Annotated in this window: 144 protein-coding genes and 1 tRNA gene; 76 read left to right on the top strand and 69 right to left on the bottom strand. The window is 63.2% G+C overall.

Annotated elements, in window-relative coordinates; translation table 11 throughout:
• Window positions 1-180: 180 nt before the first annotated feature.
• From QM685_RS24900 to QM685_RS24880, 5 genes are all read left to right on the top strand, one after another.
• The gene (locus QM685_RS24900) at window positions 181-957 is read left to right on the top strand and encodes an ABC transporter substrate-binding protein (protein ID WP_415120384.1); all 777 of its coding nucleotides are present in this window, start codon (window positions 181-183) and stop codon (window positions 955-957) included.
• A gap of 332 nt (window positions 958-1,289) precedes the next feature.
• Window positions 1,290-1,979, top strand: coding sequence for an ABC transporter permease (locus QM685_RS24895; protein ID WP_415120382.1), 690 nt, complete (start codon window positions 1,290-1,292; stop codon window positions 1,977-1,979).
• On the top strand, window positions 1,976-2,689 hold the full coding sequence (locus QM685_RS24890) for an ABC transporter permease (protein ID WP_415120380.1): 714 nt from the start codon (window positions 1,976-1,978) through the stop codon (window positions 2,687-2,689). Before QM685_RS24895 ends, QM685_RS24890 begins: the two co-directional genes overlap by 4 nt.
• A 45-nt stretch (window positions 2,690-2,734) precedes the next feature.
• Window positions 2,735-3,514 (top strand): ABC transporter ATP-binding protein, encoded by a 780-nt coding sequence (locus QM685_RS24885; RefSeq protein ID WP_415120378.1) that lies wholly within the window; start codon window positions 2,735-2,737, stop codon window positions 3,512-3,514.
• 615 nt (window positions 3,515-4,129) lie between these two features.
• Complete coding sequence (locus QM685_RS24880; RefSeq protein WP_415120376.1) at window positions 4,130-5,287, top strand: porin; 1,158 nt, start codon at window positions 4,130-4,132, stop codon at window positions 5,285-5,287.
• A gap of 204 nt (window positions 5,288-5,491) precedes the next feature.
• Here QM685_RS24880 and glnK read toward each other — a convergent pair whose 3' ends face one another.
• Both glnK and QM685_RS24870 read right to left on the bottom strand, forming a co-directional pair.
• Complete coding sequence (gene glnK, locus QM685_RS24875) at window positions 5,492-5,830, bottom strand: P-II family nitrogen regulator (RefSeq protein ID WP_006048444.1); 339 nt, start codon at window positions 5,828-5,830, stop codon at window positions 5,492-5,494.
• Window positions 5,831-6,006: 176 nt separating this feature from the next.
• Window positions 6,007-7,719 carry an NAD+ synthase gene (locus tag QM685_RS24870; RefSeq protein WP_415120372.1) on the bottom strand — a complete coding sequence of 571 codons (1,713 nt, stop codon included), beginning with the start codon at window positions 7,717-7,719 and terminating at the stop codon, window positions 6,007-6,009.
• 149 nt (window positions 7,720-7,868) lie between these two features.
• On the opposite strand from QM685_RS24870, the gene QM685_RS24865 reads away from it, so the two are divergent.
• Window positions 7,869-9,038, top strand: coding sequence for a GNAT family N-acetyltransferase (locus QM685_RS24865; RefSeq protein ID WP_415120370.1), 1,170 nt, complete (start codon window positions 7,869-7,871; stop codon window positions 9,036-9,038).
• A gap of 10 nt (window positions 9,039-9,048) precedes the next feature.
• Window positions 9,049-9,363, top strand: a complete 315-nt coding sequence (locus QM685_RS24860) for a GIY-YIG nuclease family protein (RefSeq protein WP_415120368.1) — start codon at window positions 9,049-9,051, stop codon at window positions 9,361-9,363.
• Window positions 9,364-9,673: 310 nt separating this feature from the next.
• Here QM685_RS24860 and QM685_RS24855 read toward each other — a convergent pair whose 3' ends face one another.
• Both QM685_RS24855 and ppa read right to left on the bottom strand, forming a co-directional pair.
• On the bottom strand, window positions 9,674-11,770 hold the full coding sequence (locus QM685_RS24855) for an FUSC family protein (RefSeq protein ID WP_415120366.1): 2,097 nt from the start codon (window positions 11,768-11,770) through the stop codon (window positions 9,674-9,676).
• Between the two features lie 322 nt (window positions 11,771-12,092).
• Window positions 12,093-12,620 carry an inorganic diphosphatase gene (gene ppa, locus QM685_RS24850; RefSeq protein ID WP_415120364.1) on the bottom strand — a complete coding sequence of 176 codons (528 nt, stop codon included), beginning with the start codon at window positions 12,618-12,620 and terminating at the stop codon, window positions 12,093-12,095.
• Between the two features lie 321 nt (window positions 12,621-12,941).
• Here ppa and QM685_RS24845 point away from each other — a divergent pair, with 321 nt between their 5' ends.
• The 4 genes from QM685_RS24845 to QM685_RS24830 all read left to right on the top strand — a co-directional run bounded on the left by QM685_RS24845 (window position 12,942) and on the right by QM685_RS24830 (window position 18,864).
• A complete protein-coding gene (locus tag QM685_RS24845; protein WP_415120362.1) occupies window positions 12,942-14,381 on the top strand; it encodes an aldehyde dehydrogenase family protein in 1,440 nt (479 codons plus the stop codon).
• Window positions 14,382-14,438: 57 nt separating this feature from the next.
• Window positions 14,439-15,197: an SDR family oxidoreductase gene (locus tag QM685_RS24840; RefSeq protein WP_415120360.1), complete on the top strand. Its 759-nt coding sequence runs from the start codon at window positions 14,439-14,441 to the stop codon at window positions 15,195-15,197.
• 196 nt (window positions 15,198-15,393) lie between these two features.
• Window positions 15,394-16,713, top strand: a complete 1,320-nt coding sequence (locus QM685_RS24835) for an MFS transporter (RefSeq protein WP_415120358.1) — start codon at window positions 15,394-15,396, stop codon at window positions 16,711-16,713.
• Between the two features lie 162 nt (window positions 16,714-16,875).
• Entirely contained in the window at window positions 16,876-18,864 is a 1,989-nt protein-coding gene (locus QM685_RS24830) for a hypothetical protein (RefSeq protein ID WP_415120356.1), read from the top strand.
• Between the two features lie 176 nt (window positions 18,865-19,040).
• Here the strand turns inward: QM685_RS24830 and QM685_RS24825 are convergent, their stop codons facing one another.
• The gene (locus tag QM685_RS24825) at window positions 19,041-19,619 is read right to left on the bottom strand and encodes a hypothetical protein (protein WP_415120354.1); all 579 of its coding nucleotides are present in this window, start codon (window positions 19,617-19,619) and stop codon (window positions 19,041-19,043) included.
• Between the two features lie 999 nt (window positions 19,620-20,618).
• Between QM685_RS24825 and QM685_RS24820 the strand changes: the two genes are divergently transcribed.
• From QM685_RS24820 to QM685_RS24805, 4 genes are all read left to right on the top strand, one after another.
• Window positions 20,619-21,197, top strand: a complete 579-nt coding sequence (locus QM685_RS24820; RefSeq protein ID WP_415120352.1) for a lysozyme — start codon at window positions 20,619-20,621, stop codon at window positions 21,195-21,197.
• Entirely contained in the window at window positions 21,184-21,594 is a 411-nt protein-coding gene (locus QM685_RS24815) for a hypothetical protein (RefSeq protein ID WP_415120350.1), read from the top strand. Before QM685_RS24820 ends, QM685_RS24815 begins: the two co-directional genes overlap by 14 nt.
• 402 nt (window positions 21,595-21,996) lie before the next feature.
• A complete protein-coding gene (locus QM685_RS24810) occupies window positions 21,997-22,614 on the top strand; it encodes a hypothetical protein (protein WP_415120348.1) in 618 nt (205 codons plus the stop codon).
• A 3-nt stretch (window positions 22,615-22,617) separates the two neighbouring features.
• Complete coding sequence (locus tag QM685_RS24805) at window positions 22,618-23,157, top strand: hypothetical protein (RefSeq protein ID WP_415120346.1); 540 nt, start codon at window positions 22,618-22,620, stop codon at window positions 23,155-23,157.
• Window positions 23,158-23,231: 74 nt separating this feature from the next.
• On the opposite strand, the gene QM685_RS24800 is transcribed toward QM685_RS24805, so the two are convergent.
• Window positions 23,232-24,047, bottom strand: a complete 816-nt coding sequence (locus QM685_RS24800; protein ID WP_415120344.1) for a helix-turn-helix transcriptional regulator — start codon at window positions 24,045-24,047, stop codon at window positions 23,232-23,234.
• A gap of 102 nt (window positions 24,048-24,149) precedes the next feature.
• Here QM685_RS24800 and QM685_RS24795 point away from each other — a divergent pair, with 102 nt between their 5' ends.
• Complete coding sequence (locus QM685_RS24795; protein WP_415120343.1) at window positions 24,150-25,037, top strand: SDR family oxidoreductase; 888 nt, start codon at window positions 24,150-24,152, stop codon at window positions 25,035-25,037.
• A 41-nt stretch (window positions 25,038-25,078) separates the two neighbouring features.
• Here the strand turns inward: QM685_RS24795 and QM685_RS24790 are convergent, their stop codons facing one another.
• The gene (locus tag QM685_RS24790; protein ID WP_415120341.1) at window positions 25,079-25,975 is read right to left on the bottom strand and encodes a LysR family transcriptional regulator; all 897 of its coding nucleotides are present in this window, start codon (window positions 25,973-25,975) and stop codon (window positions 25,079-25,081) included.
• A 131-nt stretch (window positions 25,976-26,106) separates the two neighbouring features.
• Between QM685_RS24790 and QM685_RS24785 the strand changes: the two genes are divergently transcribed.
• The 3 genes from QM685_RS24785 to QM685_RS24775 all read left to right on the top strand — a co-directional run bounded on the left by QM685_RS24785 (window position 26,107) and on the right by QM685_RS24775 (window position 29,760).
• Window positions 26,107-27,057: a hydroxymethylglutaryl-CoA lyase gene (locus QM685_RS24785; protein ID WP_415120339.1), complete on the top strand. Its 951-nt coding sequence runs from the start codon at window positions 26,107-26,109 to the stop codon at window positions 27,055-27,057.
• Between the two features lie 11 nt (window positions 27,058-27,068).
• Window positions 27,069-28,220 (top strand): CaiB/BaiF CoA transferase family protein, encoded by a 1,152-nt coding sequence (locus QM685_RS24780; protein WP_415120398.1) that lies wholly within the window; start codon window positions 27,069-27,071, stop codon window positions 28,218-28,220.
• A gap of 100 nt (window positions 28,221-28,320) precedes the next feature.
• Complete coding sequence (locus QM685_RS24775) at window positions 28,321-29,760, top strand: MFS transporter (protein ID WP_415120337.1); 1,440 nt, start codon at window positions 28,321-28,323, stop codon at window positions 29,758-29,760.
• A gap of 115 nt (window positions 29,761-29,875) precedes the next feature.
• Here QM685_RS24775 and lhpH read toward each other — a convergent pair whose 3' ends face one another.
• Both lhpH and QM685_RS24765 read right to left on the bottom strand, forming a co-directional pair.
• Window positions 29,876-30,883, bottom strand: a complete 1,008-nt coding sequence (gene lhpH, locus QM685_RS24770; RefSeq protein ID WP_415120335.1) for a trans-3-hydroxy-L-proline dehydratase — start codon at window positions 30,881-30,883, stop codon at window positions 29,876-29,878.
• Between the two features lie 33 nt (window positions 30,884-30,916).
• On the bottom strand, window positions 30,917-32,038 hold the full coding sequence (locus QM685_RS24765) for a branched-chain amino acid ABC transporter substrate-binding protein (RefSeq protein WP_415120333.1): 1,122 nt from the start codon (window positions 32,036-32,038) through the stop codon (window positions 30,917-30,919).
• A gap of 346 nt (window positions 32,039-32,384) precedes the next feature.
• Between QM685_RS24765 and QM685_RS24760 the strand changes: the two genes are divergently transcribed.
• From QM685_RS24760 to QM685_RS24740, 5 genes are all read left to right on the top strand, one after another.
• Window positions 32,385-33,128, top strand: coding sequence for a FadR/GntR family transcriptional regulator (locus QM685_RS24760; protein WP_415120396.1), 744 nt, complete (start codon window positions 32,385-32,387; stop codon window positions 33,126-33,128).
• 98 nt (window positions 33,129-33,226) lie between these two features.
• Entirely contained in the window at window positions 33,227-34,060 is an 834-nt protein-coding gene (locus tag QM685_RS24755) for a class II glutamine amidotransferase (RefSeq protein ID WP_415120331.1), read from the top strand.
• Window positions 34,061-34,250: 190 nt separating this feature from the next.
• The gene (locus QM685_RS24750) at window positions 34,251-34,808 is read left to right on the top strand and encodes a carboxymuconolactone decarboxylase family protein (RefSeq protein WP_415120329.1); all 558 of its coding nucleotides are present in this window, start codon (window positions 34,251-34,253) and stop codon (window positions 34,806-34,808) included.
• A 37-nt stretch (window positions 34,809-34,845) separates the two neighbouring features.
• On the top strand, window positions 34,846-35,691 hold the full coding sequence (locus QM685_RS24745; RefSeq protein ID WP_415120327.1) for a helix-turn-helix domain-containing protein: 846 nt from the start codon (window positions 34,846-34,848) through the stop codon (window positions 35,689-35,691).
• A 162-nt stretch (window positions 35,692-35,853) separates the two neighbouring features.
• Complete coding sequence (locus QM685_RS24740) at window positions 35,854-36,387, top strand: GNAT family N-acetyltransferase (RefSeq protein WP_415120325.1); 534 nt, start codon at window positions 35,854-35,856, stop codon at window positions 36,385-36,387.
• Between the two features lie 174 nt (window positions 36,388-36,561).
• Here QM685_RS24740 and QM685_RS24735 read toward each other — a convergent pair whose 3' ends face one another.
• Complete coding sequence (locus QM685_RS24735) at window positions 36,562-37,485, bottom strand: LysR substrate-binding domain-containing protein (RefSeq protein WP_415120323.1); 924 nt, start codon at window positions 37,483-37,485, stop codon at window positions 36,562-36,564.
• Window positions 37,486-37,615: 130 nt separating this feature from the next.
• Here QM685_RS24735 and QM685_RS24730 point away from each other — a divergent pair, with 130 nt between their 5' ends.
• From QM685_RS24730 to QM685_RS24685, 10 genes are all read left to right on the top strand, one after another.
• Window positions 37,616-39,223 (top strand): ABC transporter substrate-binding protein, encoded by a 1,608-nt coding sequence (locus QM685_RS24730; RefSeq protein ID WP_415120321.1) that lies wholly within the window; start codon window positions 37,616-37,618, stop codon window positions 39,221-39,223.
• Window positions 39,224-39,285: 62 nt separating this feature from the next.
• Window positions 39,286-40,263, top strand: coding sequence for an ABC transporter permease (locus QM685_RS24725; RefSeq protein WP_415120319.1), 978 nt, complete (start codon window positions 39,286-39,288; stop codon window positions 40,261-40,263).
• Window positions 40,260-41,441, top strand: coding sequence for an enolase C-terminal domain-like protein (locus tag QM685_RS24720; protein WP_415120317.1), 1,182 nt, complete (start codon window positions 40,260-40,262; stop codon window positions 41,439-41,441). Before QM685_RS24725 ends, QM685_RS24720 begins: the two co-directional genes overlap by 4 nt.
• A complete protein-coding gene (locus QM685_RS24715; RefSeq protein WP_415120315.1) occupies window positions 41,438-42,370 on the top strand; it encodes an ABC transporter permease in 933 nt (310 codons plus the stop codon). The genes QM685_RS24720 and QM685_RS24715 overlap by 4 nt, the downstream gene beginning before the upstream one ends.
• Window position 42,371: 1 nt before the next feature.
• Window positions 42,372-43,376, top strand: a complete 1,005-nt coding sequence (locus QM685_RS24710; protein ID WP_415120313.1) for an ABC transporter ATP-binding protein — start codon at window positions 42,372-42,374, stop codon at window positions 43,374-43,376.
• A complete protein-coding gene (locus tag QM685_RS24705; RefSeq protein ID WP_415120311.1) occupies window positions 43,364-44,458 on the top strand; it encodes an ABC transporter ATP-binding protein in 1,095 nt (364 codons plus the stop codon). The genes QM685_RS24710 and QM685_RS24705 overlap by 13 nt, the downstream gene beginning before the upstream one ends.
• A complete protein-coding gene (locus QM685_RS24700) occupies window positions 44,445-45,575 on the top strand; it encodes an NAD(P)/FAD-dependent oxidoreductase (protein ID WP_415120309.1) in 1,131 nt (376 codons plus the stop codon). The genes QM685_RS24705 and QM685_RS24700 overlap by 14 nt, the downstream gene beginning before the upstream one ends.
• Window positions 45,553-45,864 carry a (2Fe-2S)-binding protein gene (locus QM685_RS24695; RefSeq protein ID WP_415120394.1) on the top strand — a complete coding sequence of 104 codons (312 nt, stop codon included), beginning with the start codon at window positions 45,553-45,555 and terminating at the stop codon, window positions 45,862-45,864. Before QM685_RS24700 ends, QM685_RS24695 begins: the two co-directional genes overlap by 23 nt.
• On the top strand, window positions 45,854-47,266 hold the full coding sequence (locus tag QM685_RS24690) for an NAD(P)/FAD-dependent oxidoreductase (protein WP_415120307.1): 1,413 nt from the start codon (window positions 45,854-45,856) through the stop codon (window positions 47,264-47,266). Before QM685_RS24695 ends, QM685_RS24690 begins: the two co-directional genes overlap by 11 nt.
• Window positions 47,263-47,622: a RidA family protein gene (locus QM685_RS24685; RefSeq protein WP_415120305.1), complete on the top strand. Its 360-nt coding sequence runs from the start codon at window positions 47,263-47,265 to the stop codon at window positions 47,620-47,622. Before QM685_RS24690 ends, QM685_RS24685 begins: the two co-directional genes overlap by 4 nt.
• 280 nt (window positions 47,623-47,902) lie before the next feature.
• Here QM685_RS24685 and QM685_RS24680 read toward each other — a convergent pair whose 3' ends face one another.
• Together QM685_RS24680 and QM685_RS24675 are read right to left on the bottom strand one after the other, a co-directional pair.
• Window positions 47,903-48,664, bottom strand: a complete 762-nt coding sequence (locus QM685_RS24680; RefSeq protein WP_415120303.1) for an SDR family oxidoreductase — start codon at window positions 48,662-48,664, stop codon at window positions 47,903-47,905.
• Between the two features lie 128 nt (window positions 48,665-48,792).
• Entirely contained in the window at window positions 48,793-50,007 is a 1,215-nt protein-coding gene (locus QM685_RS24675; protein WP_415120301.1) for an MFS transporter, read from the bottom strand.
• Between the two features lie 136 nt (window positions 50,008-50,143).
• Between QM685_RS24675 and QM685_RS24670 the strand changes: the two genes are divergently transcribed.
• A complete protein-coding gene (locus QM685_RS24670) occupies window positions 50,144-51,142 on the top strand; it encodes a LysR substrate-binding domain-containing protein (RefSeq protein WP_415120299.1) in 999 nt (332 codons plus the stop codon).
• A gap of 40 nt (window positions 51,143-51,182) precedes the next feature.
• Here the strand turns inward: QM685_RS24670 and QM685_RS24665 are convergent, their stop codons facing one another.
• Window positions 51,183-53,186 (bottom strand): sigma-54-dependent Fis family transcriptional regulator, encoded by a 2,004-nt coding sequence (locus tag QM685_RS24665; protein ID WP_415120297.1) that lies wholly within the window; start codon window positions 53,184-53,186, stop codon window positions 51,183-51,185.
• A 355-nt stretch (window positions 53,187-53,541) separates the two neighbouring features.
• Here QM685_RS24665 and QM685_RS24660 point away from each other — a divergent pair, with 355 nt between their 5' ends.
• Window positions 53,542-55,068 carry an aldehyde dehydrogenase family protein gene (locus tag QM685_RS24660; protein ID WP_415120295.1) on the top strand — a complete coding sequence of 509 codons (1,527 nt, stop codon included), beginning with the start codon at window positions 53,542-53,544 and terminating at the stop codon, window positions 55,066-55,068.
• Window positions 55,069-55,201: 133 nt separating this feature from the next.
• On the opposite strand, the gene QM685_RS24655 is transcribed toward QM685_RS24660, so the two are convergent.
• On the bottom strand, window positions 55,202-56,044 hold the full coding sequence (locus tag QM685_RS24655) for an EamA family transporter (RefSeq protein WP_415120293.1): 843 nt from the start codon (window positions 56,042-56,044) through the stop codon (window positions 55,202-55,204).
• Window positions 56,045-56,163: 119 nt separating this feature from the next.
• Here QM685_RS24655 and gcvA point away from each other — a divergent pair, with 119 nt between their 5' ends.
• Window positions 56,164-57,054 carry a transcriptional regulator GcvA gene (gene gcvA / locus QM685_RS24650; RefSeq protein WP_415120291.1) on the top strand — a complete coding sequence of 297 codons (891 nt, stop codon included), beginning with the start codon at window positions 56,164-56,166 and terminating at the stop codon, window positions 57,052-57,054.
• Window positions 57,055-57,100: 46 nt separating this feature from the next.
• On the opposite strand, the gene QM685_RS24645 is transcribed toward gcvA, so the two are convergent.
• From QM685_RS24645 to QM685_RS24630, 4 genes are all read right to left on the bottom strand, one after another.
• Window positions 57,101-57,784, bottom strand: coding sequence for an aspartate/glutamate racemase family protein (locus QM685_RS24645; RefSeq protein WP_415120289.1), 684 nt, complete (start codon window positions 57,782-57,784; stop codon window positions 57,101-57,103).
• Between the two features lie 15 nt (window positions 57,785-57,799).
• Window positions 57,800-59,227 (bottom strand): MFS transporter, encoded by a 1,428-nt coding sequence (locus QM685_RS24640; protein WP_415120287.1) that lies wholly within the window; start codon window positions 59,225-59,227, stop codon window positions 57,800-57,802.
• A 356-nt stretch (window positions 59,228-59,583) separates the two neighbouring features.
• Entirely contained in the window at window positions 59,584-60,426 is an 843-nt protein-coding gene (locus tag QM685_RS24635; RefSeq protein WP_415120285.1) for a MurR/RpiR family transcriptional regulator, read from the bottom strand.
• Between the two features lie 80 nt (window positions 60,427-60,506).
• On the bottom strand, window positions 60,507-61,130 hold the full coding sequence (locus QM685_RS24630; RefSeq protein ID WP_415120283.1) for a TetR/AcrR family transcriptional regulator: 624 nt from the start codon (window positions 61,128-61,130) through the stop codon (window positions 60,507-60,509).
• 133 nt (window positions 61,131-61,263) lie between these two features.
• On the opposite strand from QM685_RS24630, the gene QM685_RS24625 reads away from it, so the two are divergent.
• Window positions 61,264-61,758: a DinB family protein gene (locus QM685_RS24625; protein WP_415120281.1), complete on the top strand. Its 495-nt coding sequence runs from the start codon at window positions 61,264-61,266 to the stop codon at window positions 61,756-61,758.
• Window positions 61,759-61,863: 105 nt separating this feature from the next.
• Here QM685_RS24625 and QM685_RS24620 read toward each other — a convergent pair whose 3' ends face one another.
• Entirely contained in the window at window positions 61,864-62,529 is a 666-nt protein-coding gene (locus QM685_RS24620) for a GntR family transcriptional regulator (protein WP_415120279.1), read from the bottom strand.
• A gap of 258 nt (window positions 62,530-62,787) precedes the next feature.
• Here QM685_RS24620 and QM685_RS24615 point away from each other — a divergent pair, with 258 nt between their 5' ends.
• Window positions 62,788-65,058 (top strand): alpha/beta hydrolase domain-containing protein, encoded by a 2,271-nt coding sequence (locus tag QM685_RS24615; protein ID WP_415120277.1) that lies wholly within the window; start codon window positions 62,788-62,790, stop codon window positions 65,056-65,058.
• 44 nt (window positions 65,059-65,102) lie between these two features.
• Entirely contained in the window at window positions 65,103-65,909 is an 807-nt protein-coding gene (locus QM685_RS24610; RefSeq protein WP_415120275.1) for a hypothetical protein, read from the top strand.
• A 19-nt stretch (window positions 65,910-65,928) separates the two neighbouring features.
• Here QM685_RS24610 and QM685_RS24605 read toward each other — a convergent pair whose 3' ends face one another.
• Window positions 65,929-66,450, bottom strand: a complete 522-nt coding sequence (locus tag QM685_RS24605) for an Lrp/AsnC family transcriptional regulator (protein ID WP_415120273.1) — start codon at window positions 66,448-66,450, stop codon at window positions 65,929-65,931.
• A gap of 39 nt (window positions 66,451-66,489) precedes the next feature.
• Here QM685_RS24605 and QM685_RS24600 point away from each other — a divergent pair, with 39 nt between their 5' ends.
• Window positions 66,490-67,368, top strand: a complete 879-nt coding sequence (locus QM685_RS24600) for an EamA family transporter (protein WP_415120271.1) — start codon at window positions 66,490-66,492, stop codon at window positions 67,366-67,368.
• A gap of 33 nt (window positions 67,369-67,401) precedes the next feature.
• On the opposite strand, the gene QM685_RS24595 is transcribed toward QM685_RS24600, so the two are convergent.
• Window positions 67,402-68,094, bottom strand: coding sequence for an NnrU family protein (locus QM685_RS24595; RefSeq protein ID WP_415120269.1), 693 nt, complete (start codon window positions 68,092-68,094; stop codon window positions 67,402-67,404).
• 318 nt (window positions 68,095-68,412) lie between these two features.
• Here QM685_RS24595 and QM685_RS24590 point away from each other — a divergent pair, with 318 nt between their 5' ends.
• The 6 genes from QM685_RS24590 (at window position 68,413) to QM685_RS24565 (ending at window position 74,038) form a co-directional block, all read left to right on the top strand.
• Window positions 68,413-69,738 carry an MFS transporter gene (locus QM685_RS24590; RefSeq protein ID WP_415120267.1) on the top strand — a complete coding sequence of 442 codons (1,326 nt, stop codon included), beginning with the start codon at window positions 68,413-68,415 and terminating at the stop codon, window positions 69,736-69,738.
• A gap of 23 nt (window positions 69,739-69,761) precedes the next feature.
• The gene (locus QM685_RS24585) at window positions 69,762-70,397 is read left to right on the top strand and encodes a hypothetical protein (protein ID WP_415120265.1); all 636 of its coding nucleotides are present in this window, start codon (window positions 69,762-69,764) and stop codon (window positions 70,395-70,397) included.
• A 20-nt stretch (window positions 70,398-70,417) separates the two neighbouring features.
• Window positions 70,418-71,542, top strand: a complete 1,125-nt coding sequence (locus QM685_RS24580; protein WP_415120263.1) for a CMD domain-containing protein — start codon at window positions 70,418-70,420, stop codon at window positions 71,540-71,542.
• On the top strand, window positions 71,535-73,013 hold the full coding sequence (locus tag QM685_RS24575) for an NAD(P)-binding domain-containing protein (protein ID WP_415120261.1): 1,479 nt from the start codon (window positions 71,535-71,537) through the stop codon (window positions 73,011-73,013). The genes QM685_RS24580 and QM685_RS24575 overlap by 8 nt, the downstream gene beginning before the upstream one ends.
• Window positions 73,014-73,149: 136 nt before the next feature.
• Complete coding sequence (gene gcvH / locus QM685_RS24570; protein WP_415120259.1) at window positions 73,150-73,527, top strand: glycine cleavage system protein GcvH; 378 nt, start codon at window positions 73,150-73,152, stop codon at window positions 73,525-73,527.
• 76 nt (window positions 73,528-73,603) lie between these two features.
• Window positions 73,604-74,038: a hypothetical protein gene (locus tag QM685_RS24565; RefSeq protein WP_415120392.1), complete on the top strand. Its 435-nt coding sequence runs from the start codon at window positions 73,604-73,606 to the stop codon at window positions 74,036-74,038.
• Between the two features lie 115 nt (window positions 74,039-74,153).
• Here the strand turns inward: QM685_RS24565 and QM685_RS24560 are convergent, their stop codons facing one another.
• Genes QM685_RS24560 through QM685_RS24530 form a run of 7 tightly spaced genes read right to left on the bottom strand, consistent with a single transcriptional unit; the run spans window position 74,154 to window position 80,900 of the window.
• Window positions 74,154-74,936, bottom strand: a complete 783-nt coding sequence (locus QM685_RS24560; protein WP_415120257.1) for an ABC transporter permease — start codon at window positions 74,934-74,936, stop codon at window positions 74,154-74,156.
• Between the two features lie 11 nt (window positions 74,937-74,947).
• A complete protein-coding gene (locus QM685_RS24555) occupies window positions 74,948-75,820 on the bottom strand; it encodes an ABC transporter permease (RefSeq protein WP_415120255.1) in 873 nt (290 codons plus the stop codon).
• Window positions 75,813-76,880 carry an ABC transporter ATP-binding protein gene (locus QM685_RS24550; RefSeq protein WP_415120253.1) on the bottom strand — a complete coding sequence of 356 codons (1,068 nt, stop codon included), beginning with the start codon at window positions 76,878-76,880 and terminating at the stop codon, window positions 75,813-75,815. The genes QM685_RS24555 and QM685_RS24550 overlap by 8 nt, the downstream gene beginning before the upstream one ends.
• Window positions 76,862-77,941, bottom strand: coding sequence for an ABC transporter substrate-binding protein (locus tag QM685_RS24545; protein WP_415120251.1), 1,080 nt, complete (start codon window positions 77,939-77,941; stop codon window positions 76,862-76,864). Before QM685_RS24545 ends, QM685_RS24550 begins: the two co-directional genes overlap by 19 nt.
• Window positions 77,941-79,194, bottom strand: coding sequence for an NAD(P)/FAD-dependent oxidoreductase (locus QM685_RS24540; RefSeq protein WP_415120249.1), 1,254 nt, complete (start codon window positions 79,192-79,194; stop codon window positions 77,941-77,943). The genes QM685_RS24545 and QM685_RS24540 overlap by 1 nt, the downstream gene beginning before the upstream one ends.
• A gap of 12 nt (window positions 79,195-79,206) precedes the next feature.
• Window positions 79,207-79,608: a RidA family protein gene (locus tag QM685_RS24535; protein WP_415120247.1), complete on the bottom strand. Its 402-nt coding sequence runs from the start codon at window positions 79,606-79,608 to the stop codon at window positions 79,207-79,209.
• Window positions 79,605-80,900: an NAD(P)/FAD-dependent oxidoreductase gene (locus tag QM685_RS24530; protein ID WP_415120245.1), complete on the bottom strand. Its 1,296-nt coding sequence runs from the start codon at window positions 80,898-80,900 to the stop codon at window positions 79,605-79,607. Before QM685_RS24530 ends, QM685_RS24535 begins: the two co-directional genes overlap by 4 nt.
• A 160-nt stretch (window positions 80,901-81,060) precedes the next feature.
• Here QM685_RS24530 and QM685_RS24525 point away from each other — a divergent pair, with 160 nt between their 5' ends.
• Window positions 81,061-82,050, top strand: a complete 990-nt coding sequence (locus tag QM685_RS24525) for a LysR family transcriptional regulator (protein ID WP_415120243.1) — start codon at window positions 81,061-81,063, stop codon at window positions 82,048-82,050.
• Window positions 82,051-82,610: 560 nt separating this feature from the next.
• On the opposite strand, the gene QM685_RS24520 is transcribed toward QM685_RS24525, so the two are convergent.
• Window positions 82,611-83,360: a class I SAM-dependent methyltransferase gene (locus QM685_RS24520; protein WP_415120241.1), complete on the bottom strand. Its 750-nt coding sequence runs from the start codon at window positions 83,358-83,360 to the stop codon at window positions 82,611-82,613.
• A gap of 748 nt (window positions 83,361-84,108) precedes the next feature.
• Window positions 84,109-86,040 carry a hypothetical protein gene (locus QM685_RS24515; RefSeq protein ID WP_415120239.1) on the bottom strand — a complete coding sequence of 644 codons (1,932 nt, stop codon included), beginning with the start codon at window positions 86,038-86,040 and terminating at the stop codon, window positions 84,109-84,111.
• A 155-nt stretch (window positions 86,041-86,195) separates the two neighbouring features.
• Here QM685_RS24515 and QM685_RS24510 point away from each other — a divergent pair, with 155 nt between their 5' ends.
• The 3 genes from QM685_RS24510 (at window position 86,196) to QM685_RS24500 (ending at window position 88,351) form a co-directional block, all read left to right on the top strand.
• A complete protein-coding gene (locus tag QM685_RS24510) occupies window positions 86,196-86,582 on the top strand; it encodes an AAA family ATPase (protein ID WP_415120237.1) in 387 nt (128 codons plus the stop codon).
• A gap of 323 nt (window positions 86,583-86,905) precedes the next feature.
• Window positions 86,906-87,427 carry a GNAT family N-acetyltransferase gene (locus QM685_RS24505; protein ID WP_415120235.1) on the top strand — a complete coding sequence of 174 codons (522 nt, stop codon included), beginning with the start codon at window positions 86,906-86,908 and terminating at the stop codon, window positions 87,425-87,427.
• 120 nt (window positions 87,428-87,547) lie between these two features.
• Window positions 87,548-88,351 carry a lipid II flippase Amj family protein gene (locus tag QM685_RS24500; RefSeq protein ID WP_415120233.1) on the top strand — a complete coding sequence of 268 codons (804 nt, stop codon included), beginning with the start codon at window positions 87,548-87,550 and terminating at the stop codon, window positions 88,349-88,351.
• 163 nt (window positions 88,352-88,514) lie between these two features.
• Here the strand turns inward: QM685_RS24500 and QM685_RS24495 are convergent, their stop codons facing one another.
• Together QM685_RS24495 and QM685_RS24490 are read right to left on the bottom strand one after the other, a co-directional pair.
• Window positions 88,515-89,174, bottom strand: a complete 660-nt coding sequence (locus tag QM685_RS24495) for a hypothetical protein (protein WP_415120231.1) — start codon at window positions 89,172-89,174, stop codon at window positions 88,515-88,517.
• 90 nt (window positions 89,175-89,264) lie between these two features.
• Window positions 89,265-90,056 (bottom strand): abortive infection family protein, encoded by a 792-nt coding sequence (locus tag QM685_RS24490; protein WP_415120229.1) that lies wholly within the window; start codon window positions 90,054-90,056, stop codon window positions 89,265-89,267.
• 688 nt (window positions 90,057-90,744) lie between these two features.
• On the opposite strand from QM685_RS24490, the gene QM685_RS24485 reads away from it, so the two are divergent.
• From QM685_RS24485 to QM685_RS24460, 6 genes are all read left to right on the top strand, one after another.
• On the top strand, window positions 90,745-91,209 hold the full coding sequence (locus QM685_RS24485) for a hypothetical protein (RefSeq protein WP_415120390.1): 465 nt from the start codon (window positions 90,745-90,747) through the stop codon (window positions 91,207-91,209).
• A gap of 344 nt (window positions 91,210-91,553) precedes the next feature.
• On the top strand, window positions 91,554-94,322 hold the full coding sequence (locus QM685_RS24480) for a type VI secretion system Vgr family protein (protein WP_415120227.1): 2,769 nt from the start codon (window positions 91,554-91,556) through the stop codon (window positions 94,320-94,322).
• Window positions 94,319-95,551, top strand: coding sequence for a hypothetical protein (locus QM685_RS24475; RefSeq protein ID WP_415120225.1), 1,233 nt, complete (start codon window positions 94,319-94,321; stop codon window positions 95,549-95,551). The genes QM685_RS24480 and QM685_RS24475 overlap by 4 nt, the downstream gene beginning before the upstream one ends.
• Window positions 95,538-96,398, top strand: coding sequence for a hypothetical protein (locus tag QM685_RS24470; protein ID WP_415120223.1), 861 nt, complete (start codon window positions 95,538-95,540; stop codon window positions 96,396-96,398). Before QM685_RS24475 ends, QM685_RS24470 begins: the two co-directional genes overlap by 14 nt.
• Before the next feature lie 133 nt (window positions 96,399-96,531).
• Window positions 96,532-97,143, top strand: coding sequence for a hypothetical protein (locus tag QM685_RS24465; protein WP_415120221.1), 612 nt, complete (start codon window positions 96,532-96,534; stop codon window positions 97,141-97,143).
• Between the two features lie 221 nt (window positions 97,144-97,364).
• Window positions 97,365-97,976, top strand: coding sequence for a hypothetical protein (locus tag QM685_RS24460; RefSeq protein WP_415120220.1), 612 nt, complete (start codon window positions 97,365-97,367; stop codon window positions 97,974-97,976).
• Between the two features lie 56 nt (window positions 97,977-98,032).
• On the opposite strand, the gene QM685_RS24455 is transcribed toward QM685_RS24460, so the two are convergent.
• The 5 genes from QM685_RS24455 to hemC all read right to left on the bottom strand — a co-directional run bounded on the left by QM685_RS24455 (window position 98,033) and on the right by hemC (window position 105,874).
• A complete protein-coding gene (locus QM685_RS24455) occupies window positions 98,033-99,805 on the bottom strand; it encodes a SulP family inorganic anion transporter (protein WP_415120218.1) in 1,773 nt (590 codons plus the stop codon).
• A gap of 162 nt (window positions 99,806-99,967) precedes the next feature.
• On the bottom strand, window positions 99,968-101,356 hold the full coding sequence (locus tag QM685_RS24450; RefSeq protein WP_415120216.1) for a DNA-binding protein: 1,389 nt from the start codon (window positions 101,354-101,356) through the stop codon (window positions 99,968-99,970).
• 308 nt (window positions 101,357-101,664) lie between these two features.
• A complete protein-coding gene (locus QM685_RS24445; RefSeq protein WP_415120214.1) occupies window positions 101,665-102,855 on the bottom strand; it encodes a heme biosynthesis HemY N-terminal domain-containing protein in 1,191 nt (396 codons plus the stop codon).
• A 2-nt stretch (window positions 102,856-102,857) separates the two neighbouring features.
• Window positions 102,858-104,858 (bottom strand): fused uroporphyrinogen-III synthase HemD/membrane protein HemX, encoded by a 2,001-nt coding sequence (gene hemDX, locus QM685_RS24440; protein WP_415120388.1) that lies wholly within the window; start codon window positions 104,856-104,858, stop codon window positions 102,858-102,860.
• Window positions 104,858-105,874: a hydroxymethylbilane synthase gene (hemC, locus tag QM685_RS24435; protein ID WP_415120212.1), complete on the bottom strand. Its 1,017-nt coding sequence runs from the start codon at window positions 105,872-105,874 to the stop codon at window positions 104,858-104,860. The genes hemDX and hemC overlap by 1 nt, the downstream gene beginning before the upstream one ends.
• A gap of 466 nt (window positions 105,875-106,340) precedes the next feature.
• Between hemC and ppc the strand changes: the two genes are divergently transcribed.
• Window positions 106,341-109,493, top strand: coding sequence for a phosphoenolpyruvate carboxylase (gene ppc, locus QM685_RS24430; RefSeq protein WP_415120210.1), 3,153 nt, complete (start codon window positions 106,341-106,343; stop codon window positions 109,491-109,493).
• A gap of 81 nt (window positions 109,494-109,574) precedes the next feature.
• Here ppc and QM685_RS24425 read toward each other — a convergent pair whose 3' ends face one another.
• Entirely contained in the window at window positions 109,575-110,327 is a 753-nt protein-coding gene (locus QM685_RS24425) for a class I SAM-dependent methyltransferase (protein ID WP_415120208.1), read from the bottom strand.
• 148 nt (window positions 110,328-110,475) lie between these two features.
• Between QM685_RS24425 and QM685_RS24420 the strand changes: the two genes are divergently transcribed.
• The 5 genes from QM685_RS24420 (at window position 110,476) to QM685_RS24400 (ending at window position 115,611) form a co-directional block, all read left to right on the top strand.
• The gene (locus tag QM685_RS24420) at window positions 110,476-111,288 is read left to right on the top strand and encodes a helix-turn-helix transcriptional regulator (RefSeq protein WP_415120206.1); all 813 of its coding nucleotides are present in this window, start codon (window positions 110,476-110,478) and stop codon (window positions 111,286-111,288) included.
• 144 nt (window positions 111,289-111,432) lie between these two features.
• The gene (gene argH, locus QM685_RS24415) at window positions 111,433-112,839 is read left to right on the top strand and encodes an argininosuccinate lyase (protein WP_415120204.1); all 1,407 of its coding nucleotides are present in this window, start codon (window positions 111,433-111,435) and stop codon (window positions 112,837-112,839) included.
• A gap of 377 nt (window positions 112,840-113,216) precedes the next feature.
• Window positions 113,217-113,732, top strand: a complete 516-nt coding sequence (locus QM685_RS24410; protein ID WP_415120202.1) for an energy transducer TonB — start codon at window positions 113,217-113,219, stop codon at window positions 113,730-113,732.
• A 257-nt stretch (window positions 113,733-113,989) separates the two neighbouring features.
• Window positions 113,990-115,297, top strand: coding sequence for an MFS transporter (locus QM685_RS24405; RefSeq protein WP_415120200.1), 1,308 nt, complete (start codon window positions 113,990-113,992; stop codon window positions 115,295-115,297).
• 134 nt (window positions 115,298-115,431) lie between these two features.
• Window positions 115,432-115,611 carry a hypothetical protein gene (locus QM685_RS24400; protein ID WP_415120198.1) on the top strand — a complete coding sequence of 60 codons (180 nt, stop codon included), beginning with the start codon at window positions 115,432-115,434 and terminating at the stop codon, window positions 115,609-115,611.
• Between the two features lie 33 nt (window positions 115,612-115,644).
• On the opposite strand, the gene QM685_RS24395 is transcribed toward QM685_RS24400, so the two are convergent.
• Window positions 115,645-115,779, bottom strand: a complete 135-nt coding sequence (locus QM685_RS24395; protein ID WP_415120196.1) for a hypothetical protein — start codon at window positions 115,777-115,779, stop codon at window positions 115,645-115,647.
• Window positions 115,780-116,311: 532 nt separating this feature from the next.
• Window positions 116,312-117,313 (bottom strand): lipopolysaccharide heptosyltransferase I, encoded by a 1,002-nt coding sequence (gene waaC, locus QM685_RS24390; RefSeq protein WP_415120194.1) that lies wholly within the window; start codon window positions 117,311-117,313, stop codon window positions 116,312-116,314.
• A 272-nt stretch (window positions 117,314-117,585) separates the two neighbouring features.
• Between waaC and QM685_RS24385 the strand changes: the two genes are divergently transcribed.
• A complete protein-coding gene (locus QM685_RS24385; protein ID WP_415120386.1) occupies window positions 117,586-119,031 on the top strand; it encodes a chloride channel protein in 1,446 nt (481 codons plus the stop codon).
• Between the two features lie 185 nt (window positions 119,032-119,216).
• Here QM685_RS24385 and QM685_RS24380 read toward each other — a convergent pair whose 3' ends face one another.
• From QM685_RS24380 to QM685_RS24330, 11 genes are all read right to left on the bottom strand, one after another.
• Complete coding sequence (locus QM685_RS24380) at window positions 119,217-119,528, bottom strand: YXWGXW repeat-containing protein (protein ID WP_415120192.1); 312 nt, start codon at window positions 119,526-119,528, stop codon at window positions 119,217-119,219.
• 347 nt (window positions 119,529-119,875) lie between these two features.
• Window positions 119,876-120,130 (bottom strand): cell division topological specificity factor MinE, encoded by a 255-nt coding sequence (minE, locus tag QM685_RS24375; protein ID WP_415120190.1) that lies wholly within the window; start codon window positions 120,128-120,130, stop codon window positions 119,876-119,878.
• A gap of 14 nt (window positions 120,131-120,144) precedes the next feature.
• On the bottom strand, window positions 120,145-120,960 hold the full coding sequence (gene minD / locus QM685_RS24370) for a septum site-determining protein MinD (protein WP_415120188.1): 816 nt from the start codon (window positions 120,958-120,960) through the stop codon (window positions 120,145-120,147).
• A 106-nt stretch (window positions 120,961-121,066) separates the two neighbouring features.
• Entirely contained in the window at window positions 121,067-121,948 is an 882-nt protein-coding gene (gene minC, locus QM685_RS24365; protein ID WP_415120186.1) for a septum site-determining protein MinC, read from the bottom strand.
• Window positions 121,949-122,154: 206 nt separating this feature from the next.
• A complete protein-coding gene (locus QM685_RS24360) occupies window positions 122,155-122,688 on the bottom strand; it encodes a GNAT family N-acetyltransferase (RefSeq protein ID WP_415120184.1) in 534 nt (177 codons plus the stop codon).
• Window positions 122,689-122,913: 225 nt separating this feature from the next.
• On the bottom strand, window positions 122,914-123,699 hold the full coding sequence (gene map / locus QM685_RS24355) for a type I methionyl aminopeptidase (RefSeq protein ID WP_415120182.1): 786 nt from the start codon (window positions 123,697-123,699) through the stop codon (window positions 122,914-122,916).
• Window positions 123,700-123,934: 235 nt separating this feature from the next.
• Window positions 123,935-124,912 carry an AraC family transcriptional regulator gene (locus QM685_RS24350; RefSeq protein ID WP_415120180.1) on the bottom strand — a complete coding sequence of 326 codons (978 nt, stop codon included), beginning with the start codon at window positions 124,910-124,912 and terminating at the stop codon, window positions 123,935-123,937.
• Between the two features lie 25 nt (window positions 124,913-124,937).
• Entirely contained in the window at window positions 124,938-126,011 is a 1,074-nt protein-coding gene (locus tag QM685_RS24345) for a porin (RefSeq protein ID WP_415120178.1), read from the bottom strand.
• Window positions 126,012-126,135: 124 nt separating this feature from the next.
• Window positions 126,136-126,480, bottom strand: coding sequence for a c-type cytochrome (locus tag QM685_RS24340; protein ID WP_415120176.1), 345 nt, complete (start codon window positions 126,478-126,480; stop codon window positions 126,136-126,138).
• Window positions 126,481-126,548: 68 nt separating this feature from the next.
• Window positions 126,549-128,777 carry a molybdopterin cofactor-binding domain-containing protein gene (locus tag QM685_RS24335; RefSeq protein ID WP_415120174.1) on the bottom strand — a complete coding sequence of 743 codons (2,229 nt, stop codon included), beginning with the start codon at window positions 128,775-128,777 and terminating at the stop codon, window positions 126,549-126,551.
• On the bottom strand, window positions 128,758-129,201 hold the full coding sequence (locus tag QM685_RS24330) for a (2Fe-2S)-binding protein (protein ID WP_415120172.1): 444 nt from the start codon (window positions 129,199-129,201) through the stop codon (window positions 128,758-128,760). Before QM685_RS24330 ends, QM685_RS24335 begins: the two co-directional genes overlap by 20 nt.
• Window positions 129,202-129,528: 327 nt before the next feature.
• On the opposite strand from QM685_RS24330, the gene QM685_RS24325 reads away from it, so the two are divergent.
• On the top strand, window positions 129,529-131,070 hold the full coding sequence (locus QM685_RS24325; RefSeq protein WP_415120170.1) for a methyl-accepting chemotaxis protein: 1,542 nt from the start codon (window positions 129,529-129,531) through the stop codon (window positions 131,068-131,070).
• Window positions 131,071-131,191: 121 nt separating this feature from the next.
• Here the strand turns inward: QM685_RS24325 and QM685_RS24320 are convergent.
• The 3 genes from QM685_RS24320 to QM685_RS24310 form a co-directional block, all read right to left on the bottom strand.
• Window positions 131,192-131,281: transfer RNA gene (locus QM685_RS24320), tRNA-Ser, on the bottom strand.
• Window positions 131,282-131,431: 150 nt separating this feature from the next.
• A complete protein-coding gene (gene serS, locus QM685_RS24315; protein ID WP_415120168.1) occupies window positions 131,432-132,727 on the bottom strand; it encodes a serine--tRNA ligase in 1,296 nt (431 codons plus the stop codon).
• A 64-nt stretch (window positions 132,728-132,791) separates the two neighbouring features.
• Complete coding sequence (locus QM685_RS24310; RefSeq protein WP_415120166.1) at window positions 132,792-134,105, bottom strand: replication-associated recombination protein A; 1,314 nt, start codon at window positions 134,103-134,105, stop codon at window positions 132,792-132,794.
• A gap of 279 nt (window positions 134,106-134,384) precedes the next feature.
• Between QM685_RS24310 and cytX the strand changes: the two genes are divergently transcribed.
• Window positions 134,385-135,701 carry a putative hydroxymethylpyrimidine transporter CytX gene (gene cytX / locus QM685_RS24305; RefSeq protein WP_415120164.1) on the top strand — a complete coding sequence of 439 codons (1,317 nt, stop codon included), beginning with the start codon at window positions 134,385-134,387 and terminating at the stop codon, window positions 135,699-135,701.
• Between the two features lie 106 nt (window positions 135,702-135,807).
• On the opposite strand, the gene speB is transcribed toward cytX, so the two are convergent.
• The 5 genes from speB to QM685_RS24280 form a co-directional block, all read right to left on the bottom strand.
• Window positions 135,808-136,797 (bottom strand): agmatinase, encoded by a 990-nt coding sequence (speB, locus tag QM685_RS24300; protein WP_415120162.1) that lies wholly within the window; start codon window positions 136,795-136,797, stop codon window positions 135,808-135,810.
• Between the two features lie 188 nt (window positions 136,798-136,985).
• Complete coding sequence (locus QM685_RS24295) at window positions 136,986-137,243, bottom strand: hypothetical protein (RefSeq protein ID WP_415120160.1); 258 nt, start codon at window positions 137,241-137,243, stop codon at window positions 136,986-136,988.
• A 70-nt stretch (window positions 137,244-137,313) separates the two neighbouring features.
• On the bottom strand, window positions 137,314-137,544 hold the full coding sequence (locus tag QM685_RS24290; RefSeq protein ID WP_415120158.1) for a DUF3622 domain-containing protein: 231 nt from the start codon (window positions 137,542-137,544) through the stop codon (window positions 137,314-137,316).
• Between the two features lie 335 nt (window positions 137,545-137,879).
• Entirely contained in the window at window positions 137,880-138,611 is a 732-nt protein-coding gene (gene lolA / locus QM685_RS24285) for an outer membrane lipoprotein chaperone LolA (RefSeq protein WP_415120156.1), read from the bottom strand.
• Window positions 138,612-138,743: 132 nt separating this feature from the next.
• Window positions 138,744-141,053 (bottom strand): DNA translocase FtsK, encoded by a 2,310-nt coding sequence (locus tag QM685_RS24280; protein WP_415120154.1) that lies wholly within the window; start codon window positions 141,051-141,053, stop codon window positions 138,744-138,746.
• 384 nt (window positions 141,054-141,437) lie between these two features.
• On the opposite strand from QM685_RS24280, the gene trxB reads away from it, so the two are divergent.
• From trxB to QM685_RS24260, 4 genes are all read left to right on the top strand, one after another.
• Window positions 141,438-142,439, top strand: coding sequence for a thioredoxin-disulfide reductase (trxB, locus tag QM685_RS24275; protein WP_415120152.1), 1,002 nt, complete (start codon window positions 141,438-141,440; stop codon window positions 142,437-142,439).
• A gap of 314 nt (window positions 142,440-142,753) precedes the next feature.
• Window positions 142,754-143,521 carry a Smr/MutS family protein gene (locus QM685_RS24270; RefSeq protein WP_415120150.1) on the top strand — a complete coding sequence of 256 codons (768 nt, stop codon included), beginning with the start codon at window positions 142,754-142,756 and terminating at the stop codon, window positions 143,519-143,521.
• Between the two features lie 139 nt (window positions 143,522-143,660).
• Window positions 143,661-144,320, top strand: a complete 660-nt coding sequence (locus tag QM685_RS24265) for a glutathione S-transferase family protein (RefSeq protein ID WP_415120149.1) — start codon at window positions 143,661-143,663, stop codon at window positions 144,318-144,320.
• A gap of 105 nt (window positions 144,321-144,425) precedes the next feature.
• Window positions 144,426-145,346 (top strand): LysR family transcriptional regulator, encoded by a 921-nt coding sequence (locus QM685_RS24260; protein ID WP_415120148.1) that lies wholly within the window; start codon window positions 144,426-144,428, stop codon window positions 145,344-145,346.
• A 93-nt stretch (window positions 145,347-145,439) separates the two neighbouring features.
• On the opposite strand, the gene QM685_RS24255 is transcribed toward QM685_RS24260, so the two are convergent.
• The 4 genes from QM685_RS24255 to QM685_RS24240 form a co-directional block, all read right to left on the bottom strand.
• Window positions 145,440-146,555 (bottom strand): ABC transporter ATP-binding protein, encoded by a 1,116-nt coding sequence (locus tag QM685_RS24255; protein WP_415120147.1) that lies wholly within the window; start codon window positions 146,553-146,555, stop codon window positions 145,440-145,442.
• A 91-nt stretch (window positions 146,556-146,646) separates the two neighbouring features.
• Entirely contained in the window at window positions 146,647-147,504 is an 858-nt protein-coding gene (locus QM685_RS24250) for a carbohydrate ABC transporter permease (RefSeq protein ID WP_415120146.1), read from the bottom strand.
• The gene (locus QM685_RS24245) at window positions 147,494-148,432 is read right to left on the bottom strand and encodes a carbohydrate ABC transporter permease (protein ID WP_415120144.1); all 939 of its coding nucleotides are present in this window, start codon (window positions 148,430-148,432) and stop codon (window positions 147,494-147,496) included. The genes QM685_RS24250 and QM685_RS24245 overlap by 11 nt, the downstream gene beginning before the upstream one ends.
• 214 nt (window positions 148,433-148,646) lie before the next feature.
• Window positions 148,647-149,894, bottom strand: coding sequence for an ABC transporter substrate-binding protein (locus QM685_RS24240; protein ID WP_415120142.1), 1,248 nt, complete (start codon window positions 149,892-149,894; stop codon window positions 148,647-148,649).
• Between the two features lie 560 nt (window positions 149,895-150,454).
• Between QM685_RS24240 and zwf the strand changes: the two genes are divergently transcribed.
• The 4 genes from zwf to QM685_RS24220 all read left to right on the top strand — a co-directional run bounded on the left by zwf (window position 150,455) and on the right by QM685_RS24220 (window position 155,703).
• Complete coding sequence (gene zwf, locus QM685_RS24235; RefSeq protein WP_415120140.1) at window positions 150,455-151,918, top strand: glucose-6-phosphate dehydrogenase; 1,464 nt, start codon at window positions 150,455-150,457, stop codon at window positions 151,916-151,918.
• 83 nt (window positions 151,919-152,001) lie between these two features.
• Complete coding sequence (gene pgl, locus QM685_RS24230; protein ID WP_415120138.1) at window positions 152,002-152,718, top strand: 6-phosphogluconolactonase; 717 nt, start codon at window positions 152,002-152,004, stop codon at window positions 152,716-152,718.
• Window positions 152,696-154,612 carry a bifunctional transcriptional regulator/glucokinase gene (locus QM685_RS24225; protein ID WP_415120136.1) on the top strand — a complete coding sequence of 639 codons (1,917 nt, stop codon included), beginning with the start codon at window positions 152,696-152,698 and terminating at the stop codon, window positions 154,610-154,612. The genes pgl and QM685_RS24225 overlap by 23 nt, the downstream gene beginning before the upstream one ends.
• Window positions 154,613-154,776: 164 nt before the next feature.
• Entirely contained in the window at window positions 154,777-155,703 is a 927-nt protein-coding gene (locus QM685_RS24220; protein WP_415120134.1) for a bestrophin family protein, read from the top strand.
• Window positions 155,704-155,733: 30 nt separating this feature from the next.
• Here QM685_RS24220 and QM685_RS24215 read toward each other — a convergent pair whose 3' ends face one another.
• The 5 genes from QM685_RS24215 to apbC all read right to left on the bottom strand — a co-directional run bounded on the left by QM685_RS24215 (window position 155,734) and on the right by apbC (window position 161,391).
• The gene (locus QM685_RS24215; protein ID WP_415120132.1) at window positions 155,734-156,471 is read right to left on the bottom strand and encodes a lysozyme inhibitor LprI family protein; all 738 of its coding nucleotides are present in this window, start codon (window positions 156,469-156,471) and stop codon (window positions 155,734-155,736) included.
• A gap of 2 nt (window positions 156,472-156,473) precedes the next feature.
• Window positions 156,474-158,759: an Orn/Lys/Arg decarboxylase N-terminal domain-containing protein gene (locus tag QM685_RS24210; protein ID WP_415120130.1), complete on the bottom strand. Its 2,286-nt coding sequence runs from the start codon at window positions 158,757-158,759 to the stop codon at window positions 156,474-156,476.
• A gap of 90 nt (window positions 158,760-158,849) precedes the next feature.
• The gene (gene dcd, locus QM685_RS24205) at window positions 158,850-159,419 is read right to left on the bottom strand and encodes a dCTP deaminase (RefSeq protein ID WP_415120128.1); all 570 of its coding nucleotides are present in this window, start codon (window positions 159,417-159,419) and stop codon (window positions 158,850-158,852) included.
• Window positions 159,420-159,613: 194 nt separating this feature from the next.
• Window positions 159,614-160,150 carry a superoxide dismutase family protein gene (locus QM685_RS24200; protein WP_415120126.1) on the bottom strand — a complete coding sequence of 179 codons (537 nt, stop codon included), beginning with the start codon at window positions 160,148-160,150 and terminating at the stop codon, window positions 159,614-159,616.
• 152 nt (window positions 160,151-160,302) lie between these two features.
• Window positions 160,303-161,391, bottom strand: coding sequence for an iron-sulfur cluster carrier protein ApbC (gene apbC / locus QM685_RS24195; protein WP_415120124.1), 1,089 nt, complete (start codon window positions 161,389-161,391; stop codon window positions 160,303-160,305).
• 349 nt (window positions 161,392-161,740) lie between these two features.
• Between apbC and QM685_RS24190 the strand changes: the two genes are divergently transcribed.
• Both QM685_RS24190 and metG read left to right on the top strand, forming a co-directional pair.
• A complete protein-coding gene (locus tag QM685_RS24190; protein WP_085484261.1) occupies window positions 161,741-162,394 on the top strand; it encodes an OmpA family protein in 654 nt (217 codons plus the stop codon).
• 437 nt (window positions 162,395-162,831) lie between these two features.
• On the top strand, window positions 162,832-164,976 hold the full coding sequence (gene metG, locus QM685_RS24185) for a methionine--tRNA ligase (protein WP_415120122.1): 2,145 nt from the start codon (window positions 162,832-162,834) through the stop codon (window positions 164,974-164,976).
• Window positions 164,977-165,096: 120 nt separating this feature from the next.
• Here metG and QM685_RS24180 read toward each other — a convergent pair.
• Window positions 165,097-167,745 (bottom strand): translocation/assembly module TamB domain-containing protein (locus QM685_RS24180; RefSeq protein ID WP_415120120.1); only part of this gene is annotated, 2,649 nt, incomplete at its 5' end.

Below are 167,745 nucleotides of genomic sequence, written 5' to 3'. Positions count from 1 at the left end.
GACGCGGCGCGCGACCGAAGCGGCTCCGCGGCGCGCGCCGCACCGCGCAAGCCGTCGTCCGCGGCCTCGCGACATCCCGGCGGCGCGGCAATTTTGACCGCCTAGAATAGCGACCGTTGGCCCTCGGCCGGCGCTCTTCGAGTCGAATCATCACGACGATCAGTTTGATCCAGGAGAAACATGAAGAAGTTCGCACTGTGCGTGGCTCTGGCAGTCATGGCCACCGGCGCGATGGCGAAAGAATGGAAAACCGTGCGTATCGGGGTCGACGCCAGTTATCCGCCGTTCGAATCGAAGGCGCCCAGCGGCGAGATCGTCGGCTTCGACGCCGATCTGACCCGCGCGCTGTGCGCGAAGATGAACGTGAAGTGCGTGTGGGTCGAATCGGATCTCGACGGCATCATTCCGGCGTTGAAGGGCAAGAAGTTCGACGCGATCATCTCCTCGCTGACCGTCACCGACAAGCGTCGCGAACAGATCGACTTCTCCGGCAAGCTGTTCGACGCGCCGGCCCGCATGATCGCGAAAGCCGGCTCGCCGCTCCTGCCTACCGTCGAATCGCTGAAGGGCAAGCGTGTCGGCGTCGAACAGGGTTCGACCCAGGAACAGTACGCGAAAGTCTGGTGGGAGCCGAAGGGCGTGACCATCGTGTCCTATCAGAATCAGGATCAGGTGTACGCGGACCTCGCTTCGGGCCGTCTCGACGCCGCGCTGCAGGACGAGGTACAAGCCGACGCCGGCTTCCTGAAGACGCCGCGCGGCAAGGGCTTCGGCTGGGCCGGTCCGGAAGTGAAGGATCCGAAGACGATCGGCGAAGGCACCGCGATCGGTCTGCGCAAGAGCGACGCCGACCTGAAGGCGAAGTTCAACCAGGCGCTCGCCGAGGTGCATCAGGACGGCACGTTCAGGAAGCTCGAAAAGCAGTACTTCGACTTCGACATCTATCCTGGACGTTGAGCGAAGCGCGGCAGGCAATACAGGCAACACAGGCAGCATCCGCGAAACTCGGGACTCGCCCGCATGGGCTTGACCGGCGCTTCGTACTAGAGTCGGCGGATGCCGGCGGCAGTGGCAGGTGCGGTTGCAGCATCGGGCAGTAGATTCAAAACAATTCGAGACGAAAGTCCCAAAAGCGCGCTGCAGGAGCGGCAACGTTCCGGCGGCGATGATTTGCACAGCGGCATGCTGTGCGCCGCGGGCCACGGCGAGCCGGATGCTCGCCACCCACGCGGTGCAACGCGGGCCGCGTCTTTCGCGGGGCGCCACGAGCGCATCGTCGAGGACTTCCTATGTTCCTTCAAGGCTACGGCCCGCTGCTTCTCAACGGCACCTGGCAAACCGTCAAACTGGCGGTGTTGTCACTGGTGCTCGCTTTCGTGCTGGGCCTGATCGGCGCGGCGGCGAAACTGTCGAAAAACCGCTTTTCCTACGGCCTCGGCACCGTGTACACGACACTCGTGCGCGGCGTGCCCGATCTCGTGCTGATGCTGCTGCTCTTCTACAGCATCCAGATCTGGCTGAACAACCTGACCGACGCGTTCGGCTGGGACCAGATCGACATCGATCCGTTCGTGGCCGGCGTCGCGGTGCTCGGGTTCATCTACGGCGCGTACTTCACCGAGACTTTCCGTGGCGCGTTTCTCGCGGTGCCGCGCGGCCAGCTCGAAGCGGGCGCGGCCTACGGCATGACGGGCTGGCAGGTGTTCTCACGCGTGATGTTCCCGCAGATGATGCGCTTCGCGCTGCCCGGCATCGGCAACAACTGGCAGGTGATGGTCAAGGCGACCGCGCTCGTGTCGATCATCGGTCTCGCGGATGTCGTCAAGGCATCGCAGGACGCCGGCAAGGGCACGCTGCGGTTCTTCTTCTTCACGCTGCTGGCCGGGGCGATCTATCTCGTCATCACCACCGTGTCCAACCTCGTGCTGATGTACCTCGAAAAGCGTTATTCGACCGGCGTGCGAAAGGCGGATCTATGATTGCGATCATTCAGGAATACTGGCGCAACTATCTTTTCACCGACGGCTACCGGTTCACCGGCGTCGCGATCACGCTGTGGCTGCTGGTCGTGTCGATCGGCCTCGGTTTCTGTCTGTCGGTGCCGCTCGCGGTTGCGCGCGTGTCGAAGAAGAAGTGGCTTGCGCGCCTGGTGTGGCTGTATACGTACATCTTCCGCGGCACGCCGCTCTACGTGCAGTTGCTGCTCTGCTACACCGGTCTCTACAGCCTCGAGATCATCCGCAACAACGAGCTGACCAACGCGTTCTTCCGCGACGGCATGCACTGCACGCTGCTCGCATTCACGCTGAACACCTGCGCATACACGACCGAGATCTTCGCGGGCGCGATCAAGGCGACGCCGTACGGCGAGATCGAAGCGGCGCGCGCGTACGGCATGTCGTCGTTCACGCTGTACCGGCGCGTGATTCTGCCGTCGGCGCTGCGCCGCGCGCTGCCCTACTACAGCAACGAAGTGATCCTGATGCTGCACGCAACCACGGTTGCGTTCACGGCCACGGTGCCGGACATCCTGAAGATCGCCCGCGACGTGAACTCCGCGACGTATCAGTCGTTCAACGCATTCGGCATCGCCGCGCTGCTGTATCTGTGTATCTCTTTCGCGCTCGTGTGGCTGTTCCGCCGTGCCGAGCGTCGCTGGCTCGCGTACCTGCGGCCGCAAGGCAAGTAACTCCGGGCAGCGCGCCACGAGGTGTGCACGGCTCAAAGGATCCTGATGAACTCCAAGAAGCAGAAGCTCTTCGTCGACGAGCTTCATAAAAAGTACGGCGACAACGAAGTCCTCAAGGGCGTGTCGCTGAAGGCCGATGCCGGCAACGTGATCAGCGTGATCGGTTCGTCCGGTTCGGGCAAGAGCACGATGCTCCGCTGCATCAACTTTCTCGAACAGCCGAACGCGGGGCGTATTTTCGTCGACGGCGAGGAAGTGCGCACGCAGACCGCGAAGGACGGCGCGCTGCGCGTGTCGGACCCGAAGCAGTTGCAGCGCGTGCGCACCAAACTCGCGATGGTGTTCCAGCACTTCAACCTGTGGTCGCACATGAACGTGCTCGAGAACATCATCGAGGCGCCGGTCCACGTGCTCGGTCTGAAGCGCAAGGAAGCCGAGGACCGCGCGCGCGAATATCTGGAGAAAGTGGGCCTCGCGCCGCGGCTGGAAAAGCAGTATCCGTCGCACCTGTCGGGCGGCCAGCAGCAGCGTGTCGCGATTGCGCGCGCGCTGGCCATGCATCCCGACGTGATGCTGTTCGACGAACCGACCTCGGCGCTCGACCCCGAACTCGTCGGCGAAGTGCTGAAGGTGATGCAGAAGCTCGCCGAGGAAGGCCGCACGATGATCGTCGTCACGCATGAAATGGGATTCGCGCGCAACGTATCGAATCACGTGATGTTCCTGCATCAGGGCCGCGTCGAAGAAGAAGGCCATCCCGACGAAGTATTCAGGAACACGAAAAGCGAACGCCTGAAGCAGTTCCTGTCGGGCAGTCTCAAATAATAGGACAGCGAATCACACGAAGCGCGGCGCGCCATGCTGAGCGCATCAAAAATGTAGTCGATGTAGTTTGACAAAGGCGCCTCCGGGCGCTTTTTTACTTCCCGCGCCTCCTTTCCGCGTCCGTTCGGACCGCGAAAAACCCCTTCCAGAGGGTCTTTCAGCGCGCATTTTCGCCCTACTCTGAGACTTTTGAAGCGTCAATAGTGGCAATCCTTAATACGACCTGTCCCAAGCCGTGATTCCCTTACCAGATAAGGGTTTTCGCGTGTTTTCGAGGTGTTGTAACGAGCCGGGGCGCACATTCGTATTGCAATTTGGCGACATCCCCTGTGGCAGGTACTAATTTCTTCTCCCAGTTAAGGGTATTTTTGATAAATTAGTAACCAAAGTAGCAAAACAAAGTTGATTAAAAGTAGTTTCACTTCAAAGCACAGAGGAGAGACCGGTCGGCGAGGGATCGGCATGACGCGCAGATGGTTCGACACTGCACGCCACGGCAGGAGACCCTATCCACCCGCCACTCTCCCCTGGTACCGCTTTCTGTTCGGTGCAATTCGCGTCCGAACACCACTCGCAGTACTGGGTTTCATTTTTTGACAGGGTATGGAGGAGAAGATGAAGAAAGCATTGCTCGCCGCTGCGCTGATGTCGGCCGGCGTTGTTGCACACGCTCAAAGCAGCGTTACGCTGTATGGCCGCCTCGATGCGGGCCTCGAGTACATGTCGGGCGTGCCGACCGGCGTTGGCGCCAACGGCCAGGCCACCGATAAAGGCAACCGCTTCAAGGCCGAGAGCGGCGACTGGGGCACCAGCCTGTGGGGCTTGAAGGGTGTCGAGGACATCGGCGGCGGCAACAAGGTCCTGTTCCAGCTGGAAGGCTCGTTCAACACGATGACGGGCTCGGGTCCTGGCGGCGGCGGTCTCTTCAATCGCTGGGCAACCGTCGGTCTGTCGAACGACCAGTACGGTACGTTCACGATGGGCCGCATGCTCTTCATCTCGAACGGCGTGTGGGACTTCGACCCGTTCGGTCAGTCCAACTGGTCGTCGGCATCGCTCGTGCGTGGCCGCAACTGGCCGCAGTCGAGCAACAACTTCGCGTACCAGTCGCCGAAGATCGCGGGCTTTGACTTTTACGGCCAGTACGCGCTGTCGAACGCGACGAGCTGGAACGGTAACGGCACGACGCCGCAAGGCCGCGAGGCCGGCGCGCAGGTCACCTACACGAACTCGCTGTTCCAGATCCGCGGTATGTACGACGAAATCCGCAACCCGACGAACGGTGCACTGTGGGGTGGCGCGGTCGCCAACAACGGCATCAATACGGATAACACGGGTAACGGCGTATTCGCGGCATCGCGTGAATACTCGGCGATGTTCAACCTCTTCCTCGGCCAGTTCAAGATTCAGGGCGCTTACCAGGCAGTGCGTTCGGCCGGTGCAACGGGTGTTCTGCCGGGCCAGCCGACTACCCTCAATCACGAATGGGGCGGTGTGACGTGGCAGGCAACGCCGGCTGCGGCGCTGATCGCGGCGGTCTATCACGTGAACGGCAACAACGGCGCGGGTAATGCGACGATCTACACGGTCGGCGGTTCGTACAACCTGTCCAAGCGCACGCTGCTGGATCTGCAGGCTGCAACGGTGCGCAACAGCCGCACGGCCAACTTCGGTCTGAATGCGAACAACGCCGGCTACGCCGCGGCCACGGACAATCCGCTCCAGGGCCGCGCGCAATCGGGCGTGTACGCAGGTATTCAGCACTCGTTCTAAGCGAGTGTGGCCCCGAGGGGATTTCCTTCGGGGCGTAGAGTTGCAGGCTTCTTCAAGAGAAGAGAATCTTTTTCACGCTGCTGCGAGAGGCGCGTATCGGTGCAATGCCCGCAAGGGTATTGCACCGTTTTTTATTGGGCGCGCGATTTCGTTATGTGCCAGTTATGTGCCGCGCGCACCGTACCGGTGCGTGGCCGAACGGGATTACACCGCCGCTTCGTTCTCTTCGCCGGTGCGAATACGGATCACGCGTTCGACATCCGCGACGAAGATCTTGCCGTCGCCGATCTTGCCGGTGCGCGCCGCGCCGATGATCGCGTCGATCACCTGATCGCACTGGTTGTCCGCGACCACGACTTCGATCTTCACCTTCGGCAGAAAATCGACCACGTACTCTGCACCACGATAGAGCTCGGTATGCCCTTTCTGGCGCCCAAAGCCCTTGACCTCGGTAACGGTCAGCCCGGTGAGGCCGACTTCCGCGAGCGCCTCGCGCACTTCGTCGAGTTTGAACGGTTTGATGACTGCGGTGATGCGCTTCATGGCGAACCTCGTCTCGTGACTGGATAAGTGAAAGGGAAATGGATGATTTTTATTCTACGCCGCGCCGGATGCATTGCGGCATCCGGGCCGGCGTGCGCCGGAAACGAATCGAGCCGTGCCGCGCTAAAGCACGCGCGGCGAAATAACCGCCACTGTTTCGCCGCCGGATCGCCTGCTCACTCCACCGGCTCGGTATAGCGCGACGTAATCGGATAACGCCAGTCGCGGCCAAACGCGCGATGCGTGACGCGAATGCCGATCGGCGCCTGACGGCGCTTGTACTCGTTGATCTTGATCAGACGCGTGACGCGCTTCACGTCCTCGGCCGCATAGCCCGCGGCGATGATCTCCGCGAGCGAGCGGTCCTCCTCCATGTACATGCGCATGATCGCGTCGAGCACTTCGTATTCGGGCAGGCTGTCCTGGTCGGTCTGGTTCTCGCGCAGTTCCGCCGACGGCGCGCGCGTGAGAATCCGCTCGGGGATCACGTCGCGCGTCGCGAACGTGGTGGCCGCGTTGCGATAGCGACACAGCCGGTACACGAGCGTCTTCGCGATGTCCTTGATCACCGCGAAGCCGCCGGCCATGTCGCCGTACAGCGTGCAATAGCCGACCGCCATCTCGCTCTTGTTGCCGGTGGTCAGCACGATCGAGCCGAACTTGTTGGAGAGCGCCATCAGCAGCGTGCCGCGAATACGCGCCTGGATGTTCTCCTCGGTCGCGTCTTCGGCGCGGCCCGCGAACTCCTGGGCGAGTGAGCCGCGGAATGCATCGAACATCGGCGCGATCGCGATCTCGTCATAGCGCACGCCGACGCGGCGCGCCATCTCGGCGGCGTCGGTGGTGGAGATGTCGGCCGTGTAGCGCGACGGCATCATCACGGCGCGCACCTTATCGGCGCCGAGCGCATCGCATGCGACGGCCAGCACGAGCGCCGAATCGACACCGCCCGACAAACCGATCAGCGCGCCCGGAAAACCGTTCTTGCCGATGTAGTCGCGCACGCCCATCACGAGCGCCGCGTACACCTGCGCTTCGATCGACTGCTCGGGCGCGATCGCGGCCGGCAGCGGCTTGCCGTTGTCGAATTCGACGATAGCGGTGGCTTCCTCGAACTGCGCGAGCTTCGCGACCAGTTCGCCCTGTGCGTCGAGCACGAACGAGCCGCCGTCGAACACGAGCTCGTCCTGGCCGCCGACCATGTTCACGTAGATCATCGGCATGCCGGTCTCGCGAATCCGCGCGCGCAGGATGTCGAAGCGCACGGCCTCCTTGTTCAGGTGATACGGCGAGCCGTTCGGAATCAGCAGCACCTGCGCGCCCGCCGCCTTCGCCATCTGCGCGGCCGACGCATGCCATGCGTCCTCGCAGATCACGACGCCGTACTTCACACCGTCGAGTTCGAACACGAACGGCCGCGGGTCGGACGCGAAATAGCGCTTCTCGTCGAACACCTCGGTATTGGGCAGATCCTGCTTGCGATAAGTGCCGGCCACCACGCCGTCGACGATCAGCGACGCCGCGTTGAACGTATCGACCGGCGGCACGCCGCGCTCGATCGGCGCGTTTGCATTACCATGGCCGTGCGCCGGGTGGTGCGCAAGGTTGTCCGACCCGTCGCGCAGCGGATGACCGACGATCACATGCAACCCGGTGAACGGCTTCAACTGCGCGGCGAGATCGGCGAGTGCCGCGGCGCTTGCGGTATAGAACGCGGGACGCAGCAGCAGGTCTTCGGGCGGATAGCCCGACAGCGCGAGTTCAGGCGCGACCAGCAGCTTCGCACCATCGTTGTGCGCGGCGCGCGCGGCGGCGACGATCTTCGCGACGTTGCCGGCGAAGTCGCCGACGGTGACATTGATTTGAGCAAGAGCGATTCGGGTCTTCATGGCAGGATCGACAGGCAAGCCTCGACGGCTCGCGGGTACCGCGGCTGGATGGCGCGACGGAATTGAACAAACCGGATAAACGAACTTAACGAACGACGTGGCCGCCTGATCTTCAAAGCCGCGCCGCTCATTGCAAACAGTCACACAGATTGAACCAGCAACGCATCGATTATCGCACGGGCATTCTGGCATCGCCCTCCGAGGTGGACGCCGCCGAGTGGAACGCCCTTCTCGCGCAACAGCCGCAGCCGACGCCGTTTCTGCGGCACGAGTTCCTGAACGCGCTGTCCGCCACGCAATGCGCGGTGCCCGACACCGGCTGGGCGACGCAGTTCGTCACGCTGACCGACGCGCGTACCGGCAAGCTCGCCGCCGCCGCGCCGGTGTATCTGAAGGGCCATTCGTACGGCGAGTACGTGTTCGATTGGGCCTGGGCCGACGCATACAAGCGCAACGGCCTGCCCTACTACCCGAAGCTGTTGTGCGCGGTGCCGTTCACACCGGTGCAGGGCAACCGGCTGCTCTCGGTGGATGAACACGCGCTGCGGCATCTCGCGGCCACGCTGATGGCGTTCGCCGAACAGGCCGAAGTATCGTCGCTGCACGTGCTGTTTCCGACGCCAAGCGAAGCGGCCGCGCTCACCGATATCGGCATGATGCAGCGCGAAGGCGTGCAGTTTCACTGGCTCAACGACGGCTATCGCAGCTTCGACGATTTTCTCTCCACGCTCGAACAGAAGAAGCGCAAGAACATCCGCGCCGAGCGCCGCAAGGTGCACGACGCGGGCATCACCATGCGGCGCATTCGCGGCGAAGACATTCAGGACGCGCACTGGCGTTTCTTCAGCAAGTGCTATCGGCAAACCTATCGCGAGCATTTTTCGAGTCCGTACCTGAACCTGGATTTCTTCCGCATGATCGGCGCGTCGATGCCGGAGAACCTGCTGCTCGTGATCGCCGAATACGAGGGCAAGCCGATCGCGAGTTCGCTCGTCGTCTACCAGCGCGACGCACAAACCGGCGGCACGCTGTACGGCCGTTACTGGGGCGCGCTCGAACACGTGCCGTGCCTGCACTTCGAAACCGCGTACTATCAGCCGCTCGAATTCTGCATCGAGGAAAAGCTCGGCGCGTTCGAAGGCGGCGCGCAGGGCGAGCACAAGATGGCGCGCGGTTTTCTGCCGACCGTCACGCGCTCCACGCACTGGCTCGCGCATCCGGCGTTCGCCGATGCGGTCGGCCATTTCCTCGACAACGAAAAGAACAGCATCCACGCATACGTGGACGAGCTGTGCGAACACAATCCGTTCAAAGGCTAGAAGCGCGGTTATGGCGTGGTTTCTTTATCTGCTCGAATGCTCGGACGGCAGCGTCTATACCGGCATCGCAACCGATGTCGCCGCGCGTTTCGACAAACACGTGAGCGGCACGGGCGCGCGGTATACGCGCTCGCGGAAGCCGGTGCGGGTGCTGGCGTCGTTCGAGCTCGCGGACCGGTCGAGTGCGTCGCGGGCGGAGTATTGGGTCAAGCGGCTCACGCCGCCCGACAAGCGTGCGCTGGCGGCGGGGTTGTTTACGCTGGAGTCGGTGGTGCCGGCGGCGGTTGTCGATGCCGGGGCGGAAGACGGCGGCAATTCCGGCTGACTAGGGCCTGTTCACGCTAATAACGGGCTTGCGCTGGCCGCCAGAAGGGCCGAGCGCAAGGATTGCGACGAAGCGAATACCCGACGTATTCGCGAGGAGCATGACGCGGCGATCGGCCCTTCTGGCGGCCAGCCCGTGATCCATTATTTTTTTTAGTCAGGGGAACATGCCTTTGCGCACACATTGCTGCGTCGCTCGTCGCTTGTTTGGCGAGGCCAAACGGCGCTCCTCCCTCCTTGCACTGTGGGCGCAAAGGCATGTTCGCAAGCCCGTTATTAGCGTGAACAGGCCCTAGCGTAGGCCGGCGCCCCTACGCCCTCGCCTCGCGCATCTTCTCAGTCAGCAGCCGATGCACGCGCGCCAGCTCGCCGACTACATCCGCTTCCAGCGACGTCAAGCGCTCGCGCGCCGGCAACTCCAACCGCACCGGCCGCAAGGTCCGGTTCAACGCGGCCTCGATCGCCTCGCTCATCGCCGCGACCCATTCGCCGAGTTCCGTATGCATGTCGCGCCGGTTCGCGCTCAGCCGCAACTGCGTCGCGGTTCCCGCCATCCTGCGCAACAGGCTCAGCACCGTCAGCGTCACCGTATCGGTCATCGAGTCCTCGAGTTTTTCGAGGCGCACGCGGCCGAGCGCTTCCTCCGCGTTGTTGCTGCACAAACCCGCGGCGCGGCGCAAACGTTCGATTTCCTTCTCGCCATGCCGCGACGCTTCGAGCGACGCGCGTAGATACGCGAGATTCGCGCGCACTGCATCGCCGAGATAAACGCGCAGGTCGAGCTTTTCGCGTGTCGGCCATAGAAGGAACGTCGCGAGCAACGCGAGCACGCAGCCGAGCACGTTGTTGCCGAGCCGCGTGAGCGCGAACGCGAACTCGTTGGCGCCCGGCGTCGCGAAGTCGGCGACCAGCACGAAGGCCGGCGTCAGGAACAGCACGAACAGGCTGTAGCTGACGGGCCGCAGCGCCATCGTCGCCACCACCAGCGGAAACACCACGAACGAAATGCCGAGCGGCGAATGAATCGCGTAGCCGATCGCCGCCGCCAGCACGCCGCCGACGATACTGCCCGCCGCGCGCTCGACGCTGCGCGGCCACGTCGCGGCAATCGACGGCTGCAGGATCAGCAGCGTCGCCATCGTCGCCCAGTAGCCGAACGGCAAACCGAGTGCGCGGATCACGAGAAAGCCCGCCGTGGTCGTCACGCCGACGCGCGCCGCATGGCGCAAGCCGACCGATTGCCACGACAGGTTCGCCTTCAGCGTCGGCCACGCGCGCGCCGCGTAGCGCGCGATGCATGCGCTCCACGGCTCGGCGTGCACCTCGCGTGGCGCGAAATCGACCAGCTCGAAACCGGATTGCAGCTTCACCGGTTCGAGCAACGCGCTTTCGAGCCGATGCGCGAAACGCCGCAAACGTTCCTGCAAATCCGCGAGACGTTCCCAGCGCGCATCGCCGGCCGCGATGCCGATATCGCGCAGCACTTCGCCGACCGCGTTCAGCAGGCGCGCCGCGCGTAGCGTGCGATGCAGGTCCTCGGGGACTTTCTCGCTCGCGCCGGATACCGCGATCAGATACGCAAACAACGCTTCGCCGTCGGCCAGCAGGCCGAGCAGCGTGTCGTAAGTGGCCGCGCCGCCCGCGCGCGAGGCAGGCACGTTCGCAAGCGCATCGCGTGAACGTTCGAGCGCCGCGCGCGCATCGGCGCGAAACCGCGCCGCATGCGTGGCCCACTCGCGCGGCGCCGCGCGCTGCTCGACGAGGCGCGCGCTATCGAACGCGACGTCGGCGAGACGCAGATACACTGCGCGCAACGACGCGCGGCTCGCGCCGAACGGATGAATGCGCCACACCGTCAGACTCAGCGCGACCGCGAACAGGCAGCCGAGCAGATAGACGCCGAGAAACGCGAGACCGGCGCGCGCGTCGTGCATCGGCCGGTCGACCATCACGACGCAGGCGGTTGCCGCGAGGATCGTCACCTGCGAGGTGGCCGCGCCCCAGATGCGGCCGAACGCGCCGAGCGTCGTGAACGCGAGCACCGCCAGCGCGCCGAACGCGGTGCCCTGCGCAGACGCGAACGCGGTGATGCCGCCGCATAGCGTGGACAGCAGCGCGAAGCCCATCATCGACATGAAGCGCGCGCGGTTCGAGCCGGCCGCATCGGCGAGACAGGTCCAGAACGCGCCGATCGCAGCCCACGCGAACACCGGATCGTGCAGCAGATTGCCGAGCGCGAGCATCGCCGTCGACGCGCAGGCCGCTCGCAAGCCTTCGGACAGATTCGCCTCGCTCGCCGCGAACGACACCATCCATACCGGCCGCTTGCGGTAGATCGCGGTGACGACCGAATGCAGCCGGGTCGAGCGGCGCGGCGAAGGCGAGTGGGACTTGCTGCGGTTCAACATCCGGACGGCGGGCTCATGAGTTCGTGGAAATGAGTTAGTGGAAACGCGCGGGGACGCTACCTCGGGTCGCGCGCGTGATGTAGTGCGGCGAATGATAAGGGTTTCCACCTAAATATAAAAATGCCTTCGGTTCATCCGGCCGATGCATTCAGGTTATGCGGGCGAGGCCGGGATCGCGAACGCGGGGCACGGAGCGCACGGTGTGACGCCTTCATGCACGGTAGTCGAACATCGCGGAAATCCCATGAAAAAACCGCGCGGCCCTTGCGGGCTCGCGCGGTTTTTTTTGCGCTTGCGGCTAGCGGGATGACCCGCGGCGCGCTTATTTCTTGTAGTTCGCGACGCCTTCGCTGATTTCCTTGTGCGCGGCGTCGATGCCTGCCCAGCCGTCGACCTTCACCCACTTGCCCTTCTCGAGCGCCTTGTACTGCTCGAAGAAGTGCTTGATCTGGTCCTTCAGGTAAGCCGGGACGTCGTCGATCGACTTCAGGTCCGCCGTCATCGGGCAGAGCTTGTCGTGCGGCACGGCGATCAGCTTCGCGTCGACGCCTGATTCGTCGGTCATCTGCAGCATGCCGAGCGCGCGGGCGCGCACCAGCGAGCCGGCCAGCAGCGGGAACGGCGTGATCACCAGCACGTCGACCGGGTCGCCGTCGCCCGACAGCGTCTGCGGAATGAAGCCGTAGTTGGCCGGATAGCGCATGCCGGTGCTGATGAAACGGTCGACGACGAGCAGACCCAGGTCCTTGTCGGCTTCGTACTTCACCGGATCGCTTTGCGCCGGGATTTCGATGATGACGTTGAAATCTTGCGGAAGATCTTTGCCTGCGGGAACGTGATTGAAGCTCATGAGCGCTCTCTGAACTGGATGGAAATCGGAATACGGCGTACGGCGCGCGGGGCCGGGAGCGGGATGCACGCCGCGGGCGAACCGCCACCGCGAGCCCTCTCGCCCCAACCGGCGGGGCCGCGCACCGGACGGTGCGGAATGCGCCATTATAGCCAATCACCCGATGGCCCCCAGCCTGGATCGGCGCGATAATCGTCCGACGACTCTCGATTGTGCTTTTGCTTGTCAACACGGTGAACCGCGGCGGCGAATTACGGCGAGCCGCGGTTTCTGAACAGCGCGCAGCAACCCTGCCGCTGCGCGACAACCGAAGGAGCATGCATGGAAGAAGCCCGGCATTTCATCGGCGGCGAGTGGTGCGCCGCCTCCGGCGGCGAGACGATCGCCGTGCTGGATCCGTCGGACGGCCAGCCGTTCACGCAACTCGCGCGCGGCACCGCGGCCGATATCGACGCCGCCGTGCACGCGGCGCGCCGCGCGTTCGAGGGCGCGTGGGGCGCGGCGAGCGCCGCCGAGCGCGGCCGCGTGCTGTACCGGCTGTCGCTGCTCGTGGCCGCGCGCCAGGAAGAGCTCGCGCAGCTCGAAGCGCGCGACACCGGCAAGCCGCTCAAGCAGGCGCGCGCCGACGCCGCCGCCCTCACCCGCTATTTCGAGTTCTACGCCGGCGCGGCCGACAAGCTGCACGGCGAAACCCTGCCCTACCAGTCCGGCTATATGGTGCTGACGATCCGCGAGCCGCACGGCGTGACCGGCCACATCGTGCCGTGGAATTACCCGATGCAGATTTTCGGGCGCAGCGTCGGCGCGGCGCTCGCGACCGGCAATGCGTGCGTCGTCAAGCCGGCCGAGGACGCGTGCCTGTCGGTGCTGCGCGTCGCCGAACTGGCCGCCGAGGCCGGCCTGCCGGCCGGCGCGCTGAACATCGTGACCGGCTACGGACACGAAGCGGGCGCCGCGCTCGCGCGTCATCCGGGCATCGATCACGTGTCGTTTACGGGCTCGCCCGAAACCGGCAAGCTCGTCACGCAGATGGCCGCCGAAAACCACGTGCCGGTCACCCTCGAACTCGGCGGCAAATCGCCGCAAATCGTCTTCGCCGACGCCGATCTCGAAGCGGCGCTGCCGTTCCTGATTTCCGCGATCGTGCAGAACGCCGGGCAAACCTGCTCGGCCGGCAGCCGCGTGCTGATCGACCGGGCCATCTACGAACCGCTGCTCGACCGGCTTGCGAACGCGTTCCAGGCGCTGCGCGTCGGCCCTTCGCAGGCCGACCTCGACTGCGGACCGCTGATCAGCGCGAAACAGCAGCAGCGCGTGTGGGATTTCCTCTCCGACGCGCAGCACGACGGCATCACGATGGCCGCGCACGGCGAGGTGATTCCCGAAGCGCCCGAAAGCGGCTTCTACCAGGCCCCCACTCTGCTGCGCGACGTGCCCGCGAGCCACCGGCTCGCGCGCGACGAAGTGTTCGGCCCGGTGCTCGCCGCGATGTCGTTCCGCGACGAAGACGAAGCGCTCGCGCTCGCGAACGGCACGCAGTTCGGGCTCGTCGCGGGCATCTGGACACGCGACGGCGCGCGCCAGATGCGGCTCGCGCGACGCGTGCGCGCGGGGCAGGTGTTCATCAACAACTATGGCGCGGGCGGTGGCGTCGAGTTGCCGTTCGGCGGCGTCAAGCATTCGGGCCACGGACGCGAAAAAGGCTTCGAGGCGCTGTACGGCTTTACCGTGCTGAAAACGATCGCGATTCGGCATGGCTAGTTATCGGATTGCACGCAGCAACGCATCGCTCTAACCATCACCAACAACGGAGACATCATGCGGTTGACAGGTAAAACGGCCATCGTCACGGGCGGCGGTTCGGGTTTCGGCGAAGGCATCGCGAAGACCTTTGCGCGCGAAGGCGCGAACGTCGTGGTCAACGACCTCAACGGGCCGGCCGCCGAACGCGTCGCGAGCGAGATCGCGCTGGCGGGCGGCAAGGCGATCGCGGTGGCCGGCAACGTCGCGCAACGCGACGACTGGCGCACCTTGCGCGAGGCCGCGCTCGAAGACTTCGGCAGTGTGCAGATCGTCGTCAACAACGCGGGCACCACGCATCGCAACAAGCCGGTGCTCGAAGTGACCGAGACCGAGTTCGACCGCGTCTATGCGGTGAACGTGAAGAGCATCTACTGGAGCGTGCAGGAGTTCGTGCCGTATTTCCGCGAGCAAGGCGGCGGCAACTTCATCAATATCGCGTCGACGGCGGGCGTGCGGCCGCGCCCGGGCCTCGTCTGGTACAACGGCAGCAAGGGCGCGGTGATCATCGCGAGCAAGGCGCTCGCGGTCGAGCTCGGGCCGGAGCGGATTCGCGTGAACTGCGTGAATCCGGTGATCGGCGAGACCGCGCTGCTCTCCGAATTCATGGGCGTCGAGGATACGCCGCAGAACCGGCAGAAGTTTCTGGCGGGCATTCCGCTCGGGCGCTTTTCGACGCCGCAGGATATCGCGAACGCCGCGCTGTATCTGGCTTCGGATGAAGCGGAGTTCATCACCGGCGTGTGCCTCGAGGTGGATGGCGGGCGCTGTGTGTAGGGGTTGTAGTGGTGAATTGCGTGCTGATTGAGCGCGCAAGCGTTGCGATTGCGGAGAGTCCGCAGGGCTCCTGCCGTAGTCAGTTTGCAGTCAGTGTTCTGGGCCAATATCGATTGATTCGCCGTGCGGATGGCAGCGCACGAGCCGAATCGATCGACGGCGGCACTTCAATTCCACAAGAAACGAGGAGACACGTATGGCTAGTCCCGCAGATCCGCTCCACCATCCCGGCGCAGGCGCGCCGCCTTCCACCTTCGAAGAGGCGACCTACCGCAAGGTCACGTGGCGGCTCGCGCCGCTGCTGATGGTCTGCTACATCGTCGCGTATCTGGACCGCGTGAACGTCGGCTTCGCGAAGCTGCAGATGAGCACCGACCTCGGCCTGAGCGATGCGGTGTACGGCTTCGGCGCGGGGATTTTCTTCATCGGCTATTTCATCTTCGAGATTCCGAGCAACGTGATCCTGCACAAGGTCGGCGCGCGCGTGTGGATCGCGCGGATCATGGTGTCGTGGGGCGTGATCTCGATGCTGACGATGTTCGTCACCACGCCGACGATGTTCTACGTGATGCGCTTCCTGCTCGGTCTCGCCGAGGCGGGGTTCTTTCCTGGGATCATCCTGTATCTCACTTACTGGTATCCGGCGCATCGGCGCGGGCGCATGACCACGTGGTTCATGACGGCGATTGCGCTGTCCGGTGTGATCGGCGGGCCGGTGTCGGGGTATATCCTCAAGAGCTTTAACGGCGTGAACGGCTGGCATGGGTGGCAGTGGCTGTTCCTGCTCGAGGGGGTGCCGTCGATGATCGTCGGGATTCTGGTGTTCGTGATGCTCGATGATCGAATCTCGAAGGCGAAGTGGCTGACGAAGGAAGAGCAGCAGTTGCTCGAGAGCCAGGTGTCGGCGGAGGAAGCGACGAAGCACGATATGCCGATTCGCGAGGTGCTGACGAGTGGGCGCGTGTTGATGCTGAGTCTGACGTACTTCTCGTTTGTGATGGGGCTTTATGGGGTGAGCTTCTGGCTGCCTACCATCATCAAATCTACTGGAGTGACTGATGCGTTTGTGATTGGGGTTTTGTCGGCGATTCCGTTTGCGGCGGCGGTGGTGGCGATGGTGCTGGTTGCGCGGAGCGCGGATCGGATGCGGGAGAGGCGGTGGCATATTGCGTTGCCGGCGTTTGCTGGGGCTGTGGGGCTGGTGTTGTCGGTTGTGTGGACGCATAACACGTTGCTTGCCATGGCCGGGTTGACGCTTGCGACTATGGGGATTTTGACTACTCTGCCGTTGTTCTGGAGTTTGCCGACCGCGATTCTGGCGGGGACTGGGGCTGCTGCCGGGATTGCGATGATTAATTCGATTGGGAATCTGGCGGGTTTTTTGAGTCCCTATGCGGTGGGGTGGTTGAAGCAGGCTACCGCGGCTAATGATTCGGGGATGTATATGCTCGCGGCGTTCATGATTCTTGGTGGACTGCTCGCTGTTAGTGTGCCGGCGAGGATGGTTAATAAGTGAAGTGGGTTTCGTGAAGCATGGGTCCTGGCGGTGATTTGCCGCGGGGTTTTACACTAATGCCAACTGGATTTGCATTGGACGCTGTGCCGAGTGCCGCGTCGAACGTAACGACGTTGACGCGCTGAGACGCAGTAATTGTCAAACAACCTTTTTGGAGATTTGATGGGCGAGTTTGCAGAATCAGTGCGCCGCGGCGAGATAAAAGGGCCGAGCCGTTCTGGTTTCCGACGTGACGAATGGATTAAACGAAAGGGCACGGCAACACTCGACGACACCGACACGCGTATTCTCGAAGCAGGTATCTTCCTTGACGACCTGCTCTCATCAGTTCGAAAGCGCATTCGTCTAGCCGACATTGATCTGCAGCCCAGTGTTCTGGTCAGGCTGATTATTGGACTCTCTACGTACAATCTTTTTCTCATCCATGAAAACGCCCATATAATTTGGGATGACATACGGATCAGCCGTCAACTCAAATCAACTTCCCTATTGCAAAACACCGTCGAAGTAGCTGACGGTCAAACTTTCACACCGGATGAAGTCATTACTGGATGCGGGGACGGAATGAAACACATGTTCCGGCAGCTAATCGACACGAGATATAAGCAAGGACTTCGAGACGAAAGCAACATAATAAATGAAGATCTCATTGCAATTAATGAAGAAATCAGCAATGCCGTCCTTTACCAATCGGCCGTTGAGATATGGAATGACTGCCTCGGAAACGAATATGGTTTGGAGTTTCACGGAGACAGCGTCGAAGTACGTCCATCGCGCCCAAACCTTGAAATTGACCGCGTAGTGTCGATGTACCGGCGCGAAAACATAGCTCTGCGCACTTCCCTTGATTTTGCCGAGATCTGGAATTTTAGGTGGTCCAGAAAAGAAAAAGAGGTGCACTGCGAAATTCCGCTTGTGGTCAAGATTCATGGCGACCAAAGAATCGAGCGCATAGATCTCGGAACCAACGAAAAGACCCTGAATGCAGCAGCCCTTGGAATAGTCTCAATGCTATGGTTGCGGCATGGCTACTATCAGTCATTTTTGGACGAACCACTGCCTCAACTGATGCAGTTCACCCTTAACCAGATGATCATGTGTTGGCGCTTTCTTCAATCACTGGCGATAGCTATACTCACTTCGGTAAAAGCAGGAGCAACTGCAAACCCGACAGATCTTCTACGTTTTTCGCCCAAGATTTCCGAAAGGCTACTGTGCAGGACATTGGCCAAGACACTTTCGATGGATTCTGAGCGTGCCCGACAACTCATCAACACATTCGTTTTCAGCGGGGACAACTCCCAGGATCTTTGGCTTCAACCCTTGATGCGTGTCGGTGAAGATTTTTGCCTCATCGTTCCTTGCATTCATTCGGCGAAGCTAGAGAGGATTGTCGAAGGATGGATGCGACAAGGAGGTCTTGAACTTAAACGGCGTGGCCCAGAGTTCGAAAAATACTGTCGCAGTGAACTGACAATTCATGCGGCGAAGTCACCAATCTCATCCGCAATCAAGGTTATCGGTCACGAGGTCAAGTTCACTGGCGCCAACGGCAAAGAGGAAAGGATTGACATCGTTGCGATCGTCGGTGGCACCATCTTACTTATCGAGGCAAAATGTATCCTCTGGCCTGACGACTCGCTTCGGCTTACGAGTTATCGAGATACGATTAGAGAAGCGACCATACAGATCACGAGGCAGAAGGACGCAGTCCTGTCAGACTATGCGGGATTTTCACGCAGGCTCCTGGAATTTGGGCACGAGATATCCAATGAAGCGAATGTTGTCTGTTGCGTGGTGACCAATTCTGCCGTCTATGCGGGCTCCGCAATCAATGGCGTCCCGGTCGTTGATTTGCCGATGCTGGCTAGATACTTTGACAATAGGTATATCAAGATAGAGACAAGAGCCAAAGGGGAAAGCATTTCGCAACATACAATACGGTTTTATGATGACGAAAAGCAGGCTGGACTGAACCTCCGAAGCTACCTATCTGCGCCCCCTCAGCTGATCGATATGAAGGAATACGTCAAAGCACGGGATGTATCTTTTCCGATGGACAGCCAGCCATCCGGGCGACTTGTCTATCGCACGTACAGTGTCGATATCGATATCGAAGCAATGACACAAAAGTACGAACTCACCCGCTAATTGACTACGGTCTGGACAGGCACGATAACCAAATCCGCGAGATCGACCGCGAACCTCTTCATCGTGTTCAGAATATGTGGCGCCATTCCATGCTGCTCATTGCGAGCCACGTGTTCCAGGATCGCGGAATCTAAGCCCGTCAACACATTGCAGCCATTCACTCTCCGACATGTAGGCTATGGTCTCTCGTCGCTCCTTTTCGAGAAATTCAGATTGCTCATCCAGACTGAGCGCCACCCAATATTGGTCCCATATGTGGGATACCAATATTCAGCGTTGCCCTGTAACGAGCCTACGACCGGGCCAAGCTCACAGGATGCAATCCACGGACAAGGCGGGTTAAAGCCAGCGCTAGCAAGTCGTCGAACCAACTCAACATCGTCAGTTAGGAGCCGCATATTGATTCCAGCGAACTTCTGGTCGTGCCTGACTAGCGTATGCGAGTCGCCTCGCCTGTAGTGTTGCCAGTCCGTTTCGTCGCGACCATCACGAATATTCATGATGTAGCTCGGCAACTGAGTCACTTCGATAGTCTGACGCACGAGAAAGGCGTTGACACCAATCTCGCGCAGATTGCGAACTTCGATATATGCGGGCAGATCAGTCGACATCGTAGGTATCCCGCCCGCTACAAACGTCTCCTTGAGTTTGTTGGTGTCGAACCCAAACCCTTGTTCGCTTGCTTCTATCTGCCTATTTCCAGACTGCGCAGCAAAACGTTGCTCTTGCCGTTTGCGGTCAATGTCATCGATCATTCTCCGCAACGAGAACACGTTCCCTGTTATTTTTTTCACCCGTGGCCCCTCATCGCTTGTGTGTTTATTTGAATACTACCGATCGCCGCATAGAGAGAACATCGATCCGATGGACCAACTTCCGATCACCCGTGCTGCCCTCCCTCACGAGCGATGGCTTCGTTTGTACTATCTTGCACAATAAATTGCGTCGGCCGCCGCTGCATACTGACATGACATGGGCTCGCACTCACATCGGTAGGAATTTTCCAGTCTTCTCCGATTCGGCAGGATGACCCCGATTATCTAAACGAAACGTCCATCACCAGTGCGAACCCAGCGCAACAACCGCTTATCGCACCGCACCGCACCAGGAAATCAGGCAATCAGGCAATCAGGCAAAAAGACAGGCAGACCACTCAGGGCCGGTCATCCGTCGCATCAATGCTTCAACGGCGAGACAACCCTATCTCAAACCCCACGCTTCGTCCGTCGCGAGTTGTATATGCGGCAGACGAAAAGACCACTCACCGTCCCTCTCGCTCCATTCCCGCAAAGTACTGACAGTCAGCCGCTCACAAACCAAACACAGCGGCCTCTGGATGCAATCGCGACCCTAGGGCATCTGTCAACGTTTGTAAATTTTCACTTATCCCAATTTAATCTCGTTGACCTGTCGGAATTTAAATGGTTAGTTATCGGTTTTGCGAACCGATTCAGTAAGAGAGACTTACACACTCCGGCGCTAATCCGTGAGTACTCGGTTCTCTTTCCGAGTCGGGGGCCTAACACAATGACCAACATTCGAGGAGATGTCCGTTTGTCTGTCGATACACGCGAAGCCTGTCTCTACCAGTTGCATTCCTCACTGCACCTGTACGCGATGGTGCAAAGCTCGCCTGGTGCTCTGTTCGCCCCGCGCGGCACATACTATCGCGGTGACATGCAGATGCTTTACCACCGCACAAACTACGGACGCATGATCCGCACATTTTATCCTGGTCATAAGGAGGTGGCGTAATGCCTGATGCACTCGTGACAGCAATCACAAACACTGATCCAAATTCTTGCGTGACGGCTTACTGCCAACGATTAGCGAAACCCTGGCATGTTTCCGATGATGGTCTGTCCTTTATTGCCGTTTGGGAGTCGGGTCTGTTAAATGGCGTTAATTTTCAGCGACACCATGTCACGCAGGGATTCATTCTCAAAGCATACAGGGATAACGTCGGCATTCCGACGGTCGGGTGCGGACATCGAATCGTGCCGACCGACGATATCGAGGTCGGCCAGACAATTTCACTGGATCGTGCGCGCGAGTTCAAAAAACGAGATGTCGAGATAGCGGAAAGACGGCTAAATAGTGACGTGTTCGTCCCGCTATTCCAATTTGAATACGATGCTCTAGTTAGCATCGTATATAACTGTGGCGCAGGGCAAGGCGCGGATAACATAGTCATGAAAGTTAATTCAGGACACTACGACGCCATGTTTGATTTCATTTGCACCTATCGCGTAGGCAACAATCCCGGCCTCCCACCAAGACGTTATTCTGAAGCACGCCTCTTCGCGTCCGGAGTATACGATGCCTCTCATTAGCAAAACGATTTTTGGCTGCGTCGCATTCGCGGGGCTTTGGAATGTAGCTTTGGCGAAATCCGATCCAGAATGCCTGAAGCATCTTGGCGGCGGCTACGGAGACACCCTATGCTACGGCGATCTGAGCGCCGATCTCGTTAAGGACAATAAGCGAATTTATGAAAAGGTACGCGCAAAAATACCAAGTAATAACCCGCACGCAAAACTCCTGGACGCCTATATGGCGTCACAAGACAATGCACTGAAGTTCTGTGAACTACAGCGCGACGCAGGCGCAGGCTGGGAGAAGAGCCCAGATGGCTCCATGTATCCCGCACTTTACGCCGAGTGTGTGTACGATTTACGCAAATCGCAGAACGCATTTTTGGCCGATCTACTCAAAATGTCCGAGTGGTAACTCGATGACGGAGTCCTGTGATGTACAGGATTCCGCCAATCTGCTACTAACGACTTAAACATGAAATTTATCGATTACGTTTTGGGCGCAGTCGCGATTGCGCTATCGATGCAATCTCATGCCTGTTCGGTCTTTCCCAGGACAGCACACAACTACCGTTTAATTCTCTGGATGTAGCGGCACTTCACAAATGGGGCGAGTGCTATGGAGCCATAAACCGGAAACGGATCGTCTGCACGGCTTCCGTTCCGAATGAGCACTATTCCGGCTTCAAAAACCCATCCAGCCTTACGATTTACAAAACGCGAAGTTCTTGCCTTTTTCCCACGACGGACTATACCTTCCACAAGACCCACCCGGTCTTGTGCTGTTTCTTGTGCAACCCCAAATCAGAAAGAAATCATGCGCAATACAGAGGCACGCCACCGTCGTGGGACTGTACATCGCCAGTTGATGCTGGTTCTATTGCTGAGTCCATCACTCGCCTCAGCTAACTGCACCTGTGAATTCTCAGGCGACGAATACAAAGCTTTTGGTACACGCGCGGCGTGCAACGTCGTCATGTCGGATAACGACAAGACCTGCAATATAGCCTTTGCCGCGGTAGGTGCTTCGACGCCTGTCCTATCAAGCGTGGTGACGAGCTCGGTAGCAAATTATCAGCAGCAGGCATATGAAATAACAATCCAATACTTGCAGCTTGTCTCCAAAAATGATGACGCAGGACTGACTAACCCCAAATTTCTCCAACCAGCGCTTCTAGCGTTCATGCGCGCTGCCTACCTTCGGCCTGGTGTGACTGACGATTTGAAGGGACTCGATGCTGCCGTCTCACAGTTCACCAAAGAACAGGTCGACAAGATCAGCGAGGTTTTCTACGGGAAACGAAATGCATTCGACGGACGTCAAGGAAACCTTACTTATAGTGTAAATCGGACCACGGTGCGACTCACGTATCAGGTGACCGGCAAAAACAAGGTGACGATAGAGACGACCTACATGCCGGTTCCGGAGAAGTAGTCCATGGATATCTACGACTGCGTAAAACTCGATAAAACCCCCGAGGACTTCTGGATATATGTCGGCATCATGGCCGGCGTCGCGCTGCTCGCACTCATAGTTTTGCTGGCTTTCGCCATCTGCGCGAGAAAACTTGCTAACGGAGTCAAGCTCAAGTTTTCGGAGGGAAAGGAAGTCGAGGTGAATGGCCCTATGGTCGGGGCAGTCGTTTTTGTATTAGGCCTGGCGGCCATTATCTGGGGCCTCAGCTACGTTCGTGGACAGCTCATCGAGAACTATCGGGTCAAGCTCATTCTGGAGAACGCACCTGAGACACTGTCATCGGTTAAGGAGTTGTTGACTACGGTAAAGGAAGGACAAATAGATGTGGTCATCGACCCGAGCGTCGCTAACTTTGCTATTCAAGGAAGATACGATTCGACGTGTATTGCCGACTTCTGGCAGCGCGTCTGTTCGAAATACAACGCCGAACTCAGGTGCAATGACATACTTAAAGAGAGGACGGTGAAGATTACCCGGAAGAGCACACCGAACGCTGATTAGCGGAGACTTCCCTTATCACGAGGACCGGCGCTCGCACATCCGGCTGCGCTAGCACCTCGATGGCGAACCACTGCTCACGCAACGGCATCTCGAATACGCTTTGCGATCTGCGCGTCGAGCGGTGTATACACGATCATGCCCAGATCCGGCCGGCCGTCGACAGCAAACAGCGAATACTCCATCTCGATGACCCCCAGCGTGGGATGCAGCAAACGCTTGACGTTCTCCCCTTCGCCGTGGCCGAAGACCTGATTTTCGCGCCACATGCGGTCGAAATCGGGGCTGGCACGGCATAGATCGTCCACCAGCTCGCCCACTTCGGAAGCAAGCCCCGCGCGTGCCACGTCCGCGCGAAACGTCCCTACGACGAAGCGCGCGACGCTTTCCCAGTCGTGCTGTTTTGCACGCACGGCCGGGTCTCCGAACAGGAAACGCAGGATGTTGCGCTGGCCCGGCGGCAGCGTGCCGTAGTCGGTGAGCACGACGGCCGCGGCACGATTCCATGCAACGACGTCCCATGCCGCGGTCTTGATGATCGACGGGCTGGCGTCGAGCGAATCGAGCACGCGCTGCAATCGCGGGTTCACGCCGTCGACGGACCTGTAGCGCACTTCCGGCGGCCGCCCGAGCCCCAGCATGAACAGATGCTCACGCTCGGTATCCGTCAGCATCAGCGCCGCGCAGATGCGCTCCAGCACCTCAGCGGAAGGCGCGCCGCCACGGCCCTGTTCGAGCCACGTGTACCAGGTCGAGCTGATGTTCGCGCGCTGGGCCACTTCTTCACGGCGCAATCCAGGCGTGCGCCTGCGGCCCGCAAAACCGAAGCTGGCCGGATCGAGCCGCGTGCGGCGGCTGCGCAGGAAGTCCCCAAGGGTTTGGGCGGTGTTCACGGAGTGATTAGCCTGTTAGTCGTTTTACCGGGATAAACTCACTACTTCAATAGAATAGCGAATGATCGCATAGTGGATGAGTCGCTTTATGGAGACTTGACCATGCGAATCTTCCTGACGGGTGCAACCGGGTTTATCGGCTCGGCTCTGGTGCCCGAACTCATCGAAGCCGGTCATCACGTGATCGGCATGACCCGCTCCGACGCGGGCGCGCAGGCGCTGACTGCAGTGGGCGCCGACGTCCATCGCGGCACGCTCGAAGACACCGACAGCCTGCACCGCGGCGCCGCCAATGCGGATGCCGTCATACATCTCGCGTTCGACCACGATTTCTCGCGCTTCGTGGAGAACTGCGAGAAGGACAAGCGCGCAATCGCGGCGCTGGGCTCGGCGCTGGCCGGCTCGGATCGCCCGCTTCTCATCACGTCGGGCACGGGCGTCGGCAGCCGCGATGACGGGCAACCGGCTTCGGAAGATGTATTCAACACCACGCACCCGAACCCGCGCATCGGATCGGAGCTCGCCGGCAATGCACTGCTGGAAGCGGGCGTCAATGTATCGGTGATGCGCCTGCCGCAAGTACATAACCCGTTGCGGCAGGGCCTCATCACGCCGCTCATCCAGATTGCGCGCGATAAAGGCGTGTGCGCGTACGTGGAGGACGGCCTTAATCGCTGGCCGGCAGGACATCTGTCGGACGTCGTGCGGTTATATCGGCTCGCCATCGAGAAGGGTGAACGCGGTGCGCGCTACCACGCGGTCGGCGAAGAAGGCGTCAGCGCTCGCGAGATCGCGGAGGCGCTCGCGCGCGGCCTGAAGATACCCACCGTCTCGATCGCACGCGACGAAGCGCAAGCGCACTTTGGATGGATGGCGATGTTTACCGCGCTCGATATGCCGGCATCGAGCGCGCGGACGCAGGCGCGCTTGGGCTGGCAACCGACCGGCCCCACGCTGATCTCCGATCTGAACGAAGCGCGCTACGTTTAAACAGCCATCCAGGCTTGCGTGCAGGCGGCTCTGCGTTGTTGCTAAACGCGACCCGCCAGATACTTCACGAGTCTTTGCGCCGCCGGCTGCAATGACTCGAGGCTTCTGAAGCACACGACAAACCGGCGTTCCGCCCAATCGTCAGCGAGCCTGATCACCTTGATTCCGAGCACGGGCCGGTAGGTTTCGGCCACTTCGACGGGGATTACGCTGATACCCAGTCCCGCTGCGACGACACGCAACGCGGCATCGAAGCTCGACACTATCACCCGATATGACAGCGTCTTGCCTGCGCTTGCCGCCGCGCGCTGAAGCATGGTGTGAACGGCGGTCGTCGGCAGCAGCCCGACATGCTCGTACTGAAGGGTTTGATCGAAGCTGAGCACGGGTTCGTGCGCAAGCGGATGGTCCGGATGCACCGCGAGCGCCAGTTGGTCTCGCCGATACGGGATATGCTGCAAGCCTTGCAGGTTGACGTTGTCCCAGCATACGCCGACGCTTGCCGCGCCCTCGCGCAGTTGCCGCACGAGGTCCGACGACAGGCGTTCTTCCACATCGACGCGAATGTTCGCGTTCCCAGGCTCTCGCATGAACGTGGCGATGTCGTCGAGCAGCGCCTCCGCGATCGCCGATGCCGACGCGCAGATACTGACGCGGCCCCTCAGTCCGCCGCCGAACGCCGCGACGTCGCTTTCGATGCGCTCGATAGTGAACAGGATGCTGCGCGCGTGCTCCAGCAACGCACTGCCCGCGCCCGTGGGCTCGACGCCGCGCCGTGAACGCGACAGCAGCGGCACACCCAGATCGCTTTCGAGTTGCGCGATGCGCTTGCTGATCGCCGACGGCTCGATATGCGCTTCCTGCGCAGCCCGCGCGATGTTGCGGTGATCGCACACGGCTACGAAAAGCCGCAACGTTTTCAGATCGATATCGCGCACTGTCTCTCCATCTAGCCATTCCGGTTCGGAACGTTATCGGTTCCGAAATACCGCTTTAATGTTTTGCCGGAAACTCTAAAGTTAGCACAACGCCGGCGGCTCAACGACCGGTGCATCCACCGGAGACAGCCATGCCCTTCTTCCCCGCCGACGTCGTTATCCGCGAGGTCGGTTTGCGCGACGGTCTGCAAAGCATCCAGCGCACTTTGCCGACGGAACACAAGATCGAATGGATACGCGATGCCTGGTCCGCTGGCCAGCGCGAGATCGAAGTCGGGTCGTTCGTGCCGGCGCGCCTGCTGCCGCAACTGGCGGATACGGCCGAACTGGTGGCCTTCGCCAGAACGCTGCCCGGTCTTTTCGTTTCCGTGCTCGTGCCGAACCTGAAGGGCGCCGAGCGTGCGCTCGAATCGCATGCCGACCTGCTGCTCGTGCCGCTGTCGGCCAGCCGCGAACATAGTCTCGCCAATCTTCGCAAGACCCCGGACGAAGTTGTCGCGGAAGTCGCCCGGATCCGCGCCGCGCGTGATGCCGCCGGAGCAAAAACGCTCATCGAAGGCGGCATCGGCACGGCCTTCGGCTGCACGATCCAGGGGCGCGTCGAGGAAAACGACGTGCTGCGCTGCATGCAGGCATTGCTGGACGCGGGCGCCGACCGCGTGAGCATCGCCGATACCGTCGGCTACGCCGGCCCGCGCGCCGTGCGCGATCTTTTCGAAAAGGCCCGCCGTATTGCCGGTGACCGCTTCTGGTGCGGCCACTTCCACGATACGCGCGGTCTCGCGCTCGCCAATGTCTACGCCGCCCTCGAAACCGGAGTCGCGCGCTTCGACGCGACGCTCGCCGGCATCGGCGGATGTCCGCATGCGCCCGGTGCGAGCGGCAACGCATCGAGCGAAGACCTGGCATTCATGCTGGCCGATATGGGCATTGAGACCGGCATCGATATTCATGCGTTGTTGCGGCTGCGTGCGAAGGTCGCGCAGTGGCTCGACGGCGAAATCCTGCATGGCGCGCTGTGGCGTGCCGGACTGCCGAAAACTTTCACGCGCGAGGCGGTAAGCGGCGCGCTGACCGCCTGAGGTTACACATGATCGCTACTCAAGCAAGACTCCCTCTCGATGGTGTGCGCGTCGTCGAGTTTACGCACATGGTCATGGGGCCGACGTGCGGCATGATCCTCGCCGATCTCGGCGCTGAAGTGATCAAGATAGAACCGCCCGGCGGCGACAGGACAAGGAAGCTTCCGGGCCTCGGCATCGGTTTTTTCCGCACGTTCAATCGCAACAAGAAAAGCGTCGTGCTGGACATCAATACACGGGAGGGCGCCGACGCCGCGATCGAGTTGATCGGCACCTGCGACGTGATGCTGGAAAACTTCCGTCCCGGCCTGATGCAAAAGCTCGGCCTCGATTACGACACGCTGGCAAAACGCTATCCGCGGCTTATCTACGTGTCGCACAAGGGCTTTCTGCCCGGCCCCTATGAAAAGCGCCTTGCACTGGACGAAGTCGTGCAGATGATGGGGGGACTGTCGTACATGACGGGACCCGTCGGGCGACCCCTGCGCGCCGGAACATCGGTCAACGACATCATGGGCGGCATGTTCGGCGCGATCGGCGTGCTCGCCGCGCTGCGCGAACGCGACTTCACCGGACACGGCCAGGAAGTGCAGAGCGCGCTCTTTGAGAACTGCGTGTTCCTCAGCGCGCAGCACATGCAGCAATATGCGATGACCGGGGAAGCACCGCCGCCGATGCCCGCGCGCGTCTCCGCATGGAGCGTCTATGACGTGTTCACGCTTGCCGACAATGAACAGTTGTTCATCGGCGCGGTAAGCGACAAGCAGTTCATCACGCTTTGCGACGTGCTCGGCCGCCCGGACATCGCCGTCGAACCGCGCTTTGCGAATAACGCGTTGCGCGTGGCAGTGCGGCCCGAGTTGCTCGAGGTGCTTGGAACCATACTCAAGGATCATCGCGCGGACGAGCTGGCGCCGCAGCTGGAAGCGGCCGGCATTCCTTATGCGCCGATCGTGCGTCCCGAGCAACTGCTCGATGATCCGCATCTCAAGGCAAGCGGCGGTCTCGTTCCAATGGAGGCCGACGACGGCACTACGACCGATGTCGTGCTTCTGCCGCTGACAATGGGCGGCCGTCGCCCCGGTGTGCGCCAGGCGCTCGCGCGTGTCGGCGAACACACGCAAGAGATCCTTGCGCGCCTTACGAAGCAAGCGACCCTATAACCGTCTACAGCATCAGCGGCGAGAAGCCGCGACTGTTGCCGCGGACGGAAACCGAAAACACAAGAATGCCGTCGCTATTCGCTGTATTCAGGAGACAACTATGCAGCCCTCTGCCACGGCGGATTCGCATCCGCTCGTACCGCCTGTCATCGACGTCGATACAACCCCCCGTGCCGCGATTGCCGCTCGCATCGACCGGCTGCCGATCACCCGGCATCTCTGGATGCTGGTTTTTCTGGTCTCCCTCGGCGGTTTCTTCGAGGTCTACGATCTGATCTTCACCGGATATATCGCTCCCGGCATGGCGAAAAGCGGGCTATTGCAGACGACGACCCATGCATTCTTCGGCTTCACGGGTATCGCTGGATTCATCGCCGCCACATTCGCGGGTCTTTTTATCGGTACTTTTGGATTGGGCTGGACGCCTGACCGCTACGGCCGCCGCGCTGTGTTTACCGTCTCGCTGCTCTGGTATTCGATCGGCTCGGCAATCATGGCGTTTCAGACGACGCCTGAAAACCTGATGCTGTGGCGCTTTATCACGGGGATCGGCGTAGGAGTCGAGATTGTCACGATCGACAGTTACGTGACCGAGCTCGTCCCTCAGCACATGCGCGGACGCGCGATGGCGTTCAACCAGTGCGTGATGTTTGCCGCGGCGCCCGTGGCTGCCATCCTCTCGTACTGGCTGGTTCCGACGACGGTCGCTGGAATGGACGGATGGCGAATCGTCGTTCTCGCGGGGTCGGTGGGCGCGGTACTGGTGTGGTTCATCCGGCGCGCGGTGCCGGAAAGCCCGCGGTGGCTGGCCATGCATGACCGGATCGAAGAAGGTGACAGGATCGTGCGCGCGATCGAGATCATCGTGGCGCGCCAGTCGGGCCGACCGCTGCCGCCGCCACCGCCCGTCATCGAGCAGCCCGTGCATCGCCGCGCATCGCTTGCGGAGTTGTGGGAGCCCCCGTATCGCTCGCGTCTGATCATGTTGATCGTCTTCAACTTTTGCCAGGCGATCGGCTACTACGGTTTCGCGAACTGGGTGCCCACGCTGCTGATCGGTCAGGGAATCACCGTGACAAAGAGCCTGCTTTATTCATTCATCATCGCCTTTGCGCTGCCCATTGGACCTTTGCTGGCGATGGCTTTTGCCGACCGGATCCAGCGCAAGTACCTGATCGTTGCGGGGGCACTCGTCGTGATCGTGTGCGGACTGATCTTCGGGCAGGTTAAAGCGGCGCTCCCGCTCATCGCGCTCGGCGTATTAATAAGCTTTGCCGGCCAGACCATCTCCGTGTGCTATCACGCCTACCAGGCTGAACTGTTTCCTACCGCTGTACGGTGCCGCGCCAATGGCATCGTGTATTCGGCGAGCCGGGTTGGCGCGATGATGTCAGGCTTTCTGATCGCCTTCCTGCTCAGGGATTTCGGCGTCTCCGGGGTGTTCGTGGGCATCACGGCCTGCATGCTCGCGGTTGCGATATCGATCGGCATGTTTGGGCCGAAAACCAATGGTTTGCGTCTCGAGGAGTTGAACCATTGACAGGCGCTGATGGCAGGAGCGCCCCGGAATCGGCGGCAGATATCATCCAAAGCCCTACGCGTGACGCCGGTTACTCAGCGTCACGCGCCGACCCGGTACCTCTACTGCAACCGGTCTATCGCACGAGAAAGCCGTAAGCCAGTGGATCGCGCTCATCGATGATCCAGTTCGCAAATCCACATACGAAGGCGTTACCTTCCACTTCCGGAATGACCGCCTTGAAGTCCCCCACGGTCGTCTCGCTCAGCACACGCCCCTTGAACACCGTTCCGATGATGGACTCATTCACGAGCGTCTCGCCTTCGCGCAACTGCCCGCGCAGATAAAGCTGGGCCACACGGCCGCCGGTGCCCGATCCCGTCGGCGAACGGTCTACTTCGCGGTCGGCAAAGACACAGCAGTTGGCCTGCGTCGAACCGTCGTGTCGCGGCGCGTTGGCAATGATGGTTCCGTAGATGTGGTTGATCTCCGGAATATGCGGATGTTCGACCGCGAACGCCTTGTTCGCGGCGGCCTTCACTTCCGCGCCGAAACGGATGAGTTCTTCCACCGACGATTCGCGAATCGCCAGTCCGTGAGGTTCGCCATCGGTGTAGAAGTAGAATGCGCCGCCAAACGCGATGTCGCCCGTCACCTTTCCGAACGACGGTGTTTCGACGGTGACGTCCTTCTTCCAGATGAAAGACGGAACGTTGACGAAGCGCACGTTACCCGCATGCTCGCCATCCCATTGCACGAACGCTTCAATGAAGCCGCAGGGCGCGTCGATTCCGACACGCGTCTCCGGTATCTGCCGTTGCACCCAGCCCAACTCGACCGCTGCGGTCGAAAGCGCGATGACGCCGTGTCCGCAGTGATCGCTGTAGCCTTCGTTATGTAGAAAGATGATGCCGAAGTCCGCGTTCGGACTCACCGGTTCAGTCAGATAGCCACCGTACATGTCGGCATGGCCACGCGGTTCGAACATCAGCGCTCGACGGATATCGTCGGCATTCTCTTTCAGCCATGCGCGGCGCTTGACGATCGTGTCGCCTGGCAACCTCGGCAGACCGCTGGTGACGATGCGAAACGCTTCACCGCCGGTGTGGACTTCGACAGTCGAGATGGTTCGGGAAATTTTCATGTCTGCTTCGTGATATCAGTGAGTCGCCCCGGATTACTGGCCATACGGAACCGGCAAGCCATTCCTGATGACGTACACGGTGGTGGGCGCGCCCTTCAGGTCACCATACTCGTCGAACGAATAGGTTCCGGCCACGCCTTTATAGTTTTCTTTCGCCAGGGCGGCCGTCAGTTTCGCCTTGTCGGTCGTCGTGCCGGCCTTCACCATGGCGTCGGCCAGCATTTTCACGCCGTCGTAGTAACTGACCGCGTAGACCTGCGTATCGGTGTTGTACGCGGCCTTGTATTTCTGCAGGAACTCCCGGCCGGCAGCGGTCTTGTCAAGCGCGATACCGCCTTGCGCGCAATAGACGATGGACGCCGCGTCCCCTGCAACCTTGCCCATGTCGGCCGAGCAGATGCCGTCGCCGCCGAGCAACTTCGCGCGCAGACCGCGCTGACGCATCTGCTTCGCCATCGGCGCGCCCTGTGCCGCGTAACCGCCGAAGAAAATCACGTCCGGGTTTTTCGCCTTGATCGTGGTGAGAATACCGAGGAAGTCGGTTGCCGACGAATTGGTGAACTCCTGATCCACGATCTGGATGCCATTCGCCTTCGCCTGCTTGACGAACTGCTCCGCGACGCCCTGGCCGTATGCCGTACGATCGTCGATAACCGCCGCGGTTTTGGCTTTCAGCGTTTTCGCCGCGAATTGCCCCATCGTGCCGCCGAGTTGTTCGTCGCTTGCGCCGATGCGGAAAATGTTCTTGAAGCCCTGCTTCGTCAGCGCCGGATTCGACGCCACCGGCAACATGGGCACGCCACCGGCATTGAACACGCGCGACGCCGGAATCGCGACACCCGAGTTGTATGGCCCGACCACTGCCAGCACCCCGCTATCCACCAGCTTCTGCGCGACCTGCACGCCGATCTTCGGGTCCGCCTGATCGTCTTCGGAATCGAGCTTGAACGTGACTTTCTGACCCGCGACGATAACGCCCGTCTTGTTCAGTTCATCAATGGCGAGACGTGCACCGTTTTCGTTGTCTTTACCGTTGGGCGCTTGCGGGCCGGTGAGCGGCGCCGAGTGACCGATGGTGACGACGACCTGTGCATGGGCGGACAGGGTGAATCCAGCGGCCACCACGGCGGCCACGATTGTTTCTGGACAGCGCATACGAACTCCAGGTGAGCGAGGAGAAAACCAGACCGTTCGGGTCCGGCGGTACACCGCGTAAACTGGTGACGAATTCATCCAATTTTCCCAGGATCGGCCGGTCGGAGTGCGAGCGTCGACCTGTGGACAGAATCTAAACCACGAACACTTCCAAAACAAGCCATTTTAAAAACAAAGCTCAATTTTGGTATATATAAAAACCACCAGACGATTTTCACGCAACCTCGACATTGGCACTTTGACCAGTCAAGAGGTACGACGCTATGCAACCGGCCCGTGCCCTACTCCTTCCCACTCACCAATTTTGGTATATTTCAGATACCACATTCACGTGTTGATACGTCAGATGTCCTCCGCCACCCACATCGACTTCGAGAGCAACTTCCGCCCGTTGCAGATCTACGAGCAGGTGTCGGAAAAGATTCGAGCAGCGATCCGCTCCGGTATGTTTCTGCCGGACGCGCGCTTGCCGTCGGAGCGGGAACTGGCCGCACGTTTCGGCGTCGGGCGGCCGGCGGTGCGCGAGGCAATAGGCGCGCTACAGAACGAAGGGCTCGTCGTCACGCGACGCAACTCGGGGACCTACGTTGCATCCACGGCAGGACAGATTCTCGCCTCCGCCCTCGCAACGGATTCGGCGGAAGCAGAGGCATCCGATTTCAGCCCCCTGGCGACTTTGGACGTTCGATTGATTCTGGAGCCGGCCATCGCGCGGCGTGCCGCGGCGCGCAAGAAACGTGACCGGCTCGCCGAGCATTACCTGGAGCAGATGGAAACGCTTACCGACGTCTCCGACCCGGAGCAGCGTGTTCTATGGAACAACAGTGACCGGCTGTTTCATCGTCAGCTCGCGGTAATGACGGGTGATGCGCTGCTCACGAAGTTTGCTGAAGAGATTGCCGCGACGATGGACCAGTTGCTGTGGAAACGGCTGAAAGACGACGGTATTCACGATCCGGCGCGCATCCGGCTTTACGTTGCCGAGCATCGGCTGATTTACGAAGCCATCGTGACGGGAAACGCGGATGCGGCGGCGTTCTATGTCGAGCAGCATATTCATCGCGTGCAGCGGGATATCGCTCCGCAATAGGCGGTGGGCCTGCGAACTCGAACCGTGGCGGTGACCGGAATCACTGGTAGTTTTGACGAGCGCTATCGAGATAGTTGAACACCGACAGGAGACATTTCATGTGCCGCTGGCTCGCTTATTCCGGCAACCCGCTTCAGCTCGAAACGGTGCTGTTCAACGCGAAGCATTCGCTGATCGATCAGAGCCTGCATTCGCGGCTCGGCCACACCACGACCAACGGTGACGGTTTCGGGATCGGCTGGTACGGGCATCCGACCGACATTCCGTTTCGCTATCGCTGCATTCAGCCGGCGTGGAGCGATCGCAATCTGCGTGAAGCCGCGCGCGCGATCCGCGCGCCGCTGTTCGTCGCGCACGTGCGCGCGGCGACCGACACGCCGTCGCAGGAAACCAACTGTCATCCGTTTCGCCACGGCCGGTGGCTGTTCGCGCACAACGGCCTCGTGCGCAACTATCCGTTGATGCGCCGCGATCTGATGGTCGCGATCGCCCCCGAACTGTTTCCGTCGATCGAGGGATCGACCGATTCCGAAGTGCTGTTCTTCCTCGCGCTCACGTTCGGTCTCGAGCTGGCGCCCGTCACCGCGCTCAAACGGATGGTGGCATTCGTCGAGGAAACCGGCCGACGCCTCGGCGTGGATGACCCGCTGAACATGACCGTCTGCGCAACCGACGGCGAGCAGATCGTCGCGGTGCGCTATTCGAGCGAAAGGCAGTCACGCTCGCTGTTTCACAACACGTCGTTCCGTCATCTGCACGAGTTGTACCCCGACGATCCGCGCATCGCGATGGCCGGGCAGGATGCGTTTCTGGTCCTGTCGGAGCCGCTCGCCGATTTGCCGGGCTGGTGGCAGGAGATTCCGGAGAGCACGGTGGTAGTGGCGCGCGGCGGCGAGATCGAGCAGTTTGCGTTCGAGCCTCAGGCGGCTTGAGTAGTTTGAATGGGTCGAGTGGTTTGACGCGGCGACAATGCGGCGCGCGAAATCGCCGAGGTTGAAAGCGTGCCATCAGCCATGCTTCGCAGCAGTGATTACATCGGATGTAATTGGCGCAACGCACGCCGGCTTCTACTCTTTGGCTGTCGCGCCCCACTCCGGTGGCGCTCACTGCCAGGGAAATACCATGTCGAATTATCCTGTTCACACGATCGAATCCGCTCCCGAGCAATCGAAGCCCGTGCTCCAGCAACTGCGGCAGGCGTTCGGCCTGATCCCGAACATCGCGGCAAAGATGGCCGGATCGCCGGTTCTGATCAACGGTTTCATCGGCCTGTTCGAGCGCGTGCATGCGAGCAGTCTGACCGAGCCGCAGATTCAGACGCTGTTGCTAACGAATGCGGTCGCGAACGCCAGCGAATGGCCCGTTGCGTTTCACACCGCACTCGCGTTGAAGGAAGGCGTGCATCCCGGCGACGTCGATGCGATCCGGCACGGCGACTTGCCTGGCGACCCTCAACTGGCCGCGCTGTCGGCATTGGCGCGCACGCTGATAGAAAAGCGCGGCCGCGTGGCCGAATCGGACCAGAGACGCTTCCTGGAAGCGGGGTTCAGCGCCGAGCAGATACTCGAGGTCATTGCGGTGGTTGCCGCATCGACGATCACGAACTACACCAGCAGCGTGACCCGGCCGCCGCTCGAATCGCAGTTCGAGACGTTCGCGTGGCATGCGCCCGCGCGCTGAGTCCTCTCCATTCGTCCATATCGATCAGGGCAACCCGATGAACGCCACCCGTTCCGATCCGAAAGCGCCGCCGAGCGAACTCGGTGATTTGCTGCGCTATTGGCGCGACGTGCGTGGCGTGAGTCAGCTCGATCTGTCGCTCGAGGCCGGCATCTCGCAACGCCAGATCAGCTTCATCGAAAGCGGGCGCAGTGTGCCGGGCCGCGAGACATTGCTGACACTCGCGCAGACGCTCGACGTGCCGCTGCGCGAGCGCAATGCGCTGCTGCTCGCCGCGGGCTACGCACCGGTGTATTCGGAGGCGCCGTGGAACGCGCATGAGATGCATAGTGTGATCCGCGCGCTCGAACGGGTCGTGCGCCAGCATGAGCCGTTTCCGGCGATCGTGATGGACCGCCACTGGAACGTTCTGATGACCAATGACGCGGCACCGCGCTTCTTCGATTGTTTCATCGACATGGCTTCGCGTGAGGGTCCGCGCAACATGCTGCATCTGATGTTCGATCCGCGGGGGATGCGTCCATTCGTGGCCGATTGGGACACGGTCTCGCGAAGCCTGCTGCAGCGCGTGTATCGCGAATCGGTCGGTCACGTGGTGGACGCTGGAACCACGCGTCTGCTCGACGAACTGCTGGCCTATCCGGACGTGCCGCGTGACTGGAAGACGCATTATGGGGCGGCTGCTACACCTGCGATGCCTGTTATTCCGATCGGTTTTGTCAGCGATGGGGTCGTTCTTCGTTATTTCTCGATGGTTACGACCGTGGGCACACCGCAGAATGCGGCGACTCAGGAGCTACGGCTGGAATGTATGTTTCCTGCTGATGAGGAAACCGAGGGACGCCATCAGCGGTTGCTTGCTGTGCATTCGGGAGATTACTGAGATGCTGGTAGATGGTCCCTTGCGTCGCGGGTCGGCCAAAAATCGGCCATTCGATTCCGGCGGCTGGATCGATGACAATTGAATGCATGGCTCGGTCGATAGTCGAACCTGAAATCCAGGGATCTGTTGTCAACCAAAACCCTCGCAGTTCGTGGAGCGGAAATGTCCGTAGCTAACATCGAATACCACGTAGTGCGCCCCGTCGACGAAACTGCATACAAACAATTTATGACGGAGCTCTTCGCGGAAGGACTATCAGTGCTTCCAGATCGAGGAGCGGAGCCTACTGACGAACAATGGACAGAGTTCTTCAAGCGCCGAAGGAGCGATCACTCAGTCTTGTTCATTGCTGAACACGAAGGAAGACTCATCGGCGGGGGCGGCGTCAGTCGTATTGAACAGCCGAATTGCGGGCATTCGGTTTCGCTCGGTCTCAACGTCTCGAAGGAATATCGAAATCAAGGGATCGGGCGGGCGCTGCTGCGACATACGCTTCGATGGGCCAGCGTGGCGCCTGCTGTCGAGCGGATTGAACTTGAGGTCACAGCCAATAATCCCGGAGCTATCCACCTCTATGAGTCAGCTGGTTTCAGGGTTGAAAGCGTTAAGCGCCATGCCTTAAAGAAAGGCGACTTGGTTCTCGACATTGTGCAGATGGCTATGGTTGGCAGCGTTATTCGATCCCCAAAACTATAGGTATTGCGGAGATCGGCCTGCTGCTCCCTGCCGATGAACCGCGGCCAGCAGAGCACGGCCAGGAAGAGCCATTTGAAACCATGAAGCAAATGACCGGTTCTCGGCGCGTACCGGGCACCAACTTCTCGACACTTTTTGTATGTCTTGACGAACGGTACAACGCGGTGTCAGCATTCAGTTTCGTCGTCTCGACCGCGACGGATCCGCGTCCCAACGGCGACTCCTGAACCATTGTCTGAAACTGCGCACGAACCTTTCCTGCACCTGCGACGGTAGCCGGTTCGCCGGATGATACATATACACATCGAATTCCACGACCGGCGTAAACGGCCGGATCACGACGCGGGATGGGTCAGCAAGCCTTGCCGTGGCCTCGTCGATGATGGCGCAACCGGCCCCGTGCGTTACCAGAGCGAGAGCGACGGATGACTGCGGCGTGGTCAGGAGGATGTTGCGATCGATGGCGTTGCCCTCGAAAGCCGATTCAATGCGCGAACGCGATCCGTCGATCTCCGCGAGCGAGATGAACGTCTCGTTGCGCAGATCGTCCGCGTGGATCACCTCTTTGGCGGCGAGCCGATGGTCGATCGACAATGCACACACACCCGAGAGGTTGCCCAGGCGCTCGACCTGCACGCCGGTGCGCGGCGCAAGAATGATTGCGATGCCGACGTCGGCTTGACCGTCGGCAGTCCAGTCGATCACGCGTGGCGATGATTGCGAGTGCAGATTGATGGTCAGCCGTTGCGAATCCTTGACGAACTGCGCGACGAATTCGGCCATCAGCGTTTGCGCGATGCTGGGCGACGCCACCACCGACAACTGACCCCGGCGCATATCACGGATCTCTCTGGCCGCTTCCTTCAACTCGATCACGCCATCCCACGCGCGCTGCATCGAACCAACCAATGCGCGGGCTTCCGCGGTGGGCACAAGCCGTCCGCCGCGCTGCTCGAACAGCACCAGGTCGAGCTCGCTTTGCAGCTGCGCAATCAGCTTCGTCATGGCGGGCTGCGAAATCTTCAGCGAGTGCGCCGCGGCCGTCACCGTGCCGAATTCCAGCATCGCCTTGAACACTTCGATCAGTCGGAATTTCATCGGCTCGGGGGCTCGCGGGAAGCGTTATAACTGCAGGTTATGGACGAATAATCATAGCGCGCTTTCGTGGACACGCGAATTTGTCGTTTCTAGACTCAAAAACATCATCAATCGAACAGTGGAGACAGGCATGGACCGTCGGGGTTTTGTCACGGGCGCTACGGCATTGGCGGCGGCTGCCGTTAGCGGGCTGGCGCGCGCGCAATCGCATGCGCCAGTTCCAAAGCGCACGCTCCTGACGTGTACCGCCCAGTTCGATCCGGCGCGCCCGGAGATTGCCCGGCTGGTCGCGCAAGCGTGCAAGACGCTCGGCTGGGAAGTGGAAGCGAACCCGATGGACTACAACGAGGGCATCCAGAAAGTCATCATGCAGCATGACTTCGAGATGTATCTGGTGTTTTTTCCCGGCACCAGCATCCGTATCGATCCGGACTTCTTCATACGCGGCATCCACGATTCGTCCGAAGACAAACGCGGCGGCTTCAACTGGATGGGCTATCACAGCCCGCAAGTCGACGCGTTGGCGACCTCGCAAGCGCGTCTGATGAAAGTCGACGAGCGTCACAAGCCGGTCGTCGATGCGCAAAGCGTGATCTTCGCCGATCAGCCGGGCACGGTGCTGGTGTATTCGCAGATGACGATGGCGTACCGCTCGGACAAGCTGAGCGGGCTCGTGCCGCAACTGGGCGAAGGCGTCGGCGGCTTCTGGTCCGACATCAACATGAAAGTGACGGGCGATGGTTTTTCGCGCAGCGGCGCGAACGCGGACGTCAAGCATCTGAACCCGGTTGCGGTGGTGGACAGCACGGAGTTCGCGGAACTGTCGATCATCTATGACCGCTTGCTGCGCCTCGACCCCAACGGCAAGCCCGTGCCGTGGGCCGCGAGCGCGGTGAAGCTAGTGGACGACAAGACCATCGATCTGACCATCCGTCCGGGCATGCGCTGGCACGACGGCAAACCGGTGACGGCGGACGACGTCAAATTCAGCTTCGATTACCACAAGCAGTGGAAGGCGCCGTTCTTTCTGACCGCGTTGAACAACGTGACATCGGTGGAATTGCCCGATGCGCAGACCGTGCGCGTCAAGCTCGCCAATCCGTCCGCACCTTTCTTTTCGAACGTGCTGGCGACGATGTTCATCATCCCGCGCCACGTATGGGAAGGCATTGCGGCAAACGGCGATCCGCTGCGCTTCGCGAACGAAAAACCGGTGGGCAGTGGACCGTACAGGCTCGACTACTGGCGGCGCGGTTCCGAACTGAAGATGACCGCGTTCAACGAGCACTTCAACGCGCCGAAATGCGCCGGCATCATCCGCATCGTCTATGGCAGCCAGGATGCGCTCGCCACCGCGATCGCGAATGGCGAATGCGATCGCACGCGCTACGTGCTGACGCCCGCGCTGGTCGATCGTTTGAAGACGGTCAAGAATGTGGTCGCGAAGGGCTATCCGAGCCATGGGCTCTATCACCTGTCGTACAACAACCGCATCAAGCCGTTCGACGATCCGGTGTTCCGCCAGGCACTGAACTTCATCATGCCGCGCCAGATGATCTCGCAACTGGTTCTGCTGGGCTATGCCGACCCCGGCGCATCGATCATCTCGCCGACCAACGATGTATGGCACAACGCGGCGGTCAAGGTGCCGCCGGAGAATCTGAAAACGGCGCGCGACATGCTTGCGAAGGCCGGCTATAGCTGGGACGCGCAAGGCCGTCTGCTGTCGCGCGCCTGAGCCCCGGCTAGCCACGGCGGCAAGTGCAAGCCGTTAAGCGTATCGATCCTTGAGGATCATTTATGACTCTGTATATCGCACGACGATTAACGTCGTCACTGATCACGCTGCTGGGCGTGGCCGTGATCCTGTTCGTGCTGTTCCGCCTGATGCCCGGCGATCCGACCGCTCAGGTGATCAGCCCCGCGCTCGACCAGGCCGCGCAGGCGCGCCTCAAACATGCATTCGGGCTCGATCTGCCGATGTGGCAGCAGTTCTTCGTGTACATCAAAAACATGTTGAGCCTGCAGTGGGGGCAATCCTTCACCACCGGCCAACCGGTCGCGGATCTGCTCGGTCACTGGCTGCTGAACACCATGCTGCTGATGAGCGCGGGTCTGGTGCTAGCCGTGGTGGTCGGCGTCTTGCTCGGCATCCTGATGGCGGCGCGGCGAGGCGGCGCGCTCGATCACGTCGCGACCGTCGCCGGGCTGGTGTTCCAGGCCGCGCCGCCGTTCGTCATTGCAATCGTGTTGCTGATTGCGTTCAGCTACAAGCTCGAACTGCTGCCGTCGTCCGGCATGGTGGCCGCCGGCACGGACGACAACGGCATCTGGGCGATGCTCACGTCGGCCGATTTCCTCAGGCATCTGATTCTGCCGACCATCACGATCAGCGCCGTCTATGTCGCCACGCCGATGCTGGTGATGCGTGATTCGATGCTCGAAGTGCTGGGCTCCGACTTCGTCGAATTCGCCCGCGCCAAAGGGCTGAAACCATCACGTGTGCTGTTCGGACACGCTGCCCGTAATGCGCTGCTCGCGGTCGTCACGGTGTCGTCGCTGATTCTCGGTTTTGCGATCGGCGGGCAGATCGTGATCGAGACGGTGTTCTCGTGGCCGGGCATGGGCAAGGCAATGGTCGACGCCGCGTTGCAACACGATTATCCGGTGGCCCAGGCCGCCTTCTTCCTGATGGCCGTGGTCGTGATCGTGATGAATCTGTTGACCGATCTGTCCTACAGCTTCCTTGATCCCCGCATCCGCTTCGGAACGACATGATGACTGATACCGCATTGATGACCCAACCGTCCACGCCGGCCACGATGGCACCCGTCGTGGCAGCGGAAATCTTCGAGATCGAAACGCGCTTCGTCGTGCCTTACAAGCTCGCCGAGGGCACGCTGGCGACGACACGCGCGATCCTCGTCAAGCTCACCGACGAAGACGGCGTCACGGGTTGGGGCGAAGCCAATCCGAGCGTCAGCTTCACCGGCGAATCGTGCGACGAAGCCGTGCGCGTGCTGCGCGACACATTGCTGCCCGCGCTGCTCGGCAGCGCGAATCCGGAGCCTGGTCGAATCGATCAGCTGTTCGACACGCTGGTGCCGAGGCACCTGTGCGCAAAAGGCGCGATCACGATGGGCCTGCTCGATCTGCTCGGCAAACGGCTGCGCGCGCCGGTGGCGACGTTGCTGGGCGGCGTGCTGCATCGGACGCTGCCGGTGCTTTGGCCGCTGAACAACGGCACCGCCGATGACGACATCCGCGTGATCGACGACAAGGCGGCTCAGGGCTTTCGCAGCTTCATGCTGAAGATGGGCACGTCGCCCGTCGCCGACGAAGTGCGGCGCGTCGCACAGCTCGAAGCACGTTATGGCGATCGGCTGAAGTTCATCGCCGATGCCAACCAGGGATGGACCTTCGCCGATGCGCAGATCTTTCTCGACGGCGTGCGTGGTTCGAAGCTCGCGTTCGTCGAGCAGCCGGTCAACAAGGATGAGCTCGAACAGATGGCATCGCTGGCGGCCAGCACACCGTTGCCGATTTCAGCGGATGAATCCGTGGTGGGCGCCGCGCATGCGGCGAAAATCGCGAAGCTCGGCGCGGCCAGCGTGTTCAGCATCAAGAGCAGCAAGAACGGGGGTCCGCTGCGCGCGCAACGGATCGCGGCGGTGGCGGAGGCATTCGGCATCCGTTGCTACATGAATTCAATGCTTGAATTCGGTGTCACGCAGGCCGCGTCGTTGCAGCATGCGGCGACGATTTCCAATCTGATCGACGTCGGTCATGCGTATATGTCCACGCTGCGTCTCGTCGAAGATCCAACCGACTTCTCGTCGTTCGTGCGCGATGGCGTCGTGCATCTGCCGAACCGCGACGGTCTCGGCGTGCAGGTCGACGAAGCACATGTACGGCGGTTGGCGGTTGCCGTCAGCCGCGCCGGAGCACGCGTATGAGCACGCCCGTCGTCAAGGCGCCCGCGCCACTGCCACCGGGGCGCCTGCTGCGCGGCGCCGCGCTGGTCAGACGCGAACTCGGCCAGAACCTGAAGGTGATCTTCGCCGACCGGCTCGGCGCGTTCGGCGCGATCGTCATCGGATTCGCGTTGCTAGTCGCGCTATTCGGGCCGTGGCTGATTCCGCATGATCCATATGAATCGCTGAAGATGGCCGATGGCCGGATGGCGATCCTGCAGGCGCCGGGCACCGCGTTCCCGCTCGGCACGACCAATCTCGCGCGCGATCTGCTGTCGCAAATGATCCTCGCGACGCGCACGACGATGATCATTGGCGTGGCAAGCGGCTTCGTGTCGATCGTGATCGGCGCGAACATCGGACTGATTGCCGGCTATTACGGCGGCCGCATCGACAACGCGCTGATGCGCCTGACCGATGTGGTCTACGGGATGCCGTTCCTGCCGTTCATCATCGTGCTGATTTCACTGTTCGGACGCTCGATCGGCTTCGTGATCCTCGCCATCGTCGTGGTCGTCTGGCGAACCTCGGCGCGCGTGATCCGCGCGCAAACCATCGCGATCAAGCAACGCCAGTTCGTCGCGTTCGCGCGCGCCCGCGGCGCGAGTGATCTGCGCGTCATCTATCGGCATATCGCACCGAATATCCTGCCGCTGTTGCTGCTTTACACGTCGTTCAACATCGCGTGGGCGATCGTCACGGAAGCGTCCGCGAGCTTTCTCGGCTTCAGCGATCCGAACGCGATCACGTGGGGCAGCATCCTGCAGGATCTGTGGGCCTCGGGATACACGCAAACCGCGTGGTGGTGGTTCCTCGAACCGTCCGTGGCCATCGTGCTGCTGGTCAGCGCGTTCGTGTTCGTGAGCCGCGCGTATGAAGTGGTGGCCAACCCGCGTCTGGGAGAACGATGACATGCTGCTCGAAGCTCGCAATGTGCGCGTGACCTATCGCAGCGCCCACGGTGAAGTGCACGCGGTCGATGGCCTGGATCTCGATGTCGATCAGTCGGAAATATTCGGGCTCGTCGGCGAATCGGGTTGCGGCAAATCGACCGTGGTGAAAGCGCTGCTGCGGCTGCTGCCGGACAGCGCGAAGCTCGAAGCCGACGTGCTGCGCTTTGACGGCGAAGACCTGCTGACCATGCCGCGCTCGCGTTTCAGGCAACAGGTGCTGATGCGCAAGATTGCCCTGGTGCCGCAGAGCGCGCAGAACTCGCTGAATCCGGTGCAACCGGTTGGCGCGCAGATCGTCGAGGCGATTCGCGCGCATTCGAACACGTCCGCGGCGAAGGCGCGCGAGCGTGTGGTCGAGCTGTTCGATATCGTCGGCTTGCAGCCGGAATTGATGCGCCGCTATCCGCATCAGTTTTCCGGCGGCATGCGCCAGCGCGCGATGATCGCGATGGCGCTCGCCTTCGAGCCGTCGCTGATCGTGATGGACGAGCCGACCACCGGCCTCGACGTGCTCGTGCAGGAGCGCCTGCTCGGACGCATCCGCGCGATCCGCGAGCGCGTGTCGCTGTCGATTCTGCTGATCACGCACGATATCGGCGTGATCGCCGAAACTGCGGATCGCGTCGGCGTGATGTACGCGGGACGGATGGTCGAATGCGCACCGACGCTCGAGCTGTTCGGCGATTCGCAGCACCCGTACACACTCGGCCTGAAAAACGCGTTCCCGAGCATCATGGACCTCGAGCGCGAGCTGATCTCGATGCCAGGATCACCGCCCGACATGTCGGCACCGCCCGTGGGCTGCGCGTTCGTCGCGCGCTGTCCGTTTGCGATCGACGCCTGTCACGCGGATCGGCCCGCCGCCATCGAGGTCGGCGTCAATCATCTCTCGGCGTGCATCCGCACGGCCCATATCGGGCCGATGCGCGCCGCCGCAATGAGGAAAGCAACGTGGCACTCCTGAGCGTAGAGCATCTGACCAAACACATCCGGATCGGCCGCGGGCTCGGCGCCGCGCTGCGCGGCAACGATGCGAGCTGGATCAAGCCGGTAGAGGACGTGAGCTTTTCGATCGATGAAGGCGAGATCGTCGGCATCGTCGGCGAGTCGGGCTGCGGCAAATCGACGACCTGCAATCTGCTGTCCAAGCTCGACGTGCCGACGAGCGGCACCCTGCGCCTGAATGGCGACGACGTGACCGCGGTCAGCCGTGGCAACGCGCTGACGCAGTATCGCAAGCAGGTGCAGCTGATCTTTCAGGATCCGTTCGATTCGCTGAATCCGCGTCTGCGCGTATTCGACATCGTCGCCGAGGCACCGCGCGCGCTGAAGCTGTGGGACGCAGGCGAAACCGCGCGCCGGGTGATGCGGATGCTGGAGCTGGTCGGATTGCCGCCGGAGCGCTATGCGCAGCGTTATCCGCACCAGATGAGCGGCGGCGAGCGTCAGCGCGTCGGCATCGCGTCGGCGCTGGTCGCGGAACCGCGGCTCGTGATCGCCGATGAGCCGGTGTCGATGCTCGATGTGTCGATTCGCGCCGGTGTGATGGATCTGCTGCGCGACCTGTCGACACGCCTGAAGTTTTCGTGCCTGTACGTATCGCACGATCTGTCGATTCTCACGCATCTGTGCGACCGCGTGATGGTGATGTACCTCGGGCAGCTCGTCGAGGTCGCGAGTTCAGCCGAGCTCGTCGGCGCGCCGCGGCATCCATACACGCGTGCGCTGGTCGCGGCCGTGCCGGTGCCGGATCCGCGCCACAAGCGTGAGCCGGTCAGCATCAAAGGTGAACTGGCCAAGCCGATCGACCCGCCGCCCGGCTGCCGTTTCGCGCCGCGCTGTTCGCTGGCGATGCCGCAATGCAGACGCACGCCGGAAATGAAAAGCGTCGGTGCCTCCCATACGGTGGCTTGCCACGCGGTGCATGCGCACACGGCCGATCGCGCGGGCACGCTGCCGCCGGCGGTGGGCCGCGCGTCGCATGACCTCACGCGGCAGAGCGCCGCCGATGTCGTTCTCGCCCGGACCCGCTATGCGGAACGTTGATGCCGATACGGTGGTGATCGGCGGTGGCGTCGTCGGCATGTCGATTGCCTATGGACTCGTCAAGGCAAGGGACAAGGTGATCGTGCTGGACGAAGGCGACGATGCGTTTCGCGCCGCGCGCGGCAACTTCGGGCTGGTCTGGGTGCAGGGCAAGGGCGCGGGCCATCTCGACTACGCGCGCTGGAGCCTCGCGAGCGCGCGGCGCTGGAAGGCCTTCGCGCAGGAGTTGAAGGAGCTCACGCGGATCGACGTCGAACTGCAACAGGCGGGCGGTCTGCGCCCCGCGTTCGCAGAAGATTCGTTAGCGCGCCAGCTCGGCGAGATGGCGCGTATCCGCGATGCGATCGGCTGCGCGTATCCGTATCAGGCGCTCGATGCCGCCGACGTGCGCAAGCTGATTCCGGAAGCGGGCGCGGACATGGTAGGCGCGATCTATTCGCCGATGGACGGCCATGTCAGTCCGCTCAAACTGCTGCGCGCGTTGGTGCAGGCGTTCAGCCGGTCAGGCGGGGCGCTGTGCACGAGCGCAGCGGTGCAACGCATCACGCCTCGCGCAGGGGGCTTCGAGGTCAGCACGGCAAAACACACGTTGTATGCCGGCCGGGTCGTGCTCGCGGCGGGCCTCGGCTGCCGCGCGCTCGCACCGCAAGTGGGACTCGATGCGCCGGTCCATCCGGAGCGCGGGCAGGTGCTCGTCACCGAGCGCATGCAGCGTTTTCTGCCGTATCCGACGCCGCATGTCAGGCAGACCGGCGAGGGCGTGATTCAGCTCGGCGACTCGAAGGAAGACGTCGGTTTCGACGATGGCACGACGACGAGCGAGCTCGGACGGATCGCGCGTCACGCGATCCGTTATTTTCCGCTGCTGGACAGGGTGAACGTGGTGCGGGCATGGGGCGCGTTGCGGGTGATGACGCCGGATGGCTATCCGATCTACGAGGCGTCGACAGAATGCCCAGGTGCCTTTCTGGTCACCTGCCACAGCGGCATCACGCTAGCCGCGAATCACGCGGGCGCGATTGCGGACTGGATCCGCGGCGCGTCCGAACCGGTCGATATCAATCGTTTCAAGGCGAGCCGATTTCATGGTTTCCATGTTCAAACCGCTACACATTGACAAGCCTTCACCCATCGTCAGCCTGACGATCGAAGGCCGGCCCGTTCGCGTGCGTGCCGGCGAGAATCTTGCGCTGACGTTGCTTCAGGCAGGGTTCCGTCATACGCGGCTCACGCCCGTATCCGCCAGTCCACGCGCGCCGCTGTGTCTGATGGGCGTGTGCTTCGAATGCCTGGTCGAAGTGGATGGCCAACCGAACGTGCAGGCATGCATGCTCGAAGCCCGCGAGGGCATGTCGGTGCGCTTGCAGCATGGCGCGCGGCGGGCGGGAGATGTGCATGACACATGATCTGATCGTGATCGGTGGTGGCCCCGCCGGCATGGCGGCCGCGGCGACGGCCGCCGCGCTGGGTTTGAGGGTCGCGCTGCTCGACGAGCAACCCCGGCCCGGCGGACAGATCTATCGCAACGTCGGCATCGCCGACGCATCGGTCAAGACGCTGCTCGGCGCGGACTACGCGGCAGGAGAGCCGCTCCTGAAGCAATTCGATGACGCTGAGGTCGATTATCGCGCGGGCGCGCTGGTCTGGGACATCGACCGCGAGCGCACCGTGACCATCGTCGCTGATGGTCAGGCAGAGCGTATGTCGGCACCGCATCTGCTGATCGCGACGGGCGCGCTAGAACGGCCATCGCCGGTGCCTGGCTGGACGCTGCCAGGCGTGATGAATGCCGGCGCCGCGCAAATCGCGCTGAAGTCCGGTCCTTCGATACCCGAAGGAAAAGTGGTGCTGGCGGGCACGGGGCCGCTTCTGCTGCTGGTCGCGTGTCAGTTGCTCACGGCGGGCGCCGACGTGGCGGCGCTCGTCGAAACCGCGCCGCGCGGCAATCGCCTCGCCGCGCTGCGCACGTTGCCGCGTGCGCTTGCCGCGCCGGCGCCGCTTTTCAAAGGCGCGCGCATGCTCGCGCAACTGCGCCGCGCGCGCGTGCGCTGGTACCGGCATGCGACAAATCTGGAGATCGATGGCGACACGTATGCGACTGCGCTGCGTTTCGACGCAGGCGGCGAGCAGCACACGGTGGTGGCGGACATGGTGCTGCTGCATCACGGCGTCGTGCCGAACACGCAACTGACGCGCCTGCTGCTCATCGAGCATCGCTGGGACGACGCGCAGCGCGCGTGGCGCCCGCTGCGCGACGCGTGGGGCGCCAGTCCGCTTGCGGGCGTATGGATCGCGGGGGATGGCGCGGGTATCGAAGGCGCGCGCGCGGCGCAGGCGAGCGGCACGTTGGCCGCGCTCGGCATCGCGCATGCGGCTGGGCGCATCGAGCAGGCGCAGCGTGACCAGCGTGCGAGCGCATGGTGGCGGATGCTGGCGCGCGAACGCGCGGCGCGGCCGTTTCTCGATGCGCTGTTCCGCCCGCCAGACTGGATCGGCGTACCGGGCGACGACACGATGGTGTGCCGTTGCGAGGAGGTGACGGCGGGGCGCGTCCGCGAAATGGCGCGCATGGGCTGCGCCGGGCCGAATCAGACGAAGTTCTTCAGCCGTTGCGGCATGGGCCCGTGTCAGGGCAGGTTGTGCGGATTGACGGTGACGCAGATTCTCGCTGACGAGCAGCATAGTTCGCCGCAAGCCGTGGGTGCGTATCGCGTGCGCGCGCCAATCAAGCCGATTCCGCTGCACGCACTGGCGAGCCTTTGCAACGAACCGCACGAAACCGTGTCGCTCAAGGAGTTTTCTGAATGACTGCAGATATTGAACGCATCGAAACGACCACGCGCATGAGCAGGGTCGTCAAACATAGCGGCATCGTCTATCTGTGTGGCCAGACCGCGGTTGGCGCCTCTCCTGCCGGCATTGAAGCGCAAACTCGAGAGGCGCTATCACGCGTCGATGCGTTGCTGGTTAAGGCGGGTACAGACCGGTCCCGGATACTCACAGCGCTAGTGCATTTGCGCGACATCGCTGACTTTGCGGCAATGAACGAAGTTTGGGAGGCGTGGTTGCCGCCAAACACAGCACCCGCGCGCACTACCGTCGAAGCGAAGCTCGCGGCGCCGGATCTGCTTTTTGAAGTGACAATTACCGCAGCGGCCGCTTGAGTCCTGCGTGCTTCGGGCTACGGACAGCGGTTTCCGTTTCGCAATGGGGCAGCGGTTGATTAGTAGTTAGGCAATCGCGCTTTATAGTCGGTGCAGCTAGAACAAACGGGGGGCGCGCCTTCGAAGGGTGTCTTCGCCGAATCGGTCCTAACACAGTCGATGTGGCGCTGTAGAATCGAGGCGACACCTCTGCGCCAGGCGCACACATGAATGGCAGGCATCGCACCGAGAACCGTCGACGAGATCTATACGAATACGCCCCCGCACCACCCCCTATCGCTCACTTGCCACCAGTAACATCGAGAAACGTGCCGGTGACGAAAGAAGCCTCGGCGCTCGCCAACCACAGAATCGCCCGCGCAACCTCTTCAGGTTGACCGCCTCTTCCCATCGGAATCGAGTCTTTGACACGATCCACCCGTCCCGGCTCTCCGCCGCTAGCATGCATCTCAGTGTAGATATGCCCAGGGCGAATGCAGTTGACACGTATCCCATCCCGCGCGACTTCCCTGGCGAAGCCGGTAGTGAATGTCTCAATGGCACCCTTCGACGCGGCATAGTCGACGTATTCGTTTGGACTGCCGAGCCGGGCCGATGCCGATGAGATGTTGATCACGGCGCCACCTCGACCATTGTAACGACACGACATCCGCTTCACCGCCTGCTGTGCACAGAGGATCGGGCCTATCGAGTTGACCGCGAAGATACGCCGCATCCGCTCGAATTCGAGATCTTCCAGCCGTGACTGCCGTGCAATTATCGCGGCGTTATTCACCAGCACATCGATCCGGCCGAACTTCCGGTCGATCGCGGCGAATAGCTGGGCGACCTGCTCCGGATCCGCGCTGTCCGCGCGCATGGGTAAAGCCCGGCGCCCGAGAGCTTCCACATCGGCCGCCACCGCAAGGGCGGCGGACTCGTTGGAGACGAAGCTTATCGCGACATCGTAACCTTGTGCGGCGGCCAGCCGCGCAGTCGCCGCGCCTACGCCACGGCTTCCACCCGTTATCAGAATCAACGGAGCCTGGGCAACAGTATTCATCTAGCGAATCTCCACATAATTGTGAGGTAACTGGCGTCGCGCCATTCGATGATTGAACGCGTGCACTGACGCTGGCGTGATGTTTGCGCTCGTGTGACGACCTTTATGGAAACGCGTCCCAAATAAGCTCACGTCGCGCGCAAATGTGGACGAAGAGCAAGCACCAGTGGGAAAACGGCCAGTGCTGTGATCGCAGTCGCAATAGTGGCGCCGTGTATGCCGATCCGGTCGCCCAGGAAACCGTAAGCAACCGGAGAGAGCGCCCCCGAAGCGATGGTGCCGGTATAAAAGAGCGCGAATGCCCGCTCGGTACGCTCGACCGAAGTCAGTTCGGGCACCGTTCCGTAAAGAACGGACGACGTGCCGTTGAGCATCACGCCAAGCAGCGGCAACAGGATCACAGCGGGCGCCAGCGGCAGGCCGATCACGGCAAGAATCAACGCTGCCGTACCGCCTTCGGTTGCGAGCACCGTTCCGGTTACGCCCACGCGCGCGCCGAGCCAGCCGCAAACGAACTTGCCGGCGGCGCCCCCGATGAAGACGAGCGCGAGCGCCGTGCCCATCATCGGTTGCGAGATGCCTTTCGCTTTCAGGAGAAATGGCAGGAAGGTCAATAACCCCATACGCACGGCCGTGTCGAGCATGCCGATCGTGAACAGCAGTGAGAAGCCCGATCGCGAACCGCTGCTGTTCTGGCTCGACGTTTCCTTGACGGAAGACTCGTCCCTCGGCACCGGTGGGAGAAAAAGTGCAATCACCGCCGCGACCAGAACGCCAACGGTCGACATGGCCCAAAGCGCATGCCGCCACGGCATGATGGTAATCAGCAGCGAGATAGCCGCCGGCAGCGCGGACTTTCCGAGGTCGCCTGAAAAATTGTAGACACTGAGCGGCCCGCGGGCATTGCGTCCATACACGCGCGAGACAGCGCCTGAAGCCAGCGGATGTTGCGTGCTCGAGCCGCTGCCCGAGATGGCGAGCGCGACGCACAAGCCCAGCAGGGTTCCGGACATGCCTGCGACCGCATAGCCGAGCGCGGCCAGAAACGTGCCGAACGCGAGCGTCGCGCGCGTGCCCAATGTGCGTGCGAGGCGTCCAGCGGGCAGTTGCAGCGTCGCCATCGTGCCCGCATAGATGCCGCGCAAAATAGCCAGGGCGCCGAAATTGAGTCCAAAGTCCGCCTGCCAGACAGGCAGCAACGCGTAGATCATGTCGGTGTAACCGTCGTGCAGCGCGTGCGCCATGCACGAGAGCCACAATACGCGCGTACGTGAAACGGAGGTCGACTGACCGGGCCCGTCGGCCACGCCCGTCGCCGGCGAGGAGAAAGAGAAAAGTCTCATGGTTCGACTGAATGACGCAAGCGCAGGCCCTGACGGCGCTCCGAGCGTTCTGTTACAGAACACCAATAGTCTAGGTTCGCCGGGAACGCGTTACAACTGACGTAAAATTGAGTCAGACGGGAGAAAAAGTCACCTTATGAGCACCAACAAACGCGCGGGGAAAGACGTTGAAAAGTTGCCCCCATTGAATGCGTTGCGGCACTTTGAGGCGGTCGCCCGCCTGGGGAGTTTCGCGGCCGCGGCGGGCGATCTGCACGTCACGCACTGGGCGGTCGGCAAACAGATCCGCTTGCTGGAAAACTGGTTCGGCGTTCCGCTCTTCGAGCGCCGTTCACGCGGCGTCGCTCTTACCGATGAAGGCGCTGCGCTGCTCAACGATGTCAAAGGCGCGTTTGCACGCCTGAGCAGTTCGGTCGCGCGACTGCGCGACGAATCCATCACGCGTCGTATAACGGGTGTGGTGCGCGTGAATACGCCGGCGAGCTTTGCTTTGTGCTGGCTCATACCGCGTCTGGCAGATTTCCAGACTCGCTACCCGGACATTGTCGTGCGGATCTCGACGACCTCGCGCAAGTTGCGCTACGTCAGTGATGCATTCGACGTCGGCGTGCGCTCGGGACCCGAGGACGCAGCAGGCCTCGTGTCGACGACGCTGATGCCCGACTTGCGCCTGCCCGCCTGTAGTCCGACGATATTGCCAAACCGCCCGATCAGCACGGTCGCCGATTTGCGGAATCACACGCTCCTTCACTCCACCAGCACTCGCACAGCCTGGTCCGACTGGTTACGGGAGGCCGGCGCGCCAGGCCTGCAAGGCGCCCACCATCTCGACTTCGATCATGTTTTTCTCCAACTGAGCGCCGCGGCTGAAGGCCTCGGCGTGACGTTGGCGTCGCTGCCGCTCATCGAGCGCGAGATCGCAAGCGGGCGTCTCGTGTGTCCGATATCAGAGCCGGCGTGGCGCGGACCCGATTACATACTGCTCGTGAACACTGACCGCGCGAACGATGACGCAGTCATTGCATTCAGAAAGTGGATCATGGCGGCGGCGAAAATTCCGGTAGAGCCGGCCCGAAGCGAATCTACCCAAAGAGTTCGCCGAACTACACCGCGCGCGAAACGATCGCGGCGCTAGTTGTCGGAGCATCGACCGGCGGCATTCACTCGACATCTCATCACCGGCTCCGCTCCGCCGCCGTCATCCTGCGATAGATGGTATTGCGCGACACTCCGAGCGCCCGCGCCGCCGCCGACACGTTACCGCCATAGCGCACGAGCGTCATCGCGACCACCGACGTGGCGACATCCCGCAGCCGCGCACCGTCGCTCACCGAAGCATCGCCAGCGGCAAGCGCGTTTGCACCAGGAACGGCTGAAGAGACCAAAGCGGCGGACGCACCCGGTTCAGCCTCGCCCTCACCCACATCCTCAAGAAAATCATCCGCCAGATGCTCGCGCCGGATCTGCCCATCCCCATCCACCATCGCCACGGCGGTGCGCAGCAGATTAGCCAGTTGCCGAAAATTACCGGGCCACGCATATCGCCCGAACATCGCCATCACCTCCGGCGCGACGCCAAGTGGTCGCCGGCTCCCGCTCTCGAGCGATTCGCGCTGCAACATCTTCTCGATCACGACCGCGAGATCGCTACGCTCGCGCAACGCCGGCAGACGGACCGCGAGTCCGTTGATCCGATAGTAGAGGTCTTCGCGGAAGTGGTTCCGCGCGATCATCTCGCGCAGATTGCGGTGGGTCGCGCAAATGATCGCGACATCGACGGGAACTGCTCTCGCCGATCCGAGCGGCGTCACGAGCCGCTCCTGCAGCACGCGCAGCAGGCGCATTTGCAGCGGATACGGCATGTCGCCGATCTCGTCGAGAAACAGCGTGCCGCCGTTCGCCTGCATCAGCTTGCCGGCTGAACCTTTGCGCCGTGCGCCGGTGAACGCGCCCTCTTCGTAGCCGAACAGCTCGCATTCGATCAACGTCTCCGGAATCGATGCGCAGTTGACCGCGACGAACGGCCCGTCGCCGCGCGGCGAATCGTTGTGAATCGCCTGCGCGAGCAATTCCTTGCCCGTGCCGGTCTCGCCGGTGATCAGGATCGGAATGTCCTTGCCGAGCACCTTGCGGACCTTCGCGATCAGCGCGGCCATGCGCGCGTCGCCGGTGTCGAGATCGTCGAGCCGCCACGGTTCCGTAGCCGGCTGCGATACATTCGCGCGCGCCGGCTGCGACGCGGCGCTCCGCGCGTCGAGCGGCCCGCTCCCCTGCGTGAACGACGCCCGTCTGAACTGCGCGCGCGCGCAAACCACCGCGCCGTTGTGCAGATTCAGCATCAGATACGGGGCGACGCCATGCGTCAGACGGTCGATCAGTTGCGCGTAGGTGATCTGGAACAGCGACGCGAGCGTATGCGTGCGCAACGCGGCGAGCGACATGCCGAGCTGGAACTGCGCGCTTCGATTCGCGGACAGAAAGCGGCCGTCCTCCGTGAAAGCAATGATCCCTTCCATCAGCGTGCCGATGAATTCAGGGCGTCCGTGGAAGGACACTTGCAGCACGTCGCGAAACGTCGTCGAGAACAGATGGTTTTCGATCATCTGCACCGACATCTTCGCGAGCGCCATCGTGTGCTGGTGATAGCTGCGGTAGTCGCCGGTCACGTCGAGCGCGCCGATCGGATCGCCGTAGGGGTCGAGAATCGGCACACTCGAACAGGTCAGGAAGCGGTTCGCCGCCAGATAGTGCTGGTCGCCATGTACGACCATCGCGCAGCCCTCGGCCAGCGACGTGCCGATCGCATTGGTGCCCTGGCGATCCTCGGCCCAGTTCGCGCCGGGCCGCAGCGCCACTTTTTCCGCGCGATGCAGAAAGTCGTCGTCACCGATCGAATGCAGGATCAACCCTTCGGCGTTGGTCAGCACGATCATGCTTTGCGTGTTGACGATCTGCTCGTGCAGCGTCTCCATGACCGGCATCGCATGCGCGCACAGCACCTGGTTCTGTTCGCGCTTCAGCGCGAGGCCCGCCGCGGAGAGAATGTCGTAATCCGGCTGGACCGATGCGCGCAGGCCGAATGTCTCGGAGCGTTCGTGCGCTTTCTGGATTGCCGGCGCGGGCAAGCCATGAGACCGGTTGGCCGCCGCAAGGGTGGCCGGATGAACGTCATCGCGCATTGTCTCCTCCGGGATGGGTCCGGGTCTTGCCGGACGCTTCGATGCGTGACGACAGGATACTCCCGTTTCATAGACCGATTTTTATAGCCCAATTTCGATAGCCCGATTTTCGCCCCGAACTGCCACGTTTCTGAACGCCCCTGCCCGCGCGACTGTTCCGAAACGGAACACTCCGACCGCGCGGCTGACAGCCATCCCCCGAAATTGCGTATCTCGATGCATTGGTACGGTTCGTGCCTTATGCCTGTGGTGTCGCAAGCAGCCATTGCCCGATGCAAGACAGTCATTCCATCGCAGCCACGATCCGACTCACAAATCTGACTCATAAATCTGACTCACAACGCGGAGACACGTGATGAATCCATTTGACCTGAAAGCCCTCGGCCTCGACATCGAGTATCCCTATCGGCAGAGCTACGACAACTACATCGGCGGCAAATGGGTGCCGCCCGTCGGTGGCGACTATTTCGACAACGTGTCGCCGATCAACGGGCAGCCGTTTTGCCGCGTGCCCCGTTCGAACGCCGCCGACGTCGATCTCGCCATCGACGCCGCGCACGCGGCGCGCCGCAAATGGTCGAAGACGTCGGTGGCCGAGCGCGCGAACCTGCTGCTCGCGGTGGCCGAGCGGATGGAGAAGAACCTGAAGCTGCTCGCGGTCGCGGAGACGATCGACAACGGCAAGCCGCTGCGCGAAACGATGGCCGCGGACCTGCCGCTCGCCGTCGATCACTTCCGCTATTTCGCCGGCTGCATCCGGGCCCAGGAAGGCGGCATCTCCGAGATCGACGACAACACGGTCGCCTATCACTTTCACGAGCCGGTCGGCGTGGTGGGCCAGATCATCCCGTGGAATTTTCCGCTGCTGATGGCCGCATGGAAGCTCGCGCCCGCGCTCGCGGCCGGCTGCTGCGTCGTGATGAAGCCCGCCGAACAGACGCCGGCCTCGGTACTCGTGCTGATGGAACTGGTCGGCGACCTGTTCCCGGCCGGGGTCGTCAATATCGTCAACGGCTTCGGCAAGGAAGCGGGTGAAGCGCTCGCCACCAGCAAGCGCATCGCGAAGATCGCGTTCACCGGCTCGACGCCGGTCGGCAAGCGCATCCTGCACGCGGCGGCGGAGAACCTGATCCCGTCGACGGTCGAACTCGGCGGCAAGAGCCCGAACATCTTCTTCGCCGACGTGCTCGATCGCGACGACGCGTTCCTCGACAAGGCACTCGAAGGTCTCGCGATGTTCGCGCTGAATCAGGGCGAAGTCTGTACGTGCCCGTCGCGCGTGCTGGTTCAGGAATCCATCTACGAGCGCTTCATCGATAAAGCGATCGCGCGTGTGGAGCGCATCAAGGCCGGCCATCCGTTGAACCTGGAAACGATGATCGGTGCGCAGGCATCGCAGCAACAGCTCGACAAGATCCTGTCGTATATCGACATCGGCCGGGACGAAGGGGCGCGGTGCCTGACCGGCGGCGGCCGCGCGACGCCCGCCGCGGATCTCGGCACGGGCTTCTACGTGAAGCCGACGATGCTGTTCGGCAACAACGAGATGCGCGTGTTCCAGGAGGAAATTTTCGGACCGGTTGCGTCGGTGATGACGTTCAAGGACGAGCAGCAAGCCATCGAGCTCGCGAACGATACGTACTATGGTCTCGGCGCCGGCGTCTGGACGCGCGACGGTACTCGCGCTTACAGGATGGGACGCGAGATCGAGGCGGGACGCGTGTGGACCAACTGCTATCACCTGTACCCGGCGCATGCGGCATTTGGTGGATATAAGCAGTCGGGTATCGGGCGCGAAACGCACAAGATGGCGTTGTCGAATTATCAGCAGACGAAGTGTCTGCTGGTGAGTTATCAGGCGGAGGCGCTGGGGTTCTTCTAAGTGGAGACTAGAGGCGCGTCGTCGGGTGACGACGTGCGATCCGTCGCCGCGCGTGGCCAAACTACCCACGCGCGGCGCGAAAGAACTCACTCCGGCATTTCCTTCCTCCGCGGATTCGGAAGAACCACGAGCGTCAAAGTCCCAGACACACCGCTCCGGCCGCGACGACCATGCAGGCGAGCCAGCGCATTGCACTGACCGTTTCCCGCAGAAACACTCTCCCGATCAGCACCGCGAACACCACGCTGGTCTCGCGCAACGCCGACACCGCGCCCATCGCGCCCGACTGCAGCGCCCAGATCACGATGCCATACGCCGCGATCGACACCAGCCCGCCGACGAGCGACGAGCCGACCGACAGCGGCTCGGCACGCACCGGTGTCCATAGCGGCGCGAGCCCGCGCATCGCGACGAACAGCACCGGCATCAGCCAATAGAACAGGAACATCCACGCGGTGTAGGCGAGCGGCCGGCCGTTGGACAACCTCACGCCGATGCCGTCGATCACGGTATAGAGCGCGATCGTCGCCCCGGTCGCCAGCGCGGCCAGCGCGCCCGCGCGCGACACGTGGCGCCCCTGCAGCGCGATCGCGATGATGCCGCCCGAGATCATCGCGATTCCGAGCGCGTGCAAAAGGCCGATCGCCTCATGCGCGAAGAGCGCCGCGCCGAGCGTGACGAGCAGCGGCGACGAGCCTCGCGCGATCGGATACGCCAACGCCAGATCGTTGCGGCGATACGAACGCACGAGGCTCACGTTGTAGAAGATATGCACGAGCCCCGAGGCGACGATGTAGGGCCACGAGGCGCGGGCCGGCCCCGGATTGAACAGGATGACGAGCGTGGAGACCGCCGCGATGGCGATGCTCATCCACGTCATGGACAGGAACCGGTCGCGGTTGCCGTGCAGCATCGCGTTCCAGCTCGCATGGAGCATGGCGGCAAAGAGCACGATACCGCCGGTATAACTGAGCATGTAGGTTTCGGGCCGGAAAGAAGCGGGAGATATCAGCGGCGCAACAAAAAGAATATCTATCTTGGAGTGACCCGACAAACCAGATAAATTGACGAATCGCGTTAGAAAAACTCCTGCAAATGAAACGGGTATTGCCCCCGCTCAATGCCTTGCGGGCCTTCGAGGCCGCAGGCCGGCTCGGCAGCTTCAAGGAAGCCGCCGCGGAGTTGCACGTGACTCACGGTGCGGTGAGCCAGCACGTTCGCCTGCTCGAGGCGTGGCTTGGCGCATCGTTGTTCGAACGGCACAACCGGCGCGTGACGCTGACGCCGGCGGCGAAAGTCTATCTGGAGGAAATCGGCCCGTTGTTCGAACAGCTCTCGCAGGCAACCGCAAGATACGGTGTGCCCGAAACGGTCTCCCGGACACTGTCCGTGAACGCGCCCGCGACATTCACGTTGCGCTGGCTGGTGCCGAGGCTGGCGAAATTCCGCGCTGGGCATCCCGACGTGGAGGTCAAGGTGGAGACGTCAAACGAGCCTTTGGAGAGCCTGAGAGAAAACTACGACGTCATCATCCGGGGTGGTCCGGACACGTTCTACGGCTATTCAATGCGGCTCTTCCTGTCCGAAGAGAGGCTTCCGGTCTGTAGTCCGGTGCTTTTGCGGCAAGTGCCGCTTCGCTTGCCGGGCGACCTGCGACAACACACGTTGCTGCACACCTCGAGTCTTCCGCGGCTTTGGCCCGACTGGCTGGCGCGCGCACAGATTCCCGCGCTGCGGCCGGCGGCCGCTTTGACCTTCGACCACTTCTACCTGACCTTGCAGGCTGCCATCGACGGAATCGGCATCGCGATGGGGCCGACTGCGCTGGTATCCGACGATCTCGCCGCCGGCCGGCTGGTCGCACCGTTCACCGGCCCTCGTCTGCCGTCGCGCAGCTATTGCACGTATGTTCCGGATGAAAAGACTGCCGATGAACGGGTCGTGCTGTTCCGTTCATGGCTCGAGCGCGAGGGGATGGGTTCGTGAACGGAGACGGCCAAAGTTTCCGCGCGGTCGTCACCGTATGTATCGATCAAGCCCGAACACGGCACGCGAGCCTGTCGAGCAGCAGTCGCATGGCCGCCGGAATCGGTGCGATCACCGGCACCGAAAAGCGCTCCCCCAACTGCTGTGCCGCCTGACCGAGTGGGCCGCCGCCGATCACGACGGCTTCCGCGCCGTCCAGCTCGATGCACTCGGCGACGGCTCCCGCGAGTGCTTCCAGCAACCGCTCCGGATGAGCCGCAAGCGCGAGCGGATCGCCGCTCGTCAGGCGAATGCCGGTGTATTGCGCGCCGACGCCCAGCGCCCGCACGTTGGCTTCGATCGGCTCGACCAGATCGGGCGTGACGGTAGCGATGCCGAAGCGTCGCCCGCCATGCGCGGCTTCCAGAATCGACGCCTCGCAGATGCCGACGACCGGCACGTCGACGATGTCGCGCAGCGCATCGATCCCCGGATCGCCGAACGCGCTGATGACGATGCCGTTTGCCGTGCCGCCATGCTTGCGCGCGTTTTCGATGACGCCCGCCGCGGCGGCTTCGAGTTGCGACGCGGTCAGGATCATCGGAACACCGCGCTCCGCACTCGCGCCGCGAATCACACAACCTTGCGGCGCCTCGGCCTGCGCGATGTCGACCATCATCTCGGTGGTCGCCGTCGACGTGTTCGGGTTGATCAGCAGAATGTTCGGGTGAATCAGCAGAATGTTTTGCACGGTTGTTGGTCCCCTCTATGCACGGCTCGCCGCAGCGTTCGTATCGATCTCGGGTTCGGCTGCCGTTTCGTCGAGCTTGCGGCCGTAGGTTTCCGGCGCGAGCTGAATGCACGCGGTGAAGATCGCGTACATCACGGCGATCATCCCGAACACGCCCGCCACGCCATTGACGTCGAACATGCGGCCGGAAATCAGCGGCATCAGCGCGCCCGCGGTCGTGCCCGTCGCGAGAATAAACGAGGTGCCGAATGCGCGTACGCGGGTCGGAAACAGTTCCGGCGCGTAGATCCAGATGGTCGTGTTGAGCATCAGCACGAAGAACTGGAAGAGCGCGCCGCACGCCAGCACCAGCACGATGTTCTTCGCCAGGAAGCCGAACGCGAGCGCCGCGAGACACGCGAACACGGCGCCCACCGTCAGCACGCGCTTGCGCGGCAGATGATAGCCGAGCAGCGACGCGGCGAGCGTGCCGGCAAAACTGCCGCCCTGCATGATCAGCGTATAGACGAGGCTGCGCGTGATCGTGTAACCCTGCGCGACGAGGATCGTCGGCATCAGCGTGAGCACGGAAATCTGCGCGCCGTAGGTCATCCAGATCGCGACGCCGACCGACGCGGTGCGGCGCAGCAGCTTGCCGCGAAAGATATCCAGCGCACTGCCGCGCGCCGTCGCCGGCTCCGAGAGATCGTCGCCGGAGATATAGGACGTCACGGCAACGGCGCCGGAGAGTTTGCCGCTCGCGAGCTTCGAGAGCACGCCGTTGGTCGCCGCGACGCGTCCTTTCGACAGCAGGAAACGCGGCGTCTCGGGAATCAGACGGCGATAGAACGCGCCGAGGATCGCCGGCAGCACGAGAGAGGCAAAGAGCCAGCGCCAGCCATCCGGTCCCGGAAAGATCGCGAAGACGAGTAAGCCGAACGCCGGCGCGAGAAAGTTGCCGATCCCGCCGGCGCCGACGTTCACGAGTCCCACCGCGGTGCCGCGAAATTTCTGCGAGCAGAACTCGGCGAGCATGGTGACGGCGACCGCCACCTCGCCGCCCAGGCCGAAACCGACGATCGCGCGGCCGATGCACAGCACGATCAGCGACGGCGCCATCGCGCAGACAATCGCGCCGAGCGTGAAAAGCAGCAGATCGGCGGTCAGCATCATGCGCCGCCCCCAGCGATCGGCGATATAGCCAGACACGAGCCGGCCGATCGCGGCCGCGGCGAACGTGACCGTATTGAGCAAGCCGATGTCGGTGGCCGTGAGCCCCCATTGTTGCCGCAGCAGCGGCGCAATCAGACCGATGGAGTTCTGCTCGAAGCTGTCGAACAGACAGCCGATCAGAATGAGCCAGATGATGACTTTGTGCGCGGGTGTGACACCGATGGAATCGAGGGCCCGGTCGAGCTGCGCGGAACCTGCGAACGACGAGTCAGACTGGACGGGACCGCTCATGATCGTTTCTCCGGTTTGCAGCGAAGCTGGCGCTACGCCTGATGAGACGATCCTAGAGTTTCAAATTATCAACTTCAAGGAAAATTAAATTTCACCCGATCGGTTTCACTTTAAGCGCTTTTTCAGGCGATTTGCAGGATGTTTGCGTTGCACCAGCATCGACCGTCCGCAGCGGTCGCCCGCACTCTCGCTGTGCCAGAAAGCCCGTTGCATTGTCGTTGAATGGCAATCGTCACCGCATCAGGGCGCGCGTGCGCACCACCGCAGTGCAACATAAATTCCAGAGAAAAGAAGTGATGAAACTGAAATTTCATCACCTATAGACGACTTCGACAGAGGCGATTCAGCGCAACGGGTCAGAGTTCGCCGATTGCGTCGTGCGCGGCTTCGATTGCGCTCAGGCGCTTCTTGCCGCGGTTACCCGCCCGCTCGAACACCCGCGTGATCAGCACGCTGCAGAGCCCCATCACCGCAACGTGGTTGTCGAGCGGGCCGGGGGCGGCGGTATCGCAATGGATCGTCCAGGTTGCGCCCCGGTGCGACGGCGCATGCTGATCGGCGATATAGAGCGTTCTGATGCCGGCGCTCGCCGTGTAGTCGAGGACCGCCTGGGTCTGTGGAACGCGCCGGCGCAAGCCGAATACGATCACCAGGTCGCGCGGTTCGAGACCGGCGAGATACTCGCCGATCGTTTCGCCCGCGGCGGGAAGCGTCACGGTACGCTCGACGACCTGCTGGATCTGCCAGCGGAAGTAGTCGGCGAATGCGTGGCTGCTGCGAAAGCCGAACACCAGCACCTGACGCGCGTCGACGATCGAACGCGCAATCTCGTCGACCAGTTCGTCCGAAAGCCGCCCGAGCGTCGCGGTCAAATTCTGCACGCCGAAGCCGACATGTGCATCGAGCGTGCCGGAGGCCGCCGGCCTCGATGCCGCCGACAGAAACAGCGGCGAGCCGCGCTCCCGTTCGTTGCGCACATGACGGCGCGCTTCTTCGAAGCTGTCGTACCCGAGGCGTCGCACGAACCGGCTGACGGTTGCCTTCGACACTTGCGCGAGTTCCGCCAGTTCCACGCCGGTATAGCTCGCCAGATCGCCGGGAAACTCGAGTACGAAGTCGGCGAGCCTGCGCTCGGTCGCGGGTAATTCATCGAGTTGCATGCGGATCCGGCCCAGAAAAGAACGCTCTTGCTGTGGCATACGGGTTTGGCGTGAACACGCTGCAATGAAGGTGTCGGGCAGTATAGCCTTTGACGACGGCGCGAAGCGAAGCGAGGCGACTATCGCAGATACCGGACGATGAGCCGCGTGGCCTCGTCGATGAGCGCTTCAAACGCTTCTTCCGGGAGGCTGTCGGAATAGTTCAGGACGGCTGTATGCGTCAGCGCCTCGATGGACGTGACGCACACGAATGTCGCGAGACCCGGATCGACGGCGCGAAATTCATCACCGTGCGCGTCGAGAAAGGCCCGGAACAGCGCATAGGTTTCCGCGCCCAGGAGTTCGTTGTTCCCGGTCCTTCCCGTGCGCGGAATCTGCCCGGAAAGCACACGATGCAGCGCGGGGTCGACGCGATGCGCGTTGATCGCGGCGGCGACGAGCTGACGCACCGCCTGCTCCATCGGCAGCGCCGCGACGTCGGCCAGCGCGTCGCGCACGACCTGCATCAGTTCCTCGCTATGGCGCTCCATCACGGCGGCAATGAGCGCTTCCTTGCTGGGGAAGTACTGGTACAGCGAGCCGACGCTCACGCCCGCTTTCTCGGCAATACGGTTCGTACTGGCTTTGTCGAATCCGTCCTTGACCAGAATGCGAGCGGTTGCCTCGATCAGCGCGTCGACCGTCGCGCGGGATCTCTGCTGAGACGCGTGTTTTCTGGGTTTCGTGAGCGGTTTGCGGGCCATTTTCCGCGCTCCGGAATGCGAGTAGGTAAATACGAGTTGTTGCTCGTATTATGCATCTGACGGGTCGAGCAGAAATGCAGACGCCCATGTGGTCTAACGCGAATCGCCACTTCGACGCTCGAAGGAGACGTCTATGATCCATCAGCCTTACTCGCAATTACTCGCCATCAAACGATGGGCCGATCGCGGTCTCTGCGACGCGATTGCGCGGAATTTCGACCAGTTGAGCAATGAGGATGCGTCGATCATGCTGCGCATTCTCGACCATATTCATGTGGTCGATCGGATCTTTCAGCATCATTTGCAGGGATTGCCGCACACCTTCCAGGCGCCGCGCTCGGAAAAGATGCCGGATCTGGAAACGCTGGCGAGCGGCATCGAGGAAGTCGACGACTGGTACACGTCTTATGCGGATACGTTGACAGCGCGCGATTTCGAACAGCCCATCGATTTCGTTTTTACGAGCGGAAAGCGGGCACGCATGCTGAAGGGCGAGATCGTGCTGCATGTCTGCCTGCACGGCACTTATCATCGAGGCAATGCCGGTGCCGTTCTTCAACTGAGAGGCCTCACCCCGAGTCGTGATGCGATCACGGACTTTCTCGAAGAGGCGGCTGAACTGAGCTAACCAGGTCAACGCCTGCCGCTGCCAGCCCATCGACGACGCACACGCTGCAAAGCCGCGGCGTGTGCGCGCCGTCAATTCCGGATGTTCTGAAAGCTCGCGCGATCGCTATTCCGCGCTGACTTGCGCGAGCGCCGCGATCAGGTCGCCGAAACGTTCCCCCTGCACGAGGATGTGGCCTCTGAGTGCCGCGGCGGCGGCTTCGCCGTTGCCGGCAGCCAGCGCATCCACGACCGCCTGATGTTCGTCGAACGATGCGGCGACGCGCCCCTTCACGCGCAACTGCAAGCGCCGGTAGGGGCGCAGACGTTTATGCAGCGCCTTCGCCTCGTCATGCAGGAAGCTGTTGTGGCTGCCCTGATAGATCAGGCAGTGAAAGCGCTCGTTCAGGTGGTAATACTCGTCCGGGCTGTCGGAGTCGCGCGCGGCCTGACATGCGACATGCGCTTCGCGCAGCGCCTCCAGCTCCTGCTTGCTCATGCGCCGCGCGGCAAGACGGCTGCTCATCGCCTCGAGTTCGGCCATGACCTCGAACATTTCGATCAGCCGGTGCAGGCTGATCTTCGCGACCACCGCGCCGTGGCGCGGCCTCATCTCGACCATGCCGGCCGCGGCCAGTTGCAGCAGCGCTTCGCGCACCGGCGTTCTCGATACCTCGAAGCGCGCGATCAGCTCCGCTTCATCGAGCCGTGCGCCGGGCGGCAGATCGCCGGTTGCGATGGCTTCCTCGATGGATTCGCGAAGCCGGTCTGCAAGTGTGAGCCTGTTTGTCATGTATGGACTCCGCAGGGAACCGAATGACCACAACAACGAGCCTTATCGTACGCGCGAATCATGCCATGGCTGTACGCGTAAACGATAGTTGAGAACACGATCAGGCGGATTATAAATACCCAGATATAGCTATAAATATAAAAAACAGGCTTTACAAAATATTTACAGAACTGCGATACGCATCGCAACGCCAGACGGCAACGATCCGTTCATTCCATACGCGCGAATTTTCCCTTGACCGTGTTCGGAGGCCAGACCATGAAGGTGCAGTCAGTAGCTGTATCGGTGGGAGTGGGTATGGGGATCGCGCTGCTTGGCGGCTGCGGGCATAACGACGAGATTTCCCCGCCCGCTCCGGTGTCGCATGGCGCCGGCTTCATCAAGAGCTTCCAGGTCATTTCGAGCGCGCCCGCTTTCGGCGGCGCCACGCCGGCAGGCGCGGCGGGACCCTATCAGGTGATCACCGCGGTCGTGCATGGCGAGCTCGATCCGAAAGATCCGCTCAACGCGGGCATCGTCAATATCCAGAACGCGCCGGTCGGCAGCGACGGTTACGTCGCCTATTCGACCGACGTCGTGATCCTGCGTCCGCAAAGCGCATCGACCGCCAAACGCGTGCTGTTCTACGACGTCGTGAATCGCGGCAGCAAGATCGGCGCGGCATCGTTCGTAGGCGGCGGCGCGCTGGATACGGGCGCGGCGCCGTCGTCGAGTTTTCCGTCGCTGCTGCGTAACGGCTACACGATCCTGTGGAGCGGCTGGCAAGGCGACATTCCGCTCACCGGCAACAGCACGACCGCCGGCGCCGGACTGCTCGGCGTGAGCTTCCCGGTGGCGACCAACAAGGACGGCTCGCCGATGACCGGCATGAGCCGCGAGGAATTCATTCCGGACTATGCGGGCGGGCCGCCGACCACCATTCCGCTGACCTATCCGCCGGCCAATCTGTCCGACAAGTCATCGGTCACGTTCACCGCGCGTCAGTCGTGGCTTACCGCGTATGGCAGCATTCCGGGCGGCTTCGAAACCTACACTGCGCCGTCGCAGCCGGTGACGACCTGGAGCTACGTCAGCACGCCGAACAATGTCTATGAAGGCAATTATTCGGTGACGTTCACGCCACCCGCCACCGTGCCCGGGCCGAACGGCACGCAGGTTCCGCCCGATGCCGGGACCATTTACAGCTTCGTCTATCAGGCCGCGGCGCCGACCGTCGACGGCATCGGCTTTGCCGCGTTGCGCGACCTCGTGTCGTTCCTTCGCTACGAGAACGCCGACGCGCAAGGCGCGGCGAACCCGCTGAACGATCTGAAGAGCGCCGGATGCGTCGCGTCGACATGCTCGACCAGCACGAACTTCGATATCGCGATCGGCGAAGGCATTTCGCAATCGGGCCGCTTCATCAAGGACTTTCTCTATCAGGGCTTCAACGCGGACAAGAACGGCAAGATCGTGTTCGACGGCCTGTTCCCGATCATCTCGGCGGCCCGCCGCACCTGGACCAACGCCGCGTTCGCCCAGCCGGGGCGCTGGTCGAAGCAGCATGAAGACCACTTCATGCCCGGCTTCCAGTTCCCGTTCACGTACGCGACGACGACCGACCCGGTGAGCGGCGCCACCGACGGCATTCTGAAAAAGTGCACGGCGAGCAACACCTGTCCGAAGATCATGCAGCTCGACGGCTCGTTTGAATGGTGGGGCGGCGCGGCGTCGCTCGTGGTGACCGACGGACGCGGCAACGATATTCCGCTGCCGGCCAACGTCCGCTATTACCTCGTCGCGGGAACCCAGCATGGCGGCGGCAGCGGTGTGACGACCGGCAACTTCACGGTGCCCGCGGCGGGAAGCCAGTGCCAGTTGCCGGGCTCGCCGGTCGAAGAAACGCCGGTTGAACGCGCGCTGATTCCGGAGCTCGTTGCCTGGGTCGGCAAGGGCACGACACCGCCTCCGTCGCAATACCCGACGGTCGCGGCCGGCACGCTGGTCGCGCCGACCCAGACCGCGGTCGGCTTCCCGTCGCTGACCAACGTGACGGTGCCGAGCGGCCCCGCCGCGACGCCGACCGCACTGCAACTGACGTTCAACGGCGAATACAACCAGGTGTTCGTGACCGACTACAGCAATGCCGTCCCGGTGGTCAACACCGCGCAGGCCTACACGATCCTCGTGCCGAAGGTGGATGCGAACGGCAACGAGACGTCCGGCGTGCTGGTGCCCGACGTCAGCGCGCCGCTCGCCACCTATACCGGCTGGAATTATCGCGGCGCGGGGCATGCGATCGGCGACGGCTGCATTTCGAACGGCGCCGCGATTCCGTTCGCGGTGAATGCCGCCGCGCAGGCGGGCGGTACGGATTCACGCGCGACGCTCGACTCGCTCTACGGCGGCAGCCGCTCGAAGTATCAGGCGGCGGTCGCGGCCGCGGCGAACGCGCTCGTCACTCAAGGCTATCTGTTACAGGACGATGCGACCAACGTGTTCATCGCGAATGCGAGCAGCGTGTCCTCGACGTTGTTGCCGCAGCCGTGAGCCACGCTCGCGGCATGCCGGGAGCGAGCGCAGTGAGGCGAACAATGAAGTGGTCCGCCGCGACGCTGCTCGCCGTCGGCGTGATGGGCGGCTGTGGAGGGGGCGGAGGCGATGGCGGCAACGATGCGGGCACGCCGGCTGCCGCCAACCCGCCGCCCGCGTCGCAGAATGTCACGGTCTATCAGAACAGCCTGACACTCGGCAGCACGAACCCGGTTTCGCTGTCGCTCGTTGCCGGAACGTCGACCACCAATGCCATGCTGGTGAGTCCCGTGGCCGCGCCGCTGCTGAGCGCGGGCAATAACTCGCTGCTCTCGACGCATCTGACGGCCGACGTGCCGGGCGCCGGCATTGCGTGCGTGTCGGCGGCGACGAATAGTATCGGCACGGTAACCGGCGTCAACGCGGGCGTTAACGTGAAGAGCGTGGCGGTGCTGCTCGACAACGACTGGAGCGTCTCGGCTGCGCCGTCCGCGAACTGGGCCGCGCTCGGCGCGAGCGGCGCCGTGTTCGACGGCTGGGAAAACTGCGGCGCAAAAGCGGAAGGCGCGCCGTCGCCCTCTTCCACGCTGACCGTGAACGCGGACGGCAGCTTCTCCGACAATGTATTCGACGGCAATCCGTCCACCACGGTCACGACGATCAATCAGAGTTTTACCGCCGCGCAAGCCACGTCACTCCTGTCCGACGCCGGCTATCCCGACAGCAGTCAGGCCGCTGCTCCGCAGACTATCCGGCTGAAGCTTTATCACAATGCCGCGCAGCAAACGGTGCTGGTCGAAGAAGGCATCCCGGTGAGCGGCGCGACGAATCAGAATCCCGGCTTCATTGCGATCTACTTCCAGCGGTGATCCGATTTGCGGGCGGCACTCATCGCACCGGCCCCTCCGGCAACGGCAAGCCACGAGCCGGCACAGGTGACGACTGCACGATCGACGTCGTCGTCTGCCCGTACGCGAGAAACCGGTCGAGCAACTCGTCCAGCCGGTCCAGCCCCGCCAGGTGCACCTTCATGATGAAGCAGTCTTCGCCGGTAATGCGGTGACATTCGCTCACCTGCGGCAATGCCTGGGCGAGCTCCATGATTTTCGCAAGCTGTCCCGGCATCGGCCGGATCCGGACGAACGCCGTGACCGGCAAGCCCAGCGCCTGCGGATCGAGCTCGACGACGAACCGGCGTATTACCCCCCGCTCTTCGAGCCTCGCGAGGCGCTCACGGACCGTCGGCGCGGATACGCGCAGGCGACGCGCGAGTTCGGAAATAGACATCCGCGGCTCGGCAAGCAGGAGTTTCAGCAACTCGACGTTGCGGGCATCGGTCAATAGCGGGTGAAGCATTTCGCGCATTTCTCCTTCAATCTGAAGGCAGTTCCGGCCGCTGTCTTTCAACATGGCATGGACGAGCGTCCCATCGCGTGCGAACCTGCGCACATGAACGATATTAGAGCAACGCCGACTCGCGATCTGCTGCGTTTCGTTCCACCCCATCTGTTTTTCGTCACGAGTGCGGTCTTCCACTATCTGGGGCCGGCCGGCGCAGTACTGCTGTTTGCCCATATCGCGCCAGCCGGCGTCGCGTGGCTGCGCATCGTCAGCGCGGCAATCGTGTTTGCCGCATGGCGCCGGCCTTGGCGTGTCGTGCCATGCATCGACGCGCGGGAGCGCCTTGTCGTGGTCGCGCTCGGCGTGGTGCTCGCGACGATGAACATCGTGTTCTATTTCGCGCTCGCGCGCCTGCCGCTCGGTACGGTCGCGGCCATCGAATTTCTCGGCCCCGTGGGTCTGGCGGCGTGGGGAACCCGCACGTCGCGCAATCTCGTCGCGCTTGCGCTCGTCGTGGCCGGCGTGGCGCTCCTCACGCGGGTGCGCATTGCCGGCGATCTGCCCGGCTATGCATTCGCGTTCGCCAACTGCGCGCTGTTCATCCTTTATGTGGTGCTCGGACACCGGATTGCATCGAACAGGACAACGAGCGGCATCGACCTGCTCGCGCTGGCCATGAGCGTGGCGGCCATCGTCGCGCTGCCGGTGGGATTCGCCAGCGCAGTGCCCGCTTTCGGGTCCATTGCATTGCTCGGTGGCGCCGTCGCGGTGGGCGTGTGCTCGTCCGTGATTCCGTACGTGTGCGATCAACTGGCGATGGCACGGCTTCCGCGCGCGAGCTTCGCGCTGATGCTCTCGCTATTGCCGGCGACGGCCACCGTTATCGGCATCGCCGTTCTGCACCAGCTTCCCACTCCGATGGAAGCCGCGGGAATCGCGGTCGTCATCATGGGAGTGGCACTGCACCGCACACGCGAAGCAGCGTGAGCAGCGGCCCGCTCTCGCCCGATTTGCTTCAGGCTACAGCCAGCGCCAGATGCCCGCCGGCATACCGGCGAACGGGATATGAGCCCACGTTGCCACGAGCCAGACGACAACGCCGCCCAGAAGCGAGTGCATGCCGAAGCCGCCCAGCCGCGCACGGCCGGCGGCGATCGCCGCGAATGGGAGGTAGCTCGTCTTCGACTCCCATGCCGGCCACAGATCGGGTTGCAGTTGCTGCTTTTTCCGGTCCTGTAATGCGGCGCCGACAAGCGCGAGGATCACGATAGCCGTTGCAACGACGATGTTCCGGGTGGTCGGGAACACGGCGATATGGCACAGCCCCCAGAGCGCGAACGCCCACATCATCGGGTGGCGTGTCACCGCGTACACGCCGCGCGCCGCGTCGGGAAACGCGACCGGCCGGCCACCGGTAGGCAGCGCCGGGTTGCGGATCAGCGACCCCATCAGCAGGATCGACGCGATCAGCATGACCACCGTCACGACCGCCCAGAGTCCATTTCCCGCCGGCCATAGTGGCGCGGATACGGGTGCCTTCCAGTAAGCCAGAACCAGCCAGCCGAACGTCACGATCGCAACCAGCGAATAGACGCCCTGGAACCCCACCTCGCCAAGCGCGCGGATCAGACTCCTTCGCAGTGGATGGGACAGGAGAAAGTGGCTGCCGACGAAGGCGACTGCCGCCGCCACAACTGCGTTGATGCTTCCCATTGGCCTGGCTCCTCAAGTCATCATCGGTGGAACGATCAATCGATCATAGTCCCTGCACGACGCCGCGCGGCGCCTGCTGGCTTGCCGCCCTTTCAGTATCGCCTCCCCCAATTTCACGAACCAGTGAAACAATTTTCCCGTGAAATGGAGAAAAGTAGAATTTCAAATCTGCCGGTAGTGGCAGCCAATTGAAACTTTAATTAATTATTCTTCGCCTTAGCCGATATTCTTTCGTCGTCGCCATCGATTTCACTCAGACAGGGCAACAGCGCGAAAAGGCGTCACCTTTTCAACTAATCATTGCCAATGGGTAGCCCAATGCAAGGAAAATCACAGAGTAGCCGCGCAATTTTTGCCGCCGTGCTCGGCAACGCGATGGAGTGGTTCGATTTCACCGTGTTCGCCGCGATGACTCCGGTCATCAGCAAGCTGTTCTTTCCAGTGAACCCATCCGTTCCGGCGAGTGAACTCAATGGGCTCCTGCTGACCACGGCCCTTTTCGGCGCGGGCTTTTTCATGCGGCCGCTCGGCGGCGTTCTGCTCGGCATGTATGGCGACCGCAAGGGCCGCAAAGCGGCGATGACGCTCGGCATGACGATCATGAGCATCTCGATTCTGATCATGACCTGCGCGCCGACTTACGCTCAGGCAGGTGTCATCGCACCGGTTCTCATTCTGATTGCGCGTCTGATGCAAGGGTTTTCGGTGGGCGGTGAATTCGGCACGTCCACGGCCTATCTGATTGAACTGGCGCCTCCCGGCAGAACCGGCTTCTTCGGTTCGTGGCAAATCAGCGGACAGTTGATGTCCACTGCACTAGGCGCGATGCTCGGCTTGTTCGTCACGCAGGTATTCACGCCGGAACAACAGGCGGCATGGGCGTGGCGCATCCCTTTCGCGGTCGGTCTGGGTCTCGTACCGCTGACGATCTATCTGCGGCGTACCGTGGTGGAAACCTACTCGCGAGAAAAGGAACTCGCCAGCACGAATCATGCGGCCCGCGCGTACACAGCGAAGACTCGACCGGCGGGACTACCGAATCTGTCGAAATACTTCATCGGCATGGGCATGGTGGTGACCAGCGCCGTGTCTTTCTATGTAACCTTCGGCTATACCGTGACCTATGCCAAGCAGGTCCTGAGGCTCCCGGTCTCGCAGAGCTTCATCGTGCAGATGGTGGCGGCGCTCGTGATGCTGATCGTCGTGCCGCTCGCGGGCGCCGCGTCGGACCGGTTCAACCGCAAGAAGCTCCTGCTCATCTCGCTCGCCGGCTATCTGATCTTGATGTACCCGCTTTATGCGTGGATCAATGAGGCGCCGTCCATCGCACGCCTGCTGGTCACCCAGGTCATCGTGGCGATCTTCGGCGCGGCATTCCTCGGTGTCTATTGCTCGACCCTCGCCGAGTTGTATCCGGTGCGCTCACGCGCGACCTCGCTGGCCATCGTCAATAACGTGGCCGTGCTGATCTTCGGCGGTTTCGCGCAGTTCTTCGTGACATGGCTGATGAAATTGACGGGCTCGCCGCTGGCGCCGGTGTTCTACGTGATGATCGGCACCGCCATCGGCCTCGTCGCCGTCATCTTCATGAAGCCGCAAGATGAGCGTCAGATCGCGGTCAATCATGTCAAGGTGGCGGGGTGAGTGCCGTGCGCGAGACATACGGGATGCCCGGTAGACCCGATGCACAGGAGAGGGACGGAATAGATGTCGCCGCGGACGAAGCGGAAAAGCGATTCAGCCAGGGCTGGTCGCCTTCCGCGGAAGCGCGACAAGCCTTTATCCGGAACCTGACACGTAATGTCCATGAGCTGGCATCGCTTTCATCCATATCGGCAAGCGATGTCGACGTGGCGCGCAATCTTGAACGCGCGATCGACCATGCGCTGGATATGGCGGAGATAGACCCAGCCGACATGCCCGCGAGCGGCTATGCCCGAAAGATCCTCTACGCGGATCCGGCTGGCCGGTTTACCGCGCTGCGATTGACGTGGTCTTCGGGTGCGACCACACCGGTACACGGCCATCACGTCTGGTGCACCTTCGGCGTGGTCAATGGCTGTTTGAGCGAGCTGCGAATGGCAGAAGCCACGTTCAACCCGCGCGATGCATCAGAATCACGCATCGAAGCCGGGACGACCAGAAAGGATCTCCCCGGCGAGCATCTACACCGGATTCGCAACATGAACGACCGCCTGTGCGTTTCGATTCACATTTATGGCATCGATGCAAAGCGGTCCGGTTCGCATGTGAATAACATTTTTCCGGATTCCGTCTTGCATCAGACAACCGGACACGCATGAATCATCGGAGGGTAGTGATAATGGAAGAACATCTGGACGTTGTGAATCATGTCGTCATGCCTGGGGACATGCGTATTCCCGGCATGCTTCGGCAACCCAGACAGAAAATTGCCGAATCCATGCAGGCATCCTACGCCGCGCTGTTTGAAGAAAGCCGTGGAAGCTTGAGCCAGTCGCTGCGTTTTAATGCGGCAAGCGATGTGGCTCGTCTGAGCGGCCAGCCTGAACTTGCCGGCTTCTACTCGGGTCGGGCGGAACATGCGCAAGACAGCACCGCCGGCGAAACGGTTGCATTGAAAGAGGCGGTCCTTTCACATGTCCATGGCGTGACATTGCACCCCAGTCAGCGCCGGGCTGAAGATCTGGCCGCACTGGGCGCGGCTGGCCTCTCTCAGTACGACATCATTACCTTGAGCCAACTGATCGGCTTCGTGGCGTTCCAGTCGCGTGTCGTCACCGGCGTGCAGGCTTTGTGTGGCCATGCTGCCCCTACGGAACCGGCTCCTCTTCCCCGCCTCGAGATTCGTCCCGGCTTTACGGCCGACACCATCGAATGGTCGTCGTGGCTAAGTCCCCTCGATATCGAATCCGCTTCGGCGGAACAACTCGCCGTGCTCGATGAAAGTGGACCGAGTGCCCGTCAGTCACCCTACTATCTGACGCTTGTCCATAATGCGAAGGTCCTGCAAAAGCGCAGCGAAACGTATAACGCGGTCATGTATGCACCCGGTGGATTGTCACGTGTGGATCGTGAAATGTCGGCATTGGTCGTATCCGTGGTCAATGGATGCCACTACTGCGCGTCGGTGCATGCGCAACGTCTGAACCAGTTGAGCCGTCGCACCGATCTGTCGGCGACGGTCATGGCCGATCCCCTGGCCGCGTCGCTTACCCCTAAAGAACGGGCGGTTTCCGAGTTTGCCATTCGCCTGACGCTGGCAGCAGATGCCTTTGGATGTAACGATCTGAGCGCCCTGCGCGATCTTGGTGTCAGCGATGCCGAAATTCTCGATCTGATCCACGTGGTGGCGATCTTCGGGTGGGCGAACCGCCTGATGCTGACATTGGGGCAGCCCGCCAACCTGCACGCTATCGCACCGGCGGCAACTATCGAAGCGACGGCCGGCGGAGTCAACCATGGTTGATGTCACGACAGTAACGAATTCGCCCGCGGCCCCGGCCGGTCTGGATGCGCTGGAAGCACGACTGGCCCAGGAACTGGAATGGCTCTGCCTCCCTGCCGCAAGCTGGGTCCCCAAAAAACAGCACGACGGCGTCGATGTCACCGATGTTCTGGTGGTCGGCGGAGGAATGTGCGGATTGACCGCCGCTGCATCGTTGAAGCTGCTGGGCATCGACAACATCCGCATCGTCGACAAGTCCCCGGAAGAACGTGAGGGACCTTGGGTCACGTTTGCTCGCATGGAAACCTTGCGCTCGCCCAAGATACTCACGGGTCCGTCACTCGGCATCGCACCGCTGACGTTTCGCGCGTGGTACGAGGCGCAGTTCGGCCTCGCCGCGTGGAACGCGCTTGACAAGATTCCCCGTCCGCAGTGGATGGACTATCTGATCTGGTACAAGAAGGTGATGAATCTCGAGATCGAGAATCACATCACGGTCAGCGAAATCGTCCCCGTCGCGGACGACGTGCTGAAGGTGACGCTCAACTCCCCTGAAGGCGTCGAGCATGTTTTCGCGCGGCATATCGTGCTCGCAACGGGACGCGACGGTGGCGGCAAGCCGCAAGTGCCGGCGTTCGCACACAAGATCGATCGACGTTACTGGGCACATTCCGCCGACGAAATCGACTTTGCCGCGTTGCGGGGCAAGCGTGTCGCCGTGGTCGGCGCGGGCGCTTCCGCGATGGACAATGCGGCCACCGCGCTGGAAGCGGGTGCGGGGTCCGTCGACATGTTCATCCGGCGTCGCGACATTCCGCGTATCAACAAGCTCACTGGCGTATCGAATCCGGGGCTGACCTATGGTTTCGCTTATCTTCCGGACGAATGGAGATGGCGATTCAACCATTACGCGATGGTCAGCCAGACGCCGCCACCGCGATCCAGCACATTGCGCGTGTCGCGACACGACAACGCGCGCTTTCACCTCGGCAGTCCGGTAGAAAGCCTGCGTGAAGCGGACAACGCGCTGATTGTGCAGACACCGTGCGGCGAATACGCAATCGATTTTCTGATTTTCGGAACCGGGTTCATGACGGACCTCGAAAGTCGTCCCGAGTTGGCATCCGTCAAGGACAACATCAAATTGTGGAAGGACGTCTACACTCCGGCCGATGAAGAAAGCAACCGCGAACTGTCGAATTCACCCTATCTCGGCTCGGCATTCGAGTGTCTCGAAAGGAGCCCGGGAATATGCCCGGTGGTGGAGAAGGTGCATATCTTCAACTATGCGGCACTTGCAAGCCAGGGCAAACTGTCCGGAGACATTCCGGCCATTAGTGTGGGCGCGCAGCGTCTCGCGCAAGGGATTGCGTCACGCCTGTTGATGGAAGACCGGGAAGCGCATTTCGCGGCGCTTCAGGCCTATGAAACGCCCGAGCTGTTCGGCGACGAATGGGTCAATGTGGAAGCGATGGCGCAATCCGCCGTATAGATCAGATGCACTGATATAACGGCGCGCATTCCGTAGTCTCAAGCCTCGCCCTATTACCGTACGGCACTGCGAGAACGCAGTGCCGTACGGTTGAATACTGGGCCGAACATTCGTTACTTAAATCAGGTATTCGCTCATGACCATTCCCGTCGAACTGTCCTATACCGATTCTCATGAATGGGGAAAATTCGAAGACGATGTGCTTATCGTGGGCATCACCGATTTTGGCCAGGATGCGCTCGGCGACATTGTCTCCGTCGAGACACCCAGGGTGGGCGATAACGTGGCGGCCGGTCACCAGGTGGCCGTTGTCGAATCCCTGAAAGCCGCATCCGATGTGCTTGCGCCGATTTCCGGCGAAATCATCGCCATCAATGAAGCCGTTCGCGACGAACCCACAAAGCTGAACGCCGCGCCCTACGAAAACTGGATTTTCAAGATCCGTCCCGCCGCGAATGCCGGGCGCGCACGTCTGGTTGATGCGGCTGCATATGCGGCATTGATCGGCGCATGAGATTGCGGTCGAGGACACCTTTCTACCTGGAGTGTGTTCGGTGTGGCCGGAGATGTCGCTGAATCTGAAAGGAACCATGAGACGGCTATTCCTCGCTGTGCTGCTCGCAGCCACCTCTTTCGTGAATTCCGTTCAGGCGCAAAGTCACGCGTCCGGTCCGTTCGTCACCCCCGCGGGTACATTGCAATTCGTGCGCGTCGAGCGTGATTTCGAGGGAATGCTCGACAACGAAATCTTCGACCGTTTCAGCGCAAGCACGCTCACGCATTTCGACGACGTCGGCAACGCGAATGGCAGCGTCACGCGCATGCTGGTGCAGACTGACTCCGGGCCGGTGCTGTATGACTTTCGCCACCATCCGCCACTTGTGCAACGCCTGGGTAAGGGTATGACGGTCAAGCGCGTGTTCTGGCAACGCGATGAAGTTGTGATGCAAGGCTCGCAGGGCTGGTTCCGATTCAAAGGCGGCGTGCTGACGAAGTTGCAGTCGTCCATGACGACGTACCACTGACTACGCGCGCACGTCCGTGCAAAGGACGCATCCACTACAAAACGATGCCGCTGAAGGCCGGCGAGTTCACGCACCGCTTCCTGCTATCGAAACCCCGCCCACCCTCGCCGACGCTTCATTTCCTCATCCGCCGTACCGCCAACTCCAGCAACAGCAGACCGGTGGTCAGCAAAATCAGAAACGAACTAATCGCGGCGATCACAGGCTCCATGTTCATCGTCAGGCTGTTCCAGATGCGCACCGGCAGCGTTTCAGTCGTGAGGCCCGACAGGAACAGCGACACGATCAGCTCGTCGAACGACGTCAGGAAGCTGAAGAACGCCGCCGACACGATCCCCGGCGCGACCATCGGCATCGTCACGGTCAACAGGATGCGCGTGCCGGATGCGCCCAGGCCGGCGGCGGCGCGCTCGATCGACGGATCGATGCCCTGCATCGCTCCGATCAGGATCAGCAGCACGATCGGCAGCGCGAGCGACGCGTGACACACTGCGATCCATATTTTCGAGCCGACCAGATCGAGCGGCGCGGAGGCGAAATACAGCGCGACTGATGTGATGACGGTGGGCACGATCAGCGGTAACAGGCAAAACGAAATGATCAGCTTCTTGCGCCCGAACTGACCGCGCACCAGCGACCACGCGCCGAGAAATCCGAGCAGTGTGGCGATCGCGCTCGTCATGATCGCGATCACGAAGCTCGTGAAGAGCGCGCTCATCCATTCGGGGCTTTCGAAGAACTGGGTGTACCACCGGATCGACAGGCTCGTCGGCGGAAATAGCATGAAGCTGCTCTTGCCGAGCGACACCACCACGACGATCACGATCGGCAGCATCAGCAGCGCGCACACGATCCACGTCAGCGTCTGCGCGAAACGGAAACGCCTGGTGAGTTTCATCGTCATCGCGTTCATTTTCCGAGCATCCTGTCGAGATCGGTGTAACGGCAATAGACTGCGTAGATCACCAGCGTGATGACCAGCAGAAAGAGCGACAGCGCGCATGCCTGCGCCCAGTCCATCGTCACTTCGACGTTGCGCTGGATCAGCATTGCCATCGTCACGTCTTGCGGTCCGCCCATCAGCGCGGGCGTGATGAAAAAGCCCATCGCAAGAATGAACACGATCAGCACGCCGGAAACGATGCCGGGCATGCTGAGCGGCAGAAAGATCTTGCCGAACGCGTAAGTCTTCGATGCGCCCATGCCGTGCGCCGCCTGCAACAGCCGCATGTCGATGCCCTTCATCGTCGAGAACAGCGTCAGCACGAAGTAAGGCAGCAGCACGTACGTCATGCCGATCACCACACCGGTCGTGTTGTACATCAGCTTGAGCGGATGATCGATCAGATGGAACGAGATCAGCAGGTTGTTCACCACGCCCTTGTTGCCGAGGATGATCATCCACGAATAGGTGCGCACGATGATCGACGTGAAGTACGGAATCACCACGCAGATGATGATCAGCGTGAAGCGCAGCGCGCGTGTCTGCACGAGGGTATAAGCCACCGGGTACGCGAGCAGCAGCGAGAACAGCGTGACGATCGCCGAGATCCACACGGTGCGCAGCGCCACCGCGACGAACAGCGACGAGGTGAACGCTTTCGCGAGCATCAGCGCGAAGTTGCCCGGGTACGTATACGCGGATCGCGCGATGAACCAGACGATCGGCAACACGAAGAAGATCGTCAGGAACGCGAGCGCCGGCCAGATCAGCCGGTCCGCTCCGGATCGCGCGGGCCGCCCGAGCGCCGGCGCGGCGTTGTCGGAGAGCACGTCAGCCATGTTGGATGATCCTCGCGTCGGCGTGCCGTTTCCAGCCGATCGACACCGGATCGCCCACTTCGAACGCGCGGGCGTCGGCAAGGTTCGACGTGTCCGCGTAGATCTTCAGTCCGTCGCCGATCGCCACCTGATAGCGGATCGTGTGGCCGAGAAACGAGATCGTCTCGACCTGGCCGCTCAGGGCGTGCTCCGCGTACGACGGCGTCGGCGCGCCGCGCGCCGGCGACAGCACCACGCGCTCCGGCCGGATGAAGAGATTGTCGCCGTCGCGCATGCCGATCCTTTCGCGATGAGCAGGCGACAGTTCCGCGTACGGCAGGATGTTCGCCTCGCCGAGAAAGCCCGCGGTGAACACGTTGCGTGGCGTCTCGTAGACGTCGCGCGGTGCGCCGATCTGTTCGATGCGGCCGTTGTTCATGATCGCGATGCGGTCCGACATGTTCATCGCCTCTTCCTGATCGTGCGTGACGAACACGACCGTCATTTCGAGCTTGCGCTGCAGCGCCTTGATCTCCATCTGCATCTGGTAGCGCAGATTCTTGTCGAGCGCGCCGAGCGGTTCGTCCATCAGCACGACCTTCGGATGGAACACCACCGCGCGCGCGAGCGCGACGCGCTGCTGCTGGCCGCCCGACAGTTCCTTCGGCAAGCGTTTGGCAAACGGCGTGAGGCGCACCAGATCGATCGCCCATTGCGCGCGTTCAAGCGCGCCGCGGCGATCGAAGTGGCGCACCTTGAGCGGGAATATCACGTTGTCGAGCACGCTCATGTGCGGAAACAGCGCGTAGTTCTGGAACACCATGCCGAGGTTGCGCTGTTGCGGCGTCATGAAACTGATGTCGGTGCTGTCGAGCGAAATGCGCCCGCCGTCGGGCAGTGCGAAGCCCGCCAGCATCATCAGCGTGGTGGTCTTGCCCGAGCCGCTCGGGCCGAGCAGCGAGAAGAACTCTCCTGGCTCGACGACGAAAGACAGATCGTCGACGACGGTTTGATCGCCGTAACGCTTGACGACGTTCTCGAAGCGAATGCGCCCCGCCGACTTCACGAATTGAGGCTCCATTTTTCCCACTCCTTGCTCACGTTCGCGCGGTTGGTGGCCCACCATTTCGCATCGAGCAGAAAACCGTGCTCGCGCGTGCGGTCGCCGCCCGGAATCTTGTCACGCAATTCCGGCGTGAGCGCGTTGTAGGCGGTTTTGGTCACCGGCCCGCTGTTCCAGTACGACGCGAACTTGCTCTGCACGTCCTTGCTCAGACAGAAGTCGACCAGCTTCTGCGCGTTCTCGAAGTTCTTCGCTTTCTTGAGCACGGCGTAGGCCTGCACGTGCACGCCGTGCTGATTCCAGTTGATCGCGAGCGGCGCCTTGCTCTGGATGGCTTGCAGGATCCGCGTGCTCCAGATCGAGCTCAGGTCCGCTTCGCGCGTCGACAGCATCTGCACCGACAGCGCGCCTGACGACCAGAACTTCGCGATGGCCGGCTTGACTCGCGACAGCGACTTGAACGCGCGCGGCAGATCGAGCGGGTACAGCTTGTCCATCGGCACGCCGTCGGCGAGCAGCGCGAATTCGAGATTGGGTGCGCCCGAATCCATGTCGGCGAGCGCGCGCGTCGACGGATATTTCTTGTAGTCCCAGAACTCCGCCCAGCTCGCCGGCACCGTGTTGCTCTTCCACTTGTCGAGGTTGTAGCCCATCACGTCCGCGTAGACGAAATTACCGACGTATTTGTCGTGCTTGTACTCGGGCAGGATGTCGGCCGGATCGGTGAACTTGAAGGCGTTGTAGTTCAGCGGCGCGAGCTCGTCTTCCCATTGCAGCAGCACGCTGTCGTCGTTGTCGATGATGTCGATCTCGAGATTGCCCGACTTGATCATCGCTTCGAGCTTGCCGGTGGTGGTCGCGACCGGGATCACGCGGATGCCGGTCTTCGCCTCGAACGGCTCGTAGATCAGCTTGCGGCGGATGTCGTCGTACGCGCCGCCGGGCGAGCGGATCACGACGGTTTCCGCGGCCTGCGCGTTGCGGATCCAGACGGTCGGCGCGACCGCCGCGACGCAGGCCGCTTTCAGCAGCGCGCGGCGCTGCGTGCTCGGTGGTGAATTCCGGTCATCGTTGTTCATCAGGCTCTCCTGAATCGGTCGATACGGTAAGGGGAAACATCGAAGGGTTGCGGCGCGTTCGTGACGAAGTTGGCGAGGATTTCCGCCGATCGCGGCGCGCCGGTGATGCCGGTATGGCCGTGCCCGAAGCCGAGATAGAGTCCCGGCATGCCGGGCACGTCGCCGAGCACCGGCAGGCTGTCGGGCAGCGACGGCCGGAAGCCGAGCCAGAAGCTCCGCTTGCGCGCGACGTCGAGTTGCGGAAAGAGACGCTTGGCCTGCGCGATCAGCGCCGCCTCGCGGCTCATATCGGGCTCGGCGTCGAGACCGGCGATCTCCACGAAACCCGCCACGCGGAGGTTGTCGATCATCGGCGTGAGGCCGAAGCCGCGACCCTTGTGCAGAATCGGCAGCGGCAGATCCAGCGCCGACGGATCGAAGGCGACGTGATAGCCCCGCTCCGTTTCGAGCGGCACGTGCACGTCGACGCCTTGCAGCAGGCGCTTGGACCACGCGCCCGAGCACACCACCAGCTCGCGCGTGCTCAGATCGCTGCACGCGGTGATGATGCGGTAACCCGTCCGCGACGGCAACGGATTCACGCCGTTGACCTTCTGCCGCAGGAACTCGCCGCCGTTGTCGATGAACATGCCGAACAGCCGTTTGACGAGCTGATACGGATTCGCGACGAAGCCGTTGTGTTCGTAGTGCTGCGCGCGCTTCACCGCGCGGTTCATGCCGGGCACGAGCTCGAAGATCGCGTCGCCGGTCAGTTCGCGCACCGTCACGCCGTTCTCTTCGCGCAGGCGATCGGCGAGCCGGTCGCCGGGCGATTTGGCAAGCGTTTCCCACACGTGCAACTGGCCGGAGACGTTGATCAACTGCGCGAATTGCCCGGCGCCGAGCAGCGCGCGATAACTTTCGATCGAATCCTTATGCAGCGCGCGCAAGGCCGCGGCGAGCGGCGAGACGCGCGCTTCGCTCGCGCCCGAGCGGATCCACCGCAACAGCCACGGCGCGGCGGCCAGTGCGTATTTGCGGCGCACACTGAGCGGACCTTTTTCGTCGGCGAGCCATTTCGGCACGTTGCGCAGCATGCCGGGCATCGAGATCGGAATGCAGCTATCGATGCTGACGAGTCCGGCGTTGCCGAACGACGTGCCGGTACCCGGTTCGCGCTCGTCGATCACGCGTACCGCGATGCCGCGCCGTTGCAGCGTGACCGCCGTGCACATGCCGACGATGCCGGCGCCGATGATGCTGACCTGTTCCATGGCGTTCTCGCGTCAGGCCCGCACCGCTTGCGCGACGATCTCGATGCGGCAGTTCTCGCCGAGCAGTTCCTTGACGACGACGGTCGCCCGGTTCGGATACGGCGGCGTCGTGAAGTAACGCGCGTAGACGCGATTCATGCCGGCGGCGTCCGCCTTGTCGACCAGATAGATGGTGATCTGCGCCACGTGCGCGAGACTCGAGCCGGCGCATTCGAGTACGTGCGCGAGCTGATCGAAGACGCGCGCGGCCTGCACTTCGATGTCACCGTCGCCGCTCGCCGCGAAGCTCACCGGATCGCGCGGCACCTGAACCGTGTAGACCGTGTTGCCGCCGATGAGCGCATTGCTGATCGGCGTGGAAGGCGGATTGACGATCTTCGATCGAACCAGCTCGAGCGGTGATGAGGTATTCAAGACGGAGCTCCGGAAGTGAGTTCGCGCGCGAAGCGCTTCAGGTTGAGATGCACGGCGATGCGCCGGATCGGTTCCGGCGGAATGAAGCCGGGATCGGCGAAGCGCAGTGTTTCGGCGAGCAGCGGGGAATCCGCGCCGCTGATGAGGTCGGCGAGCAGTTCGCCGAGCGCGGTCATCTTGAGAATGCCGGACGCGTTGCAGCCGGACAGCGCGTACAGACCGGCGGCAGGCTGGTCGAGCACCGGCGCGTCGTTGCGCGTCATGCTGACCGCGCCGCCCCACACGTACTCGAATGCGTCGTCGCCGAGAAACGGATAGCGCGCGCGCAGGCCGGCGGCGAGCATCGGCCGCACGCTCGCGGGATCGAGTTCCGCTTCGTACGAAAAGCCTTGCCGAAACAGCAGACGATTGCCGTTCACCTTGCGGCTCGTCGCTTCGAGCCGCTCGACCGGCGTGGCGCCCCAGTCGGCGGATTCGCCGAGCCGGGCGAACTCGGCATCGGTGAGCCGCCGCGTGAGACCGGCATACGTGTACACGGCGATCTGCCGATACTTTGCGTAGCCGAAGCCGGGCAGCGCCGTGTTCACGCACAGCGCCACGCGCGGACTGCGAATCTCGCCGTGCGGCGTGTCGAGCGTCCACGCGGCGGCGCGCGCGAGCTTCGTGACGGGCGTGCCGAAGTGGATCTCGACGTTCGCCGGCAGACTCGCGATCAACCCGTGCACCAGCTCGGCGGGCTGCACCATCGTGCAGTTGCGCAGCCATAACGCGGCACGGTAGTGCGAAGTGCCGAGCTCGCGAGGGATCGCGTCGGCGTCGAGCGCGCGGTATTCGACGCGATGCGCGTCGAGCGTCGCGGCGAGCGCGGCGAGCTTGTCGCAGCCGCCGGCGGTGGTGGCCGCCTTGTAATGACCGATCTCGCGCCAGTCGCAGTCGATTCCGCACGTCGTCACGATGCGCGCGAGAGCCTCACGGCCGAAGCCGAGTAGCCGCGTCTGCCACGCGTGGCGGGCGGCATCGCCGGCCGAGATCCGCGCGTACGGCAGATCGATCAAGAATCCCGAGTTGCGGCCTGAGCTGTTGGCGCCGGGCTGTCCCGCGTCGAGCAGCACGACGCGGCGCTCGGCGTAGCGCCGGGCCAGCGTGCGCGCGACCGCGAGTCCGGCGAAGCCCGCGCCGACGACCACGAAGTCCGCGTGCCGCGGCACCCGCGACGCCGCCTGCACCGATATCCGGTTGCGCGCGATCGCGTTCCATCCGCTGGCTGTGGCATAGGCCGGCCGCTCGGTCATCGTCGGTCTCCGTCGTCGCTCGTGAAATCGATCGGCGGCCGTGACTGGCGAGCTCCGCGGATCGTTTCGACAACTATGCTTCGGCCGATCGCGATATGTAAAATGAGAAAAAAATGGCCCGCTAAGTCGAAAAATTCATCAAGGGGAGGCGCTGCCAGCCATGAACCTGAAGCAGATTTCGCACGTCCTGACGCTTGCCGATACGCTGAATTTCAACAAGGCGGCCAAGCTCGTCCACCTGTCGCAATCGGCGCTGAGCAAGAGCATCGCGGCGCTGGAACAGGAACTGGGCATCCAGATATTCGAGCGCTCGACGGCCAAGGTGCAGATCGCGCCGACCGGCCAGCATGTCGTGCTGCTCGCGCGGCATCTGATGTCCGAGGCCACCAGCTTTCGCAAGAACATCGAATATCTGAAGACGGGCGAACTGGGCAGCGTCGCGGTGGGATCGGGGCCGTTTCCGGCAGCCTGTTTTCTGGACAAAGGGATCCGGCAGTTTCATCGGCGCTATCCATCGGTGTCGATGAATCTGCGCATCGATCATTGGGCGAATCTGATGACGGCGCTGCGCTCGGGCGAGATCGACTTTTTCACCGCCGATATCCGCAACCTCGAAAACGATGCGTCGTTCGATATCGTGCCGCTCGGCGGCGTGACGCTCGCGATGTGCTGCTGCCCCGACCATCCGCTGGTCGCGCAGGATCCGCTGCGCGAGATCGACGCGCGCGAGCTGCTGCCGTACACGTTCGCCACGGTCAAACTGCCGCCGCGGATGTTTTTCGAACTCAAGCAGAGCATGGGACTCGAGCGCAACGAGACTTTCGCCGCGACGATCGAATCCGACGACATCTATCTGCTCAACCGCATCATGCCGGGCAGCGACATCATCCTGGCGACCAGCAATCTGATGATGAACGAATGCCTCGGCGGGACCGAGCTCGTCAAGCTCAACGTGCGGATGAACAGCAATCGCTTCGGCGAATGGGCGCTCGTAAAGATGAAGGACCGCACGCTCACGCCGAGCGCGAGCCTGCTGGCGGATCTGCTCATCGATCTGATACGGCAGGGCAGCCTCGACGACGAGGCGCGGTACGGCAGGCCGGCCAATGCGCCGCTGAATTTTCTGCGCGAGCGGCACGAGCAGGTGTGATGCGGCGGTTGCGGGCTGGTCCGCTCAATCCGCAGCCGCTCATTGCTATCAGGGTCCCAGGCAAATCTACGTTGGTTCGACACTCGCCTGATCGAGTTTGCTGCAATAAATTGCGGACTCCATGAGCAACGTCAGCGCAATATCGGGGGCCAACACCTGTTTCACATCCTGGATAGGGCGACTCGAAGCTTGTGCCGCGATGGCAGACCACCATGCGACCGGTACCGCTCCATATTGGCGCGGAGCACCTGGAATCTTCCACGAGAAACAGGCGAGAGCCAAAGGCCACACTATTTTCAGCAGGTCGCGTGCCGCAAGGTGAGCTTGATGTTGGGCCGGAACTGAAGATCTACCTTCATTTGCGTGGCCGATTGTCGATGTTCGAGAAATTCTATCGCTTCCAGAAGAGCGTCGGGTAACGGGCTGCATCGAGTGTCCGATGTGGCGCTGCGTCCGCCGCCGACGAGCCTTTTCTGCTGCGAAAGCTGACGATGACCGGGCACCTGCGAAAGGGCGGCGGCACGGCGCGTCGACACACCCAGGCATTTCTGCTCCCCGCTTCAGCGCCGGGCTTCGATCAGGTGACGGGTCGAGTGCGCCACGAAGGGCTCGCCCTGGCGCATCTGGCGATCCAATGCCATCAGTGCATCGCGGTACCTGGACACCGAGAAATCCGGCACCCACCACACGCACTTGCGAAGAATCCAGACCACCGCGCCCACGTCATGGAACACCATGCGGCAGCACGCCGTGCGCAAGTCCGTCACGGTCAGCCCCGTGGCATGAGCCGCTGCCGCTTCTTCCCGCGGATCACGAAGCCGCCGTTCCGCCGGCAGCGGCCCCAGGAAATGCTCGATCAGCTCGAAGGCCGAGGCCAGTCCCACATGCTGCGCGAAGTAGTGCCCGCCCGGCTGGAGAACGCGATGGATTTCCAGCCAATCCGGGCGCACCGGATGCCGCGACGTGACCAACTCGAACGACGCATCGGCGAAGGGCAGCGCGGAGTCGGCTGCCACCTGCACCACCTGCACGCCACGCGCGCCCAGCCGCTCGCGCGCCTTGCTCGCGTTGGGCGCCCAGGCTTCGATTGCGTACATGCGCGGCGGGAAACGCGGTGCCTCGGCCAGCACTTCGCCGCCGCCCGTGTCCAGATCCAGCGCCGATTCCACGCTGGCCAACCGCTGCGCGAGCAGCCGGGCATAACCCCAGGACGGACGTTCTTCGCTGGCCCGTCCGGCCAGCCAGTCGAACCCCCAGCCGCTCACGTCGGCCGCTTCGGCTTCGGACACTAATGCGTCAAAGGATTTCATTCGCTTTCCCGTGTTCAGGGCTGCCGCGCGACAGTCGCGGCATGCTTTGGTTAGTTTACCGGCCGATGTGCAGGCATCGGGCCGATACAGGGCGCGGCTACCGTCGCGCCCGGTTTTGTTTTTTTCACCGCGCCCAGGACGGAATGGGGTGGACGCGGTGCCGCTCTCAACGCTGGCGGTTCCTGCTCATCACGTCAGAAAGGACGGTTGTTCTCACGGGCAACCCACTGGGCATCGCTATGGAGCTTCCACGTCACGCCTCAAGACCGGCGTCGGATAGCCAACATCGGTCTTTGGTCGAGGCTTACTCCGGACGCCCAAGCGGCGGCGTTGCTCTGATGCTTGCCCTTGAAGCGCCGGCAGCTCGACCGTCAGCAAGGGGGTGGCAACGTCCCGCCGTGTTATTTCTGACGTTGGAAGTGACGTCTGAAAGTTCAGAGTTAGGCGAACCAGCCATTCAAGGTTAAGTGAGCACCGGCGTCTCAGATGCCGACCATGTCTCCGCGATGGTTCAGACTTATATGAATCTCGACACTAATGTCGAGATTCGCGTAACTCTGAACTTTGTTCAGCCAGGTCTGAACTCGTGCGTCAATCGGCCGGCGCAGCATGAATTGAGGGGAAAGAGCGGGGGCTGCGAAGCCAAGCGGTTTCCGCATTGCCGTAGTGGTTCGTATGGCCCTTCCGGCCAAGTGCGGACATTGACGACCCGTGGATGGGCGATGCGACTTCAACGCATTGCCCACTCTTACACCTTTTCGAACAAAGAGGACTGGTAGGAAATATTCCAGCGAGGCTGGCCGCCTACGGCAAGAGTGAGCTGGAAGCGCTCGGGCGCTTCCGAACGACGCTTCGCCAACGGGATTTCCGTGATGGTAACCGGCGCGGCCATCTTTTGCTGCATGCAATGTGCAGTTACGTCCTCAACAAAACAACACACGCGGTCAAGCATCGCTTGCACAAATTCCGTGACCGGCTGGCCGGCGACGAGGGGTTCGACTGCGACGATGTTCGCGCCCGAGGTGTCATACGTGACGCGTGGCAAGGACCAGTTGTTGTGCTCCAGATCATTGCGACTCTTGATAAGCCGCTCTGACCACGTCTGCCGACACTTCTCTAGATAATTTGCTAGCAGCGGATCGGTTGCCTTCAGTGCAGCAATACCGCGCTCAAAGGCAGGTTGCTGCTTGAACATGAAGCCGATGTCTACGCCGAGCTGCGTCGTGAGTCCCTGCATGCCTTGCTTGACGGCGCGCGCGGTGCTGTTAAGGAAGTGCTCCACCTGCTTCCTAAGCTCCTTGTCGATGTTTTCGTCAATGTGGATTGCCACACCTTGCCGCCGCACGACTTCCCCGGCGGCGACTTTGCGCGCGTGTCCTGCCCAGAGCTCGGATATTTCTTTAGCCGCCGTTCGCGCCGTGAACAGCGAGTTTGGGACGAAGTCAAAAGCCTTGTCGAAGCTTTCGCGCGCCACAGGATCGGGATAAACGGCGTCGCGCAGCCGCATGAGCCCCATGAACAGACGCGCCATGAAGGGTGACGCCGAGCCCTCGTCGGCGAGCTTCTGAACGATCCACTGACTCTGCGGTTGCTTTACCAGCATGTTTGACCGTTGCTGAAACCGAGTCAGCATGTCGCCGAAATCTGCCGGCGTGATTGGTAGGACATACGAAATTTGTACATCATCCGGCCGGGTGATAACTCCGGCCTTCAGTATGTCCTGCCTCCCGAAGAACGGCAGCAGGCCGAGCAGCGGCAATTTACCCTTAAGAAGGATCGTGCCTCCGTCCTGCCACGGGATAAGTTGAATCGTGGCCATGTGTTGCCCGCGCCGGTCCATGATCTGAAACGGCGGCGCTGGCACAAAGCGGTCTTGGTACTGATTACGTGGAACGGGACTTAGGTTGCCCTTGAGGTCGTACTGATAGCCGCACATCACCACAGCCGTGTTCGGTACGCCGTCCAGCAATTCGGTGAAGTTGGAAAGCTTCGCGCCCGGCGTGAAGATGCCCAGGTGCGCGACAACAAAAGACATCATCTTGTTGAAGGTAAACGCGCCCGTCGGCCTCAGAACGATCAGGACGTAAACCGCCGGTATGTAGTTGTTGAGCGCACCTTCTGCCGGCGGCAGATAGTCGCCGTTTAGTGACTCTCCTGGAAACTGCGCCGCATACTGGATCGCGCCCATCGAGGCAACGACGATCATGTCGGGCCATTCCCTGCTCGGAATCGCGGCGTTGAGCCTCTCAAGCTCTTCGGCAAAAGCCTCCAGAGGCAAATCCGACCTCTGAGCGTAGATCACGCCGAGTGTTACAGTCGTCGTCGGCATATCCAGCTTCGGTGCTGGCGATTTCTTCAGCCGCTTCGCGCGTGCAACGCGCGCGTAAGCTGCCCGGAAGTTGTCGATCGTCAGATTGTCGGTCGCGTCAACAACGACTGCGGCGGAATCCGCCGGTACTTGCGCAAGAGTTGCACTCGGCGACGTTTCCTTCGCTGCGTACACGACAGCTGCAAAGGTATCCGACACCGCGCCGTCGGCATCGATAACGCTGGCAGATGCTACCTTGTACGGCCAGCCGACGTACCGCTCGATTCCCGCTCGCAAGGCGGCTGAAAGAGTCCCTGCGCAGACGGCGGCGACCTGCCGTCCAGTCTCAAGGAGCTCTCGGGCGATTGCCATCTCACGTGCTCCTTAGTCGGTTGGTGTATGCCGAGAGAGACTTGAATCCCAAGGATTCTAGGTCAAAGCGGCCAACTCCTCAGTGAGGTCCGCTTTGGGTCGACTTCGACCAATCGTGTCGGGCTGGAGTGGGCCACAAGCGGTCAGTCGACGTCATGACGCAGATCGGTAACAATCTGTCTGCGTCTACTGATCTGGGAGCATCGCAAGTGTTGATAGTTTTCGGCGGTTTACCGGGCACCGGGAAGACAACAGTAGCGCAAACACTCGCGCGGAAGCTGAGTGCCGTTTATCTGCGAATAGATACTCTTGAAACAGCAATGAAGACCTACAAAAGCGGCCAGGCAGATATCGGGGCTGCCGGATATCTGGCTGCATATGCCGTTGCCGGCGATAACTTACGGCTTGGGTCGACTGTCGTCGCCGACTCGGTCAATGCGTTGGAAATTACGCGTAGCGCCTGGAGAAACGTGGCGATCGGCGCAGGCGTGCAGATTTGCGAGATTGAGTTGATTTGTTCGGACGCTGCAATGCACCGGTAGAGAATCGAGGGGCGAAAGGCCGATATCCCCGATATTCAGCTGCCGACGTGGAAGAGCGTGCTTGAACGTCGATACGAACCATGGGAATCAGCGCAACTCGTCGTCGATACTGCCAGGTTTTCGGTTGAGCAGGCCATCGAAGCAATCATGCAACGACTATCGTTTGCCGCTCCGGAGAATCGAATCGGTTAGCGCAAGGCTCGCCGGCCATGCATGTTTGCATGCGTCAACGTTCGGCCAAGAAGAGACGGTCGACGAAGTCACCTACATCGTCGACAATCTGGGAGTCGTCAACGTAACCTTCTCGTGCAAGAGGGCTCCAAATGCCAAGCTCGACCCAAGAGCGCAGCGCGCAGCTTTGGAAGCGTACGCTTTCCGATAGCCTCCATCCGTCCGTCGCGTTGTTGCCCAATTTGCGCCGCATACAGTCTTGTGACGTATCGGCGCTCGGGCGGCTTTTCTTCGCGGCATTCCATGGAACGATCGACGATGCCGGGCAGACTGAAAATCAGTATATGCTGAAGGCAACGGCGATCCTCAGCGGACGGTATGGCGAATGGATATCTGAGGCATCGTCGACCGTTGGGCAGCCGGATGCACTCCTGGCAGCGTGCCTCGTTTGCAACTACAAGCCGTATGGCTGCCCGGTAGTCGCTGTAATAGCCACTTCGCCTGCAATCAAGAGGGAAGGCATAGCCGGAACATTGCTCGACGCTGCAATGACTGCATTAGCCGCACTCGGGTATCTTGAGTGCTGTGCAATGATTACTAGAGGGAACCTCGCTTCGGAGCGTTTGTTTGAAAGTCGTGGCTTTGCACCGGACTCTATTGGCCGCGATTCGTAGGGGCACCCGCCCTGTCTTGGCCAATTACTGACATTCGATATCGACCGTCAGTTTGATGGCAAACAAGCGGCGACGGCGCTCCAGTAGACCCCAACCCTTGCCCAAGGTCGTCACGATAGCATGGACAGCCAGCTTTTCATCATCTGCGGACTTACATTCGTAATCCATGTCATCGCGACGCTGGCTTACGCGGTGCGGATCGCAGGCGTTCGCACGCGGCGTATCGCAGTGTCGTTTTCTCTGTTCGGGATCATCGCACTTGTCTCCCGAACGGCGAACTCCTTTCAGGGGCCGTTTATAGCCAAGCGCGTAGAGCTTGATATCGCTCAGCATCTCGAGGGTGGCCTGCTCGGTGATTTTCGGCTCTTTCTGGTTACAGCCACTGCAGCAAGCATAGTCGGCGCTTTGCTGATCCCAACGTTCCAGCGCTATTTCAGTCGCGCAGTCGAGCACTTCCAGGCCAATCGTTCATTACCGCGCCTTTTGCTCCACATTTTCAGTCGTGGCGGCATCAACTATATGCGGGACGGTGCACGCGTTCCGGCACGCCAAAACATCTCTCAGCTGGCGAGCGGCACCGGTGTCTCCGGCAGGGTGATAGCTCTGAACGTCTTCGCGATGGCCATCTGGACGGTCGGCGTTTTCGCGTCGCTCTACGCGGGATATTTAAAGCCAGATTTGCGCGTGACGTGCGCCAATCTGTCGTCGGTCATCAATGGATTTGCGACTGTGGTTTTAGCGGTGGTCATCGACCCGCAGGTTTCTGTCATGACGGACGACGTGATCGAAGGCCGGATCTCCGAGAATAGTTTTCGGCGAGCTATCACTACCCTCGCAGGGGCACGTGTTCTCGGGACCGTGTGCGCACAAATCATCCTCGTGCCGGCCGCGCTCATCATCGTACGCGTCGCCGAGCTAATCTAGACGATCAAACTCGCGTGCGTTGTATCGGAATGACCGCTTCGGAGAAGCTTGGCTGTCCCTTTTGGGTCGACCGCGAACTGCCGCGTGGGTCGACTCTCGGCCAGAAGCGGACGGTCAACGTCTGAGTTTAGCCGCGCGGCGAAGCGGCGAGGGCTTGGAATTGTTAGGTTGCCCTTGCGTACTCTCCTGCAAACGTGACGTTCATGCCGAAGTACCCATTGAATCCCTCCTCTTCAAAAACTAGGCCATTCTCGACGAAGCGCAGAACGGCCCTGTATGGCCTGTCCTTTCCGAGTAAGTGATCCTCGTACCGCACGACCCCGCCGTCTGGCGTAGCGAGAAAATCCAGGGTGCCGATGTTAGGACCGTACTCCCGATTGGTTCCCCACAGAGCTTCGCCGACCACGCGGACATCGCCGTTAGGCAGGGTGTGAATAGTCAGTTCGGCGCTACTGACGCCCCCGCCAATACGGATGTAATGGTTCGCTGAGCTTTGCCGTGGTTGGGAAAGGACCTCGCCGAAGGCGACCGGCTGAGAAAAGGCAGAGGTAAGAGCTTGATCGAGCTCCTCACGAAAGTGCCGAATCTCAGCGGCCGTGAAGTTCTTGCTCTGCCGGGTGGTGCTGTCGTACCTGTCGTGACATGGCATGCATAAGAAGACGAGGTTATCTTCAGCAGCATTAGCCGAATCCTGATCTATATGCGCGATCTGGCCCTGCTTAATGCTTGTGTCACGGTTGAGACCATAGCAAATACAACAACGTCGCCGTGAGCGCGTAAGAACACTAGCTTGAACATCATCAGAGATTCGTTTACGGGTCATCTGTCTGGGTAACCTAACGCCTGAGATCAGCCGCCGACGGCCCGCGCAGCGGGATGACGGTCGGCTGCAGCGAAATATTAGGGGACAAGCTCATGGACTCAAAGCATCCAGCATCAGAGATGCAATGTTGCCCATGGACTCCACAGAAAATGTTGCCTGCATCGACGTAATCCCGCTGACCCATGGCCGACCGTGCCCCGTGCCTTCCTTATTGCGGAGCGCATTTAAGGCACAGCCGAGCTCATATGCAGCCCGCTCCATACGCTTATGCGCAGGCTCTCCTGAAACGACGGCTTCACTTGGTGTTGCTAAACCGAGAGCGGTGAACGCTTGCCCTAACAGTGTCGGAAAGTTCGACGTACTCGGATAACTACCCCACTTTTGAACGAGCACGTGGGCAGCTGTTGCCTCAAGTAGGTCTTTGGCCGTTCCAGCGAGAAGCGGACTGTCCAAGGCTCCTCGACGCGCACGATCTGCGTACGTCCGCAATGCAGCAGTACGCTCCTTACCGGTCAGGGAATCAAGAACCTTTGGCTGAAGTGATCCGTCTGGCAATAGGTCCCACCCTTGCGTGGTGAAAGCCGAGGCAAGATTTGCAACAGCCTCAGCGCCGCAATAGTTGGTGGAGGTTTCGCGGAACCCACCGTGGCCTTGAACCGTGGCAACAAGACCAGCTACAAGTGTTTCCCCGGCAGCAGGGTTATTCGAAAGCGCCCAACTTAAGACTCCACGCACACGCTTTGATTTTCCGACTGGTTTGCCGTTTGTCCGACCCGGATCCGCAGACGCCAAGCCGGCTTTGTCGATTTGGAATTCGATATCCGAGTGCGCTGGGTCGCGCCGGTCGCCTTGAGAATCGTCGACAAGCTGAGAAACTGCCACGACGATAGCGTCTGTAAGTGGTGGCCGATTCGCCATGATGCGGTTCTTGTCCCCTAACTACTGAATAGGTGGGTCCGGTTACACATGCGCGACCGCGCCAAGAAATTCTGACGCAACCCCTTGTTCTGAATGAAGCTTATCTTTTCGGGGTCCAGCTAGCAACCAAGCCTATTGTCAGACGAAGAGCCGGGCTCGTGAACGACTGCTTCGGGTCGACTCCAGTCTTCCGCGTTTTCCGGAAACAGCCCTTCACGAGATCGTGGCCGGCTGAAGCAGCGCCGATCGAAGCGGCCAATCAACCGCCTACAATTTGTGCCTGAAAGCAGTCCGATCACCAAACCAGCGCCCCTTCGCCCTACCCCACCTTATTCAACCGGCCAAAACTCGACATTTAGCCCAATAGGTTAAATGCGAGATAGCCCACGCCGTATAATCATCCGGTCGTCGGGAGACATCCGGCGGCCAGGTTTAGCAGCCTGCAATGTTGAAACCCGCACGCCTGCCCAGGCAGGTCGTGCGTCTGCCCCTGCTCGTCTATATTTCTATGGGCGGGCCGTGGTGGGGGAGCCGCAAGGCTCGCCGGTTCTGGTTTCAACGCCGGTCTGCTAACCCTGCCATGTGCCCGCTCACCCGTCTTGAAAAAGCGAATGGCCGGGCGATCAAAGAAGCAACAGGGAGAGATCGCACCATGACCAGGTCCGTCAAAAATCAACCGGCTTCACGTCCCCCCGTCGACGCCCTCCAGTACGAAAAACTTGCCCTCTCCGCATTCGACTTATGCGACCGGCAGGTCAATCAACTGGACACGCTGATCACACTGGCATCGTCGATATGTCGAAATCCTGCGATCACACGCGAGGAAAGACGCAATCGTCAAACGCTCCTCGAATTACTTCTGAATACAGCCGAGCAATACCAGCAGGAACTCGAATGCGACCGTGAGCTATTCCAGGTGATCGCTCTCGACGCAAAGGGCGTCCCACGCAGCCGCATCACCGCGAGTCACGCCGCCAAGCTGCTCGCCGAGGCCTCGCAAAGAGCACAACAAACGAAAACGTCCATCGCCAGAGCGAACGCTTTGCACCGCAACAACCTGGCTGCGGCAGCAAACGCGGAAGCCACTGACACGTCGATCCCGAACACCATGCAATAACCGCTTGCCGCATCACATCAGGCGATCAAAACCGGCAAGCAAACCCCTCTCAGCACCACGGCCGGCCACGCCGGCCATCCTCGCATCGACGATCAACGCCTCGACGGCAACCCGATCTCAACGCCACGCCTCGTCCGTCGCAAGTCGGTATGCGGGCCATTGAATACCTCGCGCCGCTATCACCACGACTCCATCGCAGAGCGTCGACCCGCGAGGCTCCCCCATTCATCCGCCCTATCTCAAATTGAACAAATTGCCTTATCAGGCTAAAAATTAGTCCAATTCCGATAGACGCCGAAGCATGCACTTTCGATACTGTGGTTCGCACATAACGCGATGCCCGCATGCTCAGACCATTCCAGCACTGCACGTTAGGTATTTCCTCGGACGCCCTACCCACGTGGGGTAATGAGCCCGTCCTGGCTCCGCTGCGCCTGCGCGGCACCGAAGCCCTCGGCCGGCTCTATCGATACGCGCTCGACGTGGTAACGGTGGAAAGTCCGGTGCTCCCGCTATGGCGCGCACAGGAGTTGGTCGTGCCCGATAGCCTGATCGGGAAGATCGTCGACATATCGATCGACTTCACGGACAACGGATTTTTCATTAGCGAGCGGCTGGAACACAGCGACGCAATCGATGCGAGCGCCGGCAGCCGCACGATTTCGGGCCTCATAACAGGTGTCAGGCACGCTGGCATCGATAAGCGGCGCGCCTACTATCGCTTCATCGTGCGCCCGTGGCTGTGGCTCGCCACGAAGAACCGCGAGAGCAGGATCTTCCAGGATGCCAGCGTCGTGGACATCACAGACCGGATACTTAAGGAGCGCTATCCGTATCCGGTCGTCACGGAGCTCGGCGGGCCCGGTTTCGAGAAAGACTATCCGAAGCGCGATTACGTCCGGCAGATGTGGGAATCCGACTTTGAATTTCTCACACGGATCTGGAGAGAATGGGGAATCTACTACCTGTTCGACGGCATGACGCTGGTGCTGTGCGATTCTCCCGGCTCGCACAAGCGGCACGGCAACGCGTACGACAGGATCCGGTATCGCGCGCCCGACAGCCGGGACGTCGACGAAGAGCATATCCACAAGCTCAAGGTCTCGCGCCGGATCACGACAGGCAAAGTCAGTCTGATCGATTACGACTACACGCGTCCCGGTGCACGATTCGAAGGCGAGTATGCAAGCCATAGCGAGGCGGCCTACGACAGCATCGAGCTGCACGAATGGGGCGACTATTCGCAGCCGCTCGCCGGCGTGGTCGGATTGTCGGGTGAGCGCAATAACTGCCAGGACGAAGCCGGATATCTCGCGAGCGTACACGTCGATGCCATGCGCAGCCGCGGCCTGCGTCTGAAGGGCCGGGGTAATCTGCGCGGGCTGATAACGGGGAAAACATTCTGGCTCGAAGATCATCCGCAACAGGAAGTCAACGCCGAGTACCTGGTCGTGTCGACCACGCTCGACATCCGCAACGCGCCGCAGAGCACGGAGTCGTCCGGCCACGATACAGCCGATGAAGCGCGCCAGTGCGTGACCGGTTTCGTGCTGCAACCCGCCAATACGTTCTTCAGGAATCGCCCGAAAAAGAAGCCGCGCTGCGCCGGCGAAACGGCCATCGTCGTGGGTCCCGAAGATCAGCCGATGTGGGTCGACGGGTACGCACGCGTGAAGGTTCGCTTTGTGTGGGACCGGCTCAGCCCGAACAACGACAATGCCAGTTGCTGGGTGCGCGTGTCCTCGCCGTGGCAGGGCAATGGTTTCGGCGCGGTCTATCTGCCGCGTACTGGCCAGGAGGTCACGGTCAGCTACCACGAGGGAGACCCGGACAAGCCGTACGTATCGGACCGGATGGTCAACGGCTGGAATCAGCCGCCCTGGAAGCTGCCGGCTAACCAGGCGCTCTCGGGCACCGTCAGCCGCGATCTCGAGGGCGGCTACAACGGTCAGTCCAATCACTTCGTGCTCGATGACACGCCGAAGCAACTTCAGGCACAACTCGCCAGCGATCACGCGCAGTCGCGCATCGTGCTCGGTCACAACACGCGCATCGTGCGCGAGGCCGGCCGCCAGGAAGCGCGTGGCGAAGGCTGGGAACTGGCGACCAACGCATGGGGTGTCGCGCGGGCCAACCGGGGCATGCTGATCACCACCGATGCGCGCGACGGCGCGAACGCGCCCGCGAAGGATATGGGCGAGGCGGTCGCACGGCTTACGCAGGCGCGCGATATCCACGAGAACCTCGCGGGTCTCGCGCGACGCTATGAAGCGCAGGAGCAGCAGACCAGCCAGGGCGATGTGTCGAAAGCGATCGGCGCGCAGAACGATGCGATACGTGGGAGTGCGGCGGGTAAAGACCAGCCGTTTCCTCAACTGTCGAGGCCGGACATGGTGCTAGCCAGCGCGGCGGGTATCGGTGTCTCCGCGGCGGAAAGCGCGCACATGGCGAGTACCGAACATATCGCGCTCACCGCGGGCGGGCACGTCAGTGTCGCGGCGGTGAAATCGCTGCTGGCGTCGGCGGTCAATGGCGTGAGGGTGTTCGCGCGGAACCTCGGCATCAGGCTCAAGGCCGCGGCGGGCAAGGTGCAGATCGAGGCGCAAAGCGATGATGTCGAGATCATTGCGCAGCGAGTCGTCAGCATTATCAGCAGGACCGAGTCGATCAATCTGATGGCCAGTAAGGAGATCGTGTTTCATGCGGGTAACACGAAAGTGGTTATCGATGCGCAGGGGTACAGGGTCTATACGGATGGCGAGCATCGGGTTTATGCGGGGAGTCATCAGACTGAGGGGCCGATGGCGCTACCGCTTGTCATGCCTATGACGGATGTCGCGCAGGCGAAGGTGGTCGAGCATTTCGTGCTGGCAGACGAAGCCATGGGTCTGGCGCTGCCGCAGCAACGTTACCGGATCACACTCAATGATGGCCAGGTCATCGAAGGAACGAGTAACCAGCGGGGTGAAACGTCGCTGGCCATGAGTAAAAGCATGCAAATAGCAACGCTTGCGCTATTGCGTGGTGATGGATCAGTACTGTCGATCCATCGACCCATATTGACGCAGGACGCGAAAGCCACTTTTGATTCGGCACGGAAAGACGAGACATGACAGCTACCGGCAACGCACGAACCCACAAGGTGGGCCCACACGCGATGAACGTCAACCGGGTTCAGCCTACCAGCGAGAACCGGATGCCGCTTTACGCAATATGCACGCCGGACCGGTGGGGTCTGCGCTATTCGGATGAGGAAAATGGCACCCTCGCCTATCCGGTCGCTCGTAATTATGCAAAGGCAATTCTTCAGGTGCTGACCACGCAGGTGCAGTGGGGCGAAGCGTATTTCGGGGCACCGGGGAATACGCCAAAAATTAGGCTTCAGTGGCCGTTAAACAATACGTCAAATGCCGAACTGCTTCGCCTGATAGCCCCGATTATCAGTCATGCGTTGACCAGCCCGACAGCAGGCTTTGGCATTCCCCGTGAAGCTATACCAACTGCGATGGGCCTTTACATGCCATCTTCCAGTCGCTCTCGTGGCGAACAAGGAGCCTTTACGCCCAACAGTTGGAGCCTGCTCCTGAACGCCGGCATGCTGGAAGCGATGTTTCGCATCAAAGCGAATGAAGTCACTCCAGTGTCAAACGGATCCGATCGCAACGATCAACTCCGACCATTAAAAGTATTCGCCGACACGCTTTATCACGAAGCCCGCCATTGCCAGCAGTGGTTCTGGATTTTCGCGCTGGTACAGCAGCACCCCGGTAATTTCTCGGCCATTTCCAACATTGCTCGATGGCCGAGAACAATTCTGGACGAAAGACAATCGCAATCTCTTGTGATTGCAGGGCTGACAGCAAAGCACTCAGTCCCTGTTGATCCGGCTGCACTAATAAGTCTCACACGCATGGCGGTCGGGCAGTATCTCTACACACTGAATATTTGGCTCAACGCCGGCTACCACCCGGCGTTTGCTCCCAATGCGAACGCCCTGAACGACGAAGTACGGCGCGCACGTTCCATGGCGATTGACTTGTTACAACATGTTGGTATAGGAGGCACATCAATTGATGTCGACGCAATGGTGGCCGAGCCAAGCAGATGCTATTGCGACTATACAGCCCGTCCTTGGGAAAATGACGCGTTTTTTTGCGGCGAAACCGCTAGCGCATATTGGGTGGTGGAAATCAATCCAAACATGGCACTCAGAACATATCAGGCAGATCAATGCAGCCGAGCATATGAAAGTGCCGACCAAAATAACAAGTTGGCTACTCTACTTCGCCCTGGCGATTCCAGTATCGGCACCAGCAGAAGTGAGACAGATGGCAGCCAGTGACATGCAGGCCACAATGATGGAAAAGCAGATGACACTCGATCAGCAAGCCAAACTACTAGACTTCACCAGGATCGGGTTGAAATGGATAGCGGGTCAGATATCTTTCGATGACGTTACAGGGTTATTGGGAAAGCCATTGCACTGTTATGAGTCGAATCAAGCAATCGACTGCACCTATTATCCCGATAAAGTGATGTGGGTTACGTTCTCACTCGACAAACTTCATCCCGTTAATAGCAAACCGAGCATCCGCGACTTTCGCATCAAAGTGGAGGATCTTGCTTATAACGTGCACACGGATATTCCGTTAGAAAACTTCGACCACCTCGGGCTTTATCGTATCGTGCATGGCGAGACAATCGATGGTGTGCGTACTGAGAACAGCGATTTTTTCTTGCCGAATGGCATCATTGATCCATCCGGGTTCTATCCAGATAACTACGTCTCTTTTGGCTATCGACTGCCATTGCCGCCCGACTCTCTCTTTGATGTCTACGCAAGCTTCTACTATCTTGGTGAGTGGGCGAAGCCGACTAAGGAACGCGGAGCTACCTTGGATAACCTACGGGTTGTGGTCGACCTGCGCAACGTGGCAATTAGTCGTCACTACCTGACGCCCGAAGAACTGGAACAGCGCCGCCTGGCGAAGCGTCAAAAGTACGGCATGATGGATCTGCGCACCGGCATGGTGTGCCCTGAAACTGGCATGTGGGAAGGATGGACGCAAGCCGGACTGGTTGGCAAGGCGCTGGTACAAGCTGGCGACAGATTCGGGCAGGTTCTACAGCCCGGTGCACCGTCCGCTGATGCGCGCTGGATGTGGTCCGGGCTAATCCCAACGTCATGAAGAAGATGCTTATGCTTGCGCGGAAGTGGTTCAAACTTATTGGCAGAACGCTAGCGGTCCTCTCGTTCGCAATTCCGGTACATGCACAACCCAGTATGCCGACGCCCTCAGGATCATCGGAGCAAGGGGCGACATGAGAAAGACTGTCACGGACGCTCAGCGCGACATGGCTCTCAGGGTATTGGCGACCGCAATGGCGATCTTGCGGGACGATCAGCCATTCGATCCCGCAAACACAGTATTCGGATACAACTTTGCCACTGATCCTCTTCATGGAGCTGTAGGTATGGAGTATTGCTTCGAAAATCCGGCTTTTCCTGGTACACAAATCACACTATCCGTAACGGCCGACCCAGCCGACTACACAGTCGACCGCACAAAGGTCAAGCTGGTACCAAGGGAATTCACGATCTGGTTCAGTCCGTTAATGGCGGGAATCACCCGCTCGACCCTGGAGGATCTGTTCCCTCTTGACATCGGATACTGGATCGATGGCGACGGCAACCGACAGCCCGGCAATGACATGGGCGCAATACCACCGCAGATTCGTCTGCATAGCTATCGCTATCGTGCTTCGAATCAGCCAATGAGCAGATTCCCGGTCGATGTCCAACTGGCTTTCGGCGACCCTGACCCACAGGCTAAGGATGAGAACGGCCCCAAAATGCCGGTCTTATTGGGCGCTTTCCTGACTCGCGACTACTTCAAGCAGACGCTGAAACGACGCGGACAGAACTCTTTTTAGGCAGCAGGAGATCAAACGTCGGGGTACGGGACAATGGACCTGCACACCCGCCAGATTTGAAACCAGCCACAGAAATCAATTCAATGAAGAAGATGCTTACGCATGCTCGGAAGTGGTTCAGGCTTACTGGAAGAACGCTAATGATCCTCTCGTTCGCAATCCCGGTACATGCACAGCCCAATATGCCGACGCTCTCAGGACCCTCGGAACAAGGGGCTGACATGAGACAGACTGTTACTGAAGCACAGCGCGACATGGCGCTCAGGGTATTGGCGACCGCAATGGCGATCATGCGAGACGATCAGCCGTTCGATCCCGCGCACACGGTATTCGGACACAACTTTGCCTCGGCCCCTCTTCGCGGAATTGTAGGTACGGAGTATTCGTTTGAGAACCCTGCTTTTCCTCGTACACAAATCACAGTATTCGTAGCAGCCGATCCAACCGACCACTCCGCCGATCGCATGAAGGTCAGGCAGGTGCCAATGGTCTTCACGATCCGGTTCAGTCCACTCATGGCGGGAATCACCCGCTCGACCCTGGAAGATCTGTTCCCTCTCGACATCGGATACTGGATCGACAGCAACGGCAACCGGCGACCCGGAAATGACATGGGAGCAACACCACCGCAGGTTCTTCTGCATAGCTATCGCTATCGCGCTTCGGATCAGCCGACGAGCCGATTCCCGGTCGATGTCCAACTGGCTTTCGGCGACCCCGACCCGCAGGCTGCGGAAGAAGACAGGCCCAAAACGCCAGTCCTAATGGACGTTATCCTGACTCGCGACTACTTCAAGCGGCCACCGAAACGACACGAACAGAACCCTTCCTAAGCAGCAGTCGGCAAAGCCTCGCTCACACCAAGTTCACTCGCCGTGTTGATGGACAATTACGGCCTCGATTCATCGCGATGCCCTCCCCGCGACGCATCGCCAAACACGTCGACATAGTTATCGACCGCGCTACTCACGGTCGGATGAAAGCACTCGTCCCCAATCAGGTCGGTCAACTCGAAGCGCCTGAGCTTGTCGCGAACCGGATCCTTCATCTCCGCGAAATGCAACGCAATTCCGCGGTCTCCAAGCGTGCGGGTCAACTCGCGCAGCATGTCCGCGGAGGTGACGTCCACGCTCGTCACCGGTTCGGCCGCCACCACCACTCGCCGCACAGGTGCAGGCGATTCGGCGACGGCTTCGAGCAAACGCTCCTGAAACAGCTCGGCGTTGGCGAAGAACAGCGGTGCATCCCAGCGAAACAGCACGAGCCCGGCGATACGTTCGGCATGCGGATAGCGCGTCAGGTCGTGATAGCCGCGCAAACCCTCCACGCGGCCAAGCACCGCGTAATGGGGCCGCCAGCCGTCCCACAGAAATTCGATGACCGCGATCACCACCGCGACGCAGATGCCGGGAATCGCGCCGAACACGGCGACGCCGGCAAAGCAGGCGATCGAGAGCCAGAACTCCCATTGCTGAATCCGGTAGATGCGCTTGAGATCCGTAATTTCGAAGAGACCAATAGCCGCCGCAATGACCACCGCGGCGAGCGCGCTGTCGGGCAGGTAGCGCATCAGATTGGGCGCAACCATTAGCAGCGCCGCCACGGCAATTGCGCCCACCACACCCGTCACTTGCGTGCGCGCGCCTGCCGCTTCGGCGACCGGCGTGCGCGACGAACTGCTGCTGACCGGGAAGCCCTGGAACAGGCCGACCGCCAGGTTGGCGGCACCGAGCGCGACCATCTCCTGATTCGGGTCGACGCGGCTATGAAAACGCGCGGCGAAAGTTCGCGACAGCACGCTGGTATCCGCGAACGATATCAACGCGACCGCGCAGCCGCCGAGCAGGATCCTGACCAGATCGGCATCGGTGACCCAGGGGAGCGCGAACGTCGGCAGGCCGTGCGGAATCTTGCCCAGCACTTTCACGCCGACGCTGTCCAGCTTGAATACGGTGACGCACAACGTGGCGAGAATCACGGCGATCAGAATGCCTGGCAGCTTCTCGAAACGCTTGAGAAACAGGATCAGCGCGAGACTTCCCGCGCCTACCGCGAAGCTGTACCAGTTGGATTTGCCCTCGCCGATGGCCCGTGCGAGGCTCGCGATGTCCCGCAACGGCCCATGCTCTTCGATGGAGATCGCAAAGAGCTTCGGCAACTGGCTGATCAGCACTGCCAGCGCGATGCCGTTCATGTAGCCATAGCGAATCGGCTTCGACAGGAGTTCGGTGATGAAGCCCAGTCGCAGCAACCCCGCGACGACACAGACCACGCCGGAGACGATCGCCATCATGCTGGCCGTCGCAATCGCGCGCGCCGGATCACCCGCCGCAACTTGCACGACGACCGCCAGAATCGGCGCCGCGAGAGCGGAGTCGGGGCCCAGCACGAGAATCCTGCTCGGGCCGAACAGCGCATACACGAGCAGCGGAACGATCGTCGCGTAGAGGCCGTACACTCCGGGGACTCCGGATGCCGACGCATAGGCGATGCCGACGGGCACCAGCATGGTCGTCAGCACCAGTCCGGCGGTCAGGTCGTTCGGCAGCCATTTGAGGCGGTATGTCCTGAGCACCGTCACGCCCGGCAGCCAACGCAGCCAGCGTCGCGCATCGCTCGCGGAGGTCTGTTCGTGCTGGGGAACTGGCGGGTCTGCGTCCATGTGTCGGGCGTTTGCGGTCGGAGACACCGCGACACACATCGCGGCGCGGCACTATCGTCCTTAGGATAGTCCAGACATTCCGACTGCAACCGAGATTCGGCCGCGCGACAAATACATTGCGCGTCGCGATACCCGCGACGCGCAATCACATCAACAACGTCGTCACGCCGGCACGTTTTCGGTGTTCAGCTTCGACACCACGCCCGTCTTCTCGTCGTAGCGGTAGCCTTGCTTCTCGAGGTGAGCGCTGATCGTTTCGACGATCACCTGCTGCTGGATCTCCTTGCGCAGCAATTCATGCTCCGGCTTGACGTAGCTCAGCTCAGCGGAAAGCCGACGGCTCAACGATGCTTCGCCTGCGCCGCGAGCAAGGACGACGATCATCTTTTCGTTGGCCTGAGTCAGTTGCTGCTTCAGTCCATTTGCGTAGTCGGACCATTTCTTGACGGTCTCCCGCGCTTCGGCAATCGCGGCAGCGTGAGTTTCCGCGTCGCGCGAAATCCGGGCCTTCAACGCGTCGAGTTCTTGCGGGTCGATACCCACCGCCGAAGCCGGATCTTCGCCGTCGAGCTTTTCGCTCGCCGCCGCGCTTCCGGCAAGTTCGGCGGAACGCTCCTGCGCCTCGGACAGGCTGGCCGACAGCCTCGCGATTTCGGAGGCGTCCGCGGTGCGTTCATCGCTCAGGCTGGCGAGCCGTGCCTCGGCATTGCGCAGTTCGAGCGCGGCGGCATCCCGCTCAGCATGCGCGCCCGCGATCTCTTCCCGTCGCGCTGCGTTCGCTTCCTGCTCGGCCTGCAGCGCCGCGCGAATCGATTCCAGCTCGCTTTCGAGACGAGCAACCGCGTCCGAATGCGCGGCCTCCCGCGCCGCGCGCTCCGCTTCACCGTCCGCGGTCGCGGCAGCCGGCTCGGCGGATTCGCTCACCACGCCGTTTTCGCCCGCGGCGCCGGTCTCCTCGCGGGAGGACGCTTCACGCCGCGCGGTCAGCTCCGCCATCGAGCGCTCCAGTTCCGCCTCGAGGAGCGAAACGCGCTCGGTGAGCGCCTGCGCGCGCTTCTCGGCCGAGTCGGTTCGTTGCACCGCGAGCGCGATGTCCTCTTCCAGACCCGCCACGACGTTGACCTTCTCCTCGTAGGAGTTCGCCAGTTGATCCAACTGGATTTGCAGCGCGTCGAGTTCCTGGACGGTGGTTTGCAGTTCCGCAAGCGCGTCGTCGCGTTCGTTGCTAGCCTCCTCGACCCGCTGGCGCATCGCGGCGAGGCGCCGCGCCACCGCCCGTTCCGCCTCGTCCTGCGCCGACGTCCAGAGCCGGTCGAGCGCCTCGCGCATCGTGTCCGTCACGCTGTCCGGCAACGCAGGCCGCTCGACGACCTGCGGCACTCGCGGCCCGCGCGTTTCGCGCCACTTGCGCAATGCCGCGGACACCGCGACCACCGAACCGGTATGGACTTCGGACCAGATGGCCACGGGAGATATCTTCTGGCCTTCGTCGGCCATCCGGTTTGCGATTTCAGCTACCAGTTCATCCGTGATCGTAATGTTGCTTGACATGTCTGCCTCGACAAAGTGCGCGTGATGACGAATACCGTTTCGTCGTTCGGGCGGCAGGCGCGCTGGACGGCCCGCCTCGCATCACTACAAATTGTCGGGTACCGGCCCGGTGGTCAATCGCTCGAAAAGCCGGGGTTACGGGGAGGTATTCGTGGGATTGCGCCGGCCAGCCGGCACCGGGGCCACGCCTCGGCCGCCCTGATCCAATGCCCGCTGCCTGTCGGGCCGCGGAAAAAGAAATGGCCGCGGCATCGGCCGCGGCCATCGACATCGAATAGCGGTTTCGGTGGTTTCAGCAGTTTCCGACCTCACACCACGTTCATCGCCAACGCACTCTCGCGATAATGCTGGCTCGCCTTGTCGGTATCGCCCAGTTGCTCGTGCAAACGCGCGAGCGCGCGATGCGAGCGGATCTTCAGCGTCTCGTTGTCGGCCAGCTTCAGCGCCTGCTCGAGGAACGACTGCGCCTTGCCCCACAACTGCTGATGCAGGCACAACCGGCCCAGCGCGAACATCAGATCCGCATCCTCCGGCCGGTCCTTCTGCCACGCCTCGGCCTTCTGGATCAGCGGCAACGCATCGCCGCCGGCGGTATCCGGATAACGCCGCAGCAGACGCGCGTCCCAGTTCTGCGCCAGCGCTTCCTCGACGATCTTGCGCGCGTCCTGCGGACGGTTCAGCGCAACCAGCAGTTCGGCGGCGACATCGGCGAGACGTGGCGAATGACGTTCGGTGGCCGACAACGAATTCCACAGTTCGAGCAGCGCGTCGGCATTGTGACGCCGGTCGCGCAGCAGATTCTCCGCCGCCTGTTGACGCAGCCGCACCGCGACCGCCGGATGGATCGCCTCGCGCTTCTCCAGCATCTTCACGAGCTTGAGCACTTCGCCCCAGTTCTTCAACTGCTGTTGCGCGCGCAGCGTGATCTGCTGCGCGTGAATGCGCCGCGCGCCCTGCGATTGCATTTCGGTCAGCGCGGTCAGCGCGCCGTCGGCGTCGCGGCCGTCGGCGCGCATGTCGGCGGTGGCCATCAGGCGCGCGTCCTGCCAGTCGGCGTCGTCGATCTGCGCGAGCCATTCGTCGCGCCGTCCGTATTCATGCATCCGATGCGCGGCGGTCGCCGCGATCAGGCCGGCCGCGCCCTTGTTGTCGCCGTTCGCGAGCGCATCTTTCGCGGCTTTTTCCGCGCGCGAGAAACGCCCCGCGTACAGGTTGCCGATCGCATCGCGCAGCGACGCGTGCGCCTTCGCGACACGCGCGCGCGCGCGGTACGCGGCGACGCGCTGCGGCATGCGCCAGATGTTGCGGATGATGCGCGTCAGCGCGTACAGCACGATGAACAGCACCACCACCCCGACGACGAACAGATTCAGCGACATGTCGACGCGATACGGTGGATAGATCAGCATGATCTGCCCCGCGTCGAAGCGCCCGCCCACCGCGAGCACGACTGCGACGGCGAACAGCGCCGCGAGCCAAAGAAGTCCCCGGATCGCCATGATTAACCTCGATTCCGGTATTGATTGACAGCCTGCAGGCTCGTATCGAGATTCGGCAGCTCGACCGCGGCTGAACCGGCGTCCACCTGCTTGACCAGATCGATGACGGTTTGCGTGTCTTTCGACGAAGCGTCGAAGTAGCGCGTAAGCGACGACTGCGCCGCCTGCAGATCGGACTTCAGCGTGGTCTGGTTGCGCGAGAGCAGCGCGAGGCGCGCCGACAGCAGACGCAGCTTCAGGTTCTCGCGCACGAAGTAGCCCTGGTCGGGCGTGACGAGCATCGCGTCGGCGTTGTCGATGCGGCGCACCTGCACGAGGCTCGTCAGTTGTTCGCCGATACCGTGCGTGACCTCGTCGATCCACACTTCCCAGCGCGGCTTGCCGGTAGCGGCCGCCACTTTCGCGGTGTCGGCCCAGGTGGCGGCATGCGGTGTAGCGTGCGGGATCGGCGCTTCACCCGACAGCGGCAGGGTTGCAACGTGATCGATGGCGTTGTCGAGCTTGATGGCGAGGCCGGTAAGATCGGTCGACGGCGCGGCCTTCAGCTTGTCGATGTCCTGCGCGATCGCCTTGCGCACCGCGACCGCCTGCGGGCTGTCGGACGCGGCGAGGCGCGTATCGGCGCTTTGCAGCGCGAACAGCGCGAGCTGCGTGTTGCCGGTCAACTGCAACTGCTGGCTCGCGGCCGACAGCATCTGGCCGACTTCGGCGAGCGTCCAGTCGTCGCGATTGCGCGCGAGATCCGTGTACTGCTGTTGCAGCGCCTGCTGCGCGGCCTGCGCATCGGCGAGCTTGCCTTCGAACTGCGCGACCTGCGAGTCCGCCTGATGCACGGTAGCGAGCGCCTGGTCGATCTTGACGCGCAGCTCGTTGGTCTGCGTGTCGTTCGCCTGCTGACGCTGCGCAAGCTGCTGCTCGGTGCGCACCAGCTTGCGGTTCATCGCAAAGCCGCCGGCACCGACCGCGCACGCGAGAATCACGATGACAAACCACAGCAGCGGTCCGCTCGTGCTGCGGCGCTTCTGCTGCGCTTCGTACGGCGTGAAGGGTTGATTCGGCGGCAACGGAGCGGTTGCGGACGGCTGGGGTGAGGCGTTCGTGGATGCGTTCGTTTCAGTCATGCGTGATTTAGCCGGTGAATGAGCCGGGTTGGACGATACCGGTTGCGCTACGGCCGGAACGGCGGCGACGAGGGCGCGGACTATGCGCTCGTCGCCCGCGCCGGACACCGTAATCCTATCAAAACCCAATGCCCGCGCGGTCTGCGCGATTCGGGGGTGAGGCGCGACGAGAATCGCGTGTTTGAGTTGCGTGAGCTCGTCGGCGGTCAGGTGCTCCTGCGCGAGTTCGTGCAGGTTGCGCACGCCTTCGGAGCTCGTCAGAAGCCATGCGTGCGGCTCGCCCGCGAGCAGTTCGTGCACGCGCGCCCACGCGCCGATCGACGGCTCCGGCACGATGCGCCGGTACGCGGCGACCGTCTCGACCTCGGCACCGGCTTCGCGCAGCCGGTCGGCGAGCCATTCGCGGCCGCCGTCGCCGCGCACGATCAGCACGCGCTTGCCTTCGAGGGCCGCCGCGCCGAGCGATGCGTCGAGCGCGGCGAACAGGCCCTCGGAGTCGAAGCTGGTGGATTCGTCGTCGGCGCCGGAGGATGGGCTGATCACGCGATGTTCAGGCGCACGCACGCCATGGCGCGCGAGCGCCCGCACGCTGCCCGGCCCGACCACGCCGATCGGCAGCGCGTGCGGCCAGATCGCCTCGCTGCGGGCAAACGCATGATCGACCGCGTTCGGCGAAACGAATACGACGAGCGCGTAGCGTTCGAGCGACGCGAGCGCGTTGCGCAACGGCGCGTCGTCGAGCACGGGGGCGATATCGATGAGGGGAAAGTCGAGCGTCGCGAGGCCGGCCGCTTCGAGCTGTTCGACCAGCTCGCCCGACTGACCCGCCGGCCGTGTGATCACGACCGTGAAGGGCGCGTTGCGCGGCGTGGCGGCGGTCATCACTCGCCGGTCGCCGCGCCGGGCGCGGGGTAGCCTGGCGCGGTGCTCGCCGGACCGCTCGCGGTGCTGAGCGCGCGAACGATCTCGAGCGCGCCCTGCCGCACCAGCGCATTCGCGACGTCCTGCCCCAGCGCGAGCGCGCGCTCGACACTCGGCGCGGGCGCCGAGGCCTGCGCGCTCAGCACGCGCCGGCCATCGGGCGTCGCGACGATGCCGTGCAGATGCAGCGCGCCGTCATGCCAGACTGCGTGCGCGCCCAACGGCACCTCGCAACTGCCGCCGAGCGCGCGCGACACCATCCGCTCGGCCTCGACGGCCGCCGCCGTGTGTTGATGATGCAGCGGCGCGAGCCATGCGGCGAGCGCCGTGCGATCGGCGCGAATCTCGATGCCGAGCGCGCCCTGCCCCGCGGCGGGAAGGCTGTCCTCCGGATCGAGCAGCGCGCGGATACGCTCGGCCAGGCCGAGACGCTTCAAGCCGGCCGCGGCCAGAATGATCGCCGCGTAGTCGCCGCGATCGAGCTTGGCGAGCCGCGTATCGAGATTGCCGCGCAGCGGCCGTACTTCGAGATGCGGATAACGCATGCGCAGCATGGCTTCGCGGCGCAGGCTCGACGTGCCGACCACGGCACCGGCCGGCAGCGCGGCAAGCGAATCGTACTGATTGGAGACGAGCGCGTCGCGCGGGTCCTCGCGCTCCATGATGGTCGACAGCGCAAAGCCCGCGGGCAGCTCCATCGGCACGTCTTTCAGCGAATGCACCGCGAGGTCGGCGCGGCCATCCGCGAGCGCGGCCTCGAGCTCCTTCACGAAGAGTCCCTTGCCACCGACCTTCGACAGCGTGCGATCGAGAATCTGATCGCCACGTGTCGTCATTCCGAGGATTTTTACGTCACAAGATGGATATAATTTGTGCAGCGCACACCGCACATGCTCCGCCTGCCACATGGCAAGGCGGCTTTCTCGCGACGCAATCACAAGCGTGTGGGGTGGCGTGGAAGACGTCTCGGTGTTCATTGGCTTGCTGCTCGAACTCGGGATGAAATAACAATCAATGTTAGCACGCGCCCCTGCGTCCAAAAGCACGGTGGGCGCCGTGCTGGCGCGGTATCGACGGAGGAGACGGGCTTCGCGTCACGCGCGAAGGCCCCATCCGGTTTGTCGCGCACGGTCGTTCGCGCACCGGGCGCCGGCATGCGGGATGATGCAGTGCGGCGTGACGTGCGCCGGCTGTTTCAGCGCGACCCTCGTGATTGCGTTGGTCCCTTCTCCATGCGTCGGTTTCGCGCCATCGGCAACTCATGCTGCTTCTCGCGTGCGGTTCGCCCGGCAGTCCCTTTGCAGTTGTCCTTGCAGTTTTCTTTCAGTCGCCGTTCGCAGTCCGTTTTGAAGTTTTCGTTGCACGTAGTTCTCGTCGCAGTTGCTGGTTGCAGTGCCGCAGTAGCAGTTCATCAATCAACAGGCTTCCCCGAGGAAACCCATCGTGACGTCTTCCGGATCGGCGCGCCCCGCTCGCCGCAATACTGCCTCGCCCACCGCTCGCCCGGCCGACGCCGCGGCGCCCGACGCTTCCGCCGTCGCCACGGCCGCCACCCGGCGCGCCGGCCAACGCGCGCTCGCCGCGCAGGCCGCCAAGGTCCCCAAGGCCGCGCAGACTTCCGTGCCCGTCAAGGCGGAAAAAGTGGTGAAAACCGTTAAAGCCGGCAAGGCCGGACAGGCCGCTACCGCGGCCAACGCGCGCGCCGCGAAAACAGCGAAGCTGAAAACGGTGCCGCCGGCCGCGCCCACCGCCGTCCCTGTCGCGCCCGCCGTCAAAAGCACGTCCCGCACGCGCGAGGACAAGGACCATCCGCTGTTCCAGGACATCCGTTATCTCGGACGCCTGCTCGGCGACGTGCTGCGCGAGCAGGAAGGCGATGCGGTGTTCGACGTCGTCGAAACGATCCGCCAGACCGCGGTGCGGTTCCGCCGCGAGGACGACAGCGCCGCCGCGCAAACGCTCGACAAGAAGCTGCGTTCGCTCACGCCCGAGCAGACGGTCAGCGTCGTGCGCGCGTTCAGCTACTTCTCGCACCTCGCGAACATCGCCGAGGACCGGCACCGCAACCGCCGTCACCGGATTCACGCGCTCGCCGGCTCGGCCTCGCAGCCGGGCACGATCGCCTTCGCGCTCGAGCGGCTCGTCGCGGCAGGCGCGGCCGCGACGCCGGTGCTCCAGCAGTTCTTCAACGACGCGCTGATCATGCCGGTGCTGACCGCGCACCCGACCGAAGTGCAGCGCAAGAGCATTCTCGACGCGCAGCACGACATCGCGCGTCTGCTCGCCGAACGCGACCAGCCGCTGACGAACCGCGAGCGCGCGCACAACGAGGCGATGCTGCGCGCGCGCGTCACGTCGCTGTGGCAGACGCGGATGCTGCGCGACTCGCGCCTGACTGTCGCCGATGAAATCGAAAACGCGCTGTCGTATTACCGCAGCACGTTCCTCGAAGAGTTGCCGGCCCTCTATGCCGACATCGAGGAAGCGCTGAAGGAGCACGGCCTCGAAGCGCGTCTGCCGCCGTTCTTCCAGATGGGTAGCTGGATCGGCGGCGACCGCGACGGCAATCCGAACGTCACCGCCGAAACGCTCGAAAACGCGATCACCCGCCAGGCCGCGGTGATCTTCGAGCACTACATGGAGCAGGTGCACAAGCTCGGCGCCGAGCTGTCGGTGTCGAACCTGCTCGCCGGCGCGAGCGATGCGCTGAAGGAACTCGCGGCGATCTCGCCGGACCAGTCGCCGCACCGCACCGACGAGCCGTACCGCCGCGCGCTGATCGGCATGTACACGCGGCTCGCGGCGAGCGCGCGCGTGCGCCTCGGCGAAGGCACGGTGCCGGTGCGCAGCGCGGGCCGCGGCGCGCCGCCGATCCGCGCGATTCCGTATGACGACGCCGCCGACTTCGTGCGCGACCTGCACGTGCTGATGGATTCGCTCGCCGAGCATCACGGCGCGCCGCTCGCCGCGCCGCGCCTCGCGCCGCTCGCGCGCGCGGCCGAAGTGTTCGGCTTCCATCTCGCGAGCATCGATCTGCGGCAAAGCTCCGACATCCACGAGGCGGTGATCGCCGAGCTGCTGAAGCGCGCGGGTGTCGAGGCCGATTACGCGGCGCTGCCGGAGGCGGACAAGCTGAACGTGCTGCTCGCCGAACTCGCGCAGCCGCGTCCGTTGCGCGTGCCGTATGCCGAGTACTCGGACCTCGTGAAGAGCGAGCTGGGCGTGCTGGAAGAAGCGCGCGTCACGCGCGAGAAATTCGGCGCGCGCGCGGTGCGCAACTACATCATTTCGCACACGGAGACCGTCAGCGATCTGGTCGAGGTGATGCTGCTGCAGAAGGAAACCGGCCTGTTGCGCGGGCGCCTCGGCGACGCGGACGATCCCGCGCGCGCGGGCCTGATGGTGATTCCGCTGTTCGAGACGATCCCCGACTTGCGCAACGCGCCGCACATCATGCGCGACCTGATCGCGCTGCCGGGCATCGACGCGCTGATCGAACATCAGGGCAACGAGCAGGAAGTGATGCTCGGCTATTCGGACAGCAACAAGGACGGCGGCTTCCTGACGTCGAACTGGGAACTGTATCGCGCCGAGCTCGCGCTGGTCGCGCTCTTCAACGAGCGCGGCGTGACGCTGCGGCTGTTCCATGGCCGTGGCGGCACCGTCGGCCGTGGCGGCGGCCCGACCTGGCAGGCGATCCTGTCGCAGCCGCCGGGCACTGTCGACGGTCAGATCCGCCTGACCGAACAGGGCGAGGTGATCGCAAGCAAGTTCGCCAATCCGGAGATCGGCCGGCGCAATCTGGAAACGGTCGTCGCGGCGACGCTCGAAGCGTCGCTGCTGCCGCACGGCCATGTGTCCGCCGATCTGCCGGTGTTCGAGGAAACGATGCAGCAGTTGTCGGATGCGGCGATGGCGTCGTATCGCGCGCTCGTCTACGAGACGCCCGGCTTCAAGGAGTATTTCTTCGAGTCGACGCCGATCGCCGAAATCGCCGAATTGAACATCGGCAGCCGGCCCGCTTCGCGCAAGCTGCAGGATCCGAAGCAGCGCAAGATCGAGGATCTGCGCGCGATTCCGTGGGGCTTCTCGTGGGGTCAATGCCGGCTGCTGCTGACCGGCTGGTACGGCTTCGGCAGCGCGGTCGCCGAGCATCTGGACAGCGCGCCGAGCGAAGCCGAGCGCACGCGCCGTCTCGCGCTGCTGAAGAAGATGCACAAGAACTGGCCGTTCTTTGCGAACCTGCTGTCGAACATGGACATGGTGCTCGCGAAAACCGACCTCGCGGTCGCGTCGCGCTACGCGGCGCTCGTCACCGACAAGAAGCTGCGCAAGCACGTGTTCGAGCGCATCGTCGCGGAATGGGAGCGCACCTCGAAGGTGCTGTCCGAGATCACCGGCAAAAGCGAGCGGCTGGCGGAAAATCCGCTGCTCGCGCGCTCGATCAAGAACCGCTTCCCGTATCTCGATCCGCTCAATCACCTGCAGGTGGAACTGCTCAAACGCTACCGCGCGGGCGACACCAACGCGCGCGTGCGGCGCGGCATTCATCTGAGCATCAACGGGATTGCGGCGGGGTTGCGCAATACCGGTTGAGGCTCAGACCGAGGTTGAAGCCGGCCGACGCTGCAACGCAAAAGCCGGGCGTGGCCAACCGAGGCCACGCCCGGCTTTTTTTCACTGCGCGTCGATCATCAACGCGTCGAGCTTGAAGGAGTGGTCCGCCTGCACGTCGAAGTACTGGCGCACTTCGTCGGGTGCATGGTCCCACAGCGAGCGAATCGCGACGATGCGCGGCTCCGGCGTGCGCATGCGCGCGACCCACGAGCTGAACTCGAGATCGATGCGCCAGCGCTCGCGAATCGATGCCTTGAAGCCCGCCGCCGCGAACAGCGCGATCCATTCGTCGGCGCGGTAGTCGCGGATATGCGAGCCGTCGCGCAACAGCTCGATCGCCTGGATATGCGTGTCGAGCAGCGGATGGTCGATGCCCGCGATATCGATGAACAGCACCTTGCCGCCCGGCTTCAGCACGCGCCGCACCTCGGCCAACGCGAGCGGCACGTCGTGCCAGTGATGCGCGCTCATGCGGCTCACCACCCAGTCGAACGAATGATCGGCGAACGGCAGCGTTTCGGCCGCGCCCTGCTGCGTGCGGATGTTGGCGAGGCCCCGCTCCTTCGCCGCGCCTTCGACGGTCGCGAGCATCGGCGGCGCGATGTCGTACGCGACGACTTCTTTCGCATACGGCGCGACCGCGAAACTCGCGTGCCCCGCGCCGCAGCCCATGTCGAGCACCGTCGCGCCCGGCGTCGCGGCGATCGCGTCGGCCAGCGTGCGCAGGTCGGCGCCGGTTGCGTGGGTCTGACTCGTCAAGTAGGCGGCGGCGGTCGAGCCGAAGGCGTCGGCGACCTGATCGTGATGCTTCATGGGGGGCTCCGTTTTAGAGATGGACTGTGGGTGTCGGGGTAACGCATTGCGCGGTTCCTGCCGCTACAATAGAGCGCGCCATGTACCAGTACAAGTTAAGCAATTATTCTGGTATCTCTATTACCCCCTCCACGCGCCGCCCGATAGCATGACCACGCCGTCTTCCGCCGCTCACCCGCCGCCGCTCGACGACACGCCGGCCCGCGCGCTCGGCGATTTCATCCGGGCGCATCGCGAGCGGCTATCGCCGCAGGCGGTCGGCCTGCCGCCGGGGCCGCGCCGCCGCACCCCCGGTCTGCGGCGCGAGGAAGTCGCGCAGTTGTGCGGCGTGAGCCCGACCTGGTACACGTGGATCGAGCAGGGCCGGCCGGTGTCCGCGTCCGCCGACGCGCTCGCGCGGATCGCGGTCGCGTTGCAACTGTCGCGCGCCGAGCGCGCGTATCTGTTCGAACTGGCCGCGCAGCGCGATCCCGCCGAGCCCGACCCCACCGCCGCCGATGCGCCCGCGACGCTGCTCGAGACCGTGCAGCTCGTGAACACGCCGGCCTACGTGCTCGACCGGCAGTGGAATGCGCTCGCATGGAACGCGCGCGCGGCCGATCTGTTCGTCGGCTGGCTCGACGGCGCGCACGACCGCAACCTGCTGCGCTATACGTTCACCGAGCCGGCCGCGCGCGCGCTGATCGTCGATTGGGAAACGCGCGCGCGGCGGCTCGCCGCCGAGTTCCGCGCCGATTCGATCCGCCATCTCGGCGATGCGCCGACGCGCGCGCTGATCGATTCGCTGTCCGCCGCGAGCGACGCGTTCGCGCGCTTCTGGGCGTCGCAGGACGTCGGCGGACGCGAGGGCGGCCGGCGCGAGTTCAACCATCCGCGTGACGGGCGCCTCGTCTACGACCAGATCACGTTCAAGCCCGCGCATCGCGAGGATCTGAAGCTGGTGGTGCTGGTGCGGGAGTAACCGGCGAACGGACAGCGCCGGCGTCTGGAGCGCGCCTGCCCGGTGTTAAAATCGCTCTCTTTCTTCGCCGCGGCAGCGCTTTTGCACGGCACGTGCATCCGCGTTGTCAGCCTCCTCACCGCTCGCTTTTAACCACCCAACACCATGACGTCCCAACTGCACAAAAAAGGCGAAGCCTGGTCGGCTCGCTTCTCGGAGCCGATGTCGGAGCTCGTCAAGCGCTACACGTCGTCGGTTTTCTTCGACAAGCGTCTGGCGTTCGTCGACATCGAAGGGTCGCTCGCGCACGCCTCGATGCTGGCCGCGCAGAAGATCATTTCCGCCGACGACCTCGCCGCGATCCAGCGCGGCATGGCGCAGATCAAGGGTGAAATCGAGCGCGGCGAATTCGAGTGGCTGCTCGATCTCGAAGACGTGCACCTGAACATCGAAGCGCGCCTGACCGCGCTGATCGGCGACGCCGGCAAGCGCCTGCACACCGGCCGCTCGCGCAACGATCAGGTCGCGACCGACATCCGCCTGTGGCTGCGCGGCGAAATCGACCGCATCGGCGGGCTGCTGACCGAACTGCGCACCGCGCTCATCGACATCGCCGAAAAGAACGCAGCGACCATCATGCCGGGCTTCACGCACCTGCAGGTCGCGCAGCCGGTCACGTTCGGCCACCACCTGCTCGCCTACGTCGAGATGTTCTCGCGCGACGCCGAGCGCATGATCGACTGCCGCAAGCGCGTGAACCGCCTGCCGCTCGGCGCGGCCGCGCTCGCCGGCACCAGCTATCCGATCGACCGTCACGCGGTGGCGAAGACGCTCGGCTTCGACGGCATCTGCGCGAACTCGCTCGATGCAGTCTCCGACCGCGACTTCGCGATCGAATTCACGGCCGCCGCGGCGCTCGTGATGACGCACGTATCGCGCTTCTCCGAAGAACTCGTGCTGTGGATGAGCCCGCGCGTCGGCTTCATCGATCTGGCCGACCGTTTCTGCACCGGCTCGTCGATCATGCCGCAGAAGAAGAACCCGGACGTGCCCGAACTCGCGCGCGGCAAGACCGGCCGCGTGAACGGCCATCTGATGGCGCTGCTCACGCTGATGAAGGGCCAGCCGCTCGCGTACAACAAAGACAATCAGGAAGACAAGGAACCGCTGTTCGACACCGTCGATACGGTCGCCGACACGCTGCGCATCTTCGCGGAAATGGTCGCCGGCATCACGGTCAAACCGCAGGCGATGCGCGACGCGGCGCTGCAAGGCTTCTCGACCGCGACCGATCTGGCCGACTATCTCGTCAAGCGCGGTCTGCCGTTTCGCGACGCGCACGAAGCGGTCGCGCTCGCGGTGCGCGTGTGCGCCGATCGCGGCTGCGATCTCGCGGATCTCACGCTCGACGAAATGCGCGGCGAACTGCCGAACGTCGCGCATCTGATCGGCGAGGACGTGTTCTCGTATCTGACGCTCGAAGGGTCGGTCGCGAGCCGCAATCATCCGGGTGGCACCGCGCCCGAGCAGGTGCTGGCCGCGGTGAAGGCGGCGCGCGCGGCGTTGAAGTAAGCGATGTGTGGGCGAAGCTGTGAGCGTGGGCTTGCGGCTTGCCCATAGGCCGTTCGCCGTCTCCTTGCCGGCGCATGCGAAACAAGCGAACCGGTTGGCGGGTTCGCTTTTTTTTTCGCGTCGGCGATTGCGTGCGAAGGTCGTACAGAAGGTAAAAGAAAGCCCGCTAGAAGCGGGCTGAAAAAGACTTCCACCGATGCCTCAGGAAGAGGCTCTGAGAGTGTAGGCGCGTTTCGCTCGCCGACCAATTCGCGGATATTTCCAGCCATTACAGCGACGCGCAAACAGAAGCACTCGCACAACGGGCGAACGCCAATTGAATCCCGGCGGTTTTTGACTACCATCAAATCAGACCCTTCCCGCGCTGCTCGCCGACGATGCTTTTCCGCACCTCTCACCTTCTCCTGCGCCGCGCGAATTCATTGCGCACGCCGCGCATCCTGCTCGCCGCGCTGGCCGTCGCCACCACCGCCGGCTGCACGATCACGACGCTGATGCCGCACGAAACGGTCAGCACGCCGGTGGCCGCGATCAACAGCGCGACGCTCGATCAATACCGCGACGCGGTCGCGCGGCGCATCGTCGAACGCAATCCGTCGTACGTGCTGCAAGGCAAGCCGCAGGCGATGCTGCGCTCGCTCGTGGTGGTGTCGTTCACCGTGGATCGCTACGGACACATCGTCCACTCGTCGGTCTATCGCACCAACGGCGACGACGAAGCCGAAAGCACCGCGCTCGCGACGCTGCGCCGCTCGGCGCCGTTACCGACGCCGCCCGGCAAGCTGCTGAACGGCCGCGGCCAGCTCGAGCTGTTCGAGGACTGGCTCTTCAACGACAACGGCAAATTCCAGTTGCGCGAGCTCGCGGCGCCCCAGGCGGAAACGTTCGACTGAGACCGGGCACGGCCTTCGCGTCGCGCTCGTCATTGCGAGCGCAACCTTACGCCGCCATTGCTGCGCGCCGGCAGCGCTCGCTATAATTTTCCGATCCGTTGCGCCGGCAATCATCCGGCATGGCTCACGCCGCCCGCACACCCGCCGGCGCGGCGGGCAAGCCCCGACAATTTCAACAAGGATGCCGCACGAGCACGCGCCGCCTGCCTTCGAATGCGCACGGCGCCGCGCGGCCTCACGACATAGGGAGACCCTGCATGTCCACTTCGCCGATTTCCGCGGCTCAGCCTGCAAACGGGCAAAACAGTAGCGCACGGATCATTTTCGCGAGCTTCATCGGCACCGCGATCGAGTTCTACGATTTCTACGTCTATGCGACCGCCGCGGCGCTCGTCATCGGACCGGTGTTCTTCCCGCACGGCTCGGCCACCGCGCAGGCGCTATCGGCATTCGTCACGTTCGGCATCGCGTTCGTCGCGCGGCCGATCGGCTCGTTCCTGTTCGGTCACTTCGGCGACCGCATCGGCCGCAAGTCGACGCTCGTCGCATCGCTGCTCGTGATGGGCCTGTCGACTACGCTGATAGGCTTCGTGCCGGGCTACGACGCGATCGGCAGCCTCGCGCCGATCCTGCTGTGCATCCTGCGCTTCGGCCAGGGCATCGGCCTCGGCGGCGAATGGGGCGGCGCCGCGCTGCTCGCCACCGAAAACGCGCCGGCCGGCAAGCGCGGCTGGTTCGGCATGTTCCCGCAGCTCGGGCCGTCGATCGGCTTTCTCGCGTCCAATGGCCTGTTCTTCGCGCTGGCGCTGTCGCTGTCCGACGAGCAGTTCCGTAGCTGGGGCTGGCGCGTGCCGTTCCTCGTCAGCTCGGTGCTGGTCGCGCTGGGCCTGTACGTGCGCCTGAAAATTGCCGAAACGCCCGCGTTCAAGGCCGCGATCGAGCGCAAGGAACGCGTGCGCGTGCCGATCGCGACGCTGTTCTCGCAACACTGGGTGCCCACCGTGCTCGGCGCGCTCGCGATGGTGGTCTGCTACACGCTGTTCTACAACGCGACGACGTTCTCGCTGTCGTACGGCGTCGGCACGCTGCATATTCCGCGGCAGACGTTCCTCGGCCTGCTGTGCATCGCGGTCGTATTCATGGCGCTCGCGACGCCGCTGTCGGCCCGCGCGAGCGACCGCTTCGGCCGCAAGCCGGTGCTGATCGTCGGCATCATCGCGGCGATCCTGTCGGGCTTCACGATGGCCCCGCTGCTCGGCAGCGGCGAGCCGCTTCTCGTGCTGCTGTTCCTCGTGATCCAGCTGTTCCTGATGGGCGTGACGTTCGCGCCGATGGGCGCGCTGCTGCCGGAGCTGTTCCCGACCAACGTGCGCTATACCGGCGCCGGTGTCGCGTATAACCTCGGCGGGATTCTGGGCGCGTCGGTTGCGCCGTATATCGCGCAGGTGCTCGCCGCGCACGGCGGGCTGCCGTGGGTGGGCGCGTATGTGTCGGTGGCGGCCGCGGTCAGCCTGATCGGTGTGCTGTGCATGCGCGAAACGCGCGATGAAAGCCTGATGAAATAATGCAGTGCGTAGCGGCGCAGCCGGTCTTGCGCCGCTACCCGCCTGATGATGCCTGGGTAAATCCCCCGCCTTGCGCGTCTTTTTGACTTGCCTATACTCCCTGACATAACCCTATGGAAAACAGGGAGACTCGCATGAACATCCATCTTCACAATGCCGACATCGTGATGATCATCGCGCTGGCATTGCTCGGCGCGCTGCTGCTCGCGCTGCGCTTCCGTCCGGCGACATGGAAAGGCATCGTCGTCGAAGCGCTTGCCGCGAACGCCGCGGCGATCGCCGCGGTCGTCGCGTTCGAAATGTTGATGGCCTGAGGTTCACGGCGCCGATGAAGCCCGCCGTTCGGCTCAACGATAGTAGTAGCCATGATGGTAGTAATAACCGCCGCCATAGTAGTAGCCCGGCGCCGGCGCGACAACGCAACCGCCTAGTGCCGATGCGAGGAGCGTGCCGGCAACGAGAGTCAGGATCAAGCGTTTCATGTTGTTCTCCATCGAGTCAGATTGATTCGAGCCGAAACCCCGAATGACCCGATTGAACACGACGCGGCCCCCCGCGAGCGTTGCCATTTGTAAGAGAAGATCACCAGCGTGTTACAGGATCGGCGCACCCGATCGACGCACGTGAGACGCGCGCGCCGCTCTTTCGGGGGGATGTCAACAGCGCCGGAAACACCGCCTATACTGCGTTGAGCATGCTGTCGTGGCGCACGCCTTGCTGGCTATGTATGCGCCGCGCGCCACACGGTTTTTCAGGCGCGCCGATTGGGTCTCGGGATGCCGAGTGGCGCGGGCGCGGGTCATCCGCTCGAGAGCGCATCAGGCATTTCAGCGCCCAACGAAAAGCGACAGATTTAACAGCCGTGTAATCGATTCCTCTCCGCCCGTTGTTCCCCGACGCGGGCGTTTTTGAAGGCGCGACGAGGCACTTCGCCCTGATGGACGGACTGCGCGTCGCGCCTCTTTTCTTTTGGGCAAACGATTGCGCGATAGCGCGGGAAAAGACCTGGCGGGCTCAGGCGGCCGACCCCTGCTGCATCGCGAGCGATTCCGAGCCCGCATGCACGTAGTCGATCGCTTCGAGCGCCGCGCTGATCGGCGGCACCGAGCGGCCGTCGCCAATCGAGGTCGAGCGAAACGGCGCCTCGACGCCGCAATGCGACGGCGAGGTCGCGACGAAGATCATCACCGTGCGCTTCTGTAGTGCATGCGCGAGGTGCACGAACCCCGTGTCGGTACCGACGACGAGCGCGCATGCGTCGATCATCTGCGCGATTTCGGTCACGCTCATCCGCGGCAGCACGGTCGCGCCCGGCACCTCTGCGGCGATCTGCTCGGCCTCGGCGCGCTCGCTGGCCGAGCCCCACGGCAGCACCACGCGAAAGCCGCGCCCGGTGAGTTCGCGCCCAACCGCCACCCAGTGCGCGAGCGGCCATTTCTTGTCGTCTTTGGAGGTGGCGTGGAAGAACGCCGCGACGGGCGCGCTCCCGGATGCGAAGGGCTGCGTGACCGGCTCGGGCAGGCTCAGGTTGTAGATGGCCGGGCCTTCCACTTCGTAGCCGAGCGCCTCGCCCGCGCTGATGCGCATGCCGTGCCACGCATTACCCTGCGGACGCGGGCCGAAGCGCCCGGTGTACGCGAACGCGGCACCGCGCTCGCCGAGATCCTGGGATTGATAGCCGATGCGCCGCGACGAGCGCGCGAGAAACGCGATGATCGCGCTCTTGTAGACGCCGTGGATGTCGATGATGTAGTCGTAGCGGTGCGCACGCAGCTCGGCGATGGAAGCCCAGATCGCCTTCAGATCGCTCCAGCGGCGCGCCTTCTTGAAGCGGCGCAGCGGCGCGCACAGCACGCGATCGACGCCTGTACTCCAATGCACGAGTTCCGCGAATGCCTCGTCGGCAGCCCAATCGACCTGAACACCTGGGAACGCGCGTTTGATGTCGGCGACGACCGGCAGCGCCTGGACGATGTCGCCGAGTGAAGTGACCTTGACGATGAGAATTCGCTTCATTGAGGGTCAGTTCTTTGTCCGAAATTGCATACATTTTAGCTGACGATTCCGCAAGAATCGCCAAAACGCCGCCGCGTGCGTCCGGCGTTCAATACGAAGCATTACAGCGTTACAGCGCCACTACACGCATAGCCGACAATTCGCTTCACCTTACCATTTCAAAATACTTTCACTTATTTGGGCCTGCACCTCGCGTCTTATACTTGTCGCTTTGCGCGAGCCCGTTTCCCCATTCCATGCCCCGGCTCTTCTTTCCCGATTCGTCCGCCGTCATGCGCCGCGCGAAACGCCTGTGGCGGCAATACGGTGTCTTCTGGCTCGGCGCGATCGCAGTCGGCCTCGTCGCGGTGCTATATGCGCGCCTGATCGATTGGGGCTACGACACGTTCCGCGGCATGCAGCATCGGCATGCGTGGGCGCCGCTCGTCGTGACGCCCGCGGTCGCGGCGCTCGCGGTCTGGCTCACGCGCAAGTTCTTTCGCGGCGCCGAAGGCAGCGGCATTCCGCAGGTCATCGCGACGCTGCACACGAAGCCCGGCGAATACGGCGCGCGGCTGCTGTCGCTGCGAATTCTGCTCGGCAAGATCGGCGTGTCGTTTCTCGGGATTCTCGGCGGCTTCACGATCGGCCGCGAAGGACCGACGGTGCAGGTGGGCGCCGCGCTGATGTTCAATCTGCGCCGCTTCTATCCGCGCTCGAATGCGCTGATCGAGCGGCAGCTCGCGCTGGCCGGCGCGGCCGCGGGACTGTCGGCCGCGTTCAATACGCCGCTCGCCGGCATCGTGTTCGCGATCGAGGAGTTGACGCGCAGCTTCGAGGCGCGCGCGAGCGGCGTGCTGATTACCGCGATCATCATCGCGGGCGTGGTCGCGCTTGGCCTGAACGGCAACTACACCTATTTCGGCACGATTCAGATCGGCGCGCATTTCCCCGATCTGCTCGCGCTCGCAGTGCTGCTCACGGCGCTCGTCACGGGGATCGCGGGCGGCGTATTCGGCTGGCTGCTGCTCAACACCGCGCGCTGGATTCCGGCGCCGCTGCGTCAGTTGCATGGCGAGCGGCCGGTCGTGTTCGCCGCGCTGTGCGGCTTCACGATTGCGGCGGTCGGCGTGATCTCGGGCGGCACGACCTTCGGCAGCGGCTATGCGGAAGCGCGCGGCCTGCTCGACGGACACGAGCAGTTGTCGGTGCTCTATCCGTTCCTGAAGATGATCGCGATGATCGGCTCGTACCTGCCCGGCATTCCGGGCGGCATCTTCGCACCGTCGCTATCGATCGGCGCGGGCTTCGGCAATCTGCTGCACATGGTGTTCGGCTCGATGCAACTGCCGATGCTGATCGCGCTCGCGATGGTCGGCTATCTCGCCGCGGTTACGCAGTCGCCGATCACGTCGTTCGTGATCGTGATGGAGATGATCGACGGCCATGCGCTGGTGATTTCGTTGATGGCCACCGCATTGGTCGCGAGCCGCGTGTCGCGCTTTTTCACGCCGCCGCTGTATGAGTCGCTGGCGCGGCGTTATATGGCGCCGTTACCGCAGCCGGCGCCCGCGCCGGTGCCGGAAGTGCCCGAGGTCGAGGCGCCTGAGCCGGTGGTGGAGGACGTGCATAGAGAACCGCCCGTTACGGACGCCACTCCAGACTCGGCGTCGGACGTCGCCGTGGACACCACCACGGCAGACGCCGCGACGAAAGCCTCCGACATACAGCGTCAGTAGACGACCACGCGCGGCACGTGCACGTACATCGGCTGCGCCGGTACGACGACGCAGCCGGCCAGCATCACCGCCAACGCGGCGAGCACGAGCAGATTCTTTTTCATCGGATATTTCTCCACCCTCACAGGCGCGCTGTCGCCAGCGCCTGTGCGTTCACTCAACTCACGCGTTCATCGATGCGATCGTCACGCCCAGTGACCCGGCACCCAGCGATAGTTCGGGCCATGCTCGATCCAGTGGCCCGGCACCCAGTGATAGCCGACACGTTCGACCTGCCAGTGCCCCGCGACCCACACGTAGCGGCCATGATCCCAACGCCAGTGACCGTGATCCCACACATAGCCGGCGCGCGGCGCGGGCACCGCTTCGAAGCGCTCCACGGGCGGCGCGGTCGGCGCGACGATGACGACTTCGGCGGCCGAAGCCGAGGCCATCGCGGCGGCGCCGGCGGCGATCAGAACGGTGTTGGCAAGCAATAGGCGAAAGGTTTTATTCATGATTTCCCTCTTTGGTTGAACACCGGATACGGCGTTACCGGTTTAATGCGCGAGGGCGGCGCGCGGCTGACGATCGGCGTGTAACGGCACACGCTGAAGTGCAACGGATTATTTCGACGGGAGAAACCGGAAGAAACAGAGAGCGGTGCGGCAAGAACGTCGGAAAGAGGACTTCCGCGAGAGCGTTTGCGCGAAAGCAAACACGAGCGAACAGCGAACAGCAACGACACGCATGCGAAGAACGAACCGCGCGCCACACGGCATCGCGTTGAAAACCCACGCGACACCTTGCGGCAATCCACACATCACCTGAAACCGGGCCGCGACCCCGCGGCCCATCCGGACGATCAGGTCTGTGGTATTTCGATCTTGACTTCGAGCACTTCGAGATCGTCCTGACGCTCGAGGCTCACGCGGATATCGTCATTGGAGATCTTCACGTACTTCGAGATGACGGCCACCAGTTCGCGTTGCAACGCAGGCAGATAATCGGCGGGCGCATGGCCACCGGCGCGCTCGTGCGCGATGATCAACTGCAGGCGTTCCTTCGCTACCGACGCGGACTTCTTTTTCTCGCCCAGCAAAAACGAAAGAATCGACATTACGTGCGCTCCCCTTACTTGGTGCCGAAGAGGCGCTGCAGCAGCCCGGGCTTCTGGTAATCGGTAAAGCGAAGCGATTTCTGCTCGCCGAGGAAACGCGACACGACGTCCTTGTAGGCTTCGGCCACGTCGGTGCCGTCGAGATGCACGGCCGGCAGACCCTGGTTCGACGCGTGCAGCACGGCTTCCGATTCGGGAATCACGCCGATCAGATCGATGCGCAGGATTTCCTGGATGTCGGTGAGCGACAGCATTTCGCCTTCGCTGACGCGCTTCGGGTTGTAGCGCGTAATCAGCAGGTGTTCCTTGATCGGTTCCTTGCCTTCGATCGCGCGCTTGGTCTTCGACGACAGGATGCCGAGAATGCGGTCCGAGTCGCGCACCGACGACACTTCCGGGTTCGTCACGATCAGCGCTTCGTCGGCGAAGTGCATCGCGAGCAACGCGCCCGATTCGATGCCGGCCGGCGAATCGCAGACGATGTATTCGAAGTCCATCCCGATCAGATCGTTGATGACCTTCTCGACGCCTTCCATCGTCAGCGCGTCCTTGTCGCGCGTCTGCGAGGCCGGCAGGATGAACAGGTTCTCGCACTTCTTGTCCTTGATCAGCGCCTGGTTCAGATTCGCTTCGCCCTGGATCACGTTGATCAGGTCGTACACGACGCGGCGCTCGCAGCCCATGATGAGGTCGAGGTTACGCAGGCCGACGTCGAAGTCGATCACGGCGGTCTTGCTGCCACGCAGTGCGAGGGCCGATGCAAAGCTCGCGCTCGTGGTCGTCTTGCCCACGCCACCCTTGCCCGAAGTCACCACAATGATTTTTGCCATTACCCTTACCTTGTGTTCGTCAAATGCGTCAATTGATGCGCGGCCAGCTTCGCCGTGAAACGCCGCGTGCCGTCATCACCTGGGGCAGCGCGCGCTTCGCGTCGCCTTACGTGAGCCGCAGCGGTTCGATCATCAGTTTTTCTTCTTCGAGCCAGATCTGCACCGGCTTGCCGAGCACGTCGGCCGGCAACGGGTTCTCGGTCGTTCGATAGATGCCCGCGATCGAGATCAGTTCCGGTTCGAGACACGTGCAGAAGATGCGCGCGTCGTGATTGCCCTGCACACCGGCCAATGCCCGGCCGCGCAACGGCGCGTAAATATGGATGTTGCCTTCCGCGATCACCTCCGCGCCGTAGCTCACGAGACCGAGCACGACGAGATCGCCCTTTGCGTAGATGCGCTGGCCGGAGCGCAGCGGCTTGTCGATCACCATCGTTTGCGGCGACGTGGCGAGCCGCACCGGCTCGACGCCGGATGCGGGTTCGACCGCGGCGGACGCGCCGGAACTGCCTGCTGTCGTGCCTGCCGGGGAAGTTGTTGGCGCGCTCATGGGTGCGTTCGCTGGTGCGCTCGTTGGTGCGTGGGTTGCCTCGCCTGTTGCCGGGCCTGCCGCGGTGCTTGCGGCGGCCGCCCCCGCGCTGCCTTCGTCCACCTGCCGCGCCGCCGTGCCGCGGCGGTCGCGCGCTTCGAGCAGCGGCAACGCCGTTTCGGCCGCCCACGACTGTTCCGCATTCGCGATCACGCCGACCGGACGCATCCGCACGCTGTCGAGCAGTTGCGCGATATCGGCGAGCGGCACGCGTTCGTCGCCGGCGAGACGCCGCACGTCGATCGCGACGACGTCGTTAGCGAAAAATTCGGGGGTCGCCTCGAAGCGCCGCGTCAGTTCGGCGCGCATCGCGTCGAGGTCGGTCGTCTTGACCACGAACATGAGCGTGTCGACAGAGCCGCTGCGAAGTTCGAAAAAGGGCGATTTCTTGGGCGACATAGCGTTCGGCAAAAAATTTTGCGTATTTTACAGGCGTACACGCGCAGGGCCAGTTTTTTTGCCGGGAGAATCTGCGGTTGCGAGCGTGGCGCGCCGCATGTTGCCGCTCGTGCCGGGCAGCCGGCAACGCGCGCCATAGCGCGAAAAATACGGACGGGAGGGACTCGAACAGAGACGAGCGGCACGTGAAAGCACCGCTCCCGGGATCACTGCCGACGCGCGTGGGACGTCGCCGGCACGTGCCGCACCAGCAGACTTTCGACCTGCTCGGGCGCCCGCGCGACACGCCGGTGTTCGCCGGTCGGACCGAAGCCGAGCGCCTCGTAAAAGCGCATCGCGTTGCGGTTCGCATCGGCGACCCACGCGTAGATTTCGGTGGCGCCCGCGCCCGCGAGCCAATTGCTCGCGGTGTCGACGAGCAGTTCGCCGCCCCGCAGATGACGCACGGCCGGCGCCACCCACAGTTCGCAGACGAACGCGCGATGCGCGGCGGTGTCGTCGAAATGCGCCTCGATCAGGCCGGCCGGATGGCCCTCGGTGTACAGGATGAAGCTGCTGACGGACAGCGAAACCGCGTGATCCGCGGCGGTGACGTTGAAACTGGCCGCGTCGGCCGACAGTGCGTCCTCGAGTGTCGCGCCGAACGCATAAGGCGCCTCCCGCAGCGATGCAGTACGGAGTTCGCGAAAAACGGCGCCCTGATCAGCAGCGATGCGGCGAACGGTCAATGACGAACTCATGCAGACGAAAACCCCTTGAAACCTTAACGCGTAGCTTTAACCGAACCGGCGCGCGAGTCAATTTTTATTATTGACCAGAACAGGCGGCGCGAGAAGTGTTCGCACCGGACGCGAACAAACGAGGCGGCAGTCAATGCCGCCTGCATCGTCTGCAAGCTTCGGATGCGGCCGCGACATGCTCGCCGCGCGCTGCCGGCGCCCCCTCGCCGCGCCTTGGCGGCGCACTTATGGCGCCTCGTAGCGGCCGGTGCCGTCCGGCCACGGCGTCAGCAGTTCATAGCCGTCGTCGGTCACGGCGAGCATGTGCTCCCATTGCGCGGACAGCGAGCGGTCCTTCGTGACCACGGTCCAGCCGTCGCGCTGCACCGACGTGGCGGCGCGGCCCGCGTTGACCATCGGCTCGATCGTGAAGACCATGCCCGGCTTCAGGCGCACGCCCTGCCCCGGCTGGCCGTAATGCAGCACCTGCGGATCCTCGTGATAGACCTTGCCGATACCGTGCCCGCAGTAGTCGCGCACGATCGAGAAGCCGTCGCGCTGCGCGACCTTCTGGATCGCATGGCCGACGTCGCCGAGCGTCGCGCCCGGCTTCACCTGGCGGATGCCGGCGAGCATCGCTTCGTAGGTCGTGTCGATCAGTTGACGCGCGACCGGGCTCGGCTGGCCGACGCAGTACATGCGGCTCGTGTCGCCGAAATAGCCGTCCTTGATGATCGCGACGTCGATGTTGATGATGTCGCCGTCCTTCAGGATCTCGCCGCGATTCGGGATGCCGTGGCACACCACGCTGTTGACGGACGTGCAGACGGTCTTCGGGAAGCCCAGATAGCCGACGTTGGCCGGAATCGACTTTTGCGTATTGACGATGTAGTCGTTGCACAGCGCGTCGAGTTCGTCGGTGGACACGCCGGCCTTGACGTGCTCGCCGATCATTGCCAGTACATCGGCTGCGAGGCGGCCGGCGATGCGCAGCTTCGCGATATCGTCGGGGGTCTTGTAGGTAATGGCCATGAATTCAGTCGATGTGAGTCGCCGGTGAAGCGCGAGGTAATACGGACACAGGTTCGGGTGCCCGGCGAGGCGATTTCGCCGGATCGATCGGGCAATTGTACAGAGGATCGCCAGGGGACCCGCCGAAGACGGTCCAAAGTGGTGCAAAGGGAGGGAGCGCAGAGGGTACGCGCGGGCCTTCATCCGCCGCTTCGCGAGCAGGCGCGCCGCGACAGCGCAGCGATCGGCGACGCGGTCACGTCATGCGGCCGGTCTCGATCTTCGCCATGTCGTACGGGTCGCGCAGATTGCGCGCGTACTGCTTCGGCGCCATCCCCGACCAGCGCCGGAACGCGCGGATAAACGCCTTCTCCGACGTGTAGCCCACGCTCTCGGCGATCTCGATCAGCCGCCGCCGCGGATCGCGCAGCGCGCCGCTCGCGAGATACATGCGGTACGAGGTGAGATGGCCGATCGGCGATTCGCCGACGAGTTCGACAAAGCGCGCGCTGAAGCGCGAGCGCGACATCGCGGCCGCCGCCGACAGCGACCCGACGCTCCAGCTCCGCTCGGGCTGGCGATGCAGCAGCGCGATCGCCTTGCCGATCTGCGGGTCCATCAGGCCGCGCAGCCAGCCGGTGTGACTGACCGCCGACGCCAGATGCGCGCGCAATAGCTGCACGAACAGCACGTCGGCAAGGCGCGCGGCGGCGACCGCCCAGCCGGGCTGCGCCGCCATCGATTCGCGGATGAACGCCATCAGCGTGCTCGCGAGCCACGGGCCGACCGCCGGGTCGTTCGCGCGCACGTGAATCAGCGGCGGCAGCACGCTGAAAAGCGGACTGCGCATCGCCTCGCGATAGACCATGATCCCCGTGTACAGATCGCTGACCGAGCCGCCGCCGCCCGCGGTGAAATGCAGCGGCGTGTCGAAGCTCGGATGGATCCCCTGGTCGGCCAGCAGATTGTCGAACGGCACCGGCCGCACCTCCGGCGACGACGCGAGCACGTGCTCGTGCCCGTGCGGCAGCAGCACGAAGTCGCCGGTTTCGACGCGCACCGGCGCCATCCCTTCGACGATGATGTAGAACGGGCTGCCGAACACGGTGCGAAACGCCGCGCCCTCGACCGCCGGTTTCAGAAACGCCCACGGCGCGGTCAGCGAGAAATGGCCGGTCACGACCGCATCCGCGCGCAAATCCGCGAGAGTGTCGCTCAACAGGTCCGCGGCCATTTCCCTCTTTCTCCGTGATGTGCTGCTAGAAGCGCTGCTGGATGCCCAGCATCACGCCGAGCTGATTCGCGCCCGGCGTCACCGTGCCGGCCGCCGCGATCGAATTCGCCGCGAGCGGGCTATTGAGCATATACCCCACCGACGAATATACCGTCGTGCGTTTCGACAGCAGGTAGTTCGCGCGTCCGACCAGCATCGTCGAACTCGAATGCTCGCGCACGATATAGCGCAGCGCCTGCGCGTCGAACGACAGCGCGGGCGTCACGAAGTAGCTGGTGCCGAGGAAGAACAGATCGGTCTGCGTATGCTCGCCCGCCGACAGGTTGCGGCGAATCCAGCCGCCGCCGACCTTGCCGCCCGGATAAGTCACGTACGCGTCGACGATCACGCGCTTGTCGGTGTCGTCGCTGCTGGTGAGCGGCGCCGACGCGCCGGGGCCGCCGTACATCACGTCGTACGACGCAGCCGCGCCGCCCCAGCTGCCGTCGTACGCGAGCATCGCCGTGTACTGGCGGCACGCCACCGCGTCGCCCGCGATCTGTCCCGCGCAGTTCGTCGCCGACGGACCCGCGGGACCCGCCGCGTCGCGGCCGAAACTATACGTGCCGCCGAGCGTCACGCCATGAAACTTGCCGAGGTAGCCGATCGCGTTGTCGCTGCGCGCGTTCGGCAGATAGCTGTCGAAGTTCGCCATCGAATGGATCGACGGGCCGATCACATCTGCGTTGAACAGCACGTACATCGACATGTTCATCTGGCGGCCGAGCGTCAGCGTGCCGTAATCGCTGCTCACGCCGACGTTCGCCTGCCGGCCGAACAGACGCCCGCCGTAGTTCAGCGCGCCGGTCGACGGCGCGAAGCCGTTTTCGAGCACGAAAAACGTCTTGTAGCCGCCGCCGAGATCCTCGACGCCGCGCAAGCCGAAACGCGATGGCACTTCGCCGGTGAGCGTCGGCATGCCGACGAAGGTGCCGCCTTTCGCCGCGTTGTTGTAGTACTCGACGCCGGTATCGACGATACCGTACAGCGTCACGCTGCTCTGGCCAAAGGCCAGCCCCGCCGTGCCTGCCAGCACGGCTGCCGCGCAGAACTTCTTCATGTCGGTCTCCAAACCCAAAGTCATGCCTGTTGATGTGAAATCCTGCCGGGCGTCATGGCGGATCCGGTTTTATTGCGTGATGGGCAGCGACGGGCCACGGCTTCGTGGGTCCGCTGCGCCGGTATCAGTTGGTCTTGCTGCCCGCGAGAATCCACTGCACGACGGTCTGCGCATCGGCGGCGCTGATCTGGTTCGGCGGCATCGGCACCGCGCCCCACGCGCCGGACGTGCCGTTGCGCACGTGCGCGACGAGCGTCGCGGCGGCACCCGGCTGGTCCGCATAACGCGCGGCGACGTCGCGATAGGCGGGGCCGACGAGCTTTTTATCGACCGCATGGCAGCCGAAACACGCGTGCTGTCTGGCGATGTCCTGAGCGCGCGCGGCATCGATGCCGGGCTCGGCGTGCGCGATCGACACCGCGCCGGCCGCAAGGAGGAAAGCGAGAGGAACAGTCAATGGGCGAATCATGGGGCTCTTCTAGTTGTGAGTGATGGATCGGAATACGTGTTGCGTATCGCGTGTCGCGTGTCGCGGATTCACGCAAGCGGCTGATCGAGCGGCATCGTGCGCAGGCGCGTGCCGTTGGCCTGATAAAGCGCTTCGGCCACCGCGGGCGCGACCGGCGGCAGCACCACCTCGCCGCAGCCCTGCGGCGCGCGATCGCTTTCGACGATCACGACCTCGACCTTCGGCATCTGCGCGAGATACAGCAGCGGGTAGTCGGAGAAATTCTGTTGAACGACCGCGCCGTCCCTGAACGTGATCTCGCTCCTGAACGTGTTGGTCAGCGCGAAGCCGATGCCGCCCTCGACCATCTGCCGGATCAGCATCGGATTGATCGCGCGTCCGCAGTCGATCGCGCAGACGACGCGTTCGAGCTTCGCGTTACCGTTCACCATCCTGAGTTCGGCGATCAGCGCGACATAGGTCGTGAACGCGCCGCCGCGCCCCGTGTACAGGCAATACGCGAGACCGCGATGCACGCCGGCCGCGGGCTTGCCCGACCAGCCCGCCCGCGCCGCCACGCGATCGAGCACGCGCAGCGCAAGCGGGTCGTCGCGCAACAGCGTGCGGCGATACGCGAGCGGATCGATGCGCGCCGCGTGCGCGAGTTCGTTGATGAAGCTCTCGAGAAAGAACACGCTCGACGTGCTGCCGACGCTGCGCATGAAGCTCACCGGAATCGGCTGCGTGACGGTCACCGAATCGACCAGCAGGTTCGGCACGCGATAGCCGAGGTCGTACAGACCGTCGAGCATCGTCTCGTCCCAGCCGCCGGCTTTCTCGTAGTAGTCGCGCTTGATCGACCAGTACAGCGACTGGCCCGCCACGCGAATGTGCATGGCGTGCGGATACCCGTCCGCGCCGAGCACCGCGCGCAGGCGCGCCGATGCGCAGGGCCGGTAGAAGCCGTGACGGATATCGTCCTCGCGCGAGCGGATCACCTTGACCGGACGCCCCACCGCCTTCGACGCGAACGCCGCGTGGATCACGAAATCCGGCACGTACTTGCGCCCGAAGCTGCCGCCGAGGAACGTCGTGTTGACGATCACCCTGTCCGGCGGCACTTTGAAAATCGCGCCGAGCGTCCAGCGCACCTTGTCCTGCCCCTGGATCGGCCCCCACACCTCGATGTCGTGCTCGCGCACGTGCACGGTCGCGTTGACCGGCTCCATCGTCGCGTGAACGATGTACGGCGTGTGATAGTCCGCTTCGACGACGGCCCGCGCGCCGGCGAGCGGCGTGGCCGCGTCGCCGATCCGCGTCGCCACGACCGCGTGCTCCGACATCAGCGCGGCCTTGCGCTGCGCGAGGATCGTCGCACTGTCGAACAGCGGCGTGCCGGCGTCGTCCCACTGCACGTCGAGCGCGTCGCAGGCCTTTTTCGCCTGCCAGTAGGTTGCCGCCACCACGATCACGGCGTCCTTCGCCTGCACCACCTCGACCACGCCCGGCAGCGCGCGCACCGCATCGCGATTACGCACGGCCAGCGGCTTGCCGTTGAGCGTCGGCGCCATTTTCACCGCGCCATTGAGCATGCCGGGCACGTTCACGTCGATGCCGAATTGCGCGCGGCCGCTGACCTTCGCGGGCACGTCGAGCTTCGCGAGCGGCTGGCCGATCAGCGTGTGCGCCGATTCCGGCTTCAGACGCGGCTGCGCATCGAGCGGCAGCTTCGCGACGTCGGCGAGCAGTTCGCCATAGCCGACCGAGCGGCCCGTCTGCGGATGGATCACGCGGCCGCTCTTCGCGGTGCATTGCGTCGGACGCACGCCGAGACGCTGCGCGCCCGCCTTCAGAAACGCCGCGCGCGCCTGGGCGCCCGCCGTACGCAAGCGCGTGTAGAACATCGTCACCGACATCGACGCGCCGACGAACTGTTGCGGCATCTCGTTCGCGGCGGAAATACGGTAGGCGTCGCGGCCCGTGACGAACTCGACGCTCACGCGCCGCCAGTCGGCGTCCATCTCGTCGGCGAGCACCTGCGGCAGACCGGTGTAGACGCCCTGCCCGACCTCGCACTGCGACAGGCCGATGATCGTGCGGCCATCGGGATCGACGCGGACCCAGTCGTTGATTTCGTGGAATGGCGAGGTGCCCGGCGTGCTATCCGCGCCTTCAGCGGCTTCGCCATACGTGCTCCATGCGAGCGGCAGCACGAGACTGCCCGCCATCGCGAAGCCGGCCGCGGCGCCGCTCTTCAGGAATACGCGTCGGCTCTCGCGACGCAGCACTTCCACATGCTCAGGAATTCGCTGCGACATGGACGGCCTCGCGGATACGGTGATAGGTCGCGCAGCGGCACAGGTTCGTGACGCCCTGGTCGATCTGCGCGTCGGTGGGATGGGGATGCTGCTCGAGCAACGCCGCGACCGCCATCACCATGCCCGACTGGCAATAGCCGCATTGCGGCACGTCCTTTTTGATCCACGCCTGCTGCACCGGATGCGTGACATCCGCCGACAGCCCTTCGATGGTCGTGATACCGCGGCCCGCGACCGCCGCGACCGGCAGCACGCACGAGCGCGTCGCCTCGCCGTCCAGATGCACGGTGCACGCACCGCATGCGCCGATGCCGCAGCCATACTTGGTGCCCGTGAGATTCGCCGCGTCGCGGATCACCCACAGGAGCGGCGTGTCCGGATCGCCGACGAAATCGAACGGCTTTCCGTTCAGTGTGAATTGCATGCTCCGTCTCCCCCCAAAAATCGCCATCCGGCGTGTCCGTCACGGCAAACGTGATGGGGGAATTCTTGAGGCGGACAAAATGCGCGGCAATGACACAACCGCCCGAATAGGTTGCCGATCGTCCCGCAAGCGTCCGGAACGTCCCGCAAGCGGCCAAAACTCGCGTTTTCCCTGGAACGCCGATGTGCATTGCGCCGCTGCGTGGAGACGGCCTAAATAACTCGCCGCTCGATGCCGTTATAACGCGTTATTCATTCCATAAATGGCCGTTTGTTTCACTAAAGAAACAAATTCTGCAATTTCGGCAACCAGGATGCTCCAATCTTCATGAAAAATCTCACGCTCAACGTGCGCATCGCCGCCACGATCGCGTTTCTCGCCCTGCTGCTGATCGCCACCGGCACGATCGGCATCGTCGGCATGGCCGCCAGCAACCGCGCGCAGCGCGACGCGTATGCGGTGCACTACGCGTCGGTGGTCGCGCTCGGCAAGTCGGGCACCGCGATGTCGCGGGCGCGCTTCGGGCTCGATTGGGCGATGGCCAATCCGCACTCGCCGCAACTCGCGATGCAGCTCGAGCGCGCGAACGGCCTGCTCGCGGAGTCCGATCGCTATTGGGCCGAGTTCCGTGCGCTTCCGAAAGCGGGCGAACTCGCCGCGCTCACCGCCGATCTCGACGCGCAACGCAGCGCGGTACGCCACGACGGCATCGACCGACTGATCGACGCGATCCGCCGCGGCGACACCGGCTGGATGGACGAAAACCGCGCGCAGCACCTGATCGCGCTGTACACCGCGATGAACGTGAGCCAGGGCAAGCTCGAGCGCTACCTGGACGCGCAGGCGACCGAGGCGGGAGAACGCTCGAACGCGCTCTTTCACGCGATGCTCGCGACCTGCGCGGCGAGCATCGCGCTCGCGCTCGCCGTCGCGTTCCTGAGCTGGCGTTCGCTGCGGCGCGCGATCATGAAGCCGCTCACGAGCGCGATGCATCAGTTCGACGCGATCGCCGCAGGCGACCTCAGCACGCGCGCGGCGGTGCATGCGAACGACGAAATGGGCACGCTGCTGCGCGCGCTCGCCGCGATGCAGGAGCGCCTGCTCGGCACGGTCGCGGCGGTGCGCTCGGGATCGACGGCGATCGCGTCGGCCACGCAGCAGATCGCCGCGGGCAACCAGGATCTGTCGCAACGCACCGAGAAGCAGGCGGCGTCGCTCGGCGAAACGGCCTCCGCGATGGAGCAGCTCACCGCCACCGTGCAGTTGAACGCGAGCAACGCCGAACAGGCGAGCGAGCTCGCGCGCGGCGCGTCGAACCTCGCCGCGCATGGCCGCGACGCGGTCGGCAGCATGATCGAAACGATGCGCGCGATCCACACGGGCTCCGCGCAGATGACCGGCATCATCGGCACGATCGAGAGCATCGCGTTCCAGACCAATATCCTCGCGCTCAATGCGGCGGTCGAAGCCGCGCGCGCCGGCGACGAAGGCCGCGGCTTCGCGGTCGTGGCCGGCGAGGTGCGCAGCCTCGCGCAACGCTCGGCCGCGGCGGCGCGCGAGATCGGCGGGCTGATCGCCGAGTCGACGTCGCGCGTCGAACGCGGCGCGGGACTCGTCGAGGATGCGGGCGGCACGATGCAGCAGATCGAGGCGGCGATCGCGCGCGTGACGAGCATCGTCGGCGAGATTGCGCAGGCGTCGCGCGAGCAGAGCGACGGGATTCAGCAGGTGGGCATTGCGATCACGCAGATGGACGAGGTCACGCAGCAGAACGCGGCGCTGGTGGAGGAAAGCGCGGCGGCCGCCGCGTCGCTCGCGGATCAGGCGCGCGCGTTGAGGGAGGTGATGGACGGGTTCAGGGTCGCGTGAGGTAGCGCGGCCATCCGGCGCGGCGGGACCCGGCGTGAAGACCTGGCCCGCCTTCCGCCGTTTGGGAAAGCCAAAAACAAAAAACCCCGCAGTCATCGACTTGCGGGGTTCCTTTTGAATTTGGCGGAAAGGGTGAGATTCGAACTCACGGTACCCCTAAAGGTACACTGGATTTCGAGTCCAGCGCATTCGACCACTCTGCCACCTTTCCGGGTATTCCGACTCACAGCGCGACTTTCAACTTGCTGCTGCTTCGTCAGATCCAAGCGGGCCGCTGCTTGGGAGAGAAAGATTATAGAACAGCTCGGATTCGTTTTCCAAGCCCCTCGTCGAAAAAACTTCGAAATATTCCCGGAGAGCGTCAGGCCGCCGGCACTTCGAGTCGTTCCACACCACCGAGGTAGGGCCGCAGCGCCACGGGCACCGTCACCGAGCCATCGGCGTTCTGGAAATTCTCGAGCACGGCGACGAGCGTGCGGCCCACCGCGAGACCCGAACCATTCAGCGTATGCACGAGTTCCGGCTTGCCCTGCGCATTGCGATAACGCGCATGCATGCGACGCGCCTGGAACGACTCGGTATTCGAGCAGCTCGAGATCTCGCGATACGTGTTCTGCGCCGGCAGCCACACTTCGAGGTCGTAGGTCTTCGAAGCCGAGAAGCCCATGTCGCCGGTGCACAGCGTGATTACGCGATACGGCAGCTCGAGCTTCTGCAGAATCGCCTCCGCATGGCCGACCATCTGCTCGAGCGCGTCATACGACGTGTCCGGCGCGACGATCTGCACCATCTCGACCTTGTCGAACTGATGCTGGCGGATCATGCCGCGCGTGTCACGGCCGTACGAGCCCGCTTCCGAGCGGAAGCACGGCGAATGCGCGGTCAGCCTGATCGGCAGCGCGTTGGCTTCGACGATGCTCTCGCGCACCGTGTTCGTCAGCGAAATTTCCGACGTCGAAATCAGATACTGCGTAACCGTGTTTTCGCCGCCGCCCTTCTCGACGCGGAACATGTCGTCGGCGAACTTCGGCAGTTGGCCGGTGCCGTACAGGATCTCCGGATTCACGATGTACGGCGTGTAGATCTCGGTGTAGCCGTGCTGCTGCGTATGCGTGTCGATCATGAACTGCGCGAGCGCGCGATGCAGCCGCGCAATCTGGCCGCGCAGCATCGTGAAGCGCGCGCCCGACAGCTTCGCGCCGGTCTCGAAGTCGAGCCCGAGCGGCGTGCCGACGTCGACGTGATCCTTCACCTCGAAGTCGAACTGGCGCGGCGTGCCCCAGCGGCGCACCTCGACGTTCTCCGTTTCGTCGCGGCCCGCCGGCACGCTCTCGTGCGGCAGATTCGGCACGCCGAGCAGCAGATCCGACAGACGCTTCTGGATGTCCTCCAGCTTCACGGCCGACGCCTTCATCTCGTCGCCGATGCCGCCGACTTCGGCCATCACCGCCGACGTGTCCTCGCCGCGCCCCTTCATCGCGCCGATCTGCTTCGACAGGCTGTTGCGGCGCGCCTGCAGTTCTTCGGTACGGGTCTGGGTATCGCGGCGTTCCGCTTCGAGCGCGGTGAAGGCCGCGACGTCGAGGGTATAGCCGCGGTCGGCGAGGCGCTTCGCGACGCCGTCGAGGTCTTTGCGCAGCAACTGGATGTCGAGCATGGAATGGGACGGGTGTTCGTTGTATGAAACCGCGATTTTAGCGCACCGGCGCGCCGCAAAAGCCTCAGCTCTTCTTCGGCCTGTTCTCCGCGCGCCACTGCGCGTCGAGCTCGGCGAGCCGCGCCAGCTTCTCGCCGATCTTGCCTTCGAGGCCGCGTGGCGTCGGCTCGTACCAGTGCGGCTCGCGCATGTTGTCGGGCAGGTAGGTTTCGCCGGCCGCGTACGCATCGGGTTCGTCGTGCGCGTAGCGGTAGTCGTGGCCGTAGCCGAGTTCCTTCATCAGCTTCGTCGGCGCGTTGCGCAGATGTACCGGCACCGCGCGCGACTGGTCCTTGCCGACGAAGCGCCGTGCCTCGTTGTACGCGTTGTACCCGGCGTTCGATTTCGGCGCGACCGCGAGGTAGATAACCGCCTGCGCGAGCGCGAGCTCGCCTTCGGGCGAGCCCAGGCGCTCGTAGGTTTCGGCGGCGTCGAGCGTGATGCGCGCGGCGCGCGGGTCGGCGAGACCGATGTCTTCCCACGCCATGCGCACGATGCGGCGCGCGAGGTAACGCGGATCCGCGCCGCCGTCGAGCATGCGGCAGAACCAGTACAGCGCGCCGTCCGGGTTGCTGCCGCGCACCGATTTATGCAGCGCGCTGATCTGGTCGTAGAATGCGTCGCCGCCCTTGTCGAAGCGGCGCAGGTTTTCCGCGAGCGCGCTGCCGAGCAACGCGCCGTCGATTTCGGTGGTCTTCTGCTGGGCAGCCGCGCGCGCGACGATTTCGAGGTTGTTCAGCAGCTTGCGGCCGTCGCCGTCGGCGGAACCGATCAGCGCGGCACGCGCTTCATCGGTGAACGTGAGGCCGCCGAGCTCCTTCTGCGCGCGTTCGAGCAGTTCGCGCTGCTCGTCGTCGGTCAGGCTCTTCAGCACGTAGACCGCGGCGCGCGACAGCAACGCGCTGTTGACCTCGAACGACGGATTCTCGGTCGTCGCGCCGACGAACACGAACAGGCCCGACTCGACGTGCGGCAAGAACGCGTCTTGCTGGCTCTTGTTGAAGCGATGCACTTCGTCGACGAACACCAGCGTCTGATGACCGTTCGCGCGATGGATCTGCGCGGTCTCGACTGCCTCGCGAATATCCTTCACGCCCGAGAGCACCGCCGACAGCGCGATGAACTGCGCGTGAAACGCGTCGGCCATCAGCCGCGCGAGCGTGGTCTTGCCGACGCCGGGCGGGCCCCACAGGATCATCGAATGGGCCTCGCCCGACTCGAACGCGACCCTGAGCGGCTTGTTCGGGCCGAGCAGGTGCGCCTGCCCGATCACTTCGTCGATATTGCGTGGCCGCAGGCGTTCGGCGAGCGGAACATTGGCACGGGTTTCTTCAAACATGACGTTTTGGGGATAATCTCGGCTTTTCCGGTCTTTCCCGGGCGCGCTCCGCGGGAACGCGGCGGGCGGCCGGACAAGCGCAAAGCCCGCGCGCCGGGGGCTGGCAAAGGCCTGATCGGCCAAAGCGCGGACAACGTCCTGCATTATGACAGCGACGGCGGCCGGGCGAAGGCCGAACGGGGCCCAGCCGGCAAACACACGCGTCGCAAACGGCGTGCCGCGCGAACAGCCGGATTCACAGCGAAGATTCACAGGCAACACCAACAGGAACGACAACAGATGGCACAAGACTCCCTCGCCGGCGACGCCGGCTCCACCTACGCGCCGCTCACGCCGGTGCCCGAAGCGCGGCGCGCCTTCCGCACCGGCGATGCGTTCGCGCTCTGGTTCTCCCTCGGCATCGGCCTGCTCGTCGCGCAGGCGGGCGCGCTGCTGGTGCCGGGGCTGTCGCTGCCGCACGCGCTCGTCGCGATCGTGCTCGGCAGCGTGATCGGTGTCGTACTGCTCGCGCTCGCGGGCGTGATCGGCACCGACACCGGGCTCGCGGCAATGTCGTCGCTGCGTCCGACGCTCGGCGTGCGCGGCGCGTCGGTGCCGGCCGTGCTGAACATGGTGCAACTGGCCGGCTGGGGCTCGTTCGAGGTGATCGTGATGCGCGATTCCGCCGACGCGCTCGCGAAACAGGCGTTCGGTCTGTCGATGCCGCTCGTCTGGACCGTGATCTTCGGCCTGCTCGCGACGCTGCTGGCGATCAGCGGCCCGCTGTCGTTCGTGCGGCGCTTTCTGCGCACCTGGGGCATCTGGCTGCTGCTCGCGGGCGCCCTGTGGCTCACGTGGAACCTGCTCGCGCGCCACAATCTCGTGGACATGATGCATCGGCCCGGCACCGGCGAGATGTCGTTCGGCGGCGCGGTCGACCTCGTGGTCGCGATGCCGCTGTCGTGGCTGCCGCTGATCGCCGACTACACGCGCTTCGGCCGGCGCGCCGGCGAGACGTTCCGCGGCACGCTGGCGGGCTACGGCATCGCGAACATCTGGTTCTATGCGCTCGGCGCGATCTATGGTCTCGCGGCGGGCGGCGGCGATGCGCTGCTGACGGGCGCGCTCGCGCAGGCCGGCGGCGGTTTCGCGCTGCTGCTGATCCTGATCGACGAAATCGACAACGCGTTTGCCGACATCCACTCGGCCGCGGTATCGACCGGCACGTTCTGGGCGCGCGCGAGCGTGCCGCTGCTGTCGGCGGCGTTCGGCGCGCTGTGCACGCTGATCGCGCTGCTCGTGCCGATGGCGAAGTACCAGAACTTCCTGCTGCTGATCGGCTCGGTGTTCGCGCCGCTGTTCGGCGTCGTGCTGATGGATCACTTCATCGTGCGCAAGCGCCGCATCGATGCCGCCGTGCTCGCCGACGCGCGCGGCCGCTATGGCTTCTCGGGCGGCTGGCATCTGAGCGCGTTCATCGCATGGGCGATCGGCATCGCCGCGTACCAGGTGATCAATCAATGGCTGCCGAATCTCGGCGCGACGCTGCCTTCGCTCGCGATCGGCGCGGTGTGCTACTTCGTGTTCGTGTCGGCGCGCAAGACTGCGTATGCGTGAGCGCCCGCGGTTGAATACGCTTGCATGAGAACAAAAAAGACCTGCAAATGCAGGTCTTTTTTTGTCCGCCGAACGAAACGGCCGTGCGCGATAACGCGCTGCGGCTTCAACGCGCGGTAGCCCGATACTCGACGCCCGGCAGCACGCACAGCAACTCGAACGCGAGATTCGCGCCGAGCAGCGCGGTCGTGCCGAATGGATCGTACGGCGGCGCGACCTCGACCAGATCGCAGCCGACGATGTTCAAACCCCGCGCGCCACGAATGATTTCGAGCGCCTGCGGCACCGTGAGCCCCGCGATTTCCGGCGTGCCCGTACCCGGCGCGAACGCCGGATCGATGCCGTCGATATCGAACGTGACATACACCGGACCATCGCCCATGCGCTGGCGCACGCGCGCCATCAACGGCACGAGCGACTGGTTCCAGCACGCCTCGGCCTGCACGACGTCGAAGCCCTGGTCGCGGCACCAGTCGAAGTCCTCGGCCGCATAACCGGTGCCGCGCAGACCGATCTGCACGACGCGCCCGCAATCGAGCAGCCCCTCTTCGACCGCGCGGCGAAACGGCGTGCCGTGCGCGATCTTCTCGCCCATCATCGTGTCGTTGACGTCCGCGTGCGCGTCGATGTGAATCAGGCCGACCTTGCCGTGCTTGCGATGGATCGCGCGCAGGATCGGCAACGCGATCGTGTGATCGCCGCCGAGCGTGATCGGCTTGCAGTCGTGCGCGAGGATTTCGTCGTACGCGGTTTCGATCCGCGCGATCGAATCGTGCAGGTTGTACGGATTGATCGCGACATCGCCGAGATCGGCGACGCGCAGCGAATCGAATGGCGCCGCGCGCGTCGCCATGTTGTACGGCCGCAGCAGCACCGATTCGCTGCGGATCTGGCGCGGTCCGAAACGCGCGCCGGTACGGTTCGACGTGCCGAGATCGAACGGTACGCCGACGAAGCACGCATCGAAGCCGGCGGGCGAGCCGACGTTCGGCAGACGCATCATCGTCGCGATGCCGCCGCAACGCGGCATCGCGTTGCCGGATAGCGGCTGCGGCCGTTCGCCGGCTTCCGGGAAAACGAAGGAGGAGGTAGTCATCGTGGCTCGGCAGGCAAGGAAGCAGCGCGATTTCCGCACAAACCGGCTGGACGGCGCTGCAACGCGCACCGTCGCCGGGCGAACCTCGATTCTTCCTCAAATATTGCGTTGTGTTGCCGGTTTTTTTCGAGCCTGCGTACGGCTCTGAAAAAACGCATTCTGGTCGCAATTCCAGAGCGACTTATCGCCTATTTTCTCGTCGCTTTACGCCTGCGGGATTCGACTTTCCGGCAAAGATCCGTAAGCAGCCAGCGCGCGACGATTTCCGGCCGATTCGGCGCGTACGAAGCAAATTTGGATTCGTTCTCGAAATGAACGACGACGGTGCCCGTCATCACACGGTAGGTTCCGGCGTAGTTCACGCCGTCCAGCTCCACGCTCAGGGGGCGCGTGGTTTCGTATTCTGCAAAAGTCAAGGTAAAAGCGAATCTCAAAAAGACCGGCACATTACCGCCACGATCTCCTCGAAGTCAAAACAATATGCAAATTGTTGCATATTGGATAAGTACTCGCCTTTTATTGGTGCTCGAACGCCATCGCCGGCGCCTCGGCGAAACGCGCGAGCGCGCGATTGCCTTCCCGATGTGCCTCTGCCTCGTCGACAAAGGTTTTCTCGCTGTAAGCGACGACCTTGAACCCGCTGCCCACCCGCCGCGGAACCGTGATACCCCAATGCCAGCCGCCTTCCTGCTCGAAAACATGCAGCGAGGGGGAAAAACGTAAATCTTGTGAAGAAGACAGGTTCATGACATGCCTCACCTTTCCAAACATCCGAAGCAATTGCTGACTTCGACCAGTGTAGGCGTTATCTTGTTGCGTCGCAGCAAAAAAATTGTCAAATAGTGTCGACGAAAGCCTCGAAAGTCCGGAACGCTTACACACACACTGATGATGCCGTGCGTTCCAGTCTCCCACTAAACAATGACATCTGCTGAAACAGGCAGGCATCCGTTGCAGCGCACACTTTCGAACGATTCGCGCGCTCGTATCCGCGCAAATCACGCGCAAATAAAAAAGCCGCGCTCAAAAGCGCGGCTTGACAGCCGTCCACATCGCGCGAATTTCCGCGCCGCCGACGACGTTTATCCGTTGATCACATCCGCGCCCTTCGGCACCGTGAACCTGAACGTGTCGGCCGGCAACTGCGGATTCTTCTGGATGTTCGAGAACGTCAGCAGCGTCACGTTGCCGAACACGTCGTGCAATTCCATCGCTTCGAGATTGCCGTCCTTGAAGCCGATGCCGACGCGCTCGAATTGCGTGTCCTTCGCTTTCGGCGTCAGCTCGAGCCAGTCGATGCCGGCCTTCACGCCGGCGTCGCGCAACGTGAAGTTCCTGTCGAGATCGTTGCTGCCGAACAGGATCGCCGCCGGGCTCGCGCCAAGCGCATTGCCGAGCGCGCGCACCGTCACCTGGTCCAGGTCCTTGTCGTACACGTAGAGCTTGTCGCCGTCCGCCTGCAATAGCTGCGCGTAGGGCTTCTCGTACTGCCAGATGAACTTGCCGGGCCGAGCGAACGTGAACGAACCGCTCGACGTGGTCGGCTTGTTCGCGCCGCCGGTGGGCAGTGCGCCGCTCGCGCCTTGCGCCTTGCTCGGCGCGCGCACTTCCTGCTGCACGAAGGTGCCGCGCGCCGAATGAACCTGCGCGATGAACGCCTTCAGTTGCTCGGTGCCGCTCGCGAATGCCTGCGAGGCGACGAGCAGCGACGCGCCGATCGCCACGCTGCCCGCGCCGCGCACGAGACGGCGCACGAACTGATCGACACGTCCGGACTGACGCTCTCGGGCATCCTGCTGCGCGAATGCTTGCATAGGTTTTTTTCTCCGTTGATTGGATTCGGTGAAGGGCTGCGTTGGCAAGCGCGCCGTGGGAACAGTGAACAGTGAGCGGCTTATCCGGCGTGGAGCCGTGGCGGCGCAACGCAGTGGCTAAAGGTATGCGGCTTATTCCGCTTCGCGCGCCGGCGCCAGGATCTCGCGATTGCCGTTCGACGACATCGCCGACACCACGCCCGAATTCTCCATCTGTTCGAGCAGGCGCGCCGCCCGGTTGTAGCCGATGCGCAAGTGCCGCTGCACCAGCGAGATCGACGCGCGGCGGTTCTTCAGCACCACGTCGACCGCCTGGTCGTATAGCGGGTCCGACTCGCCGTCGGTCGCGCCGGTTCCCACGGAGCCTTCGTCGCCCTCGCCGGCGACGCCGCCCTCGAGAATGCCCTCGATGTAGTTCGGCTCGCCCTGCTCCTTGAGCTTGTCGACGACGCGGTGCACCTCGTCATCCGACACGAACGCGCCATGTACGCGCACCGGCAGCCCGGTGCCCGGCGGCAGATACAGCATGTCGCCCATGCCGAGCAGCGACTCCGCGCCCTGCTGGTCGAGAATCGTGCGCGAGTCGATTTTCGACGACACCTGGAACGCCATGCGCGTCGGCACGTTGGCCTTGATGAGGCCGGTAATCACGTCGACCGACGGACGCTGCGTCGCGAGAATCAGGTGGATGCCCGCCGCGCGCGCCTTCTGCGCGATCCGCGCGATCAGCTCCTCGACCTTCTTGCCGACGACCATCATCAGGTCGGCCAGCTCGTCGATCACGATCACGATGTTCGGCAGACGCGTGAGCGGCTCCGGATCGTCCGGCGTGAGGCTGAACGGATTCGGCAGCTTCTCGTCGCGCCTGGCCGCATCGTCGATCTTGTTGTTGTAGCCGGCGAGGTTGCGCACGCCGAGCTTGCTCATCAGCTTGTAGCGGCGCTCCATTTCGGCGACTGCCCAGTTCAGCGCGTGGCCCGCCTGGCGCATGTCGGTGACGACCGGACACAGCAGATGCGGAATGCCTTCGTAGACGCTCATTTCGAGCATCTTCGGATCGATCAGGATCATGCGCACCTGCTCGGCGCTCGCCTTGTACAGCAGCGACAGGATCATCGCGTTGATACCGACCGACTTGCCCGACCCGGTCGTGCCGGCGACGAGCAAATGCGGCATCTTCGCGAGGTCGGCGCACACCGGCTTGCCGCCGATGTCCTTGCCGAGACCCATCGTGAGCGGCGACGCGGCATCCGCATACACGGCCGAGCCGAGAATCTCGGAGAGGCTCACCGTCTGACGGCGCTGGTTCGGCAGCTCGAGCGCCATGTAGTTCTTGCCCGGAATCGTTTCGACCACGCGGATCGACACGAGCGACAACGAACGCGCGAGGTCCTTCGCGAGATTGACGATCTGGCTGCCCTTCACGCCGGTGGCCGGCTCGATTTCATAGCGCGTGACGACCGGCCCCGGATAGGCGGCGACCACGCTCACCTCGACACCGAAGTCCTTCAGCTTCTTCTCGATCAGACGCGACGTGAATTCGAGCGTGTCCGCAGAGATGGTTTCCTGCGCGGCGGGCGCGGGGTCGAGCAGCGAAATGGGCGGCAGCGTGGAGTCGCCCGGCAGATCGGTGAAGAGCGGCACCTGCCGCTCCTTCTCGACGCGCTCCGACTTCGCCGGTGTGACGATGGGCGGCACGATCACCACGGGCTCGTGTTCCTCGATGCGCACGCGGCCCTTCTCGACCTTGCCCTCGCGCTTGACCGCGGCCGCTTCGCCGAGCTTGCGGTCGCGCCCGGCCTCGCGGCGCAGCTTCGCGAACGTCACCGCGGAAATGATCGACTCGCCGACCTTCTCGGCGACCGACAGCCACGAAAAGCGGAAATACAACGACAGCCCGATCGCGAGTCCGAGCAGCAGCGCGAGCGTGCCGCCGGTGAAGCCGAGCGCGTGCGATACGCCGCGCGCGACGGCCTCGCCGATCACGCCGCCGGGCGCGCGCGGCAACTGCACCTTCAGCGACCACATGCGCAGCGCCTCGATACCGTTGCACGACAGCAGCACGAGCAGGAACGCGAACACGTCCGCGAGCCAGCTCACGCCGCGCGGTGCTTCGTCGTCTTCCTGCTCTTCGTGACGGGTGATGCGTTTGTAGTTCGCGGAGATATGGCGGCCGAGCAGCACGATCCACCAGTAGGCGGACAGGCCGAACAGCAGCAGCAGGATATCGGACGTCCACGCGCCGACGCGGCCCGCCCAGTTCGAGATATGGTCGACCTGCGCGGCGTGGGTCCAGCTCGGATCGTGCCTGCTGTAGCTGACGAGCGACATCAGCAGGAATACGCCGAGCGCGACCTGCAGAATCCAGCGGATTTCGGTGAAAAGGCGCGACATGCGGTGCGGCAATGCCTGCGCGCTCGCGGAATAAGGAGCTTTTGCCATTGATCCTGTTGCCTGGGGTAGCCGGTTCAGGCTGAACTGCCGCCGGGAGCGGGACCGCGAGCCTCGCCGCGCGCGGCTGCTGGCCCGATCCCGGCTACCGGAAACGTCGATCCGGCCTATTGTAAACGCTGTGCCTCGCGCAAGGCTGTAAATGACGGTAACTTGGCTGTTTGGCCACAGAACACAAAAGCGTCCGGGCGCGCGCGGGTTCGATCGCGTTGCTCCGCGCCCGCGCGCCGCCATGCTATCGCGGCGATCGTAAAGCTTGATGGCGCAGCCGCGCGCCCCGCCCTTTATAATGCCGCACTGATACCCATCTACAGTTTCAGCTCAAAAACGCACGGCCTCGCAGCGGCGAGCCGCGCGCCGTACAAGGATTCGATCATGCCCGCAACTGCAACGAAACACGCCAAGGTTCTGATTCTCGGTTCCGGTCCCGCCGGCTACACGGCGGCGGTCTACGCGGCGCGCGCCAACCTGTCGCCGGTACTCATCACGGGCCTCGCGCAGGGTGGCCAACTGATGACCACGACCGACGTCGAAAACTGGCCCGCCGACGCCAACGGCGTGCAGGGCCCGGAGCTGATGACGCGCTTTCTCGAGCATGCCGAGCGCTTCAACACCGAAATCATCTTCGACCACATCCACACAGCGAAGCTCGCCGAAAAGCCGATCCGCCTGATCGGCGATTCGGGCGAATACACGTGTGATTCGCTGATCATCTCGACCGGCGCGTCGGCGCAATACCTCGGCCTGCCGTCGGAAGAAGCGTTCATGGGCAAGGGCGTGTCAGCCTGCGCGACCTGCGACGGCTTCTTCTACAAGCAGCAGCACGTGGCCGTGATCGGCGGCGGCAATACCGCGGTCGAAGAGGCGCTGTACCTCGCCGGCATCGCGAAGAAAGTGACCGTGATCCATCGCCGTGACAAGTTCCGCGCCGAGCCGATCCTGATCGACCGTTTGCTCGCGAAGGAGAAGGAAGGCGTCGTCGAAATCAGGTGGAACCACGTGCTCGACGAAGTGACCGGCGATCAGTCCGGCGTGACCGGCGTGCGCATCAAGAACACGCAGACCGGCGAAACTACCGACATCGCGCTGCAAGGCCTGTTCGTCGCGATCGGCCACAAGCCGAACACGGACATCTTCGAAGGCCAGCTCGAGATGAAGAACGGCTACATCATCACGAAGGGCGGCCTGAACGGTTTCGCGACCGCGACCAGCGTGCCGGGCGTATTCGCCGCGGGCGACGTGCAGGACCACGTGTACCGCCAGGCGATCACGAGCGCGGGCACCGGCTGCATGGCCGCGCTCGACGCGCAGCGCTATCTCGAGACCATCGATGAGATGGCCGGCGAGCACGCGATGAGCCAGGAAGCGGAGCGCTGATCCGCGACGCGCGCTCGCGACGTGAGGTCGCCACACCGGGCGCGACGGTAAAATGACGGCGGGGCGAAGCCCGGCCGTCTGCTTCACGGGAAGGCCGCGGCTGAAAAGCCGGCGGCCTTTTTTGCGCCCGTCTCGCTCATCTCTTTTACGCTGCGTGTTTGAGTTGTGCTTCCAGCTTGCGTGCTTTTACCGCGCTTTCGCGGCTGGCATCGGTGCCCGATTCCGCGCGTCGGATCACCCGCGAGCCGATGCACACGATGCGCCGCCGCGCCAGCCCCGCACGACCCGTTGCCCTTTCCGCGTGTATTGCCGATATGCCGAAGAATCAGCCCCATCCGAACGAACCGAGACGTCCGCAAGCCGCCACGCGGTCCGCGCCTGCGCCGGCCGCGCCCGCCGTTGCGCCGAAGCTCGAGCGCGCGAGCGGGCTCGCTGGCCTCGGCGCGTTGCGTGACGCATTGAAGAGCGACGCGCAACGGCGCGAGCGCGAGCAGGCGGCGGCAAAGGCGGCCCAGCGCGAAGCGGCGGCCGATGCCGATCTGTTCCGCCGCGAAATCGGCGAAGTCGCGCCGCTCGCGATTCCGCCGCGCGCGACGCTCACGCGCAACCCCCCGCCGCCGCTGCCGGTGCAAACGCTGCTCGACGAAGAAGCGGTGCTGCACGAAGCGATCTCCGACGAATTCGACCCCGAGGTGCTGCTCGAAACCGACGAAACGCTGTCGTATTGCCGCCCCGGCGTGAGCCGCGACGTCGTGCGCAAACTGCGGCGCGGCGACTGGATCGTGCAGGCGCAGATCGACCTGCACGGCATGCGGCGCGAGGAAGCGCGCGAAGCGCTCGCGGAATTCATCCGCGAATCGGTGAAGCGCGGCTTGCGGTGTTTGCGCGTGATCCACGGCAAGGGGTTGGGCTCGATCGGCAAGGAACCGGTGTTGAAGGGCAAGGTGCGCGCGTGGCTCGTGCAGAAGTCCGAGGTCATCGCGTTCTGTCAGGCGCGCCCGCACGACGGTGGCGCCGGCGCGGTGGTCGTGCTGTTGCAACCGGGGGCGTTGCCGGCTCATGGGGTGCAGGCGAAGTCCTGAGCGGGTCAACAGCGGTGCGCCACGCGCAGGCTGTCGATTTTCGCGACCGCCGTTCGTCGTCGGATAAACGGCCACGGTGGCCGTCGCGCGGCGGCCATCGTGGTCACCGCGCCCTCCCCAAACGTCAAAGGTGATCGCGATGCCCCTGCAGCTCTATGCCCACCCGTTCTCTTCCTACTGCCAGAAGGTCCTGACCGCGCTCTACGAAAACGGCACACCGTTCGAGATGCGCATGCTCGCGCACGACAACCCGCAAATCATGGCCGAATTCGCCGCGCTGTGGCCGATCAGGCGCTTCCCGGTGCTCGTCGACGGCAGCCGCACCGTGGTCGAGGCGAGCATCATCATCGAGTACCTGGGCCTGCATCATCCGGGGCCCGTCGCGCTGTTGCCGGCCGACGCGCGCGCCGCGCTCGACGTGCGCATGCTGGACCGCTTCTTCGACAACTACATTTCGACACCGCAACAGCGCATCGTCTACGACAGCCTGCGCGCCGCCACCGAACGCGACCCGCGCGGCGTCGCCGATGCGCGCGCGATGCTCGATACCTCGTACGCGTGGCTCGACAAGCTGATGGCCGGGCGCGAATGGGCCGCCGGCGACACCTTCAGCCTCGCGGACTGCGCCGCCGCCCCGTCGCTGTTCTACGCCGACTGGACGCATCCGATCGGGCCGGCCTTCGCGCACGTGCGCGCGTACCGGCAGCGGCTGCTCGCGCGGCCGTCGTTCGCGCGCGCGGTCGATGAAGCGCGGCCGTACCGGCCGCTCTTTCCGCTCGGCGCGCCGGATCGGGATTGAACGGCGAGCGAACCGCGCCCGCCTTGAGACAAGCGGTTTTCCTCGCTGTAGACTTCATCCCGCAAGCCTGCTTCTCTCCCCGGCTCACCACCCACAAGGCACACCATGGACCGTTTCGAAGCGATGGAGATATTTACGCGTGTGGTCGAAGCGAACAGCTTCACCAAAGTATCCGAATCGCTCGACCTGCCGCGCGCCAAGGTCAGCCGCACGATCCAGGCGCTCGAGGAACACGTCGGCGTGCGGCTTCTGAACCGCTCCACGCGCCAGGTCAGCGTGACCGAAGACGGCGCGGCGTTCTACGAGCGCTGCGTGAGCATTCTCGCCGACGTCGCCGAAGCCGAATCGTCGCTGTCGAACAAGCGCGAGAATCCGGCCGGCACGATTCGCGTCGATACGTCCGGCACGCTCGCCCGCTCGCTGCTCCTGCCCGCGCTCGACGACTTCTACCGCCGGTACCCGCAAATCGACGTGCGCCTCGGTCTCGCGGACCGCAACATCGACCTGATCCAGGACGGCGTCGATTGCGTGATCCGCATGGGCACGCCGGAGGAATCGAGCCTCGTCGCGCGGCGCATCGGCCTCGCGCGCATCGTCACGTGCGCGTCGCCCGCGTATCTGGAGAAGTTCGGCACGCCGACCACGCTCGAAGAACTCGCCGATCATCGCGCGGTGAACTACGTGTCCGCGCGCAGCGGCAAAACCTTCCCGTTCGAATACGAGGTGAACGGCGCAATCGAGCGGGTGCAGATGAAGAGCACGCTCGCGGTCAACGACGGCTCGGTGTACATCAGCGCGGGCGTGCTCGGGCACGGCATCATCCAGCCGTCGCGCTTCATGGTCGCCGAGCTGATCGGGCAAGGCGCGTTGCGGGAAATTCTCGGCAACTACACGAGCCCCGGCACGCCGCTGTCGGTCCTGTACGCGCACCGCCGCAATCTGAGCTCGCGGCTGCGCGCGTTCATCGAATGGGTCAGCGAGCTCGCGCGCAACAATCCGGACCTGCGTCCGGCCGAGGCGGCGTAACGCCCATCTCTTTCCACACGCCGCGGCAAAACAAAGCCCCATGCGCGGTTCAACGCATGGGGCTTTTCCCTTCTGAAGCGACCGATCTGACGCTTACGCGATCCGCTCTTCATTGGCCGGATCGAACAGCACCGCCTTCGACGTATCGAACAGCAGCGTCGTGTTCATCGTCGGCTGCGGGTTCGACGCCGGGTGCACGCGGCTCACCACGCGCTTGCCGTTGATCTGCGCGAACACCAGCGTGTCCGGACCGGTCGGCTCGATCACATCGACCTTCACTTCGATCGGCTGCAGCTTCGAATCGTCGCCGTGCGCGCCGCGCGCGTCGGTGATGCGCTCCGGGCGCAGGCCGAGAATCACGTTGGCGCCGATATGCGAGCGCACCTTCGACGACTCGAACGGCAGCACCAGCACCTTGCGCGTGACGCCCGTATCGAGCTCGACGCCGACGCCCGTACCCTGCTCGACCAGCTTGCCCTCGATGAAGTTCATCGGCGGCGCGCCGATGAAGCCCGCGACGAACAGGTTCGACGGCGAATCGTAGATATCCTGCGGCGCGCCGAACTGCTGCACGATGCCGTCCTTCATCACCGCGATGCGGTCGCCGAGCGTCATCGCTTCGATCTGGTCGTGCGTCACGTAGACGATCGTCGTGCCGAGGCGCTGATGCAGCAGCTTGATTTCCGAACGCATCTCGATACGCAGCTTCGCGTCGAGGTTCGACAGCGGTTCGTCGAACAGGAACATCACCGGATCGCGCGCCAGCGCACGGCCCATCGCGACGCGCTGACGCTGGCCACCGGACAGCTGGCCCGGCTTGCGGTCGAGCAGATGCTTGATCTGCAGCGTGTTCGACACGCGCTCGACGATCTGCGTCTGCTCCTGCTTCGGCACCTTGCGGATGTTCAGGCCGAACGAAATGTTCTCGCGCACCGTCATCGACGGATAGAGCGCATACGACTGGAACACCATCGCGATGTCGCGATCTTTCGGCGACAGGTTGTTCACCGTCTTGCCGTCGATCTGGATCTCGCCCTTGGTCACGGTTTCGAGACCGGCGATCATGTTGAGCAGCGTCGACTTACCGCAGCCCGAGCCGCCGACCAGAATCAGGAACTGACCGTCTTCGATGTCGATGTTGACACCCTTCAGAACCGGCACCCCGTTCGGGTAGGTCTTGTACACGTCACGGATGGAAAGGCTTGCCATGCTGTGAATCCTCTTCTCTGGTACTGCCTGAAAACGTCTTGTCGGGTGACGGCGGCGCGGGTACGCCGCGACGCCGTCGCTCTACGATGATTTAGCCCTTCACCGCGCCCGCGGTCAGGCCGCGCACGAAGTAACGTCCGGCGATGATGTAGACGAGCAAGGTGGGCAGCGCCGCGATGATCGCGCCGGCCATGTCCACGTTGTATTCCTTCACGCCGGTCGAGGTGTTCACGAGGTTGTTCAGCGCCACCGTGATCGGCATCGAATCGACGCCGGAGAACACGATACCGAACAGGAAGTCGTTCCAGATCTGCGTGAATTGCCAGATCAGGCACACCATGAAGATCGGCAGCGACACCGGCAGCAGGATCTTCGTGAAGATCGTGAAGAAACCCGCGCCGTCGATCCGCGCGGCCTTCACGAGTTCAGCCGGCACGCTCACGTAGAAGTTGCGGAAGAACATCGTCGTGAACGCGATACCGTAGATCACGTGCACCAGCACCAGACCGCTCGTCGTGTTCGACAGGCCGAGCATGCCCTCGAGGCGCGCCATCGGCAGCAGGATCGCCTGGAACGGAATGAAACAGCCGACCAGCAGCATCGTGAAGATCGGATCGGCGCCGCGGAACCGCCAGTGCGTGAGCACGTAGCCGTTGAACGCGCCGATGATCGACGAGATCAGCACGGCCGGAATCACCATGCGCACCGAGTTCATGAAGAACGGCTGCATGCCGTCGCAGCGCACGCCGGTACACGCGCCGCTCCACGCCTTGAGCCACGGCGCGAAGGTCCAGTGCGTCGGCGGCGTCAGCAGGTTGCCGGTGCGCAACTGGTCGATGTCCTTGAACGATGTGGACAGCATCACGTACAGCGGAAACAGGAAATACAGGGCGAACAGGATCAGGGCCGCGTAAATGACGGCACGGCTGATCGTCATCTTAGGCTGCATTGCGCGTGCTCCTCGATTCCAGATACATCAGCGGCACGAGCACGGCCACAACGGTGGCGAGCATCATGATCGACGATGCCGCGCCGACGCCGAGCTGCCCGCGATTGAACGAAAACGTGTACATGAAGATAGCCGGCAGCGACGACGACGTGCCCGGGCCGCCCGCGGTCAACGCGACGACGAGGTCGAACGTCTTGATGGTGATGTGGCAGAGAATCAGCAGCACGGAAAAGAACACCGGCCGCATGCTCGGAATCACGATCTTGCGGTAGATGGTCGGCAGGTTCGCGCCGTCGATCTGCGCGGCCTTGAAGATTTCGCCGTCGACACCACGCAGGCCCGCGAGGAAAAGCGCCATCACGAAACCGGTGGATTGCCAGACCGCCGCGATCACGATACAGAAGATAGCCTTGTCCGGGTCGCCGAGCCAGTTGAACGAGAAGCTCGTCCAGCCCCAGTCGTGAAACACCTTCTCGATGCCGATGCTCGGCGTGAGAATCCACTGCCATGCGGTGCCGGTCACGATGAACGACAGCGCCATCGGGTACAGGAACACGGCGCGCAGCGCGCCTTCGTTGCGGATCTGCTGATCGAGCAGGATCGCAAGCAGCAGACCCAGGCCGATGCAGATGCCGATGAACGGAATGCCGAACCAGCCGAGATTCGCGGCCGAGGTCCAGAACACGTCGTTGTCGAACAGTTCGCGATAACGGTCGAGACCGGCGAACTCGAAGCGGGGCATCAGCCGCGAAGTAGACAGCGACAGATAGCCGGTGATTGCGATAAAGCCATACACGAAGATCAGGCTGATCACGACGCTGGGCGCGAGCACCAGCTTCGGAATCCAGCGATCGGCGAGGGCCGCCGTGGGCGACGCGCGGCGGGTGGCGGCAGCCGTTTTCCCGTTTCCGCTGATAGAAGCAGTCACTACTCGACTCCTGCTGAAACTGTGCCGTGCGGCTTCCCGCCCATGCATGGTGGGGAACCGCGACGGCCTGGGTGTGACTCGATGAAACCAGGGTGAAGCCGCCTCGCGCCTCGCGTCACACTCGATGCAGCGCGACGTCCGGCACGAGGCGGCCCGAAGGACACACCCGGCGTTTCGCTGGAAGCCGCCGGGCGCACCGCTTCGCTTACTTCACTTACCTGGTCTTCGCCGCCTTCGCGAGCGCCTGAACCGCGGTCTTCGAATCTTCCTGCGAGTTCATGAACTTCGTGACGACGTCGGAGATCGCGCCGGCTGCCGCGTCGGGCTGAGCCATGCCGTGAGCGAGCGACGGCACATAGCCGCCTGCCTTGATCGCGGTCTGCTCATCCGCGTACGACTTCTTCGCGCAGTCGTCGAACTTGTCCATCGGCACGCCGAGGCGCACCGGGATCGAGCCCTTGTACAGGCTGAACTGCTCCTGGAAGTCCGGCGACATGATCGTCTTCGCGAGCGCGAGCTGGCCCGGCGTCGCGGCCTTCTGGCCCTTCTGCTGGAAGAACACGAACGAGTCGACGTTGAACGTGTAGGCCTTTTCGGTACCCGGCACGGCGGCGCAGACGAAGTCGGTGCCCGACTTCTTGCCGGCGTTGGTGAATTCGCCCTTCGCCCAGTCGCCCATGAACTGCATGCCGGCCTTGCCGTTGATGACCATCGCCGTCGCGAGGTTCCAGTCACGGCCCGTGCGGCCGGCGTCGAAGTAGCCCTGGATCTTGCGGACCGTGTCGAACACCTGGACCATCTTGTCCGAGGTCAGCGTCTTCTGGTCGAGGTCGACGAGCGCCTTCTTGTAGAAGTCCGCGCCCTGCGACAGCACGACGTCTTCCCACAGCGTCAGGTCCTGCCACGGCTGGCCGCCCATCGCGATCGGCTGGATGCCCGCGGCTTTCATCTTGTCAGCCACCGCGAAGAACTCGGGCCACGTGGTCGGCACCTTGCCGCCCGCCTTGTCGAGCGCCGCCTTGTTGATGTACAGCCAGTTCACGCGGTGCACCGAGAACGGCGCCGCGACGTAGTGGCCGTCCGCGTGCATGATCTTGTCGATTTCCGGCGGCAGGTTCTTCTTCCAGTCGCCCGCCACGGAATCGATCGGCACCAGCACGCCCTGCGAAGCCCAGTCCTGGATCAGCGGCCCCTTGATCTGCGCGGCACTCGGCGCGTTGCCCGAGATCACCTGGGTCTTGAGTGCCGTCATGGCCGCCGCGCCGGCGCCGCCCGCGACCGCGAAGTCCTTCCACGTGTAACCCTGCTTCGTCATGTCGTCCTTGAGGACGCCGACGGCCTTGGATTCGCCGCCCGAAGTCCACCAGTGCAGCACTTCGACCGACTCGGCGGCCTGCACGGCCGACACGCCACACATCAGACCCGCAGCGCACAGAGCGCCCATGATCGCGCGAAATTTCATTGCTTATCTCCTCCAGACACCTGAACAAAAAAACGAATGGCCCCTGATGTCGCCAGGGTGCTGTGGTTGGTTCAAACAGGCAAAACACTGGGCGATCGAGCACGGTCGGGCGCATGCGCGAGGGCATGTGCCGGCGGACCGATGTCCGGCCGCTGGACGCTCAAGAGGTGAGTGGTTCGGGATGCAACTGACTGTCTCCTCTTTTGATTTTTGCCTGCCCGCGTCGCGCGGCAGACTCGAGGTACTTCATACACCGATCCGACGCCTGTCGTTACACAGGCAGCAGGCAACGACCCTGCAGGATGGCCGGCAAGCGCGGCCCCTGTCCGATAACATGCGGGGACGCCCGCCGATTCGCAAAAACGCGCATCCCGCCGGAACAACGCACGCTTTTTTCATCGAATTAGCGCTACCTCTTGATTTGGATTGTAGTTAAACTACAATTCAGTGTCAAAAAATATTTTATCGGACTACGGTCGCTCTTCCCCGCTCGCCGTGCAATCACTGCGCGGTCGGTATCGGATCGGCGCGGCGACCCCACAGGACATCGACGGAGACTCATGCAAACCGATTCAAGCTTCACCTTCGTTCTCTTCGGCGGAACCGGCGATCTGTCGATGCGCAAGATCCTGCCCGCGCTGTTCGAGGCGCACCGCGCCGGCGGCATGCTCGCCGACAGCGGCAAGATCGTGGCGGTGGCGCGGCACGTGGCGGATCGCGGCGAGTACCTGCAATGGGTAGACGAACACGTCAAGCCCTACGTGTCGAAGAACGGAGTGGACGACGGCGTGTGGACGAGCTTCCTCGCGCGCATCGAGTTCGTGAAGATCGACCTCGGCAAGCCGGAAGACTTCGTGCATCTGCGCGACGCGATCCAGGACCGGCCCGGCATCCGCGTGTTCTATCTGGCGACCGGTCCGTCGCTGTTCGTGCCGATCTGTCATGCGCTCGCGTCGGTCGGGCTCAATACCAACGCGCGCATCGTGCTCGAAAAGCCGCTCGGCTACGATCTCAAGTCGTCGAATGCGATTAACGACGCGGTCGGCGAGATCTTCGCGGAAGAGCAGATCTACCGGATCGACCATTACCTCGGCAAGGAGCCGGTGCAGAACCTGCTCGCGCTGCGCTTCGGCAACGCGCTCTTCGAGCCGCTGTGGCGCCGCGAATGGGTCGAGAGCATCCAGATCACGATCGCCGAGGAGCTCGGCGTCGAAGGGCGCGGCGATTTCTATGACAATACCGGCGCGCTGCGCGACATGGTGCAGAACCACCTGCTGCAATTGCTGTCGATCGTCGCGATGGAACCGCCGCATTCGATGGATTCGGATTCGGTGCGCGACGAAAAACTGCGCGTGCTGCGCGCGTTGAAACCGGTCGATCCGCAGGAAATCGGCAAGGTCGCGGTGCGCGGCCAGTATCATTCTGGCGTGATCCGCGGCAGCACGGTGCCGGCCTATGCGACCGAGCACGGCGTGAAGCCCGACAGCTCCACCGAAACTTTCGTCGCGCTGAAGGTCGAGATCGAAAACTGGCGCTGGGCCGGCGTGCCGTTTTTCCTGCGCACCGGCAAGCGGCTCGCGGATCGCGTCGCCGAGATCGTCGTGAATTTCCGCCCGGTGCCGCATTCGGCGCTCGGCATATCGGCGCTGCGCGCCGGCGCGAACCGCCTCGTGATCCGCCTGCAGCCGAACGAGACGATTCGTCTGTACTGTCTCGCGAAGCAGCCCGGCGAGGGCATGAATCTCGCGAGCGTGCACCTCGACCTCGCGTTCGACCAGTTCTTCCGCGAAGGGCAGATGGAAGCGTATCAGCGGCTGCTGCTCGACGTGATCCACGGCCGGCTCGCCCTCTTCGTGCGGCGCGACGAGCAGGAAGCCGCGTGGCGCTGGGTCGAACCGATCCTGAACGAATGGCATGCGTCGCACAAGCCACCCAAGCCGTACGCGGCGGGCACGTGGGGACCGGCCGCGGCGAGCGCGATGCTCGCGCAGCACGGCACCTGCTGGCTCGAGGAAGAGAATTGAGGTAAATGAATTGATGGACGGCGCCGCGCGCAAGCAGCAACGCTGATTCCGCAGACCTAACAAGAAAGCAGCACGGAGGAGAAGTGATCGAGCTTCACGCTTTCGACGACCAGCGCGCCCAATCCGACGCGCTGGCGAAAGCGGTGGGCGACGCGTTACATGCGTCGCTTGCCGCACCGGCGGCCGCCACCGGCACGTCAAGCCCGGGCGCGCGCCCGGCCATGCTGGCCGTCTCCGGCGGCAGCAGTCCGCGTCCGTTCCTCGAGACGCTGTCCACTCAGGCATTCGACTGGGCCCGCATCGCGGTGACGCTGGTCGACGACCGCTGGGTGCCGGAAACCGACAGCGCGAGCAACGCGCAGTTCGCGCACGCGACGCTGCTGCGGAACGCCGCGCGCAACGCGACGTTCTGGCCGCTCGTCGACACCACGCAGGATCTGAACGCGCACGTCGCCGCGCTGAACGCGGACGCGCGCTTCGCCACGGTGCCCGACGTCGCGGTGCTCGGCATGGGCGAGGACGGCCACACCGCGTCGATCTTCGCCGACGCGCCCGAATGGGATCACGCGATCACCACGACCGAACGTTTCGTCGCCGTGCATCCGGGCGCCGCGCCCCATGCGCGCGTGAGCTGGTCGCTCGCCGCGCTCAAGGAAGTGAAGCATCTGTTTCTGCTGATCGCTGGACCGCGCAAGATGGACGTGCTCAACGCCGCCGCCGCTTCGCTACAAAAAAATGCCATCTCGCAGTTGGCAAATGACAAGGGAGTGAGACTCGATGTCTACTGGTGTGCAAACTAAAGCTATGCCGGGCGCGGGCCAGCACGCCGACGGACCGAGACTGCTCGCCGACATCGGCGGCACCAACGCGCGTTTCGCGCTCGAGACCGGCCCCGGCGAAATCGGCTCGGTGCAGGTCTATCCGTGCGCGGACTATCCGGGCGTCGCCGACGTCATCAGAAAGTATCTGAAAGACACGAAAATCGGCCGCGTCAATCACGCGGCGATCGCCATCGCGAACCCGGTCGACGGCGACCAGGTGAGCATGACCAATCACGACTGGACCTTTTCGATCGAAGCGACGCGACGCGCGCTCGGCTTCGACACGCTGCTGGTCGTCAACGACTTCACCGCGCTCGCGATGGCGCTGCCGGGCCTCACCGACGCGCAGCGCGTGCAGGTGGGCGGCGGCGCGCGCCGCCCGAACAGCGTGATCGGCCTGCTCGGCCCCGGCACCGGCATGGGCGTGTCCGGCCTGATTCCCGCCGACGACCGCTGGATCGCGCTCGGCAGCGAAGGCGGCCACGCGAGCTTCGCGCCGGCCGACGAGCGCGAGGACATCGTGCTGCAGTACGCGCGCAAGAAGTGGTCGCACGTATCGTTCGAACGCGTGGCCGCGGGTCCGGGCATCGAGGTGATCTACCGCGCGCTCGCGGGCCGCGACAAGAAGCGCGTGGCGGCCAACATCGACACGGTCGAGATCGTCAGGCGCGCGCTCGAGGGCGAGCCGCTCGCGGCCGAATCGGTCGACGTGTTCTGCGGCATTCTCGGCACCTTTGCCGGCAATATCGCGGTGACGCTCGGCGCGCTCGGCGGCATCTATATCGGCGGCGGCGTGGTGCCGCGCCTCGGCGAATTCTTCGCGCGCTCGTCGTTTCGCAAGCGCTTCGAGGCGAAGGGCCGCTTCGAGGCGTATCTGCAAAGCGTGCCGACCTACGTGATCACCGCCGAATATCCGGCCTTCCTCGGCGTGTCGGCGATTCTCGCCGAACAGTTGTCGAACCGCGCGGGCGGCAGCTCGTCGGCGGTGTTCGAGCGGATCCGCCAGATGCGCGACGCGCTGACGCCGGCCGAGCGCCGCGTCGCCGATCTCGCGCTGAACCATCCGCGCTCGATCATCAACGATCCGATCGTCGACATCGCGCGCAAGGCCGACGTAAGCCAGCCGACCGTAATCCGCTTCTGCCGCTCGCTCGGCTGCCAGGGGCTGTCGGACTTCAAGCTGAAGCTCGCGACCGGTTTGACCGGCACGATTCCGGTGAGCCACAGCCAGGTGCATCTCGGCGACACCGCGACCGACTTCGGCGCGAAGGTGCTCGACAACACCGTGTCGGCGATCCTGCAGTTGCGCGAGCATCTGAACTTCGAGCACGTCGAGCACGCGATCGATCTGCTGAACGGCGCGCGGCGCATCGAGTTCTACGGGCTCGGCAACTCGAACATCGTCGCGCAGGACGCGCACTACAAGTTCTTCCGTTTCGGCATTCCGACCATCGCATACGGCGACCTGTACATGCAGGCGGCCTCCGCCGCGTTGCTCGGCAAGGGCGACGTGATCGTCGCGGTGTCGAAGTCGGGGCGCGCGCCCGAGCTGCTGCGCGTGCTCGACGTCGCGATGCAGGCCGGCGCGAAGGTGATCGCGATCACGTCGAGCAACACGCCGCTCGCGAAGCGCGCGACCGTTGCGCTCGAAACCGATCACATCGAGATTCGCGAGTCGCAGTTGTCGATGATCTCGCGCATCCTGCACCTCGTGATGATCGATATTCTCGCGGTCGGCGTGGCGATTCGCCGCGCGGTGCCGAGCGACGACGTCGCGGAGACGGTCGAGCGGACCCGCGAAGGCGCGGACGACGACGCGACCGCGGTACTCGACTGGCTGAGCCACGGCGCGGCTTCGTCGGCGCGGGACTGAGACGGCGGCTGGCCCTGCTCCGCTTGCAGTGAGGCAACCCGCGGCATAGGTATCGCATTCGATGCCTATGCCGCGGGTTTTCTTTTATGTGCGAGCTTTTATATGCGAGGCAAAAAGCGATCGATAATAGGTGCTTTATCGCCTGACGCATCGCGCGCTGCCCCATGATCATCCGCCCGCATCTCAACTGGTTCCGCATGCTGCTCGCGTGGCGCGGCTCGGTGCTGCCGCAGTTGCTGCCGCGCCTGTTCCTGATCTTCTGCATCTCGGTCGTCGCGCTCGCCGCGCACGATCATCTTTTGCCCGTCAATCTGAACCTCAACACGACCGCGCCGTTTTCGCTGGTCGGCATCGCGCTCGCGGTGTTTCTCGGCTTTCGCAACAACGCGAGCTACGACCGCTGGTGGGAAGCGCGCAAGCTGTGGGGGCAGTTGCTCAACGAATCGCGCTCGCTGACGCGTCAGGTGCTGACGCTGCCCTCGCGCGAGTTGCCGAAAGAGGATGCCGCCGAATTTCTCGCGGTGTTGAGCGCGCTGCCGCATGCGCTGCGCCATCAGCTGCGCCGGACCGACCCGCGCGAAGATCTCGCCGCGCGTCTGCCCGCAGCGCTGTTCGAGCGCGCGATGGCCGCGCGCTACAAGCCGGCCGCGCTGATGCTCTGCCTCGGCGAGTGGGTGCAGCGCCAGGCGCGCGCGGGCGCGCTCGATTCGATGGCGGTGCTCGCGTTCGACCGGAATCTGAATGGCTTGTCGGATGTGATCGGCGGCTGCGAGCGCATCGCGTCGACACCGCTGCCGTTCGCATATTCGGTGATGATTCACCGCACCGTGTATTTCTTCTGCGCGTCGTTGCCGTTCGGTCTCGTCGACAGCATCGGCATTTTCACGCCGGTGTTCGCGGTGTTCGTCGCGTACACGTTCATGGCGCACGAGGCGATCGCGTCGCAGCTCGAGGAGCCCTTCGGCACCGACGACAACGACCTCGCGCTCAACACGATGTCCTCGGCGATCGAGGACGCGATGCGCGATCTGCGCGGCGAACCGGCGCTGACGCCGCCGCAGCCGCAAGGCGAGAGTTATCTGCTGGATTGATGGCGCGCGCCGTCGGCGGTTACCGGCGCATCAGTCGTTGCCGACCGTTTCGGAGAGCCGCTTGATCGTCGCGACACGCGCGCCGATGATATCGATGCGCCCGCGTTCGTCGACGAGCGGCGTCGACGCTGTCAGATACGCGCTCCACGCGCGTTGCGCGCGCACGAGGGTCGGCCGCGATTGCGGCGGCATCTTCGAATTGAGCACGCGGTAGTAACGGTTCAGATCGAACATTGCGTGTTCGCAGCGCGCATCCGCCTTGCACGTGCGTGGCCGGCGCGGCAGCGGCCCGCTTGCATTGGCGACCGCGCTGCGCAGCACGAGCGCGCGGTCGCGCACCGGCTGCAACTGCATGTCCGCCTCGGAGAGCACGTATGTCGAGCCTCGGGTCGTCGCGAATACGGCGGCGAGCAGTTGCTTTTCCGCGTCACGCGACGTGAGCCAGCTCGACTGACTCTTCTGCCACGACCTGCGCCGCGCGGGCGGCAGCTTCGACAGCAGTTGCTGGTACGCGCTGTCGACCGCGGCCTTCCAGCCGATCCGCGCGTTGTCCATGCACTGCACCTGCCCCATCGTCGTCGACATGTCGGCGCGCGCGAGGCACGCGCGCATCGACGCGTCGATCGGATCAGCGGCGGCAACTTCGGCACGCGCCGCCGGACTCACCACGCCGCCGAGCACCACCGTGCCGGCCACCAGTGCGAAGGCCAACGCACCGGCCCCACGCCGCCAGCCATCGACGCCCGCCAGGAACTTCATCCGCTGCATCGTCAAACGCGAACGCAATCGACGAAATATTCGATGCGCCCGTTGATCATTTCGCCGACGAGCCCGTGGATATCCGTATGGAAACCCGGGAAACGCTCGTTGAACTCGCGCGCGAAACGCAGATAGTTGACGATGGTCCTGTTGAAGCGCTCGCCCGGGATCAGCAGCGGAATGCCCGGCGGATACGGCGTCAACAGGATCGACGTGACGCGGCCTTCGAGCTCGTCGATCGGCACCCGGTCGATCTCGCGATGCGCGAGCTTCGCGAATGCGTCGGACGGCTTCATCGCCGGCTCCATGCTCGACAGGTACATCTCGGTCGTCAGGCGCGCGATGTCGTTCGCGCGATAGACGCTGTGGATCTGCTGGCACAGGTCACGCAGCCCAACGCGCTCGTACATCGGATGATGCGACACGAACTCGGGCAGCACGCGCCACAGCGGCTGGTTGTTGTCGTAGTCGTCCTTGAACTGCTGGAGCTCGGTCACCATCGAGTTCCAGCGGCCCTTCGTGATGCCGATCGTGAACATGATGAAGAACGAGTACAGACCGGTCTTCTCTACGATGATGCCGTGCTCGGCGAGGTACTTCGTGACGATCGCGGCCGGAATGCCGGTTTCGCCGAAGCCGCCGTCCATGTCGAGACCCGGCGTGACGATCGTCGCCTTGATCGGGTCGAGCATGTTGAAGCCTTCGGCGAGCGGGCCGAAGCCATGCCACGGATCGTTCGGGCGCAGCATCCAGTCGTCGCGCGAGCCGATGCCTTCCTCAGCGAACCGGTCCGGGCCCCAGACCTTGAAGAACCAGTCGTCGCCGTATTCGGCGTCGACCTTGCTCATCGCGCGGCGGAAGTCGAGCGCTTCGGCAATCGATTCTTCGACGAGCGCGGTGCCGCCCGGCGCTTCCATCATCGCCGCGGCCACGTCGCACGACGCGATGATCGCGTACTGCGGGCTCGTCGACGTGTGCATCAGATACGCTTCATTGAAGCGATGCTTGTCGAAGCGGCTGTTCTTCGAATCCTGCACGACGATCTGCGACGCCTGCGAAATGCCGGCGAGCAGCTTGTGCGTGGAGTGCGTCGCGTACACCATCGCGCCGATGCGCGGACGGCCCGCGCCGATCGCGTGCATGTCCTGGTAGAACGCGTGGAATTCGGCGTGCGGCAGCCACGCTTCGTCGAAATGCAGCGTGTCGAGCCATTCGCCCAGCATGTCCTTGATCATCTCGACGTTGTAGATCACGCCGTCGTACGTGCTTTGCGTGATCGTCAGGATGCGCGGCTTCAGGTCCGGGTTCTTCGCGAGCGTTTCGCGCGCGAACGGATTCGCCTCGATCTTCTTGCGAATGTTTTCCGGCTCGAACTCGCTGCGCGGAATCGGGCCGATGATGCCGAAGTTGTTGCGCGTCGGCGTGAGGAACACCGGAATCGCGCCGGTCATCGTGATCGCGTGCAGGATCGACTTGTGGCAGTTGCGGTCCACCAGCACGATGTCGCCGGGCGCGACCGTGCCGTGCCAGACGATCTTGTTCGACGTCGACGTGCCGTTGGTCACGAAGAACACATGGTCGGCGCTGAAGATGCGCGCGGCGTTGCGCTCCGAGGCCGCCACCGGGCCGGTGTGGTCGAGCAACTGGCCGAGCTCGTCGACCGCATTGCAGACGTCGGCGCGCAGCATGTTCTCGCCGAAGAACTGGTGGAACATCTGGCCGAGCGGGCTCTTCAGGAACGCGACGCCGCCCGAGTGGCCCGGGCAATGCCACGAGTAAGAACCTTCTTCCGCGTACTGCACCAGCTCCTTGAAGAACGGCGGCGCGAGCGAGTCGAGATAGACCTTGGCCTCGCGGATGATGTGGCGCGCGACGAACTCCGGCGTGTCCTCGAACATGTGGATGAAGCCGTGCAGCTCGCGCAGGATGTCGTTCGGCAGATGGCGCGAGGTGCGCGTCTCGCCGTACAGGAAGATCGGGATGTCCGCGTTGCGGCGGCGCACTTCGGTCACGAACGCGCGCAGCGCGACGATCGCGGCCGCGAGTTCCGGCGTCTCGCCTTCGACGACCACGTTGTCGACGTACGGCAGCAGTTCGTCGTCGTCGATCGACAGGATGAAGCACGATGCGCGGCTCGATTGCTGCGCGAAAGAAGTCAGATCGCCGTAGCTCGTCAACCCGAGCACTTCCGCGCCTTCTTTCTCGATGGCTTCGGCGAGCGCCCGGATGCCGGAACCCGAGATGTTCTCGGAGCGGAAATCTTCGTCGATGATGACGACGGGAAAACGGAACTTCATGGGCGATTCTCCAAAAAGAAAACGACCGCTGCGTTATCGAAGTAGCGCAGCGGTCACCCGGATAGCTGATGGGTCAATACGCTGCCGGCGTCACGTTTTCGGCAACGTGACGCCGTGCTGACCTTGATATTTGCCGCCGCGATCCGCGTACGACGTCTCACAAATTTCGTCGCTTTCGAAAAACAGCACCTGGGCGACGCCTTCGTTCGCGTAGATTTTCGCAGGCAAAGGTGTCGTATTCGAGAATTCGAGCGTGACGTGCCCTTCCCACTCCGGCTCGAACGGCGTCACGTTGACGATGATCCCGCAGCGCGCGTAGGTCGACTTGCCCAGACACACGGTCAGCACGCTGCGCGGAATGCGGAAATATTCGACCGTGCGCGCGAGCGCGAACGAGTTCGGCGGGATGATGCAGACGTCACCCTTGAAATCGACAAACGATTTCTCGTCGAAGTTCTTCGGATCGACGATCGTCGAATTGATGTTCGTGAAGATCTTGAATTCGTCGGCGCAGCGGATGTCGTAGCCGTAGCTCGAGGTGCCGTAGCTGACAATCTTCCGGCCTTCGTTGGAGACGCGAACCTGATCGGGCACGAACGGCTCGATCATCTTGTGCGACTCGGCCATGCGCCGGATCCACTTGTCGGATTTGATGGTCATAGGTGAACGCTGTTCGACGTGAATGACAGGTGTGACGAAAGGTAGGTGAAAACGGCTGGCCGACGCTTCGAGGTCCGGCGCGCAGCCGGCGGGCCGGCAAAGGCGCTTATTTTACGCGATCACGGCAACGTTGCCGCCGATGGCGCGCAGCGGCCAAAGGACATCGAGGACGCTGAAGGCTCACTGCTGAACGCTCACTGCTGGCGGATCACGCCGCAGGCGAGCGCGGTGCCCGCGCCGTGCTGCGGATACGCATAGGGATCGGTCGCGTCGTGGTGCAGCACGACCGCGCGCTGCAGCACCGAGCGGATGCCGTCGAGCGATACGTCCGGCGCGACGATGAAGCCGGTGGCGACACCGTTCGCATCCGCATGGATGTTGCCGAGATCGCCCTCGACGCGCGCGCCCGCCTTCAACCGCTCGGCGGCCGGCGAAAACACCGGGCCGGTGCTCGAGCCGTCGGCGGCATTGCAGTCGCCGCGCTCGTGGACTTGCAGTGCGTGATCGCTATTGGGCGGCAAGCCCGCGAGATTGTAGGTGACCTGGACGCCGTCCGAGCGCTCGATAAACGTCACGAGGCCGTGCGCCTGATTGCCTACGGTAGGCAGTAGCTGCGCGTCGGCGCGCTTTTCCTGTGGTCTCAGGAACACGCCGCAGCCGCTCAACAGCACGCAGCCGGCAGTCAGAACGATGAACGCATGTACCGCCTGCCCGTCGATTCGTTTTCCCATGCGATCCTCTTGCCGGCCCGGCGACCACCCCCTGCGGCCGCCGGGCCGAACCCGTGAAGCCGACATGATACCGCGAGACCACGCGCGAATAGCGGCCTCGAACGCCGGACTCGTTGCCGGAACGGCCGCCCGGAATCCGTCCGGGGTCACGCTCAGGTGTTCTGCACGACGATGTTCGGAAACTTCGAGCTCATGTCGCGCGCGCGCTCGGCAATATGGACCGCGACCTTGCGCGCGATCGAGCGATAGATCTCCGCGATACGCCCGCTCGGGTCGGCGACGACGGTCGGTTTGCCCGAGTCGGCCTGCTCGCGGATCGTGATATCGAGCGGCAGGCTGCCGAGCACGTCGACGCCGTATTCCTTGCCCATGCGCTCGCCGCCGCCGGCGCCGAAGATATGCTCTTCGTGGCCGCAGTTCGAGCAGATGTGCAGCCCCATGTTCTCGACGATGCCGAGGATCGGAATGCCGACCTTCTCGAACATCTTGAGGCCCTTCTTCGCGTCGAGCAGCGCGATGTCCTGCGGTGTCGTGACGATCACCGCGCCCGTGACCGGCACGCGCTGCGCGAGCGTCAACTGGATATCGCCGGTGCCGGGCGGCATGTCGACGATCAGGTAGTCGAGGTCGTGCCAGTTGGTCTGCCGCAGGAGCTGCTCGAGCGCCGAGGTCGCCATCGGGCCGCGCCACACCATCGGGTTGTCCTGCTCGATCAGAAAGCCGATCGAGTTGGCCTGCAAGCCGTGGCCGGTCATCGGGTTCATCGATTTATCGTCGGGCGACTCGGGACGGCCGACGATGCCGAGCATGGTCGGCAGCGACGGGCCGTAGATGTCGGCGTCGAGAATGCCGACCGACGCGCCCTCGCTCTCGAGCGCGAGCGCGAGGTTCACCGCGGTCGTGCTCTTGCCGACACCGCCCTTGCCGGACGCGACCGCAACGATGTTCTTCACGTTCGGCAACAGCTTCACACCGCGCTGCACGGTATGCGCGGCGATCTGCTGCGAGACCTCGACGCGCGCCTTCGCGACGCCCGGCACCGCGCCGAGCGCGTCGGCGAATTGCTTGCGGATCGTGTCGAACTGGCTCATCGCCGGATAGCCGAGGATCACCTGAACGCTCACGGTGTCGCCTTCCACGGCCACGTTGCGGATGTTTTTCGCGGCCGCGTACGGCGCGCCGGTGTTGGGGTCTGTGACGGCCGCGATGGCGGTGTCGACCAAAGCCCGATCGATGCTCATGGGTACTCCGTGGGGAAGACATGCGGCGCGGCGGGAGCGACGGGGCGGCCACGCGCCGGAATTTGAAAGAAATTGTTAGCCGGGATTGCGAAAACCGGACGTGCCCGGCACCCTTCGGGGCGGGCGGGACGCCATAGGGTCGCATCGCTGCGTGTTTCAGGCATTATTGTAGTGTCTGGACGGCAAGCGTTGCCCGAAGACCCTTCTTCGCTGTCGGACCGCGTGAAGAATGGCGTAGGATTTCCATCGTCCCAATGTTTCGGAATTATCTGCTGTACCGGCGGAATGTTCGCCGGATAGATTGACTGCTACCCGCTGGTTTATTCGCTTCACTCAAGAGGAACCGAAAATGAATGCAAAAATCATGACTCGCATGGCCGTCTTCGCCGTCGCCGGCTCGCTGCTGGCAGGCTGCGCGACCCAACAGGGCACGAATACGGCGGTCGGCACCGGCGTCGGTGCCGGCACCGGCGCGGCGCTGGGCGCCATCTTCGGCGGCGGCAAGGGCGCGGCGATCGGCGCAGGCGTCGGCGCGGCGGTGGGCGGCGTCACCGGCTACAACTGGGAAGCAATTCGCAACCGCATGTCGGGCGCCACCAAGGGCACCGGCACGCAGATCACCGAGCAGCCCGATGGCTCGCTCAAGCTGAACATCCCGAGCTCGGTGACGTTCGACACCAGCAGCTACGCGATCAAGCCGTCGTTTGCACCGGTCCTCGACCAGCTCGCGCAAACGATGCAGCAGAACCCGGAAATCGTCGCATCGGTCGTCGGTCACACGGACAGCACCGGCTCGCTGCAATATAACCAGACGCTGTCGGTCAACCGCGCGCAGAGCGTGACCGGCTATCTGGCGCAACGCGGCATCGCGCCGCAACGCCTGTCCGCAACCGGCATGGGCCCGAACCAGCCGATCGCCGACAACAACACCGAAGCGGGCCGAGCGGCTAACCGCCGGGTGGAAATCTACCTGCGTGCCACTGCCCAGCACGCCACGCAATAAGGACAGGTCCCGAGGAGCAAGAACAGCCGTGCTGCCGTGGCCTCCTCCGGCGCGGCAAGCCCGGCTGGCCGCGCCGGACACGGCGCAAGACCCGCGCAAACGGCTTTCCGGCGACGACGAAAAAAATTTCGAACTCTGCGGAAAATCCGCGGTCTCTCTTTACGGTACGTGGTTGGCGAAGCCGCCGCGTCACCATTCTCCTCTTGTCGTTGTTGCTCCGGGGTTTATTAACCCCGGTTTTTTTTGCGCGCACGGTTTGTAAGACATTCGCGTGTGCCGCCCCGCCGCTCCTGCAATTTCTACATCCGCGATCCGGTTGTGCCGCGTTTCGCCGCGTACGCCCAGCCGGCCCGTCCAGCCTGGCCCAGCCGTCCCGCTCGAAGCGTGCGCCCTGCTAGAATCATCGTTTCGTCCCACCGCAGGCTCCCACGATCCTTATGTCAGCACCCGCCACCGATCCCACCGCAGGCGCGCCGTCCGGCCGCCGCCAGATTCTCGTCACGTCGGCCCTTCCTTATGCGAACGGGCAGATCCATATCGGCCATCTGGTCGAATATATCCAGACGGACATCTGGGTCCGGACGATGCGGATGCACGGCCACGAGGTCTATTACGTGGGCGCCGACGACACGCACGGCACACCGGTCATGCTGCGCGCGGAAAAAGAAGGTCTGACGCCGAAACAACTGATCGACCGTGTCTGGCAGGAGCACAAGCGCGATTTCGACAGCTTCGGCATTTCGTTCGACAATTACTACTCGACCGATTCCGAAGAGAACCGCGTTCTCAGCGAAAATGTCTACCTGGCGCTGAAGGAAGCGGGCCTGATCGAGGCGCGCGATATCGAGCAGGCCTACGACCCGGTCAAGGAAATGTTCCTGCCGGACCGCTTCATCAAGGGCGAATGCCCGAAATGCGGCGCGAAGGACCAGTACGGCGACAGTTGCGAAGTCTGCGGCTCGACCTATCAGCCCACCGAGCTCGTCAATCCCTACTCGGTCGTCTCGGGCGCCACGCCGGTGCGCAAGACTTCGACGCACTACTTCTTCTGCCTGTCCGATCCGCGCTGCGAAAACTTCCTGCGCGAATGGGTCGGCGGCCTCGCGCAGCCGGAAGCAACCAACAAGATGCGCGAGTGGCTCGGCGACGCCGGCGAAGCCAGACTTGCCGACTGGGACATCTCGCGCGACGCGCCGTACTTCGGCTTCGAAATTCCCGGCGCGCCCGGCAAGTACTTCTACGTATGGCTCGACGCGCCGGTCGGCTACTACGCGAGCTTCAAAAACCTCGCCGAGAAGCGCGGCCTCGACTTCGACGCGTGGGTGCGCAAGGGCTCGAAGGCCGAGCAGTACCACTTTATCGGCAAGGACATCCTGTATTTCCACACGCTGTTCTGGCCGGCGATGCTCGAGTTCTCGGGCCATCGCACGCCGACCAACGTGTTCGCGCACGGCTTTCTGACCGTCGACGGCGCGAAGATGTCGAAGTCGCGCGGCACCTTCATCACCGCGCAGAGCGTGATCGACACCGGCCTGAACCCGGAATGGCTGCGCTACTACTTCGCAGCCAAGCTCAACAGCACGATGGAAGACCTCGACCTGAACCTCGACGACTTCCAGGCGCGCGTGAACAGCGATCTGGTCGGCAAGTACGTGAACATCGCGAGCCGCGCGGCCGGCTTCCTGATCAAGCGCTTCGACGGCCGCGTGCAGGACAGCGCGATGCATCATCCGCTGCTCGCCACGCTGCGCGCCGCGCTTCCGCAGATCGCCGCGAATTACGAAGCGCGCGAGTACAACCGCGCGCTGCGTCAGACGATGGAGCTGGCCGACGCGGTCAACGCGTACGTCGATACCGCGAAGCCGTGGGATCAGGCGAAAGACCCGGCCAACGCGGTCGCGCTGCACGAAACCTGCTCCGTCAGCATCGAGGCGTTCCGCCTGCTGTCGATCGCGCTGAAGCCGGTGCTGCCGAAGCTTGCCGAAGCGGTCGAAGCGTTCCTCGGCATCGAGCCGCTGAAATGGGCCGACGCGAACGTGCCGCTCAGCTCGGCGCGCCCGATCAACGCGTACAAACATCTGATGACACGCGTTGACCCGAAGCAGATCGAAGCGTTGCTCGCGGCCAACCGCGAATCGCTGCAAGCCACGCCGGAAGCGGCCGCAGCCGCTGCGAAGGGTGGCGCGAAGAACAGCGCGAAGGCCGACGCGAAAGCCGCCGCCGACAAGGACGAAGCGTCCGGCATCATCTCGATCGACGACTTCGCGAAGGTCGATCTGCGTATCGCGAAAATCGTCGACTGCAAGGCGGTGGAAGGCTCGGACAAGCTGCTGCAACTCACGCTCGACATCGGCGAGGAAAAGACCCGCAACGTGTTCTCGGGCATCAAGTCCGCGTATCAGCCGGAGCAGTTGATCGGCAAGCTGACCGTGATGGTCGCGAACCTCGCGCCGCGCAAGATGAAGTTCGGCATGTCCGAGGGCATGGTGCTCGCGGCATCGGCGGCGAACGAAAAAGCCGAACCGGGCCTCTACGTGCTCGAGCCGCATAGCGGCGCGAAGCCGGGCATGCGCGTGAAGTAACGCGCGGCGCGTGGGTAGAGCTGTCTGGCGCTCGCTGTCTGGCGCTATCTGACACGCATGAAAAAACGGCACGCTCGAAAGCGTGCCGTTTTTCTTTTTAGGCCCCCGCCTACGCGCTCCTCACCACCTGATCCGATCAAAGCGCCGCGTATACAACACATCGGCGCCATAGAACGTCCCGCCATACACCACCAGCGACCAGTACCGCGACAGATTGATCGTCGCCTTGATCGCGTTGCTCGCCGACTGCAGCCCCTGCTCGTAGCCGATCACGAGCCACTCGTTGATCGCCTTCGACACCATCACGACCTGCGGATCGGTGAGGCCGACATCGCTGCGGCCGACCGAGAACTCGTCGAGCCCGACGGTCTGCGCGATCCGCTTGCCGGTCGCGCTGCCGAGCAGCGCGAGCGCCGTCGTCATCGTGCTCTGCTGACCGAGGTTATTGCCCTGGTCGGTGCCGTGGCCGAACAGCAGCCACGAGAGCTTTTCGTTGTCCGTCACGCTCGGCTCCGACACCAGCCGCGCCACCGGCGACTGCAGCGTGCCCGTGACCTGCACGCCCGCTTCGACCTGCTGGTTGCGGCGCATCGCGAGAATGTTGATGCCCGGATTCGTCACCGGACCGTTGAACGTGAAGAAGCCGTTTTCGATCGCCAGCTTGCGGCCGAACGCGGTATAGGTCGACCCCGGCAGGACGCGCACGTTGCCGACCGCGCGCAGCGGCGTGTTCGGCGCGCTCATCGCGGTGATCGTGCCGGCGAGGCCGAGATCCGCGCCCTGGCCGCGGAAGCGGAAGTTGTTGCCGAGGCCGATCTCGATGTTGGCGCGCGGCGCGAACGGACTGGCCGGCCGGGCGCCGCCCTCGCCCGGCGGGGGCTGACCGCCCGAGCGCGTGCCGTCCGGACGGATGATCACGACGTCGTCGCCGAGGCTCGGCGCGGCCTGCTCGGGCATATCGAACAGCGCGCTGTCGACGACGAACTTGCCGTTGATCGCGAGGCCGCTCTCCACACCGCCGTTCGCGATGCTCGCGCTGCCCGACAGCGACAGATGGCGGTCCGGCGACGCGAACACATCCAGCTTGTCCGCGACGATGCTCGCCGTCAGATCCGGCTCCGAGCCGTCGAGGCGGATGCGGCCGGTCGCGCGCAGCGTGCCGCTCGCGCCGCGGAACTCGACCTGCTGGAAGTCCACCATGTTCTCCGACAACGCGATGCGCACCACGCCGTCCTTCAACTGCACACCCTGGCTGACCACGGTCGCGGACAGGCCGTCGCCGGTGAGCGAGCCGGTCACGGTCGGCTTCGCGACCGTGCCGTTGAGCGCGAGCTTCAGCGCGAGGCGTCCGTCGAGCAGATAGCTCGGGCCGAGCAGGCCGCCGGTGGTACGCAGCGACGGCACGTTCGCGTTCACGTTGCCTGACAGCGCGCCCTGCGGATCGACGCTCAGGAGGCCGTCGCGCATCACGAGCATCGTGTGCGCGTCGGCGTCGATCACGCCGATCCTGCTCGCCTGCGCGTGCACGGTCGCATTGAGCCGGTTGCCGCCGGTGAATTCGGCGCGCGCGCTGATGTCCGTGATGCCCATCGACGCGAGCCCGCGGCCGATCTCGACCGTCACGTCGCCGCTGCGCCGGCGCAACTGGACGTGGCCGCTCGCCGTCGCGCCGAGCGAAAAGTCCCAGTCGCCGTCGAACACGAGATCGGTTCTGACGTGCGGCGGCTCGCCGGTGATCTCGTGCCGCAGCTCCTGCAAGCGCGCGACCGAAACGTCTGTGAGGCTGCCGGCCGACTGGATCCGGCCGTGATCGAACGCGAACGATTTGAGGCTCAACACCGCCCCTTCGATCGTCAGGCGCGTTGCGCCGAGCGTGAGCCGGCCCGCGCCGGCGCTCACCGCGAGCGGCGATTCGAGATTGAGCGCGGGCGTGCCGCGGTTCTGCAAACGCGTGACGGTGCCGTCCCAGCGGCTGCCGTCGCGCGTGTCGGTCAGCTTGCCGTTGGCGGCGAGCGTCAGATCGAGCGGACGATCCTGCAGCTTGCCGGTGGCCGCGGCTTCGAGCGTATGGTTCGCGCGCGTGCCCGAGAGACGCGCCGTCAGCGTATTCAGCTCGACGCCGCCCGCGCTCAGGTTGCGCGCGTCGGTCGTGAACGCAAGCGCGCCGTTCGCGCCGTCGCGCAATTCGGCGTGGCCTTCCGCGTGGCCGACCCGGTTGCTGCCGAACGCGACGCTGTCGGCCTTGTAGTTCAGCGTGACGTTCGGGTGCGCGAACGAGCCGGTAACGTCGCCGTCGGCGGCAATCTGACCGGCGAGACCGAAGCCGAGCCGATCTAGCTGCGGCGCGTCGACGCGGAAACGCAGCCGGTCGCCGGGCGCGCCGAAGCTGCCTTGCAGATCGACCTGATTGCCCGCCACCGAAAGGTTCGCGCGGCTCGGCAGAATCCTCGAGCCGGCAAGCTGGATCGTGCCGCCGCCGGTGAGCGGCAGGTCGTCGCAGACGCTCGGGCCGAGCTTGAACTCGGCGCGGGTCGTGAAGACCGGGGCGAGCACGCCGGCCGCGCTCAACGTGGCATTCACGCGCGCTTCGATCCGGCGCGGCGGTGCCGCCGCGCGTGTCGCGCGATGCGTGGGCGGCGGCGGCCTGCGTTCGAGCACTTCGGTCCGCACCGCCGCTTTCGCGGTGTTCTTCGCGACGGCGGCGGCCTGATCGCCGGGCGCCGCGCTTTTCGCGCCGGCGGCGCTGCCGGCCAGTGCCGCCGCCTGCGC

Source organism: Paraburkholderia sp. (assembly GCF_047605525.1).
Taxonomy (GTDB): Bacteria; Pseudomonadota; Gammaproteobacteria; order Burkholderiales; family Burkholderiaceae; genus Paraburkholderia.
This window is presented reverse-complemented; position numbering and strand designations above follow the sequence as displayed.

Excerpts from the sequence above, each read along its gene's own strand:
- QM685_RS24845 (WP_415120362.1), top strand. The coding sequence starts at position 12,942 with ATGGAAGAAGCCCGGCATTTCATCGGCGGCGAGTGGTGCGCCGCCTCC.
- QM685_RS24740 (WP_415120325.1), top strand. The coding sequence starts at position 35,854 with ATGTCCGTAGCTAACATCGAATACCACGTAGTGCGCCCCGTCGACGAA.
- QM685_RS24660 (WP_415120295.1), top strand. The coding sequence starts at position 53,542 with ATGAATCCATTTGACCTGAAAGCCCTCGGCCTCGACATCGAGTATCCC.
- QM685_RS24270 (WP_415120150.1), top strand. The coding sequence starts at position 142,754 with ATGCCGAAGAATCAGCCCCATCCGAACGAACCGAGACGTCCGCAAGCC.
- QM685_RS24610 (WP_415120275.1), top strand. The coding sequence starts at position 65,103 with ATGAAGTGGTCCGCCGCGACGCTGCTCGCCGTCGGCGTGATGGGCGGC.
- QM685_RS24840 (WP_415120360.1), top strand. The coding sequence starts at position 14,439 with ATGCGGTTGACAGGTAAAACGGCCATCGTCACGGGCGGCGGTTCGGGT.
- QM685_RS24325 (WP_415120170.1), top strand. The coding sequence starts at position 129,529 with ATGAAAAATCTCACGCTCAACGTGCGCATCGCCGCCACGATCGCGTTT.
- QM685_RS24200 (WP_415120126.1), bottom strand. The coding sequence starts at position 160,150 with ATGGGAAAACGAATCGACGGGCAGGCGGTACATGCGTTCATCGTTCTG.
- zwf (WP_415120140.1), top strand. The coding sequence starts at position 150,455 with ATGCAAACCGATTCAAGCTTCACCTTCGTTCTCTTCGGCGGAACCGGC.
- QM685_RS24260 (WP_415120148.1), top strand. The coding sequence starts at position 144,426 with ATGGACCGTTTCGAAGCGATGGAGATATTTACGCGTGTGGTCGAAGCG.
- QM685_RS24775 (WP_415120337.1), top strand. The coding sequence starts at position 28,321 with ATGCAGCCCTCTGCCACGGCGGATTCGCATCCGCTCGTACCGCCTGTC.
- QM685_RS24210 (WP_415120130.1), bottom strand. The coding sequence starts at position 158,759 with ATGAAGTTCCGTTTTCCCGTCGTCATCATCGACGAAGATTTCCGCTCC.
- QM685_RS24405 (WP_415120200.1), top strand. The coding sequence starts at position 113,990 with ATGTCCACTTCGCCGATTTCCGCGGCTCAGCCTGCAAACGGGCAAAAC.
- QM685_RS24885 (WP_415120378.1), top strand. The coding sequence starts at position 2,735 with ATGAACTCCAAGAAGCAGAAGCTCTTCGTCGACGAGCTTCATAAAAAG.
- QM685_RS24380 (WP_415120192.1), bottom strand. The coding sequence starts at position 119,528 with ATGAATAAAACCTTTCGCCTATTGCTTGCCAACACCGTTCTGATCGCC.
- QM685_RS24600 (WP_415120271.1), top strand. The coding sequence starts at position 66,490 with ATGAACGATATTAGAGCAACGCCGACTCGCGATCTGCTGCGTTTCGTT.
- QM685_RS24795 (WP_415120343.1), top strand. The coding sequence starts at position 24,150 with ATGCGAATCTTCCTGACGGGTGCAACCGGGTTTATCGGCTCGGCTCTG.
- QM685_RS24575 (WP_415120261.1), top strand. The coding sequence starts at position 71,535 with ATGGTTGATGTCACGACAGTAACGAATTCGCCCGCGGCCCCGGCCGGT.
- QM685_RS24345 (WP_415120178.1), bottom strand. The coding sequence starts at position 126,011 with ATGAAGAAGTTCTGCGCGGCAGCCGTGCTGGCAGGCACGGCGGGGCTG.
- QM685_RS24460 (WP_415120220.1), top strand. The coding sequence starts at position 97,365 with ATGAGACAGACTGTTACTGAAGCACAGCGCGACATGGCGCTCAGGGTA.
- QM685_RS24665 (WP_415120297.1), bottom strand. The coding sequence starts at position 53,186 with ATGCGCGATGACGTTCATCCGGCCACCCTTGCGGCGGCCAACCGGTCT.
- gcvA (WP_415120291.1), top strand. The coding sequence starts at position 56,164 with ATGAAACGGGTATTGCCCCCGCTCAATGCCTTGCGGGCCTTCGAGGCC.
- QM685_RS24785 (WP_415120339.1), top strand. The coding sequence starts at position 26,107 with ATGCCCTTCTTCCCCGCCGACGTCGTTATCCGCGAGGTCGGTTTGCGC.
- QM685_RS24400 (WP_415120198.1), top strand. The coding sequence starts at position 115,432 with ATGAACATCCATCTTCACAATGCCGACATCGTGATGATCATCGCGCTG.
- QM685_RS24420 (WP_415120206.1), top strand. The coding sequence starts at position 110,476 with ATGACCACGCCGTCTTCCGCCGCTCACCCGCCGCCGCTCGACGACACG.
- QM685_RS24855 (WP_415120366.1), bottom strand. The coding sequence starts at position 11,770 with ATGTTGAACCGCAGCAAGTCCCACTCGCCTTCGCCGCGCCGCTCGACC.
- QM685_RS24475 (WP_415120225.1), top strand. The coding sequence starts at position 94,319 with ATGACAGCTACCGGCAACGCACGAACCCACAAGGTGGGCCCACACGCG.
- minC (WP_415120186.1), bottom strand. The coding sequence starts at position 121,948 with ATGTCGCCCAAGAAATCGCCCTTTTTCGAACTTCGCAGCGGCTCTGTC.
- QM685_RS24255 (WP_415120147.1), bottom strand. The coding sequence starts at position 146,555 with ATGGCAAGCCTTTCCATCCGTGACGTGTACAAGACCTACCCGAACGGG.
- serS (WP_415120168.1), bottom strand. The coding sequence starts at position 132,727 with ATGCTCGACATCCAGTTGCTGCGCAAAGACCTCGACGGCGTCGCGAAG.
- QM685_RS24540 (WP_415120249.1), bottom strand. The coding sequence starts at position 79,194 with ATGGAACAGGTCAGCATCATCGGCGCCGGCATCGTCGGCATGTGCACG.
- QM685_RS24595 (WP_415120269.1), bottom strand. The coding sequence starts at position 68,094 with ATGGGAAGCATCAACGCAGTTGTGGCGGCGGCAGTCGCCTTCGTCGGC.
- lhpH (WP_415120335.1), bottom strand. The coding sequence starts at position 30,883 with ATGAAAATTTCCCGAACCATCTCGACTGTCGAAGTCCACACCGGCGGT.
- QM685_RS24830 (WP_415120356.1), top strand. The coding sequence starts at position 16,876 with ATGGGCGAGTTTGCAGAATCAGTGCGCCGCGGCGAGATAAAAGGGCCG.
- QM685_RS24360 (WP_415120184.1), bottom strand. The coding sequence starts at position 122,688 with ATGAGTTCGTCATTGACCGTTCGCCGCATCGCTGCTGATCAGGGCGCC.
- QM685_RS24900 (WP_415120384.1), top strand. The coding sequence starts at position 181 with ATGAAGAAGTTCGCACTGTGCGTGGCTCTGGCAGTCATGGCCACCGGC.
- QM685_RS24630 (WP_415120283.1), bottom strand. The coding sequence starts at position 61,130 with ATGGCCCGCAAACCGCTCACGAAACCCAGAAAACACGCGTCTCAGCAG.
- QM685_RS24240 (WP_415120142.1), bottom strand. The coding sequence starts at position 149,894 with ATGAAATTTCGCGCGATCATGGGCGCTCTGTGCGCTGCGGGTCTGATG.
- QM685_RS24615 (WP_415120277.1), top strand. The coding sequence starts at position 62,788 with ATGAAGGTGCAGTCAGTAGCTGTATCGGTGGGAGTGGGTATGGGGATC.
- hemDX (WP_415120388.1), bottom strand. The coding sequence starts at position 104,858 with ATGACCGCCGCCACGCCGCGCAACGCGCCCTTCACGGTCGTGATCACA.
- QM685_RS24805 (WP_415120346.1), top strand. The coding sequence starts at position 22,618 with ATGGATATCTACGACTGCGTAAAACTCGATAAAACCCCCGAGGACTTC.
- QM685_RS24450 (WP_415120216.1), bottom strand. The coding sequence starts at position 101,356 with ATGTCAAGCAACATTACGATCACGGATGAACTGGTAGCTGAAATCGCA.
- minD (WP_415120188.1), bottom strand. The coding sequence starts at position 120,960 with ATGGCAAAAATCATTGTGGTGACTTCGGGCAAGGGTGGCGTGGGCAAG.
- QM685_RS24895 (WP_415120382.1), top strand. The coding sequence starts at position 1,290 with ATGTTCCTTCAAGGCTACGGCCCGCTGCTTCTCAACGGCACCTGGCAA.
- QM685_RS24890 (WP_415120380.1), top strand. The coding sequence starts at position 1,976 with ATGATTGCGATCATTCAGGAATACTGGCGCAACTATCTTTTCACCGAC.
- QM685_RS24505 (WP_415120235.1), top strand. The coding sequence starts at position 86,906 with ATGCCAAGCTCGACCCAAGAGCGCAGCGCGCAGCTTTGGAAGCGTACG.
- QM685_RS24395 (WP_415120196.1), bottom strand. The coding sequence starts at position 115,779 with ATGAAACGCTTGATCCTGACTCTCGTTGCCGGCACGCTCCTCGCATCG.
- QM685_RS24445 (WP_415120214.1), bottom strand. The coding sequence starts at position 102,855 with ATGGCGATCCGGGGACTTCTTTGGCTCGCGGCGCTGTTCGCCGTCGCA.
- QM685_RS24350 (WP_415120180.1), bottom strand. The coding sequence starts at position 124,912 with ATGGCCGCGGACCTGTTGAGCGACACTCTCGCGGATTTGCGCGCGGAT.
- QM685_RS24465 (WP_415120221.1), top strand. The coding sequence starts at position 96,532 with ATGAGAAAGACTGTCACGGACGCTCAGCGCGACATGGCTCTCAGGGTA.
- QM685_RS24190 (WP_085484261.1), top strand. The coding sequence starts at position 161,741 with ATGAATGCAAAAATCATGACTCGCATGGCCGTCTTCGCCGTCGCCGGC.
- QM685_RS24385 (WP_415120386.1), top strand. The coding sequence starts at position 117,586 with ATGCGCCGCGCGAAACGCCTGTGGCGGCAATACGGTGTCTTCTGGCTC.
- QM685_RS24670 (WP_415120299.1), top strand. The coding sequence starts at position 50,144 with ATGAGCACCAACAAACGCGCGGGGAAAGACGTTGAAAAGTTGCCCCCA.
- QM685_RS24225 (WP_415120136.1), top strand. The coding sequence starts at position 152,696 with ATGTCTACTGGTGTGCAAACTAAAGCTATGCCGGGCGCGGGCCAGCAC.
- QM685_RS24680 (WP_415120303.1), bottom strand. The coding sequence starts at position 48,664 with ATGAATACTGTTGCCCAGGCTCCGTTGATTCTGATAACGGGTGGAAGC.
- QM685_RS24750 (WP_415120329.1), top strand. The coding sequence starts at position 34,251 with ATGTCGAATTATCCTGTTCACACGATCGAATCCGCTCCCGAGCAATCG.
- QM685_RS24690 (WP_415120307.1), top strand. The coding sequence starts at position 45,854 with ATGACACATGATCTGATCGTGATCGGTGGTGGCCCCGCCGGCATGGCG.
- QM685_RS24815 (WP_415120350.1), top strand. The coding sequence starts at position 21,184 with ATGCCTCTCATTAGCAAAACGATTTTTGGCTGCGTCGCATTCGCGGGG.
- QM685_RS24580 (WP_415120263.1), top strand. The coding sequence starts at position 70,418 with ATGGAAGAACATCTGGACGTTGTGAATCATGTCGTCATGCCTGGGGAC.
- QM685_RS24340 (WP_415120176.1), bottom strand. The coding sequence starts at position 126,480 with ATGATTCGCCCATTGACTGTTCCTCTCGCTTTCCTCCTTGCGGCCGGC.
- QM685_RS24520 (WP_415120241.1), bottom strand. The coding sequence starts at position 83,360 with ATGAAATCCTTTGACGCATTAGTGTCCGAAGCCGAAGCGGCCGACGTG.
- QM685_RS24710 (WP_415120313.1), top strand. The coding sequence starts at position 42,372 with ATGCTGCTCGAAGCTCGCAATGTGCGCGTGACCTATCGCAGCGCCCAC.
- QM685_RS24290 (WP_415120158.1), bottom strand. The coding sequence starts at position 137,544 with ATGAACCTGTCTTCTTCACAAGATTTACGTTTTTCCCCCTCGCTGCAT.
- lolA (WP_415120156.1), bottom strand. The coding sequence starts at position 138,611 with ATGCAAGCATTCGCGCAGCAGGATGCCCGAGAGCGTCAGTCCGGACGT.
- QM685_RS24655 (WP_415120293.1), bottom strand. The coding sequence starts at position 56,044 with ATGCTCAGTTATACCGGCGGTATCGTGCTCTTTGCCGCCATGCTCCAT.
- apbC (WP_415120124.1), bottom strand. The coding sequence starts at position 161,391 with ATGAGCATCGATCGGGCTTTGGTCGACACCGCCATCGCGGCCGTCACA.
- QM685_RS24310 (WP_415120166.1), bottom strand. The coding sequence starts at position 134,105 with ATGTTTGAAGAAACCCGTGCCAATGTTCCGCTCGCCGAACGCCTGCGG.
- QM685_RS24835 (WP_415120358.1), top strand. The coding sequence starts at position 15,394 with ATGGCTAGTCCCGCAGATCCGCTCCACCATCCCGGCGCAGGCGCGCCG.
- QM685_RS24265 (WP_415120149.1), top strand. The coding sequence starts at position 143,661 with ATGCCCCTGCAGCTCTATGCCCACCCGTTCTCTTCCTACTGCCAGAAG.
- waaC (WP_415120194.1), bottom strand. The coding sequence starts at position 117,313 with ATGAAGCGAATTCTCATCGTCAAGGTCACTTCACTCGGCGACATCGTC.
- ppa (WP_415120364.1), bottom strand. The coding sequence starts at position 12,620 with ATGAGCTTCAATCACGTTCCCGCAGGCAAAGATCTTCCGCAAGATTTC.
- QM685_RS24220 (WP_415120134.1), top strand. The coding sequence starts at position 154,777 with ATGATCATCCGCCCGCATCTCAACTGGTTCCGCATGCTGCTCGCGTGG.
- dcd (WP_415120128.1), bottom strand. The coding sequence starts at position 159,419 with ATGACCATCAAATCCGACAAGTGGATCCGGCGCATGGCCGAGTCGCAC.
- QM685_RS24500 (WP_415120233.1), top strand. The coding sequence starts at position 87,548 with ATGGACAGCCAGCTTTTCATCATCTGCGGACTTACATTCGTAATCCAT.
- glnK (WP_006048444.1), bottom strand. The coding sequence starts at position 5,830 with ATGAAGCGCATCACCGCAGTCATCAAACCGTTCAAACTCGACGAAGTG.
- QM685_RS24685 (WP_415120305.1), top strand. The coding sequence starts at position 47,263 with ATGACTGCAGATATTGAACGCATCGAAACGACCACGCGCATGAGCAGG.
- QM685_RS24635 (WP_415120285.1), bottom strand. The coding sequence starts at position 60,426 with ATGCCACAGCAAGAGCGTTCTTTTCTGGGCCGGATCCGCATGCAACTC.
- QM685_RS24480 (WP_415120227.1), top strand. The coding sequence starts at position 91,554 with ATGCTCAGACCATTCCAGCACTGCACGTTAGGTATTTCCTCGGACGCC.
- QM685_RS24720 (WP_415120317.1), top strand. The coding sequence starts at position 40,260 with ATGATGACTGATACCGCATTGATGACCCAACCGTCCACGCCGGCCACG.
- QM685_RS24215 (WP_415120132.1), bottom strand. The coding sequence starts at position 156,471 with ATGCAGCGGATGAAGTTCCTGGCGGGCGTCGATGGCTGGCGGCGTGGG.
- QM685_RS24510 (WP_415120237.1), top strand. The coding sequence starts at position 86,196 with ATGACGCAGATCGGTAACAATCTGTCTGCGTCTACTGATCTGGGAGCA.
- QM685_RS24485 (WP_415120390.1), top strand. The coding sequence starts at position 90,745 with ATGACCAGGTCCGTCAAAAATCAACCGGCTTCACGTCCCCCCGTCGAC.
- trxB (WP_415120152.1), top strand. The coding sequence starts at position 141,438 with ATGCCCGCAACTGCAACGAAACACGCCAAGGTTCTGATTCTCGGTTCC.
- QM685_RS24715 (WP_415120315.1), top strand. The coding sequence starts at position 41,438 with ATGAGCACGCCCGTCGTCAAGGCGCCCGCGCCACTGCCACCGGGGCGC.
- gcvH (WP_415120259.1), top strand. The coding sequence starts at position 73,150 with ATGACCATTCCCGTCGAACTGTCCTATACCGATTCTCATGAATGGGGA.
- QM685_RS24860 (WP_415120368.1), top strand. The coding sequence starts at position 9,049 with ATGGCGTGGTTTCTTTATCTGCTCGAATGCTCGGACGGCAGCGTCTAT.
- QM685_RS24330 (WP_415120172.1), bottom strand. The coding sequence starts at position 129,201 with ATGCAATTCACACTGAACGGAAAGCCGTTCGATTTCGTCGGCGATCCG.
- QM685_RS24810 (WP_415120348.1), top strand. The coding sequence starts at position 21,997 with ATGCGCAATACAGAGGCACGCCACCGTCGTGGGACTGTACATCGCCAG.
- QM685_RS24250 (WP_415120146.1), bottom strand. The coding sequence starts at position 147,504 with ATGCAGCCTAAGATGACGATCAGCCGTGCCGTCATTTACGCGGCCCTG.
- QM685_RS24280 (WP_415120154.1), bottom strand. The coding sequence starts at position 141,053 with ATGGCAAAAGCTCCTTATTCCGCGAGCGCGCAGGCATTGCCGCACCGC.
- QM685_RS24825 (WP_415120354.1), bottom strand. The coding sequence starts at position 19,619 with ATGATCGATGACATTGACCGCAAACGGCAAGAGCAACGTTTTGCTGCG.
- QM685_RS24410 (WP_415120202.1), top strand. The coding sequence starts at position 113,217 with ATGCTTTTCCGCACCTCTCACCTTCTCCTGCGCCGCGCGAATTCATTG.
- QM685_RS24625 (WP_415120281.1), top strand. The coding sequence starts at position 61,264 with ATGATCCATCAGCCTTACTCGCAATTACTCGCCATCAAACGATGGGCC.
- QM685_RS24870 (WP_415120372.1), bottom strand. The coding sequence starts at position 7,719 with ATGAAGACCCGAATCGCTCTTGCTCAAATCAATGTCACCGTCGGCGAC.
- QM685_RS24470 (WP_415120223.1), top strand. The coding sequence starts at position 95,538 with ATGGCAGCCAGTGACATGCAGGCCACAATGATGGAAAAGCAGATGACA.
- QM685_RS24555 (WP_415120255.1), bottom strand. The coding sequence starts at position 75,820 with ATGGCTGACGTGCTCTCCGACAACGCCGCGCCGGCGCTCGGGCGGCCC.
- map (WP_415120182.1), bottom strand. The coding sequence starts at position 123,699 with ATGGCCATTACCTACAAGACCCCCGACGATATCGCGAAGCTGCGCATC.
- QM685_RS24760 (WP_415120396.1), top strand. The coding sequence starts at position 32,385 with ATGTCCTCCGCCACCCACATCGACTTCGAGAGCAACTTCCGCCCGTTG.
- QM685_RS24880 (WP_415120376.1), top strand. The coding sequence starts at position 4,130 with ATGAAGAAAGCATTGCTCGCCGCTGCGCTGATGTCGGCCGGCGTTGTT.
- QM685_RS24495 (WP_415120231.1), bottom strand. The coding sequence starts at position 89,174 with ATGACCCGTAAACGAATCTCTGATGATGTTCAAGCTAGTGTTCTTACG.
- QM685_RS24755 (WP_415120331.1), top strand. The coding sequence starts at position 33,227 with ATGTGCCGCTGGCTCGCTTATTCCGGCAACCCGCTTCAGCTCGAAACG.
- QM685_RS24560 (WP_415120257.1), bottom strand. The coding sequence starts at position 74,936 with ATGAAACTCACCAGGCGTTTCCGTTTCGCGCAGACGCTGACGTGGATC.
- QM685_RS24335 (WP_415120174.1), bottom strand. The coding sequence starts at position 128,777 with ATGTCGCAGCGAATTCCTGAGCATGTGGAAGTGCTGCGTCGCGAGAGC.
- QM685_RS24700 (WP_415120309.1), top strand. The coding sequence starts at position 44,445 with ATGCGGAACGTTGATGCCGATACGGTGGTGATCGGCGGTGGCGTCGTC.
- QM685_RS24525 (WP_415120243.1), top strand. The coding sequence starts at position 81,061 with ATGAACCTGAAGCAGATTTCGCACGTCCTGACGCTTGCCGATACGCTG.
- QM685_RS24640 (WP_415120287.1), bottom strand. The coding sequence starts at position 59,227 with ATGAGCGGTCCCGTCCAGTCTGACTCGTCGTTCGCAGGTTCCGCGCAG.
- QM685_RS24735 (WP_415120323.1), bottom strand. The coding sequence starts at position 37,485 with ATGAAATTCCGACTGATCGAAGTGTTCAAGGCGATGCTGGAATTCGGC.
- cytX (WP_415120164.1), top strand. The coding sequence starts at position 134,385 with ATGGCACAAGACTCCCTCGCCGGCGACGCCGGCTCCACCTACGCGCCG.
- argH (WP_415120204.1), top strand. The coding sequence starts at position 111,433 with ATGACGTCCCAACTGCACAAAAAAGGCGAAGCCTGGTCGGCTCGCTTC.
- QM685_RS24585 (WP_415120265.1), top strand. The coding sequence starts at position 69,762 with ATGCCCGGTAGACCCGATGCACAGGAGAGGGACGGAATAGATGTCGCC.
- QM685_RS24745 (WP_415120327.1), top strand. The coding sequence starts at position 34,846 with ATGAACGCCACCCGTTCCGATCCGAAAGCGCCGCCGAGCGAACTCGGT.
- speB (WP_415120162.1), bottom strand. The coding sequence starts at position 136,797 with ATGACTACCTCCTCCTTCGTTTTCCCGGAAGCCGGCGAACGGCCGCAG.
- QM685_RS24725 (WP_415120319.1), top strand. The coding sequence starts at position 39,286 with ATGACTCTGTATATCGCACGACGATTAACGTCGTCACTGATCACGCTG.
- minE (WP_415120190.1), bottom strand. The coding sequence starts at position 120,130 with ATGTCGATTCTTTCGTTTTTGCTGGGCGAGAAAAAGAAGTCCGCGTCG.
- QM685_RS24730 (WP_415120321.1), top strand. The coding sequence starts at position 37,616 with ATGGACCGTCGGGGTTTTGTCACGGGCGCTACGGCATTGGCGGCGGCT.
- metG (WP_415120122.1), top strand. The coding sequence starts at position 162,832 with ATGTCAGCACCCGCCACCGATCCCACCGCAGGCGCGCCGTCCGGCCGC.
- hemC (WP_415120212.1), bottom strand. The coding sequence starts at position 105,874 with ATGAACACCGAGACGTCTTCCACGCCACCCCACACGCTTGTGATTGCG.
- QM685_RS24590 (WP_415120267.1), top strand. The coding sequence starts at position 68,413 with ATGCAAGGAAAATCACAGAGTAGCCGCGCAATTTTTGCCGCCGTGCTC.
- QM685_RS24695 (WP_415120394.1), top strand. The coding sequence starts at position 45,553 with ATGTTCAAACCGCTACACATTGACAAGCCTTCACCCATCGTCAGCCTG.
- QM685_RS24545 (WP_415120251.1), bottom strand. The coding sequence starts at position 77,941 with ATGAACAACGATGACCGGAATTCACCACCGAGCACGCAGCGCCGCGCG.
- QM685_RS24530 (WP_415120245.1), bottom strand. The coding sequence starts at position 80,900 with ATGACCGAGCGGCCGGCCTATGCCACAGCCAGCGGATGGAACGCGATC.
- QM685_RS24550 (WP_415120253.1), bottom strand. The coding sequence starts at position 76,880 with ATGGAGCCTCAATTCGTGAAGTCGGCGGGGCGCATTCGCTTCGAGAAC.
- QM685_RS24820 (WP_415120352.1), top strand. The coding sequence starts at position 20,619 with ATGCCTGATGCACTCGTGACAGCAATCACAAACACTGATCCAAATTCT.
- QM685_RS24605 (WP_415120273.1), bottom strand. The coding sequence starts at position 66,450 with ATGTTGAAAGACAGCGGCCGGAACTGCCTTCAGATTGAAGGAGAAATG.
- QM685_RS24565 (WP_415120392.1), top strand. The coding sequence starts at position 73,604 with ATGAGACGGCTATTCCTCGCTGTGCTGCTCGCAGCCACCTCTTTCGTG.
- QM685_RS24455 (WP_415120218.1), bottom strand. The coding sequence starts at position 99,805 with ATGGACGCAGACCCGCCAGTTCCCCAGCACGAACAGACCTCCGCGAGC.
- QM685_RS24765 (WP_415120333.1), bottom strand. The coding sequence starts at position 32,038 with ATGCGCTGTCCAGAAACAATCGTGGCCGCCGTGGTGGCCGCTGGATTC.
- QM685_RS24620 (WP_415120279.1), bottom strand. The coding sequence starts at position 62,529 with ATGACAAACAGGCTCACACTTGCAGACCGGCTTCGCGAATCCATCGAG.
- QM685_RS24425 (WP_415120208.1), bottom strand. The coding sequence starts at position 110,327 with ATGAAGCATCACGATCAGGTCGCCGACGCCTTCGGCTCGACCGCCGCC.
- QM685_RS24515 (WP_415120239.1), bottom strand. The coding sequence starts at position 86,040 with ATGGCAATCGCCCGAGAGCTCCTTGAGACTGGACGGCAGGTCGCCGCC.
- QM685_RS24675 (WP_415120301.1), bottom strand. The coding sequence starts at position 50,007 with ATGAGACTTTTCTCTTTCTCCTCGCCGGCGACGGGCGTGGCCGACGGG.